Source organism: Pseudoduganella rivuli, from assembly GCF_009674485.1.
Classification (GTDB): Bacteria; Pseudomonadota; Gammaproteobacteria; order Burkholderiales; family Burkholderiaceae_D; genus Rugamonas; species Rugamonas rivuli_B.
In genome coordinates this window covers 56,643-227,157 of the sequence record NZ_WKJJ01000016.1, presented here as the reverse complement: position 1 = coordinate 227,157, position 170,515 = coordinate 56,643, and the positions used below count along the sequence as shown (strand labels likewise).

144 protein-coding genes, 3 tRNA genes and 2 riboswitches (1 of these 149 running past the window's edge) are annotated in these 170,515 nt (G+C 63.1%); of the genes, 83 read left to right on the top strand and 64 right to left on the bottom strand.

Going from position 1 to position 170,515, the window contains the following annotated elements; genetic code table 11:
• Window positions 1-252 precede the first annotated feature (252 nt).
• On the bottom strand, window positions 253-2,289 hold the full coding sequence (locus tag GJ700_RS24350) for a prolyl oligopeptidase family serine peptidase (protein WP_154378792.1): 2,037 nt from the start codon (window positions 2,287-2,289) through the stop codon (window positions 253-255).
• Between the two features lie 180 nt (window positions 2,290-2,469).
• On the opposite strand from GJ700_RS24350, the gene GJ700_RS24345 reads away from it, so the two are divergent.
• From GJ700_RS24345 to GJ700_RS24320, 6 genes are all read left to right on the top strand, one after another.
• A complete protein-coding gene (locus tag GJ700_RS24345) occupies window positions 2,470-4,539 on the top strand; it encodes an NHL domain-containing protein (protein WP_195763995.1) in 2,070 nt (689 codons plus the stop codon).
• Between the two features lie 203 nt (window positions 4,540-4,742).
• Window positions 4,743-7,880 carry a CHASE domain-containing protein gene (locus GJ700_RS24340; protein WP_154378788.1) on the top strand — a complete coding sequence of 1,046 codons (3,138 nt, stop codon included), beginning with the start codon at window positions 4,743-4,745 and terminating at the stop codon, window positions 7,878-7,880.
• A gap of 79 nt (window positions 7,881-7,959) precedes the next feature.
• On the top strand, window positions 7,960-11,391 hold the full coding sequence (gene recC / locus GJ700_RS24335; RefSeq protein ID WP_154378786.1) for an exodeoxyribonuclease V subunit gamma: 3,432 nt from the start codon (window positions 7,960-7,962) through the stop codon (window positions 11,389-11,391).
• On the top strand, window positions 11,388-15,158 hold the full coding sequence (gene recB / locus GJ700_RS24330) for an exodeoxyribonuclease V subunit beta (protein WP_154378784.1): 3,771 nt from the start codon (window positions 11,388-11,390) through the stop codon (window positions 15,156-15,158). Before recC ends, recB begins: the two co-directional genes overlap by 4 nt.
• Entirely contained in the window at window positions 15,158-17,191 is a 2,034-nt protein-coding gene (gene recD / locus GJ700_RS24325) for an exodeoxyribonuclease V subunit alpha (RefSeq protein ID WP_154378782.1), read from the top strand. The genes recB and recD overlap by 1 nt, the downstream gene beginning before the upstream one ends.
• Before the next feature lie 558 nt (window positions 17,192-17,749).
• The gene (locus GJ700_RS24320; RefSeq protein WP_154378780.1) at window positions 17,750-18,226 is read left to right on the top strand and encodes a hypothetical protein; all 477 of its coding nucleotides are present in this window, start codon (window positions 17,750-17,752) and stop codon (window positions 18,224-18,226) included.
• Between the two features lie 4 nt (window positions 18,227-18,230).
• Here GJ700_RS24320 and GJ700_RS24315 read toward each other — a convergent pair whose 3' ends face one another.
• The 3 genes from GJ700_RS24315 to GJ700_RS24305 all read right to left on the bottom strand — a co-directional run bounded on the left by GJ700_RS24315 (window position 18,231) and on the right by GJ700_RS24305 (window position 20,826).
• Window positions 18,231-18,674: a hypothetical protein gene (locus GJ700_RS24315; protein WP_154378778.1), complete on the bottom strand. Its 444-nt coding sequence runs from the start codon at window positions 18,672-18,674 to the stop codon at window positions 18,231-18,233.
• Window positions 18,675-18,707: 33 nt separating this feature from the next.
• Window positions 18,708-19,583: a serine hydrolase gene (locus tag GJ700_RS24310; RefSeq protein WP_154378777.1), complete on the bottom strand. Its 876-nt coding sequence runs from the start codon at window positions 19,581-19,583 to the stop codon at window positions 18,708-18,710.
• Between the two features lie 226 nt (window positions 19,584-19,809).
• Window positions 19,810-20,826 (bottom strand): sulfate ABC transporter substrate-binding protein, encoded by a 1,017-nt coding sequence (locus GJ700_RS24305; protein WP_154378775.1) that lies wholly within the window; start codon window positions 20,824-20,826, stop codon window positions 19,810-19,812.
• 215 nt (window positions 20,827-21,041) lie between these two features.
• Here GJ700_RS24305 and GJ700_RS24300 point away from each other — a divergent pair, with 215 nt between their 5' ends.
• Window positions 21,042-21,581: a GNAT family N-acetyltransferase gene (locus GJ700_RS24300; protein WP_154378773.1), complete on the top strand. Its 540-nt coding sequence runs from the start codon at window positions 21,042-21,044 to the stop codon at window positions 21,579-21,581.
• A 26-nt stretch (window positions 21,582-21,607) separates the two neighbouring features.
• Window positions 21,608-22,198, top strand: a complete 591-nt coding sequence (locus GJ700_RS24295) for a TIGR02466 family protein (RefSeq protein ID WP_154378771.1) — start codon at window positions 21,608-21,610, stop codon at window positions 22,196-22,198.
• A 15-nt stretch (window positions 22,199-22,213) separates the two neighbouring features.
• Here GJ700_RS24295 and GJ700_RS24290 read toward each other — a convergent pair whose 3' ends face one another.
• Window positions 22,214-23,035: a class II glutamine amidotransferase gene (locus GJ700_RS24290; RefSeq protein ID WP_154378769.1), complete on the bottom strand. Its 822-nt coding sequence runs from the start codon at window positions 23,033-23,035 to the stop codon at window positions 22,214-22,216.
• A gap of 205 nt (window positions 23,036-23,240) precedes the next feature.
• Between GJ700_RS24290 and GJ700_RS24285 the strand changes: the two genes are divergently transcribed.
• The 6 genes from GJ700_RS24285 (at window position 23,241) to GJ700_RS24260 (ending at window position 29,141) form a co-directional block, all read left to right on the top strand.
• Entirely contained in the window at window positions 23,241-24,101 is an 861-nt protein-coding gene (locus tag GJ700_RS24285) for an EAL domain-containing protein (protein WP_154378767.1), read from the top strand.
• Between the two features lie 95 nt (window positions 24,102-24,196).
• Window positions 24,197-24,928, top strand: a complete 732-nt coding sequence (locus tag GJ700_RS24280) for a YcbK family protein (protein WP_443094167.1) — start codon at window positions 24,197-24,199, stop codon at window positions 24,926-24,928.
• Window positions 24,929-24,982: 54 nt separating this feature from the next.
• On the top strand, window positions 24,983-25,384 hold the full coding sequence (locus GJ700_RS24275) for a hypothetical protein (RefSeq protein WP_154378765.1): 402 nt from the start codon (window positions 24,983-24,985) through the stop codon (window positions 25,382-25,384).
• 14 nt (window positions 25,385-25,398) lie between these two features.
• Window positions 25,399-26,190, top strand: coding sequence for a transporter substrate-binding domain-containing protein (locus tag GJ700_RS24270; RefSeq protein ID WP_154378763.1), 792 nt, complete (start codon window positions 25,399-25,401; stop codon window positions 26,188-26,190).
• A complete protein-coding gene (locus GJ700_RS24265; RefSeq protein WP_371868107.1) occupies window positions 26,190-26,849 on the top strand; it encodes an amino acid ABC transporter permease in 660 nt (219 codons plus the stop codon). Before GJ700_RS24270 ends, GJ700_RS24265 begins: the two co-directional genes overlap by 1 nt.
• A gap of 117 nt (window positions 26,850-26,966) precedes the next feature.
• Window positions 26,967-29,141, top strand: coding sequence for a putative bifunctional diguanylate cyclase/phosphodiesterase (locus GJ700_RS24260; RefSeq protein ID WP_154378761.1), 2,175 nt, complete (start codon window positions 26,967-26,969; stop codon window positions 29,139-29,141).
• Window positions 29,142-29,366: 225 nt separating this feature from the next.
• On the opposite strand, the gene GJ700_RS24255 is transcribed toward GJ700_RS24260, so the two are convergent.
• The 12 genes from GJ700_RS24255 to flgB all read right to left on the bottom strand — a co-directional run bounded on the left by GJ700_RS24255 (window position 29,367) and on the right by flgB (window position 39,467).
• Window positions 29,367-30,413, bottom strand: a complete 1,047-nt coding sequence (locus GJ700_RS24255) for a hypothetical protein (protein WP_229507215.1) — start codon at window positions 30,411-30,413, stop codon at window positions 29,367-29,369.
• A gap of 5 nt (window positions 30,414-30,418) precedes the next feature.
• Window positions 30,419-31,330, bottom strand: a complete 912-nt coding sequence (flgL, locus tag GJ700_RS24250) for a flagellar hook-associated protein FlgL (protein ID WP_154378759.1) — start codon at window positions 31,328-31,330, stop codon at window positions 30,419-30,421.
• A gap of 11 nt (window positions 31,331-31,341) precedes the next feature.
• A complete protein-coding gene (gene flgK, locus GJ700_RS24245; RefSeq protein WP_154378757.1) occupies window positions 31,342-32,709 on the bottom strand; it encodes a flagellar hook-associated protein FlgK in 1,368 nt (455 codons plus the stop codon).
• A gap of 109 nt (window positions 32,710-32,818) precedes the next feature.
• Window positions 32,819-33,298 (bottom strand): rod-binding protein, encoded by a 480-nt coding sequence (locus GJ700_RS24240; RefSeq protein ID WP_229507214.1) that lies wholly within the window; start codon window positions 33,296-33,298, stop codon window positions 32,819-32,821.
• A 9-nt stretch (window positions 33,299-33,307) separates the two neighbouring features.
• Entirely contained in the window at window positions 33,308-34,423 is a 1,116-nt protein-coding gene (locus GJ700_RS24235; RefSeq protein ID WP_154378755.1) for a flagellar basal body P-ring protein FlgI, read from the bottom strand.
• A gap of 9 nt (window positions 34,424-34,432) precedes the next feature.
• Entirely contained in the window at window positions 34,433-35,101 is a 669-nt protein-coding gene (gene flgH / locus GJ700_RS24230) for a flagellar basal body L-ring protein FlgH (protein ID WP_154378753.1), read from the bottom strand.
• Complete coding sequence (flgG, locus tag GJ700_RS24225; protein ID WP_195763994.1) at window positions 35,101-35,892, bottom strand: flagellar basal-body rod protein FlgG; 792 nt, start codon at window positions 35,890-35,892, stop codon at window positions 35,101-35,103. Before flgG ends, flgH begins: the two co-directional genes overlap by 1 nt.
• Before the next feature lie 14 nt (window positions 35,893-35,906).
• Window positions 35,907-36,635: a flagellar basal body rod protein FlgF gene (locus GJ700_RS24220; protein ID WP_154378751.1), complete on the bottom strand. Its 729-nt coding sequence runs from the start codon at window positions 36,633-36,635 to the stop codon at window positions 35,907-35,909.
• Between the two features lie 14 nt (window positions 36,636-36,649).
• The gene (locus GJ700_RS24215) at window positions 36,650-37,909 is read right to left on the bottom strand and encodes a flagellar hook protein FlgE (protein ID WP_154378749.1); all 1,260 of its coding nucleotides are present in this window, start codon (window positions 37,907-37,909) and stop codon (window positions 36,650-36,652) included.
• A 50-nt stretch (window positions 37,910-37,959) separates the two neighbouring features.
• Window positions 37,960-38,652, bottom strand: coding sequence for a flagellar hook capping FlgD N-terminal domain-containing protein (locus GJ700_RS24210; protein WP_154378747.1), 693 nt, complete (start codon window positions 38,650-38,652; stop codon window positions 37,960-37,962).
• Between the two features lie 3 nt (window positions 38,653-38,655).
• Window positions 38,656-39,072 (bottom strand): flagellar basal body rod protein FlgC, encoded by a 417-nt coding sequence (gene flgC, locus GJ700_RS24205; RefSeq protein ID WP_154378745.1) that lies wholly within the window; start codon window positions 39,070-39,072, stop codon window positions 38,656-38,658.
• A 32-nt stretch (window positions 39,073-39,104) separates the two neighbouring features.
• A complete protein-coding gene (gene flgB / locus GJ700_RS24200) occupies window positions 39,105-39,467 on the bottom strand; it encodes a flagellar basal body rod protein FlgB (protein WP_154378743.1) in 363 nt (120 codons plus the stop codon).
• 173 nt (window positions 39,468-39,640) lie between these two features.
• Here flgB and flgA point away from each other — a divergent pair, with 173 nt between their 5' ends.
• A complete protein-coding gene (gene flgA, locus GJ700_RS24195; RefSeq protein ID WP_229507213.1) occupies window positions 39,641-40,294 on the top strand; it encodes a flagellar basal body P-ring formation chaperone FlgA in 654 nt (217 codons plus the stop codon).
• Here the strand turns inward: flgA and GJ700_RS24190 are convergent.
• From GJ700_RS24190 to fliE, 17 genes are all read right to left on the bottom strand, one after another.
• On the bottom strand, window positions 40,291-41,112 hold the full coding sequence (locus tag GJ700_RS24190) for a glycoside hydrolase family 73 protein (protein ID WP_154378739.1): 822 nt from the start codon (window positions 41,110-41,112) through the stop codon (window positions 40,291-40,293). The genes flgA and GJ700_RS24190 overlap by 4 nt on opposite strands.
• 18 nt (window positions 41,113-41,130) lie before the next feature.
• Window positions 41,131-41,565: a flagellar export chaperone FlgN gene (gene flgN / locus GJ700_RS24185; protein WP_371868106.1), complete on the bottom strand. Its 435-nt coding sequence runs from the start codon at window positions 41,563-41,565 to the stop codon at window positions 41,131-41,133.
• Window positions 41,562-41,840 carry a flagellar biosynthesis anti-sigma factor FlgM gene (locus GJ700_RS24180; protein ID WP_154378737.1) on the bottom strand — a complete coding sequence of 93 codons (279 nt, stop codon included), beginning with the start codon at window positions 41,838-41,840 and terminating at the stop codon, window positions 41,562-41,564. Before GJ700_RS24180 ends, flgN begins: the two co-directional genes overlap by 4 nt.
• A gap of 65 nt (window positions 41,841-41,905) precedes the next feature.
• Window positions 41,906-42,904 carry a flagellar motor protein MotB gene (locus tag GJ700_RS36280; protein WP_371868105.1) on the bottom strand — a complete coding sequence of 333 codons (999 nt, stop codon included), beginning with the start codon at window positions 42,902-42,904 and terminating at the stop codon, window positions 41,906-41,908.
• On the bottom strand, window positions 42,888-43,811 hold the full coding sequence (gene motA, locus GJ700_RS24170) for a flagellar motor stator protein MotA (protein ID WP_154378735.1): 924 nt from the start codon (window positions 43,809-43,811) through the stop codon (window positions 42,888-42,890). Before motA ends, GJ700_RS36280 begins: the two co-directional genes overlap by 17 nt.
• Window positions 43,812-43,865: 54 nt before the next feature.
• On the bottom strand, window positions 43,866-44,609 hold the full coding sequence (locus tag GJ700_RS24165) for a FliA/WhiG family RNA polymerase sigma factor (protein WP_154378733.1): 744 nt from the start codon (window positions 44,607-44,609) through the stop codon (window positions 43,866-43,868).
• 24 nt (window positions 44,610-44,633) lie between these two features.
• Window positions 44,634-45,107 (bottom strand): flagellar basal body-associated FliL family protein, encoded by a 474-nt coding sequence (locus GJ700_RS24160; RefSeq protein WP_154378731.1) that lies wholly within the window; start codon window positions 45,105-45,107, stop codon window positions 44,634-44,636.
• 7 nt (window positions 45,108-45,114) lie between these two features.
• A complete protein-coding gene (locus GJ700_RS24155) occupies window positions 45,115-47,604 on the bottom strand; it encodes a flagellar hook-length control protein FliK (RefSeq protein WP_154378729.1) in 2,490 nt (829 codons plus the stop codon).
• A complete protein-coding gene (locus GJ700_RS24150) occupies window positions 47,601-47,879 on the bottom strand; it encodes a hypothetical protein (RefSeq protein ID WP_229507212.1) in 279 nt (92 codons plus the stop codon). The genes GJ700_RS24155 and GJ700_RS24150 overlap by 4 nt, the downstream gene beginning before the upstream one ends.
• A gap of 31 nt (window positions 47,880-47,910) precedes the next feature.
• On the bottom strand, window positions 47,911-48,297 hold the full coding sequence (gene fliS, locus GJ700_RS24145) for a flagellar export chaperone FliS (protein ID WP_154378725.1): 387 nt from the start codon (window positions 48,295-48,297) through the stop codon (window positions 47,911-47,913).
• Window positions 48,298-48,315: 18 nt separating this feature from the next.
• Window positions 48,316-49,707, bottom strand: a complete 1,392-nt coding sequence (gene fliD, locus GJ700_RS24140) for a flagellar filament capping protein FliD (protein WP_154378723.1) — start codon at window positions 49,705-49,707, stop codon at window positions 48,316-48,318.
• Window positions 49,708-49,816: 109 nt separating this feature from the next.
• The gene (fliJ, locus tag GJ700_RS24135; RefSeq protein WP_154378721.1) at window positions 49,817-50,251 is read right to left on the bottom strand and encodes a flagellar export protein FliJ; all 435 of its coding nucleotides are present in this window, start codon (window positions 50,249-50,251) and stop codon (window positions 49,817-49,819) included.
• Window positions 50,248-51,558: a flagellar protein export ATPase FliI gene (gene fliI / locus GJ700_RS24130; protein ID WP_154378719.1), complete on the bottom strand. Its 1,311-nt coding sequence runs from the start codon at window positions 51,556-51,558 to the stop codon at window positions 50,248-50,250. Before fliI ends, fliJ begins: the two co-directional genes overlap by 4 nt.
• Window positions 51,555-52,253, bottom strand: a complete 699-nt coding sequence (gene fliH / locus GJ700_RS24125) for a flagellar assembly protein FliH (protein WP_154378717.1) — start codon at window positions 52,251-52,253, stop codon at window positions 51,555-51,557. The genes fliI and fliH overlap by 4 nt, the downstream gene beginning before the upstream one ends.
• Window positions 52,253-53,284: a flagellar motor switch protein FliG gene (locus GJ700_RS24120; RefSeq protein WP_154378715.1), complete on the bottom strand. Its 1,032-nt coding sequence runs from the start codon at window positions 53,282-53,284 to the stop codon at window positions 52,253-52,255. Before GJ700_RS24120 ends, fliH begins: the two co-directional genes overlap by 1 nt.
• Window positions 53,268-55,097 (bottom strand): flagellar basal-body MS-ring/collar protein FliF, encoded by a 1,830-nt coding sequence (gene fliF, locus GJ700_RS24115; protein WP_371868103.1) that lies wholly within the window; start codon window positions 55,095-55,097, stop codon window positions 53,268-53,270. Before fliF ends, GJ700_RS24120 begins: the two co-directional genes overlap by 17 nt.
• 52 nt (window positions 55,098-55,149) lie before the next feature.
• Window positions 55,150-55,512, bottom strand: coding sequence for a flagellar hook-basal body complex protein FliE (fliE, locus tag GJ700_RS24110; RefSeq protein WP_154378711.1), 363 nt, complete (start codon window positions 55,510-55,512; stop codon window positions 55,150-55,152).
• 509 nt (window positions 55,513-56,021) lie between these two features.
• Between fliE and GJ700_RS24105 the strand changes: the two genes are divergently transcribed.
• The 8 genes from GJ700_RS24105 (at window position 56,022) to GJ700_RS24070 (ending at window position 63,643) form a co-directional block, all read left to right on the top strand.
• Complete coding sequence (locus GJ700_RS24105; protein WP_154378709.1) at window positions 56,022-56,906, top strand: FliM/FliN family flagellar motor switch protein; 885 nt, start codon at window positions 56,022-56,024, stop codon at window positions 56,904-56,906.
• A gap of 2 nt (window positions 56,907-56,908) precedes the next feature.
• Window positions 56,909-57,295: a FliM/FliN family flagellar motor switch protein gene (locus GJ700_RS24100; RefSeq protein ID WP_154378707.1), complete on the top strand. Its 387-nt coding sequence runs from the start codon at window positions 56,909-56,911 to the stop codon at window positions 57,293-57,295.
• Window positions 57,292-58,056, top strand: coding sequence for a flagellar type III secretion system pore protein FliP (fliP, locus tag GJ700_RS24095; protein WP_154378705.1), 765 nt, complete (start codon window positions 57,292-57,294; stop codon window positions 58,054-58,056). Before GJ700_RS24100 ends, fliP begins: the two co-directional genes overlap by 4 nt.
• 10 nt (window positions 58,057-58,066) lie before the next feature.
• Window positions 58,067-58,339 (top strand): flagellar biosynthesis protein FliQ, encoded by a 273-nt coding sequence (gene fliQ, locus GJ700_RS24090; RefSeq protein ID WP_154378703.1) that lies wholly within the window; start codon window positions 58,067-58,069, stop codon window positions 58,337-58,339.
• A 2-nt stretch (window positions 58,340-58,341) separates the two neighbouring features.
• Window positions 58,342-59,121, top strand: a complete 780-nt coding sequence (locus tag GJ700_RS24085) for a flagellar biosynthetic protein FliR (RefSeq protein ID WP_154378701.1) — start codon at window positions 58,342-58,344, stop codon at window positions 59,119-59,121.
• A complete protein-coding gene (locus tag GJ700_RS24080; RefSeq protein WP_154378699.1) occupies window positions 59,114-60,250 on the top strand; it encodes an EscU/YscU/HrcU family type III secretion system export apparatus switch protein in 1,137 nt (378 codons plus the stop codon). Before GJ700_RS24085 ends, GJ700_RS24080 begins: the two co-directional genes overlap by 8 nt.
• Window positions 60,250-62,337, top strand: a complete 2,088-nt coding sequence (locus tag GJ700_RS24075; RefSeq protein WP_154378697.1) for a flagellar biosynthesis protein FlhA — start codon at window positions 60,250-60,252, stop codon at window positions 62,335-62,337. The genes GJ700_RS24080 and GJ700_RS24075 overlap by 1 nt, the downstream gene beginning before the upstream one ends.
• A 148-nt stretch (window positions 62,338-62,485) precedes the next feature.
• Window positions 62,486-63,643, top strand: coding sequence for an esterase-like activity of phytase family protein (locus GJ700_RS24070; protein ID WP_229507211.1), 1,158 nt, complete (start codon window positions 62,486-62,488; stop codon window positions 63,641-63,643).
• Between the two features lie 8 nt (window positions 63,644-63,651).
• Here GJ700_RS24070 and fliK read toward each other — a convergent pair whose 3' ends face one another.
• From fliK to GJ700_RS24055, 3 genes are all read right to left on the bottom strand, one after another.
• Window positions 63,652-64,599, bottom strand: coding sequence for a flagellar hook-length control protein FliK (gene fliK / locus GJ700_RS24065; RefSeq protein WP_154378695.1), 948 nt, complete (start codon window positions 64,597-64,599; stop codon window positions 63,652-63,654).
• A 113-nt stretch (window positions 64,600-64,712) separates the two neighbouring features.
• The gene (locus GJ700_RS24060; protein WP_154378693.1) at window positions 64,713-65,600 is read right to left on the bottom strand and encodes a flagellin N-terminal helical domain-containing protein; all 888 of its coding nucleotides are present in this window, start codon (window positions 65,598-65,600) and stop codon (window positions 64,713-64,715) included.
• A 261-nt stretch (window positions 65,601-65,861) separates the two neighbouring features.
• Window positions 65,862-67,538, bottom strand: coding sequence for an electron transfer flavoprotein-ubiquinone oxidoreductase (locus GJ700_RS24055; RefSeq protein WP_195763993.1), 1,677 nt, complete (start codon window positions 67,536-67,538; stop codon window positions 65,862-65,864).
• Window positions 67,539-67,747: 209 nt separating this feature from the next.
• Here GJ700_RS24055 and GJ700_RS24050 point away from each other — a divergent pair, with 209 nt between their 5' ends.
• Window positions 67,748-68,524 (top strand): SDR family oxidoreductase, encoded by a 777-nt coding sequence (locus GJ700_RS24050; protein WP_371868102.1) that lies wholly within the window; start codon window positions 67,748-67,750, stop codon window positions 68,522-68,524.
• Between the two features lie 3 nt (window positions 68,525-68,527).
• Here GJ700_RS24050 and GJ700_RS24045 read toward each other — a convergent pair whose 3' ends face one another.
• Window positions 68,528-69,091: a LuxR C-terminal-related transcriptional regulator gene (locus GJ700_RS24045; RefSeq protein ID WP_154378691.1), complete on the bottom strand. Its 564-nt coding sequence runs from the start codon at window positions 69,089-69,091 to the stop codon at window positions 68,528-68,530.
• Window positions 69,092-69,193: 102 nt separating this feature from the next.
• Between GJ700_RS24045 and GJ700_RS24040 the strand changes: the two genes are divergently transcribed.
• From GJ700_RS24040 to GJ700_RS24025, 4 genes are all read left to right on the top strand, one after another.
• Window positions 69,194-69,892: a CoA transferase subunit A gene (locus GJ700_RS24040; RefSeq protein WP_154378689.1), complete on the top strand. Its 699-nt coding sequence runs from the start codon at window positions 69,194-69,196 to the stop codon at window positions 69,890-69,892.
• A gap of 14 nt (window positions 69,893-69,906) precedes the next feature.
• Window positions 69,907-70,557: a CoA transferase subunit B gene (locus tag GJ700_RS24035; RefSeq protein WP_154378687.1), complete on the top strand. Its 651-nt coding sequence runs from the start codon at window positions 69,907-69,909 to the stop codon at window positions 70,555-70,557.
• A gap of 192 nt (window positions 70,558-70,749) precedes the next feature.
• A complete protein-coding gene (locus tag GJ700_RS24030; protein ID WP_154378685.1) occupies window positions 70,750-72,489 on the top strand; it encodes a rhamnogalacturonan lyase B N-terminal domain-containing protein in 1,740 nt (579 codons plus the stop codon).
• 11 nt (window positions 72,490-72,500) lie between these two features.
• On the top strand, window positions 72,501-73,145 hold the full coding sequence (locus GJ700_RS24025; protein WP_154378683.1) for a VPLPA-CTERM sorting domain-containing protein: 645 nt from the start codon (window positions 72,501-72,503) through the stop codon (window positions 73,143-73,145).
• 65 nt (window positions 73,146-73,210) lie between these two features.
• Here the strand turns inward: GJ700_RS24025 and GJ700_RS24020 are convergent, their stop codons facing one another.
• Window positions 73,211-74,515 carry a dicarboxylate/amino acid:cation symporter gene (locus GJ700_RS24020; RefSeq protein ID WP_154378681.1) on the bottom strand — a complete coding sequence of 435 codons (1,305 nt, stop codon included), beginning with the start codon at window positions 74,513-74,515 and terminating at the stop codon, window positions 73,211-73,213.
• Window positions 74,516-74,634: 119 nt separating this feature from the next.
• Window positions 74,635-75,429, bottom strand: coding sequence for a 3-hydroxybutyrate dehydrogenase (locus tag GJ700_RS24015; protein ID WP_154378679.1), 795 nt, complete (start codon window positions 75,427-75,429; stop codon window positions 74,635-74,637).
• A gap of 111 nt (window positions 75,430-75,540) precedes the next feature.
• On the opposite strand from GJ700_RS24015, the gene GJ700_RS24010 reads away from it, so the two are divergent.
• The 3 genes from GJ700_RS24010 to GJ700_RS24000 all read left to right on the top strand — a co-directional run bounded on the left by GJ700_RS24010 (window position 75,541) and on the right by GJ700_RS24000 (window position 79,134).
• Window positions 75,541-76,422, top strand: coding sequence for an alpha/beta fold hydrolase (locus GJ700_RS24010; RefSeq protein WP_154378677.1), 882 nt, complete (start codon window positions 75,541-75,543; stop codon window positions 76,420-76,422).
• A gap of 13 nt (window positions 76,423-76,435) precedes the next feature.
• Complete coding sequence (locus tag GJ700_RS24005) at window positions 76,436-76,789, top strand: RidA family protein (RefSeq protein WP_154378675.1); 354 nt, start codon at window positions 76,436-76,438, stop codon at window positions 76,787-76,789.
• A gap of 95 nt (window positions 76,790-76,884) precedes the next feature.
• Window positions 76,885-79,134, top strand: coding sequence for a RelA/SpoT family protein (locus GJ700_RS24000; RefSeq protein ID WP_154378673.1), 2,250 nt, complete (start codon window positions 76,885-76,887; stop codon window positions 79,132-79,134).
• 35 nt (window positions 79,135-79,169) lie between these two features.
• Here GJ700_RS24000 and GJ700_RS23995 read toward each other — a convergent pair whose 3' ends face one another.
• The 5 genes from GJ700_RS23995 to GJ700_RS23975 all read right to left on the bottom strand — a co-directional run bounded on the left by GJ700_RS23995 (window position 79,170) and on the right by GJ700_RS23975 (window position 83,783).
• Complete coding sequence (locus GJ700_RS23995; RefSeq protein ID WP_154378671.1) at window positions 79,170-79,634, bottom strand: hypothetical protein; 465 nt, start codon at window positions 79,632-79,634, stop codon at window positions 79,170-79,172.
• Window positions 79,601-80,464 (bottom strand): hypothetical protein, encoded by an 864-nt coding sequence (locus tag GJ700_RS23990; RefSeq protein WP_154378669.1) that lies wholly within the window; start codon window positions 80,462-80,464, stop codon window positions 79,601-79,603. Before GJ700_RS23990 ends, GJ700_RS23995 begins: the two co-directional genes overlap by 34 nt.
• A 76-nt stretch (window positions 80,465-80,540) precedes the next feature.
• A complete protein-coding gene (locus tag GJ700_RS23985) occupies window positions 80,541-82,193 on the bottom strand; it encodes a methyl-accepting chemotaxis protein (RefSeq protein WP_154378667.1) in 1,653 nt (550 codons plus the stop codon).
• Window positions 82,194-82,423: 230 nt separating this feature from the next.
• On the bottom strand, window positions 82,424-83,332 hold the full coding sequence (locus GJ700_RS23980; RefSeq protein WP_154378665.1) for a cation diffusion facilitator family transporter: 909 nt from the start codon (window positions 83,330-83,332) through the stop codon (window positions 82,424-82,426).
• 4 nt (window positions 83,333-83,336) lie between these two features.
• Entirely contained in the window at window positions 83,337-83,783 is a 447-nt protein-coding gene (locus GJ700_RS23975) for a cache domain-containing protein (RefSeq protein WP_154378663.1), read from the bottom strand.
• A 121-nt stretch (window positions 83,784-83,904) separates the two neighbouring features.
• Here GJ700_RS23975 and GJ700_RS23970 point away from each other — a divergent pair.
• From GJ700_RS23970 to GJ700_RS23910, 13 genes are all read left to right on the top strand, one after another.
• Window positions 83,905-83,981 (top strand) — tRNA-Val (locus GJ700_RS23970).
• A gap of 47 nt (window positions 83,982-84,028) precedes the next feature.
• A tRNA-Val gene (locus tag GJ700_RS23965) sits at window positions 84,029-84,105 on the top strand.
• Window positions 84,106-84,135: 30 nt separating this feature from the next.
• Window positions 84,136-84,212, top strand: a tRNA-Val gene (locus GJ700_RS23960).
• 212 nt (window positions 84,213-84,424) lie between these two features.
• Complete coding sequence (gene thrS, locus GJ700_RS23955) at window positions 84,425-86,332, top strand: threonine--tRNA ligase (protein ID WP_154378662.1); 1,908 nt, start codon at window positions 84,425-84,427, stop codon at window positions 86,330-86,332.
• A 35-nt stretch (window positions 86,333-86,367) separates the two neighbouring features.
• Window positions 86,368-86,904, top strand: coding sequence for a translation initiation factor IF-3 (gene infC, locus GJ700_RS23950; RefSeq protein ID WP_371868101.1), 537 nt, complete (start codon window positions 86,368-86,370; stop codon window positions 86,902-86,904).
• Window positions 86,905-87,114: 210 nt separating this feature from the next.
• Window positions 87,115-87,312, top strand: a complete 198-nt coding sequence (gene rpmI / locus GJ700_RS23945; RefSeq protein ID WP_056156036.1) for a 50S ribosomal protein L35 — start codon at window positions 87,115-87,117, stop codon at window positions 87,310-87,312.
• 25 nt (window positions 87,313-87,337) lie between these two features.
• A complete protein-coding gene (gene rplT / locus GJ700_RS23940; RefSeq protein WP_154378658.1) occupies window positions 87,338-87,697 on the top strand; it encodes a 50S ribosomal protein L20 in 360 nt (119 codons plus the stop codon).
• Between the two features lie 97 nt (window positions 87,698-87,794).
• Window positions 87,795-88,811: a phenylalanine--tRNA ligase subunit alpha gene (gene pheS / locus GJ700_RS23935; RefSeq protein ID WP_154378656.1), complete on the top strand. Its 1,017-nt coding sequence runs from the start codon at window positions 87,795-87,797 to the stop codon at window positions 88,809-88,811.
• 118 nt (window positions 88,812-88,929) lie between these two features.
• Complete coding sequence (pheT, locus tag GJ700_RS23930; RefSeq protein ID WP_154378654.1) at window positions 88,930-91,356, top strand: phenylalanine--tRNA ligase subunit beta; 2,427 nt, start codon at window positions 88,930-88,932, stop codon at window positions 91,354-91,356.
• 163 nt (window positions 91,357-91,519) lie between these two features.
• A complete protein-coding gene (locus tag GJ700_RS23925; RefSeq protein ID WP_154378652.1) occupies window positions 91,520-91,867 on the top strand; it encodes an integration host factor subunit alpha in 348 nt (115 codons plus the stop codon).
• A 13-nt stretch (window positions 91,868-91,880) separates the two neighbouring features.
• The gene (locus tag GJ700_RS23920; RefSeq protein WP_154378650.1) at window positions 91,881-92,282 is read left to right on the top strand and encodes a MerR family transcriptional regulator; all 402 of its coding nucleotides are present in this window, start codon (window positions 91,881-91,883) and stop codon (window positions 92,280-92,282) included.
• A 204-nt stretch (window positions 92,283-92,486) separates the two neighbouring features.
• On the top strand, window positions 92,487-93,119 hold the full coding sequence (locus GJ700_RS23915) for a response regulator (RefSeq protein WP_154378648.1): 633 nt from the start codon (window positions 92,487-92,489) through the stop codon (window positions 93,117-93,119).
• A gap of 225 nt (window positions 93,120-93,344) precedes the next feature.
• Window positions 93,345-94,865 carry a CHASE3 domain-containing protein gene (locus GJ700_RS23910; protein ID WP_154378646.1) on the top strand — a complete coding sequence of 507 codons (1,521 nt, stop codon included), beginning with the start codon at window positions 93,345-93,347 and terminating at the stop codon, window positions 94,863-94,865.
• Here the strand turns inward: GJ700_RS23910 and GJ700_RS23905 are convergent.
• On the bottom strand, window positions 94,762-95,520 hold the full coding sequence (locus GJ700_RS23905; RefSeq protein ID WP_229507219.1) for a Crp/Fnr family transcriptional regulator: 759 nt from the start codon (window positions 95,518-95,520) through the stop codon (window positions 94,762-94,764). The genes GJ700_RS23910 and GJ700_RS23905 overlap by 104 nt on opposite strands.
• 271 nt (window positions 95,521-95,791) lie before the next feature.
• Window positions 95,792-97,861 carry a methyl-accepting chemotaxis protein gene (locus GJ700_RS23900; protein WP_154378642.1) on the bottom strand — a complete coding sequence of 690 codons (2,070 nt, stop codon included), beginning with the start codon at window positions 97,859-97,861 and terminating at the stop codon, window positions 95,792-95,794.
• 114 nt (window positions 97,862-97,975) lie between these two features.
• Between GJ700_RS23900 and GJ700_RS23895 the strand changes: the two genes are divergently transcribed.
• The 9 genes from GJ700_RS23895 to GJ700_RS23855 all read left to right on the top strand — a co-directional run bounded on the left by GJ700_RS23895 (window position 97,976) and on the right by GJ700_RS23855 (window position 109,878).
• Window positions 97,976-98,656, top strand: a complete 681-nt coding sequence (locus GJ700_RS23895) for a response regulator transcription factor (protein WP_154378640.1) — start codon at window positions 97,976-97,978, stop codon at window positions 98,654-98,656.
• On the top strand, window positions 98,649-100,052 hold the full coding sequence (locus tag GJ700_RS23890; protein WP_229507210.1) for a sensor histidine kinase: 1,404 nt from the start codon (window positions 98,649-98,651) through the stop codon (window positions 100,050-100,052). The genes GJ700_RS23895 and GJ700_RS23890 overlap by 8 nt, the downstream gene beginning before the upstream one ends.
• A gap of 112 nt (window positions 100,053-100,164) precedes the next feature.
• Window positions 100,165-100,602 (top strand): type IV pilin protein, encoded by a 438-nt coding sequence (locus GJ700_RS23885; protein ID WP_195763992.1) that lies wholly within the window; start codon window positions 100,165-100,167, stop codon window positions 100,600-100,602.
• Window positions 100,590-101,243 carry a pilus assembly FimT family protein gene (locus GJ700_RS23880; protein WP_154378638.1) on the top strand — a complete coding sequence of 218 codons (654 nt, stop codon included), beginning with the start codon at window positions 100,590-100,592 and terminating at the stop codon, window positions 101,241-101,243. The genes GJ700_RS23885 and GJ700_RS23880 overlap by 13 nt, the downstream gene beginning before the upstream one ends.
• A complete protein-coding gene (locus GJ700_RS23875; RefSeq protein WP_154378636.1) occupies window positions 101,240-101,665 on the top strand; it encodes a type IV pilus modification PilV family protein in 426 nt (141 codons plus the stop codon). The genes GJ700_RS23880 and GJ700_RS23875 overlap by 4 nt, the downstream gene beginning before the upstream one ends.
• A complete protein-coding gene (locus tag GJ700_RS23870; protein WP_154378634.1) occupies window positions 101,662-102,822 on the top strand; it encodes a PilW family protein in 1,161 nt (386 codons plus the stop codon). The genes GJ700_RS23875 and GJ700_RS23870 overlap by 4 nt, the downstream gene beginning before the upstream one ends.
• Window positions 102,819-103,415, top strand: a complete 597-nt coding sequence (locus GJ700_RS23865; protein WP_229507209.1) for a pilus assembly PilX family protein — start codon at window positions 102,819-102,821, stop codon at window positions 103,413-103,415. Before GJ700_RS23870 ends, GJ700_RS23865 begins: the two co-directional genes overlap by 4 nt.
• Before the next feature lie 12 nt (window positions 103,416-103,427).
• Entirely contained in the window at window positions 103,428-108,074 is a 4,647-nt protein-coding gene (locus GJ700_RS23860) for a PilC/PilY family type IV pilus protein (protein ID WP_229507208.1), read from the top strand.
• Between the two features lie 148 nt (window positions 108,075-108,222).
• Window positions 108,223-109,878 (top strand): peptide chain release factor 3, encoded by a 1,656-nt coding sequence (locus tag GJ700_RS23855; protein ID WP_154378633.1) that lies wholly within the window; start codon window positions 108,223-108,225, stop codon window positions 109,876-109,878.
• A gap of 96 nt (window positions 109,879-109,974) precedes the next feature.
• On the opposite strand, the gene GJ700_RS23850 is transcribed toward GJ700_RS23855, so the two are convergent.
• The 4 genes from GJ700_RS23850 to GJ700_RS23835 form a co-directional block, all read right to left on the bottom strand.
• Entirely contained in the window at window positions 109,975-110,373 is a 399-nt protein-coding gene (locus GJ700_RS23850) for a cupin domain-containing protein (RefSeq protein WP_154378631.1), read from the bottom strand.
• 15 nt (window positions 110,374-110,388) lie between these two features.
• Window positions 110,389-110,742, bottom strand: coding sequence for a hypothetical protein (locus GJ700_RS23845; protein WP_154378629.1), 354 nt, complete (start codon window positions 110,740-110,742; stop codon window positions 110,389-110,391).
• 385 nt (window positions 110,743-111,127) lie between these two features.
• Window positions 111,128-111,517, bottom strand: a complete 390-nt coding sequence (locus tag GJ700_RS23840) for a DP-EP family protein (RefSeq protein WP_154378627.1) — start codon at window positions 111,515-111,517, stop codon at window positions 111,128-111,130.
• Window positions 111,518-111,529: 12 nt separating this feature from the next.
• A complete protein-coding gene (locus tag GJ700_RS23835; protein ID WP_154378625.1) occupies window positions 111,530-114,784 on the bottom strand; it encodes an nSTAND1 domain-containing NTPase in 3,255 nt (1,084 codons plus the stop codon).
• A gap of 150 nt (window positions 114,785-114,934) precedes the next feature.
• On the opposite strand from GJ700_RS23835, the gene GJ700_RS23830 reads away from it, so the two are divergent.
• Together GJ700_RS23830 and GJ700_RS23825 are read left to right on the top strand one after the other, a co-directional pair.
• Window positions 114,935-116,650: a hypothetical protein gene (locus GJ700_RS23830; protein ID WP_154378623.1), complete on the top strand. Its 1,716-nt coding sequence runs from the start codon at window positions 114,935-114,937 to the stop codon at window positions 116,648-116,650.
• Window position 116,651: 1 nt separating this feature from the next.
• A complete protein-coding gene (locus GJ700_RS23825; protein WP_154378621.1) occupies window positions 116,652-118,223 on the top strand; it encodes a hypothetical protein in 1,572 nt (523 codons plus the stop codon).
• A gap of 151 nt (window positions 118,224-118,374) precedes the next feature.
• Here GJ700_RS23825 and gcvP read toward each other — a convergent pair whose 3' ends face one another.
• The 3 genes from gcvP to gcvT form a co-directional block, all read right to left on the bottom strand.
• On the bottom strand, window positions 118,375-121,269 hold the full coding sequence (gcvP, locus tag GJ700_RS23820; RefSeq protein ID WP_154378620.1) for an aminomethyl-transferring glycine dehydrogenase: 2,895 nt from the start codon (window positions 121,267-121,269) through the stop codon (window positions 118,375-118,377).
• A gap of 147 nt (window positions 121,270-121,416) precedes the next feature.
• Window positions 121,417-121,800, bottom strand: a complete 384-nt coding sequence (gene gcvH / locus GJ700_RS23815; RefSeq protein ID WP_154378619.1) for a glycine cleavage system protein GcvH — start codon at window positions 121,798-121,800, stop codon at window positions 121,417-121,419.
• A 50-nt stretch (window positions 121,801-121,850) separates the two neighbouring features.
• Entirely contained in the window at window positions 121,851-122,969 is a 1,119-nt protein-coding gene (gene gcvT, locus GJ700_RS23810; protein WP_154378617.1) for a glycine cleavage system aminomethyltransferase GcvT, read from the bottom strand.
• Window positions 122,970-123,016: 47 nt separating this feature from the next.
• Window positions 123,017-123,116, bottom strand: a riboswitch (glycine riboswitch).
• 19 nt (window positions 123,117-123,135) lie between these two features.
• Window positions 123,136-123,222: riboswitch (glycine riboswitch) on the bottom strand.
• A gap of 133 nt (window positions 123,223-123,355) precedes the next feature.
• On the opposite strand from gcvT, the gene GJ700_RS23805 reads away from it, so the two are divergent.
• Entirely contained in the window at window positions 123,356-123,913 is a 558-nt protein-coding gene (locus GJ700_RS23805) for an ATP-dependent Clp protease proteolytic subunit (protein ID WP_154378615.1), read from the top strand.
• A 57-nt stretch (window positions 123,914-123,970) separates the two neighbouring features.
• Here GJ700_RS23805 and GJ700_RS23800 read toward each other — a convergent pair whose 3' ends face one another.
• Window positions 123,971-124,198 carry a hypothetical protein gene (locus GJ700_RS23800; protein WP_154378613.1) on the bottom strand — a complete coding sequence of 76 codons (228 nt, stop codon included), beginning with the start codon at window positions 124,196-124,198 and terminating at the stop codon, window positions 123,971-123,973.
• Window positions 124,199-124,335: 137 nt separating this feature from the next.
• Here GJ700_RS23800 and GJ700_RS23795 point away from each other — a divergent pair, with 137 nt between their 5' ends.
• Window positions 124,336-127,131, top strand: a complete 2,796-nt coding sequence (locus tag GJ700_RS23795) for a DUF1631 family protein (protein WP_154378610.1) — start codon at window positions 124,336-124,338, stop codon at window positions 127,129-127,131.
• Between the two features lie 13 nt (window positions 127,132-127,144).
• On the opposite strand, the gene GJ700_RS23790 is transcribed toward GJ700_RS23795, so the two are convergent.
• Window positions 127,145-127,627, bottom strand: a complete 483-nt coding sequence (locus GJ700_RS23790; protein ID WP_154378608.1) for a low molecular weight protein-tyrosine-phosphatase — start codon at window positions 127,625-127,627, stop codon at window positions 127,145-127,147.
• 131 nt (window positions 127,628-127,758) lie between these two features.
• Here GJ700_RS23790 and smc point away from each other — a divergent pair, with 131 nt between their 5' ends.
• Genes smc through def form a run of 5 tightly spaced genes read left to right on the top strand, consistent with a single transcriptional unit; the run spans window position 127,759 to window position 136,191 of the window.
• Complete coding sequence (gene smc, locus GJ700_RS23785; protein WP_371868100.1) at window positions 127,759-131,286, top strand: chromosome segregation protein SMC; 3,528 nt, start codon at window positions 127,759-127,761, stop codon at window positions 131,284-131,286.
• Complete coding sequence (locus tag GJ700_RS23780; protein WP_154378604.1) at window positions 131,283-132,395, top strand: cell division protein ZipA C-terminal FtsZ-binding domain-containing protein; 1,113 nt, start codon at window positions 131,283-131,285, stop codon at window positions 132,393-132,395. The genes smc and GJ700_RS23780 overlap by 4 nt, the downstream gene beginning before the upstream one ends.
• A 9-nt stretch (window positions 132,396-132,404) precedes the next feature.
• Window positions 132,405-134,759 (top strand): NAD-dependent DNA ligase LigA, encoded by a 2,355-nt coding sequence (gene ligA / locus GJ700_RS23775; RefSeq protein ID WP_154378602.1) that lies wholly within the window; start codon window positions 132,405-132,407, stop codon window positions 134,757-134,759.
• A complete protein-coding gene (gene galU, locus GJ700_RS23770; protein ID WP_371868098.1) occupies window positions 134,756-135,652 on the top strand; it encodes a UTP--glucose-1-phosphate uridylyltransferase GalU in 897 nt (298 codons plus the stop codon). The genes ligA and galU overlap by 4 nt, the downstream gene beginning before the upstream one ends.
• Before the next feature lie 2 nt (window positions 135,653-135,654).
• Complete coding sequence (gene def, locus GJ700_RS23765) at window positions 135,655-136,191, top strand: peptide deformylase (RefSeq protein WP_154378600.1); 537 nt, start codon at window positions 135,655-135,657, stop codon at window positions 136,189-136,191.
• Window positions 136,192-136,205: 14 nt separating this feature from the next.
• On the opposite strand, the gene recJ is transcribed toward def, so the two are convergent.
• Both recJ and GJ700_RS23755 read right to left on the bottom strand, forming a co-directional pair.
• Window positions 136,206-137,900 carry a single-stranded-DNA-specific exonuclease RecJ gene (gene recJ, locus GJ700_RS23760; RefSeq protein ID WP_154378598.1) on the bottom strand — a complete coding sequence of 565 codons (1,695 nt, stop codon included), beginning with the start codon at window positions 137,898-137,900 and terminating at the stop codon, window positions 136,206-136,208.
• Window positions 137,897-138,850, bottom strand: a complete 954-nt coding sequence (locus GJ700_RS23755; protein ID WP_229507207.1) for a hypothetical protein — start codon at window positions 138,848-138,850, stop codon at window positions 137,897-137,899. The genes recJ and GJ700_RS23755 overlap by 4 nt, the downstream gene beginning before the upstream one ends.
• A gap of 289 nt (window positions 138,851-139,139) precedes the next feature.
• Here GJ700_RS23755 and GJ700_RS23750 point away from each other — a divergent pair, with 289 nt between their 5' ends.
• The 7 genes from GJ700_RS23750 to dcd all read left to right on the top strand — a co-directional run bounded on the left by GJ700_RS23750 (window position 139,140) and on the right by dcd (window position 147,607).
• Window positions 139,140-140,402, top strand: coding sequence for a lipoprotein-releasing ABC transporter permease subunit (locus GJ700_RS23750; RefSeq protein WP_229507218.1), 1,263 nt, complete (start codon window positions 139,140-139,142; stop codon window positions 140,400-140,402).
• A gap of 10 nt (window positions 140,403-140,412) precedes the next feature.
• On the top strand, window positions 140,413-141,678 hold the full coding sequence (locus GJ700_RS23745; RefSeq protein WP_154378592.1) for a lipoprotein-releasing ABC transporter permease subunit: 1,266 nt from the start codon (window positions 140,413-140,415) through the stop codon (window positions 141,676-141,678).
• Window positions 141,671-142,369, top strand: a complete 699-nt coding sequence (gene lolD / locus GJ700_RS23740; RefSeq protein ID WP_154378590.1) for a lipoprotein-releasing ABC transporter ATP-binding protein LolD — start codon at window positions 141,671-141,673, stop codon at window positions 142,367-142,369. The genes GJ700_RS23745 and lolD overlap by 8 nt, the downstream gene beginning before the upstream one ends.
• Before the next feature lie 11 nt (window positions 142,370-142,380).
• Window positions 142,381-143,205 carry a TatD family hydrolase gene (locus GJ700_RS23735; protein WP_154378588.1) on the top strand — a complete coding sequence of 275 codons (825 nt, stop codon included), beginning with the start codon at window positions 142,381-142,383 and terminating at the stop codon, window positions 143,203-143,205.
• 59 nt (window positions 143,206-143,264) lie between these two features.
• Window positions 143,265-145,817 carry a DNA internalization-related competence protein ComEC/Rec2 gene (locus GJ700_RS23730; protein WP_154378586.1) on the top strand — a complete coding sequence of 851 codons (2,553 nt, stop codon included), beginning with the start codon at window positions 143,265-143,267 and terminating at the stop codon, window positions 145,815-145,817.
• Window positions 145,818-146,095: 278 nt separating this feature from the next.
• Window positions 146,096-146,932 (top strand): alpha/beta fold hydrolase, encoded by an 837-nt coding sequence (locus tag GJ700_RS23725; protein WP_371868096.1) that lies wholly within the window; start codon window positions 146,096-146,098, stop codon window positions 146,930-146,932.
• A 108-nt stretch (window positions 146,933-147,040) separates the two neighbouring features.
• Window positions 147,041-147,607 (top strand): dCTP deaminase, encoded by a 567-nt coding sequence (gene dcd, locus GJ700_RS23720; protein ID WP_154378584.1) that lies wholly within the window; start codon window positions 147,041-147,043, stop codon window positions 147,605-147,607.
• 54 nt (window positions 147,608-147,661) lie between these two features.
• Here the strand turns inward: dcd and GJ700_RS23715 are convergent, their stop codons facing one another.
• Both GJ700_RS23715 and GJ700_RS23710 read right to left on the bottom strand, forming a co-directional pair.
• Complete coding sequence (locus GJ700_RS23715) at window positions 147,662-149,317, bottom strand: sensor histidine kinase (RefSeq protein ID WP_371868095.1); 1,656 nt, start codon at window positions 149,315-149,317, stop codon at window positions 147,662-147,664.
• 2 nt (window positions 149,318-149,319) lie between these two features.
• Window positions 149,320-150,009: a response regulator transcription factor gene (locus GJ700_RS23710; RefSeq protein WP_195763996.1), complete on the bottom strand. Its 690-nt coding sequence runs from the start codon at window positions 150,007-150,009 to the stop codon at window positions 149,320-149,322.
• Between the two features lie 194 nt (window positions 150,010-150,203).
• On the opposite strand from GJ700_RS23710, the gene GJ700_RS23705 reads away from it, so the two are divergent.
• The 11 genes from GJ700_RS23705 to GJ700_RS23655 all read left to right on the top strand — a co-directional run bounded on the left by GJ700_RS23705 (window position 150,204) and on the right by GJ700_RS23655 (window position 160,503).
• Window positions 150,204-150,797: a Spy/CpxP family protein refolding chaperone gene (locus GJ700_RS23705; protein WP_154378578.1), complete on the top strand. Its 594-nt coding sequence runs from the start codon at window positions 150,204-150,206 to the stop codon at window positions 150,795-150,797.
• Between the two features lie 18 nt (window positions 150,798-150,815).
• Entirely contained in the window at window positions 150,816-151,514 is a 699-nt protein-coding gene (locus GJ700_RS23700) for a hypothetical protein (protein WP_154378575.1), read from the top strand.
• 14 nt (window positions 151,515-151,528) lie between these two features.
• On the top strand, window positions 151,529-152,443 hold the full coding sequence (locus GJ700_RS23695) for a dioxygenase family protein (protein ID WP_154378573.1): 915 nt from the start codon (window positions 151,529-151,531) through the stop codon (window positions 152,441-152,443).
• 122 nt (window positions 152,444-152,565) lie between these two features.
• Complete coding sequence (locus GJ700_RS23690; RefSeq protein ID WP_154378571.1) at window positions 152,566-153,141, top strand: hypothetical protein; 576 nt, start codon at window positions 152,566-152,568, stop codon at window positions 153,139-153,141.
• Window positions 153,142-153,212: 71 nt separating this feature from the next.
• Window positions 153,213-153,968, top strand: coding sequence for a hypothetical protein (locus GJ700_RS23685; protein WP_154378569.1), 756 nt, complete (start codon window positions 153,213-153,215; stop codon window positions 153,966-153,968).
• A 6-nt stretch (window positions 153,969-153,974) separates the two neighbouring features.
• Window positions 153,975-155,270 (top strand): hypothetical protein, encoded by a 1,296-nt coding sequence (locus tag GJ700_RS23680; RefSeq protein ID WP_154378567.1) that lies wholly within the window; start codon window positions 153,975-153,977, stop codon window positions 155,268-155,270.
• Between the two features lie 21 nt (window positions 155,271-155,291).
• The gene (locus tag GJ700_RS23675) at window positions 155,292-157,556 is read left to right on the top strand and encodes a hypothetical protein (protein WP_154378565.1); all 2,265 of its coding nucleotides are present in this window, start codon (window positions 155,292-155,294) and stop codon (window positions 157,554-157,556) included.
• A 16-nt stretch (window positions 157,557-157,572) separates the two neighbouring features.
• On the top strand, window positions 157,573-158,667 hold the full coding sequence (locus GJ700_RS23670; RefSeq protein WP_154378563.1) for an aminotransferase class I/II-fold pyridoxal phosphate-dependent enzyme: 1,095 nt from the start codon (window positions 157,573-157,575) through the stop codon (window positions 158,665-158,667).
• A complete protein-coding gene (locus tag GJ700_RS23665) occupies window positions 158,630-159,091 on the top strand; it encodes a hypothetical protein (protein WP_154378561.1) in 462 nt (153 codons plus the stop codon). Before GJ700_RS23670 ends, GJ700_RS23665 begins: the two co-directional genes overlap by 38 nt.
• Window positions 159,092-159,166: 75 nt before the next feature.
• Complete coding sequence (locus GJ700_RS23660; RefSeq protein ID WP_154378559.1) at window positions 159,167-159,757, top strand: hypothetical protein; 591 nt, start codon at window positions 159,167-159,169, stop codon at window positions 159,755-159,757.
• Window positions 159,758-159,774: 17 nt separating this feature from the next.
• Window positions 159,775-160,503 (top strand): amidohydrolase family protein, encoded by a 729-nt coding sequence (locus tag GJ700_RS23655; protein ID WP_154378557.1) that lies wholly within the window; start codon window positions 159,775-159,777, stop codon window positions 160,501-160,503.
• Between the two features lie 10 nt (window positions 160,504-160,513).
• On the opposite strand, the gene GJ700_RS23650 is transcribed toward GJ700_RS23655, so the two are convergent.
• Together GJ700_RS23650 and GJ700_RS23645 are read right to left on the bottom strand one after the other, a co-directional pair.
• Window positions 160,514-161,917, bottom strand: a complete 1,404-nt coding sequence (locus GJ700_RS23650; RefSeq protein WP_154378555.1) for a sigma-54-dependent transcriptional regulator — start codon at window positions 161,915-161,917, stop codon at window positions 160,514-160,516.
• 279 nt (window positions 161,918-162,196) lie between these two features.
• Complete coding sequence (locus tag GJ700_RS23645; protein WP_154378553.1) at window positions 162,197-164,452, bottom strand: arginine/lysine/ornithine decarboxylase; 2,256 nt, start codon at window positions 164,450-164,452, stop codon at window positions 162,197-162,199.
• Between GJ700_RS23645 and GJ700_RS35910 the strand changes: the two genes are divergently transcribed.
• Complete coding sequence (locus GJ700_RS35910) at window positions 164,451-164,579, top strand: hypothetical protein (protein ID WP_260117384.1); 129 nt, start codon at window positions 164,451-164,453, stop codon at window positions 164,577-164,579. The two genes, GJ700_RS23645 and GJ700_RS35910, sit on opposite strands and share 2 nt — an antisense overlap.
• A 75-nt stretch (window positions 164,580-164,654) precedes the next feature.
• Here the strand turns inward: GJ700_RS35910 and GJ700_RS23640 are convergent, their stop codons facing one another.
• Window positions 164,655-165,260, bottom strand: coding sequence for a DUF4337 domain-containing protein (locus GJ700_RS23640; RefSeq protein WP_154378551.1), 606 nt, complete (start codon window positions 165,258-165,260; stop codon window positions 164,655-164,657).
• 38 nt (window positions 165,261-165,298) lie between these two features.
• Window positions 165,299-165,778, bottom strand: coding sequence for a dihydrofolate reductase (locus GJ700_RS23635; RefSeq protein WP_154378549.1), 480 nt, complete (start codon window positions 165,776-165,778; stop codon window positions 165,299-165,301).
• Between the two features lie 376 nt (window positions 165,779-166,154).
• Here GJ700_RS23635 and carA point away from each other — a divergent pair, with 376 nt between their 5' ends.
• Together carA and carB are read left to right on the top strand one after the other, a co-directional pair.
• Entirely contained in the window at window positions 166,155-167,324 is a 1,170-nt protein-coding gene (gene carA, locus GJ700_RS23630; RefSeq protein ID WP_154378547.1) for a glutamine-hydrolyzing carbamoyl-phosphate synthase small subunit, read from the top strand.
• Window positions 167,317-170,515: the 5' portion of a carbamoyl-phosphate synthase large subunit gene (gene carB / locus GJ700_RS23625; RefSeq protein ID WP_154378545.1), read on the top strand. Its footprint extends 638 nt past the window's final position; only the first 3,199 of its 3,837 coding nucleotides appear in the window; the start codon lies at window positions 167,317-167,319; its stop codon lies beyond the right edge, outside the window. The genes carA and carB overlap by 8 nt, the downstream gene beginning before the upstream one ends.

Below are 170,515 nucleotides of genomic sequence, written 5' to 3'. Positions count from 1 at the left end.
CTGAGACTATGATTTGCCATGAGAGCAGTGGTTTAGTTTTTGGGTTTGGTCGCACAAACACAATAACTCTTCCTTACTGCTCTCTTGCGTTTACGGCATGCTCATCCCGGCAATCCGTGAAGAACCAAAAAAAAGCCCGCTATCAGCGGGCCGGAAGAGGGAGTAATCAAATGTCACGGCCGTTTGTCCGTGGCATTTCAGACATTATTGCAAGAAAGAGTTGTAAACTCAACATTTAATTTAACATTTCAATCAGCACTTTAGTTGTTGCAGCAGAAATGCATAGGTCAGTGCCCACATCAGCGCCTGCTGGTCATTGTTGGCCGCGCCCGCATGGCCGCCTTCCGTATTTTCCCAGTACAGCACGTCGTGCCCCTGTTCCTGCATCAGCGCTGCCATTTTGCGCGCATGGCCAGGGTGGACGCGGTCGTCGCGGGTGGACGTGGTCAGCAGCACGCGGGGATAGCGGCGTTGTGCGCTGATGTTGTGGTAGGGCGAATAGCGGGCAATGTAATCCCACTGCAACGGATCGTCCGGATCGCCGTATTCGCCCATCCAGGACGCGCCCGCCAGCAGCTTGTGGTAGCGCCGCATGTCCAGCAGCGGCACCTGGCACACCACGGCATTGAACAGCTCCGGCCGCTGCGCCATGACGGCGCCCACCAGCAGGCCGCCATTGCTGCCGCCCATAATGCCCAGTTGCGCGGGCGTGGTGAATCCCCGCGCGATGGCGTCTTCGGCCACGGCAATGAAGTCGTCAAACGCGTTTTGCCGGTTTTCCTTCAGCGCGGCCTGGTGCCAGCGGGGGCCGAATTCTCCGCCGCCGCGGATATTGGCCAGCAAATAAATACCGCCGTGTTCCAGCCACCCGGCGCCGGTCGCGCCGCTGTAATACGGCTTCAGCGGCACCTCGAAGCCGCCATAACCATACAGCAGCGCCGGCAGCGGTTGCTCCGGGCCCCGTTCGGCCGCCGTGCGCGGCAGCACGGCAAAGTAGGGCACTTGCGTGCCGTCGCGCGAGCGGGCGCTGAACTGCCGTATCGCATACGGCTGCGCATCGAAATACGCGGGCAGGGCCCGCAGAGTCACGCGCTCGTCGCTGCCCGCATGGCACAGCGCCAGCGTGGTGGGCGTCAGGAAGTCCGTCAGGGTCAGGAAGTATTCATCGCTGTCGATGGCGTCGACCGGCGTGGCTTCCAGCGAGCCCAGCGCCGGCACGGCGACTTCGCGCGCACGCCATCCGTGGTCGGTATGCGTCAGTTCCAGCAGGCGGCTGTGGACGTTGTCGAGGATATTGAGCAGCAGCGCGGAACGGGTCACGCAGACGCCGTCCAGCGACGACGTGGCCGACGGTTCGAACAGCACGGCCATCTTGCGTTCGCCGCGCAGGAAAGCGCGGAAATCCGTGGCCAGCAGCGCGCCTTGCGGATACACGAAGCCATCGACAGGCCAAGCCGAGCGCAGTTCGATGATCAGCTGGCCGCGCACCGTGTAGGCGTTGGCGTCGTCCGGCTTGGGCACGCGCGTCAGTGTGCTCCCTTCGCGCAGGTACAGTTCGTTGGTATAAAACGTCATCGAGCGCCAGATGAATTCAAACCGGTGCCCCGGCGTGAAATCCATGCAGGCGCCCACGCCCAGGTCGTCCACGTCGGCTTGGTACAGGATGGGGGCGTCGGCCAGCGCCGTGCCGCGGCGCCATTCGCGCACGGTGCGCGGATAGCCCGACTGTGTCAGGCTGCCGGGGCCGCAATCGGTGGCGACAAACAGACTGTCGCGGTCGCGCCAGGCCGCCTGGCTCTTCGCTTCCGGCAGCATGAAGCCGCCCGAGACAAAGGCTTTTGCGTCGAGGTCGTATTCGCGCAACACGTGGGCATCGCCGCCGCCGCGCGACAGCGACACCAGGCAGCGGTCGCCGTGGTGCAGGAACACCGCGCCGCTCCAGACCCAGTTTTCATCTTCCACGGCCGCCAGCGCGTCGAGGTCGATCATGGTTTCCCATTCGGGTTCCACCTGGCGGTATTGCTGGGGCGTGGTGCGCCGCCAGATGCCGCGCACGTGGCCCGCATCGCGCCAGAAGTTGTAATACCAGTCGCCGTGCACGGTGACGTAGGGGATGCGGTCCTGCGAATTGAGCAGCGTGCGCAGCCGGCCATGGATGGCGTCGAATTGCGGGTGGCGGTGCAGTTCCGCGATGGCGGCGTCCGCCTGGCGCCGCACCCAGTCCATCGGCGCATCGCCCGCCACGTCTTCCAGCCACAGATAGGGGTCGTATTCCGCTGTCACATGCATAAGCGTCTCCGTTTTTACTATTGTGGCACGGATGGCGGGTTTGCCTGGCCGGATAGTGGTGACCGGCGGAGACAGCGGGGCAGCCACACGTGGCATGTTGCAAGTAATTGACTGAATTGTAATTATTTGATGCCGCGCATAGGATGGGAGCTTCATATTCTTGCTTTGGAGACAATCCTTATGCCAGTCGCTGCTTCGCGCACGTTTTCGTTGTTGCGCCTGCTGGCGCTGGGTGCGGCATTGACGGGCTGCGGCCAACACGCCGACTCAGTGCCTGGCCGGGCGGGCGGGCCGCCGGGTATCGCGCTGGCGCAGGGCGGCGCTGTACCCGGCGCAGCAACTGCCGCCGCGTCCAAAGCGGGGGCGGGTCAACCGGCACAGGTTTTCCTGATGGCCGGCAGCATATCCGGTGACGGCAATACCGATGGCTATATGCTCGCTGCACATTTCCGCGATCCGGACGGCGTGGCCGGCGATGCCTATGGCAATATTTTTGTGGCCGATACCGGCAACCATACGATACGCCGCATCACGCCGAATGGCATGGTGAGCACCGTCGCCGGCAAGGCGGGCGAGGCCGGCAGCCGCGATGGCGAAGGCGGGCAGGCCCGTTTCAATACGCCTATGGGATTGCGGATCGACAGCGTCGGCAATCTTTTTGTGGCCGATTCCGGCAACCACACGATACGGCGAATAGCACCCGATGGTATGGTCACGACCATGGCCGGCAAGGCTGGCGAAGCCGGCGCCATGGACGGGGCGCCGGGCGTGGGCCGCTTGCAACAGCCTGCCCGGTTTGCCATCGGACCGGATGGCGTGTTGTACGTGGCGGACGCGGTGGGCGGCGCCATCCGCAAGGTCGCGCCCGACGGCATGATCGCTACGCTGGCCGTCGGCGCGCCAATGCACAATCCTGTCGACGGCAGCCTGGTGGCAAAACCACTCAGCGGTATCCGCGCCATTGCGGCAGACTTGTCCGGGAACCTGTATATCACGAACGCGAATTTGCAAATGGTGCTGAAAATTAGCACCGATGGCCAGGTAAGCCACGTGGCGGGCAAGACCAACCAGTGGGATCCCGACATCAGCGACCAAATCGACGGCGCCGGCGCACAGGCGCAATTCGCGCGGCCGGGCGATATCGTGACCCACCGGGACGGCTCGCTGACGGTAGTGGATTACCACACGGTGCGCCGTATCTCCGCCGAGGGCGTGGTCACCACGCCGCCCCGGTTCAACCGTGTGAGCCTGGCCAACAACTACACCGCGCTGGCACTGGACCGCGACGGTGCCGTACTGATGGCCAACCGCAATTATGAAGAACACCATGTTCGTTCCGCTGGGCTGTCGGCGATTTACCGGCTGCACGGCGACGGCGGTTTGACGCTGGTGGCGCCCCGCCCGCTGGCGGCGCCCGCGCTGTCGCAGTATGGCATTGCGCTGCCTTCGTTCGGGCCAGCCGCGCTGGCGGCCGGGCCGGCGGGCAAGTTGTACGTGGCGGGATATGCCGCGCTGCACTGGCTCGATGCACTGGGCCGCTTTGTCACGGTGCCGCTGCGGGCCTATGGCGCCGGCAGCATCAGCAATCCGTCGCCGCGCACCATGGGCATGGACGGGGCCGGCAATGCGTACCTGGTGGAGCATGGCATCTACAAAGTCACGCCGGACGGCTGGGTGCTGGTCGTTCCCGCCGGACTGGATTATGGCGGCATCGCCGTGGCACGGGACGGTACCATTTATGCTACAACAGTGGGACAGGGCGCCATCTATGTCATCCGTGAAGAACGTGAACCGGAATTGTTTGCGGGGGTGCCGGGTGTGCTCGGCAATGGGGACGGGCCGCGCGAGGCGGCCACGTTCGGCCGCCTGGGCGGGATAGCGCTGGATGGGGCAGGCAACCTGTATGTGGCCGACACCGGCAACCACACGGTGCGCAAGATCGGTGTTGATGGCATGGTAACGACGGTTGCCGGACGTACCGGGATTGCAGGCGACACCGATGGCGCCGGCGCCACGCTGCGCTCACCGTGGTATATCACGACGGACCACGCCGGCAATGTCTATGTGGCGGAACAGGGCGGTTATACGGTGCGCCGCATTGCGCGGGACGGCGCGGTGGCGACCGTGGCGGGCAAGCTGGGCTCCGAAGGCATTGCTTTGGACAGCCTGGGGCGGATCTGGGGACTGGCCGGTGCCGAGGGCGTCGTCTATATCATTTCTGATGGTGCTTTGCTGAAATTGATATTGTGAAAATATAACGGTCGAACTGGCCGGCCCATGGCGGTTTTCCACCACCGTTTCGCATTGTTGCAACTAATTTATTGCCCACCCGGTGTATGATGCGGCCCGTCGCGCGCCGCCCTACGGCGTCCGGGCATTAATTCTGGTTGGTCAGGGTGTTTAATAGTATGCTGCTGCAATGCAAAACTTCTCTTGGCGTGGTGTGATTGCCGATGCGTAAACTGGGTGCCTGGCTTGCGAGCTTGCTCAACCTGCGGACCTTGCTCTGGGGCATAGGTTTGTCGCTGTCGGCCGCCATCGGCATGGTCCTGTATGTCAACGCCGCCCGCTTTGTCGAGGAAGACGACCGCCAGCGCTTCGACAACCTGGCGCGCAGCACGCAATACAGCATTTCCGCCCGCGTCAAGTCGTATTCCGATGTGGTGCGCGGCCTGGTCGCGCTGTTCCAGACCACGGACAACCTGACCCGCCTGCAATTTCACCAATACGTCAGCAGCCTGAATCTGCCGCTGCATTTCCCCGCGATCGAAGCCCTGAATTACGCCGTGCCCGTGACGGAAGCCGAGCGCGCCGCCTTTGTCGCGTCCGTGCGGGCGGACAAGAGCCTGGATCCGGCGGGCTATCCGAATTTCGATATCAAGAAGCCTGGTCCCAGCGGCAATTACACGGTGATGCTGTACATGGAACCGATGGACATCGTCAAGGAACGGTTCGGCGTTGACATCGCCGCCACGCCGGCCATTGCGCGGGCGCTGGAGCAGTCGCGCGATACCGGGCAGGTCAGCGCCTCGGGCCAGCCCATCCTGGTCAAGAAGCCGGTGCCGCACATCGGCCTGGGGATGCGCCTGCCGGTCTACCGGCGCGGCATGCCCATCAATGACGTGGCCAGCCGCCGCGCCGCTTATGTCGGCACGGTGGGCATCGGCTTTTCCGTGTCGAAGCTGGTGCAGGGCGCCATCGACGAGATGGCGATGCGCCAGGTGCACATGCTGCTGTATGCGGACAGTTCCACCGATGTGGAGAAGCGCCGCCTGGCCATCGAGAAAAGCGACCGCCTGCTGTACAACGACAACGGCTCGATCGAAGACGCGCCCGCGGCGCCGGGCGACCCCGACGATTACCTGGAAACCGTGTTGCCGATCGATTTCAACGGCACGCTGTGGAAGGCGCTGTTCCGCGTGAAGAAAACCGATATGCACACGGGCCTCGATGCGTATTTCCCGTGGATCGCGCTGGCGATCGGCTTTGTCGGCACCATGCTGATTTACAGCTACCTGCTGACCTTGTATTTCTCGCGCCGCAGCGCCGTGGAACAGCGCCAGTTGCTGGACAGTGTGCTGAACAACATCGATGCGCGTGTGTTCATGAAAGACCAGAACCGCCGTTATATTTATGCCAACGCCAAGATGGCGGAAGTCATGGGCCGTCCCGTGGACCAGATCGTCGGCCGCAGCGACCATGAACTGATGCCGCAGCCGGAGGCGGATGCCGCGTGGGAAGAAGAGCGGCGCGTGTTTGCCGACGGATTGAAACGGGCCGGCGAAGAGCGGTATGTCGACCCGCGCGGCGCCGTGCACCACCTGTGGTCCGTGAACGCGCCGGTGCGCATCGACAAGGAAGTGGCAGCCGTGATTTCACTGGCCACCGACATCACGGAATTGCACAACCTGAAAGAGCAGGCGCAAGCCGCCAACCAGGCCAAGAGCGATTTCCTGTCGAATATGAGCCATGAAATCCGCACGCCGATGAACAGCATCATCGGCATGGCGCACCTGGCGCTGAAATCCGTGACCAACCCCAAGCAGCGCGATTACCTGCAAAAGATTTTCCACTCCGGCCAGCATTTGCTGGGCATCATCAATGACATCCTGGACTTTTCCAAGATCGAAGCGGGCAAGCTGGAACTGGAAGTGCTTGATTTCTCGCTCAATACCTTGATGGCCAACGTCGCGAACCAGCTCAGTGAAAGCGCGGCGCGCAAGAACCTGGAACTGGTGTTTGAAATCTGGCCCGGCATGCCGCAGCAATTGCGGGGCGATCCGCTGCGGCTGGAGCAAGTGATGTTGAACTTCACCAGCAACGCCATCAAGTTTTCCGAAAACGGCAAGATCCATATCCGCGCCCGTCCCGTGGAAGACCGCGACAATTACTGCCTGGTGCGCTTCGAAGTGCAGGATAACGGCATCGGCATGAGCAAGAGCCAGATGGCAACCCTGTTCCAGTCGTTCCAGCAGGGCGACACGTCGACCACCCGCAAATACGGCGGCACGGGCCTGGGCCTGGTGATTTCCAAGCAACTGGCCGAACTGATGGGCGGCACCGTCGGGGTCGACAGCGTGGAAGGCCTGGGCAGCACGTTCTGGTTCACGGCGCGCCTGGTGAAAGGCACGAACTTGCTGGAAGCGGGCGTGGCCAAGGTGTTGGAGCCGGAAGTCATGGAATCGTTCAAGGGCGCGGCGATCCTGCTGGTGGAAGACAATATCTTCAGCCAGCAGGTGGGACAGGAATTGCTGGAAGACGCGGGCGCCATGGTGTGCATTGCCAACAATGGCAAGGAAGCCATCGATTTGCTGTTGAAAGAGCACTTCGACTGCGTGCTGATGGACGTGCAAATGCCGGTCATGGATGGCTATGAGGCGACGCGGCTGATCCGCGCCCATCCGCGCCTGGCCGGCACCCTGGTGATCGCCATGACGGCCAACGCGGGACGCGACGACCAGGCGCGCTGCATCGCGGCCGGCATGGATGAGTTCATCACCAAGCCGATCGCGCCCAACCTGCTGTTCACCGTGCTGTCGCGCTGGATGAACAAGCGGGCGGGCGAAGGGCGGCCGCCCCGCCTGGGCAGCCGGCCGACCGTGTCGGCCGCTGCCGGCATCGACCCGTTCCCGGCCCCCGTGGCAGCGCCACCGGCTGGCCAGGCCGATGCCTCCGGTGTCCCGCCGGCGGCGCAGGATGCGGCGGCTGCGCCTTCGCATCCCGGTGTGCAGATCGCTGCCGCGGAAATGTTCGATATCAGCGCGCTGGCGCAGACCTTCAATAACAAGCCGGAAAAAATGCGCAAGTACGCGGTCATGTTCCTCGACTCGGCGCGCGACGGCATGGTGGAAGTCAACGAAGCGCTGGCGCAGGGCGACATGGCGCGCCTGTCGGAACTGGGCCATCGCATCAAGTCGTCGGCGCGGGCCGTGGGCGCCATGCATTTCGGCGAACTGTGCCTGGCGCTGGAACATTTGAAGCCGGACGCCGAACCGGCCAGTGCCCGCTACATCGTGGCGCAAATGCAGCCGATGCTGGACCACTTGCAGGGGCATATTGCGCAAGAACTCGATGCGCACGCGGCGGGGTAGCGACATCCTCGCCACAGCCGCTGGCCGTCCGCGCCCCCAGCGGCGATAATGGCGCTTTGCCACACGCACCGCTGAATCCATGCCTATTACTCCCGGTCTCCTGATCTTGCATGGCAACCAACTGGAACAGTTGCGGGCCGCCGTCTTCGGCTGGCTGCAAAGCCATCCATTGGGGCCGCTGGAGACCGACACGTTCCTGGTGCAATCGAACGGCGTGGCCGAATGGCTGAAAATCGCGCTGGCCGAGGAAACCGGCATTTGCGCCGCCACACAATTGCGGCTGCCCGCGCGCCAGTTGTGGGAAGCCTATCGCGCCATGCTGGGCCGCGACAGCGTGCCGCCGATTTCCGCGTTCGACAAGGGCCCGCTGACATGGCGCCTGATGCGGCTGCTGCCGGCGTTGCTGGCCGACGACGTGTTTGCGCCGCTGCGCCATTTCCTCGGCGACGGCTGCCCGGAGCGGCGGTTGCAACTGGCGACAAGGCTGGCCGACCTGTACGACCAGTACCAGGTGTACCGTGCCGACTGGCTGGAAGACTGGGCGGCCGGACGCGATGTGCTGCGCAGCGCGCGTGGCGAAACGGTCGCGCTGGCGCCGGACCAGCGCTGGCAAGGCGCGCTGTGGCGGGCCGTGATGGCCAGTGTGCCGGAACCGGAGCGCCTGCTGGGCCGCGCCAGCGTGCACACGCGCTTCGTGCAGGCGGTGGAGCGGGGCGATGCGCCGCGCGGCCCGCTGCCGCGCCGCCTCGTGGTGTTCGGCATCTCGTCATTGCCATACCAGGTGCTGCAGGCGCTGGCCGCGCTGGCGCGGCACACGCAAGTGCTGCTGGCCGTGCCGAATCCGTGCCGCTACCACTGGGGCGACATCATCGACGGCCGCGACCTGCTGCGCGCCGCCCGCAAGCGGCAGCAATTGAAGAACGGCGTCGACCTGGCGCAGATCCCGCTGGAGGAATTGCATGCCCACAGCCACCCGCTGCTGGCCAGCTGGGGGCGGCAGGGCCGCGACTTCATCCGCATGCTCGATGAATTCGACGAAGCCAGCCAGGCGCGCGGCGAGGACGACGGCGCGGCGCCCATGCGCGTCGACCTGTTTGGCGAGGAAGAGGGAGGCACCCTGCTGGAGCAGGTGCAGGCCGCCGTGCGCGACCTGCTGCCGCCAGGCGAACATCCGCACGTCCCGCCCGACGACGACGACCTGTCAATTGAATTCCACATCACGCACAGCGTGCAGCGCGAAGTGGAAGTGCTGCACGACCGGCTGCTGGCCATGTTCGCCGAAGGCCAGCGCAGCGGCCGTCCGCTGCGCCCGCGCGATGTGGTGGTGATGGTGCCGGACATCGATGTGTTCACGGCGGCGATCCACGCGGTCTTCGGCCAGCACCGCAAGAGCGATCCTCGCCATATCCCGTTCGCCATTGGCGACGTCAATGACCGCAGCGTCAATCCGCTGCTGGTGGCGCTGGAATGGCTGCTGCGCCTGCCGCAGCAGCGCTGCCGCCAGAGCGAAGTGCGCGATTTGCTGGACGTGCCCGCGCTGGCGCAGCGCTTCGGCTTGCAGGAAGACGATTTGCCGACCCTGGGGGTGTGGATCGAGGGGGCCGGCGTGCGCTGGGGCCTGGACCAGCCGCACCGCGCCGGCCTGGGACTGGCGCCGGCCGGCGAACAGAATGCGTGGATATTCGGCCTGCGCCGCATGCTGCTGGGCTATGCCGGTGGCGACGAGGTGACCTACAGCGGCATCGAAGCATATGGCGAAGTGGGCGGGCTCGATGCGGCGCTGGCCGGGTCGCTGGCGCAACTGGTGGAAGCGCTGCTGGCGTGGCGCGCCATCCTGGCCGTGCCGCGCACGCCGGCCGAGTGGGGCGAGCAGGCGCGCGCGCTGCTCGACACGTTCTTCACGGCGTCCGGCGAAGACGACCGCCTGACCCTGGCGCAATTGCACGAAACCCTGAACCGCTGGCTGGAAATCTGCGACGGCGCGGGCTTTGACGAACCCGTGCCGCTGGCCGTGCTGCGCGAATCGTGGCTGGGGGCGCTCGACGAGCCGACACTGGACCACCAGTTCGTATCGGGCGGCGTCACCTTCTGCACGTTGATGCCGATGCGCGCCGTGCCGTTCCGCGTGGTGTGCCTGCTGGGCATGAATGACGGCGACTTCCCGCGCCGCGCACACAAGGCCGATTTCGACTTGCTGGCGCTGCCCGGCATGGCGCGTCCCGGCGACCGCTCGCGGCGCGACGACGACCGCTACCTGATGCTGGAAGCGCTGCTGGCGGCGCGCGACAAACTGTACGTGAGCTGGGTCGGCCGCAATGTGCGCGACAACAGCGAACAGCCGCCGTCCGTGCTGGTGTCGCAGTTGCGCGACTACCTGCACGCGGGCTGGGGCCTGGATTTGTCGCACAGGACCACGGAACACGCGCTGCAGCCGTTCTCGCGCCGCTATTTCGAGGAAGGCGGCCTGCCGACCTACGCGGCGGAATGGCGCGAAGCGCACGGCGACGGCGGCTTGGCGCCGGCCGAGGCTGCGCCAGGGGATGGCGTGACGTTGCCGCCGTATGAGCCGGAAGAGGGTTTCCGCCTGCGCCTGGGCATGCTGGCCAGTTTCATCCGGCAGCCGGTGCGCTATTTCTTCCGCCAGCGTCTCGGCGTGGTGTTTGGCGACGCCGTGCTGGTGGGCGAGGATGAAGAACCGTTCGCGCTCGATGCGCTGGAGCGCTTCGGCCTGGAAGGCAAGATGCTGGACGACAGCGGCGAACCGGAACCCGTGGCCGAAGTGCGGGAACGGCTGGTGGCGCGCGCGGAACGGCTGGAACGGGAAGGCTTGCTGCCGATCGGCTTGCCGGGCAAGCATGTGCAGCGTGTGCTGGTCGACGAGCTGGTGCCGGTGCGCACGGAATGGCTGCGCCAGCGCGCCCGCTATCCGCTGGCCGCGGCCAAGCTGGCGGTCAGCCTGCGGCTTGGCTGCGAATTGGACGAAACGCCGCTGGAAGACTGGGTCGACCAGTTGCGCACCAATGGCACGGACACCGTGTGGCTGATGCAACTGGCGTCGCGCGTGGCGGACCGCAACGGCGCGCCGCGCGGCGACAAGCTGATCGCCGTCTGGCTGCGCCAGCTGGCCGCCGCCGCGCAGGGAGTCCCGGTGGCGGGCATCCTAGTGGCGCGCGACGTGGTGGCGCATTTCGCGCCGCTGGAGCCGGGCGCGGCGCGCGAACAACTGGCCGAACTGGTGGCCTTGTGGCGCGAGGGCATGGACCGGCCGTTACCCGTGGCGTGCCGCACGGCGCTGGCGCACCTGGGCGACGGCGACGCGCGCGCCATCTATGACGGCGACTACAACCGCGACGGCGAAGTCACGGACCTGTGCCTGGCGCGCCTGTGGCCGGACTTTGCCGCGCTGGCGCAGGAGCCGGACTGGCTGCCGTGCGCCGAGCGGCTGTATGGGCCGCTGGCGGACTGGATCGCGCAGCACGTGACGATGACGCCGTTCGGGGAGCAGGTATGAGCAACCTGTTGCGACCGCTGACCTTCCCCCTGCACGGCTCGCGCCTGATCGAAGCGTCGGCCGGCACCGGCAAGACCTGGACCATCGCCGCGCTGTACGTGCGGCTGGTGCTGGGCCATGGCGGCGACGATGGCTATGCCAGGCCGCTGCTGCCATCCGACATCCTCGTGATGACGTTTACCCGCGCCGCCACGCGTGAGCTGTCGAACCGCGTGCGCGAACGGCTGATCGAGGCGGCCGCGTACTTCCGTGGCGAAAGCGCGAAGGCCGACTCGTACCTGGACGCGCTGCTGGAATCCTATCCGGACGACGCGGCGCGCAACCAGGCCGCGCACCGCCTGATGCTGGCGGCGGAAACCATGGATGAAGCGGCGATCTTCACCATCGACGCGTGGTGCCAGCGCATGCTGCGCGAACACGCGTTCGACAGCGGCAGCCTGTTCGACGAGGAACTGGTCAGCGACGAGGCGGCGCTGTTCGAGGATGCGGCGCACGATTACTGGCGCCAGCAAGTGTATCCGCTCGACGCGAAGCTGCTGGAGCCGCTGCTGGAGTGCTGGGCCGATGTCGGGCAATTGAAGGCGTCCGTGCGCGAACTGGCGGCGCGGCGCGACTGGCTGGAGCGCGGCAATGAAGGTGGCAATGAAGGCGGTGGCGAAAAGCTGGGGGCGCTGATCGGGCGCCTGCAGCGTTTCCAGCGTTCGCGCGTGCTGGAACTCAAGGAAGGCTGGAGCGGGCGCGCCAACCGCATGGAACAGTGGATCAGCGGGGAGCGGGAAGCGGCGCCCAAGTGCTTCCACGGCGCGAAAATGAAACCGGAATCCGTGGCGAAATGGTTCGATGCGCTGCGCAACTGGGCGCAGGACGACCACCAGCTGCACCCGGACTTGAACCAGACAGCATGGAACCGGTTGGCGCCGGACGGCTTGCTCGATGCGTGCGCCAAAGACTATACGCCCGCGATTCCCGCCGATTTCGACGAAGTGCCACGCTTGCGGGCGGCGCTGGAAGAACTCGAACCGCTGAAGCACGCGCTGTACCGCCACGCGGCGCTGGCCATTGCGCGGCGCATGGAAGAGCTCAAGCGCAACGCGCGCCAGTTCGGTTTCGCCGACATGCTGGACCGCCTGCGGCAAGCGCTGCAAGGCGACAACGGCGGGGCGCTGCGCCAGCGCATCATCGACCAGTACCCGGTGGCGCTGGTCGACGAATTCCAGGATACGGCGCCGAACCAGTACCGTATCTTCGACTTGCTGTACCAGGTCGACGCCAATGACCGGGCGCTGGGATTGTTCCTGATCGGCGACCCCAAGCAATCGATTTACGGCTTCCGCGGCGCCGACATCCACAGTTACCTGGCTGCGCGGCGCGCCACCGAAGGCCGCCATTATGTGCTGGGCACCAACTTCCGCTCGACGGCCGCGCTGGTGGCTGCCGTCAACCAGGTATTCCTGCACGCGGAAGGGGGCAATGGACGCGACGGCCATGCCAGGGGCGCGTTCCGCTTCCGCGCCGAAGGCGTCAATCCGCTGCCGTTCGACGCGGTGGACGCCAATGGCCGCAAGGAACGGCTGGTGGGCGCCGGCGGGCCGCTGGCGGCGCTGGTTGTGTCGTGCACGGAAGCGGACGGCATCAAGAAGGATGATTACCGCGCGTTCTTTGCGCACCACTGCGCCGAACACATCGCCGGCCTGCTCAACGACGAGCGGGCGGGCTTTGCCGGCGGCGACGGTGGATTCAAACGGTTGCAGCCGGCCGATATCGCCGTGCTGGTGCGCGACCGCAAGGAAGCGTCCGCGATCCGCCACGCGCTGGCGCGCCGGCGCATCGCCAGCGTGTATTTGTCGGACAAGGATTCCGTCATCGACAGCGAAGAGGCGGCCGACGTGCTGCGCTGGCTGACGGCGATGGCCAACCCGCTCGATGGCGCCCTGGCGCGCGCCGCTTTCGCCACGCGTACGGCGGGCTTGCCGCTGGCGGAACTGGCGCGTTTGTCGGCCGACGAACTGGCGTGGGAACAGCGGGTCGAACAATTGAAGACATTGCACCTGGTATGGCAGCGCCAGGGCGTGCTGGCCATGCTGCGCCGCTTCATCCACGAACTGGGATTGCCGTCGGCGCTGCTGGCGCAGGCGGGCGGCGAGCGGCGCCTGACCAACTTGCTGCACCTGGCGGAATTGCTGCAAACGGCCAGCCGCCAGCTTGATGGCGAACAGGCGCTGATCCGCTGGCTGGCCGAACAGATCGAAGCGGGCGGCGACAGCGGCGACGAGCGCGTGCTGCGGCTGGAATCCGACGCGGAACTGGTGAAAGTCGTCACCGTGCACAAGTCCAAGGGGCTGGAATATCCGCTGGTGTATTTACCGTTTGCCGTCACGGCGCGCAAGGCGGACAAGCGCAACCGCAGCTTCCTTGAATTCACCGATGGGACGGGGACGCGCCACGTCGACATGGCGCTGTCCGATGCCGCGCTGGAGGCGGTGGAAGAGGCGCGGCTGGCCGAGGATTTGCGCCTGCTGTACGTGGCGCTGACGCGGCCCCGCCATTTCCTGTGGCTGGGCGTGGCGGCGCTGGCGGCCCGCAAGGAAGGAAGCAATACGCTGCATGAATCCGCGCTGGGCTACCTGCTGACGGGCGGTGAAGCGTTGCCCGCGTCCGGCCTGGCGCTGCGCTGGGAACAGGTGAAGGGCGGCTGTGATGCGATCGCGATCGACAGGCTGGAAGCGCCCGATTCTGTCACGCTGCTGCAGCGAGAGGACTTGCAGGCGCCGCTGGTGGCGGCGCGCCGCTACGACGGCGACTTCGAGCGGGACTGGTCGGTCGGCAGTTTCACGTCGCTGACCAGGCGCAATCCGCAAGATATGTCGCATTTGTTCGCGTCCGATCTGGCTGCGGACAATGTGGCGTTTGCCGGGTGGGACGAGCGTGCTGCAGCTCCGGCGCCGGCTGGCATGGCGGCCGGCGATGCACGCGTGCCCCGCACGGCGCTGCAAGCCAAATTGCTGGAACAGCAGGCGTTGGCCGACGCCATGCAGCGCATTGCCGACGAGCCGTGGCACCGTTTCCCCCGCGGTTCCGTGCCCGGCAACTTCCTGCACGAACAGCTGGAGTGGATGGCCCACGAAGGCTTTGCCACGGTGGACGATCCACAATTCGATACGCGCCTGTTGCGCCGCATCGAGCGCGCGGGATGGGCCAACCGCCAGGACGATGCGCTGGCATGGCTGCGCGCGGTGGCGACCACGCCGCTGCCGGCGCTGGGCGCGCCATTGTCCGCGCTGCACGGCGCGCTGCCGGAACTGGAATTCTGGTTCCCCAGCGAGCGGCTGTCGAGCGGCGCGCTGGACCGGCTGTGCCGCCGCCTCGTGTTGCCCGGCCTGCCGCGTCCCGCGCTGCCGGAACGGCGCCTGCACGGCATGCTGAAAGGGTTCATGGACCTGGTGTTCGAGCACGAAGGGCGCTACTGGGTGCTGGACTACAAATCCAACGCGCTGGGCGGCAACGACAGCGCGTATCACGCGAAAGCGCTGGCAATCGGCATGGCGGAGCACCGCTATGACATCCAGGGCGCGCTGTACATGCTGGCGCTGCACCGCCTGCTGCGCTCGCGGCTGGGGGAGGCGTACGATCCGGCCGCACAGCTGGGCGGCGCGATGTTCTTCTTCCTGCGCGGTATCGGCCATGCGCAGACGCGCGGCTGCTGCGTGCTGGCGCCGGAACCCGGGCTGCTGGACGGGCTGGACGCATTATTCAACGAGGAAAATTGATGGTGTTGACTTCCACCACCACGCCAGACCCGGAGCAGCAAGCGTTGCTGGCGCAAATCGATGTCTTGACGGAAGCGGGGCAGTTGCGCCGCCTGTCCGGCGCGTTTGCCCGCTTTGTCGCCACGCTGGGTCCGGCCCGGCCGCCGCTGTTGCTGGCGTGCGTCTTGCTGTCGGAACTGGAAGGACGTGGCCACAGTTGCCTGATGCTGGCCGACCTGGCCGGCGCCAGCCCGCCGGTGCGTTCCATGCTGGGCTGGAGCGAGGAAGACTGGCAGGCGTTGCGCGCGTCCGCCGCGCCGCTGCCGAAATCCGCGACCGCATGGCGCGCGCACTTGTATCAGTGCGAACAGGTGTGGCCCGCCGCCGACCTGGATTTCGGCCAGCCGCTGGTGCTCGATGGCGACCGCCTGTACCTGCGCCGCTACTGGCGCGACGAAACCGCCGTGGCGCACGCGGTGCGGGCCCGCGCGCTGCGGCAGCGGGCCATCGATGCGGGACGCGTGCGGCATTGGCTGGACATCCTGTTCCCGCCGGCGGCCGAAGGCGACACGGACTGGCAAAAGGCCGCGTGCGCGGTGGCGGTGCGGGCCGACCTGGGCATCATCACGGGCGGTCCCGGCACCGGCAAGACATATACGGTGGCACGGCTGCTGGCACTGCTGTTCGCCACGGCGGGTATGGAGCGCTTGCCCGCGGCGTCCGCCTTGCCGCCTGCGGCGGGCGGAGGTATCCGCATCGCGCTGGCCGCGCCGACCGGCAAGGCCGCCGCGCGGTTGAAGCAATCGATCGACCAGGCGCTGGGCGCCTTGTCCGCGCTGGTGCCGGATTTGAATTTACCGGAACTGGCGGCCCGCATGGGCGCGGCGCGCACTTTGCACAGCCTGCTGGGCGCGCGTCCCGATACGCGCAACTTCGTGCACCACAAGGGCAATCCGCTCGATGTCGACGTCTTGATCGTCGACGAGGCGTCGATGGTGCACCTGGAAATGATGGCGTCATTGCTGGACGCGCTGCCGCCCCATGCGCGGCTGGTACTGCTGGGCGACAAGGATCAACTGGCGTCCGTGGAAGCCGGCGCGGTGCTGGGCGACATGTGCCATGACGCGGAAAGCGGCGGCTACAGCGCCGCGACCGCCGCCTACCTGCGCGACGCGGCGGGGATCGCGCTGCCGGAAGCGTTTGTGGGGGACGGCGGACCGCTGGCCCAGCAAACGGTGATGCTGCGCAAGAGCATGCGCTTTGGCGGCGCGATCGGGCAACTGGCGCTGGCCGTCAATGCGGGCGACGTGGCGCGCGTGCGCGACGTCTTGCGTGGCGATGACAGCGGCCAGCTGGCGTGGATCGATCCCGCCCACCATGGTCAAGTGCTGCAACTGGCGCTGGAAGGACGGCCGCGCGCGGAAGGCGGCTACCAGCACTACCTGCGCCGCATGATCGCGGGCATCGACGATGGCGCGGCGCTGTCGCAGGATACGCTGCGCCACGAAGCGTGGGTGCGCGACGTGCTCTCGGCGTTCGAATCGTTCCGCATCCTGTGCGCGGTGCGCGAAGGGGAGTGGGGCGTCGCCGGCCTGAACGACGCGATTGCCGCCAGGCTGGAGGCGGCGGGCTTGCTGCGCCGCCGCGGCGAATGGTATGTGGGGCGCCCCGTGATGGTGACGCGCAACGATTACGCCACGGGCGTGTTCAACGGCGACATTGGCCTGACGTTGCCGGACCCGATGCGGCCGGGTTCCCTGCGCGTGTATTTCAGCGAAGGCCCGGCCATCCGCAGCGTGCTGGCCACGCGCCTGCGCAACGTGGAGACCGCGTTTGCCATGACGGTCCACAAATCGCAGGGCTCGGAATTTGCGCACACGGTGATGGTGCTGCCGACGTCGGCCAGCGCGGTGCTGGCGCGCGAGCTGGTCTACACCGGCATCACGCGCGCCCGCACGCACTTCACGCTGGCCACGCCGGTGGCCGGGGTGCTGGACGAGGCGGCGACGGTGAGAACGCACCGGGCCAGCGGCTTGCGGGGGTTGGTGGGGTGAGGCCGCAATCCCGGTTGCGGGGCTGTCCACCTCCATAATGATTGCCTCCTTCGTACTCGTAGTGCCTCGTTTTGCCTTGCAACATATCGGCAATGTGGCTTGTCGGTCTCCGCTTCGAGAGCGGGCTTGCCCGGAGCAGTGTACTGCGGGGCTCTGGACTACGAGGCAAAAGGAGGCATCAAGAGTACGAAGGAGGCAGCCCCTATGAAGGGGCTAGGGCGGGTCCTCACTGCCAGATTGTTTCCGGACATTGGCCAGATATTCTTGAAAAGCCTGCGTTAACGGCTTTCCCCATTTTTTTAGGGGATTGGCATCTTCTTCGTATTTGCAACGTCCGAGCGGCACGATATCGCGCACAAAGCTTGGCCGCAGAAATTGTAATTGTTCAGGTGGTAAGCCAATTACCAATGCAATCCCATCAGCCGCGAGGCGTTGACTGTGCTCCTGGCAACTGCCTCCTTTGTACTTGTGCCGCCTCGTTTTGCCTTGCGTCTCCGGGGGAACTTATGCCGAGCCGAGTGGTCTGAGTCTATATGCGATGGGGCAAAAGGAGGCATCATGAGTACGAACGAGGCATTCACTGAGAGGGTATTAGGCCCGCTATCCTTCGAACTTCAGTACGAACTTCGGAAGGCGAATGATTGCCGCCAGCCGGAAGAAATCATCGCCATGCTGGTGCGGAATTGGCTTCAGGATCGCAGGGGGACGCCGTTTGCCAAGGGCTACCAGTGGAAAGATTTGTTCTTGCCACATGGTACCGAGCTACGCCTGCGCTTCAAAGGAAAGGATTATTACGCAATGATTCAAGGCGACAAGTTGATGTATGGCGGCGGTCACATGACGCCACGCGAATGGTGCCGCGTGGTGACCGGCACCGTGCGCAACCCGTGGCGCGATATTTGGATACGCCGGAATAGTCACGAGTACTGGCTGCATGCCTGGCAATGGCGTAAAGACAATAGCGTTTTGCCGCAGCTGTGGGGGTGTGACCGGCGGTGCCTTGCGCGGCGTAAAGGAGATTCGCCGCCGCCTTAGCTATTTAGCGAAGGCGCTCCTTGACGAACAGCCATGCGCAAAATCCGGCAACCGCCGATTGTCCTGCCCACATGAGGAAAACCGAGCCTGGCAGGTGCGGAACAGGGCCGAAACCAAAGACAAACCACAGGAAGATGGCGACGTGGCCGAGCAGCGGGATAAAGACGAACTTTGAGCGGCGCCACAGGAGCAACCCGGTGAGCACGAGGCAGGAGTCGGCCGCCAGACGGATATATGGGTTGGATGCGATATCGATGATCGCCCGGTCCGCGAGCCATTCCCACGCGCTGGCCAGTTCGACCAGGCGAACGGTTCCGTAAGCGACAATCAGCAACGAAATGATCCACCGTCCCAGCAAGGCAAATGGAAAGCCTGCGCGTTGCTCCGTTGACGCCGGTGTCTCCGCATGCGCCAGCGATGCCTTGGGCGGGTGATAGGGATTAACCATAACTGGACGCCCCTATGACATGGCGAAGCGGCGTCAGGCGGCGCGGCGGCGCTTGGCGGCGGTTTTCGATGCCGGTGCTTTCTTTCGCAAGCTTTGCTTCACGGGTTTCACCGGCTTGTCCTCATCGCCGGAAATAAACTTGCGGATCTTCAGCGCATCCATCAGGCGCGCAGAACTGGCGCCCGCGTTCAGCAGCACCATGGTGGCGTTGCGGCCGGCCGATTTGATGCGCATGATCAGGCAGCGGCCCGCTTCTTCCGTGTAACCGGTCTTGGACATGCCGATGTCCCAGCCCTTGGCGCCCACCAGGCGGTTGGTGTTGTGGTATTCGACCTTGCGGCCGTTGATCTTGATGACGTCCTTGCTGTCGGTGGAAATCTCGCGGATGACGTCGTATTTGGCGGCCGCGTTGGCCATTTTCACCAGGTCGGCGGCGGTCGACACGTTGTGCGGCGACAGGCCGGTCGGTTCTTCGATGACCGTGTTGGTCAGGCCCAGCGACTTGATTTTCAGGTCGACGGCGCGCTTGAAGGCAGGCTGGCCGCCTGGATAGGTGCGGGCCAGCGCGGCGGCCGCGCGGTTATCGGACGACATCAGCGCCAGTTGCAGCACGTCGGCGCGCGAAATCGCGGCGCCGACCGGTACGCGCGACTGGCTGTGCTTGAGCATGTCGACATCGGAGCGGTCGATGTTGATGACTTCATTCATGTCCTGTTTGGCGTCCAGCACCACCATGGCCGTCATCAGCTTGGTCAGCGAAGCGATGGGCACCTGGGCGGTGGCGTTTTTTTCAAGCAGGATTTTGCCGGTGTCGTCTTCGACCACCAGCACATTTTGCGAGCCGAGCGGCAACGCCATAGCGGCGGCGCTCAAGGACATCAGCAGGGCGGCTACTGTTTTCTTGATCATGTTAATTCGAAATTGGGAGGTTGGAAAATCGGCTGCGTATCGTAAAAAAGCGCGTTGCTAGTGCACTGCACAATATCTATACGGCAATATTTCCCCACCTACGAAGATACAGGAAATCAGCAAGCTCGTCCATGGAATGTCAGCCGTATCCGTCGCTGAAATGCAAAAAAGCCCCGCAGTGCGGGGCTTGCGGGGCTGGTGTGTGGCGAAATGACTTATTTTGCGCTTATTTGGCGCTGTAAATCTTGTCGAATTCGCCGCCGTCGTCGAAGTGTTTTTTCTGCACTGCACGCCAGCCGCCGAATACTTCATCGACGCTTTGCAAGGTGATCGGCTTGAAGCTGGCCGCGTACTTTTTCGCCACGGCTTCCGAACGGGGACGCAGGAAGTGTTTGGCCAGGATTTCCTGGCCGGCGTCCGAATACAGGAAGTTCAGGTAAGCCGTCGCGGGTTTGCGCAGGTTGCGCTTGTCGACGACCTTATCGACGATGGCCACGGGCGATTCCGCCAGCACCGACGTCGGTGGATAGACGATGTCGAACTGGTCGCCGAATTCATCCTTGACGAGGAATACTTCATTTTCAAACGTCACCAGCACGTCGCCGATCTGGCGCTGCGCGAACGTGGTGGTGGCGGCGCGGCCGCCGGTATCCATCACGGGCACATTCTTGAAGATCTTGCCCACCAGGTCGCGCGCCTGCGCTTCCGTGCCGCCTTTTTTCAACACCGAGCCCCACGCGGCCAGGTACGAGTAGCGGCCGTTGCCCGAGGTTTTCGGGTTCGGGATGATGACTTTCACGTCCGGCTTGGCCAGGTCGGCCCAGTCCTTGATGTTTTTAGGATTGCCCTTGCGGACCAGGTAAATCACGGTGGAATAGAACGGCGCTGCGTTGTGCGGGAATTTGGCTTTCCAGTCGGCCGCCACCAGGCCACGGTCGGCCAGCAAGTCCACGTCGTTGGCCTGGTTCAACGTCACCACCGATGCTTCCAGGCCATCGGCCACGGAGCGCGCCTGTTTCGACGAGCCGCCATGCGACTGGTTGACAGTCACGGTCTCGCCCGTTTTCTTCTTGTAGTCCGCGATAAACGCCGGATTGATGTCCTTGAATACTTCGCGCATGACGTCATACGACACATTCAGGATGGCCGTGTCCGCCGCAAACGATGGCGTCGCAAATGGCAGGGCGGCGGCGACCAGGGCGGTCGCGATCAGGGTACGGCGCTTATTACTTTTCTGTGTCATGGGGGCTTTGTTCCTGTTGTGAAAAACATATAGGCATGGTCTATAATTCGCGCCGGAAAAGATACGAATTTTTCGTAATATATAAATCACGATTTCGAGGCAAAGCAAAACGCACGGCACGCGACACGAGCTTTTTCTGGCTGGTGTATAGTCGCGCTGTGTGCCGGTGGCAAGCCGCCGGCGCCGGGGTGATCGGCATTATTTTGTGAGTACACATGAGTCTTGAAATTCGTATTGCTGCATCTGGCGACGCTGCTGCGGCATGCAATGTTTTACGGCGCTCCATCGCCGAATGCTGTGTCCTCGACCACAACAATGACCCCGCCATCCTGGGCGCGTGGCTCGGCAATAAAACCCCGCAAATGGTGGCCAGCTGGTTCCAGTCGCCCACCAATCATTCGCTGGTGGCGCTGCAGGACGGCAATGTTGTCGGCGTGGCGCTGCTGACGGGCGCCGGCAAGCTGGCGCTGTGCTACCTGTTGCCGGAAGCGCGCGGCCAGGGCCTGGGCAAGGCGCTGCTGGCGCGCATGGAAGAAGTCGCATGCGGCTGGGGCGTGAAAGCACTGCAATTGCACAGCACGGCCACGGGCGAAGGCTTTTTTGCGCGTTTCGGCTACACCCGCGCCGGCCAGGTGCGTTCGCCGTACGGCGTCGATACGACTTTCTTTTGGAAGCAACTCGACGGCGGCGCCGCGCCCACGGACGGCGACGACGCGAAACCGCGCAAGCGCTTCTGTAGCTGCAATTCGAACTGACATACAAAAACAATTGAAAGGTTCGCATGCCTGAAATCGCCGTCAGCCGCCAGGATATTTTCCCGACCACGATCTGGTCATTCGACCTCGCTTACCTTCAACCGTATTTCCCCCTGTGGCTGGACGTGATCCGGCAATTGCGCGCGGCGCAGCCTCAGCCGGCCGGCCGCACCATCCGCCGTGGCTGGAACAGCGACACCACGCTGCTGCAACAGCCGGCGTTCGAGCCGCTGCACGTGGCGGCGCAAACCGTGTTTGGCCAGGTCTTGCAGGAAATGCAGTTGCCGGGCGCGATCCGCTTCCGCGTCGAAGGCTGGGTCAACCTGCATGAGGAGGGGGGATTCAATATGCAGCACATGCATCCGAACCGCCTGCTGTCGGCCGCGTTTTATATCCAGGTGCCGGAAGGGTCGAATCCCGTGCTGTTCCACGACCCGCGTCCCGCCGTCAAGCTGGGGCAGGTGGCGGGGCGGGGTTTCAATGGCGGCGGGCTGACCGCCGCGCAGCCGGCGCTGGGCCAGATGCTGGTGTTCCCGAACTGGCTGGAACACCACGTGGAACCGCACCCGGTGTCGGCGCCGCGCATTTCCATCGGCATGAACGCGGTCGCGGCTTAACGTTGCAAGGACCGTTCAGGCGGCGCACGCGCAGGCGGCGCTGTCGCGGCCATGGGCGTGATAGCTCAGGCTGGCCGCATCGATGGCATGGCCGTCGGCAAACATCTTCAGTTCTCCCGGCACGAACGCGTGCCACGTTTCATCGCTGGTCAGCGGCTGGGTGGCGATCACCGCCATGCGGTCGTCCGGGCCGTTGTGCCGGCTCAGGTCGATGCTGCGTTCGCAATCGATCAGGCTGGCCTGGGCAAACGGATAGGCGCGCGACACGTAGTGCAATTGCGTCGAGCAGTGCGCCAGCAGGGTCTCGCCATCGGACAGCAGGAAATTGAACACACCGTGCACGGCGATCTCCGCCGCCAGTTCCGACACCGCCACATACAAGGCGCGCCGTCCCGGCTGCGTGGCAAAGCGGTCGGCCAGGCCGGACAGCAGGTGGCAAAACGCCCGTTCGCTGTCGGTGTCGCCTTCCACGTCATACAGGCCGGCATCCGGATAAAACCCTTTCAAATCGCCATTGTGGGCAAACGACCACGTGCGGCCCCACAAGGTGCGGGTGAACGGGTGGCAGTTTTCCTGGGCGATGCGGCCTTGCGTGGCCTTGCGGATGTGCGCCACCACGTTGCTGGCCTTGATGCGGCGCTGTTTCATTTGCTCGGCCAGCGGCGACTCGATGGTGGCGCGCTGGTCGCGGAACAGGCGCACGCCGCGGCGGGTATGGAAGGCGATGCCCCAGCCATCCTTGTGTTCCCCGGTGCGGCCGCCCCGTTCGGCAAATCCCGCAAAGGAAAAGCGCAAGTCGGCAGGCTGGTTGCTGTTCATTCCGAGGAGCTGGCACATGGTGACACCGCAAGAAAAATAACGATGAGTCCACGATAACGGCGGTGGCAAAGCGGGGGAACGAATGTTTTTCTATATGCATATGTGTAATGCGATAGGTGATGCCATATGCATAAAACGAATACACATGGAAAAAACCATTCGTTTTGCCGCGACAACGGCTGGGATAAGGTGTCGCCATTGCAGCAACCTGGAGCCAACCAAGATGAGCTTTCCCGTCCTGAACCAATACCTGTCCCGCCTGTCCCGCGACGGCGCATCCCACACCAGCATCCAGCTCGACCCGCTTGGCCGCGCGCAGGGCCGCTTCTTCAATTGCACGATGACGAGCGCGTTCCAGCCGGTGCGGGAATTGCAGCAGGGCGCGGCGATTGCCTATGAAGGATTGGCGCGCAGCGCGGCGGGCGGTGGCGAAGGGCTGTCGTTGTGGAAGTTGCTGGACAGCGCCGCCAGCGACGATGAATCCGTGGAACTGGACCGTTTGTGCCGCATGCTGCATGCGATTAACTTCTTCCGCCAGGAAGAGGCGGTTGGCGCTGGTGATACGGACCTGTACCTGAACGTGCACAGCCGCCTGCTGAGCGCCGTGTCCAGCAACCACGGCTACGCGTTCCGCCGCATCCTCGATGCGCTGGAATTGCCGCTGGCCCGCATCGTGCTGCTGTTGCCGCCCGTGACGGCGCAGCAGGGCTGGCTGATCAATTATGTGGCGGACAATTACCGCCGCAACGGTTTCCGCTTTGCCGTGCAGGCGTCCGGCGCGCGCGATGGCGCGGCGCTGCTGGAGCGGGTGCGCCCGGACGTGTTGCGGCTCGATGCGCGCGGCGTTGGCGGCTCGATCGATGCCGACGCCGCCACCGTGGCGCTGCTGGAGCAGTCGCGCCAGGCCGGCGTGCGCACGGAATTCCGCCGCCTCGACACCGTCGGCGCCCTGCAGGCGCTGCACCGCATCGCGGAAGCGGCGGGGGCGCCGCTGCTGGCGCAGGGGACGCTGCTGGACGTGCCGCAACCGGCGCTGGCGCCGCCGGCCGCCGGGGCGGAGCTGGCGGCGGTCGCCTTGCCTTAATTTCGTCTTAAGCCTGCCACGCTCACTTAAAGCGGTTTCTCAACACCCTCCGCTAATCAGCTATAGTTACAGGGTATTGTTTTATCGGAATAAGTATGGCAACGCGCAGAGACTTCTTACAGACTGGTTTGGGCCTGACCGCCGCCAGTTTCATCGGTGCGCCGCTGCTGGGATGCGCCGCGCGCGCGGAACCGGTGCGGCAGGCCAAGGCCGCACCGAAACCCGCTTCCAAGGCGCCCGTCAAAGGGGCGGACAAGCCCGTGCAACTGGCGCAGATGACACCCGCTCCGGACGAGGACCTGGAGCCGCCGCCGGACATTTTTGACGCGCAATCGCTGGACCTGGAATTCTGGCTGAAACCCCGCACGATCCAGCTGATCCGTCCCGCCAGCGGTGAAAAAACCAGGCTGCTGTATTGGAAAGACGGTGAAATCATTGATTCGGCCTATCAGGAACTGTGCCACTTGCTGCGCGACGTGAATGGCAAGGAGACTGCCCCGATCGACCCGAAATTGCTGGAAACCCTATGGGGCGCGCAGGCGTTCGTGGCGCGCTTCGGCATTGAAAGCCCGGTGGAAATCCTGTCCGGCTACCGCACCAGGAGTTCCAACAACAAGCTGATCGAGCAGGGCATTCCCGCCGCGCGGCAGTCGCTGCACATGGAAGGCAAGGCGGCCGATATCCGCATCCCCAACCTCAATGAAGAAGTGCTGGGCGGACTGGTGCGCAGTTTCCGCCAGGGCGGCGTGGGCTTCTATTACCGCTCCGGTCCGCGGGGCGGCTGGATCCATGCCGATACCGGCTTGAAGCGGACGTGGAAAGGGTGATTTGGCCAGGCGATTGGTTTACACTGCGTGATTCACTTGTACTTTCAGGAAACCATGCAGCACACTGAAACACCGCGCTTCCGTCCCGTACCCTGGACGGCGCTGGAAACCCCTGCCGATGTCGAGTTGTGGATCGCCGAGCACAACCTCGCCATGCAGGAATTGATCGCTCCCCATGAAACCGGCTATGGCGTGTGCTTCACGCTGGCCGAAGGGGGCGAGATTTACATGCAGACCACGCAGGACGGCGCCATCCTCCTCGATGTGACGGAAGAGGCGGAATGGGTCGCGCCGCTGATCGTCGCCATCGGGCAGGTGGAGCCGCCGAAGGGTTCGCTGTGGGTTTTGCCGGACGATAAGCTCGTGCAACTGATCATGGGCTTGTCCGGCCTGATCGCCACGTCCATCCTCGTGGTTGGACGCAATTTCGGGCGGGGCCAGCGCACCCGCTTTTAACGTAAAGGAAATCCATGGCACTGTCCCGCCGCACCACCGTCAAGCTGGCCGCCGCGCTGCTGCTGGCCGCCGCCTCCCAGGTCCACGCCGCCGATTTGCTGGCCACCGTCAAGGCCCGGGGCACCTTGAAAATCGCCACGGAAGGCACGTATCCGCCGTTTAACTACAAGGATGCCAAGACCGGCGAGTTGCAGGGCTATGACGTCGACGTGGCGAAACTGGTGGCCGGCAAGCTGGGGCTGAAACCGGAATTCGTGACGACCGAATGGGCCAGCATTCTGGCGGGACTGGCCAGCGGCAAATATGACGTGATCGTGGCGCAGGTGACGGTCCAGCCCAAGCGGGAACTGGCGTTCGACTTTTCCACGCCCTATACGTATTCCGCGCCGCAGCTGATCCAGCGCCGCGACGACAAGGCGGTCTATGCTTCGCTGGCCGACCTGAAAGGCAAGAAAGTCGGCGTGGGGCAGGGCAGCGTGTTCGAGCAGCAAGCCAAGGCGGCGGGCGGCATCGACGTGCGCAGTTACCCGGCCGCGCCGGAAAACCTGCGCGATTTGTCCGTGGGCCGGATCGATGCGGCGCTGAACGACAGCCTGATGACGGCTTACCTGCTGAAAACATCGGATTTGCCGATCCGCGCCGGCGCCAAGGTCGGCACGGTGGAACGCGCGGCCATCCCGATCAAGAAGGGCAACCCGGAATTCAAGGCCGCGATCAATAAAGCGCTGGCCGAGGCGGCGGCGGACGGCAGCCTGAAAGCCATTGCCGTCAAGTGGTTCGGCACGGACGTCAGCAAGGCGCCCTAGTGGATCTCCTGACGCTGTTGCAGGAAGCGGCCCCCGTCATGCTGAAGGGCGCCGGCTATACGCTGGTGTTCGCCATGGCGGCGATGGCGGGCGGTTTGCTGATCGGCTTCCCGGTCGCCGTGCTGCGCATCCTGCCGTGGCGCCTGCTGTCATGGCCGGCCGCGATTTATGTCAGCCTGATGCGGGGCACGCCGCTGCTGGTGCAATTGTTCGTGATTTATTACGGCTTGCCCGGCATCGGCATTGAATTCACGCCGGTGACCGCCGGTATCCTGGCGCTGAGCCTGAACGCGGGCGCGTATCTGTCGGAAAGCTTGCGCGGCGCGATCGCGTCGGTGGCGCGCGGCCAGTGGTGGGCCAGTTATTCGCTGGGGCTGGGTTACCGCGACACGCTGGTGCACGTGGTCATGCCGCAGGCGCTGCGGGTGGCGGTCCCCGCCATGAGCAACAGCCTGATCAGCCTGATCAAGGATACGTCGCTGGTATCCGTGATCACGATGACGGAATTGATGTTGTCCACCAAGGAAGTGATTGCCACCACCTTTCAGCCGCTGCCGTTGTACATGGCGGCGGCCGCCATCTACTGGGTCATGAGCCTGGCGTTCGAAGCGCTGCAGCGCCAGGCGGAACGCCGCTTGAACCGCCCGCACACGCGCTAACTTCCCGGTGACTTCCTGTTGTGTTCGTACACTCGACACACCCGGAGGGGCATGCTAGTCTAGGTTTAAAGATCGCGCACGATCTACCGGCACGGCATTCCACGATAAGGCGGTGGCATGGACAAGCAATTGCATGCATCGGTGTTGCAGTCCTCCGACCTTCTGCGGCCGGTGTTGGGGGATGCGCCATTGGCGGTTCATGGCCCCGGGTCGCTGGATGACCTGGCGCTGACGCCGGAACGGGCCCGCTACGAGCAAGACCAGGCGTATTTCAACGATATCCACCTGCTGGCTCCTGTTGGTTACTTTGTGCTGGCGTTCGACACCACGATCCTGCAAATGAATATCGTGGGCGCGGATTTGCTGGGCCTGCGGCGCAATACTGCCGGCCAGGTGTTGTTCCGCCAGTTTGTCGCGCCCCGCTTCCTGTCTGACTTCGATGCCTTCATTCGCGACGCGGCCAATACCAGCAACCCCCAGCGCTGCGATTTGCAGCTGACCCATGGCCGTCCCGGCGACACGGGTTTTCCCGCATCGTTGCGGGCCAGCGCGGACGGCAGTGGCCAGGCCATCCGCGTGGTGCTGGAACCGGCGGAAGGCAAGCTGGCCGCGCTGGAAAAAAGTGAAGAACGGTTCCGCCGCATCGTCCACAGCGCGGAAGAGGGCATCTGGGAAATCGATGCGCAGGCGCGCACGTCGTTCGTCAATCCCAAGATGGCGTCCATGCTGGGCTACAGCATCGAGGAAATCCTGGACCAGCCGCTGGTGGCCTTCATGGACGATGAAGGGCGCGCCATCCTCGAGCGCAATATCGCGCGCCGCCAGCAAGGGATCGCGGAGCGCCACGAATTCAAGTTCATCCGCAAGGATGGCAAGGAATTATGGGCCACCCTGGCTACCAATCCCATCTTTGACAATGCGGGCGCCTACATGGGCGCCCTGGCGCTGGTGACCGATATCACGGCCAGCCGCCAGTCGGCCGAACTGATCTGGCAACAGGCGAATTTCGACCAGTTGACGGCGCTGCCGAACCGCCACATGTTCCATGACCGGCTGGGGCAGGAAATGAAGAAGGCGCGGCGCGAAGGCTTGCTGCTGGCGCTGCTGTTCATCGACCTGGACGGCTTCAAGCTGATCAACGACACCTATGGCCACGAGCAGGGCGATGCGCTGCTGGTTGAATCGTCGGCGCGCATCACCGCGTGCGTGCGCGCCACCGATACGCTGGCGCGGCTGGGCGGCGATGAATTTGTCGTCATCGTGTCGGGCCTGGACCACGCGGCGTCGGTGGACCGCGTGGCGCAAAACATCATCACGTCGCTGCGCCAGCCCTTCCGCCTCGAAGGGGGCGATGGCTGCGTGTCGGCCTCGGTCGGCATCGCGCTGTTCCCGTCGGACGCGTCCGACGCGTCGGAATTGCTGCGCCACGCGGACCAGGCCATGTATGCCGCCAAGAATGCGGGCCGCAACCGCTACCATTACTTCACGCCGGATTTGCAGCAAGCCGCGCAGCGGCGCCAGCGGCTGTCGACGGATTTGCGCCACGCGCTGGCGGCCGGCCAGTTCGAACTGTATTACCAGCCCATCGTCAACCTGAACACGGGCATGATCGAGCGGGCCGAGGCGTTGCTGCGGTGGCGCCACCCGGAGCGGGGATTGCTGCATCCCCACGATTTCATGCCGTATGCGGAATCGTCCGGGCTGATCGTGGAAATCGGCGACTGGGTCTTCCGCCGCGCGGCGGAACAGGTGCGTGAGTGGCAAAAGGAACTGGGCCGCCCGTTCCAGGTCAGCATCAACCAGTCGCCCGCGCAATTCCGTGGCGCCGGGGCCGGAGACTGGCTGGAACACGTGGAGCGGCTGGACCTGGCGCCCCGTTCCATCGTCATCGATGTGACGGAAAATGTGTTGATGGACGATGCGGCGGAAGTGCTGGAGCGCCTGCGTCATTACCGCGCCATGGGCTTGCAGGTGGCGCTGGACGATTTCGGCACCGGCTATGGCTCGATGGCACACTTGCGCAAATTCGATATCGACTTCGTCAAGATCGACCGCTCGCTGGTGCAGGACATGGTGGGCGATTCCGGCGACCTGGCGCTGTGCGAAGCGCTGATCGTCATGGCCCATAAACTGGGCTTGAAGGTGGTGGCCGAAGGGGTGGAGACACCCGCGCAGCAGGCGCTGCTGGTGGCGGCCGGCTGCGACTATGCGCAGGGCTATGTGTTTGCCCATGCGGTGCAAGCCAACAAATTCGCCGGCATGGCGAGGAACGGCTTGCCGCGTTTGCCGTAATGCCGCTACCTCGGAAAACCTGGAGGTTCTGAATAAATCGCGGACGGCCTCGCGTAGGGCGGTTTCCGCCTGCGGAAGCCGCCATGCGTGCGCCGCCGCTGGCGCCAGCAGCACCGGGCCGCACGCAATGGCGGCAAGCCTTCGGCTTACCGCCCTACAAATGCAAACGGACCCGAAGGTCCGCTTAAACAATTCATTGCCGCACGGCAATTCTTCGCGGTATAATTACATCCGCAGCCCCAGCAGCGCCATCACGCGGTCGCGGTTAATGCCGGTCAGCGCCGACGTCAGGCTCAGCAGCGAGGAGTAGCTGGGCTCGTTCGCGGTCGTGACAAAATTCTGCGCCGCCTGGTCCATGCCGGCCGCACTGACTTCGGGCATGGCGGAATTGGCGCGCTGCGATGCATCGGCCAGCGCCAGGTTGACCTTGGACAGCGCCGCTTCCACGTGGGCCAGCGCCTGAATCACTTGCTGCAAGGTCTGGCGGATCATTTCCGCGTCATTCGTGTGCCATTGTTCCGGCATGATGACGGGCGGTTCCGGATCGGTCCGGACGCGGTTCAACTGGCCGGTCGGGTAGCGGATGCCGCCGCCCTGGATCGCCATCGTATCGCGCACATTGGTCCAGTTCGATTCCGGCGTGGTAAATTCCAGGTCGCCGTTATCGGCCAGCGATACGCTGATATTGACAGGCGCCAGCGCCTGGTTGAAGCGGGCAATGATTTCTTCGTCCGACAAGCCCGGTTCCAGCTGGACCGACCGCAAACCCTGCGCCCCGTTACCGACAGCAATGGCCAGCGTTTCGCGGGCGCCGTGACGCAGGTTACCCATAGTCATGCCTCGCACTTTGAAGCGCTGCTGCGATTCATTGCTGCTATAGCTGAGCTGGCTGTCCAGGGTGCCGCCGGATGCTTCCTGGCGGTTGCGCCAGGTATCGCTGAACTGGCGGACGCGGGCTTCCGCCTGGCCGTCGCGGCCCGAACGGTTGGCCAGTTTGGCGGACAGCTCCGCCTTCAGTGCGCGCAGCTGGGCGGCGCTTTGCTCCAGGAAATCAACGGCTTGCTGTGCACCCGAAATGTCCCGCTGCAACGGCTGGTCCCAATTGCTCAGGCCGCGCCGGGCCACCGGAGCAGGGGCGCCCGGGGCGCCGACCTGCTCTGGCGCAGCGGATTGCCCTACCGAGCCGGTCGCATCGACCTTGCTGGCAGAGCTGGTCTTGCTGCCCGAGGGGGCGGCAATTCCGCTGGAACTGGTGCGCTGAGCGATTTGCATGCGAGTTACAGTACGTTAAAGAGGGACAGGTTGCTTACTTTGGCATACGCCTTGTAAGTGGATTGCAAAGCAATATTGTAGCCATTCAAATCCGTTGCGGCCACACCGTAGTCCAATTTCCCCAGGTCCGTCAGCGCCATCTGGTTCGACAGGCTGACATTCGCGTGGTTATCGGCCAGGGTGGCCATGATGTTCTGTGCGCCGCCCAAATCCGCGATCTTCGTGGAAATCAGGTTCAGCGTATCGTCCGCTCCCACCAGGTTTGCCTGCAACAGGGCGCGCATGGTCGGGTCGTTCGACGATACACCGGCTTGCAGTCCGTCGAGGGTGGCGTCGATTTGGTTCAGGAACGATTCCAGTCCCTTCACATTGACGTTCGCGGTTTGCGAAATCCCGTTGCCCACCACGACTTCCTGCTTGCCATCATTGCCAGTATAGGTGTAACGGGAACCGGGCGCAGCATTTTCATCGAACGTGATCGCGTCCGTGGCGGTCAGCGTGCCGGAGAACACGAAACGGCCTTCCGCATCGCGCACGTTGGCGCTGTACATCATCGAATCGCGCAGCGACGTCAGCGATTGCTTCATCGATTGCAAGTCGTCCGGCGTCACGGAACCGCCGTCCAGTGCCCACACCAGCAAGTCGCGCACCTGGTTGATGTCGCCAACGGTACTGGTCAGGAAGGTTTCATTCTTTTGCAGGCGGATTTTCACCGCGTCGATATTCGCGCGGTACTGGCCGATTTGCGCTTCCTCGCGGTTCAGGCGGGAGATGCGCACATTGGTCAGCGGGTCGTCGGACGGCACCATGACGGCGGCGCCGGACGCCATTTGTTCGGTCAGCTTGCTGATTTTGTCCTGGTTGACGGACAGCGAGCGGTTCATCGAAGCCTGGAATTGGGAAGTGGCGATGCGCATGATATGGCTCCTCAGAACATTCGCAGGGTGGAGTCAAACAGCTCATTGGCGATGGCGATCGCCTTCATGTTCGCCTGGTACATCTTCTGGTATTCCATCAGGTTGACCGCTTCCTCATCCTGGTTGACGCCGGACGTCGATTTCCAGTCGTCTTCCGCCTGTTGCCGGATCGTGTCCGCTGTTTTCAGCAGCGCCTGGTTTTGCTGGCTGTCGATGCCCAGCTTGCCGACCAGCTGCGTGTCGGCGTCGGCCACCAGCACCGAACCGATCGACGACAGCGAGATGCTTTGCGTGCGGATGCCGATCAAGCCTTGCAGGTTGGCGCTGTCGCCCGGCGTGCCGTCGGCGGAAAACGCCAGCTGGCTCGCCTGGAAGGCGGGGTCGATTTGCAGCATGCCGGTGGTGCTGGACGCATTGAAGTTGAACAGCGCAACACCGGGATTACCGTTGACGTCGAAGCCGGACAGCAATTGCGCATTGACCTTGGCCGACAGCTGGTCCGCCATGTCGACGATCGATTGCTGGATCGGCGCCAGGATCGTGTTCTTGTACGACGACAAGCCGCCCATCTGGCCGCCCATGGCGCTGTCGTCCAGGTCGAACGACGTCTGGTTGAACGTCAGGTTCAGCACGGGGCCTTCGGCAGTCTGGTGGAACGCCATCACCGAACCCTGCGGGCCGATCACCAGCGGCTGGCCGGTGCGCAGCGACACGCTGCGCGAACCGTCGGGCTGCTCGATGACTTCGATCGACAGTTTCGACGCCAGGCGGTCGATGGCCTGGTCGCGTTCGTCGACCAGCGCCGACACGTTGGTGCCCAGCGCTTCGGCGCCGATGACTTTCTGGTTCAGGCGGGCGATGGCGTCGATGTCGGCGTTGATATTCGGAATCAGGGCCGCGCGCTGCTGGTCGATCGACAGGCGCTGGTTCGCCATCACGTTATAAATACTGTTGAAGTGCTGCGACATGGCGTTGGCCGCCGTCACCACTTGCTGGCGCAGCGGGGTCGACGTCGGATCGACACCGGCTGCATTCAATGCCTTGAAGAACTGGTCGACACCTGCGCTGATGCTGGACTGGTCGTCGCCCATCACGCGTTCGAGTTGCGACAGGTAAGGCTGGTTCTGGCTGTACTGGCCCTGGTCGCTGGCGGCGCGCCACAATTGCTGGCTCTTGTAGGCATCGGAAAACCGGGTCAGGCCCGTCACTTCCACGCCCATGCCGGGCGTCTTGCTGGTGATGCCGGGCGCCACCGAAGCAAGGTTCACGCCCTGGCGCGTGTAGCCCTTGGTTTGTAAGTTGGCAATGTTCTGGCTGGTCGTCGACAGCGCGGTTTGCGCGGCGAGTGCTCCGGACAGTGCGTTATTGATGATGCTCATGTAGCAAGTCTTTCCAGGTAGGGGCCGGGAGAGCCTTGCGTGTGCATGGTGTCCGGCCGGTTATCTGTTAAAGGCGACCGTCGCCGGCCGGACATTAAATCGGAGATGATTATTTTGTGTCCGGCAACACTTTGCGTTGCCCTTCGGAAAGAGGCATGGCGGGTGCGGCGGGGTGGAGCGGGAGGGCGGCGCCGTCCGGCGCGGGCGCCGGTGCGGCTGGCGGCAACAGTTGCCGCAGGATGGCGTCGGCAATGCCGAACGCGCGCCGGCCGGCCATCTGGTCGGCCACCAGGTTGTCGGCCATGTCCAGCATGTCGTCGTTGGTCTTGTCGCGGTGGCCGCTGTCGTCTTCCTGCAAGGTGCGGCCGGATGCGCGCATCTGGTGCATCATGTGCGAAATGAAGAACGATTCGAACTTCACCGCCGCTTCGGTGGCCTTGGCGCGGTAGGTCGGGTCGACGGGATTGGCGGCGGCGGCCGTTTCCGCCGCCTGGGTGGCCGCATCCTTGATGGGCGCCAGCCCATCCTGCTTGCCCATGTCCAGTTGGCGCGGGATGAGCGGGGCGAGGCGGTTTTCCAGGTTAGCCATCGTTATTCCTTAAATCACCACCAATTCGCCTTCGATGGCGCCGGCCTGGTCCAGCGCTTGCAGGATGGCCATGATGTCGTCCGGCGTCGCGCCCAGGCTGTTGATGGTGTCGATTATGGTTTGCAGGCGCGCGCCGCCCGGCCATTTGAACGTTTGCGCGGCATTCTGGTCGACGCTGACCTGCGATTGCGCCGACGCCTGCGTGGTGCCGCCCTGCGACAGCGCGTTGGGCTGGCTGACCTTGGTGCTTTCCTCGATCGTGACTTTCAGCGAACCGTGCGTGACGGCGGCCGGGCGCACGCGCAAGCCTTCGGCGATCACCACAGTGCCGGTGCGGGAATTGAACACGACTTTCGGGGTTTCGTCGCCGACGTCGATCGGCAGCGATTGCAACTTGGCCATGAACGCCACGCGCTGGGTCGGATTTTCCGGCGCCACCACTTCGACGCTGGTGCCATCGTTGGTGGTGGCGATCTGGCCGAACTGGCGGTTGATGGAGTCGACGATATTGGTCGCGGTCTGGAAATGCGGGTGGCGCAGCGACAGGCGTACCGACGGCTTGGTGGCGAAATCGGTCGCGATCTCGCGCTCGATGATGGCGCCGTTCGGGATGCGGCCGGCGGTCGGCGTATTCACCGTGACGGACGAGCCGCTCTTGCCGCCGGCGGCGAAGCCGCCCACCACGACATTGCCCTGGGCCAGCGCATACACTTCATTGTCGGCGGCTTTCAGCGGCGTCAGCAGCAGGGTGCCGCCCCTTAAACTTTTCGCATCGCCCAGCGACGACACCGTGATGTCGATGGCCTGGCCACGGCGGTAGCCGGGCGGGAACACGGCGGACACCATGACGGCGGCCACATTCTTGCTCTTCGCATCGGTACCGTCCGGCATTTTCACGCCGAACTGCTTCAGCATGTTGATGACGGACTGGCTGGCGAACTTGACCTGCGTGGTGTCGCCGGAGCCGGCCAGGCCGACCACCATGCCATAGCCGACCAGCGGATTTTCCCGCACGCCTTCCACGGTAATCAGGTTGCGCAGGGTTTGCGCGGCGTGCACCGGCATGGCGGCGGACAGCATCGCCGTGGCGGCGAAGGCGAGGGTGGCAAACAAACGGTGTTTCATGGTGTCACCTTAGAACGGCATCAGCGGACCGGTAAAGAAGCGGGTCAGCCACCCGGGCGAATTGGATTCGGCCAGGGTGCCGGTTCCGGAGTAGGCAATGCGCGCATTGGCAATGCGCAGCGACGAGACCTTGTTGTCGGCATCGATGTCGGCCGCGCGCACAAAGCCGCGCAGGCGGACGAATTCTTCGCCCTGGTTCAGGGTCAGCAGTTTTTCACCGGCCAGCTTCAGCAAGCCGTTCGGCAACACTTCCTGCACCACCACGGTGATGGCGCCGGACAGCGCGTTTTGCTGCGTGCTGGTGGCGTCGCCTTCGAACGTGCGGCCCGCATTCAGGTCGATGGCGGCCTTGGCGAACGTTTTGCCGAGCAGGCTGGGGGCGGCCACGTTGACGCCGGAATCCTTGCTGAACTTGGTGCCGGCGGATTTCGACGCGTTGGTGGTTTCTTCCAGCAACACGGTGACGACATCGCCGACGCGGAAGGCGCGGCTGTCGGAATACAGCGAGACACCGGAATCCGGCGCAAACACGCCGCCGGACGTGCCGCGCGCGATCGGCTGCGGCGAGCGGCCCATGGCGGGCGCTTCGTCGAACGGGCCCGGCCGCACGGCTGGCGGCTGGACCGCAGCGCAGCCGGTCAGCACGATGGCGACGGCTGCGGACAACAGGGTTTTCATTATCGTGCAGCCTGGGCCAGGTATTGCAGCATGTTTTCCGCTGCGGACAGGACTTTGGTGTTCATTTCATATGCGCGCTGGGTGGCGATCATGTCGACCATTTCTTCCACCACCTGCACGTTCGAACCTTCCAGCGCGCCTTGCTTCAGCTTGCCGAACTGGTCAGTGCCCGGGTTGCCTTCGGTCGGCGTACCGGACGATGCGGTTTCCGCGAACAGGTTGTCGCCCAGCGCCTGCAGGCCGGCCGGGTTGATGAACGACGTCAGGGTCAGCTGGCCCACCACGGTCGGGGTGGGGGAGCCTGCCGTGGTGGCGGACACCGTGCCGTTTTCCGCGATGGTCACCGCGGTGGCGTTGGCGGGAATCGTGATTTGCGGCACCAGCGGCAAGCCCGACGCGTTGACCAGGATGCCGTTGGCATCGAGTTGCAACTGGCCGGCGCGGGTGAATGCCGGTTCGCCGTTCGGACGGCGCACTTGCAGGAAACCCTGGCCATTGATGGCCACGTCCAGCGCGTTGGTGGTGGTCTGGATGCTGCCGTTGGTGAAAATCTTGTGCGTGCCGACCACTTGCGTGCCGTTACCCAGCTGCACGCCGGACGGCGACAGCGTGTTGTTGTCCGCGCGCTGCGCACCAGGCTGCTGTTCGATCGAATAGTGCAAATCCTGGAACGACACGCGGTCGCGCTTGAAGCCGACCGTGTTGGCGTTGGCCAGGTTGTTGGCGATCGCCTGCAGTTTGGCGTCCTGTGCCTGGATGCCGGTCTTGCTGATCCACATTGCGGGATTCATGATTTACTCCTTGTTTATCCGCCGACCAGGCGGTTGCCGGCCTCGGTCATCTTGTCGCTGGCCTGGAACATTTTCATTTGCACGTCGAAGGTGCGGTTCAAACTCATGACGGCGACCATTTCTTCCACGGCCGACACGTTACTGCCTTCCAGGAAACCGCTGCGCACCTGCACGTTGGGATCGGTTTGCAGCGGCTGGCCGTTGCGCGCCACCAGCAGGCCGGACGCGTTCTTGGTCATTTCCGACCCTTCCGCATTGACCAGCTTGAGCTTGTCGACCACCGTCATGTTGGTGCCGCCCGGCGGCTGGATGGAAATCGTGCCGTCCAGGCCGAATTCCACGCGCGAATGGGCCGGCAACCGGATCGGGCCGCCACCGCCCAGCAGCGGCAAGCCGTTGACCGTCATGGTGCCGTCCGCGTCCAGCGTGATGCTGCCGGCGCGGGTGTAGGCTTCGCCGCCACCGGCCATCTGCACGGCGAAATAACCATTGCCGCCGATCGCCACGTCCAGGTCGCGCCCCGTGCTTTTCAGGACGCCCGCCTTGGTGCTGATCGAATCGGCCTGCATTTTCGCGCCGTGCCGGTCATCGTAGCCATACCCCGGCATGGCCTGGGTGGTGGCCAGCGCCATGGTGGCGCGGAAGCCGGCCGTGTCGATGTTGGCCAGGTTGTTGGCGTGCACCTGTTGCCCGCGGAGCGCCAGTTCGGCGCCCGTCAGGGCGGTGTAAATCAATGCGTCCATGATTTACCGGGCGATTACATGGCCTGCATCAGCGATTGCAGCACGGTGCTTTCCGTCTGCAGCACTTTGGAGTTGGCCTGGTAGTTGCGCTGCGCCGTCATCAGGCCCACCAGTTCGGTGGTGACGTCGACGTTCGACTGTTCCAGCGCCGACGTGGTCAGCGCGCCGGCCATGCCCACGCCCGGGGTCGTGTACAGCGGCGTGCCGGATGCCAGGTTGGCGGACCAGCTGGTGTCGGAAATCGGCGTCAGCGAGGTTTCCGAAGGGAAGGTCGCCAGGGCGATCTTGCCCACGGTCTGGCGCTGGCCGTTCGAATACTTGGCGATCAGCGAACCATCCTTGTCGATTTCCGTGCCGGTGAAGTTACCCGCGCCATAGCCGTCGGCCTTGTTGACGGAAGTCGATGCTTCGCCTGCGAACAGCGTGCCGCCCATGTAATCGATGGACAGCGCCAGTTCCGGCGCGCCCGTGCTCTTGTAGTCGGCCGGGATGGTCAGGGTGTGGACCGGTGTCGGATCGGTGTTGACGGCGTTGCCGTCGATCTGATCCAGCGTGCCGTCGGCCTTGAAGGTCAGGGTCGACGTGCCGAAGTCGGTCGAGGTGCCGTCGCCATCCACCGAGTAGTGCACCGTCACGGTGTTGGCGTCGGTGCGCACGAAGTATTGGGTGATGCTGTGCTGGTTGCCGCGGGCATCGTAAGCGATGGACACGCGCGACATGTTGTACGAGCTTGGGTCAGGCGTCACCGCTGGCGATGCGGCCGGATCCGGCGAGGTGTATGCCACGGCCGGCACTTTCCAGTCGGCCGAGAAGTTGCTGGTGTAGCTCAGTTTGGTGGTCGGCACGGCGGCAATCTGGCCGGCCGGCACGGTCAGGTCGCCCAGCGGGCCCAGCACGGTGGAACCCACTTCTTGCGCGAAACCCTGCACGCGGCGGCCGCTCTGGTCGACCAGGAAGCCGTTGGCGTCCGAATCGAAGATGCCGACGCGGGTGTATTGCGGCGCGCCCAGGCCATCCTTGACCACGAAGAAGCCGCGGCCATTGATGGCGGCATCCATGCCGCGGCCGGTTTGCGTGGTGCTGCCGATGGTGCCGATGCTTTGCGAAATGGAACCGATCTTGGTGCCCGATGCCTGGTCGCCCGCATATTGCGATGCGAAGTTGGCGCGGCTGGACTTGAAGCCGAACGTGCCGGCGTTGGCGATGTTGTTGGAGATGGTACCCAGTTGTTCGTTAATAGCCTGGATGCCAGACATTGCGATATCGAAGCCCATGATGGATTCCTTTCAGAACAGAAGTAGCGTAGTGATGTGGCTAAGTTGGCTCAGTTAGAGCTGGCAACCGTGGATTTGCCATTGAAGGCGGATATGGCGCTCGGCGAAACTTCACCGACTCCTGCAACGTTCAGCAAGACGGCGCCACCCGAACCCAGGCGGACGCTGTTCAGGCGTCCCGTGAGTTCCAGTGGCGGGCTTTCCTTGGTGCTGGTTTCGACGCGCATCTTGTAATCGCCATATGGCAGGCCCAGCGCGGCCGGGTCCAGCACGAACGGCACATTGCCCGCGGCTTGCATGCCGAGGCTGACTTTATGTTCGACACCATCGACGCCGGTCAATACCAGCGTGGTCGCGGTGCTGCCCGAGCCCAGCGTGAAGCTGCCGCGCGCCGGCGTGCCGCTCAGCGACACGGTTTCAGCGGACACGGTCAGGTCGGAGCCGACTTGCGCACCCAGCGACAGCGCCTGCATGCCTTGCAGGACGGTGGCGTTGGTGCTGGTCAAGGTCGACAGCTTTTGCAGCGCTTCGGTTTGCGACAGTTGCGTCAGCTGCGACACGAAGGCGGCCGGGTCGTTGGGTGACAGCGGATCCTGGTTTTGTACTTGCGCCACCAGCAGCTTGGTGAACATCAGCGACGTTTCCGTGCCGGTTGCCAGCGGGTTGGTGCCGACCGCCGTCTGGCCGGCCGCGGCGCTGGCGCCACTGTTGGCGCTGCTATTGGTGAACAGATTGGTTTGCATGGATTAGCCCTCGCCCAGTTTCAGCAGCGACTGCTGCATGCCGCGGATGCGGCCCAGCACTTCGACATTGGTTTCAAACGCGCGCGCGGCCGACATCATGTCCGTCATTTCCGCCACCTGGTTCACGTTGGGATAAAACACCATGCCTTCCGCATTGGCCAGCGGATTGCCCGGTTCATACACGCGGCGCAGCGGCTCGTTGCTTTCCACCACGTCGACCACTTGCACGCGGCCGCCGGCGCCTTCGCCAGCGCCTTCCTGCATCATCGTGGCAAACACGGGCTTGCGCGCACGGTAGGTCTGGCCTTCGCTGCCCGCTACGGACTCGGCGTTGGCAAGGTTACTGGCGACGGTATTCAGGCGCACGGTTTGTGCCGCCATGGCGGAACCGGCGATTTGCGAAATATCTTTGAAGCTCATGGTGCGGCCCTCTTGGAGTGGGGTCTGGAGTTCTATTGTCCGTTGATGGCTTTGGCCAGGCCCTTCAGCTTCATGTTGATGAAGGTGAGGCTGGTGCCGAATTCCGTGGAGTTTTGCGAGAACGCTGCCTGTTCAACACCGATCTCGACGGTGTTGCCGTCGCGGGTGGGGTGGAAGGGAACGCGGTACATGCGGCCCTCATCGCCTTCGAACGTGGGTTCGCCTTTTTGCGTCGCCTGTGTATTGGCCAGCATGGCGCCGAAATTCATGTCCTGGGCCTTGAAGCCCGGCGTGTTTTCATTCGCGATATTGGTGGCCAGGATGCGCGTGCGGTCGGCACGCAAGTGAAGTGCATCGGCATGCATGCCGATGGCGTCCTTGAAGTTAATTCCCATAGCGCCTTCCCCCTGTTAACTCGCTGTCGCCCATGTACAATTGCACCGCAGCGTACTAGGTATCGCCACTGCGCAACGCCACCGTAATAGTAAAGGTATTATTGCTCATGTTCAACAAACCCATTGTACCCCGGTTCGTGCTGCTGTTGTCGGTCGGCATGCCAAATCTTTGCATGGCAATATCGAGTTCAGACCAGATTGTGGCGCAGGTGGAACAGGTTGCCAAAGAGCAGTTATCAAGGAGTGCAGAATCGGCTGGATGGCGTGACGCGAAGTTCGAAGTCGCGGCCGTCGTCACGCGCACGGTCCCGCCGTGCAAGGGGAAAGTCGCGGTGGAGGCGGCCGATGTCAGGCAGCCAACGCGCATGCGGCTGATCGCGGAATGTCCGGGCGCCGACGGTTGGAAATATGACTTCATCGTGCGCGCCAAAGTCACGGCGACGGTGGCCGTGATGGCGGCCGATGTTCCGGCCGGTAAGCCGGTGGCGGCGGCCGACGTGGCGTTCGAGCGGCGCGACATCACGCTGGTCACGGATACCGTGGCCGATGAATCCACGTTGCTGGGCATGTCGGCGCGGCGCTCGCTGCGCAATGGCGAATTGCTGCGCCAGAGCATGCTGGTGGAAGCGCAGGTGATCAAGCGGGGCGATCCCGTGCGCATCGTGGCGCGGCGTGAACAGATCGAAGTGAGCATGGCGGGGGAGGCGCTGGATCCCGGTGCGCGCGGCACGGTGATCCGCGTGCGCAACGTCAGTGGCACCGTGATACGGGCCCGGATCACGGGCAGCGGAACAGTGGAACCTGCCGAGCTGCCCATGGTGAATTAATCCCCTGTAGGCTGCACCGGCTGCCGCCGTTGCAGCTGGGTTGCCAGTTTCATTAATTTATCCGCATACGACGGGTCGGTGGCGTAGCCGCCGCGCGCCACGCCTTGCGCAAAGGCCCGCGCGTCGGACCCCGTGTTCAACGCGTCGCGGTAGCGCGGGTTGTCGACCAGGACATTGGCGTAGTCGCGGAAGGCGCTGGCCGTATCCGGGTAGCTGCGGAATTTTTCGACTTTCTTCATCGGCAAGCCATACGCATATTCCGTGGTGGCGGCGGACGTGACGCCCCCTTGCCACTGGCTGCCGGCCTTGATGCCGAACAGGTTGTTGCTGGCGCCCAGTGGATGCTGGCCCCAGCCCGATTCCAGCGCCGCGTGCGCCGCCACCAGTTCCGGCGCGACGCCCAGCTTTTGCGCCGCTTCCGTGGCCCACGGCATGATGGATTCGAGGAATTCTTTTTGCGATGCGCTGTTGGCATTGTTCAGGGTGGCCGCCATGATGGCGCCGCTGCTGTCGGCCATGCCGGCCGCGCGGGCGCGCATGGCCAGCGACGCCGAACTTTGCGACGGCAGCACGCCCGGTTCCGGGCTCACGGCTTCCTGGATAAAGGCCGCCACGTCGCGCTGCGCCTTGCTGAACGTGGTGTTGCCGCCGGACGCGAAGGGCGCGTTCATGGCTGCCATGGATGTGGAAAATGAGGCGGCAAACGACGCCGACGCGCCGCCGGTGGCCGCGGTCGGACGCACATTACTGAGCGTGGCCGCCGTGGCCTGGGTCGGCCGGGTGGTGGCGGTGAACGCGGTGAAATCAGGACGGCTCATGTTCAAACAGGGTATCGGTTAAACCGGTTCGTAAATCTGGTTATCGCCATGCAGCACGCGCTGCATGATGGAATATTGCTCGACCATCAAATCGGTATTGCGTTTGCCCAGCCGCTTGCATTCTTTCGCCATGGTTTCCAGTGCCAGCCAGTCGGCTTCCAGCCGCTTGCGCGCATCCGGCTTCAGCAAGGCATAAACGTCGGCCATGCGGGCTTCCGGTCCGGCAACGGCTTGCGCCAGCGCGACACGTTCGCGGCGGCGTTGTTCCATGGTATCGACCAAAACAGAAATTTCTTCAGCCAATTCATTGAGGTGCTGTGCCTGGCGGCGCAGCGCGGCGGCAAATTGCCGCTCCAGCAACGCCTGCAACGCCGTGTAGGCTTGCTGGTCGGCCGCCACCCCCTGCAACAAACTCTGCAACGCGTCCTGGCGCGTCGGTGCGACATTACTCACTTGTCAGTTCCCATATGGAAGCGCTGCACCAGGCCCGCCAGGCGGTCCGGATCGAACGGCAGTTCGCCTTTCGCCAGCGCATCGCGCAGCATGGCAATCCGGTCCAGGTCCATTTCCGGCATCTCTTTCAAGGCGGCCATGGCTGGCTGCAATACGGCCGATTGCATTTCGGCAGGTTTGTTGCTGGTGGCGGGGGCTTGCGGGCCTTCCGCCGGGGCATTGTCTGCGACACGGTTGACGGAAAAGGCGTCACCGATCCCGGAAGAAATTCTCATACGCTGACCTCTTGTCTTCGAGATGCTCATCTTAACCCGCCTTACGCTGGCGAGCGTAGTTTCGTTCAATTTCCATTGTTGCGGCCTGTCCCGTATTTGCCTTCCGGACCCAGCTTGTTGCGTAGTTGCTGCAAAGCATTCGCATCCGGCACGGCGGTACTGATTTCGCCACCCAATCCATGGCTGTTGCCAGGCATGCCAAACATGGCGGACACCGCCCTCGATTGTTCCGGCGTCAGGATCAACAGTTCGATGCGGCGGTTGACGCCCGCATCGGCTTTTTGCGTATCGATCGGCGCGCGGTCGGCCATGCCCACCACCTGCAGCACGCTGTCCTTGCGCATGCCGCCGGACAGCAGCACCGAGCGGGCCGCCATCGCGCGGTTGGACGACAGCGTCCAGTTCGAATAAGCAAAGTAACCGGTGTCCGCATACTGCGTCGAATCCGTGTGGCCGACCACCAGCATCCGGTTTTCCATGCGCTCGAACAACGGACCCATCTGTTTCAGCAAGTTGTTGAAACGGTCGGTCGGGATGGCGCTGCCGCGCACGAACATGCCTTGTTTATCCGTGTCGTGCAGCATCACGCGCAAGCCGTATGGCGTAATGACGGATTCCAGATTTTGCGCCAGGCCCGCGTCCGTGCTCATCTTGGCCAGCGCTTTCGACAGTTTTTGCAAGTCGCCCGGGGTTTCATAGCTGACGCGGGCATCCTGGATTTCCGACGAATCCGCACCGCTGGCCAGCGCCGTGCCGGGGGCGTCGGTTTTACCCGTGCGCGGCATGGGGAAGCGCTCGATCAGGCTGCCGCGCGGGCCGCCCACCTGTTCCGGCATCACGCCTTTACCCTGGTCAGTCTTGTTACCGTCCGCCTCGGTCAGGATGTGTTGCAGGGATTCCGTATTCCTCGCCGCCATCAGCCACAGCACGAGGAACAGGCACATCAGTGCAAGGCAAAAATCGGCGAACGCCACTTTCCAGGCGCCGCCGTGATCGTCATGCGCGTGCTTGCCGCCGCCGCGCTTGACGATAGTCTGCTCATGTTTCTCATGCGGCTTTTGCACGGCCACCTCCCCGGCGCGAGCCTGAACCGGCGTCCGGTTCGCTGTCGCGGCCTTCCAGCTCGTTGATCCAGCGTTCCAGCTGGGCGAAGCTTGGTTTCACGTTCAGCGCCACCAGGCGGCGGCCCGCGTCGATCGCCAGCAGTGGCGGTTTGCCCGCCACGTGCGTCACCAGCACGACTTTCACGCATTCCTTGTTGGACGCTTCCTGGTTGACCAGTTGCTTCATCACGTTGGAAATTGGATCCAGCACGCCGTAGCACAGGAAAATACCGATGAAGGTACCGACCATCGCGGCGCCCACGTGTTCCGCGATTTCGCCTGACGTGGCGCCTTCGGACACGGTGCTCATGGTAATCACGATACCCAGCACGGCCGCCAGAATGCCGAAGCCCGGCATTGCTTCGCCGATCTTGCCGATGGACTTGGCCGGCTGGTTCATTTCTTCATGGATGGCTTCCAGTTCCTGCTCCAGCACGCCTTCCAGTTCGTGCGCGTTGATCTTGCCCATTGCCATCAGGCGGAAGTTGTCGACGATGAACGCCAGCAATTTCGATTCTTCCAGCACCAGCGGGTAGCGCTGGAACAGTGGCGAATCCTTCGGCGCCTCCACGTGCGCATCCAGCGCTTTCAGGCCGCCGGCCGCCAGTTGCAGCAGTTCATACATCAGCAGCAGTAACTGGCGCTGGAATTCCGAGTCATATTTCTTGCGCACCACCACTTTTTTCAGCTGGGCGCCCATTTCCGCCAGCACGTGCTTGGGATTGCCAATCACAATGGCGCCGGCGCCCGCGCCGGCAATCACGATCAATTCGATCGGCTGCCAGATCTGGTGGAATGCACCACCCATCATGGCAAAGCCGCCGAACACGGAGCCCAGCACAATCATGATGCCTAAAAAGACTTGCATAATAGAACGCCTTTCTGCTTATTAACTTGGTTTCCTTGCATCCACCGCAGCGGATCAGGCGCTCTTGAGCACCGCTTTCATCTTGTTCAGCGCGGCCTTGTTCAACTGGCACACGCGCGCGTCCGTCAAATCCAGCACGGCAGCGATTTCTTTGTAGCTGAGCTCGAATTCGTAATACATTTGCACCACGCGCTGTTCCCGTTCGTCCAGGCTCATCAGGGCCTGGGCGAGGCTGCGCCGCACGATCAATTGTTCTTCCGGGCTGGGCGTGCTTTCGCCGCCGCCTCCCAGCGTGTCCTGCAAGACTTCGTCGAAACTGGCCAGCAATTCCGCGCTTTCATCGAGCTGGTACGCCTGGTATTCCTCGGGTGTGAGTTTCAGGTGCGTGATGATTTCCCGCTCATCGGGTTCATGGCCCAGCTTGCGCGTCAGTTCGCGCACGGCGTCGCGCAATTTATGGCTGTGCTGGCGCACGGCGCGCGGCCGCCAGTCCTGGCGGCGCAATTCATCGAGGATGGCGCCGCGGATGCGCAGGCTGGCATAGCTGCCAAAGGCCGCGTCCGGTTCGCCATAGCGGCGCAACGCTTCCAGCAAGCCCATCAGCCCGATCTGCTCCATGTCGTCGCGGTCGATGGCGCCGGCAATCTGCGAATTGAGCTGGCGTACGATGCGTTTCACCAGCGGCGCATAGGAAAGCAGGTGCTTCTGCTCGTCAGCCACGCTGTGCGTGACCGGCGCGCTGCCCGCGTCGCCATAGCTCTCGGCATATGCGTCCGGGTATTGTTCTATGTAGCCCATGCCTGTCCCACCCATGTTTTGGCTTTATTCCACAATCAGTTTGCCGATCATCACTTCGCTGAACGGCTTTTCACGCTTATCCCTGGCGTAGGTTTCTTCGAATGCCTTGTTCAATTCTTCCGAGAACTGGTCGATCGACATCGTTGACGCTTTGGCCATCGGCAGCGACGACAGGGCTTTGACGGCCACGCTGCGCAACAACGGCAAATGTTCCTTGCATTCTTTTTCCTGCTTGGCGGTGGTGGCGATCACCAGGTCCGCCGACAGGTAGTGCGTCACACTTTCGCCTTCGCTGCGCCTCAGCATGACAATCACCTTTTCCACGGTGATGTACTTGGGTGGCTCGGTGTTGGCCGGCTTCGCTTCTTCATGCTTGGCCTCGGCCTTACCGTTTTCCGCCGCCGGCGCTTTCTTGCTCAGGTACCACCAGGCACCGCCCGCGACTCCGACGCCCACCAGCAGCGCCGCCACCACTGCAATCACCAGTTTTTTATTCATCTATAAATTACTCCCGATTCATTGCAAAGGTAGAGGACGCGTTGTCGCCATCCGACAGGGCGCGGCCCGGGTTGCGTTGTTCCTGTTCGCGGCCTTGCTGCTGGCGTGCGTTGCCGCCGCCATCGGCCAGGTTCTGGCCGGCGTTGCCGCGCGATGCGGACGCGACCGTCACGGTCACATCCGTGAAATTACGCTGTGACAAGTCCTGGCGCACGCTGTCGCTGATGGTGTTCAGCTGGCGCAATACTTCGGAATTGTTGGCGGTAATCGCCACCTGCAGCGAACCCTGCGTATGGCGGATAGCAATTTCCACGCGGCCCATATTTGGCGGGTCCAGCGTGATGACGGCTTGCTCGCTGCCGCGCTGCATTTGCAATTGCAGGCGGTCGCCCAGCGCGGCGCGCAGCGGTTGCTGCCACTGCTCCGGCTCGCCGGACAGTTTCAATACATTCGATGGCTGGCCTTGCGGCTGGGCCGCGCCAATGGCGGCGCCCAGGTTCAACTGGTGCAGCGACGTGAACGATGCCGGCGCCACATTGCTGTCGGCGCTGGCGGCAAGGGTCGCGGTACCGGCGCCCGGCGCGGCGGCGGCGGCCAGTGCGGCGCCGCTGAACGTGGTTTCCGCGCGCGGCATGCCGGTGGCGCGGCGCGCCAGCATCTGGTCGGCCGCTTGCTGGACGGGTTCCGGCACGGCCGGGACATCGGCCGGCTGGGCTGCCGATGCGGCCGATGGCGCCGCCGTCGGCGTATCGCCGGTGTCGGATGGCGCACTTGCCACGGCCGGAGCGGTTGGCGCCGACGTGGCCGTATTGGCGGTAGCGAGGGACGCCGCACCGGACGTGCCGCCGGCCGACGCGCTCGAAGCGGTAGCCGAAGCGCGTACCGGTTGCGCGGATGGCGCGGACGTGCCGCCCATGCGCACCGGGGCGGTTGTCCCCGGCACAAAGGCGGGGGCGGCGACGGGCGCTGCCGTGGTATTGGTATAAGCCGGAGCCGTCGTTGGCGCGGCATTGACCGCGGCGGCAGTCGGTGTCGCGGCGGCACTCCAGTTGGCGCCGGCGGCCGCCGGCGCTGCGGTGCCCGGAGCGGCGGTACCGGAGGCCTGGTTGAATGCGGCGGCGGCCATGGCTGCCGCCGTCGGGGCGGCGGTGGCGGCATTCGGCGCTGGCGCGGCTGGCGCGGCCGTGCTCGCTTGCGTTCCCGCCGCCGTGGCGAACGTGGTCACTGGGGCCGCGGATGGTGCAGCGGTTGCGCCGGTATTGGCGCTGGCAGCGCGCGCGACCGGCGCCGCCGTGCCGGGTGCGGTAGTGCCGGCCCAGGCCATGGCGGTGGGTGCGGCCGTGACCGGTGCGTTGGCGCCGGTGGCGTATTGGGGGGCCGCAGGTACGGCAGTGCCCGCCATCAGTGGCGCGACTGTGCCAGGTGCAACAGTGCCAGGAGCCGCGGAGGGCGCCAGCGCCGCGGGTGCGGACGTGGCGCGCTGTACCGCATCCACGCTACCGGAGGCGCGGGGCGCGGCCGTTGCCATCGTGCCCGTTGCCATGGCGGGAGCAGCGGTGCCGGAGACGTAGGCGTTTGGCGCGGCGGTGCCGGGAGCGGCGGTTGCCGCAGTACGGAAGGCTGCACCAGATGTTGCGGGCGCCGAGGGCGCCGCCGTGCCAGCGGCATTGGCGGCGGAGCGCACCGCTGCGGATGGCGCTGCCGTCGCGGCTTGCGGCGCACCCGAAGGTGCCGCGGAGCCGGCGGCAGTCGGCGCTGCGGTCGCTGCCGCACTGCCCGCAGCTGCTTGCGGCGTCAACGATGGCGCGGCCGTGCCGGGCGCCGCCGTGGCGTAACCATTGGCGTTGGCGGCAGGCGCTGCGGATGGTGGCGCGGACTGGGCGCCCTGGACTGGCGCGCCGGCCGGGGCGGCCGGCGGCACCGGCTGTGCATTCAATACCGGTTGCGCAGGTTCGGCGGACGGCGCCGTCCAGCCATAACCGGCGGGTGCGGCGCCTGCCGGTCCCATGTCGAAGGCGGCGCTGCGCGCGGCCCCCGTGGCTGGGGCCGCGCCGGCGCCACCCACGGCGCCAACCGCACCCACGCTATCGGGCGCCTGCGGCGCCGCGGTACCGGGTCCGCCGGCAGTGGCAGGGGCCGCCGTTACAGGCGCGGCCGTGCCAGGAGCGAAGAAGGCAGCCATGCCGGGCGGCAGCATATTCTGTGCAGCCAGGACCAGCGTGGAATCCGGCGCGGCGTCCGGCGCCGGCGTTTCACTTTCCGGGGCGGCTGCGGTATCCGGTGCGCCGACGGGCAGCGCCGCCGTGGCAATATCCAGCAATTGTGCAAAAGGCAGCGGCGCGCCGGTTGGCGCGCCAGGGATCGCTGCGGCATCGGGAACAGGCGCGGCACTGGCCGGCGCGACGGCGGCGCCACCCGGTATCAGGTCCAGCAAAGGCTGGCCGGGGAGGGCGGAGGCTGCCGGGTTGGCGGGCACAGATGTCGTAATCAGAGTCATGCGGTGGTTCCGGTTGCAGCGGGTTCGCTGTTGAGGGCATAGGCCAGCCAACCCTCCTTGTTAGCCTGCATTTCCGCCAGGTGCTTGCCCAGCTCGTCACTGGCGTTGCGTGCGCGCAAAATCGCCTGGTTGTGCAATTCGCGCAGCGACGCCAGCGCGGCGCGCTCGGCGGGCGTCCATGGGCCCTGCGCCGCCATGGCGGGCAGCGAGGACGCCATTAACGTATTGATCGCCGCAAGCGCTTTCCAGTCGGAAGCGTTGGTTGCGGCGCTCATTTTTTGGCCCAGTTGCAACAAAGTCGATTGCCTATCCATTCTTCGCCTGCACTCCCAGCCAGCCCTGCTTGATGGTGGTGAGCAGACCGCTTACTTCATCGATGATGGCCGGTTCCATGTCGACACCGGCCCGGTACAGGCGTGCTGCGCAATAGTCGTACAGGCGGCCCAGGTTGGCCACGATTTCACCACCCTGCTCATAGTCGAGCGAGCTGGACAAACCATTAATGATTTCCGTGCATTTATTCAGGCTGTTGGCCTTCAACTCGTAGCGCTTGCCGATGATATGGCCACGCGCACGCGCCAGTTCTTCCAGCAGGCCGTCGGTCAGGACCAGCACCAGCTCCACCGGGGAGGCGCGGGCCGTCTGCGCATCCAGGTTGGTGGAATGGTAACTGCTATAGGCTTCCAGGCTCATATGAAACTCTCTTAAAACTTAGCTATCGGATTTGCTGAACATGGCATCAAACAAGCCCGTGTTCTGTGCCATTTGCGATTGCAGGGTTTGCAATTGCGTGAATTGCGACAGGTAGCGCTTGTAGGCGCTGTTGTACTGGTCGTCCAGCTGGGCCTGGCGGTCGGACAGCGATGTCTGCTGCTTTTGCACGCTGCTTTTGCGCTGGTTCAGCTGGCCGTCGACGGAATTCGTCCACTGGTTGGTCAGCGTGTCCAGGTCGCCCAGCACGCCGGATTCGTTATTGACGGTGGCGCTGCCGAACAGCGAATCCAGCGCGGCCGGATTGGCGGTGATGGCTTTGTCCAGGCGCGCGCTGTCGAGCGCAATGGTGCCATCGCGCTGGCCCGTGATGCCGAACGTCGGCAGGCTCTGGCCGCCGGACAGCTGGCGCAGGGTCGCCGTCATGCGGCTGCGCAACGCCATCAGGCCGGAATCCTGGGCGAACGGGCCAGGATCCTTGCCGGACGCCGGATCGCCGGGCGCCGTCAGGTTGGCCAGCGTGGTCGACAGCTTGTTGTAGGCATCGACGAAGGCCTGCACATTGGCGTGCGTGGTGGTCTTGTCCAGGCCCACCGTCAGGGTGGCAGGGGTTTCGCCCACGCTCTGGGCGCGGGTGAACGTCATCTTGACGTTGTCGACCAGGTTGAACGTGTTCGATGCCTGTTGCACCCTGGTGCCAGTGTTCTGCGCGCCGACCCACACCACGGCATCCTGCGCCGCCACCAGCGTCTGCTGCTTGGCGGGATCGTCGAGGATGGCTTTCAAGTCCACGTTGGTGATGCCGGACGTATCGAGCGACACGGCGTTGTCGGCGCCGGTGTTGCCAGCGGTCAAGACCAGCGTTGGTTCGCCATTGACCGTCAGCGTTGACGCCGTCACGCGTGCATTGTTGTCGGCAGCCTGGTTGATGGCCGACGCGATTTCCTGCGCCGTCAGCAAGCCGTCATGGTTGTTGTCGGAATTGGTCAGGTTGACGTTGAAATTGCTGCCGTCGGCCAGCACCACGTTCAGGCTGCCGCTGCCGGCTGCCGCCGTGTCCGTGACGCCGCCATATGAAACTTGCCCGGCTGTGGCCAGGCGTTCGACATAAAAGTTATACGTCCCGGCAATGGCCGTGGAACTGGCCGTGGCGGTACCGACATTGGCGTCGAATTTGGCGGAATTCGCCACCATGCTTTTTTGCGTGCTGAACGACGACAGGGCGGACGAAAACTCGCTCATTGCCGAGCTCAGGGAGGTCAACGCCTTCGATTGCGCCATGGCGCGGCTGGACTGGGCGGTGATCATGGCCTGGCGACCTGCCGTGTAGGCGGTGGCCAGTTTGGTAGCGGTCGACGTCGGGTCGTAGGTAGTGCTGCTGGTGGTAGCCATATTCGTACTCCGGGAGTATGTGTTGGAAGTGTACCTAAGTAATAGGCGACCAACTTCATCCTCTTATGAAATTGTGACGTGCGGAAACTACGTTTTGCCTAAATAACCGTCATTTTTGGCCGCGCAGCCACAATTGTGTTGCCAGTTCATCCTGCCGCTTGCGTTCCTTGGCTTGTTCCTGGTGCGCCAGCGCCTTTTGCTCTTTCTGCAAGACCTGGCCCAGGATTTCCCGTTTGACAAACGCGGCATTCAACGCCCGTTGCGACACCGCCATGTCCGCTTCATGCATGGTCAGGTCCAGTTTGTGGCTGTCGACCATTTGCATGACGGCTTGCTTGTAGTCGCCGCAATTGCTGGCCAGCGCCAGCGGCAGCTTGCCGCTGGCGCCGCTGTTCTTGTATAACCCCGTCAGGCGGTCCAGGTTTTTCTGGTAGCGTTCGCGCACGCTTTCCTTGGCGGCCATTTCGGTTTGCAGGCGCTCGACTTCCGTCGTGCGCAAATTCACCAGGGTCGACAGGCTGCGGATTTTGGTCGGTGGGGTCATGCCATCAGCCTTTCAAGGTTTTCTACGCAGTGGCCGTATGGCGCCGGCTCCTTGGCGCCCTGGCACAGGAAATCTTCGATATGCGGATGCAGGTTCACGGCCTTGTCGGTGACCGGATCGGCGCCCGGCACGTAGGCGCCCAGCGGAATCAGGTCGCGCACCCGTTCGTGGCGCGCCACGGCGGCTTTCAGCGCGCGCGCCGCCTGCATGTGCGCCGGCGAAATCACGTGCGCCATGCAGCGCGACACGGACGCGCCGACGTTGATGGCGGGATAATGGCCCCGTTCGGCCAGTTCGCGTGTCAGCACGATGTGGCCATCGAGAATCGCGCGCGCTGTGTCGACCACGGGATCCTGCTGGTCATCGCCCTCGGCCAGCACGGTATAAATCGCGCTCATGCTGCCCACCGGGTTTTCGCCATTGCCGGCGGACTCCACCAGCTGCGGCAGGTTGGAAAACACGGACGGCGGATACCCCTTGGTGGCGGGTGGTTCCCCCAGCGCCAGGGCTTGCTCGCGCAAGGCCATGGCATAGCGCGTCAGCGAATCGACCAGCAACAGTACATTCTTGCCCTGGTCGCGGTAGTGGGCGGCGATCGAGTGGCACAGTTCGGTCGCCATGATACGCATCAGCGGCGATTCATCGGCCGGTGCAATCACCAGCACGGCTTTGCGCATGCCTTCGGCGCCCAGCGACATGTCGACGAATTCGCGCACTTCGCGCGAACGTTCGCCGATCAGGCCCACCACCACCACGTCCGCCACCGTCTGGCGCGTCATCATGCCCAGCAGGACGGATTTGCCGACACCGGAACCGGCCATCAGGCCGACGCGCTGGCCACGGCCGATGGTCAGCATGGAATTGATCGCGCGGATACCGACGTCGAGCGGTTCCGTCACGGGTTTCTTGCGCAGCGGATGGACGCGTGGCGGCGTGTAATCGAGCGGGAATTCGCCGCCCAGCTTGCCCAGGCCGTCGATCGGTTCGCCCAGGCCATTGACCATGCGGCCCAGCCACGACGGGCCGATGGACAGCGTGGCTTTATCGGGGGAGGGCAGCACGCGGGCGCCCGTCTGCAAGCCGATGGCTTTCTTGAACGGCATCAGGAAGGACAGCTTGTCGCGGAAACCCACCACTTGCGCATCGAGCCATTCGCCGCCGACCGTCTCGATCTGGCAACGTTGACCGGTGTGCAAAGGGCAACCTACGGCTTCCAGCAGCAAGCCGGATGCGCCCACCAGCCGCCCGGTGGGCGTGGCCATCGGGACGGCATCGAGTTCCAGCTTGCGGAGTGCATCGGCAATCATTCTTCGCTTTCAGGCTCTTCGCCGGTGTCGGCGGCGGTTAACTGATTATCGACCTGTTCCATGACAGCAGCAAGACGCTGGTGGCAGCCGGCGTCGACTTCGTTGTCGCCCGCGCGGATGCGGCATTCGCCCACGTCCAGGCGCGAATCCGGGATCAGGTTCCAGCGCTTGGTGCGCTTCGGATCCAGGTCCTGGATGCGTTTCAATTCTTCCGGGTTCAGGTACACATCGATGTCGTCGCGGGTCGGCGGCATCGATGCCAGCGTTTCATCGACCAGCGCCATGATCTGCACCGGTTGCAGCGCCAGTTCTGCGCGGATCACGGACCTTGCCACCTTGGCCACCAGGTCCACCACTTCCTTGCGCTGCGCGGCGCGGTAGTCGGCGCGCAGTTTTTTCAAGCCCTTCAGCATCGAGTCCACGGGGCGGGCGAAATTGTCGAACGCCACCAGCGTTTCGTTGCGGCCTTCTTCGCGCCCCTGCTCGAAGCCGGCGTTGCGGCCCGCTTCAAAACCGTCTTCCTGCCCGCGCTGCAAGCCGATTTCATAGCCGTCGCGCTGGCCCTGCTCGAAACCTTCCTGGACCGACGCCTGCCATTGCACGGAATCCGTGGTCAGGCCGCTGGCGGCCGCGCGTGCCGGCGCCGGCGCGAATTGCGACAGGGGAGGGAAGCGATAGGGACGGAATTGCTTCATTATTCAACCACCTTCTCGGCAAACAGTTGGACTTCCACCTCGCCGGCGTCGGCCAGCGCTTTCACGGTGGTCATGATTTCCTGGCGTGCGGCTTCGATACGCGACATCGGCACCGGACCGGCGCGGCGCATCATGTCTTCGAATGCCTGCGCCTGGCGCTTCGGCATGGTCTTCAGCACGGCGTCGCGGATCGACAGTTCCGCGCCCTTGAGGGCAATCGCCCACTGTTCCAGCGGCACTTCCTCGATCAGGCGGGAAATCGTGGCCTCGGTCTGCGTCGACAGGATCAGGAAGTCGTACATCGACAGTTCGATCTGGTTCACCACTTCCGGGTCGTGCGCGCGCAGCAGTTCCACCATCTGCGCCCGGTTCGACGGCAGGCGGTTGAGGATCTCCGCCACCTGGCGCACGCCTTCCACGCTGGTGCTTTGCGAATCAAAGCTGCCCAGGCAGCGGTTCACCAGTTCTTCCAGTTCTTCCAGCAAATCGCGGTCGATTTCATCGAGGCGGGCCAGGTTCAGCAACACCAGGTCGCGGCCGTCGGCCGGCAGCGCATCGATGATCTGGCCGGCCAGCGCGGGCGGCAGGAACGCGAGGAACACGGCTTGCATCTGCACGTGTTCATTGGCGATGTATTCGGCCAGCCACTTTGGCGAGGCCCACTGCAGGCGCGCCATTTTCGGACGCAGTTCGTCGCCGTAAATATTGTTCAGCACCGTGTTGGCAATGTCGCCGCCCAGCGCCAGGTCCAGCGAGCGCTTCAGGTAGCTGCGCGATGCGCCGTGCACGCCGGACTGTTCGCGGTAATCGTCGAAGAACGCTTGCATCGCGGTTTTCACCGCTTCCACCTTGATGCCGCTCATGCGCGACATCACTTGCGTCACTTCCAGCAATTCTTCGCGGCTCAGGCAGCGCAGCACGGCGGCGGCCGGCTCTTCGCCGATCGACAGCAGCACGATGGCCGCCTGCTCCACCGGCGTCAGGAAGGCGCCCGAAGGATCGCCCATGTCGGGATTATTGAGGTCGGCCATTTTTCTGCATCCACTGTTTAACAACTTCCGCTACGCGCTCCGGCTCTTTCTCAGCCAGGATCTTCAGGTGGTCGACCATCACGTCGACGGACGAGCCGGTCGGCGGCAAGTCATAGTTTTCCAGCAGCGGCACCACCGGCATGCCAGGCTTCACGCCGCCCGGCATGGCGTTCGCCGCTTCCGCGCCGCCCAGTGCCGGCGCCGCATGGGCAGGACCGGCGCCGGACTGGCCTGGCAGTTGCTGCTGGGCGCCATGGGCAGCCCCGGCCGCGCCTGCCGCCTCGCCTGCCGCGGCGCCCGCGCCACGGCGGTCGCTCGGGGCGCGCAACGTCACTTGTTCCGGACCGGCCGCAACGGCCACCGCCGGTTTCGGCAGCATCGCCTGCACCACGTTCATCAGCAGTTTCAGCATCGGACGCACGAACAGGAAGAAGGCCAGCAGCGCGCCGATCGCATAGGTCAGCCACAGCGAGTAGTCGACCACGGTTTCGCGTTCCTGCCACCATGGGGCCGGCGCCGGCTTGGCCGGGAAATTCATCGCCGTCACCACCAGGGTGTCGCCCCGCTTGTCGTCGATGCCGAGGCCGTTGCGCAGCACCTTGTCGATATTGGCCAGTTCCGCGGCGCTCCAGCCGGTTTTCGGGAACGGCGCGGCGGCATGTGCCAGCACCACGGCGATATTCTGTTTCTCCAGCTGGCCACGGGCATGCTTGGTCTGCGTGATGCTGCGGTCATACGCGTACTGGCGGGTGGTGGCGTTCTTGCGGCTCTGGTCGCCACCGCCTTCGGTGTCCTTGCCATCGGCGGTCTTGGTGCCGTCGGTGCCGGCTTTCGCATCGGCCGGCGGCGGACGGTTCGACAACGTGCCCGGCACACCCATCACGAGGCGGTTGCGGTCCTGCTCGTCGCGCATGGCTTCGCTGGTGACTTTCGGCGCCGAGCCGAATTTCTCCACCGTCTCTTCGATGCGGTCGTTGTTGACGACGGCCGTCACGCTGACCTTGAAGTTCTCGTCGCCCACGATCGGACCCAGCAAGCCCTTGATGTTGGTGCGGATATCTTCCTGCGCACGCTTGCCGTGTTCATTGCCGGCCGAACCCGGGTCAAAGCCTTCATCCATGTCGACGTGCGACGACAGCAGATTGCCGGTCTGGTCGACCAGGCTGACGCGGGCAGGGCTCAGGCTGGCCACGCTGCCCGATACCATGTTGACGATGGCGGCGATGGTCTCGTTGGACAGCTTGCGGCCCGGCTTGGTGGAAATCACCACCGACGCGGACGACTTGTCGCCGTCGCTGGACACGAATGACGTGGATTTGGCGATCGACAGGTGCACGCGCGCCGTGGCGATCGCATCGAGCGTCATGATCGATTGCGCCAGCTCGCCTTCCAGGCCGCGGCGGAAACGCACGTCCTGCACGAACTGCGACACGCCCAGCGGGTCGTTCTTGTCCATCAATTCCAGGCCGGCCGGCAATTGCGCCGTCACGCCCTTGGCGGCCAGCAGCATGCGCACCTTGCCCAGCATGGACGACGGCACCATGACCTGGCCGCTGTCCGGATGGACGCGGTAGGAAATGTGCTCGGCTTCCAGCACGCTCATCATGTCGGCCGCGACGACTTTTTCGCGCGCGCCAAACACCGGCTTGTAGCTGGACTGGTCTTGCCACATCACCATCATGATCAGCGCGGTGATGCCGATCGCCAGGGTCACGATGGGCGCAATGTTTTTCGTCAATGCCGGCGACAGGAGTGGGGTACTGCCGTCGCCCGGCCGCAAGCGCGCAAGGGCGGACTTGATGGGATTGGTCACTGTAATCTTCCGCAGGAGAAGGAGGGGTTGGAACTGGGGGTAGAGCGCTGCATTACAACGGCAGCTTGATCAATTCATCCACGGCGCCCATGACCTTGTTGCGTACTTGCATCAGCATGGAAAAGGATAAATTGGCTTCCTGGCTGGCCAGCATGGCGCCTACCAGGTCGTCACTGCGGCCGGAATCGACGTCCGCCATCTTTTGCGCCGCGTTGGCGTCGTCCGCATTGACTTTATTTAGCGCTTCGCGCATGGACTGGGCGAAGTTGCCGCCGTGCTGGCCGGTGGCGCCTGCCTGGCCGGGCATATTGCCGAACTGGGCAGCAGGGGCAATGGCGGAACTCGATAAATCGGCGGCCGCATTGGTCAGGGAAGCCAGATCCGCCTGGATCAGGCTGGCGAATTCGTTAGCCATATTGCACCTCCATTAGTTGCCCGTAGTTGCCCATACAATTGCAACGTTGTTCACACATGGCTACCATAGCCCCATGTCGGCTATTTCCGACAAGCGCCGGCAACTTCCGATGCGCGGCGGACTCGAAGAATCATACATGCTGGAAATTAGTCTGGCGTAGTTCATTGTGCGGAAACAACAGAAAAGGTAAATCCGTGTCCCCTCAATGAGACAGAATTTCCTTTTTAATCATGCACTAAGCGCATTTTTGAGGTATTTTATTGCCTCGCAGCAATTGCGTTATCATGCTACGAATAAGCTTACCCGCTAGCAATATTTCTGTAAAGACTAAGTGCTCTCAGGATCAAAAATTGATCCATGGCAATGGGCGAGAATTTCATGTAAGCTTCGCTCGCCCTGCCTTTTTTAAGCTAGGATATGGCATATGGCTTTCCGCAGTGAGAGCGTACCGACCGCGTACCGATTCCAACGACTAGGCGAACTTCGCACGAACCTCGCATAAACTTCACATGAACCTCGTGAAAAAAAACGCGCAGCATCAGGTACTGGATCCATGCCTGCTGGGTCGCCCCGTGCACCGCTTGCCGGTGTTCGCAGCCCAGCTCAAGGAAGACCTGGCGCAAGCCATGCGCCTGAATTTGAATCGCCGCTACTGGGGCTCGTTCCAGGTCGACAGCGTGGAATTTTCCCGCCTGGACGGCACGGAGCCGCGCGCCCGCTGGCTGAACTTTGCCGCGCCCGCCGGCGACATTGCGTTCTCGCTGGAGCGCAAGGTGTTGTTGGCCGTCCTCAATTTCCGCTATGGCCGCGCCAAGAGCGATGGCGCACTGGATGACACGGCTGTGAAGGTCACGGCCACGGAAGACCGCCTCGCCGTGGTGCTGGGGCAACAGCTGGCCGGCACGCTGGCCGGCCGCATCGAAGCGAATTTGCCGCGCCCCGACAAGACGGAAGATACGCCGGACGATGGCAAGCAACACGATTTTCACGCGGAACCGGGCGCCCAGCCTGCCGCCGGTACCTGGATCATCAGCGTGACCGTGTCGGACCATGACACGGGCGGCAAGCCGCCGCTGGTGGGCCGCTTCTCGTTTGCGCTGGACAAGCACTTGATGACGTCCGTGCTGCACGGGCTGTCGCCGGAGCGCGACAATGCGCGCCGCGCTCCGCAGGCATCGGCGCCGCTTGCCACGCGCCTGCAAGTCAATTTGAAGGGCATCCTGGTTACCAAGGAAGTCATGCTGGGCAACTTGTTTGACATGCAGATCGGCGACGTGATACCGATCAGCATGCACCGGGCCGACGTCCTGCTCGACGATTCCCGTTTATTTACGGCGGCCGTATCCGAGCACAAAGGCAAGATCTGTTTAACCTCTTTTGAAGACGTCGAATAAACATGATGAACGTAAATCCGAACAGCGGCAGTGACGCGTTGCTGGAAGATATTTCCGAAGAAATGATCATCGACCAGGGCGGCAACGACATGGGCGACGGCATGGTGCCGGCCCGTACGGGCGGCCCGCGGCGGGACTTGCCGCAAATGATGCGCAAGATCCCCGTGACCCTGACCCTGGAAGTGGGTTCGGCCCGCATTTCGCTGCAGGAATTGATGTCGATCGGACCGGAAAGCGTGGTGGAGCTGGACATGCTGGCCGGCGAGCCGCTGACCATCAAGGTCAACGGCACCGCGATTGGCCGCGCCGAAGTCGTGGTGGCCGGTGAAAACTATGGCCTGAAGGTAATCGACCTGGACGGTCTGAACCTCGACATGATGCAGCCATGATCCTGGCAAAGCTGAGGCAGCCGCGCTGGTTGGCGGGGCTGCTGGGCGCGGCTGCGCTGGCTGCTTGCGTAGCCGCGCCTGCCCACGCCGTCGACCTGCTGGCCAATGTGGTACCGGGAGCGAAGACCGAACTGACGGTCAAGACCCAGATTCTCATCATCATGACCTTGCTGGGCTTGCTGCCCATGCTGGTCATGATGATGACCAGTTTCACCCGCTTCGTGATCGTGCTGTCGCTGCTGCGGCAGGCGCTGGGCTTGCAGCAAGGCTTGCCCAACCGCGTCGTCACGGGCGTGGCCCTGATCCTCACATTGCTGGTGATGCGCCCGATCGGCGACGATATCTGGCGCAACGCGTTCGTTCCTTACGACCAGGAAAAGATCGGCCTCGAGCAGGCGCTGAAAATCGCGGAAGCGCCGATTTCCCGCTTCATGCTGGCCCAGACCAGCAAGGCCGCCCTGAAGCAGATCGCCCACCTGGCCGGCGATGAAAAAGTCGCCAAGCCGGCCGATCACGCGTTCACCGTCAAGCTGGCGGCCTTTGTGCTGTCGGAATTGAAGACGGCGTTCCAGATCGGTTGCCTGCTGTTCATTCCGTTCCTCATCATCGACCTTGTCGTGTCGTCGGTTTTGATGGCAATGGGTATGATGATGCTGTCGCCGCTGGTGATTTCATTGCCGTTCAAGCTGTTGCTGTTTGTCCTGGTGGATGGCTGGACCTTGACGGTCAATACGCTGGTTACCAGCATCCAGTCTTATTGACGGGGACGCTATGCTGACACCCGATCTCGCAGTCGACCTCATTGCCGAGTCGCTGCACATCGTGATGATCCTGGTACTGGTACTGGTGGTGCCGGGCCTCGTCACGGGCCTGGTGGTATCGCTGATCCAGGCCGCCACGCAAATCAATGAACAGACGCTGAGCTTTTTGCCGCGCCTGATCGTGACCCTGCTGGCGCTCATCATGGCGGGACGCTGGATGGCCGGCTACCTGATGGATTACTGCGTGTCCATCTTCACCCGCGCGGCCACACTGGTGGGTTAGCAATGGAAGCGCTCATGGCCCAGATGTTACCCATGCTCAATGCATGGTGGTGGCCATTCGTGCGCGTGATGGCCATGATGGCGTCCGCGCCGGTGCTGGGCGAAGCCATGGTGCCCGTCACCATCCGCGTCCTGGCCAGCCTGGTGCTGTCGGTGTTGATGTTGCCGCTGACCAGCAACGCGGAGGCGGTCGATCCGATTTCCATGCATGGCGTGGTGGCCACCATCGAGCAGGCCGTGATCGGCGGCGTGCTGGGCCTGGCGTTCCACTTCGCCACGTCCGTCATGATGGTGCTGGGCTTTATGGTGTCGAGCCAGATCGGCTTTTCCATGGCGGTCATGAACGACCCGATCAACGGCCAGTCGTCGGACGTGGTGTCGGCGCTGCTGACCATGCTGACCATCGTGATTTTCTTTGCCGTGGACGGCCACCTGGTGATTGCCGGCGTGATCGGCGCCAGCTTCAAGGCGTGGCCGCTGGGCGCGGGCTACCACCCGCTGCTGCTGCAAACGGTGGCGTGGAACGTGGCGTGGATCTTTGCCGCCGCCATGCTGCTGGCGGTGCCGATCGTGTTCGCCACCATCGTGGTGCAGATCGGCTTCGGTTTCCTGAACCGCGTGGCGCCTACCTTGAACCTGTTTTCGCTGGGCTTTTCCGTGGTGACGATCTTCGGCCTGTACATGCTGGCCCAAATCGTGCGCTTCATCCCCGCCCATTACATCCGGATATCAGGGCAGGTGCTGGATATGATCGAGACGCAAATGCGGGTGGCCCATGGCTGACGACAGCACAGGCGACAAGTCAGAGAAGGCTTCAGCGCAGAAGCTGAAAAAGGCGCGGGAAGAGGGCCAGGTCGTCCGTTCGCGGGACCTGGCGACGGCGCTCGGCATCCTGGTGACCCTGAAGCTGTTTATTTTCCTGATGCCGTCCTACATGGAAGACATGCGGGGATTGTTCCACCAGGCGTTCGGCAATTACGAAGCGGAAGGCTCGATGCTGAACTCGCTGTCGATCATTTTCTCGTCGGCCACGTGGCTGCTGATCAAGATGATCCTGCCGCTGTTCGTGGTGCCGATGGCGATCATCCTGGGCAGTATGGTGCCGGGCGGCTGGGTGTTTTCCAGCAAACACTGGGAACCGAAACTCGAGCGCTTTTCCCCGGTCAGCAACCTGGGGCGGCTGTTCTCCGGCAAGCACGCGTTTGAATTCGCACTGTCGCTGGCAAAGGCCACAGTGCTGGTCTGGGTGCTGGTGCACATCGCCACGTCGACCATGAAGGATTACACGCGCCTGCAGGCACTGCCGTTCAACGATGCATTGATGACGGGCGGCGCGCTGATGCTGGACGGCTTGATGGCGCTGATTTCCGTGTTCGTCATCTTTGCCATCGTCGACGTGCCGGCGCAGGCGTTTTTCTATGCGAAAAACCAGCGCATGTCGAAGCAGGATCTGAAGGAAGAATTCAAGAGCAGCGAAGGCCGCCCGGAAGTGCGGCAGCGCATCCGCCAGTTGCAGCGGGCGCTGGCGCAGCGCGCGGCGCGCAAGACCGTGCCGCAGGCCGACGTGGTGATCACCAACCCGGAACACTATGCGGTGGCGCTGCGCTATGACGAAACGCGGGCCGAAGCGCCTTATGTGCTGGCAAAGGGTGTCGATGAAATGGCGCTGTTCATCCGCCAGATCGCCATGGAACACAACATTGAAGTGATGCCCCTGCCACCGCTGGCGCGCGCCATCTACAATACCAGCCAGGTGAACCAGCAGATCCCCGTGCAGCTGTACGCGGCGGTCTCGCAAGTGCTGAATTACGTACTGGCGCTGAAGTCGTTCCGCTCCGGCCAGCGCGGCAACGAGCCGCTGTTCCCATCCGATATACCTGTACCTGAAGCTATGAGTGAGGCAAGACCCTGATGAATCTCCTGAACCGCATTGTCACTGAATTGCGGCGCCACAAGTTCGCGACACCATTGTTCGTGCTGGCGATCCTCGGCATGATCATCCTGCCGTTGCCGCCGGCATTGCTGGACATCCTGTTCACCTTCAACATCGTGCTGGCGCTGATCGTCATCCTGGTCAGCGTGTCGGCCAAGCGGCCGCTGGACTTCTCGGTGTTCCCGACCGTGATCCTGGCCACCACGCTGATGCGGCTGACCCTGAACGTGGCGTCGACCCGCGTGGTGCTGCTGCGCGGCCATGAAGGCACGGCCGCCGCCGGTCACGTGATCGAAGCCTTCGGTAACGTCGTCATTGGCGGCAACTACGTGGTCGGCCTGGTGGTGTTCGTGATCCTGATGATCATTAACTTCATTGTCGTGACCAAGGGCGCGGAACGGATTTCCGAAGTGTCGGCCCGCTTCACCCTGGACGCCTTGCCCGGCAAGCAGATGGCGATCGACGCCGACCTCAATGCGGGCCTGATCAACCAGGAAAAAGCCCAGGAACGCCGCCGCGACGTGGCGATGGAAGCGGACTTCTATGGCGCCATGGACGGCGCGTCGAAGTTCGTGCGCGGCGATGCGGTGGCGTCGATCCTGATCCTGATCATCAACATGGTGGGCGGCGTCGCGATTGGTTCGCTGATGCACAACATGTCGTTTGGCGACGCGTTCCGCCAGTACGCACTGCTGACCATCGGTGACGGCCTGGTGGCGCAAATCCCGGCGCTGCTGCTGTCGGCCGCATCGGCCATCCTGGTCACCCGCATTTCCGACGCCGGCGACTTCGAAGACACGGTCGCCAAGCAGGTGCTGTCGTCGCCGAGCGTGATCGGCAGCGCGGCCGGGCTGATGGTGATCCTGGCCGTCGTGCCGGGCATGCCGTGGCTGGTGTTCATGACCTTTGCCGGCGTACTGGGCTTTGTCGCGTGGAAGCTGAGCCAGCGGGTCGAGGCGCCCGACAATTCCGCCATGAAAGCCATCGAAGCGGCGCTGAAGGAAGAAAAGGCGCCGGAGCTGGAGTGGCAATCGCTGCCGGCCGTGCAGCCGCTGCAGGTGACGGTGGGCTACAAGCTGGTGGGCCTGATCGACAAGAACCACGGAGAACCGCTGACCAAGCGCATCCGCGGCGTGCGGCAAAGTATTTCCGAACAGATGGGCATGGTGTTGCCGCAAGTGGTGGTGCGCGACGACCTGGGGCTGAAGCCGTCGCAATACGCGGTGATGCTGTCGGGCGCCGTGGTGGCGCAGGCCGAGGTCTTCCCGGACCGGCTGATGGCGATTCCGTCGCCCACCGTGTACGGCAAGATCGACGGCATCCCCGGCGTGGAACCGGCCTACGGCATGCCGGTGACGTGGATCGAAGTGGGAGAGAAAGCCAACGCGCTGGGGCTGGGCTACCAGGTGGTGGAAGCGCCATCGGCGATCGCCACCCACCTGTCGAAGCTGACGCGCGAATACTTGCCGGAACTGTTCCGCCATGAAGACGTGCCGGCCATCCTGGAACGCCTGACGGCGCTGTCGCCCAAGCTGGCCGGCCAGCTGGAAAAGGCGATGACCCATACGCAACTGCTGCGCGTGTTCCGCGTGCTGTTGACGGAAAACGTGTCGCTCAAGGATATCGTACCGATTGCGACCACGTTGCTGGATTCGTCGGAAACCACCAAGGACCCGATCCTGCTGGCGGCCGAAGTGCGCTGCGCGCTGCGGCGCCAGATCGTGTCCGGCCTGTTTGGCCAGAAATCGGAAATGCTGGCCTTCAACCTGGGCGGTGAACTGGAAAATATGCTGCTGGGTTCGCTGAACCAGGCGCGCCAGGGCGGCAAGGTCGTGCTGGACAACTATCCGATCGACCCGCACTTGCTGGCGCAGCTGCAAGTGAACATGCCGGTGGCGCGCGAGCAGATGAAGCAGCAGGCCACGCCGCCGCTGTTGCTGGTGCTGCCGCAAATCCGGCCGCTGCTGGCCCGCTATGCGCGCTTGTTTGCGCCGGGCTTGCATGTGCTGTCGTATAACGAAGTGCCGGAAAACCGCGAAGTGTCGATCATCGGCACGGTCGGCTGACGCATTGATCGGTATCATCGGCGGCGTATAGGTGTAGCGCTGCCCATCATCCAAAAGCAATATTGCTTATAGTGTGCACCCTGCGGCATGCGGGGAACACGGCTCATAGAATGTAACGGTTGCCATAACAACCATTACATAGCACATCATGAGCCTGCCCACTTTTATCTCACGCCTGACTGTCTCTGCGATCGCCGTGGCCGCCATCCTGGCCGGCTGCGGCGGCGGTGAGCCCGACCGCTCCGTGGGCGGCCTGAAATTGCTGGGCGAACAGCGCATTCCACTGACGACGGTATTTAAGGGCACCGTGGTGGGCGGCCTGTCCGGCATCGATTACGACCCGGCCTCTGGTAACTGGATCCTCGTCAGCGACGACCGTTCCGATCAGAGCCCCGCGCGCTTTTATACCGCGCGATTGAATTACGGCCTGGATGGCTTTGGCGGCGCGGAATTGCGCGACGCGATGTATTTGCGCCAGGCCGACGGCAGCCAGTACCCGTCGCGCGCCCAGTATGCGCAGCGGGGTGGGGAAGTGGCGGACCCGGAATCGATCCGCTTCGATCCGCGCGACGGTTCGATCTGGTGGAGCAGCGAAGGCGACCGTTCGCTGGGCTTGCAACCGTTCGTGCGCCACGCGGCGGCCGATGGCGGCACCTTGGAAAGCTTGCCGACGCCATTCATGTTCAGCGTGTCGGCGGCGCAGACGCAGGGTTCGCGCATGAACCTCAGCTATGAGGCGATGAGCTTTGCCGCCGACGGCAAGTCGCTGTGGGTGGCGATGGAAGGGCCGGTGTACGCCGATGGCGCGCCCGCCACGGCCACCAGTGGGGCAGTGTCGCGCATTACCCGCCATGACTTGACGGGGACCATGAAGGCGCAATATGCGTACCGCATCGACGCGGTGCCGGGCGCCACGCCTTCGTCCGGCGCGGCGGAAAACGGCGTCAGCGAGATTCTTGCCATCGACAGCCACCGCTTGCTGGTGCTGGAGCGCGCCGTGGTGCAGCCGGCGCCGGGCCAGACTATCCAGTTCCATGCCCGCATTTATGAAATCGACACGGATGGCGCGACCGACGTCAGCCGGCTGGCATCACTGGCCGACGCCGGCTATACGCCGGTGAAAAAACGCCTGGTGCTGGATTTGACTACGCTGGGCATCCGGATCGACTGCATCGAGGGCATGGCATGGGGACCGCGCCTGGCCAACGGCCACCATTCCATCGTGCTGGTATCGGATGACAATTTCGACGCGTTTGGCGCGGGACAGGTGACGCAGTTGCTGGCGTTTGAAGTGTTGCCGAAATAACCGGGGGGTTACGCCGACTCTGAAAACAGGTCTTTGGGCTGTTGCGGCTGCGACAGCAGGACCGCCACTTCCGCCATGGATTTGAACACCGACTGCGTCAGCATGGCGGTCTGCACGCGGGTCGGGTTGTTGTATTCTTCGCGCACGGGCGCCAGTTCCCGCATCAGGTGGCAGCGCACCAGGGTCAGGCCGTTGCGGGAAATGATGGCGGCCAGTTGCGGCAGCATTTCACGCATGTATTCCATGGCGGCGTTCTGGTTGGCGCCGATTTCCAGCACCACGCCGTCGCCGGCCGGTTCCATCTGCACCAGGATCTTGCCGATGTCGGGCAGCGTGAGTTCCAGGCGGATGGCGATACGGGCGCGTTTGCGGCGCGGTTCGTCCGGCAGGCCGGGATCGCGCGAGACCACGCGCAGCACCAGCTTTTCCGCGCCCCACGCATAGACGGCGAAGCGCCACGATTCCATTTCACTGACCAGCATGGGCGCGGCGCGGCCATCGCGCACGGCGCTTTGCGCCTGGTCCGTCATGAAGATACCGGACGGCAGTTTGCGGCCATTGGCCTGGTCCATCAGGGCGGCGCGCTGTTCGCCATAGGTGCGCACCATCACGGCCCATGACTGGGCCATGGTATTCGGGTCCGGCTGTTGCCACACCAGTTGGCGCGACATTTGCAATTGATCGGGACGCAGCGCGGCGGGATCGGCCATATTGGCCGGCTGCGCGTGCAGGATGTTGGCGAGCGTGTTGAGCCCCGTGTGGGGCAGCATGGTTTCTGGCGCATCGACGATCGCACCCACTGCCGCGGGCAAGCCCGGTGGCAGGGAAAAGCTGGCCTCTTCGCCCGGCACGGTTCCGACCGGCGGAACCACCTGGGCCTGGCCAGGCTGTTCGCGGACGATCCGTTCCGGCACCGTCAGCGTGGCTGCGGGAGGAGTTAATCGATCTATTGCCATAACCCGATTTTACGAGTTGTAAAAAAAGAAGCCAACCGTAATCCCGGTTGGCTCCTGTTGTCCAGGGCGAAAAAACGCCCTGGAGATCGCTACAGCAGTAATTACGATTGCAATTATTGCAGCAGGGACAGAACCAGCGAGGACTGGCTGTTGCTTTGTTTCAGCATTGCGGTGCCAGCTTGCAGCAGCATCTGGCTCGACATCATCGATGCCGATTCCGTTGCGAAGTCGACGTCCATGATGCGGCCGGAAGCGTTCTTCGTGTTGGTCGACATGTTCGACAAGTTGTTGTACACGTGGTCCAGACGGTTGGCGGCTGCACCCAGCGACGAACGTACGTTCGATACGCCTTCGATGGCGGTCGACAGGGTGGTGATCATGTCGTTGGCCGCGTCGGCGGTCGCGATGCCGGTACCGGTGCCTGCGCCCACGGTGCCATCGGCAGCGAAGACGTGGCCGCCGTTGGTGGCGGTCAGGTTGGTGTGCATCGTGGTCAGCAGGGCGGAGATATCCACGCCCATCTGTTCGGATTCAGCGGAACCGATCTGGAAGTTGATCGCCACGTTGAATTTCGAGTCGGCTTTCGAGCTCAGCAGCGTGGTGCCGCCGAACGACGTGTTCGACACGATGTTGGTCAGCTCGTCGGTCAGCGCGTCGTATTCCGACTGCATGGCCGAACGGTCAACGTCGGTTGCGGAACCGTCTGCGGACTGGGTCGCCAGGTCTTTCATGCGAACCAGGATCGACGTGGTCTCGTCCAGCGCGCCGTCGGCGGTCTGGATCATCGAGATCGAATTCTGCGTGTTGCGCATGGCCATGCCCATACCGCTGGTTTGCGCTTGCAGGCGGGTTGCGATCTGCAGGCCAGCCGCATCATCCATTGCCGAGTTGATGCGGTAGCCGGTGCTCAAACGGGTCATCGACGTCGACAGGTGGCTCTGCGTCCGGGAGATCGAGTTTTGCGCGGACAGGGCTGCGTTGTTGGTATGAAGGCTCAGCATGAAAAACTCCTGGTGTAGGTGGGTTCGATTCAGAGCAGCGTTGCGTTATCTGCGCTCTCCCAAGTACAAGACGACCAATTCGCAGCGGGCATTAAGTGCTTAAGAGAAATTTTGAAGTTTTTTTTGATTTTTTTGCGTTTAGGGACTTCACCCCCGTCCACACCTGCGGTTTTACATCCTCTAATGATGCCACAAAACAAAACAGCGCAGTCCGGAGGCTGCGCTGTGTTGCTATTTGTTTACACGAAGTTACTTCGGCAGTTACATATTTGGATAGTTCGGACCGCCGCCGCCTTCCGGCGTCACCCAGACGATGTTCTGGGTTGGGTCCTTGATATCGCAGGTTTTGCAGTGTACGCAGTTTTGCGCATTGATCTGCAGGCGGTCCTTGCCTTCATCGGTCTTGATGAATTCATACACGCCGGCCGGGCAGTAGCGCGATTCCGGGCCGGCAAACTTGGCCAGGTTGACATCGACCGGGATGTTGGCGTTCTTCAAGGTCAGGTGGATCGGCTGGTCTTCCGCGTGGTTGGTATTGGAAATAAATACCGACGACAGGCGGTCGAACGTGATCTTGCCATCCGGTTTAGGGTAAACAATCGGCTGGTAGTTCGACGCCGGCTTCAGGCATTCATGGTCGGCGTGCGAGTGGTGCAAGGTCCATGGCGCCTTGCCGCGGAAGATCAACTGGTCGATACCCGTCATGATGGCGCCCAGGTACAGGCCACGGCTCAGCCATTGCTTGACGTTACGGGCCACGTACAGTTCTTCGTGCAGCCACGATTGCTCGAATTTCACCGGGAACGAGACCAGTTCGTCATTGGCACGGTTATCAAGCAGCGCTTCGAACGCCGCTTCGGCGGCCAGCATGCCCGATTTGATGGCGGCATGGCTGCCCTTGATACGGCTCATGTTCAGGAAGCCCGCGTCGCAACCGATCAGCGCGCCGCCCGGGAAGCTCAGTTTCGGCAGCGATTGCAGGCCGCCGGCCGTGATCGCGCGGGCGCCATACGAAATGCGCTTGCCGCCTTCCAGGAAGGTGCGGATCGTCGGGTGGGTTTTATAACGCTGGAATTCCTCGTACGGCGACAGGTACGGGTTTTCATAGTTCAGGCCGACGATGTAGCCGATCACGACCTGGTTGTTTTCCAGGTGGTACAGGAACGACCCGCCGTACGTCTTGCTGTCCAGCGGCCAGCCGGCCGTGTGGATCACGAGGCCTGGCTGGTGCTTGGCCGGATCGATTTCCCACAATTCCTTGATACCGATGCCGTAGGCCTGCGGGTCCTTGCCTTCATCCAGTTTATATTTGGCGATGACTTGTTTGCCCAGGTGGCCGCGCGCGCCTTCGGCGAACAGCGTGTATTTGCCGTGCAATTCCATGCCCAACTGGAAGTCGGGACCGGCTTCGCCGTCACGCTTGACGCCCATGTTGCCGGTGGCAACGCCTTTGACGGAACCGTCATCGTTGTACAGTACTTCGGCCGCCGCGAAACCGGGGAAGATTTCCACGCCCAGCGCTTCGGCTTGCTGGCCCAGCCAGCGCACCACGTTGCCCAGCGAAACAATGTAATTGCCATGGTTCTGGAAGCATTCCGGCAACAGCATGTCCGGCGACTTGTAGGACTTGGTTTCCGTCAGCAGCATGAAGCGGTCTTCCGTGACCGGCGTGTTGAGCGGCGCGCCTTTTTCTTTCCAGTCAGGGATCAGCTCGGTGAGGGCTTTCGGATCCATGATGGCGCCGGACAGCGTGTGGGCGCCCAGTTCGCCGCCTTTTTCCAGCACGACGACGGAAATTTCCTGGCCTTTGGCTGCGGCCAGCTGTTTGATCTTGATGGCCGCGGACAAGCCCGCGGGGCCGCCGCCGACGATCACGACGTCATATTCCATCGCATCGCGCGGGCCGTACTGTTCTACGAGGTTGTTTGGCTGTGTCATAGTTTTTATAGTATCTGTGTTTCGAAAGCTTTTGAAAATAATAGCACGAACGTGCTGAAATGTTTGGTCACTTGGGCGCCATTTTGCGGGACAATCCTAGACGCTGCAATCTAATACTGTTTTTTGTGTAATGATTACGGGCAGACCAGAGCGCGCTGAGCGACCCTTTGCGCAACTGGCGAAGCCAATAACAAGACAGGAGTGGCGCCGTGGGCATCGAAGTGAATTTTGAAGGAAAGATCGCGCTGATTACCGGCGCTTCCAGCGGCCTCGGCGCGCGTTTTGCCAAAGTGCTGGCGCAGGCGGGAGCCCAAGTGGTACTGGCTTCGCGCCGGATCGACCGGCTCAAGGAGTTGCGCGCGGAAATCGAAGCGGACGGCGGCGCGGCCCACGTGGTGGCGCTCGACGTCACCGACTATGCCAGCATCAAATCCGCCATTGCCCACGCGGAAACCGAGGCGGGCCAGATCGATATCCTCGTGAATAATTCCGGTGTGTCTACAACGCAACGATTAGTCGACGTGACGCCGGAAGATTATTCCTTTGTCATGGATACCAATTTACGGGGGGCGTTCTTCGTCGCGCAGGAAACCGCCAAGCGCATGATCGCCCGCGCCAAGGGCGATCCGAAAAAGCAGCACCGCATCATCAATATCGCATCGGTGGCGGGCTTGCGGGTATTGCCGCAAATCGGCGTGTATTGCATGAGCAAGGCCGGCGTGGTGCAAATGACCAAGGCCATGGCGGTGGAATGGGGTAAATACGGCATCAACGTCAACGCGATTTGCCCGGGTTACATTTCCACGGAAATCAATGAAGATTATTTTGCCAGCGAGCAGGGCCGCAAACTCATTGAAATGCTGCCCCGTAAGCGTCCCGGCAAGCCGGAAGACCTCGATGGCTTACTGTTATTGCTGGCGGGCGATGAAGCGCATTTCATCAATGGCGCCGTGATTTCCGCCGACGATGGCATGACGGCGATGTAAACGTTACAGGTGCACGCCGACCAGTTTGTGCACCAGTTCCGACGATGTCGCCGCGCTGAACTTCTTCATCAGCCGCGCCCGGTGCATTTCCACCGTGCGCGGCGATAAATTCACATCGCGCGCAATCACCTTGCTGGTTTTTCCTTCCACCAGCAGCGCGGCGATTTCCCGTTCCCGCGCCGTCAATTCCGCCGTCACCGGGCGCTTTTCACTGACATCTTCAAACGTCCAGATGCCGCGGCCCAGCGGTTCATGGGGATTGAGCGCGTGGCCCGTGACGTGGCACCAGAACAGTTCGCCGCTGCCGCGCAGCATGATGCGCTCGTCCGAATAGCGGCCCTTGGCGTTCATGATGGGGATGATGCGGTCGCCCGTGCGCTTGAATTCATCCTGCGTGGGGTACAGCATGGAAAACGATTTGCCGGCCAGTTCGACGCGGTGATAGCCGAACATCGCGGCCAGCGCGATATTGGCCGCGAGAATGACGCGGTTTTCCGACACGCACATGCCCACCGGCGCTTCCATGAAGATGGTTTCGAAATCGATGCCGGGCAGGGGGCTGTTCATAGGGAGCGGTAATTCTACGGTATTGTACTTTCAGAGGCCGTATTCTATTCTGGTATCCGTTTCAGAAACAGTGCAAATCTATCAAAAGATAAGGGACACCAAATGAATAAAGTTTATCCCGATGCCGCCGCCGCACTGGCCGGCATCGTCCAGGACGGCCAGACGATCGCGGTCGGTGGTTTTGGCCTGTGCGGTATCCCCGAAGCCCTGATCGCCGCGCTGCGCGACAGCGGCGCCAAAGGCTTGACGGCGATTTCCAACAATGCCGGCGTCGATGGTTTCGGCCTGGGCCAGTTGCTGGAAACCCGCCAGATCAAGAAAATGATTTCGTCGTACGTCGGTGAAAACAAGGAATTCGCGCGCCAATACCTGGCCGGGGAACTGGAACTGGAATTCACGCCGCAAGGCACGCTGGCGGAAAAACTGCGCGCCGGCGGCGCCGGTATCCCGGCCTTCTTCACCAAGACCGGCGTCGGCACCATCGTTGCCGATGGCAAGGAAATCCGTGAATTCGATGGCGAGCAATACGTGATGGAACGCGCACTGGTGGCCGACGTGTCGCTGGTGAAGGCGTGGAAGGCCGACAAGGCCGGCAACCTGCTGTACCGCAAGACCGCGCGCAACTTCAATCCCAACGTGGCCGCCGCGGGCAAGATCACTGTCGTGGAAGTCGAAGAGCTGGTGGAAGTGGGCGAGATCGATCCGGATGAAGTGCATACGCCGGGGATTTTCGTGCATCGCATCGTGGTCAACGCGACGCCGGAAAAACGTATCGAACAGCGCACCGTACGCGCCAACTGAGTGAGGAGACGAACATGGCATGGACTCGTGATCAAATGGCTGCGCGCGCAGCCAAGGAATTGCAGGACGGTTTTTATGTGAACCTGGGCATCGGCTTGCCGACCCTGGTGGCCAACTATGTGCCGGCGGACATCGAAGTGTTCCTGCAATCGGAAAACGGTTTATTGGGCATCGGCCCGTTCCCCACCGATGACCAGGTCGATGCGGACCTGATCAACGCGGGCAAGCAGACCGTCACCGCCCTGCCGGGCGCAGCCTACTTCAGCTCGGCCGATTCGTTCGGCATGATCCGTGGCGGCAAGATCAACCTGGCCATCCTGGGCGCGATGCAGGTGTCGGAAAAGGGCGACCTGGCCAACTGGATGATCCCGGGCAAGATGGTCAAAGGCATGGGCGGCGCCATGGACCTGGTGGCTGGCGTGAAAAAAGTCGTGGTGCTGATGGAACACGTGGCCACGGCCAAGGATGGCTCCACGTCGCACAAGCTGCTCAAGCAGTGCGACTTGCCGCTGACCGGTGTCGGCGTGGTGGACCTGGTCATCACGGACCTGGGTGTGATGGAAGTGACGCCATCGGGCTTGAAAGTCACGGAACTGGCGCCCGGCGTCACCCGTGAACAGATTGCCGCCGCGACCGGCGTCGAGCTGGACTTCTCCGCGCTGTAATCCCTCCGCCGTACCCGACGGCGTGGCGTTCCTGCCACGCCGTTCCTTCCTGCTTCCCCCGAAATCGTTTCCACTCAATCAACCGTGTGATTCTTTCCATCACACGCGGCGTGCACCGTTGACCATGCATTGCTGACAATTGAATACTCTCCTGGCGGCGCCGCCAATCACATCAAATAACCAGGAGACAATATGCAATTGACCCGATTCCCCGTGGCAGGGATGGCTGCGCTCGCCCTGACGACCGGCGCCCTCATGACAGCCTGTGGCGGCGCGCCCGATGCCGGCCTGGCCGCCGGCACGAAAAGCGTCCGCATGGGCGCCGTGGCCGACACGTTCGGCCTGACGGAAGACGCCAACTTTTACACGATCGATACCGGCGCCGGACTGGTGCTGAAAATCCGCCGCCTCGACAATGGCGTCAGCACGCAATCGGCCGGCGACATCGCATCGATGGTGTACAACGGCGTGCAATACCAGGACCAGTCGCGCGGCAGCCAGGTCAATTCCGGCTTCGATTATTTGTACACGGGTGTGTCCGCCGTCAACGTGGCGGCCACCACGGTGGGGGCCGACGTCGTCAAGGTGACGGTCACGGCCGGTAACCTGACGCACTATTACATCGTCAAGCGGGGCGTCAACAATGTCTACATGGGCACGTATTTCACGACGGAGCCCAACACGCTGGGACTGGCCCGCTTCATCCTGCGCATTCCCATCAGTGCGTTGCCGAACGGTCCCGTGCCGTCCGACCTGCGCGGCACCACGTCGACGGTGGAGTCGGGGGACGTGTTCGGCTTGCCGAACGGCGAAACCCGTTCCAAGCATTACTCGAACATGCGCCTCAAGGATTGGCAATACATCGGCGCCACCAACAATGCCGGCGGCGTCGGCATGTGGGTGGTGCGCGACAACAATGAAGGCAATTCCGGCGGTCCGTTTTACCGCAGCCTGCTGAACCAGGGTACGTCGACCAACCAGGAAATCACGTACATCGTCAATTATGGCGAAGCGCAGACGGAAGCCCTGCGCACCAGCATCCTCAATCAGTACACGCTGGTATTCAACAATGGCGGCGTGCCGGACGCGGGCGACACGTCCTTCCTCGGCAGCCTGGGCTTGACCGGTTACGTCGGCGCGGCGGGACGGGGCAGGGTGGCCGGCGTCGGCCTGTCCGGCATGGACCCGGCGTATGAATACACGGTGGGCTTTGCCAACGGCACGGCGCAATACTGGGCCAGGGCGGATGCGGGCACGGGGCATTTCGACAGCACGGGCATGCTGCCCGGTACGTACACGCTGAAGGTGTACAAGAATGAATATGTGGTGGCGACGCAAAACGTGACGGTGTCGGCGGGCGGCACCGTGGCGCTGAACACCATCGATGTGGCAGCGGGCGACCCCAGCAAGGCAGTCGCACAGTGGCGCATCGGCGACTGGGATGGCACGCCGACCGAATTCATCAATGGCGCCAAACTCACCACCATGCACCCGTCCGATGTGCGCATGGCATCGTGGGTGCCGCCGGATTACACGGTGGGCACGTCCGCCGCGGCTACCGGCTTCCCCGCGTACCAGTGGAAAGACGTCAACGGCACGCTGACGGTCCGTTTCAAGCTGAAGCAAAGCGAGATCGCCAATTATCAATTACGCCTGGGTATTACGGCGGCCTATGCGGGCGGGCGTCCGAAACCGCAAATCAATGGCTGGATCCCGGCCAACCCGGCCGCGTCGACACAACCGTCGACCCGCACCTTGACGGTGGGGACGTACCGGGGCAACAACACCCTCTACACCTTCAACGTCCCCGCCAGCGAACTGGTGGTCGGGGACAACGTGCTGACCCTGACCGCCATCAGCGGCTCGTCGGGCGTGAAATACCTGAGTCCCGGCTATGCGTGGGATGCCGTGGACTTCATCAAACAACCATAAAAGAGACAAGCATGAACAAGACGTTACGACATCTGGCGCTGGCCGCGTCGCTGCTGGCGGGCGGCCAGGCATCGGCCACGGTGGTCGCCACCTTTGGGCAGGGTTCCGCGGTATGGGATCCCGTCTACAGCGCCAATTTCGGCAGCAATATCACGCTGTCCAACAATTACGCGGAGGGCGGCCTGCTGTTCAGCTATACCGGTTCCGCCAACAACAATGGCTGCGGCTATGCGGGAATCGATTGCTATGACGACCCGAGCGAACTGAGCCCCGCTTTTGCCGGCAATTACATGGCGACGGCCGGCAACAATGCGTACATCAGCATCCGCCGCACCGACGGGTCGGATTTCTACAACGTGGAATTCGCGGCCGGCACCGGTTACCTGAATTTGAACGGGTACTGGAAGACGTACAACAATGGCGTACAGACCGGCAGCGGCAATTTCTCGAAGCCGGATGGCGCCATCCTGGGGCTGGCCGACGTGGGGGGATTCGACGAAGTGCGTTATTACGCGTTTGCCACGGCCAACCGGACTTCCGGATTTTCCGCCGCCGCGATTGACGATGTCCGCGTCGGCTTGCCGGAACCGGCTTCCGTCCTGTTGATGATGACGGGACTGATCGGCCTGGGTGGACTGCGCCGCCGCAGCCGCTAAATAAAAAAACGGCACGCCGAGGCGTGCCGTCAAGAACTGCAAGGATGGAAAATCAGGCTAGCTAATCAGGCTACCTTGGCGACCGGCGTCGCTTCCGAGACCTCGCCAATCGGGGACGGATTGGCCAGTTCACGTTGCATGGTTGCGACATCCAGTTCTTTTTCCCACTTCGACACCACCACCGCCGCCACACCGTTGCCGACGAAGTTGGTCAGGGCGCGGCATTCGCTCATGAAGCGGTCGATACCCAGGATCAGCGCCATGCCGGCCACTGGAATCGTCGGCACCACAGCCAGGGTTGCGGCCAGGGTGATGAAGCCGGCGCCGGTGATGCCGGAAGCGCCTTTGGAAGTCAGCATGGCCACGCCCAGGATGGTCAGTTCCTGCGCCAGCGTCAGTTCGGTGTTGGTTGCCTGTGCCACGAACAGGGCAGCCATCGTCATGTAGATGTTGGTGCCGTCCAGGTTGAACGAGTAGCCGGTTGGTACCACCAGGCCGACCACTGGCTTGGAGCAGCCCAGTTTTTCCAGTTTGCGCATCAGCGAAGGCAGCGCGCTTTCCGACGAGCTGGTGCCCAGCACGATCAGCAATTCTTCCTTGATGTACGAAATGAAGCGGGTGATCGAGAAGCCGGTCATCTTGGCAATGGCGCCCAGCACGACGAACACGAACAGGAAGCAAGTCAGGTAGAACGAACCCATCAGGGCAGCCAGCGGTTTCAGCGAAGCGATGCCGTATTTGCCGATGGTGAAGGCCATGGCGCCGAATGCACCGATCGGAGCGACTTTCATGACGATGTTGACCATGCCGAAGATCACGTGGGCAATGTCATCGATGAATTTCGTCACAGGTTTGCCGCGCTCACCCATCAGCGACAGGGCGAAGCCGAACAGGATCGCGATCAGCAGCACTTGCAGGATGTCGCCCTTGGCAAACGCATCGACGAAGGTGTTCGGGATGATGTTCATCACGAAGTCCTGCGTGGTCTGCGATTTGGCTTTTTCCGTGTATTGCGCGATGGCTTTGGTGTCCAGCGTGTGCGGGTCGGCGTTGAAGCCGTCACCCGGGCGCAGCACGTTGGCCACGATCAGGCCGATCACCAGGGCGAAAGTGGAGACCACTTCGAAGTACAGCAGCGCCTTGCCGCCGACGCGGCCGATTTTCTTGACGTCCTGCATACCGGCAATACCGGCCACCACGGTGCAGAAGATCACCGGTGCGATGATCATTTTGATCAGCTTGATGAAGCCATCGCCGAGCGGCTTCATGGCCACCGCATCGGTGGGCAGGTAAATGCCCATCAGCACGCCCGCCAGAATGGCGAACAGCACTTGTACGTAGAGAATTTTGTAAAACGGTTTCTTGTTCATGATCGCGTCCCCCTGGTTTGATTTGATGGGAGCGATCTTCCGCCAAAGCGGTCAAGTCATCTATTGTGGCTATCACGCATACGGATAATACGTATGCGTGATATCAGACATAGCCGTGGTTATTGCGCGACCCAGCCGCCATCCATGTTCCACGCCACACCGCGCACCTGCTTGGCCGCGTCGGAGCACAGGAACACGGCCAGCCCGCCCAGTTCTTCCGGCGTCACGAATTCGCCGGAGGGTTGCTTATCAGCCAACAAGGCTTTTTTCGCCTCGTCGTTGGTCAAGCCTTCCTTCAGTGCGCGCGTATCGACCTGCTTTTGCACCAGCGGCGTCAGCACGAAGCCCGGGCAGATCGCGTTGCAGGTGACGCCGGTTTGCGCGGTTTCCAGCGCGGTGACCTTGGTCAGCCCCACCAGGCCGTGCTTGGCCGCCACATAGGCGGACTTGCCGGCCGACCCGACCAGGCCGTGCGCGGAGGCCAGGTTGATGATGCGGCCCCAGTTTTTCTTGCGCATGTAGGGCAGCGCCAGGCGCGTCGTATGGAAGGCGGACGTCAGGTTAATGGCGATAATCGCATCCCACTTGTCGACAGGAAAATCTTCCACGTTGGCCACATGCTGGATGCCGGCATTGTTGACGAGGACATCGATGCCGCCGAAGCGGTCGGCGGCAAACGCGAACAGTGTTTCGATTTCCGACGCCTTGGACATGTCGGCATTGTGGTACGCCGTTTGTACGCCGAATTCTTTGGCCGTGGCGCTTTGCAGCTGGGCGATTTCATGGGTGTCGCCAAAACCGTTGAAGATGATGTTGGCGCCTTCGGCGGCCAGGGAGCGGGCCATGCCCAGTCCAATGCCGGATGTGGAGCCGGTAACGAGTGCGGTCTTGCCTTTGAGGAGGGATGCGGTCATGGATGTTCCTTGCGGTTGTCTATATTGTCTATAGGGAAAGGCCTGAGCTACACTGGTTTAGGATTTTACGTGTAACCCTGTAAAATGTCGCATTGAAAAAAAGGAATGGGCATGCTTGAAGCGAAAATAAAGTCTGTGCAATGCATCTCCCTGAGCGGCTTGCACCAGATGGCGTACAAGGAATGGGGGGAGGCGGATAATCCCGACGTGCTCATTTGCGTGCACGGCGTGACCCGCGTTTCAGACGATTTCGACAACCTGGCGCGCGCGCTGGCGGACAAGTACCGCGTGGTATGCCCCGACGTCGTGGGCCGCGGCCGCTCCGGCCGCCTGCGCAATCCCCAACTGTACCGCCTGCCGCAATACGTGGCCGACATGGTGACGTTGATTGCCGCAGTCACTGGACACACGGAACGCAAGGACGTGCACTGGTTCGGCACGTCGATGGGCGGCCTGATCGGCATGGGCCTGGCGTCGCTGCCGGACAGCCCCATCAGCCGCCTGGTGTTGAACGACATCGGCCCCACATTGGATGGCGCGGCGTTGCAGCGCATCGGCGATTACATCGGCCAGGACGTGCGCTTTCCGACCTTCGAGATGGCTGCCAAATTCGTGCGCGACATTTCACTGACCTTCGGTCCCCACACGGACGCCGAGTGGCACAAGCTGGCCGCCGACGTGCTGGTGCAGGACAGCGATGGCCAGTGGACGCGCCACTATGACCTGGGCCTGGCCCAACCCTTCCGCTCGACCACCATTGAAACCGCGGAAGCGGACCAGGCCGCGCTGTGGGCCGCGTACGACGCGATCCGCTGCCCGACCCTGCTGGTGCGCGGCGCCCAATCCGACCTGCTGTCGCGCGCGACGGCGGACAACATGACGCAGCGCGGGCCAAAAGCCACGCTGGTGGAGATACCGGACGTCGGTCACGCTCCAACCTTCGTGCATGACGACCAGATCGCGATTGCACGGGAATTTTTACTCAACTCATAAACGAAAGATAGCAATGGAAATCAAACGACTGCACGTAGGCAAGCGCCTGTCCGAAGCCTCGATCCACAATGGCACCGTATACCTGGCCGGCCAAGTTGCAGCAGGCAACCCTGACGCCGACATCACGGGCCAGACCCGCGAAGTGCTGGCCAGTATCGATAAGCTGCTGGCCGAAGCCGGCAGCGACAAGTCGCGCATCCTGATGACGCAGATCTACATCACCGACCTGGCGCTGTTCCCTGCGCTGAACGCCGTGTGGGAAGAGTGGGTCGTGCAAGGCGCCACGCCGCCGCGCGCCACCGTGCAAGCCAAACTGGCCGATCCAAAGTGGCTGGTGGAGATGGTGGTCGTGGCCGCCCAGGCTTAATCACCGCAAACGATGTGTCCCGGGTGGCGGGCAGGCAACGCCTGTCGGCCGCCTGCGCCTGTCAGGCCACAGCAACACAGTAATTCAGAGGTTTCATGGTTTCTATCGCAGCGCTGAACAGCGCAACTTCGGACCAGCTGGTGCAAGGCTTGTCCGCCGATGAAGGAGCGCGTGTGCTGGCGGCGCTTGACCAGGCCAGCGAATTGTATGGCGACAAAGTGTGCACCAGCGGCCAGCCGGCGGTGGAATTCGCCGTGGCCGTGGCCAATACGCTGGCGTTCCTCAATACCGACGCGGATTCCCGCATTGCCGGCATGATGTTCGAGCTGACCCTGCTCGATCCCACCATGGCGCCGCGCATCGAACCGCTGTTCGGCGAACATGTGGCCGAGCTGGTCAACAGCGTGCGGCAATTGATCCGCATGCGCGAACTGACGCAAAACCAGCCGGCCGGCGGGATCGGCCGGGGCAAGAACGCGTCGCAGCAGGCCGTCGCGCAAGTGGAAACCTTGCGCAAGATGTTGCTGGCGATGGCCACCGACATGCGCGTGGTGCTGGTGCGGCTGGCGTCGTGCCTGACGTCGCTGCGCTATTTTGCCGACATCAAGCGTTTCGACGACGTCACGCACGCGTACGGCCGCGAAACCCTCGATTATTACGCGCCGCTGGCGAACCGCCTCGGCATCTGGCAATTGAAGTGGGAGCTCGAAGACCTTTCGTTCCGCTTCATCGAGCCGGAAACGTATAAACGCATCGCCAAGATGCTGGAAGAAAAGCGCATGCTGCGCGAAAGCTTCGTGTCGGCATCGATCGAACGCTTGCAAAAGGAACTGGCCGCAGCCGGCATCGAAGCCGAAGTGTTTGGCCGGCCCAAGCACATCTACTCGATCTGGAGCAAGATGCGCGGCAAGGAACTGGATTTCACGGAATTGTACGACGTGCGCGCGTTCCGCGTGATCGTCCCCGACATCAAGACGTGCTATACCGTGCTGGGCGTGGTCCACAATATCTGGACGCCGATCCCGAAAGAATTCGACGATTACATTTCCCGTCCCAAGCAAAACGGCTACCGTTCGCTGCACACGGTGGTGACGGCCGACGATGGCCGGCCGCTGGAAGTGCAGATCCGCACGCAGGAAATGCACCAGTTTGCCGAGTATGGCGTGGCGGCGCACTGGCGCTACAAGGAAGCGGGCGGTTCCAACTTCCAGGGCCAGAAGTACGATGAAAAAATCGCGTGGCTGCGCCAGCTGCTGGCGTGGAAATCCGACGTGGCCGAACACGTGGTCGGGCAGGAGGAAGTGCAGCGCGAATGGGTGGAAAAGCTCAAGTCCGCGTCGCTGGACGACCGCATCTATGTGCTGACGCCGCAGGCGCGCGTGCTGGAATTGCCGGTCGGCGCGACGCCGATCGATTTCGCCTACCACTTGCACAGCGACGTCGGCCACCGCTGCCGTGGCGCCAAGGTCGACGGCGTCATGGTGCCGCTCAATACGCAGCTGAAAACCGGCCAGACCGTGGAAATCATCACGGCCAAGGGCGCGCCCGGCACTGCCGGTCCGTCGCGCGACTGGCTCAGCCCCGGCTATACGGCCAGCAACCGCACGCGCTCCAAGGTGCGTGCGTGGTTCCATGCGATCGACATGCAGGAAACCCTGGCGCATGGCCGCTCGCAGGTGGAAAAGAGTTTGCAGCGCGAGGGCAAGACCGCCGTCAACCTGGAAGCGCTGGCGGCCAAGCTGGGTTTTTCCAAAGTCGACGAATTGTTCCTGTCGGTGGGCAAGGAGGAGTTCAGCCTGCGCCACGTGGAACAGGCGCTGCACGATACGGGCGAACCGGCCGAACCCGCCGACGAAGTCTTTGTCGGCAAGAGCCGCGCCTCCAGCGTGGAGCAGGGCGCCAAGTCGGGTGTGCTGGTGGTCGGCACCGATGGCTTGATGACGCAACTGGCCAAGTGCTGCAAACCGGCGCCGCCGGATCCCATCATTGGTTTCGTCACGCGCGGCAAGGGCGTGTCGATCCACCGCGCCAGCTGCAAGAATTTCGCGGAAATGCGCGCCAAGGCGCCGGAGCGGGTCATCGTGACGGAGTGGGGACGGGGCGTGTCCGAAACCGTCTACCCGGTCGGCATCTTCGTGCTGGCGGGCGACCGCCAGGGCTTGTTGCGCGATATCTCCGAAGTATTTTCGCGTGAAAAGCTCAACGTCATCGGCGTCAATACGCAAAGCGCGAAAGGGCAGGCGCGCATGACGTTTACAGCGGAAATCGCGTCCACCGCGCACTTGCAACGAGCGCTGGCCGCGATAGCCGAAGTGCCGGGCGTGCAGGAAGCGCGCCGCGGCTGACGCGCGTTGCAGGCCCGGATGCGGGCCTGCCTTGCTTATTGCTTCGCTGACTTCTTCGGTTTGGCGGCGCAATAAGGCGGCACGTACTGCGCGCCCTTTGCCAGGCTGACATGATGGCACAGGGCTGCGCGGTGGGCCGCAATCGACGCGCGGGGTTTGGCTGTGGTATTGCCGTGCTGGCTGCTGTCCGTCACCGTCAGGCCGGCGGTTTTCATGGCTGTGGACTGGGGCGCCGCATCCTGTACCCAGGTCAGCAGGAACCCATGCCACTTCCCGTTGACCAGGCCCATGCCGGCAATCTGGCCGGATTCGCTGAGGCTGGTCTGGTTGATCTGAGTGTAGCCGGTGGCCAGGTCCGCGATGTCGTACATCGTGCCATTTTCATACAGGAATTCCGTGGCGTTGCCGTCCGCCGTCGACGTCAGGCCCAGGATCTGGCCGGCGCCGTTGATGTGGGTGGCATAGCTCAAATCGCCGCCCAGCGTGCCCAGGTCCACCATTTTTTCGCCATCGTGCAGAACGCGTGGAAGAGGTACGCCTGTCCGGTATCGGCGAGTCCCACCACGTGACCTTTGCCATTGATGGCCAGGGCGCCGCTGGTTGGTCCGCCCAGCGTGCCCAGGTCGGTCAATACGCCACCGCTGTAGCGGAAGGCGCGCAGGGGATACCAGGTATCCATGCCTGCCCACCCCGCCACCTGGCCCGCGTCGTTGATGGCGGTGGCGACGCTATGCGTATAACCTGGAACGGTGCCCAGGTCCGTGACAGTGCCGTCACTGTACAGGAAGGTATGGGAGCCATTGCCCACCGGGATGCCATGGCCCAAGATCTGGCCGCTTGCGTTCAGGCCGGTCACCTCGAGTTCGGGGCCGGAAATGGGCAGCGTGGTCAGCGTGCCGCGGTTGTAGGTGAAGGCATGCATGTCCGTGTTGTCCGGCAGCAGGCCTGCGCCGGCCACCAGTCCGGCGTTGTTGACCAGTGGGGCGTAGACATAGTCGCCGCCCAGGCTCAGTTCGGTCACGACGCCATCTCGGTACAAAAAGCCATAGCCCTTGCCGCTTGTTTTATAGGCGTAGCCGGTGATATGACCCAGGCCGTTAATGGCGGTCGGGCGGCTGTAGCCGGTGTCCGTCAGCGGCAGGTTTTGCACGCCGGCGGGCGTGGTGCGGAAGGCGGCCCACCGGTCGGCCATATCGCGGCCGCCGATCACGGTACCGTTGACGCCGGTAAGATTGGGAAAGACGCCCTCACCCAGGTCGGTCGTGACCCAGGCGGCTTGGGCGCTGGCGCTGGCGGCCAGCAATGCTGCGACGAACAGTGGTTTCTTCATTGATATCCTCTGGGAAATAATTAACCAGTGGAAATATATCAATGCGCACAAGAACTTGCAAATAAAGCATTCACTTTTAATAAGATAGTTTTGCCGCGCGGCTGGCCTGGCCTGATTGCGCGGCTGCTTCTGGCAGTATGGCTGGCGGCCCGTTGAAGATCGCCAATGTCGGCTGCCGCATCGCGTCCGGCAGCTTGAACACGCTGACCAGGTGCGCCAGCTGGTCGGCCTGCTCGTGCAGCGAGGCGACCGTCGTGGCGGCTTCTTCCGCCAGTGCGGCATTTTGCTGCGTGACCTGGTCCATCGCCGCGACCGACTGGTTGACTTGTTCGATGCCGCTGCTTTGTTCCTGGCTGGCGCGCGTGATGTCGCCCATGATGGCGGTGACTTCGCCGATGCGGGAGACGATGTTGGTCATGGTGGCCCCGGCCTGTTCGACCCGGCGGGTGCCGACGTCGACCTGTGCCACGGACGTGTCGATCAGCGCCTTGATTTCCCGGGCGGCGGCGGCGCTGCGTTGCGCCAGGCTGCGCACTTCGGACGCCACCACGGCGAAACCGCGCCCCTGTTCGCCCGCGCGCGCCGCTTCGACGGCGGCATTCAATGCCAGGATATTGGTCTGGAAGGCGATGCCGTCAATGACGCCAATGATTTCCACGATCTGGCGCGACGCGCCGTTCATCGAGGCCATGATGTCCACCACGTCCGTCATGACCGCGCCGCCCTGGCTCGCGGCATCGGCCGCTTCCTGCGCCAGTTGGTCGGCCTTGTGCGAGTGCAGGGCGTTGCGTTTGACGGCGGCCACCAGTTCATGCATCGAGTTCGCGGTTTCCTCCAGCGACGCGGCTTGCTGTTCCGTGCGCGTGGCCAGGTCGCTGCTGCCAACGGCCATCTGGCCCGAGGCGGAGGCGATCGTGTCGGCGCCGCTGCGCACTTGCTGCACGATGGATGACAGGCTGGCGCTCATGTCTTTTAGCGCCTGCATCAATTGTCCCGTTTCATCGGCGGAGTGGACGGCAATCGGCGTGCTCAAGTCGCCCGCCGCAACCGATTGGGCAATGCGCATCGCGCGCCGGATCGGGCGTGCAATCGAGCGCGCGATCCACCACGCGAACGCGGCGCCAGCCAGCAGCGCCGCCGCGCTGAGGACGTGCAGCAGGGTCTGGCCGGTCCGGTATTGCTGTTCCGCTTCCGTCGCCAGCGTTTCGATGTGGCTGCTTTGCCGCTGTTTCAAGCCATCGATGGCGGCCAGGTAGGCGTTCAGCGCCGGTTCCAGTTGCGCCGTTGTCAGCCGGAGCGCCGCCGCCGCGTCGCCACCATCCCTGGCGGCAAACACGGCGCTGCGCGCTTGCCGGTATGTGTTCCGGCGGCTGCCGATATCGGCATAGAGTGCGCGCTCGTCATCGCTGGCGATCATGTTTTCCAGTTGCTGCTGGATGACGCCGATGCGCTTGCTGGCCTGTTCGATGTGCTGTTCGACGCGCCGGCGTTCGTCCGCGTCCGCGCTGGAAATCACGCCGATGGTGCGGGCGCCATTCACGTGGGTCAGGCTGTGCCACTCGGACGCCAGCCGCTCCTTCGCCATGCCCTCGGCATGCATGCGGCTGATCAAGTCGCCCATGGTCTGCAAGCGCCAGTGGCCGATGGCGGCTATCGCCAGCAACAGCGCCAGCACCACGCCAAAACCCAGCGCCAGGCGGGTGCCGACCCGTAAATCGTGAAGTTTCATTGTTGCGCTCCTGCCTGTTTTCGTGCGGTCAGGCTAGCATGCCGTTACTGCACTACATCCAGAATTTACCTAAATTAACAATGCAAAAAGAAGTCCGGAAGCGCCAACAGGCGCACGGGTGAAAACCCGTGCGCCGGAACCGGAATACTCGCGTTGGAAAAGGACTGTAGCGGGACGGCAGCGGAGCGCCTATCGGGCGTTGCTGATTTCGCTATAAGGATTTCCTTCAATCAATTGGCTGGTTCCGGCTGCAGGGTGACATGGTCGATGCCGTGCTTTTCCAGCAGCATGGCGCGGATCTCTTCGAGGATGCGCGGCCACGCCGCCATCTCGCAAATGCTCACGTGGCCGATCAGCGCCGGCTGTCCCGGCGACATGGCCCACACGTGCAAATCATGCACGGACGCGACGCCGTTAATCATTTCCATGTCGGCGCCCACGGCGGCATAGTCGAGCTGGTCCGGCACGCCTTCCATCAGGTGGAGATAGGACTCGCGCAGGATGCTGAACGTGGATTTCAGGATCAGCAGCGCGACCAGCACGGACAGCAGCGGGTCGGCCTGCATCCAGCCCGTGAAATAAATGATGGCGCCGGCCGCCAGCGCGGCCACCGATCCCAGCAAATCGCCCAGCACGTGGACCAGCGCGGCCCGCGCATTCATGCTGTCCTGGTCGCGCGACAGGACCCACGCCACGGCCACGTTGATGAGCAGGCCGATCGCCGCCACCGCCATGACGGCGCCGCCCTGGACGGCGTGCGGTTCCGTCAGGCGATGTATGGCTTCGTACAGGATCCACGCCACCACCACCAGCATGGCCAGGCCATTGACGAAGGCTGCCAGCGCTTCGGCGCGGCCATAGCCAAACGAGTAGCGTTCCGACGGCGGCCGGCGCGTCATGTATTGCGCCAGCAGCGCCAGCGCCAGCGACGCCGCGTCCGTCAGCATGTGGCCGGCGTCCGATACCAGCGCCAGCGAGCCGGACATGAAGCCGGCCACCGCTTCGACGCCGGCGAAACCCAGCGTCAGCGCCAGCGCCCACGACAAGGTCTTCAGGCTGCGCTTGCCGGACTGGTGCTGGTAATGCGCGTCGCCGTCGAGGTGGGCGTGCAGGTGGGTGGAGTCGGGGGCGCCGGACATGGAGTTACTTGTAGATGCCGGCCGTGATCACATACAGGCCGACCTGGCGGAAGTAGGCGGACTTGGCGTGCAAGCGCTGCGTTTGCGGGTGCACCCATTTGAAATCCACGGGGCCATGCTGGCCTTTGCCGGCGCGCTCGATGATGTCGCGCACGAATTGCTTGTCGTCGTCGTCGCGATAGTCCATCGCGTTCAGGCCGACCAGCCGCGGCGTCATGCCGTGCGCCATGATCTTGCCCTGCAGATCGTAGATCACGACATAGATGTCGCGGTAAATGAAGCGGCCCTTGGGGTTGCTGACTTCAAAGAAGGTCTTTTCCGGGCCCTCATCGATCAGATACGCGGCCGTCTTGTTGATCAGCGCGACAGCTTCATCCGGCGTGCCATGCTCGGCAGCTTGAGCCGTCAGCGACAGCAGCAGGGCGGTTAAAAATGGGATCAGGAATTTCATCGCGTTGCTCTATCGGAATAGCTCCTGACTATAACATACGACGTTTGCGCAATGTTTTTACAATCTACATTGCATTCCGCTCTTGCGGGGCAAGGTTTCCGTCACTATAATGCTGGCTCTCGGGCGGTTAGTTCAGCTGGTTAGAATACCTGGTCGACATCCAGGGGGTCGCAGATTCGAATTCTGCACCGCCCACCAGTTTTCAGCAGTAGCGGTAAAAAGCAGTATGAAGTTGTAGCACCTCAGGGCGGTTAGTTCAGCTGGTTAGAATACTTGGTCGACATCCAAGGGGTCGCAGATTCGAATTCTGCACCGCCCACCAGAACATGTAGTAAGATTTGATCAGTACCAAGGGCGGTTAGTTCAGCTGGTTAGAATACCTGGTCGACATCCAGGGGGTCGCAGATTCGAATTCTGCACCGCCCACCACCAACACCACTGTTGTATAAGAGCGAGAAAGGCAATCCGGTTATGACACCGCGAACTACTACCAAGGTTAGTACGTCACGCTAGTCGATCGGCTTTCTTCGTCTTGTCACATCTGAAAGAAAACGCGGCTGGCCCGCGTTTTTTTTCGTCTGTCGTTTCCTTCTTTTCATTGTAATACCCTTAATCCGGCATCACGCCGCTTGGAGAGCATAATGGTTGCAGTCCGACTTCCCGATGGTTCCGTTCGTCAATTTGACGCGCCCGTAACGGTGGCCCAGGTGGCCTCCAACATCAGCACCAGCCTGGGCAAAGCCGCCCTGGCCGGCAAGGTTGACGGCAAGGTCGTCGACACGTCGTTCCTGATCGACAAGGATGTCGACCTGGCCATCGTGACCGACAAGGATCCGGAAGGCCTGGACGTGATCCGCCACTCGACCGCCCACCTGCTGGCGTATGCCGTCAAGGAACTGTTCCCGGACGCGCAGGTGACGATCGGCCCGGTCATTGAAAACGGCTTCTACTACGACTTCTCGTACAAGCGCCCGTTCACCCCGGACGACCTGGTTGCCATTGAAAAGAAAATGACCGAACTGGCGAAAAAGGATGAAAAGGTCGAGCGCAAGGTGTTGCCGCGCGATGAGGCCGTGGCGTACTTCAAGTCCATCAACGAGCACTACAAGGCGGAAATCATCGCATCGATTCCTGCCGACCAGGACGTGTCGCTGTACTCGGAAGGTGGTTTCACCGACCTGTGCCGTGGTCCGCACGTGCCGTCGACCGGCAAGCTGAAAGTGTTCAAGCTGATGAAGCTGGCTGGCGCCTACTGGCGCGGCGATTCGAAAAATGAAATGCTGCAGCGTGTCTACGGCACCGCGTGGGCGAAGAAGGAAGACCAGGAACAATACCTGTTCATGCTGGAAGAGGCGGAAAAGCGCGACCACCGCAAGCTGGGCAAGCAGCTGGATTTCTTCCACTTCCAGGATGAAGCGCCGGGCCTGGTGTTCTGGCATCCGAAAGGCTGGACCATCTGGCAACAGGTCGAGCAATACATGCGCAAGAAGTACCAGGACAATGGCTACCAGGAAGTCAAGGCGCCGCAAATCCTCGACGCTTCGCTGTGGGGCAAGACCGGCCACTGGGAAAACTACCGTGAAAACATGTTCGTGACGGAATCGGAAAACCGTTCGTACGCGCTGAAGCCGATGAATTGCCCGGGGCACGTGCAGATCTTCAATAGCGACCTGCGCTCGTACCGCGACTTGCCACTGCGCTACGGCGAGTTCGGCCAGTGTCACCGCAACGAGCCGTCCGGTGCGCTGCACGGCATCATGCGCGTACGCGGCTTTACCCAGGATGACGGCCACATTTTCTGCACCCACGAGCAGATCGAGCCGGAAGTGGTGGCCTTCCACCAGCAAGCCATGGATGTCTATAAGGACTTCCACTTCGATAACATCGATGTCAAGCTGGCGCTGCGTCCGGACAACCGCATCGGCGACGACGCCGTGTGGGACGAGGCGGAAGAGGCGCTGCGCGCCGGCCTGCGCGCGTGCGGCGTGACCTGGACCGAATTGCCGGGCGAGGGCGCGTTCTATGGTCCGAAGATCGAGTACCACTTGAAGGATTCGCTGGGCCGCCCATGGCAGGTGGGCACCATGCAGGTGGACTTCTTCATGCCGGGGCGCCTGGGCGCCGAATATGTCGCAATGGACAACAGCCGCAAGACCCCGGTCATGCTGCACCGCGCGATCGTCGGCTCGCTGGAGCGCTTCATCGGCATCCTGATCGAGAACTATGCGGGCGCGTTGCCAATGTGGCTGGCCCCGGTGCAAGTGTCGATCCTGAACATCTCCGATGCACAGGCCGACTACGTGCAGGATGTCGCTAGCCAGCTGCGTAAACAGGGCTTCCGCGTCCAGACCGATTTGCGGAACGAAAAAATTACGTATAAAATACGCGAACATTCCGTCCAAAAAATGCCTTACATTTTGGTCGTAGGGGACAAGGAGCGGGATGCTAATACTGTGGCCGTGCGGGCGCGTGGCAATGTCGATCTGGGCGTAATGTCCATCGACGCCCTGGTGGAACGTCTTCAGCAAGACGTCGCAACCAAAGCCTGATCCGAGGAAACTCGCATACCGGCCTTTCATCAATTGTGAAGGAAAAGACAATAGCTACTGACAAGCAGCATCGCATCAATGGCGAAATCACGTACCCGGAAATGCGTTTATCGGGCGTGAACAATGAAGCGCTCGGTATCGTGAGCCTGGCCGAAGCCTTCCGCCTGGCGGAAGAGGCGAACGTCGACCTGGTGGAAATCGCGCCTAACGCGACTCCGCCGGTCTGCCGTCTGATGGACTACGGCAAGTTCAAATATTCGGAGCAAAAGAAAGCTCACGAAGCAAAACTGAAGCAAAAAGTCATTACCGTGAAGGAAGTCAAATTCCGTCCTGGTACCGATGATGGCGATTACAATATCAAGCTGCGCAACCTCGTGAAATTCCTCGAGGATGGCGATAAAACCAAGATCACGCTGCGTTTCCGCGGCCGTGAAATGGCGCACCAGGATATTGGCTTCCGTATGCTGGAACGTCTGAAGGCTGACCTCGAGCCGCATGGCCAGGTCGAGCAATTCCCGAAGATGGAAGGCCGCCAGATGATCATGATTCTGGCCCCGAAGAAGAAAAAATAAGATACAATCGCGGATTCCAGTGACGCTTGCCTTTGAGAAAAGGCAAACGGCCGCTGGAATTTGTATTGAATTTGCGCACTTTACCGTGTGCGAAGTGTAGTGGCTTCCAGGCCGCTGCATCGACAAGTGAAAGCAGGCACCCAAGCGCGACATAGTTGTTGCCACCTGCAATCCTGTTACTTTGGAGCTGTCCGAGAGGACAGATGTGTTATGCCAAAAATGAAGACCAAAAGCTCCGCGAAAAAGCGTTTTCGCGTGCGTCCAGGTGGTACTGTGAAATCGGGTATGGCTTTCAAACGCCACATCCTGACCAAGAAAACCACCAAAAACAAGCGTCAGCTGCGTGGTACCCGTAACATCGATGCGACGGACGTTCAACGCGTCTACGCAATGATGCCATCCGCTTAATCTCACACTCATTTAAGGAGCTACTATGCCTCGAGTAAAACGTGGGGTTACTGCGCGTGCCCGTCATAAAAAAGTACTGAACCTGGCCAAGGGTTACCGCGGCCGTCGCAGCAAGGTATACCGTATTGCCAAGCAAGCAGTGATGCGCGCTGGCCAGTACGCCTACCGCGACCGTCGTAACAAGAAGCGCGTATTCCGCGCCCTGTGGATCACCCGTATCAACGCGGCAACGCGTGAACATGGCGTGACCTACAGCGTGTTCATGAACGGCCTGAAAAAAGCCAACATCGAACTGGACCGTAAAGTCCTGGCCGATATGGCTGTGTTCGACAAGCCAGCTTTCGCTGCGATTGTTAACACCGTTAAAGCCAAGATCGCTGCTTAATACGCATGATCTGACGCGCTGCGCAAGCAGCGCTTGAGAGCGGGGCAAGGTGTGAACCTGTGCCCCGTTTTTGGTTTCTAAGACAGGAATTTTGCTGATGAACACCCTGGAAGAACTCGTCGTCTCGGCCCGTGCTGATTTTATCGCCGCCGCGGACGCAGCCGCGCTGGAAAACGCGAAAGCCAAATACCTGGGCAAGACCGGCCAGATCACGGAAATGATGAAAGGCCTGGGCAAGCTGGACCCCGAGGCGAAAAAAGCGCAGGGCGCCCTGATCAATGCCGCCAAAGTGCAGATCGAAGCCGCGCTGACCGCGCGCCGTGACGCCATGGCCGAAGCCCAGTTGCAGGCACGCCTGAATGCCGAGGAAATCGATGTCACCTTGCCTGGCCGCGGCCGCGCCGGCGGCGGCATCCACCCGGTGATGCGTACCTGGGAACGCGTGGAACAGATCTTCCGCTCGATTGGATTCGACGTGGCCGGCGGCCCGGAAATCGAAACCGACTGGACCAATTTCACCGCATTGAACAGCCCGGAAAACCACCCGGCCCGTTCGATGCAGGACACCTTCTATATCGACGGCAATGACAGCACGGGCAAGCCGCTGCTGCTGCGCACGCACACGTCGCCGATGCAGGTGCGCTATGCCCGCAACAGCAAGCCGCCGATCAAGGTTATCGCGCCGGGCCGCACGTATCGCGTGGATTCCGATGCGACGCACTCGCCGATGTTCCACCAGGTCGAAGGCCTGTGGATCGCCGAAGACATTTCCTTTGCCGACCTGAAGGGCGTGTACCTGAATTTCGTCAAAGCCTTCTTTGAAACGGACGATTTGCAAGTGCGCTTCCGTCCGTCGTATTTCCCGTTTACGGAACCGTCGGCCGAGATCGACATTGCATTCGGCTCCGGTCCGCTGAAGGGCCGCTGGCTGGAAGTGTCGGGCTCGGGCCAGGTGCACCCGACCGTGGTGCGCAACTTTGGCCTGGATCCGGAAAAGTACATCGGCTTCGCGTTCGGCTCCGGCCTCGAGCGCCTGACGATGCTGCGCTACGGCATCAACGACCTGCGCCTGTTCTACGAAGGCGATTTGCGCTTCCTGAAGCAATTCAATTAACCGGATCGCGGCGGCAACGTAGGGCGGGTTTTACAAACCCGCCATGGCGGCGCCGTCGAAATGCATGCAAATGGCGGCTTCCGTTGCACGGAAACCGCCCTACGTGAGACTAATAATTATGCAATTCTCTGAAAATTGGCTGCGGACTTTAGTTGATCCGAAAATGACGTCGGATGAACTGGCGCACTTGCTGACCATGTCCGGCCTGGAAGTGGAAGAAGTGGAACCGGTCGCGCCGCCGTTCAACAATGTCGTGGTGGGCCACGTGCGTGAAATGGCCAAGCACCCGAACGCGGACCGCCTGAATGTGTGCCAGGTCGACGTCGGCACCGGCACCTTGCTCAACATCGTGTGCGGCGCGCCGAACGTGCGCCCGGGCTTGAAAGTCGTGTGCGCGATGGCGGGCGCCGTGCTGCCGCCGGGCGCCGACGGCAAGCCGTTTGAAATCAAGGTGGGCCAGCTGCGCGGCGTCGAGTCGCAAGGCATGCTGTGCTCGGCCAAGGAACTGAAACTGTCGGAAGAGGGCTCCGGCCTGCTGGAACTGCCGGACGATGCGCCGACGGGCCAGAACTTCCGCGATTACTTCGCACTGAACGACCTGAAATTCACGATCAAGCTGACGCCGAACAAGGCGGACTGCCTGTCGGTGCTGGGCGTGGCGCGCGAAGTGGCGGCCCTGACGGGGGCGCCATTGACGGTGCCGGCGTTCCGCACCGTGCCGGTCACCCTGGATGAAACGCTGCCCGTCAAGGTGTCGGCGCCGGACCTGTGCGGCCGCTTTGCCGGGCGCGTGATCCGTGGCCTGAATGCGAAAGCGGCGACGCCGGAATGGATGAAGCAGCGCATCGAGCGCAGCGGCATGCGTTCCGTGTCCGCGCTGGTCGACATTTCCAACTATGTGATGCTGGAACTGGGCCGTCCGTCGCACGTGTTCGACATGGACAAGATCCACGGCAGCCTGGACGTGCGCTGGGGTAAAGCCGGTGAAACCCTGAAACTGTTGAACGGTAATACCATCACGGTCGATGACTGGGTGGGTGTGATCGCCGACGACAAGGAGCTGGAATCGCTGGCCGGCATCATGGGCGGCGACGCCACGGCCGTGTCGCTGGACACCACGGCGATTTACCTGGAAGCGGCGTTCTGGTGGCCGCAAGCGATCCAGGGCCGCGCCCGCAAGTACAATTTCTCGACCGATGCGGCGCACCGCTTCGAACGCGGTGTGGATTATGCGACGATTCCCGAGCACCTCGAGCGCCTGACGTCGCTGATCGTGGAAATCTGCGGCACGCCGAACACGAAAGTGGGCGCCATCGACGACCAGGTCGTCAACCTGCCACAGCCGAAAGCCGTGACGATGCGCACCGCGCGCGCGCAAAAAGTCATCGGTGTGCCGCTGACCGACGCGGTGATCGCCGACATCTTTACGCGCCTGGCGCTGCCATTCACGTTGGAAGACGGTGTGTTCTCCGTGACGGCGCCGTCGTACCGCTTCGACATCGAGATCGAAGAAGACTTGATCGAAGAAGTGGCCCGCGTCTACGGCTTTGAAAACATCCCGGCCGTCGCGCCGGTCGCGCCCAACACGATGAAGCTGGAACCGGAAAACACCCGCTCCATCTTCGCCGTGCGCCACCAGCTGGCCGACCTGGGTTACCAGGAAGTGGTCAACATGAGCTTCGTGGAAGCCCAGTGGGAACTGGACTTCGCCGGCAACGACAACCCGATCAAGCTGCAAAACCCGATCGCCAGCCAGATGAGCGTGATGCGCTCGACCCTGATCGGCGGCCTGGTGGCGAACGTGCGTTACAACCTGAACCGCAAAGCCAGCCGCGTGCGCGTGTTCGAAGTGGGCGCGCTGTTCAAGCGCGACGCATCCGTTGTTGATGGTCCGCTGACGGTGGCCGGCTACGACCAGCCGCAACGCGTGGCGGCGCTGGCCTATGGCCCGGTGGCGGACGAACAGTGGGCGATGGATACCCGCAACGTCGATTTCTTCGACGTGAAAGCGGACCTGGAGCACTTGTTCGCACCGAAAACCCTGCGTTTCACCAAGGCGACGCACCCGGCGCTGCATCCGGGCCGTTCCGCCAACGTGGAACTCGACGGCAAGGTGATCGGCTTTATCGGCGAGTTGCATCCGCGCTGGCTGCAAAAGTATGACTTGCCGAATGCGCCGGTATTGTTCGAAGTGGATGCTATTGCTTTGCAGCAACGCGATGTGCCAAAATACAGCGAGATTTCCAAGTTCCCGGGCGCCACGCGCGACCTGGCGCTGGTGGTCAGGCATGATGTGGCGGCCCAGTCGCTGCTGGATGCATTCCATTCCGCAGTGCAAGTAAGTCCGCACGGCAAGCTTGTGCAAGCCATTGTTTTGTTTGATGAATATCGCGGCAAAGGACTGGAAGCGGATGAAAAATCTCTTGCTTTCCGCTTTAGCTTGCAAGATACTCAAAACACCCTGCAAGACGATGTGGTAGATGCTGTGATGGCTGCTGTAACGGCGGCCGCGGTTGAAAAACACAACGCCAAACCGCGGGCTTAAATTGCGTAGGGCGGCTTTTACAAAGCCGCCGTTGCGCCGCCGGACATGCAGATAGCGTGTCCGTCGTAAATTTTACGCAACAATTAGAGGCAGCAAAATTAACAACAACGACGTCGACAACAACGTACTCCAGTCCGCCCTGGATGCGGAGCTGCACAGCGCCATGCTGGTCGCTAAAGTGCGCAAAGAGGCGGAAAAGGACATGCCGACCTTGACCAAGGCCGAGCTGGCGGAACTGCTGTTCGAGCAGGTCGGCCTGAACAAGCGCGAAGCCAAGGACATGGTGGAGACCTTTTTTGACGAAATCCGTAACGCGCTGGAGCGCGGCGAAGCCGTCAAATTGTCCGGGTTCGGCAATTTCCAGCTGCGCGACAAGCCGCAGCGGCCGGGCCGCAATCCGAAAACCGGAGAAGAAATTCCCATCACGGCACGCCGTGTCGTGACCTTCCATGCCAGCCAAAAGCTCAAAGGCATGGTGGAAGAAAGCAACTCGCTGGCGCGTGCCGCTTAACTGAGTGCCATCCATGAACGATCGTCTCGGCAAGTCTGATCCGGCGGCATTGCCGCCCATCCCGGCCAAGCGGTATTTCACGATCGGCGAGGTGAGCGAGCTGTGCGGCGTTAAACCGCATGTGCTCCGTTATTGGGAGCAGGAATTCACGCAGCTGAAACCCGTCAAGCGGCGTGGCAACCGCCGGTATTACCAGCATCATGAAGTGCTGCTGATACGGCGTATACGGGAACTGTTATACGAACAGGGGTTCACCATCAGTGGCGCCCGTAATAAACTCGATAGCCGTGGCGTGGCCGTCCATGCGGAGTATGATGAAGAGATGGGCGCTGAACCGCAGCCTGTGCTGCCGCCGCCAATCGACCGGGCCCTGGTACGCAAGGAATTGCTGGCCATCCTGGAATTGCTGAAGTAGCAGCAGGCCGGGAAGGCTTCGTTGCGTCTGTCGCGCATTGCCGCGTTTTTCCGCGTATTTTACGTCTAGTCCGTCAAGTGAAAATCCACGGCACGGCACAGAAGTGTAAAATAGCAGTGCTACAATATTAATGTTACTATTTTGATAGTAAATGAGTCGTCGGCGGTGTGGGTTTTCTCCCACGAGGAAGACACGAGGGAATCAATGATACGCGTTGCCATATGTGACGATCATCAGATAGTTAGGGCCGGCTTCAAACAGATTTTTTCATCTTCGGATGAATTTTCCGTCGTTGCCGAGGGCAGCACCGGCCGCGAAGCTCTGGACATTGCACGGCGCGAAATTTGCGACGTGCTGCTGCTCGATATCGCCATGCCGGACCAGTCCGGCGTTGATACGCTGCGCACCATCCGTCAGGGGCAGCCGGACTTGCCGGTGCTGATCCTGTCCGGTTACCCGGCGCAGCAATATGCGCTGAATCTGTTCAAAATGGGCGCCAATGGCTACCTGAACAAGGAGTGTGAGGCGGAAGAGCTCATGACGGCGGTGCGCACCGTACACCAGGGACGCCGTTACGTCAGTTCGCAAGTGGGCGAATTGCTGGCGCAAAGTTTTGACCGCGATCCGAACACGGCGCCGCATACGGAATTGTCGGACCGCGAATTCCAGGTGTTCTTGCGGCTGGCGCGTGGCGCCACGGTGTCCGATATCGGTGTGGCGCTGTCGCTCAGCATTAAAACCGTCAGCACTTACCGCACCCGCATCATGGAAAAAATGGGTCTGCAATCGAACAGCGACCTGACGTATTACGCAATGAAGAATAATTTGCTGGAATAAGGCGCGGGGCGTGCAGGGCGGCGCCACGCCGCTCACGCCAACTCCCATTCCCATGCAATTTTAGTTACGCTTCCAAACTTTCTTCAATTTTCCTGCCTGCAAATCCAGCGCACCGTAGAAACTTGTGCGCTGCGGCAAATTTCCGCACGGTCTATAATTCCCTCAGCTATGCTGGGTCCAGCATCGTGTATTGCGATAGATCGCCAGCGAAGGAAATTAACCAGGATGTATTTCACAGTCGACAGAGCGCCGCAACACAAGCTGCCCATCTATAAGACGATTCTGTGCATCACGTGCGCACTGATTCTGATAGCCAATGGGTTCAGCCTGTACCTGAATTTGCAATCGCTGCGGGGCGCCAATGCCCAGCTGGCGCAAACGTCGCGTGTGGCCGAACGGCTGCAATACCTGAATGTGCTGGTGCTGGATGCGGAAAGCAGCATGCGCGGCTATTTCACATCCGCCAAGGAATCGTACCTGGGGCCGACCCGCACGGTGACGGCTGAGACGGAAGCGGAATTCGCGGAACTGGAAAAACTGTTGGCGGAAAACCCGGCCCAGCTGAAAAACCTGGCGCAATTGCGTACGCTGGTGCGGCGTAAACTGGCGCTGATGACGCAAGCCATCGATGTGTACCGCCACGGCGGCCTCGATGAAATCGTCAATATCGCCAAGGTCAGCGATGAACGCTCCGCCATGGATGAAATCCGCCTGCAAGTGGTCATCATGGTGCAGGAGCAAAATGAAACGCTGAAAAAGCGCAGCGAGCGCTTTTATGACGAATACCACAAGGCCATCGTGCTGGGCACCGGCATCAATGCCGTGGCCATCGTGGTGCTGATCGCATTTTACCGGCAAGTGCGGCGCAGCTTCATGAACCGGGCGGCCGCCGAGCAGGCGCTGCAATCGGCCAATGAAAACCTGGAATCCACGGTCGAACAACGTACCGAGCAATTGTCTGTCTTGTCGCGCCACCTGATTTCCATCAGCGAAGAGGAAAAGGTGCGGCTGTCACGGGAATTGCACGATGAAATGGGGGCGAACCTGACATCGATCTCCATGGATATCGCGGCCGTCATGCAGCAACTGCAAAAGACCCATCCTGAACTGGCGCAGCAATTGAAGCGGGCCCGCGCCACCCTGGTCGATACGGTGGAAATGAAGCGCCGCATCATTGAGAACCTGCGTCCGAGCCTGCTCGATAACCTGGGCCTGTGCGCCGCCATCGAAAGCTATTGCGAAGAGTTTTCGCGCATGGCGAAGGTGCCGTGCGAAACCGATATCGCCAGCCATATCGACGGTGTGGCAAAGTCGCGCGACAGCAGCCTGGCCATCGCGCTGTTCCGCATCGTGCAGGAATCGCTGACCAATATCAGGAAGTATGCGAAAGCCAGTCACGTCACGGTGACTTTGCAATGCGCGGAAGAAGTGTTGACGTTGCGCGTGATCGACGATGGCGTCGGGATTGCGTCGAACACCATCGTCAAGCCCATGTCGCACGGTTTGCTGGGCATGCGCGAACGGGCCTTGCTGCTGGGCGGGACACTGACGATCCGCCGGGGGCGCAACGACCAGGGCACGTGTATCGAAGTCCATATCCCGCTGCGCCATACGCCCCCGAAAGTGCCGGGCCGGCCCGACTTCAGCAGCCTGCCACGTCCACCAGCAGACGGTCATATTCCGTCTTTGCCACCTTATAGCACTCCCCAGCGTAGCGCTCCAAGCCTTCACGATCAAGCACAGTGATATTGCCGCGGCGGTAGGTGATCATGCCGTCGTCCTGCAGCTTGCCGGCGGCCGCCGTGATGCTTTCGCGACGTACGCCCAGCATGATGGAAATCATTTCCTGCGTGACTTTCAACTCGTTGGAAGCGGAGCGGTCCAGGCGGTCCAGCAGCCAGCGGCACAGTTTTTGTTCGATCGAACTGTGGCGACCACCCACCGCGTTTTGCGCCATTTGCGCGAACAGTGCGTGGTTGTAGCGCATCAGCAGCTGGGGCAGGGCGCCGCCCTGGTTGAAGCAATCGCGCAGCGCCTGCGCCTTCAGGCGGTAGCCATAGCCGGCGCTTTGCACGACGGCGCTGCACATGGCCCGCTCGCCGGGGAACATCGATACGCCCACCACACCCTCATGGCCGACCACGGCGATTTCCGTGGTGGCGCCGTCTTCCATCACGTACAGCAGCGACACGATTGACGTGGTCGGAAAATACACGTTTTCCAGTTTGCTGCCATACTCAAACAACTCTTTGCCAAATGGCAGTGCGACCAGTTCCAGGTGCTCAAACAGGGATTCCAGGACTTCGCGAGGCAGGGCGGCCAGCAGTTCGTTTTGCTGGGCGCCGCTGTAGCTGACAACGGGCCGGGACGCAACTTTGAATTCCGGCGAATCCACGTCCATCCGTGCCACCGATGGATGGCCAGCGTGACCGAAGTCGCTGTCAAGTTGACTGTTGTTCATTTTTTCCTCACAAGCTTAAGTACATGATTGCAATGCGATGCCAATGAAAACATCGGGTGGGACTTCTGTTCTCGTCCCACTTTATCGATCGCGTTGTGAGTACTTTAAGTTCTTGTGTAGGTTACGAACATAAGACGGTTCTCCGCCCCCGTGTAGGCTGGGAGCATGGCGCTTTGTAAGCTTATTCCTACGGAAACTTTGTAAACCGGAATTACCCCAGCAAGCGCTTGCGCGAAACGATGCTGGGCTTGTTGGCGCTCCATTCATGGGGCTGCGCCACGGTCGGCAGAGGGCCGTCCACCGACCATCCGGCCGATAACGCCGCCGCTTCGTCCTGTTCGTGCGCCTGGTCCAGCCGGAAACGGCTGACCGCCTCGCCCAGTTGCACGGCTTCCTCGTGCAGGCTGTCCGCGCCGGCCGACGCCTGCAATACCAGCGCGCCGTTCTGGCGCGTCATGTCGTCGATGCGGGCCAGCGCGCGGTCGACCTGTTCGATCTGTTCCCGCTGCGCCGCTTCGGCCTCGCTGATCTGCGCAATGATCGATGCCGTTTGCCGCACCGAATGCACCACCTGCTCCATGGTGACGCCCGCGGCGTCGGCCTGCGCATGGCCTGCTTCCACGCGCGACACCGAGTCTTCGATCAGCGCCTTGATTTCCTTCGCGGCGGAGGCCGAGCGCTGCGCCAGCGAACGCACTTCGCTGGCCACCACGGCAAAGCCGCGGCCCGCTTCGCCGGCCCGCGCCGCTTCGACGGCCGCATTCAACGCAAGGATATTGGTCTGGAACGCGATGCCGTCAATCACGCCCGTGATGTCGCGGATCTTGTCGGAACTGGCGCGGATGGCGGCCATCGTGTCGACCACGGCCGCGACCTTGCTGCCGCCCTGCTGGGCGATATCGGTGGCCGACTGCACCAGCTTGCGGCCGCTTTCCGCGTGCGCCGCGTTGCGCTGCACGGTGGCCGTCAGCGAGCGCATCGAGGCCGCGGTTTCCGACAAGTCTTCCGCCTGCGACGCCGTGTGGCCGGACAATTCCGTATTGCCGCCCGCCAGTTCATCGGCGCCGCTGGCAATCCGTCCCGCGCCGCTGCGGATGTCGCCCACCAAGGTGGCCAGCGAATCCGTCATGGCGCCGAAGGCGTTGACCAGCGCGCCGATCTCGTCGCGCGCCGGGGACGCGATCGCCTGCGTCAGGTCGCCTGCGGCAGCCGCGCGCACGGCGCGGTTCAGCGTGCCGACGTCGCGCGAAAACGACAGGTAAAAGCCCGCGAACAGGAAGGCGGCCGCGCCGATGGCGGCCAGCACGCCGGCCAGCATCAGGTTGCGGCGCCACCGGTCCGCCGCCATGCGCCGGGCCAGCAACTGGTCCAGCGCCGTGGCGCAGGCGCCGCCAAACGCGTACAAGCCATCGATGGCGGCGTTGCCGGCGCCGGAAAATTCCTTGCCCGAGGTCTGGTTGTACGAATTGGCGACTTCGTTTTTCGTGCGTTCAAGGAACGCCAGCGCATTGCCGGTGGCCGCCTGGTGCGATTGCAGTGCGCCTTTCAATTCCGGATTGTGCTGCAGCATGGCCGCCACCTGGCCCGGCACGCGGTCCAGGTTGTGGCGGGCGATCATGGCCGTGGCGTTGACCATCTGGTCTTCATTGGCTTCGAACAGGCCGCTGTCGATGTAAGCGCCGCCACGCGCGGCAATCACGGATAAATCTTCGGCGATGTCCGGCAGCGAACGGGTGAAGGCGGCAATCAGGTAATAGGTTTGCACTTGCGGGTCCAGGCTCAGGCTGGAGCGGTCCGCCACCGCCGTGGCCAGCTTGCCCAGTTGCCCGATCAGCGCACCGTGCAGCTGCACGCTGCCCTTCGCGTCGGACGCGCCCTTGGCCTGGCGCTGCGCCAGCGCGGTCCATGCGTCGCGGGCGGCTTGCCACTCCGGCAGCGCGGACAGTCCGGCGCTGCCCGCTTGCCACGCATCGAGGCGCTTGATGCGCTGTTCCACCTCATTGCGCAACGGCGCCCCGTCGGCCGGCTGGTGCGCCGCCAGGCGCAGGCGTTCGACGGCGCGGTGCTGCTGCACCAGGCGCGTGATGTCCTGGACCTGCAACAGGTACGCCACGCCACGCTGTTCGCGGCCCGTGACATCGATGGATTTGTTCAGCTCCACCATCAGCAGGGCGGTCACCAGCAGCAGGGGCAGCAGGAAGACCAGCGTCACCAGCATGAATTTGGGGAACAGGCGCAGGCGCTGCATCAGGGCGATGGCGGGGCGAAGAAGGGTTTGCATGGGGATCTCGATTCATTAAAATTGCCGCGACGCAATAATGCCCGTGGATTGTGACGGCTTGATGAATCGCAAAGCCCCCTCTATAGTAGGCCTGGAACCCTTGAAAGGCAGCCGATGCACGTATTGGTAGTAGAAGACGACGCCGTCCTGGCCGATGGCTTGCACCGTATCCTGACGGGCCACGGCATGGCGGTCGACGTCCTGAAAAACGGTTCGGAAGCGGACGCCATGCTGGCCACCGCCGAAGGGGAGGGCATTGCCGTGGTGGTGCTGGACATCGGCTTGCCCGGCATCGACGGCTTTGAAGTGGTGCGCCGCCTGCGCGCGCGGGGCGCCGCCACGCCGGTGTTGCTGCTGACGGCGCGCGACGCGGTGGAAGACCGCGTGCGGGGACTGGAACTGGGCGCCGACGATTACCTCGTCAAACCGTTTGCCATGCCGGAACTGGTGGCGCGCGTGCGGGCGCTGGCGCGCCGCCATGCGCCCAAGCCGCAAGTGCTGGCGATGGGGGCGCTGGCGCTGGACGCCGTGGCGCGCCGCGCCCGCATCGGCGAACGCGCCATCGATTTATCCGCCCGCGAATGGGCGGTGCTGGAATACCTGCTGCAGCACGGTTCGCGCGTGGTGTCGAAACAGCAGATCATCGACGCCATCCTGCCGTTCGGCGACGACATGACGTTGAACGCGGTGGAAGTGTATATCTCGCGCCTGCGCCTGAAAATCGCCGACGCCGGCATCACGATCCGCACCATCCGCGGCTTCGGCTACATGCTGGAACCCGCCGCGCATGCGTGACATGGCGCGTGCGCCCGACAGCATCCGCCTGCGCCTGCTGAAATGGCTGATCGGCCCGTTCGTGGTGGTCAGCCTGGCCGGCGGCGCGCTGACCTATGCGCTGGCGTGGCTGCCCGCGCAGATGGCGTACGACCAGAGCCTGTTCGATGCGGCCGGCGCGCTGGGCGCGCGGCTCGACGTGAAAGGCGGCGTGTGGCGCATCGACTTGCCGCCGCAGGCGGAACAGGTGCTGCGCAGCGGCGATATCGACCACGTGTCGTTTGTCGTGCGCGATGCCGATGAAGGGACCGCCGGAGGCGGTGCCCTGGTGGCGGGCGACGGCGATTTTCCGCCGCTGCGCATGCCGCCGAAAGCCGGCGCGCGGTTTGCCTACGACGGCGTGGTCAACGGCGAACCGGTGCGCATCGCCACCTTGCGCATCACGCGGGGGCAGCGCAGCGCCACCATCGGCGTGGCGAAAACCCTGCGCATGCGCGCGCAAATCCGCCAGGCGGCGTTCCGGGCGCTGCTGGTCCTGGGCGCGCTGGCTACCTTGGGTTGCGTGGGCCTTGCGTGGTTTTCCGTCACCAATGGCTTGCGGCCGCTGGAGCGCATGCGCAGCCATTTGAATGCGCGCAGCCGCGACGACCTGGAACCGATCCCGTCCGCCGGGGTGCCGTATGAACTGGAACCGGTGGTGCTGGCGCTCAATGGCTTGCTGGCGCGGGTGCAGGGCGCGGCGCAGGCGCAGCAGGATTTCCTGGCCGACGCGGCGCACCAGTTGCGCACCCCGCTGGCGGGGTTGCAGGCGCAACTGGAATGGCTGGCGCAGCGCCACACGGATGCGGAAACCGCGCAGGCGGTGGCGCTGATGCTGTCGGCCACGGCGCGCATGGCGCGGCAAAGCCAGCAATTGCTGGCGCTGGCCCGCGCGGAACCCGGCCATTTCGATCCCGCCACGCTGGAGCCGGTGCGGCTCGATGCGCTGGTGGGCGAATGCGTGCAGCCATTCGTCGAACAGGCCGCCCGCAAGGGGATCGACCTGGGATTCGAACTGGACCCCGTCACCGTGCGGGGTGAACGCTTCCTGCTGCGCGACCTGATCGACAACCTGGTCGACAACGCGCTGCGCTACACGCCGGAGCACGGCGTGGTGACGGTGCGCTGCAGCCAGGGCCAGGGACCTGGCGCGGGGCAGGGCGGCGTGCTGGAAGTGGAGGATTCCGGGCCGGGCATCGCGCCGCACTTGCGCACGGCCGTGTTCGACCGCCACGTGCGGCTGGACAGCAAAGTGACGGGCAGCGGGCTGGGGCTGGCGATCGTGCGCGATATCGCCACCGTGCACGGCGCCACGGTCGCTGTTGCCAGCGGAGCAAAGGGTGTTGGCGCCTTGTTCACGGTACGGTTCCCCGAGTGAAATAAATCTGCGGGAATTTGTCAGGAAACTGTCAGCATTTCCTCAGGGAAATGCAAGCTTGCCTTGCTACGATGGGAATATGGCATGGGGCCATGCAACCTCGGAGAGCGCAATGAAGCGACGCATGCAAGCAGTTTCCGCCGGCTACACGCTGATGGAAGTGATGATCACGGTGGCCATCGTGGGCATCCTGTCGGCGGTGGCCATCCCCGCCTATACGGATTACGTCACGCGCGGCCGCCTGGCGGAAGCGTTCACGGCGCTGGGCGGCGCGCAGGCGTCGGCGGAACAGTTCTGGGCCAACAACCGCACCTATGTCGGCTTCGATGCATCCAGTTCCTTCCCGGCCGCCACCACGAATTTCACGTATGCGCTGTCCGGCGCATCGACGTCGGCCTACACCATCACGGCGACCGGCCAGAGCAAGGCGGCCGGCTTTGTCTACACCATCAACCAGGCCGGCACCAAGGCGACCACGGGGTCGCCGACCGGCTGGGGCACCAGCACGTCATGCTGGGTGGACCGCAAGGGTGGGGCATGTTCCAACTAACGCACATGCCGGCGCTGAAGCGGGTACGGTCGCAGGCGGGCGTCACCTTCGTCGAGCTGGCGATCGGCCTGGCCATCGTGGCGATCGCGATGTCGATCGGCTTGCCGATGATGTCGAACTGGGTCATGACCAACAAGGCGGCGTCCGCGTCGGAATTTTATGCGGACGGTTTCGCGCTGGCGCGGCGCGAGGCGGTGGCGCGCAATGCGTCGTCCCGCATCGTATTGACGCCGAATGTTGCCAATGGCCAGATGGACTGGCAAGTCGACGTCTGCTATCCGGCCGCCGGGGTCCGCTGCAGCGACAGCACCGGCGCCTGGTCGACCACCGCGGCGCCCGCCACCAACGACCCGAAGGGTACCGATGGCTTCAAGTCCGTGTTCCGCGACGCCGGCGCACTGCCGCAATCGGACGTGCTGTTGCCCAGCATCGAACCGTCCGGTGCGTCGACCATTTATTTCACGTCGCTGGGCTGGGTCGACACCACCATCGACAACCGCCTGACGCAGATCCGCCTCGACCCCGCCACGCGCCTGGCCAGGGACATTCCCGTGGTGGCCGTTGCCGTGACGCTGGCCGGCACCGCCACCAAGTGCAATCCAACCTTATCCGCGCCCGATTCCCGGGCCTGCCCGCCATGAAAGCGCTCAACCAGACCCGGCGCCAGCGGGGTGTCGCCATGCTGGAAGCCATCATTGCCATCGTCATCCTCGGCGTCGGCTTGCTGGGCGCGGTCGGCATGCAGGCGCGCGCCTATTCCGCGCTGTCCGACGCCGGCATGCGCGCCGAAGCCACCATTGCCGGCGATACGCTGCTGGGCATCATGAGCAACGACGCCGCCAACCTGGCGTCCTACGCCGTCACGGAAAGCGGCTCGGCCAATGCCGTGCTGGCGCCATGGCTGACGGAAACCAAGGCGCGCATCCCGAACGCCATCGTGGCCGTGACGGTCACGCCGCAGACGGGCCGCACCCGCGTCGACATCAGCATCCGCTGGACGCGCAAGACGGGCGCCAGCGAAAACCGGCATGTGCTGACTTCTTACGTGGCGAACGCATCATGAAATCTATTAAAGCTACCCAGGGCTTTTCCGTGGTCGAGCTGATGGTGGCGATGACCGTCGGCTTGCTGGCCATGACCTTCGCCACCCGCATGCTGGTGTCGGCCGAACAAAACAAGGCCAGTTCGCTGGGCGGTTCGGACCAGATGCAGAACGGCATGCTGGCGCTGTTTTCCATCAATGAAGACGCGGCCCAGGCGGGATGGGGCTTGAACGACGAGTTGCTGACCGGCTGCAATACCGCGTTCAGCGACACCAGCGGCTTTGAACTGGCCGTCGACGCCAGCAGCGGCGCCAACCGCACGCCGCTGGCGCCCGTCATCATCCAGCACAGCAGCACCGGTTCCGACACCATCAGCCTGTATGCGGGCACGTCGCCGACCGGCGTCGGTTCCGTGAAAGTGCGCTCGCTGTATGCCGGCGCCGATACGCTCGACATCGACACCCAGGCGCCATTCGGCTTCGCGACCGGCGACGCCATCGTGGTGGCCAATGAACCGTCCGGCGGCAATTGCGCCATCGCGCAGCTGAGCGCCGACCCACTGGCGTCCTCGCTGCAGTTTTCCAGTGGCGACGGCAACCGCTTCAACAGCGGGTCGCTGGGCGGCAACAGCTACGCGGCGGGGCGGGCCCGCGTATTCAACCTGGGGCCGGCACGCAACCTGTCGCTGCACACGTGGACCACCACCAACGGCGTGCTGACTTTGCGCGCCAGTAATTTGGAAGGCGCGGCCGCCGCGCCTGTTTCCGTGGTCGGCAATATCGTTGCGCTGAAAGCGCAATATGGCTTCGATACGCGCGCCGCGGCGATTTTCGATGCGGCGACATCGATGCAGGTGTCGCAATGGTCGAACACGATGATCGATGCCGATGGCGTCAGCGGCACCGGCAATGCGGGCGACTACCGCCGCGTGGCGGCAATCCGTATCGCCATCGTGGCGCGCAGCGGCGCGCCGGAAAAACCGGGCAGCTCGGGGACTTGCACGGCCACCACGGCGGCCCCGGTACTGTTTTCCAACGCCAGCCCGTCCGGCGTGACGGCGGTGTCGGTGACGGCGCCGGTGGCGCTGACCAACGATCCGTTCGACTGGAAGTGCTACCGTTACCGGGTGTTCGAAGCCATCGTCCCGATCCGCAATTCCGGCTGGAGGCCGACATGATGCGCCACGCTCTCGTTCTTTCCGGCGCGCGCCAGCGGGGCATGGCGCTGCCCATCGTGCTGATCCTGTTGACGGTGATGCTGATCAGCAGCCTGTACCTGGTGAAATCCACCACGTCGACCACCATGGCAACGGCCAACCTGGCGTATGACTCGGCACTGTCGAAGGCGGCCGACCTGGGGCTGCACACGGCGTTCCAGTACCTGTCGACCGTGTCCAAGGAGACGCTGCTGCAGCACGACTCCGTCAACGGCTACCGCGCCACGATCAATCCCGCGCAATCGATCAGCAGCAGCGACTATTGGGAAGGCTCGGCCCACGTCACCGACACGGCCGGCAATGAAATTGAATACGTGATCCACCGCATGTGCATGTTCGCGGGCGACTACAACGCGACCGCGCCCGCCAACCGCTGCACCCTGACGTCGTCCAAGAGCAAGGTGGGTTCGGCGACCAAGCTGGGCGAAAGCCTGTCGTCGGACCGTTCCGAATACAACGCCATCCCCGAATTGCATTACGTCGTCACGGCGCGCATCTACGGCGCGCGGGGCGGCAATGTCGTCACCCAGGCCGTGGTGATGATGGGACCCTGAAGGAAATCAATCATGCACGCCATCTCCCTCCCGCGCGCCGCGCTGACAGCCATGGTCACCATGGCGTTGGCGCTGGCTGCCGTGACGCCGCTGCCCGGCATTGCCGCCACCACCAATATCGCGCAAGTGCCGCTGCTGAACATTTCCGGCACCGGCAGTGTGAAACCCAACCTGATGCTGCTGTTCGATAACTCCGGATCGATGGAACAGCATTACACGCCGGACTATATCAACGACAACCTGTGCCGTTCCGGCGCCAAGCTGTCGAACGGGCAAATGGCGTGCGACGTGGGGCACCCGCCATTCATGTCGCCGGACTTCAACCGCCAGATCTATAACCCGAAGATCCGCTACCAGCCGCCGATCAAGGCGGACGGGACGTATTACAACGAACAGACGGCCGCCAATACCACCAACTGGACTAACGTGGTCAGCGACGGCTTCGGTGTCTACAACAAGGATTTGTACGCGGCCAGCGATACCGCCATCAACCTGACCAATGGTTTTCCCGACCTGAAATGGTGCACGGTGTCCGGCGGCACGGATTGCAAGACCAATACGGCGACCTACACGTATCCGGACGCGACTTACAAGTACCCGACGAAAATCACCACCGGCCCGTATTACTACACGATCTCCGTGGCGGAGTACTGCACGGACGAGACCATGACGGTGTGTAAGTCCACGGCGGCGGGCGCTTCCGCGCCGTCCGGCTATCCGGTGGCGGCCAAGCTGCGCTGGTGCACCGACGTCAACCTGATCAATTGCCAGGCCAAGCGCGTCGGCAGCTACATTTATCCGCGCTATTCGACCGCCAGCGGCGCCACCGCATCGTACGGCACCATCACCATCGGCGCGTCGTCGTCCAGCGCATCGATGACCATCACCAGCGCCACCATTCCCGACCCTAGCACCGCGCGCACCATCACCAACGGTACGGTAACGGCATCGACCGGCACCAACAGCGCGCTGAAACAGCAGACGCTGGCCAGCGCGCTGGCCGCCAGCATCATTGCCAAGACGGGCCTGACCAACCAGTACTACGCGTGCGTGAAAACGCCGATCGGCCAGCCCACGGTGCCGGCCTGTTCGACGTTCGGCATCACGCTGGCGTCCGACAGCGTGGTGGCCGTGGTGCCGGTGATTTGCACCGGCAGCAAGTCGGTCAGCACCTGCCTGACCGTGAATGACAGCAGCCGTTCCGGCTGGGGCATCACGGTCACGGCGCCCACCGTCACCGTGACGGCGGCCGTGGCGCGCGTGTCGCCCACCGCGCTGATCTCCGTGTCGGGCACCACGTCCAACAGCGGCACGCCGAAACTGGCCAGCGTCACGTGGGGCGGCACCACCCTGGCCACCAACATCAGCCTGGGCACCAACAAGAGCGCCAGCACGGTGGCCAGCACCATCGTATCGGCGATCGGCACCGGCGGCACCATCAAGGCCTATGTCGGCGGCAACAGCATCACGTCCACGTGCGCGGCGCAAAGCAATACCAAGATTTGCCTGGTCGATACGGCGGTCAACAGCAATTCCGATACGCCGTCCACCGGGTCCCTGTCGGCCGGCGGCTCGATTGCCTTCAGCTACACGGCCGGTTCCGGCTACGTGGCGGCGGCGTCCGCCACGACGGACAGCATTCCCACCACGACGGCGGCGCTGTCGTCCGGTTCGGACGCCCCCAGCACTTTTGTGCGCGTGAACCTGACGTCCGGCAGCACCTATCCAAAAGCCACGGACCGCAGCGACTGCGTGACGACGGCGGGCGTCTGCACCTATGCGGAGGAAATGACCAACTTCGCCAACTGGTACTCGTACTACAAGAGCCGTTTGCAAATGATGAAAACCGCCGTGGGCATTGCCTTTGCCGCCATCAACAGCAATTACCGCGTCGGCTACGTGAAACTGTCCAATGCGGGGGCGGGCGCCGCCATCGACATGAAACCGGCGGACTTTGTCGGCACGTCGCGCACCAACTGGTACAGCGCGCTGTACAACACCACCACCAGCGGCTCGACACCGATCCGCACGGCGATGGACAGTGTCGGCAAGATGTTTGCCAACCAGAGCCCGTATAACTATGCGTCGGGGCAGGAAGTGGTGCAGTACCCGTGCCAGCCGAATTTCATGATCCTGACCACGGACGGCTACTGGAACGGCGGCGCGTCCACCACGGTGCTCAATAATGACAACGTGGAAAACGCCAACCGCTTCTGCACGTCGGCACGCGGCTGCGTCGATCCGCGCGCACAGACGCAGCAATCGATTTCCGACGTGGCGCTGTATTGGTACAACGGCGGCTCCAACACGGGAACGGTGTCGCTGCGCCCGTCGCTGGAACCGGACATGACCAAGCCCGGCCAGGTGCCGGCCGCCGCCGGCGAAAACACGCACTTGCACATGAACACGTACACGCTGGGCCTGGGCATGGATGGCGTGATGACGTACGAGGCGAATTACGATACGGCGCCCAAGGTGGGCGGCGACTTTTACAACCTGATCACGGGCGTGGCATCCGGCTGCCCGTGGAACAGCAACGGCGCCTACGTATGGCCGGACCCGCAAACCACCAGCACGGCCAGCACCGTGCAGGAACGGGTGGACGACCTGTGGCACGCCGCCATCAACGGCCACGGCAAATACTTCAGCGCCAACGAGCCGAAGGAAGTGGTGGAGGGGTTATCGACCGCGCTGGCGAACATGCAGGTGTCGGTCGGGGCAGCTGCCGCGGCGGCGACGTCGACGCCGAATATTTCGCAGCAGGACAATGACATTTTCTCGGATACGTTCACCACCGTGAAATGGTATGGCGAGCTGACCGACCGCAAGATCGATCCGGCCACCGGTGTCGTGAGCACGTCGGTCACGTGGACCAGCTCCGACAAGGTGGGACAGCAAGCCATCGGCGGCACCCGGAAAATCTGGAGCCTGGATACGACGGCGGCCACGCCGACCCTGAAGCAATTCACCTACACCGGCTTGACCGCCACGGAACAGGCCTGGTTCAGCAACAAGTGCACGTTGCTGTCGCAGTGCACGCTGCTGTCCACGGCCGACCGCGCCATCGTCAACGACGGCGCCAACGTCGTTAACTGGCTGCGGGGCGTGCAGACCTATGCCGATGATGCGATTTTCCGTGCCTATACGCAGACCAGCTATACGCCGGCGGGGGCATCGGGCCCGATCCCGATCGTGCTGGGCGATATCGCGTCGTCGAAACCGGCGTATATGCGCGACCCGCGCAAGAGTTATACGCTGTCCGGCTACGATGCGTTCAAGGCGCTGTGGGCAAGCCGTTCCGCAACCGTGATGACCGCCGCCAACGACGGCATGCTGCATTCGTTCGAGGCCGCGACCGGCAATGAGCGCTGGGCGTACGTGCCGCGCATCACCATGAAAAAGCTGTATGCGCTGACCAGCACCACCTACGGCACCAACCACCAGTTCACCACCGACGGTTCGCCCGAACTGGGCGACGTCTATTATGGCGGCGCCTGGCATACCGTCATGGTGGCCGGCTTGAATGGCGGCGGCCGGGGCTTCTATGCGCTGGACGTGACGGACCCGGATTCGCCGAAGGCGCTGTGGGAAATTTGCGCCGATTCGACGGTCTGCGCGATCAACGACCCCAACATCGGACTGACATTCGGCAATGCGCAATATGGCATGTGGCAAAACAAGTGGGTGGTGATACTGACGTCGGGCTATAACAACGTGCCGGGTGTCGACGGCGTCAACACCGGCGATGGGCAAGGCTGGCTGTACATTGTGGATGTTGAAACGGGCACGATCCTGAAGAAAGTATCGACCGGTTCCGGCAGCACGACGACCCCTTCGGGCTTCTCTAAAATCACCGCGATCACGAACGATCCTGCGACGGACCCCGTCATCACCTATGTTTATGGTGGCGACAACGACGGCAAGCTGTGGAAATTCGACCTGACCGATGCGGCGGGCGCCGTCACGGTGAAAAACCTGGCCGATGCGGGAACGTTGCAGCCGATTACCGCACGGCCGGAAGTGACGCTGTGCGCTGCCACCGATAGCAGCGGCACCGTGACTGCCAAGAAGGTAGTGCTGTTCGGCACCGGGCGGTTGCTGGACGTGCCGGACACCACCAACACCGATACCCAGAGCCTGTACCTGGTCAAGGATACGGACAGTTGTACCACCACGCCCTGCGTCGCCATCCGGGGCACCAGCATGGTGAAGCAGACCCTCAGCCTGCAGGGTTCCGGCAGCAACGTGAACACCTACTCGATTTCCACCAATGCGGTGGACCTGGGAACCCAGGATGGCTGGTACTTCGACTGGAACCTGAACCTGGGCGAGCGCATGAACCTGGACCCGAAAGTCGTCAGCGGCGTGGCGAATGTCGTGACGAATATCCCGAGTTCCTCGTCGTCCTGCTCGGTGGGCGGCTCGTCCAATTTCTACAGCGTCAATGTATGCAATGGCAACCCGCCAATCGGCACGGTGGCGGGCGGCACCCTGTCGAATACGTCGGCCGCGGTGGGCTTCATCATCATCCGCCTGCCGAAAGGCGAACTGAAAATGATCACCACGACGGCCAAAGGCGAAATGCTGACCAAGCCGCTGACAGAAATGAATTCCGCCGCCGCCCACCGCGTCGGCTGGCGCCGCGTGAAAACAGATTAAGAAAGCCAGGGCACAACCGCCGCCACCTGGGGCCGTATGCCGGGGACAGGTTTGCAAAGCAAGCCTGTCCCCTCACCACCACAGCCAAATACCCCACGCAAATGGTGTAAAATCTCCAGTTTTGCTCCGCAAGGCCCCGGCCATCCCCATGTCCAACGAAATCGAAACCACCTCCAGCGACAGCGCAGAACAAGGCAGCGTCAAATCGGCCGCCCTGATCGCGCGTGAAACCAAGCGCCGCCGCACGTTCGGCATCATTTCCCACCCGGACGCGGGTAAAACCACGCTGACGGAAAAACTGCTGCTGTTCTCGGGCGCGATCCAGATGGCCGGTACCGTGAAGGCCCGTAAATCCGGCCGCCACGCCACGTCCGACTGGATGGAAATCGAAAAGCAGCGCGGCATTTCGGTGGCCTCGTCGGTGATGCAGTTCGATTTCCGCGACCACATCATCAACCTGCTGGACACCCCGGGCCACCAGGACTTTTCCGAAGACACCTACCGCGTGTTGACGGCGGTCGACTCGGCGCTGATGGTGATCGACGCGGCCAAGGGTGTGGAAGCGCAAACCATTAAACTGCTCGACGTTTGCCGTATGCGCAATACGCCGATCGTGACGTTCATGAACAAGCTGGACCGCGAATGCCGCGACCCGCTGGAATTGCTGGACGAAGTGGAATCCGTGCTGAAGATCCAGTGCGCGCCAGTCACTTGGCCGATCGGCATGGGCAAGAACTTCCGCGGTGTGTACCACTTGCTGAATGACGAGATCCTGCTGTTCCGCGCCGGCGATGAAAGCGCGAACCAGGACGTGGAAGTCATCAAGGGCATCGACAATCCGCGCCTGCAGGAAATGTTCCCGATGGAGATGGACCAGTTGCGCATGGAAGTGGAACTGGTGCACGGCGCATCGCACCCGTTCAACCTGGAAGACTTCCTGGCCGGTATCCAGACCCCCGTGTTCTTCGGTTCCGCGATCAATAACTTCGGCGTGCGTGAAATCCTGTCCGCGCTGGTGGACTGGGCGCCAGCGCCGCGTGGCCGCGACGCCTCCGTGCGCGTGGTGGAGCCGACCGAAGAGCCGTTCACCGGCTTCGTGTTCAAGATCCAGGCCAACATGGACCCGGCGCACCGCGACCGTATCGCGTTCCTGCGTGTCTGCTCGGGCCGTTTCGAGCGTGGCATGAAAGTCAAGCACTTGCGCCTCGGCCGCGAAGTGAAAGTGTCGTCCGTGGTGACGTTCATGGCATCGTCGCGCGAACAGGTGGAAGAAGCCTACGCGGGCGACATCATCGGCTTGCCGAACCACGGCAACATGCAGATCGGCGACAGCTTCTCCGAAGGTGAAATGCTGACCTTCACCGGCATCCCGTATTTCGCGCCGGACTTCTTCCGTCAGGTGCGCATCCGTAACCCGCTGAAGATCAAGCAGCTGCACAAAGGCTTGCAACAGCTGGGCGAGGAGGGCGCCGTACAAGTCTTCAAGCCGGTCTCCGGCGGCGAACTGGTGCTGGGCGCGGTCGGCGTGCTGCAGTTTGAAGTGGTGGCCAGCCGCCTGATGAACGAATACGGCGTCGACGCCGTGTTTGAAAGCACGTCGATCTCGACGGCGCGCTGGGTTTCGTCGGACGACAAGAAAGCCCTGTCGGACTTCGAAAACGCCTTGAGCGCCAACGTGGCCTACGATGCCGCAGGCAACCTGGCGTACCTGGCAACGTCCGGCGTCAACCTGCGCCTGACACAAGAGCGCTGGCCCAAGCTGCAATTCCACGCGACGCGCGAACACGCCGCAAAGCTGGTGTAATAAAAATGGCGGGCCCATAAAGCCCGCCATCACAGATGCCGCAAACCCCGTAGGGCGGGTTTTACAAACCCGCCATGCGTGCAACACGCCAATGCATCACTTGGCCGGCGTCGCCAACGGCTTCCCTTTCTCCACCACATACACCCCCACCAGCTTCATCACAGTGCCGCCCACATTGCGCGCATCGTGCACCTTCCCAGCCGGAATCACAAACGCATCCCCTGCCTTCACCCGCCGCGGGTCTTCCCCTTCAATGAGCAGTTCGCCTTCACCCTCCAGCACATAGCTGATCTCATCGCCCGGATGCGTATGCCGCCCGGCCACCACGCCCGGCTCCAGTTCCACCCGCGCCACCACGGCTTCATGCCCCGGCGCCGCCACATCGGCCTTGGTCACCACCGCGCGCTTGATGCCGGACGCCTGCGCCAAAGCGCCACCGGAAGCCGCCAGCAACAGCGCGGCAAGGAAGACGGATACAGTCAGTGTTTTGTTCATTATTGAGATAGGTCCCTAGGCTGGATGGTGATGAGGATGGTGGTCATTGCCAAACAAGATCGCATCGAGAATGCTGGCGGACCAGCACAGCACGCAGGCGAGGGTGGCGGCGGTCATGGTCGGCCCATTGACGCGCGACGCGGCAATCTGCGCCGCCAGCACGGTCACGTCCAGGGCCAGCGTGCCGTTGGCCAGCTGGGCGGCCACGATCGACGCCTGTTCATACGCGACGTGCAGGATGTAAAACAGGGAAACCAGCGAAGGGATCAGGAAGATGCACCCGCGCGTGGGTTTCTTCAGGATGAGGATTTGTCCCAGCCCCGGGAAGATGAGGCCGGACAACAGTGCTGCCTTGAGGGATTGCTTCATGGTCACACTCCTTTTTGAGGTGACTCTATCTTACACTTTAGATAAATGTTGTGGTGGGTTTGCTACTGGGCAATGGTAGCTGAGCGTTACCGCGAGTCTCTATCGGCTATCGCCTCAATAGCTCGCATTGCTGAAGTTGCGCGTCAGCTTGCAGGAAAGGAAATCGATGTGCTGCTGCATCTCTTGGACTTGGCGGGCACGGCGCGCACAAGGGGAGGCGTGCCGTCGCCAACGACGGCGCGAAGTGCCTTGGATATGCCGCAGCTTGGTGGTGAGTGGCGAGGCCATATACGCCACTATTCTTCGGCTGCGTGGGGAGTTGCTCTGTGGTAAATCTTGCTCGCACGAAGCGCCATGCTCAGATCAATTCCCCATTGCAAAGCGGTCAAATTTCTTTGGTAATTGGTGGATTATTATCGACTTCCGGGTCCACCAGGAACTCGACTCCATCGCTATCAGTGAAGTGGAAAGTCAATGCGAGCGATTCTTTGACGGTGTTAGCGTCACTAAAAGTTACCATTTTTCCGCTTACGCTAATACTTGGCTCACTAAATTGATCTGAGTGTTCGGGCTTTATTGAAACTTTCGAGAATTTTACGCCATCTGGTGTCGGTGCAACCAATTGATAATTTAAAATTGCATCATGAGTAGTGACGGTGACGGTTTCAGGATTAAATGTGGTGCGGTATTTTGTCTTTCCATTCTCATCCACATATGGGATTGCAGTTACTTGTACGTTGTCGAATTCAGGTTCAGTGGTTGTATTTTCTTGCATTGCAATTACCTTTCAGGCTGGTGGTGGGGTGATAATTTGAGGGTCTCGATATTCGATGCGCTGCAGTGTTCTTAAATGTTCCGAAATCTTTGAAATTTCACCAGTGCAACGATATGCACGAATTAAGGGAGCCAATACTCGATAATCTGCGGCGCCTTGAGACAAAGGTAGCAGCAATTCCTGGGCTCGCTTGCAGGTGGTTTGCGAATTCGATGTTTGACCTGAAATACGTTCAAACTCAGATAGCGCAAGTGTAGCATTGGCAAGACTGATTATAATCGACTGATTTCGAGAGTCGTTCTTATGTAGTCCCTCCAAGATTTCTATAGATTGATCAATTGCAGTTAGAGATTCGTTGCGGTTGTTGTTTTTTAAATAAACCAATCCTTTTGCCCAGAGCAGTTTCGCCGTGAGGTCATGAACCTCGGTTCGCTTGGGGTCAAGCTTTCCAAGGGCTGAAACTTTCTCATGCAATTTATTAATCCTATCAAGATTATTTTTGTATTCGATGTTTTCGGTTTCGCTCTCAAAAATCTTTAACTGCAACGAATACATATAGAGCTGCCAATAGCGATTGCTAGGGTCCAGTAACACCAAATTTTTTAAGAGATGCTCCGCCTCTATTAAACGGGCGTGGGATTCCAATGGTTTTCCCAGGGCAGAAAGTAACTCAGCTTGACGCGATATCGAGCCAGCTAAACGATATGTTATTTTTGCATCCTCGGTTTTTGCAAGTAGCTGACGTAGAATTTTTTCCTCTTGCTGAAATAAGGTCATGCCTTCCCGTAATTCCCCTAACTTGACCTTGGTGCTCGCAAGAAATGAATGACTGTTGGCTAGATCCGCTGAATATTTGAGATTATTTGGATGTTTGCTGAAAGCTCTCAGCTTTAACTCACTCGCTGCAAAAAAAGAAGAGGATGCACTATGCAAATCGCCTCTCTTTAATGCAATGCTGCCCAGATTAGTATAGGCGTATGACTGTTCGATCCACCCTTCAACATCATCCGGCTCCAGTTTTGAAAATCGGTCACTGTATTTTTTGTAATCTAGGAAATACTGCTCGGCCTTGTCAAAATCGCTACGATCAAGATAGGTCTGCCCTAGCCAAAATGCATTCGCCCCTAAATTCTTAACTAAATCTCTATCTTTTATATCTGGCTTATCCATACGTTGGAGAATGTTTCGACCAGCCGCTAGAGCGGTGATTGCCTCTTCCATATGCCCTTGGGACCGCTTTACCTCCGCAATGATCTGTAGGCTCTTGGCACGTTGTAATAACCCTATATGAGAAGTATCCAAAGCATTGTTGTCGGAGAGGTATGGAAGAGCCCGTGCACTAATATTGTCTAAGAGGTCAAGCTTACCCAGCGGCCGCAATTTTTCGACGAAGTCTCCTAGCATATAGGTCATCAGGTTTTCAGCTTCACTACGACGGAGGTCGGCAGTCTTCTGGGAACGCAGCGCAGTAAAGCCTAGAACGCTTGCCAAGACAGCCAGCGTCCCAATTAGTGCGAAGGCAATAATGCGCAGGCGCTCAGAAAATTTAGCCCTATCCTGAGAATTATTTATATATTCTCGCTCCAAGGAAGACAACGAAAACCCGGTAATTTCAAGCAGACGTGATGCTTGTTTTACCCTAATACCTCCAGGAAGCAATAGGTCACGAGGCTTTCCTGCTGAAGCCCATTTATCTGCATCATGGCTTATTCGCGTCCTCAACTGCAATGCATGCCGATGCTGTTCAATCCATTCCGAGACCCTTGGCCAACGGCGCAGCAATGCTTCATGGGCCATGCCGAAACTTGGAACATTGCCTGATAATTCACTGACAAACAGTCGGGCTTCCACAAGTGACTGCACGAGCTCCTGTGCCTCTGTGTTTGGTAGTCCAGCCCAAGCTGCACGTCGGGCAGTTACTGCACCTTGCTCTTCTGCAACATCCACGATCAGTGACAGTACAATGGGAAGCGCCGCTGCTTGATTAGCAGACACGCCAGCGACGACCTGTTCGGCACGGACCGCAATTGCCCCCTCAATCCCCCCAAGAAGTCGAAACTTGTCAAAGCCAAGCGTCCCATCCTCACCCCGCTGCCGATAAAGCTCATTCAAGCAATACTGCAGCAACGGCAACGTATCCGGACTTGCCCTTGCCGCATCACACAGCACATCATCCAGCGCCGCCCCCGTAGCCGGATCAACCTCAAACTTCAACCCCGCTGCCTTGGCCGGCATCCGCACCATCTGCGCGATCTCCGCCCCATCCGGCGGATTCAAGTCAAAGTGCCCGCCGCGCGACTTCAGCGCCATCAGCGCTGGCAGCGCTATCACTTCCGGATAAAAATCATTCCGGCAAGCCAGCATCACCAGCACCGCCTTCGACAACGCCAGATGTTCCAGCACGGCAATAAACCGCGCGCGGATCTCATCGGTAACCCCCGGCGCGCGGAAAATCGCCTCCAACCGGTCCACGAACAGCCCGATCTTGATCCTTCCGGAAGCTTCCGCCAACCTTCCGGCAATGGCTTGCGCATCGGAAGATTCCAGCCAGCGCCCCAATCCTTCCGCATTTTCGCCGGCAAACAGCAGCTTGCCGCCGACTTCCGCATCCATCAGCACGGCAGCCAGTGCCTGGAATAAATTTCCGTCCGCCAGGTCCGCGCAATCCATATACAAGGTGCACGCCAGCGCCACCGGTTCGCCGGAGCCGGTACGGGACGCCATCAGGCCCGGCAGCAGGCCCGCGCGTACCAAGGAAGTCTTCCCGGAACCGGAAGGTCCCAGCACCAGCGCCATGGCGCAGCCGTCGGAAGCTTGTTTCAGCACCAGTTCGCGCAGCTGCGCCGTGGCTTGCATGCGGCCGAAGAAGATGGCGGCATGGCTTTCCTGGAAGGATTCCAGGCCCCGGAAGGGAGAGCCTTGCTGCCAGGAACCTTCCAGAGCGTCTTCCGTCGCGATGACGGGCGCAATGGCGCGGTAGCCGCGCTTGCGGACGGTTTCGATATAGCGGGGTTCGGAGGCGGAGTCGCCCAGTGCGCGGCGCAGCTGGGTAATGGCTTTGTGGATGGGGTTGTCGCCCAGTTCTGCATTGCCCCAGCAGGCTTGCAGCAATTCTTCCGGCGGGATGACGGCGCCCGGATGGCGGCACAAATAGCGCAACACATCCATGGCTTTCGGCTCGACGGTGGCGGTCGCTCCCTCGTTGCGCAGCGTGTTGCTGTCTGGATCTATCTGCCAATCGCCGAAGCGAAACCCGTTATCGCTCATCAACAGCCGCCCATCATAAAAATGATTTCTTTGTAAATCAGGGACTTATACCTTCCGGAAGGTTGCCGGAAGGCGGAAGAAGATTGCACTCGTTAAATTGCAACCGTTCCCGTCAAACAATCTTAGCACTCCCCCAACAAGGATAGTAACATGTCTAATATTTCCATGTTTACCATAGGCAACGCTTTTGAAGCCAGCGGGGCACATGGCGTTAATTCCCAGCAGGAAACCAACAAAGGTTGCACGCCTGCACTCGACGGCTTCGATTTCGTCTGGGCCTTGCAGCCAACTGTGGTAAATCGGCAACTTGCAACATTGCAGCATGCCGGATTCATTCCTTGGACGGTGGCGGCAGGGGGCCTGGAAGAAACCGGGTTGCTGATCGGCGGTGACGGCGACGACCGTGCCGTGCTGGCGGCGCCGGAAATCCACTTTGAAACCGGCATGCCGCGCACGGCGGCCCTGGTGCTGACGTTTATTAATGGCAACATGCGCATTCCCAACGGTTACGAGGGCGGCGATGTGTTGCGCCAGCCACTGGCCGGATGGAGGCTGGCGTTCCAGGTCAAAATTCAGTTGTTGCCGGTATCGATGCGCGACTTGCTGAACGGCGCCGCACCCGCCGGTCCCGCCAGCGTCAACCGGCTGGGACGGTTCGACGAAGCGTATTACCGCGTGCAGGCCGCCATGCTGGATTTCGAACAAAGCGACTTGCAGCAGGCCGATGCACTGTACACCTATTTAAATACGGATAACGAATTCCTGGCCAAGCGGTTCACCGCAACGGTTGGCGAATGGCTGAAGCAATTTGCCGGCAGCGGCAATCCCTTCGTGCTGGGCTACGTTGTCACGCGCAAGACACATGCGGACGATATCCTTGATCGCATGCAACCATCGGGCGCCAATGTCGCGGCCAACGGGTCGTTGAATTTCCTGCAAGTCATGGGTGACCGGAAGATCGCCCACGATCCGCGGCTGTATGGCGTATCCGCCGGGCATTTTCCGCCGGCCGCGCCGCGGAATGAAGACAGCGCCGGCAAGCTGGTAATTGCGCGCAATACGTTTCTCAACGATTTCGTGCGGCCGCTGCTGGTCGAACCGATCCGTGAGCGGCTGGCGTCGCTGCCGGACTATATCCATGCGCGGCGCGCCCATGGCGATGAACTCGACCGCGTCGAATCGGCCAATGAAAAGTCGGGCGCCATGGCGTCGCTGGATAACGGCGCGCGGGCCGGGTTTGTGCCGGAAGCGGGCGGCTGGCGCTACCGCGACCACGTGCTGCTGCATTGGCACGAAGCGGGCGAACGGTCGCATGACCGCGAATCGGAACAGGACTGGCAATTCCATGTCGGCGTGTCGAACCAGCCGGATGCCGACGGCGTCGAGCGGCTGACGTTCGATCTGACCAGTACCTTGATGCGCTACGAGTGGGACCGCCTCAACCAGAAAAGCGGGCCGTTCATGCGCAAGACGTACCTGGGCAAGGGCTGGGCGCGCACCACGATGCAGTGGTCGCTGCGGCTGCAATGCGTGCCGACCGCGCGCGGCGGCATCACGTTGACGGTCAATGGCCGGCCGGCGCCCGCCGTCACGGATTCCGGCGTGGTGGGGATGTACGTGGTGTCCGATGCGCGGTCGCATTTACTGAACATGAACAAGATCACCATGGACTGGGAAGGCAACGCGGCCAGCATGACGTCATTGCAGCAAACCGTGGTGGCGCATTTCGGTGCGGCCGTGGCGGCGATGTTCGGGCAGGCCGCCGGCCACCTGGTGCTGCCGGCCGGGCCGCAACTGGCATACCGGGGCGTGCGCCTGGATGGCGACGGCAATATCGAACTGGAACTGGTTCACGAGGAGCGTTGAGATGAGTGCAAATTTGGCAGCGTTGGCAATCGAGGGCGTGGCGCGCAAGTACGCGCTGGCACGGCGCAAGGTGGATGGGCTGGGTGGCGCGACGGCATCGGGCGCTGTGGGGTATGCGGCGGCGCGGGTGGCGCGCATCGTGCTGAAACGGGAGCCGGCCGGCGACGAAGTGCTGCGCTGGACATCGATTTTCGCGTCGCAGCCGGAGGCCGCGCGCGGCCGCGCCGAACTGGCCATCGCCCTGCTGGCATTGCCGGAAGCGTCGGAGCTGGATGCGCCGGAGCGCCTGGCGCGTGGTTACGATGCGGTGATGGGACGTTACGATACGAAGAGCACGGGCGTGTCCCATGGCATGGATGCCTTGCTGGTGCGCCAGGTGGCGGAGGGCTTGTCCGAAACCGACATGATCCGCCTGCATTTCGTGCGCTTGCACGACACGGAGCGCCGGGGCCGGGGCAGCATGCCGTGCGCCGCGCCCATCGATGCGCGCCGTCCGTTCTTCACGCTGCGCGACAGCCATGGCATGCCGCTGGTGTTTTCCGTGGGCGCCAACGGGCACCTGCACCTGTTCCGCCGCACCGCGTTCGGCAATTGGTCGCAAACGGATCTCAGCGCGGCATTGCCGGCGTTCGATCCGCGCGCGTCCGTCATTGAATGCATCGATATGCGGCAGGGCGCCGATGGCGCGGTGGCGATTGCGCTGGCCGTATCCAAGCGCAGTGGCGATGGCGGTTGCGCGCTGTATGCCGCCGCCGGTTTGCCGGATACGCTCGATGAAACAGGCTGGTTCAATGCCTTCGCCAGCATGCCGGAACGCCGCCGTGGCTTGCCGGACGGCGCCGCCGTCACGGCGCTGGCGCTGGGTCCCGTATTGCCGGGCGCCGCACCGCTGGTGCTGGTGACGGCGGAGACCTACGATGGGGAAGGGCGCTGGTATTTCAACGCGGCCAATCCCGTCACGGGGATTTCGCCGCTGCCGGAAGGGTGCGAACCGCAGGCCATCGGCTGCTATCGCCTGCCGGGCGCGTGGTCGCTGACGAAGGATGGTTCGGCGCTGTCCTTTGTCTCGTTCCCGGACCCGTTCAACTGGGGCATCAATGTGACGTACCAGTCGGTTCCGCGCCGTCCGTCCAGCTTCCTGCTGGCGCCGGGATCGGTGCCGAATGTGCCGGACGTCTACGTGGCGGGGGATGGCATCGTCGTGTACCGGGGCGGCCATACGTTGCCGCTGAAAGTCGCCGATGCGCGCGGTGCGCGTCTCGTGTGGTGCGGGCAGGACGCGACGGCGGAGCACCTCGCCTATTCGGACGGTTCCGGCGGGCTGTGGCTGGTGTCGCGCGCCATGGGTTCATCGTGGGGGCGGGCGCATGCGGTGGCGGAATCGCTGGTGGCGGCCAGTTTGTGCATCGATAGCGAAACGGGCGGCGTGCATGCGGTGGGGGTGACGCCGGGTGGTGCGCTGATGTGGATGCGGATACGGCGTAGTGGGGAGGTGGAGAGCTGCGAAGAGATTGCGCAGTCGGCCGTGTGGGAAGGAGAAGAGGACGCTGCGGAGCTGGGGACTGCCGCGTAAGTTGCCGGCATGGGGGACCACATGCGGACTGCGGCCCAAAATGCGTAGGGCGGTTCGCTTGCGAGCCGCCATGCTTGCGTCAACGTGGCGCAGGCAGGCGGCTTTGTAAAAGCCGCCCTACGGGTTTAGCGTCGCAGGGCGGCTGGGCGATTTACTCGTAATCGCTGATCGGCGCGCAGCTGCAGAACAGGTTACGGTCGCCGTACACGTTGTCGGCGCGGCCCACGGTTGGCCAGTACTTGTTACGGCGCAGCGATGGCACCGGATACGCAGCCACTTCGCGGCTGTACTTGCGGTCCCAGTTGTCCGACACTACCACTTCGGCCGTGTGCGGCGCGAACTTCAGTGGGTTGCTGGCCTTGTCGAATTCGCCGCTTTCCACTTTGGCGATTTCGCCGCGGATAGTGATCATCGCGTCGATGAAGCGGTCCAGTTCAGCCTTGGCTTCCGATTCGGTCGGCTCGATCATCAGGGTGCCCGGAACCGGGAAGCTCATGGTCGGTGCGTGGAAGCCGAAGTCCATCAGGCGTTTGGCGACGTCTTCGTTCGAAATGCCGGTGGCGTCGGTCAGCGGACGCAGGTCCAGGATGCACTCGTGCGCCACCAGGCCGTCGTGGCCCGAGTACAGCACAGGGAAGTGCGGCGCCAGGCGGCGTGCGATGTAGTTCGCGTTCAGGATCGCGGTTTCCGTCGCGGCGGTCAGGCCTTCGGCGCCCATCATCGCGATGTACATCCACGAAATCGGCAGGATCGAAGCGGAACCGAACGGCGCGGCGGAAATCGAACCGATGCCGTCTTCGCTGCGCACGTAGCCGTTGGAACGCTGGTTCGGCAGGAACTTCGCCAGGTGCGCGCCGACGCCGATCGGACCCACGCCCGGGCCGCCACCGCCGTGCGGGATGCAGAAGGTCTTGTGCAGGTTCAGGTGCGACACGTCGCCGCCGAACGCGCCCGGACCGGCCACGCCGACCAGTGCATTCATGTTGGCGCCGTCGACGTACACCTGGCCGCCGTGCGCATGGATGATGTCGCACAGTTCGGTGATGCCGTCTTCGAACACACCGTGGGTCGACGGGTAGGTCACCATCACGCACGCCAGGTTCTTGCTGTGCTGTTCAGCCTTGGCTTTCAGGTCTGCCAGGTCGACGTTGCCGCGCTCGTCGCAGGCGGTCACGACCACCTGCATGCCCACCATCTGGGCCGATGCCGGGTTGGTGCCGTGCGCCGACGAAGGAATCAGGCAGATATTGCGGTGGCCTTCGCCACGCGACTGGTGGTACTTCTGGATCACCAGCAGGCCCGCGTATTCACCCTGCGAACCGGCGTTCGGCTGCAGCGACACGGCGGCGTAGCCGGTCACGGCGCACAGCATGTCTTCCAGCTGGGCGATCATTTCGCGGTAGCCGACGGTCTGGTCGTTTGGCGCGAACGGGTGGATGGTCGAGAATTCAGGCCACGTCACCGGGATCATTTCGCTGGTGGCGTTCAGCTTCATCGTGCACGAACCCAGCGGGATCATGGTGCGGTCCAGCGCCAGGTCCTTGTCGGCCAAGCTGCGCAGGTAGCGCAGCATTTCCGTCTCGGAGTGGTAGCGGTTGAAGATCGGGTGCGTCAGGTAGGCGGACGAACGGCCCAGCGCTTCGTTGAAACCACGCTCCACGGCGGCTTCCACGGTGTCGAAGTCCGGTGCAGTCGCGGTCGAATTGATGCCGGCGGCGAAGATGGTCCACAAGGTGGCGATGTCGTCACGGGTGGTGGTTTCGTCCAGCGACACGCCCACGTGGTGCGCATCGATCTTGCGCAGGTTGACGCCGTTGGCGACGGCGGCTGCGTGCAACGCGTCGGCGTTGGCGGTCTTCACGGTCAGCGTGTCGAAGTAGCTGTCGTTGGCCAGTGCATAGCCCAGGGTTTTCAGGTTCGATGCCAGGATGCCGGTGAAGCGGTGCACGCGCTTGGCGATTTGCAGCAGGCCGGCAGGGCCGTGGTAGACGGCGTACATCGACGCGATCACGGCCAGCAATACCTGCGCGGTGCAGATGTTCGAGGTGGCTTTTTCGCGGCGGATGTGCTGTTCGCGGGTTTGCAGGGCCAGGCGGTAAGCCGTGTTGCCTTGCTGGTCGATGGTCACGCCCACCAGGCGGCCCGGCATCGAACGCTTGTATTCGTCGCGGGTGGCCAGGTAGCCGGCGTGCGGGCCGCCAAAGCCCAGCGGTACGCCGAAGCGCTGCGAGTTACCGACGACCACGTCGGCGCCCCATTCGCCCGGCGGCGTCAGCATGGTCAGGGCCAGCAGGTCGGCGGCCACCACCACCATGGCGCCGGCGGCTTTGACGGTTTCCACGGCGGCGCGGTAATCGCGCACCACGCCGTTTACGCCAGGGTATTGCAGCAGCACGCCGAACGCACCGGTCACGCCAGCCAGTTCCGACGGGTCAAAGGTGCGCACTTCGATGCCCAGCGGGGTGGCGCGGGTCTGCACCACTTCCAGCGTTTGCGGCAGCACGTCGTTGGCCACGTAGAACACGTTGGATTTCGACTTGCCCACGCGCTGGATCAGCGTCATGGCTTCGGCGGCGGCGGTGCCTTCGTCCAGCATCGACGAGTTGGCGATGCCCATGCCGGTCAGGTCGGTCACCACTTGCTGGAAGTTCAGGATGGCTTCCAGGCGGCCTTGCGAGATTTCCGGCTGGTATGGAGTGTACGCGGTGTACCAGGCCGGGTTCTCGAAGATGTTGCGCAGGATAACGCCCGGGGTGTGGGTGTTGTAGTAACCCTGGCCGATCAGCGATTTCAAGACCTTGTTCTGGCCGGCGATGGCTTTGAGCTTCGCCAGCGCTGCGGTTTCAGGCATCGATTCGGTGAACTGGCCCAGCGGCAGGGTGTTCTTGTTGCGGATCGACGGCGGTACGATCGCATCGATCAGCGCGGCGCGCGAGGCGTAGCCCAGCACGTCGAGCATTTGCTGCTGCTCGGCGGCGTCCGGGCCAATGTGGCGGGCGATGAATGCATCGCGGGCTTCGAGTTGGGTCAGGCTGGTACGGGTCATGATAGCGGAGGGGATGGTGGGAATTCGTAGGGCGGGTTTTACAAACCCGCCAAGCATGCGGTTCGACGGCGCATCGGCGGGTTTGTAAAACCCGCCCTACGGGGACCGCGGTATTCGTATGCCCGCGAAATCGCGGGCGCCGAAGGATTAACCTTCGGTGGTCTTGCCGTAAGCGGCGGCGTCCAGCAGGCCGTCGAATGCGGCGGCGTCGGCTGGCTTGATCTTGAACAGCCATGCGCCGTAGGCGTCGCTGTTGATCGATTCAGGCGCGTCCACCACGGCGTCGTTGACGGCGATGACTTCGCCCGATACCGGTGCGTAGATGTCGGAGGCGGCTTTCACCGATTCCACCACGGCGGCGTCGTCGCCGGCGGTGTAGGTGTTGCCGACTTTCGGCAGTTCGACGAACACGATGTCGCCCAGCGCGTCCTGCGCGAATTCAGTGATGCCGACGGTCAGGGTGCCGTCCGCTTCAGCGCGTACCCATTCGTGGGATGCGGTGTACTTCAGGTCTGCAGGAATGTTGCTCATATTGGCTCCAGTTGGGTTGTTGTTCGTTGCCTGTGGGTTGGACTTGCGGCTCAGGCAGCCAGGATTTTACCGTTACGGACGAAAGGCAGCTTCACGACAGTGGCGGCCAGCTTCTTGTCGCGGATTTCCACGTGCACCGTGTCGCCCACGTTCACGCCCATCGGTACGCGCGCCAGCGCGATCGCCTGCTGCATCGTCGGGCTGAAGGTGCCGGACGTGATTTCGCCGGTGTCGCCGTTGGCGGCGATGATTTTCTGGTGCGCGCGCAGCACGCCGCCTTTTTCACGCAGGATCAGGCCGACGAACTGGGCGTTCTGGCCTTTGGCCAGCAGGGCCGCCTTGCCGACGAAGTCGCGCTCGGACACCAGGTCGATGGTCCAGGCCAGGCCGGCGTCCAGCGGGTTCACGGATTCATCCATGTCCTGGCCGTACAGGTTCATGCCTGCTTCCAGGCGCAGCGTGTCGCGCGCGCCCAGGCCTGCAGGTTTCACGCCGGCCGCATGCAGCGCGTTCCACAGCGCTTCCGCCTTGTCGGCGGCCACGCCGATTTCAAAGCCGTCTTCGCCGGTGTAGCCGGTGCGCGCCACCATGGCTTCGCCGAACGGGGTGTCGTGCACGAACGCCACGTTGAACGGTTTCATGTCGCCGGTGGCAGCTTGCGAGCCGGGGATCACTTCCCATACCTTGGCGCGGGCGTTCGGGCCTTGCACGGCGATCAATGCCATTGCGTTATCGCCGTCACGGCGTTGCGTGATGGTGAGACCGGCGCCGGTCTTGTCGTTGTGGGCTTGCATCCATGCCACGTCCTTGGTGGCGGTGCCGGCGTTGACCACCAGGCGGAACCACTCTTCGTTGATGAAGTAGACGATCAAGTCGTCGATGACGGTGCCTTCGGGATTGAGCATGCACGAGTACAGGGCTTTGCCCGATACCTGCAATTTGTCGACATTGTTGGCCAGCAGGCCGCGCAGGAAGCCGCGCACGTTGGCGCCCTTGATGTCGACCACGCACATGTGGGCCACGTCGAACATGCCGACGTCGGTGCGCACCGCGTGGTGTTCCTCGATTTGCGAGCCGTAGTTGACAGGCATGTCCCAGCCGCCGAAATCGACCATGCGGGCGCCGAGGGCGCGGTGGGCGTTATTGAGGGGAGTCGACTTCAGGGTCATGTTTGGTCCAATGAGCAAAAGGGGAATAAGGCACGGCAAGCCGTACATCGAACCCCTCTGTCCTTGGTACCTGAGAGATAGCAGGCTGGTCGCCTGCACGCCCCTTCGGTGGGCCGTAACAAGCGGCCGCTCTCCAGAGTTTGTGCCGGTTGCGCAGTGCGCCGCCGACCCCTGACCGGTCCTTTTGCCTGAGAGTTTTTGGGTAGTGCCCCTTCGGCGGCAGCGGCTTGCTGCGCTCTCCCGATCAAGACTGTCGACTATATGCCAGATGGTTACCCGTGTCAATCTGACAGGAGCGTTTTTCCCTGGCGCACGAATGAAACGCGTGCGCGGGCGGGGCGGCTTCCTTTGCTAAAATTCTATTAACTACAACAACGAGGCCAACCATGGACCAGCATGAAAAATTTGACGGGCACGCGTGGTTTACGCTGTCCGGCGACGTCAACAGCGATATGGTGCACCGCATGTTCGATGCGGTCGCCGACATGACGGAAGACATGGTGACCGACGCGCACGTGCTGTTGCAATCGAACGGCGGCTATGTCAGCGACGGCATTTGCCTGTATAACTACCTGAGCAAACTGCCGATCCGTTTCCATTTCTATAACGCGGGCGCAGTCGCATCCATTGCCGTCATTGTCTTCCTGGCGGGGCAGAAACGATATGCCAGTACGACGGCCCGCTTCATGGTGCACAAATCGCACGCCAGCGCGCCATCCGGCGCCCGGCCGGAAGCGCTGCGCATCATTGTCGAAGGCTTGCAGGCCGACGATGCCCGCACCGAGGAAATCCTGCGCAACCATGTGGAATTCTCGGACGACCATTGGCAAATCCATAATTATTCGGATTTGCATTTGACGGCCAAGCAGGCGGCCGAAGTGAAAATGATCGACAAGGTGATGGACTTCACGCCGCCCAAGGGGCGCCGCGTGACGAATATCTGACTCTTGTAACGCGCCCCGGCCTTCGCGCCGCCGGGGCTGTTTTACAGGCCAGCCTGATCAGTGTCCCCGGGCTCCATTGCGGTGGGTGCTGCGGGCGCTGACCCGGTTGGCCCTGCGCTCGTCTTCCGCGCGCAGCCGGTTGTCGTCGCGGCGGCCGCCCTGAATTTCCTGTTGCGCAACCGATCCCGATCCTTTTCCTCCCGACTGCCGGCTGATGCCGCCTCCCTGCTGTGGCATTTCCTGACTGCCCTGATAATCTTGTCTGGTTTTTACCTTGGGTTGCATGATTTAATCCCCTTAGGTTGAGACGGTCCGGTAAAAAAATCTACCGATTATTAACTTGCAGCTATTGCCTTGTGGCAATAATGTGCAAGAATATGGGTGTGGCAATCCGCCGTTCCCATACCAGTTCAGGTTAGACCATGCAATCAGATCAGACAAATCCTGCCGTGCCCAAGAAAGCGGTGACGCCGCGGCATGCATTGCTGGAAAATCTGATCGACATCGTGCACCGCCACGTCGGCGAACAATTCCTGGATTTCACGACGCGCGTGGCGGCGGAGTTGATCGATGGCGACCTGGATGGCGACGTGCGCGAGGTGCAGGCGCGGATTCGCGCCGGTAATTTGCTGCGCAGCGGCCATTACGGCTACCTCAGCCTCGTGAAAAAGGAGCTGGAAAAGGCGTTGCGCCACGAAATCGCGGAATTGGCGCCAGGGCAAAAGGCCAAGCCGCGTCCCGCCGCGCAATCGCTGTCGCTGGTATCCATGGAGGAAATGGATAACAAGGTGGCGCTGGGAACGATGTCGAAACCGTTCGAAGTGCAATATGCCGATGCGCTGGCCACGCTGAACGTGCGGCTGGCGTTCCTGCTGGACCGCGACATCCTGCGCACCACTCAAAACCCGTTCCGCCCGGATGTGCTGCTGGATGCGCTGCAGCAGGCCTGGCTGGCGTTCAACCCGGACGAGGCGGCGGCCGAATTGCTGCTGTCGCTGTTGAAGCCGGACTTGTTCATGAACCTGTCGTCGATGTTCGATGAGCTGAATGACACCTTGCAGCGCAAGGCCGCGCAGCCCGGTTCCGTGGACAGCTATAAAACACGCAAGGCCGATTCCCATGACGCCAGCAGCGCCAGTCCGGCACGCCAGCGCAAGCAGCAGGCGGAGTTGGCGCAGCAATTGCGCCAGTTCTTTGGCGGCGCGCAGGAGCCGGTTGCCGATCCCGCGCTGCTGATTCCCGATTTGCCGGACATCGCAAACCTGAAGGCGGGGACGTGGGCGCAGGGGCCGGCGCAGAATTTCCAGGGCGACGGCAATAACGAAGCGGCGCAACACGCGGTGCAAACCGCCGCCAAGCAGCCGCTGTTTAATTTCCTGTCACAGGTGCAGCAGGGCAGCATGGCGGCGGCAGGCTTCGCCGCGCCGGGCATGATACCGGCCGTGCCGGCCATGATGGCGACAACCGCCATGCCGGCGGGCGGTGTGCGCGCGTATATGCCGGGCGGATTTGCATTGCCGCCGGGCGTGGCCGCGCAGTTTGGCGGCGGCGTGGCGATGCAGGGCGTTGCCGGCGCCGGGATGATGATTCCCGGCGGCGTCGCGCCGCAGGGTGTGGCGGGAGTCGCCGATGCGGGCATTGGCGCAGCAGCGGGGCAAGGTGCGGGCTGGCTGCCGGCTGGCGCAGCTTTCTCCGTGCCCTGCCTGGTCGCTGCCGGCGCAGGTATGACGACGCACGGCGGGGCGGATGCCGGCAGTGTCGGCGTGGCGGCAGGCTTTATTCCCGCGTCGATGATGTCGGGTGGCGTGGCCGGTGGCATGCAGGGGGGCGTGCCGATGGCGGCGGGCGGCTCCGGGTTGCTGGCGCTGTTGAACGCGCAGGGCGCCGCGCTGGCCGGCCTGTCCGGCGCCATGCCTTCCGGCGAAGGTGCTGCGGCCGGCATGGCGGGATTGGGCGCCGTACCCAACGTGTTTTATCTCCCCAGCATCAAGCAGCAGGCGCCGCAAGGCACGTTGAGCCGCGCCGACGAAAGCACCATCGATTTGTTGTCCGCCGTGTTCGACACGGTGTTCCGCGACCAGAACATTTCGAAGGAAATCCGCGACCTGATGCGCTTCCTGCAAATCCCCGTGCTGAAAGCCGCGCTGGTCGACAAGGATTTCTTCTTCCAGGATGGCCATCCCGCGCGGCGCCTGATCGACCTGTTGTCGCGCATGGGGTGGGAACAGCGCAAGAGCCCGGATGATCCGCTGTTCCAGGCCATGCAGCGCAGCGTCGAGCGGGTCGGGCGCGACCATGACCACGAAATGAACGTGTTCACGGAAGCCGTCAACGAACTGGAAGCGTCGCTGAAAGCGGATGAAACCGCGGAAGCCACCGCCATGGCGGCGCCGATCGCGGCGGCGCTGAAGCAGGAAAAAATGGCCGAAGCGGCGAAGGCGGCAAAGAACGCCGTGGCGCTGCGTATCGGCACCGGCGAAGTGGTGGCCGTGGTCGAAGCGTTCCTGGAAAACCGCTGGGTGTCCGTGCTGACCCTGGCCTACAGCGTGGAAGAGGAAAAGCCGGGCGCCGTGAAGCATGCCACGCAAACCATGGATGACTTGATCTGGAGCGTGAAGCCGAAAATCACGCCGGACGAGCGCAAGCAATTGATCGGCAAGTTGCCGAAGCTGCTGGCGACGCTGAACAAATGGCTGGACATCATCAAGTGGCAGGATGCGGAGCGCTTGCAATTCTTTGCCGAACTGGCCGAATGCCACGCATCGATCGTCCGCGCGCCGCTGGAAGTGTCGCCCGAGCGCCAGGTGGAACTGGCCATGGAAGCGGCGCAAAAAGCGGCGGAACGCCGGCAGGAGCTGGCGGCGCAAGCGGCGGCACGCGAGCAGGCAACGCAGCCGCCACTGCCGGAAGACGACGACGCCGTGGTGGAAGTGGACAGCCTGGCGCGCGGCGACTGGCTGGAATTCGACCAGGACGGCGGCAGCCAGCGCAAGGTCAAGCTGGCCTGGATCAGCCCGCGCAAGACGCTGTATATCTTCTCGACCCACTCGCGGCAGGAAGCGTTTTCGTTGTCCGGCGAAGTGATGGCGCAGAAATTCCGCGACGGTAAAGTACGCGTCTACCGCACGGACGGCCTGGTGGGCCGGGCGCTGTCGCAGGCCATGGGGCAGGCTGCCGTCAACGATGCGGATATGTCCGCTCCAGGCGCGGTGGCCTGAGCCGCCAGGGTAGCTAAGCCTTGTTTTGATTGCAGTTTTGCAACATTGCGATCAACCCATCCGCCGCATCTTCCACATAGTCCAGCACCGTGTCAAAACCCTGCGCGCCGCCATAATACGGATCCGGCACGATGTCCGAACGCGATTGCGTCGCGTATTGCATGAACAGCCCCAGCTTGTGCTGGAATTGCGCCGGGCAGCGGGATTTCAGGATCGCCAGGTTGTCATGGTCCATGGCCAGGATATGGTCGAACACTTCGAAATCCGTGACGGAGACCTGGCGCGCGCGCTGCGCGGACAAGTCGTAACCCCGCTGCAGCGCGTGCAGCATGGAGCGCTGATCGGGTTTGCTGCCCACATGATAGGAGTGGGTGCCGGCGGAATCGATGTCCAGCTTCAGGCCGGCCTGTTCGGCCCGGTGGCGGAATACGCCTTCGGCGGTCGGGGAGCGGCAGATATTGCCCATGCAAACAAACAGGATGGAAGTCTTGCTCATGGCGCGGTTATTATTCGGTTTTAGAGGGAAATGACGGGGAGCGGCGGCGTCTTTTTGGCCAGTATTCGTGACCAAAATGGTATGATAGGCCACTTTTCATCACGGCATCCCGAATCCGGTTTTTAAAAAACGTGCGTTTATCATCGATAAAATTGTCGGGATTTAAGTCTTTCGTTGATCCCACCAATTTCCAGGTGCCGGGTCAATTGGTTGGCGTAGTAGGTCCTAACGGTTGCGGCAAATCGAATATTATCGATGCCGTACGATGGGTGCTGGGCGAATCAAAAGCGTCGGAATTGCGCGGCGAATCGATGCAGGACGTGATTTTCAACGGTTCCACGCACCGCAAGCCATCCGGCCGCGCGTCCGTTGAACTGGTGTTCGACAACCACGAAGGCAAGGCGTCCGGCCAATGGGGCCAATACGCGGAAATCGCCGTCAAGCGCACCCTGACCCGCGACGGCACGTCGACCTATTACATCAATGGCCAGCCGGTGCGCCGGCGCGATATCCAGGATATTTTCCTCGGCACCGGCCTGGGTCCCCGCGCCTACGCGATTATCGGCCAGGGCATGATTGCCCGCATTATCGAATCCCGTCCCGAGGAATTGCGCGTATTCCTGGAGGAGGCGGCGGGCGTCTCGAAATATAAAGAACGCCGCCGCGAGACGGAAAACCGCCTGCACGATACGCGGGAAAACCTGTTGCGCGTGGAAGATATCCTGCGCGAATTGAACAGCAACCTGGAACGGCTGGAAGCGCAGGCGGAGGTGGCCATGCGTTTCCACCAGTTGCAGTCCGACCAGGATGAAAAGCAAAAGCTGCTGTGGCTGCTGCGCCGTAATGAAGCGCAGGCGGAACAGCAGCGCTGGTTCCGTGAAATGGAGCAGGCGCAGACCGACCTGGAAGAGCAGACCGCGAAACTGCGCAACGTGGAACTGACATTGGAGCAAATGCGCCAGGCGCACTTTGCCGCCGGCGACCGCCTGCATACGGCGCAAGGCGCGCTGTACCAGACCAATTCTGAAATCGGCAGCCTGGAAGCGCAGATCAAGTTCGTGGTGGAATCGCGCACGCGCCTGCAAAACCAGCTGGCGACCCTGACCGCGCAGCGCGACCAGTGGCAGCAGCAGGCGCAGGAAAACACGGAACAGCTCGAAGAGGCGGAATTTTCGCTGGAAGAGCTGTCGCTGAAAGTCGAACAGGCCCGCATGATGGCTGAGCAAAAGGCGGAAAGCTTGCCGCTGCTGGAGCAAAGCTGGCGTGACGCGCAGCAGCGCAGCACGGAATCGCGCGGCCGCATCATGCAGATGCAGCAGCAACTGGAACTGGAATCGGCCCACCAGCGCAACGCCACCAATATCCTGAACGGCCTGGCCGTGCGCAAGGAACGGCTGCTGCAAGAGAAAAACGGCCTGGCGCTGCCCGACTCGGCCCACCTGGAGAACCTGAAGTTCCAGCTGGAAGAAAAGCAGCAGATGCTGGAAGAAGTCGGCATGCAGCTGGAAGCGGCCAATGAACAGCAGCCGGTGCTGGAATCGGAACGGCAGGACGCGCAACTGCAAGTGAATGCGGAAAGCGCGGCCAATGCGCAGCTGGAAGCGCGCCTGGCGGCACTGAAGCAATTGCAGGAGCGCGTGCAAACGCAAGGCAAGGTCACGCCGTGGCTGCAAAAGCACGAACTCGATGCGCTGCCCCGCCTGTGGCAGAAACTGCAGATCGAGCAGGGCTGGGAAACCGCGATGGAAGCCATCCTGCGCGAACGCACGTCCGCGCTGCAAGTGTCGAACATCGAGTGGGCCAAACATTTCTTTGGCGACGCGCCGCCGGCCAAGCTGGCGCTGTTCGCGCCCGTCACCAGCGCGCCGGCCCCGATGCTGGAGCGTCCCGGCCTGAAACCGTTCCTCAGCCTGTTGAAACTCAACGATCCCGGCCTGCGCGGCGTGCTGCAAGACTGGCTGCACAACGTGTTCGTGGCCGACGATGCGGCCGACGCCTTCGTCAACCGCCATACGTTGCCGCCGGGCGGTTACTACGTGACGCGCCAGGGCCACGTGATTTCGCCATCGTCCGTGCGCTTTTATGCGGCCGATGCGGAACAGGACGGCATGCTGGCGCGCCAGCAGGAAATCGACAACATCGTCAAGCAATCGCGCGCGCAATCGATGCTGGCAGAAGAAGCGCGGGTACGCTCCGTGCGCGCCGACGCGGCCGTGACGAACCACGCGCGCGTGGTGGCGGAGCTGCGCCAGAAATCGCAAAGCCTGACGCAAGCGGTGCATGCGCTGCAACTGGACGTCGTGAAATTGTCGGAAATCGAGGCGCGTTTCCAGCAGCGCAGCACGCAGATCGGCGCCGACCTGGCGGAAATCGCCGCCCAGGAAGAAGAACAAATGCAGGCGCGCATGGAGTCCGAGGAAAAGTTCGAACAGCTCGACATGGAGCTGGCGGACGTGCAGGGCGCGCATGAAGATGGCCAGACCGCGCTGATGGACAAGGAACAAAAGCTGGCCGATGCGCGCAATGCGCAGCGCGACCTGGAGCGTTCCGCGCAAGAGGCGGAATTCGCGGAAAAGTCGCAGCGCAACCGTATCGCGGAATTGCGCCGCACCATCGATACGGCCAAAGCGCAGGCGCAGCAGGTGGCCGACAGCCTGCAATCGGGCCAGCGCGAACTGGAAGCGCTGGAAGCCGGCACCGCGCACGAAGGCTTGCAGGATTTGCTGGACCGCCGCACGCAGCAGGAGCGCGCGCTGGCCGACGCGCGCCATGAACTGGACCAGATCGCCCAGCAATTGCGCAGCTTCGAGGAAGCGCGCATGAGCAATGAACGCTCCCTGCAGCCGCAGCGCGACAAGATCACGGAAATGCAGTTGAAGGAGCAGGCCGCGCGCCTGAACCAGGAACAGTTCGCGCAGCAATTGCTGGAAGCGGGCGCCGACGAGCAGGCGCTGGCCGACAAATTGCAGCCGGAAATGAAGGCGCAATACCTGCAGGCGGAAGTCACGCGCCTGAACAACGCGATTGCCATGCTGGGCGCCGTCAACCTGGCCGCGCTGGACGAACTGGCCCAAGCCACGGAACGCAAGCGCTTCCTGGATGCGCAATTCAACGATTTGACGGAAGCCATCAATACGCTGGAAGACGCGATCCAGCGCATCGACCGCGAAACGCGGGACTTGCTGCAGGATACGTTTGACCGCGTCAACGGGCATTTCTCCGAACTGTTCCCGATCCTGTTCGGCGGCGGCCAGGCGAAACTCATCATGACGGGCGATGAAATCCTCGACTCCGGCGTGCAAGTGATGGCGCAGCCGCCGGGCAAGAAGAATGCGACGATTCACTTGCTGTCGGGCGGCGAAAAAGCGCTGACGGCCACCGCGCTGGTGTTTTCCATGTTCCGCCTGAACCCCGCGCCGTTCTGCCTGCTCGACGAAGTCGACGCGCCGCTGGACGACGCCAATACGGAACGTTTCTGCCGCATGGTGAAACGGATGTCCGCCCATACCCAATTCCTCTTCATTTCGCACAACAAGATTGCGATGGAGATGGCCAATCAACTGATCGGTGTGACGATGCAAGAGCAGGGCGTATCGCGCATCGTGGCGGTGGATATGGAATCCGCCGCACACTTCGCTTCCGAGGCACAAGCAGCATGACAGACCTTCAAATGAGTTTGATCGCAGCCAGCGGCGTCTTTGTCGCCGGCGTTTTCGTTTATAACAAGTGGCAGGAGTACAAGGCCAAGAAAAGCGTGGAGCGCGTGTTCGCGTCCGAGCACGAAGATGTGCTGATGCGCGCCGACGGCGGTGACGCGGGGATCGGGGGCGGGGTCCGCCATGAGCCCAGCTTCTCGCTCGATGGCGACAGCGGCGCGGACCACGCGGCGCCGGCCGGCGCCTATGGCGACGGCCCCGAGCCGGAAGCGCCGGTGGTGCGCACGGCCGATGCCTCCACGCCGCCGGAAGAACTGGCCACCGCGCTGGTCGATCCGCTGATCGATTGCCTGTTGCCGCTGGCGCTGGAAGCGCCGGCCCGCGGCGACAAGCTGCTGCCCGTGCTGCAAAAGCTGCGCCTGGTCGGCAGCAAGCCGGTGCACTATATCGGCCTGGCCGTCAGCGGCGACTGGGAACCGGTCAAGCATGGCGGCGTCTACACCAAGCTGCAAGGCGGCGTGCAACTGGCCAGCCGCACCACGGCATTGAACGAACTGGAATATTCGGAACTGGTGACGCGCCTGCGCGCCGTGTGCGATGAAATCGGCGCGGAACCGGAAATCCCCGACATGATGGAAGTGATGCAGGAAGCGAAAAACCTGCACCGTTTCGTCGCCGGCCACGACGCGCAACTGGGCGTGAACCTGCAAACGAACGGCGCCCCGTGGGCCATCAATACCCTGATCGCGGCGCTGGAAAAGCAGGGCTTCGACGTGCGTCCCGATGGCCGCTACGTGATGCCCGATGGCGAAGGCGGCCACCTGTTCTCGCTGTCGACCAACGTGACGCTGGCCGAAGAAACCACGTCGCGCCTGACATTGCTGCTCGACGTGCCATGCGTGGCGCCGGTGCGCGATGGCTTTGGCGCCATGATCGCGTGCGCGAAATCGCTGGCGGGCCGACTGGATGCGTCGATCGTCGACGACTTTTCGCAGCCGCTGGCCGATGAGGCGCTGGCGGAAATCGCCGGCCAGGTACAGGAATTCTATGCGGACATGGACCGCAACGATATCCCGGCCGGTTCCACGCGCGCGCTGCGCCTGTTTTGCTGAGGGTAGTGCATGAGCGAGGTAAATAAACCCGTCGATCCAGCCGGGCGCGCCGCCTGGCTGACGAAAGAACTGAACCGCCACCTGCACGCTTACCACGTGCTCGATGCGCCCACGATTCCCGATGCGGAATACGACCAGCTGTTCGTGGAATTGCAGCAGATCGAAGCGGCGCACCCGGAATTGCGCGCTTCCGACTCGCCGACCTTGCGTGTCGGTGCGCCGCCGCTGCCGCAATTTGCACAAGTGACGCATACGGTGCCGATGCTGTCGCTGAACAATGGCTTTACCGACGAAGACGTGGAAAACTTCGACCGCCGCGTGCGCGACGGGCTCGACGTGGCGCAAGTCGACTATGCCACGGAAGTGAAGTACGACGGCCTGGCCATCAACCTGCGCTATGAAAACGGCTTGTTCGTGCAGGCGGCCACGCGCGGCGATGGCTACACGGGCGAAGACGTCACCGCCAATATCCGCACCATCAAGGTGATCCCGCTGCGCCTGAATACGGACCACCCGCCCGCCGTGCTGGATGTGCGCGGCGAAGTGCTGATGTTCAAGGAAGATTTTGCCCGCCTTAATGCGCGCCAGCGCGAAGCGGGGCAGAAGGAATTCGTCAATCCCCGCAATGCGGCGGCCGGTTCGCTGCGCCAGCTCGATTCCCGCATCACGGCCCAGCGCACCTTGCGTTTCTTTGCCTATGGCATCGGCGCACTGGAAGGCGCGGAGATGCCGGAATCGCATTCGGCCTTGCTGGACTGGTACAAGCAGCTGGGATTGCCGGTGGCGAAAGAAAGCACCGTCGTGCGCGGCGCGCAGGGCTTGCTCGACTATTACCGCGCGATCGGCGCCGCCCGTCCCGGCATGCCATATGAAATCGATGGCGTGGTTTATAAAGCCAACCGGCTGGCGGACCAGAAGCAGCTGGGCTTTGTGTCGCGCGCGCCGCGCTTTGCCATTGCCCACAAATTCCCCGCCGAGGAAGCCACCACGGTCGTGCAGGATATCGAAGTGCAGGTCGGCCGTACCGGCGCCATCACGCCGGTGGCGCGGCTGGAGCCGGTCTTTGTCGGCGGTGTCAACGTCACCAACGCCACCCTGCACAATGAAGGCGAAGTACAGCGCAAGGACGTGCGCGTGGGCGACACGGTGATCGTGCGCCGCGCCGGCGACGTGATTCCGGAAGTCCTGGCCGTGGTGCTGGAAAAACGCCCGCAACCGGAACCGCCCCGCTATGTGCTGCCGAAGACCTGCCCCGTGTGCGGCTCGCACGTGGTGCGGGAAGAGGGCGAAGCCATCGCGCGCTGCTCCGGCGGCTTGTTCTGCTCGGCCCAGCGCAAGGAAGCGATCCGCCACTTCGCGGGCCGCCGCATGATGGACATCGAGGGCCTGGGCGACCGCTATATCGACAACCTGGTCGAGTGCAACCTGGTGCACGGCGTGGCGGACTTGTACAAGCTGACCCTGGACGACCTGCTGAAAATGAAGCGGCTGGCGGATGAGCGCGACGGCACCACACCAGAAACGGTTGCGCAGGGCAAAATCGCGACCAAGTGGGCCGACAACCTGCTGGAAGCGATTGCCGCCAGCAAGAAGCCGCCGCTGGAGCGCCTGCTGTTCGCACTGGGTATCCGGCACGTGGGCGAATCGACCGGCAAGACGCTGGCCGAATGGCTGGGCACCTTTGCGCTGATCCGCCGCGCGCCGGTGGCGCTGCTGCGCGTGCTGCCCGATATCGGCGGCACGGTGGCCGAAGCCATCGCGGACTTCTTTGCCGAAGAAAAAAACCAGCAAGCCATCGATGCCTTGCTGGCAGCCGGCGTGGCGCCGCAAGGCGAGCACGTGCCGCCCGCCAAGCTGCGCGACAAGCTCGATCCCGTCAAACTGGTGGCGGCGCTGGGCATTCCGAAAATGACCGAACCCCGCTGCAAGCAATTGCTGGAAGCCGGCGTGACCCTGGAAGCGCTGGGCTACTTGAACGTCTTCAACGTGTTTGGCCTGCCGGCCACGGTGGCGGCCGCGCTGGACGAGTGGATGCAGGATCCGTCGCACCGCGAACAGGTGAAAGCGCTGGCGCTGCTGCGCGAAGAATTGCTGGCGCAATTGCCGGAAGCGGCCAGCGCGCCGGAAGGCAAGTTGACGGGCAAGACGTTCGTGCTGACCGGGACGCTGCCAACACTGTCGCGCGACCAGGCCGGCGCGCTGATCGAGGCGGCCGGCGGCAAGGTCAGCGGCTCGGTATCGAAGAAGACCAGCTACCTGGTGGCGGGCGCGGAGGCGGGCAGCAAGCTGGCCAAGGCCGAAGAGCTGGAAGTGACGATCCTCGACGAGGCGGGCTTGCTGGCGCTGCTGGAGGCGAACCAGTGACGGCGCCCGGTCCCATCCGGAAAGCCGTGTTTCCCGTGGCGGGCCTGGGCAGCCGCTTCCTGCCAGCGACCAAGGCACAGCCCAAGGAAATGCTGCCCATCGTGGACAAGCCGCTGATCCAGTATGCGGTGGAAGAAGCGGTGGCTGCCGGCATCACGGATTTGATCTTCATTACGGGCCGCAACAAGCGCGCCATCGAAGACCATTTCGATAAGGCGTATGAGCTGGAAGCCGAACTGGAAGCGGCGTCGAAAGACGCGCTGCTGGAGCAGGTGCGCAATACCGTCCCGCCGGGTGTCAATTGCATCTACATCCGCCAGTCTGAAGCGCTGGGCCTGGGGCATGCGGTGCTGTGCGCCCGCCCGGTCGTTGGCGATGAACCCTTCGCCGTGCTGCTGGCGGACGACTTCATGGATACCAACGGCCACGCCAAGCCGGTGCTGGCGCAGATGGTCGACGCGTACAGTTACGAACGCGCGTCGGTCCTCGCGGTGCAGGATGTCCCGCGTGAAAATACCCGCCAGTACGGCATCGTCAGCGCGACGCCTTACCGCGACCGCATGGAACTGGTGTCCGGCATCGTGGAAAAACCCGCGCCGGACGAAGCGCCATCGACCCTGGCCGTGGTGGGGCGATATGTCCTGTCCGGCCGTATTTTCGAGCACCTGGAACACCTGGGCAAAGGCGCCGGCGGCGAAATCCAGCTGACCGATGGCATTGCCTCGCTGCTGAAAACCGAGCGCGTGGTGGCCTACCGTTACGACGGTGTGCGCTACGATTGCGGCTCCAAGCTGGGCTACCTGAAAGCCACGGTGGCCATGGGCTTGAAGCACCCTGACATGGGCGCGGAATTCCGCGCCAGCCTGCAACAGTTGCTGCAAACGGAGGAATAACCATGACTGTCCGTGAAATCCTGAAAATGGGCGATCCACGCCTGCTGCGCGTGGCCGAACCCGTCAAACGGTTCGATACGCCTGAATTGCACGAGTTGATCGCGGACATGTTCGACACCATGCACGCCGCCAACGGCGCAGGCCTGGCCGCGCCGCAAATCGGCGTCAATTTGCAACTGGTGATTTACGGTTTTAAAAACAATCCCCGCTACCCGGACGCGCCGCAAGTGCCGGAAACCGTGTTGATCAATCCCGTGCTGACGCCGTTGTCCGACGCGCAGGAAGAAGCGTTCGAAGGTTGCCTGTCCGTCCCGGGCTTGCGCGGCAGCGTGCCACGGTATACGCGGCTGCACTACGAGGGTGTCGATCAGTACGGCAAGCCCATCGTGCGCGACGCCGAAGGATTCCATGCGCGCGTGGTGCAACATGAAGTCGACCACCTGAACGGCATCCTGTATCCGATGCGGATCAGGGACTTCACCAAGTTCGGCTTCACGTCGGTGATGTTCCCGGATCTCGATCCGAACGACGACGATTGACGTTCCCGCGGAGCTTACGCCGGCTCCGCATGCTCCACCAGCAACTGCACCCGCGTCACCCCGTTATATTCATTCGCATCCAGCCGGAACGCCACGCGCGCACGGTCGCCCAGCGCGTCCGTGTGGCCGAACCAGATCGCGTCGTAGCGTTTGCCGTTTTTCTCCAGCAGCAGTTTCAAATGGCGCTCTTTCAGGATGCGCTGGCTGATCACGCGGAATTCGTCGCAGAACACGGGCGGGGCGAAGCCCTGGCCCCAGACCTGGCCATCCATCAGCGCGATGAATTGCGTCGTATAGCAATCGTCGTCCAGCGGGCCGTCGGTTTCAATCACCCGTTCCAGCTGCGCTTCCGACAGCCAGTCGCGCCCCACGGCTTCAAACGCCGCGCAGAAGGAGTCGAACGCATCGGCGCGGATCGTCAGGCCCGCCGCCATCGCGTGGCCGCCGAACTTGTCGATCAGGCTGGGCGCTTTCTTTGACACCAGGTCCAGCGCGTCGCGCAAGTGGAAACCGGGGATCGAGCGGCCGGAACCTTTGAGCCAGCCGTCGCCGGCCGGCGCGAACGTGATGGTGGGGCGGTAAAACTTTTCTTTCAGGCGCGACGCCACGATGCCGATCACGCCCTGGTGCCACGACGCGTCGAACACGGCAATCGTCGAACTGTTGGCGGGCTCGAATTCGTCCAGGTGCAGCAGCGCCGTATCCTGCATCTCCGCTTCGATTTCACGGCGTTTCAGATTGATTTCATTGAGCTGCTGCGCCAAGGTCCATGCGCGGTCTTCGTCATCGGTCAGCAGGCATTCGATACCGAGCGACATGTCTTCCAGGCGGCCTGCCGCGTTCAGGCGCGGACCCACGGCGAAGCCCAGGTCAAACGGTGTGGCTGTGCGCGCCTGGCGTCCCGCCACGCGGAACAGGGCCGACACGCCCGGGTGCATGGCGCCGGCGCGCATGCGTTTCAAGCCTTGCGCCACCAGGATGCGGTTGTTGGCGTCCAGCTTCACCACGTCGGCCACGGTGCCCAGCGCCACCAGGTCCAGCAATTCGATCAGCTTGGGTTGCGTGGCGGCGTCGAATACGCCGCGCTTGCGCAACTCGGCGCGCAAGGCCAGCAGCACGTAGAACATGACGCCGACCCCGGCCAGGTGCTTGCTGGGGAAGCCGCAGGCCGGCTGGTTCGGATTGACGATCACGCGCGCGGGAGGCAGTGTATCGCCCGGCAAGTGGTGGTCCGTCACCACCACTTCGATGCCCCGCCGGTTCGCCTCCAGCACGCCATCCACGCTGGCAATGCCGTTGTCGACCGTGATGATGATGTCCGGCTGCTTTTCGCGCGCCGTCAATTCCACGATTTCAGGTGTCAGGCCATAACCGTATTCGAAACGGTTGGGGACGATGAAATCGACGTTGGCGCCCATCTGGCGCAAGCCGCGCAGCGCCACCACGCAGGCGGTGGCGCCATCGCAGTCATAGTCGGCCACGATGACCATGCGCTTTTTCGCGGCAATGGCGTCGGCCAGGAACACGGCGGCCGCATCGATGTGCAGCAAGCCGGATGGCGGCGTCAGCGCCGCCAGTTCGCTGGACAATTCCTTCGGATCGGTCAGTCCGCGCGCGGCGAACAGGCGCGCCAGCACGGGGTGGACGCCGCCCTGGCGCAGGACTTCGGATTCACGGAACGGACACGGACGGATAGCGATGCGGGTCATGCGGTCAAGCCTTGCAGGGAAGGGCTGCGCCAGAATTTACGCAGTGCGCCTTTGGTGATCGTGTAGGTAACGGTATGGGTGCGGCTGGTCAGCACCAGTTCCAGCGTTTTGAGGCGTCCACTCCGCAGCGCTTCCAGCAGCGGCGCAAACCATTGCTGTTCCAGCTGCTGCATGTACATCAGCCAGGACGACCAGTCGGCTTCCTTGCCGGCGGGCATCGCTTCGCCCAGCACGGCGATCGTGTCGTGCGGATGGGCCAATACCGTCGCCACCCCGGCGCCGCGCAGTGCCGGTGTGGCCAGGACGGACAGCCAGGGCAGGCATGCGGACTCCGCCAGGGCAGGGAGCGCTGGCGGCATGCTGTCCGAGCCCCCCCACATCCAGAACGAATTCACGGGAACCAGTCCGCGCAGTTCGCGCGCCGCGGTGACGGGATGCGCATGCCACAGCATCTGCACTTCGTTTTGCAGTTGACGGAACTCGCGCTTTGCGGGGCCGTCCGGCATCCAGTCAGCGAGATTTTCGCCGGTTGCCGCGTCCGGCGACGCGGTGCGCATGGTGCGCCAGTCATCCGCACGCATGAACCACGTGTTCGCATCGCCGTACAGCAGGGTCTTGCCGACTTCGTCGAAATACGGCTTGGCGGCGTCGAACAGGGCGCGTGCATCGGCGTCATCCAGATGCAACTTGCGCGGGTCGCCCAGCACCATGTGGGTGCGGGCCAACGCCAGGTGTACCGGGTGGACGATGAACCACCACCCCGCCGGCGGCGCGATGTCCAGCGCGCGCATGGCGGCATGGGCCAGCGGCGCATTGTCGCTGGTACTGCCGATGTTGATACGGTGCATCAGCCAGGCTTCGTGCGGCAACAGGCGCGTGTCCGGCTCGGTCCGGACCACCGTACTGGCGGCATGGCGGCCCAGCAGCCAGGACAAGGCTGGGGCTTGCAAGGCGCGCTGGAGGTCTGAGGCAAGTTCCGTGGGAACGAGGGCGAAGGGAACGACGGCAGTGAGCTGATTCATAACCCACCATTTTAACGCCGCGTCGTGACAATGTGTGAGAAGTGTGCAGCTGGCCGGGGCATAAAGCGTTCCATCGGTTATCTGTTTCACGCATGAAATGCTGCTAATGTGGCAAAATCCGGGCTTGCAATGTTTTTGACCGGGTCCCATGACTTCACCCAGCAGCACCGGCAGCTCCCACGCGGGTAGCGCGCCGCCATCGATCAAGCCCTCGAACATGCCGTACGAGTGGCTGGTCGGCTTGCGCTATACGCGTGCGGGCAAGCGCAGCGGCCGTAACAGCTTTATCTCATTTATCTCAGCCATTTCCATGGCCGGCATTGCGCTGGGCGTGGCCGCGCTGATCGTCGTGTTGTCCGTGTATAACGGCTTCCAGAAGGAAGTCACGGAACGCATGCTGTCGGTGCTGGCGCACATTGAAATGTATGACGTGCGGGGCGGCGGCATGAAGGACTGGCAGGCGGTGGCGCGCCAGGCTGCGCAGCACAAGGAAGTCAAGGCCGCCGCGCCGTTCGTGGAAACCCAGGCCATGCTGGTGCACGGCAGCGACAAGCTGCGGCCCGCCATCGTGCGCGGTATCCTGCCTGAATTCGAAGGCAAGGTGTCCGGGGTGACGCACCTGGTCAAACAGGGCAGCTTCGATGCGCTGCGCCCGGGCTCCTGGAACATCGTGCTGGGCGTGGAACTGGCCAAGGCGCTGGAAGTCACCGTGGGCGGCAAGGTCGCGATGGCGCTGGCGCAGAGCGGTACCAACCCTGCCAATGCGCTGAATGCGGCGCCTTCGATGCGCATCTTTACCGTGGCCGGCACGTTCGAGGCGGGCCACAATGAATTCGACGCGGGCCTGGCGTATATCGCGCTGGAAGACGGCGAACAGTTGCTGGGCTTTGACGGGCCGTTCGGCCTGCGCCTGCGCGTGGCCGACACGCAGCGTGCACCCATCGTGGCGGCGGAGCTGAAGCAGATGCTGGCCGGCGGCATGCTGGTGCGCGACTGGTCCAAATTAAACGCCAACTGGTTCGCCGCCGTGCATACGCAAAAGAACATGATGTTCATTATCCTGACCCTGATTATCGCCGTGGCGGCCTTCAACCTGGTGGCGACTTTGGTGATGACGGTGACGGACAAGCAAGCCGATATCGCCATCCTGCGCACGCTGGGCGCGTCGCCCGCATCCGTCATGAAGATCTTCATGGTGCAGGGCGCGCTGGTGGGCGTGCTGGGCACGGCAATGGGCGTGGCCGGCGGCGTGCTGCTGGCGCTGAACGTCGACGTCATCGTGCCGGCGATCGAACGCTTGCTGGGCATGAAATTCCTGTCCAAGGATATTTATTTCATCAGCGCCGTGCCGTCCGACTTGCGCTGGGGCGACGTCGGCATGATTGCCGCCACGGCTGTCGGGCTGGCGTTTTTTGCCACGCTGTACCCCAGCTGGCGCGCGGCCAAAGTGAAGCCGGCCGAAGCGCTGCGCTATGAATAAGGGAGCCCCGATGATCTTCAAGAGCCTCCCTTACGAATGGCTGGTCGGCCTGCGCTATACGCGCGCCGGGCGGCGCAGCGGCCGCAATGGCTTTATCTCGTTTATTTCGTTTATCTCACTGGCCGGCATCGCGCTGGGCGTGGCGGCGCTGATCATTGTGCTGTCGGTGATGAACGGCTTCCAGAAGGAAGTCACGGACCGCATGCTGTCGGTACTGGCGCACGTGGAAGTGTTCGAGCCGGAAGGCGCCATGCCGGACTGGCGCGCCGCCGCGCAGCAAGCGTTCAAGCACCCGGAAGTGCGGGGCGCGGCGCCGTTCGTGGAAACCCAGGCCATGCTGCAGCACGGCGCGGAAGCGCTGCGGCCCGCCGTGGTGCGCGGCGTGCTGCCGGAAGAAGAACCGAAGGTGTCCGACGTGGCGGGCCGCACGCGCTACGGCAGCTTTGAAGCCTTGCAGCCGGGCGAGTTCCGCATCGTGCTGGGCATCGACCTGGCGCGCGCGCTGCAAGTCAATATCGGCGACAAGGTCACGATGATGCTGGCGCAAGGCACGGTGACGCCTGCCGGCGTGGTGCCGCGCATGCGCGCGTTCACGGTGGCGGGCGTGTTCCAGGCGGGCCACCAGGAATTCGACGCCGGCATGGCGTTCATCCATATCGAGGATGCGCAGCGCATGCTGCGCCTGTCCGGCCCGGCGGGGCTGCGCCTGAAACTGGCGGACATGCACCGTGCGCCCGAAGTGGCCGAGGAATTGAAGAAAACCATGGGCGGACAGTTGCAAGTGCGCGACTGGTCCAAATTGAATGCCAACTGGTTTGCCGCCGTGCAGACGGAAAAGCGCATGATGTTCATCATCCTGGCGCTGATCGTGGCGGTGGCCGCGTTCAACTTGGTGTCGACCTTGGTGATGACGGTGACGGACAAGCAGGCCGACATCGCCATCCTGCGCACGCTGGGCGCGTCACCCGCGTCGATCATGAAAATCTTCATGATCCAGGGCGGTATTGCCGGCGTGATGGGCGCGGCGGCCGGCGTGATCGGCGGCGTGCTGGTGGCGCAAAACATCGACGTCATCGTGCCGTTCATCGAACACGTCCTGGGCATCCAATTCCTGTCGAGAGATATTTATTACATCAGCACCGTTCCGTCGGACATGCGCTGGCCGGACGTGATCCGGATCGGCGTCGTGTCCGTGATCCTGGCCTTCGCGGCCACGATTTACCCCAGCTGGTGGGCGGCCCGTGTGAAACCTGCGGAGGCATTGCGCTATGAATGACATCAACAATGGCGCCGCTGTACTGTCGTGCCGCGGATTGGGCAAGACGTTTACGCAGGGCGCGTATTCCGTTCCCGTGTTGCGCGGTATCGATCTCGACGTGCGGCGCGGCGAGCGGGTCGCCATCGTCGGCGCGTCCGGTTCCGGCAAGTCCACCTTGCTGCACCTGCTGGGCGGGCTCGATACGCCCAGCACCGGCATGGTGTCCTTGCTGGGACGGGATTTCGCCAGCCTGGGCGAAGCGGCGCGGGGCGACTTGCGCAACGCATCGCTGGGCTTCGTCTACCAGTTCCACCATTTGCTGCCGGAATTCTCGGCGCTGGACAACGTCGCCATGCCGCTGATGATCCGCCGCATGAAGCGCTCGCTTGCCCATGAGCAGGCGCAACAAATTCTCGCCCGCGTGAACCTGGCCAAGCGCGTGACGCACGTGCCGGGCGAATTGTCCGGCGGCGAACGGCAGCGCGTGGCGCTGGCGCGGGCGCTGGTGACGCAGCCGGCCTGCGTGCTGGCCGACGAACCCACCGGCAACCTGGATCACCACACGGCGGAGCAGGTGTTCGACCTGATGCTGGAATTGTCGCGCACGCTGGGCACGGCATTTGTCATCGTCACACACGATGCGGAACTGGCGCGCCGCTGCGACCGCGTGCTGCGCCTGACGGACCAGGGATTGCAGCAGGAATCCTGAGGAGTGTGATCATGTGGATCGATACCCATTGCCACCTGGACGCCCACGAATTCGGCGCGCGCACGCTGGACATCGCGGACGATGCGGACAGGCAGGGCGTCGGCATGATCGTGATTCCCGCCATCGACCGGGGCAACCTGGACACGGTGGCGCAGCTGGCCGCGCAGCGTGGCAACACGTGTTATGCGCTGGGCATCCACCCGATTTGCGTGCCGAACGCCACGGAAGATGACCTGGCCGTGCTGCGCGCGCGCGTGGAAGCGGCCATGGGCGATCCGCGCTTCATCGGCGTTGGCGAAGTGGGGCTGGATTTCTTCATCCCGCTGCTCAACGAGCCCGTCATGCGCGACAAGCAGATTGCGTTTTTCCGCGAACAGTTGCGCATCGCGCGCGACTTCGGCTTGCCGGTGCTGACGCACGTGCGCAAGTCGCAGGACCAGGTGTTGAAACACGTGCGGCAAATCACGCCGAACGGCGGTATCGCCCATGCGTTCAACGGCAGCTTCCAGCAGGCGCAGGGTTATATCGACGTCGGCTTCAAGCTGGGCTTCGGCGGCAACCTGACCTTTACGCGGGCGTTGCAGATCCGGCGGCTGGCCACCGACTTGCCATTGTCCGCCATCGTCATGGAAACCGATGCGCCGGACATCGCGCCGGCGTGGATACATCCGGGTGTCAACACGCCGGACCAGGTGCCGCGCATCGGCGAGGTATTGGCGCAGTTGCGGGGGATACCGGTGGAAGAGGTGAGGGATGTGACGGCGGCCAATGCCAGGGCGATCTTGCCGAGGATGGCGACGTTGCTGGACGGACCAGACGCAACGGGCGTGCCTTAAGTCAAACAGCCGGGCAGTCCCGTTGCGCACAATAGGGGTTTCGCTTCCCGGAGGCCGCCATGTCCCGCTGCGCGTTGCTCGGCTTTGTCGGTGGCGCCGCGTGCTTGCAGCAACAGGCGGCATTGCCTTTGCATCCGGCGTGGTCACTGGCCGGCACGCTGGTGTCGGCGGTGCTGCTGGTCCATGTGCTGTGCCACTGGCGGTATGGACGGGCTGCGAGGCCGGCATTGGCGGCCGCCACGGGATTTGCCGCCGGCTTTTACTGGGCCGCACTGTTGGCGCAAGCCGCCCTGGGTCCCGCACTTCCCGTCAATGCGGAAGGCCGCGATATCACGCTGACAGGCGTTGTCGACAGCTTGCCCGGCCGCTCGAGCCAGGGCCTGCGATTCAACCTGGCGGTGGAGCAGGTCCACGATGCCGTCATCCGCGTGCCACCGCGCATCTCCGTGTCATGGTTTGCCGATAGCCGTATGGATACCACTGCCGTGCCGGATATCCGTCCCGGCCAGCGCTGGCAATTGACGGTACGGCTGCAACGTCCGCACGGCAATGCCAACCCGTATGGTTTCGACTACGAATTGTGGCTGCTGGAACAGGGCGTTCGTGCCACCGGCTACGTGCGGCAGCAGGCGTCGAATCGCAAGCTGGCCGGCTTCGTGCCGGGCTTTGGCAATGCGGTGGAACGGGGGCGGGCGGCGCTGCGGGACCGGATAGCGCGCGCGCTGCCAGGCAAGGAATACGCCGGCGTCATCGTGGCGCTGGTCATCGGCGATCAGCGCGCCATCAGCCAGTCCGACTGGGACGTCTTCAACCGCACCGGCATCTCCCACCTGGTCAGCATCTCCGGGCTCCACATCACGATGCTGGCGGGACTGGTGGCATGGGCCGCCGCCGCGCTGTGGCGCCGGTCGTTTTTCACCGGTGCGCAATTGCCGTTGCTGCTGCCGGCGCAAAAGGTGGCCGCCTTGGCGGGCTTGCTGACGGCGTTTGCCTATGTGCTGCTGGCGGGGTTTGGCGTGCCCGCGCAGCGTACCTTGTACATGCTGGCCGTGGTTGCCGTGGCGCTGTGGCTGGACCGGCTGGCCGGCATCACGCACGTGCTGTGCCTGGCCGCGTTCGTCACGGTATTGCTGGATCCGTGGGCCGTGATGTGGCCGGGGTTCTGGCTGTCCTTTGGCGCGGTGGCGGCGATCCTGTATGCGACGGCGGGGCGTCCCGGCAGCGCCGGCGGAATGGCCGTGGTGGGTGAGTTAAATATGCAATTAACGAACAGTCGCGGGATGACAGCCACCCCGGCCACCAGCGCCGGCGGCAGGGCGCATGCCGCTGCCGGCGGAATTGGCGAAGGCGGCGGCGTAGCGGGGTGGCTTGGGCTTTCCCGGGTGTGGCTGGCCAATACCGTTGCCGGCCTGCGCATGGCCGCCCACGTGCAATTTGCCGTGACGGTGGGGCTGGTTCCGCTGACCATGCTGCTGTTTGCCCAGTTTTCGCTGGCCAGCCCCATCGCCAACGCCATCGCGATCCCCGTCATCAGCTTGTTCGTCACGCCGCTGGCGCTGGCAGGCAGTCTGCTGCCGCCGGCGTTGGGGGCGCCGCTGCTGCAGCTGGCGCATGGCGCCGTGTGGCTGCTGGCGCAGGCATTGCAGTGGATCAGCGCATGGCCCCATGCGGTGTGGCCGGCGCCCACGCCGCCCGCGTGGGCGTTTATCTGGGCGTTGCTGGGCGCCGCGTGGATGCTGGCGCCGCGCGGCTGGCCCGTGCGCTGGCTGGGGCTCGTGACGTGGCTGCCGCTGTTGCTGGCGCAGCCGGATCATCCGGTGAGCGGACAATTGCGCGTCATCGCGTTCGACGTGGGGCAGGGCATGGCGTTGCTGGTGGAAACCGCCGGGCACCGGCTGCTGTATGACACCGGGCCGTCGTACGCCGCGGAGTCGAACGGCGGTAACCGTGTCATCCTGCCGTATCTGAAAGCACGCGGCATCCGCAAGCTCGATGGCGTGATTGTCAGCCATAGCGATACCGATCATGCCGGCGGCGCGCTGGCGGTCTTGCAGGGAAGCGACGTCGCCTGGCTGGCATCGTCGCTGCATCCGCACCATCCGCTGGCGCAGGTAGCGCGACGGCACATGCATTGCATGGCCGGGCAGGCATGGCGCTGGGATGGCGTGGATTTCGCGTTCCTGCATCCGGCGCCGGACAGCTATGGCGATCCCGGTCTGAAACCCAATGCGCGCAGCTGTGTGCTGAAAATCAGCGCCGGCGGCCAATCCATCCTGCTGGCGGGCGATATCGAAGCGGCGCAGGAAGCGCAATTACTGGCCGGTGCGCCGGACCGGCTGCATGCGGACGTGCTGCTGGCGCCGCACCATGGCAGCGGCACGTCGTCGACGCAAGCTTTCCTGCGCGCCGTGGCGCCATCGGTGGCGCTGTTCCAGGTCGGCAACCGCAACCGCTACCACCATCCGCAGCCGCAAGTGTGGGCCCGCTATGGCGCGCTGGGTATCCGGTCGTTGCGGACCGATGAAACCGGGGCCATTACGCTGTCGTTGGGCGACGGCGTGGCGGTGCAAGCGTACCGCAGCGACCATGCGCGGTATTGGTACCGGCAATGACTTGCCAAATTGGCATATGCCCTTATCTATGGGCCCTGTCTGTACGATAAGGATCGCCATGCTGTTTCCCCGCCACCCGAAACCCGTCGTGCCGCCAAAAGCCGTGGCCACCCAGGTTGTCCAGCAGCGCCGGCAAGACAAGGCCGTCAATCAGCACGTCCTCATTGTTGAGAAACCAGCGGCGCCCGCGCCACCGCAGCCAGCCAAAGATTAGAGCAAGCGTTCTACTTATTAATGACGCAGCCTCTTTACAATGCCCTTGAAGGAGGCCGCACGCCGTGAAAAAACCACAAATCCATTTTGCCCATGCCAACAGCTATCCTGCCGGCACCTACCGCAAGCTGTTCGACTTGCTGGGCGAGCATTACAGCATCGGCGCACTCGACATGCATGCGCACAATCCCGCCTATCCCGTGCGCACGGGCTGGCCGCACCTGGTGCGCGAACTGGCGGACGAGCTGGAAAAACGCTACACGGAACCGGTCATTCTGCTGGGCCATTCGCTGGGCGGCATGCTCAGCGTGATGACGGCGGCCAAGCGTCCCGACCTGGTGCGCTGTGTGGTGATGCTCGATTCGCCCGTGGTGGCGGGCTGGCGTGCGATGGTGTTGCGCATGATGCGCAAGACGCCGATTGCGGACAAATTTTCGCCGGCGCGTTTTTCCGCGCGGCGCCGCAACGTGTGGCCCGATGCCGAGGCGGCGTACCAGCATTTCGCATCGAAAGATTTATTTGCCGCGTGGGCGCCCGGCGTGCTGCGCGATTATATCGATTCGGGACTGAAACCCCATCCGGACGGTGTGCAACTGCGTTTTACGCGGGAAAACGAGACGGCGGTCTATCGCAGCCTGCCACACCATGTCGGCAAGCTGGTGGGCGGCGGCTTGCAGGTCCCGGCCGGGTTTATCGGCGGCACCGAGTCGGAGGAAAACCGCATGGCGGGGCTGGAAGCGACGCACCGGCTGGTCGGCAAGCATATCCGCATGTTGCCGGGCGGCCACCTGTTCCCGATGGAGTCGCCGGAACTGACGGCGCAAACCATACACGAAATGATCACGGAATTGCTGGAAACCACGGGCAACCGCGACGCTTACCATCGCCGCCGCCGGGCTTGAAAATCGCCGGCAAATTGCAAAATTGTTCTTGAAGGCAGGGCTTTCTTGTAAAATCCCGGGTGTTCGGGCCCTGGCGCCTGCCTGCAATCTTGAAAGAATGGTTTTGCGATGACGATTAAGAGCGATAAATGGATACGCCGCATGGCGGAGCAGCACGGCATGATCGAGCCGTTCGAACCGGGCCAGGTGCGCGCCCAGGATGGCCGCAAAGTGATTTCGTACGGTACGTCGTCCTATGGTTACGACATCCGTTGCGCCGACGAATTCAAGGTGTTTACCAACATCAACAGCACCATCGTCGACCCGAAAAACTTCGATTCCAATTCGTTTGTCGACATCAAAAGCGATGTCTGCATCATCCCGCCGAACTCGTTCGCTCTGGCCCGCACCATCGAATACTTCCGCATCCCGCGCAATGTGCTGACGGTGTGCCTGGGTAAATCGACCTACGCGCGTTGCGGCATCATCGTCAACGTGACGCCGTTCGAGCCGGAATGGGAAGGTTACGTGACCCTGGAATTTTCCAACACCACGCCGCTGCCGGCGAAAATCTACGCGGGCGAAGGCTGCGCGCAAGTGCTGTTCTTTGAAAGCGACGAGATCTGCGAAACGTCGTACAAGGACCGCAACGGCAAGTACCAGGGCCAGCATGGCGTGACGCTGCCGAAGGCATAACGCCACATCCGCAATCGAACGGCGCGCCTGGCAACAGAGCGCGCCGTTGTCGTTTCAGGCGATCGGCAACGTGATTTGCACGCACAGGCCGCCGCCGTCGCGGTTGGCGGCCGTCAGGGCGCCACCATGCGTGTGCACCACTTGCTGGGCGATGGCCAGGCCCAGGCCATGGCCTTCGACGTCCTTCGGCGTGTCCGTGCTGCGGAAGAAGGGCTGGAAGATGGTGGCCAGATCCTGCTCGGCGACGCCCGGCCCCCGGTCCAGCACGCGGATCGCCAGGCGCTGTTTCGCCTCGTCCACCTCCAGTTCCACCCGCACCGTGCCGCCCGCCGGGCTGTGCTTGATGGCGTTGCGCACGATGTTTTCAATGGCGCGTGCCAGCAAGTCTGCCTGGCCCAGTACGGCAACGTCCGCGTCGCCCCGCAACTCGATGGCGCGGTCGGTCGACGCTGCCTCGAATTCCGCATCCGCGACGATTTCATCGAGCAGTTCCGCCATATTGACGGGTTCCTTCGGCGCCGTGACGGAACCGGACTCCAGCCGCGCCAGCGTCAGCAATTCCCCCACCAGCTTATCCATGCGTACGCTTTCCCGTTCGATGCGCTCCATCGTGGCGTGGGCCTTGTCCGGCTGCTGGTGCGCCAGGCCGATGGCCGCTTGCAGCCGCGCCAGCGGCGAACGCAATTCATGTGACACGTCGTGCATCAGGCGCGTCTGGCCATCGATCAGGCTGCGAAGGCGCGCCGTCATGCGGTCGAAATCGCGCCCCAGGTCGGTCAGCTCATCGCCCCGCTTGCCGGCCGTGTGGGCGAAGCGGGGTTGCAGGTCGCCTTGGGACGCCGCTTCGAACGCTTGGCGCAGTGAACGGATCGGGCGCGCGAAATACCACGCCAGCAACGCCGCAAACAGCAGGCTGGCAATGACCGCGGCGGCAATCGGGATGAAGGGCGTCAGCGGCTGGAAGCGTTGCGGGCCGCCGGGGCCACCGGGACCGCCAGGTCCACCGAGTCCGTCCGGTCCTCCGGGTCCGCCAGGTCCTCCATGGCCACCAGGGCCTCCGGGACCACCAGGACCACCAGGGCCACCGCGTGGTCCATAGCCGCCGCCGGGGCCATTGCCGTTATTGAAATCATCCCGCGCGCCACGGTATCCTCCGTGGCCTCCACCCATGTCGCCGGGCCCGCGCCCGCGCGGCCCGTCCGGCGGCGTGCCGTGCTCGCCGAACGACGCCGATGCGGCAGCGGTGAGGCCAGCCAGGCCCGCCCCCGAGAATATCTGGGGTGTGCCCGGACCCATGGGACCGGGAGGTTCGGGCTGCGGCAGGAACAGCAAGTACTGGTGGCCGTCGGCCGCCTTGACTTCCCGCACCACGCGCTGGCGGTCGCCCTGTTTCAGCACTTCGCGCGCCGCCAGCACGGCGCCGGGCTTGACGATCCGGCCCAGCAATTCATGGCCCTTTTCATCGACCGCGTGCACGCGGTGCCGGTCCATATTTTCCAGCAAGCTTTGCATGGCCTTGACGCCGCCGAATTCCAGGGTTGCGGCAGCCGACGCTATCGCGTCTTCCGCGCGCGGACCCGTATCGATCTCATAGCGCCGCGGCGGACTCGCGTCACGGTTCTTCAGCCACACGGCGCCGCCGATGGCCACCGTGGCCGCCAACTGCGCCAGCAGGATGGAAAGGAAGAACTTCCAGAACAGGCGGCCCACGGTCAATCCTTGATCAGCTGATATCCGAGCCGGTAGACGGTTTGCAGGCAGGAGCGGCCATCGGCAATGGTGCCCAGTTTATGGCGCAGGCTGCTGAGATGGACGTCAATGTTGCGGTCGAAGCGGGCCATCGGCCGGCCCAGCCCCTGTTCGGACAGGATATTCTTGCTGACGGGTTTGCCGGCGTTACGGGCCAGCACTTCCAGCAAATTGAATTCCGTGCTGGTCAGTTCGATAGTGTTGCCGGCCCAGGTGGCGCGGCGCTGTTCCGGCCACATCGTCAACTGGCCCACCACCAACGGCGCCATGCTGGCCGTATCGGCAGGCGCCGCCAGCGTACGGCGCAGGATGGCACGGATGCGCGCCGTCAGTTCGCGTGGCGTGCACGGTTTTGCCACGTAATCGTCGGCGCCCAGTTCCAGGCCGACGATGCGGTCGGTGTCGTCGCCCCGCGCCGTCAGCATCAGGACCGGGATATTGCTGTGCGCGCGGATGCGGCGCAGCGTCTCCAGTCCATTCATGCGCGGCATCATCACGTCCAGAACGGCAATCGCATACAGGCCGGACAGCGCGGCCGCGGCGCCCGCTTCGCCGTCGTGCGCCGTCTTGACGTCAAACCCTTCCTGCTCGAGGTATTCCTGGAACATCCCCGTCAGTTCGACATCATCGTCGATCAATAAAACCTTGCTCATCATGCAGCTTATGTTGGATTTCGATGATTCATCATAACCGACAAGCATGGAGCGATTGTGTGCATTTACCCGCTTTTACACCGCCGCGTGACGCGGTCTTTACATGGTTTTACGTTGCGCTTACCGCGCTTTACATTGTCCCGCCAGACAATGGCTGCACCGATCAAACAACGATCAACCACCGAGGAGCCGCGATGAAAACCAAACAAAATCAAATCGTACAAAGAATCGTCCTGGCCGCTGCGCTGGCGCTGCCGTTCGGCGTCGCCACGGCCGATGACGTCGCCGCAATGCCGGCGCCGGAAGGCCGTATGGGTCCCGGCCCGGGCCACTTCGGCCCCGGCATGCAAGGCGGCCCGGGCATGCCTGGCCGTGGACCGCACGCCGGCGGCGAAGGCGCGCCGGAGGGACACGGACCGCAAGGCCGCCAGGGCGGTCCCGGCGGTCCCCGTCCCATGGGCCCGCCACCGTTCCTGCACGGCCTGAACTTGACGGAAGCCCAGCAAGACAAAGTCTTCACCATCCTGCACGGCCAGGCGCCATACATGCGTGAGCAGGACAAGGCGCTGCGCAAGGCGCATGAGGCGCTGCATGCGCTGGCCTCCAGCGCACAGTATGACGATGCCAGGGCCGCGTCGCTGTCGCAGGCGGCGGCGCAAGCCATGACGAACCTGGAACTGGCCCGGGTGCGCACGGACCAGAAACTGCTGGCGGTGTTGACGGCGGAGCAGCGCAAGCAAGTCGAACAGCGCATGGCCGCGATGCCGCAGCACGGCCCACGCCTGTAAGCGGAATCAGGAGAACCCATGAACATTGCGTCCGTTACTTCTTCGAGCGCGGCCAGCCAGGCCAGTTCGGTATCGCAGGTGCAACAGAACTCCGGCGCGGGCGGCGCCGGTCCCGCCCATCGTCCGCCGCCACCGCCCGACGGGGGCGCCTTGCTGGGCGCCGTGGCGGATGCGCTGCAATCCATCGGTGTGACTGCCACCGGTGCGGCGGACGATGGCTCGGCCACGGCCAGCACGGATGGCGCCGGCACCAATACGCAAGGCAACGCGGCACAGGCGCTGAGCAGCTTCCTGCATGAACTGATGGGTGCATTGCACCAGCAGGGGGCCGGCGGGCAGGGAGGGCAGCCGCCGGATGGCCAGGCCTACGGGCCGCCCGGTGGCGGATCCGGCGGGCCGGGTGGCCCCGGCGGTCCCGGGGGCGGTCCTGGCCGGCTGGCGGCGGATTTGCAAAGCCTGATTTCCAAGCTGGGGAGTTCATCCACGGACGGTTCGGAAAGTACCGGCGGCACCGGCAGCACGGAAGGTACGGACAGCACCGCCAGCGCCACGGACAGCGCGTCCACCACGCTGGAAAGCGCCTTTGAAAACCTGCTGCAGGCGCTGGGCTCGGATACCTCCGGCGCGGGCGGCAAACTGGCCAGCTTCCTGCAAACGCTGGCGGACAAATTGCCGGGTGCAGGCAGCAGCGGCAACCTCATCAACACTTCGGTATAAGTAAAGGAAACACCATGCATTCCCATGACCACGGCCTGCAGGCTGATCTCGACCAAATGCTCAAGCTGTCCATTGGCCGCCGCAAATCCATGCTGTGGCTCATGGCAGGTTCGGCGGCGGCATTGCCGGTGCTGGGCTGCGGCGGAGGCGGCAGCGACGCCGCTTCCACCAGCAGCACCGGCAGCACCGGCACCACCAGCACGACCAGCACGACCAGCACGACCACAGGGTCGAGCACGACCGGCACCACCACCGGCACCACCACCACCACCACCACCGGCACCTGCAGCGTGATTCCCGAAGAAACGGGCGGCCCGTACCCGGGTGACGGCACCAACAGCAACAGCAGCGGCGTCGTCAACGTGCTGACCATGAGCGGCGTGGTGCGCAAGGATATCCGCAGCAGTTTCAATGGTCCGACCGGCACGGCGGCCGGTGTCCCGCTGACCATCAAGCTGAAAATCCTCAACGCGAATAACGCATGCGGCAACGCGGCCAATTTCGCCGTCTACCTGTGGCATTGCGACCGCGAAGGCCGCTATTCGCTGTATTCGTCCGGCGTGACGGACCAGAATTACCTGCGCGGCGTGCAGGAAGCGGACGCCAATGGCGAGCTCACGTTCACGACCATCTTCCCCGGTTGCTACGACGGCCGCATGCCGCACGTGCACTTCGAAGTGTATGCCACGCTGGCCAAGGCGGCGAGTGCGTCGAACCGCATCAAGACGTCGCAATTCACGTTCCCGATGGCAACCCTGAACGAAGTCTATGCGACCAGCGGCTACAGCACCAGCGTCAGCAACCTGGCCCGCATCAGCTATACGACCGACAATATCTTCAGCGACGGCTATTCGCTGCAACTGGCGTCGATGTCGGGCAATGCCACCGATGGCTATGTCGCCACGCTGACCCTGGCTGTCGTGGCCTGATCCTTTCCTGCCGCGGCGAAGGTCCCTTCGCCGCAAAGCATCCCATCCGGCGGCGACCGCGAAGCAAGGTTCGCCGTCCGCTCCCCATTTCCCCACGCACTCCCGCCGCGCCGGCTCCTGGCATGGCGCTTGCACCAGTCCAGGCATGGGCGCCGCCGCGCGCCGTTTCCGGAGATGCCGCCATGAACGTCAACCAGCGCTTGCTCAGTTACCGGCCCGATCCCGCATGGAGCGTGTATACGCCCAGCGGCAGGGAAGCCGATGAGGAATTGGCCGACGGTGCGGCGCTGCTGGAGGCTGCCGCCACCGGCCGCTTGCCCGCCTTCAGCGCCGCACTGGTGGCGCAAGGCCATCCGTCCGGCGGCGCCGTGCTGCGCACCCCGGCCGGCCGTCTGCTCAGCCGTACGCTGGCGGGCCTGGCGCGGCAACTGTGGCCGTCCGGCACGGCGGACGTGAAACGCAAGGCCATTGCGTTGTTCGGGCTGGAGCTGGAAGGGCTTAGCCCGGAAGACAAGCAATTCGAATATGCGCGCCAACTGTCCCGCTTCATGCGCGGCGCGGCGCAGGAACTGGCGGCCGGCGGCGATGCGCAGGACGCGCCGCGGCGGGTACAGGCGGCGCTGGCCCAGGCGGCGCGGCGCCACGCCCCCGGTTTGCTGCACCATGCCGGGCGGGCCGCCGCGCCACCCGGTTCGTAGCACCAGTGATTGTTGGTCCGGGCGGCGTGTCCGTTCCGGCGTTTGTCGTATCACCCTCACCGGAGACTATCATGCATGACATCGATCGCACGACCCTGGAGTTCGGCCAGGAAATGGGTTACGAAGGCGAACAGTTCGAGTTCGGCCAGGGAGAATGGGGCGGCGAAACGGGCCTGCTGTCCGAAGCCGAGGAAATGGAACTGGCCAACGAACTGCTGTCCGTGACCAATGAAGCGGAACTGGAACAATTCCTCGGCGGCTTCCTGAAAAAGGCCGCGAACTTTGCGGGCAATGTCATCCGTTCGCCGGTGGGACAGGCGGTGGGAGGTGTGCTGAAAGGCGTGGCGAAAAAAGCGCTGCCGCTGGCCGGCGGCGCCATTGGCGGCTACTTCGGCGGCCCGCTGGGCGCCAAGATCGGCAGCGGCCTGGCATCGGCTGCCGGCGGCGCGCTGGGCCTGGAAGCGGAAGGTGAAATGTCGGGCGAAGACCGCGAATTCGAAGGCGCCCGTACCTTCGTCCGGCTGGCTGCCGATACCGTGAAAGGCGCGTCGCAGGCCCGCGGCGGCGATCCGCGCGCCGTTGCCCAGCAGGCCGCCACGGCCGCCGCGCGCAAGCATGCGCCTGGCTTGCTGACCAAGGGCGGCGGTCAATGCGGCGCGCCGTCCCGGGGCGGTATGGGGCGCGGCGGCATGGGGGCGAGCGGTGGCATGGGGGCGGGCGGCGCCGGTGGCATGGCGGGTGGCATTGGCGGCGGCAATGGCGGCAACGGCGGCAGCTCGGGGCGCTGGACGCGCCAGGGCCGCACCATCGTCCTGTACGGCGCGTGATCCATCATGGCCATCAGTCCTTACGCCGCCTGGATGCTGGCGCAGGAAGCCCGCTCGATGCTGGCGCGCCTGTCCCGCGTGCGGCCCTTTGCGCTGATCGAGCCCATGGTGCCCGCCGCCGCGCTGTCGCCGGCGTCGCAGGCGGCCATCGAGGCCCACCTGGCGCAGGGCCGGCGCGAACTGCGGCGGCTGGTCGATGGCTATCTGGCGTGGCTGCGCGGTCCGGCGGGCCGCAACAGCAGCGCGGCCGAAGCCCAGCGGCGCTTCACCGTGTTGCGGCTGAAATTCAACGCGGCGCTGGCGCAGTTCGACCTGTTCAACGACGTCATCACGCAGCGCAGCGAACATGAAAACGGCGTGTGGCTGTCCGGGCTGGACGTGGTGTCGGACGATGCCTTGCGCCTGCCGGGCAAGCCTTACACCGCGCCGCCCGTGATCTGCTACCTGGACCGGGGCCCGGGTGCGGCGATACGGCGCGCCCGCACGCGCCTGCCGGGTGGCGGCGACAACCCCGTCGCCATCATCCGCGTGCCGCGCGAGCGCATGGTGGGCAGCGGCATCGCGTCGTCGCTGGTGCATGAAGTGGGGCACCAGGGCGCGGCGCTGCTCGATCTGGTCAATTCGCTGCGGCCCGTGTTGCAGGGCATGCAGCGGGGCGCCAGCGGTCCGCCCCGGGTGTGGCGGCTGTGGGAGCGCTGGATTTCCGAAATCGTCGCGGATTTCTGGTCGCTGGCGCGGGTCGGCGTGGTGGCGACGCTGGGGCTGATGGGCGTGGTCAGCCTGCCGCGCGTGTTCGTGTTCCGGCTCGACACGGAAGATCCGCACCCGATGCCTTGGCTGCGCGTCAAGCTCAGCTGCGCGATGGGGCAGTTGCTGTACCCGCATCCGCAATGGCGGCGGCTGGCGGAACTGTGGGAATCGTATTACCCGCTGACCGGCCTGCCGCCCGCGCTGCGGCGCCTGATGCGGCAACTGCAGGACAGCATGCCGGCGCTGGCCAGGCTGCTGGCGCGGCACCGGCCCGCCGCGCTGCGGGGGCGGGCACTGGGGCTGGCGCTGGGTGTACAGCAGCGCCAGCCGCGCCGCCTCGCGCTGCTGTTTTCACTGTGGCGGCGCGCGCCGCAGCGGCTGTACGACGCGCCGCCGTCGCTGGCGTTCGCCGTCATCGGGCAGGCGCGGGCCGACGGCCGCCTCGACCCGGAAGAAGAAAGCGCGCTGCTGGCGCGGCTGCTCACACATTGGGCATTACGCAGCACGCTGGACACAGGGCGGCGTTCCGCCGTCTGTGCCGTGGGTTCCTAGCAATCGACCAAGGAGAGTGACATGGCTAACATCAAGAACGCGGCCGCCACGGCAAAGAATATGCGCGGGGCGATCCAGGTGACGGTGCACGACACGCAAACGGGCGCGCCCGTCGTCAACGCCGCCATCAAGCTGTACGAAGCGCGTAACAGGCAGGGCGAGCGCATGCATGCGTGCGACGTCGATGAAGTCAAGAAGTGGGTGCCGGACGATGCGCAACTGGTCGCCACCGGCTTCACGGGGCAGGATGGCGCGGTGCTGTTCGACCAGCGCGAACCGGGCGCGTATATCGCCGCCTATGACAACATCGTGCCAATGCGCATGGATGCGCTGTATTACCAGTGCGCGGCAGTCATGCACGGCTGCACGGAAAACATTTGCTTCGATTTCGCCTTCAATCCCACGGTAACGCTGTCGTATGAAAACAATTGCCAGCCGGTGGGCGAGCATTGCGCCTTCGTCGGCGACAAGGCCTTTGCGGAAGTGCATGTCGATGGCGACGGCCCGCTCGACGAATCGCAGGTCAAGATCGTCGCGCGCTCGCCGTGGCTGCAGCGCAGCGACGACCGCCACACGTTTGTGTCCAGCCTGCGCCACAGCGGCATCCACCGCTTCGAGGCCCAGGTGCTGTTCGCACGGCGCGGCAAGCCTGCCGCGATCATTGTCGGTCCCGGGCACCTGCCCGGGCACGACCATGGCCAGTCGGCGGCCGGCATGCCGATGGCGCGCAACGGCGCGGGCGCATCGCTGACGGCGGAGGAACTGGCGGGCGTGCTGTCGCCCGGCAGCATGGCGGGATTGAAAGTGGCCGCCGATATCGAAGTGGACCAGCGCACGCCGACCCCGATTTCCGGCAACCTGGGGGTATCGCTGTCGCGGTCCGAAACGGAGCCGACGGAAGACTTGCCGCTGTGGACCCTGATCCGCAACAGCACGGAAGCGCTGGGCTTCAACAATTACCTGAAGTTTATCGACCAGCTGTTTTGCGATGCGCCGGTGGGCGGCTTGTCCGAGTTCGAGCGCCAGCGCTTCGTCGCCAAGGGCGCCATGTTCAACAACCTGAAGGGGCGGCGCCTGCTGCCGTTCAACGATGCCGATTCGTACCGCGTGCTGAAGGCGGCCACGGAAGCGTTCGTGATGGTCAATTGCGGCATATTGAGCCTGCCGCTGGCCTTCAATCCCGCCGAAGATGCCGCCTACCTCGACCGCCGCGACATTCCCAATGGCGGCGACCTGGCGCAAGTGCTGGCCGGCGATTACCTGGAAGTGGTCGATGGCTCCACGTTGACCTTGCCGTACCTGGCGGTGATCCGCCGCAAGTTGCCGGACATTCCCATTCACCTGGGGCCAAAGGAAGCGGATGCGGACCTGTGCTTCGGCATCATCCAGGAGCGCCTGTCGAATCCCTGCCTGCTGGAACTGATCTGGTCGTACTGGCAGGAGGAGGGCATGCTGGTGCAAACCATGAATGCCATCACACAGCGCTTCCAGAACCTGCGGGCGCCCGGGATCGGACCGGACCCGCTGGCCAACACGGAAATCGACATGCTGCGGCCGCTGAACAACCTGCTGTGGGGCTATACGCAGGATGAACAGCACCGGCTGTCCGTGGTGCGCCGCAATTACGAGTACGACCACCATTACGGCATCCGCCTCGATGGCAAGGCCGTGCGCCAGTTCCGTCCGGCCGACAGCCGCTCGAAATTCCTGGAAGCGTTCCACCATCTGCTGCGCCTGCTGACGGCGTTTTACCGGCAGGATGACGACACCACCGTCAAGGCCGACGCCTTCCCCGTGCTCAATGCGCTGAAGGAAATCCATTTAATCCTGTCGCAGGGCGCGCACAACCAGTTCGGCGACCTGCCCAGCACGGCGCGCATCGAAATGCTGATGCAGCAATGGCTGCTGGCACGCCCCGAATTCCGCGAATTCCTGCCGACCCGCGTCATGGTCGCGTATCCGGAACCGTGGATGGACAGGGTCGATGCAATGAAAAAGCTGCAGAACTGGACCGATACCAGTGTCGTGCATTTCCGTTCGCTGGCGCTGTTCGGCGAACAGTTGCTGCTGTCGATCCGCTATGGCAACTGGAGCGACGTCTATGAATCCACGCAAGCGTTCAACTGGGCCCGCTTCTGGCGGCCGCAGGCGCAAGGCTACATCCATGCGTACCGGGCGGCCACCGGGGTCGATTTGTCGGTGGACGGCGCCGATCCCGCCGCGGATTCCACCTTGCCGTCCGTGTTGTTGCGGCAACGGCTGACGCAACAGCACCAGCGCGCATGAGCGTGTCTGAGGATGTATGAGCGGGGCGGACTTTCGCAGCGCGCTGTACCTGGGCATGCGCCACAGCGCGCCGGAACTGGTCGCGTGGACGGCGCTCACGCTGGGCAAGCCGGCCGCGTTGCAGGACCCGCCCGGCGCCGTGGCGCTGGCGCGGCAACTGGCGCAACTGCAAGGCTGCGAAGCGGCGACCCTGCTGCCGTCCACGTTACACCTGTTCCGCGATGTGTTCGGCATGCTGGCGCGCGGAGCCATGGTGGCGCGGCCGTCGCTGCTGGTGGATGCGGCGGCGTATCCGATTGCACGCTGGGGTGTGGAATGGGCGGCGCTGCAGGGGGTGCCGGTCCGGAAATTCCGCCATGGCGATGTGGTGCAACTGGCCGGCCTGGCGCAACGGGCTCATGGCGGCGGATGGACGCCCGTGGTGCTGGCCGACGGTTATACGCCGGGCGACGCGGGGACGCCGCCGCTGCGGGCTTACGCAGGCATCGTGGCGCCGCTGGGCGGCTGGCTGGTGCTGGACGATACGCAGGCCCTGGGCGTGTTGGGGCGCGAAGGCGGCGGTTCCGTGCGGCTGCACCGGTTGCAGCAGATGCCGGTATTGACGGGGGCGTCGCTGGCCAAAGGCTTCGGCGCACCGCTGGCGGTGCTGGCGGGACCGGCGTGGCTGATTGCGGCGTTCGAGCGGCATAGTGAAAGCCGCGTGCACGCCAGCCCGCCATCGGTCGCGGTGATTGCCGCCGCCCGCCATGCGTTGCACGTCAATGCGCGCGACGGGCCCCGCTTGCGGCGCAGGTTGCTGGCGCGTATACGGCAGTTGCGTAGTGCTGTTGCAGCGGCGGGACTGGCTTGCCATGGCGGCGCCTTTCCCGTGCAACTGGTGCCGCTGCCGGGCATGGAGGAACAGGATGCGCTGGCGCTGGCCGAACGGGTGCAAGGCATCCTGCTGCGCACGAAAAACGGATTGGCGCTGGGATTGCTGTTGCGGGCCGACCATGGCGAACTGGAGGTGGCGCGGGTGGCGGCGGCGCTGGCGTCCCGGATGGTATCGGGGAAAACACGAGGAGGAGGCGACCATGCATACCGGTTTCGAGATATTGCCGTTTTCGGCTGAATGGCTGGAAGCGGAAGGGTGGTCCGGTGAAAGCGAACAGGGCGAGCGCGCGATGCGGATGGCGCGCGGCGGCAGGGGCGGGCGCCCGGCGCGTGCCGCGCCAGGGAGCGCGGGCAAGGCCGGACTGGGCGCGATGGCGAAAGGGGGGCGTGCTGCGGGTGCGGGAAAAGGGCAGGCGCCAGGGGCCAAACCGCCTGCAGGAAAGAGCTGGGGCAAGGGCAAGGGCATGCCGGTGGGCCGCTATCCCCGCCGGCGTCCGGTGGGCTGGCCGGGGCCGTGGGGCGGCGTCTGGCCGGCCGGCGTCGCGGTCTATGAACCAGACTGGCTGGCGGTGGCCGATGCTCCGCCAGGCGACGAACCGGATGCCGCGGCGGACGATGATAGCGACGATATGGATTACCGCAGCGACGCGGGGGAATGGTAACGGAGGTGTGCCATGTACAGTAAAAATTGCCAATGTGCTTCCTGCCGGAATACGGCTGCGGGCGGCTTTGAAGTAATGGAGTTTTCCAGCGAAGGCTTTCCCGGCGAGTTCGAGTCGCCGTTCAGCGAGCAGGAGGAAACGGAACTGGCGATGGAATTGCTGTCCGTCAGCAGCGAGGCGGAACTGGAGCAATTCCTGGGTAACGTGTTCAAGAAGGCGTGGCAAGGCATCAAGAAAGTCGCCAAGCCGCTGGGTGGCGCATTGAAGGGGATTGCCAAGGCGGCGTTGCCGATGGTGGGTGGCGCGCTGGGCTCGTTCATTCCCATCCCCGGCGTCGGCACGGCGCTCGGCTCCGCGTTGGGCGGCGCGATCAGCAAGGCGCTGGAAGTGGAAATGAATGAAATGGGCGAACTGGCGCAGGAAGACCGCGAATTCGAAACCGCGCGCCGCGTGGTGCGGATCGCCGGTACCGCAGCCAGGCTGGCGGGAGACAGCGACGGCAGTCCGCAAGCCGTGCGTGGCGCCTTGCTGCAGGCGGTGCGTGCGCATGCGCCGCATTTCCAGACGCGGGCCGAGCGCTGCGCCGCCGGCGGCGACGGCGAAGCGTATTGCGGCCCGTGGCGCAAACGGCGCGCCGAACGGTTCCCGCTGCTCGAGCTGCCATAGCGTTGGCGTGCGCTGCGATGATCATCGATTGCCACTGCCATGCCGGTCCCGGCGACGGCTTGTCCGGCCCGTGGGACAGCGACGCCACGCTGGCGCGCTACCTGCGCCGCGCCAGCCGGGCCGGTATCGCCCGCACGGCGCTGCTGCCCGCATTCCATAGCGATTATGCGCTGGCCAACGGCGCCGTGGCGCGCATGGTGGCGGCCAGTCCCGGGCGCTTTTATGGCTATGCGTTCGTCCATGCGCGGCGCGATCGCGGCCGCATCGGCGCCATGGTGCGCACGGCGGTCGAACAGTATGGATTCATCGGCATCAAGGTGCACAAACACGACGCCCGCATCAGCGGAGAAGTGTGCGACGCGGCGCGGCGCTACCGTTTGCCGGTGCTGTATGACCCGGCCGGCGAAACCGCCGTGGCGGAATTGCTGGCCACGCAGTATCCGGATGTGAATTTCATCTTGCCGCACCTGGGCAGCTTTGCCGACGACTGGGCCGCGCAACTGGCGCTGATCGACCACCTCGTGCGGCACCCGAATATTTATGCCGACACTTCCGGCGTGCGCCGCTTCGACTTGCTGGAACAGGCGGTGCGGCGCGCCGGACCCCACAAGCTGCTGTTCGGCAGCGACGGGCCGTGGCTGCATCCGGGGCTGGAATTGGAAAAAGTCAGGCTGCTGGGATTGCCGGCCGCCGATGAAGCGCTGATCACCGGCGAAAATTTCCTGCGCCTGATATCGCCCGCTTGATGACCGACCCTCAGTGATAGGCGGGGCCATCCGGCTTGCCCTTGCGCCGCATTTGCAGCGCGCGGTCGCTGATGCCCAGCAGCGCGGCGGCGCGCTGGTTGTTGCCCTGTTCGGCCGCCAGCGCCAGCTTCATGGCGGTGTCGGCGGCGGCCTGGCTGATGGCCGGCAGCGAGACGCCGAGGTCGAGCGCGTGGCGCACCGCGTCCGTGAAATGCTGGTCGGGCCACGCCGCGCCTGCCTGTAGCCGCTCGTCCGGCGGCACGTCGCCAATGGTCAGCGGGCCCAGGCCGCAATGGCGGTGCCAGATGCGGGCCACGGTTTGCCGCAAGTCCCGCACATTGCCGGGATAGCTGCGTGTCAGCAAATATTCGCGCACGGCGGGGTCCAGTTCGTGCGCGTGGTCGGGATCGAGCTGGCGCAGGAAGTGCGATACCAGCGGCAGGATGTCGCCCGTGCGTTCGCGTAGCGGCGGCGGGCGGCAGCGCCAGCCCGCGATGCGGTAGTACAGGTCGGCGCGGAACGTGCCGGCCGCGACGCAGGCGTCCAGGTCGCGGTTGGTGGCGCACACCAGGCGGAAACGCGTCGGTTGCCAGTGATTGCCGCCCAGCCGTTTGTATTGCTGTTCCTGGATCACGCGCAGCAATTGCGCTTGCAGCGGCAATGGCAATTCGCCCACTTCATCGAGGAACAGGATGCCGCCGTCGGCCTGGGCAAAGGCGCCGTCACGCGCGTTCATCGCACCGGTGAACGCGCCTTTTTCATGGCCAAAGAATTCGCTGCCCGCCAGTTCCGGTGACAGCGTGCTGCAATCGAGCAGCACCAGCGGCGCGTCGCCATGCAGGCCGCCACCGGGGTGTTGATGGAGGTGATGGATCAGTTTGGCGATCTGTTCCTTGCCGGTGCCGGTTTCACCGGTGATCAGCACGGGCGACTGGGTCCAGGCCGCCACCTCCACCACGCTGCGCACCAATGCGCGCCAGGCGGGGCTGTCGCCCACGAGGCACGAACGCACGGCGTCCGATTGCATCAATTGCTCGACGGCGCGCCACCGGTGCAGGCGCGCGGCGGCCTGGGTGGCGATGCTGTCGGCGCCGGCGGGGGCCGTGGGCCACAGCAGCACATCCGCGGCGCCTGCCGCCAGTAGCGACCAGCCGGTATTGGCGGGCAGCGCGCCGCAACAGACGGCCAGCACCGACTGGTTGCCGCACTGATCCGTCACCAGCGCGGCCAGCGCAGCGGCGGCCTGCTCATCCCACTGGCTGAACAGCAAGACCGCCAGCCCGGCGGGCTTGCCATGCGCCGGCTGCACACTGACCCCAGCCAGGCCCAGCCCGGCTACCAGCGCGTCGGCAGCACCATCCGGCAGCGGAGCGACCGGATGCAGGGACGCGATCAGCGTGTCTGCGCCATCCATACTGTCAAGTTAGGCAGCGGGGAGGCGGGGCAATTGAGGAGACGCAAGCATGTTGGCTCCTGTATTGGGGGGAAAGATTGACGAAACACTACGATTCTACGCTGCCCATTGCCGCGTGGCCATCGCCATGCCAGAAAAACAACTCTGCCGCAAAGCCGCCCGCTATAAGCCTCGTACGAACGATAGTGCTTTTGGGGCCAGGCCCCGAAATGTCGAGTAGATCGTTGCTCAATAAAAAGGCCGGCGTTCAGCCGGCCCTGTGTCACGCTGGTGTAGCGCTTACTGTTTGACGCAATCGACGAAGTAATCGCGTTTGCCGTTGACTTCGCGCTTGACCAGGCCGTGCACGTCGGTCTCGAAGCCCGGGAAGCGTTCGTTGAAGTCGCGTGCGAAGCGCAGGTAATCGACGATGGTCTTGTTGAAGCGTTCGCCCGGGATCAGCAGCGGGATGCCCGGAGGATATGGCGTCAGCAGGATCGACGTGATGCGGCCTTCCAGTTCATCGATGGCCACGCGTTCGATTTCGCGGTGCGCCATTTTGGCGAACGCTTCCGACGGTTTCATCGCAGGAATCATGTCCGACAGGTACATTTCCGTGGTCAGGCGCGCCACGTCATATGCCTTGTAGAAATCGTGGATTTGCTGGCACAGGTCGCGCAAGCCCATCGATTCGTAGCGTGGGTTGGCGGCCGCGAATTCCGGCAGGATGCGCCACATCGGCATGTTCTTGTCGTAATCGTCCTTGAACTGTTGCAGCGCGGTCAGCAGCGTGTTCCAGCGGCCCTTGGTGATGCCGATGGTGAACATGATGAAGAACGAATACAGGCCGCATTTCTCGACGATGACGCCGTGTTCCGCCAGGTACTTGGTGACGATCGACGCGGGAATGCCGGTCTCGCCGAACTGGCCGTCCAGCGACAGGCCCGGGTTGACGATGGTGGCCTTGATCGGGTCCAGCATGTTGAAGCCCGGCGCCAGGTCGCCGAAGCCGTGCCATTCCTTGCTGTCCGCCGTGAAAATCCAGTCTTCCTGCGAACCGATGCCTTCTTCCGCGAAGGTGTCCGGGCCCCAGACCTTGAACCACCAGTCCTTGCCCCATTCCTCGTCGATCTTTTTCATCGCGCGGCGGAAGTCCAGCGCTTCCAGAATGGATTCTTCCACCAGCGCGGTGCCGCCCGGCGCTTCCATCATGGCGGCCGCCACGTCGCACGACGCGATGATGGAATACTGCGGCGAAGTCGACGTGTGCATCAGGTACGCTTCATTGAAGGCGTCCTTGTCCAGTTGCACGGATTCCGAATCGCGCACCAGCACCTGCGATGCCTGCGACAGGCCCGCCAGCAGCTTGTGGGTCGACTGGGTCGAGAAGATCAGCGATTCCTTGGCGCGCGGGCGGTCCTTTCCGATCGCGTGCATGTTCTTGTAGAAATCGTGGAACGTCGCGTGCGGCAGCCACGCTTCGTCGAAGTGCAGCGTGTCGATTTCGCCGTCCAGCATTTCGCGCAGGGTTTCCACGTTGTACACCACGCCGTCGTAGGTCGATTGCGTGATGGTGAGGATGCGCGGCTTCTTGTTGGCGGCGTCGCGCGCGAACGGGTTGTTTTCGATCTTGCGCTTGATCGATTCCATCGTGAACTCTTCCAGCGGAATCGGACCGATGATGCCCAGGTGGTTACGCGTCGGCATCAGGAACACGGGGATCGCGCCGCACATGATGATCGAGTGCAGGATGGATTTGTGGCAGTTGCGGTCCACCACCACGATGTCGCCCGGGGCAACCGTCGAGTGCCATACCATCTTGTTCGACGTCGACGTGCCGTTCGTCACGAAGTAGCAGTGGTCGGCGTTGTAGATGCGGGCCGCGTTGCGTTCCGACGCGGCGACGGGACCGGTGTGGTCCAGCAGCTGGCCCAGCTCTTCCACGGCGTTGCAGACGTCGGCGCGCAGCATGTTTTCACCGAAGAACTGGTGGAACATCTGGCCGATCGGCGACTTCAGGAACGCCACGCCGCCCGAGTGACCCGGGCAGTGCCACGAATACGAACCGTCGTTGGCATAGTGCACCAGCGCGCGGAAGAACGGCGGCGCCAGCGAATCCAGGTAAGACTTGGCTTCGCGGATGATGTGGCGCGCCACGAATTCCGGCGTGTCTTCGAACATGTGAATGAAACCGTGCAATTCGCGCAGAATGTCATTCGGGATGTGGCGCGACGTGCGCGTCTCGCCATACAGGTAAATCGGGATGTCCGCATTCTTGTAGCGGATTTCTTCGACGAATGCGCGCAGCGACTTCAGTGCGTCATCGGTTTCTTCCTTGGAACCGCCGCCGAATTCCTCGTCGTCGATGGACAGCACGAAGGCCGAGGCGCGCGACTGCTGCTGGGCGAACTGGGACAGGTCGCCGTAGCTGGTGACGCCCAGCACTTCCATGCCTTCTTTCTCCATCGCAGCGGCCAGGGCGCGGATACCCAGTCCGGACGTGTTCTCGGAACGGAAATCTTCATCGATGATGACGATAGGGAAACGAAATTTCATGGATGTCTTCTCCAAAAAGAACAACCGCCCCGGGATCGTTGAACTCCGGAGCGGGCTGGGCGTCGCCTTGGCAGGCAACGCAAAAAATAAGATCGCGATTCTCGCAGAAAATCCGATGCTTTTGTGAAAAAAGTTGCCGAATTTTCTGTCTAATGTGCTTCCATCTTAGACGATCCAGATGAAATCGCCGTGACAGCAGGATTTAATGGTGCGCGCCGCCGCCCAGGAAGGCCAGCGGATCGACGTGCGCCGCGGCACAAATGCCCAGCACGACACCGGCCGCCGCCACGCCGTACGACGTGTACAGCAGCCATTTACGGTGCGTCAGCAGGGTAATCGCCGCCAGCGAAATCGCGATCTGCACGGCGGTGGTGGCCAGCGCCCACTGGTGGTGCGTGTGCATCATGGCGTCGGATTTCTTGTTCCACTCGGCCGACGACGCTTCCCATTTTTCCGCGTCTTTCTTGATGTCTTCCTTTTCCGTCTTGTAGCGGGCCACTTCGGCCTTGTACTTTTCAGGATCGACGCCCGGCAGGATCATGGCCAGTTCCGCCAGGTTCTGCTTGGACGATTTCGACTGGTAATAGCTCCAGCTGTTGGCGGCCTGGGTCTTGTCGATGGCCGCGTTGTTCTTGTACATGGCGGCTTCGTTTTGCGTGGCGCCGCCCTGGTAGCCGAACAGCGCGCCGACCGTGGCCAGGATGGCCGTGGTGACGGCGATGTTGCCGGCGAATTTGTCATTGCTGTGGCCTGCGTGTTCGACCGCGTGATCGTGCGGGCCGTGGACGTGAAAACCGTGTCCGGACATGGTGATACCTCGTAACGTAGGTGGAGTTGAAGTAGAAATCAGAATTTGCGGTACGTGACGAACGCGTAAGGCAGGCCGCTTGCCGCCACGTGCGGTTCGCGCGCGGTTTCGCGCCATTCCGGTCCCAGGGCGGGGAAATGCGCATCGCATTCGTAGGTGGCCTGGATTTCCGTGATGATCACTTCATCGGCCAGCGCCAGCGCCTGTTCATAGACCTGTGCGCCGCCAATGATATAGGCCTGCGCATCGCCGGCCACCAGCTCGCGGGCCTCGGCCAGGGAGTGCACGGTTTCCACGCCGTCCGCGCGCCAGCTGGCATTGCGCGTGATGACGATGTTGCGGCGGTTCGGCAGCGGGCGGCCGATCGATTCGTAGGTCTTGCGGCCCATGATGATGGCATGGCCGGTCGTCAGCCGCTTGAAATGCGCAAGGTCTTCCGGCAGCTTCCATGGCAGGGTGTTGTGGATGCCGATGCCGCGCTCCAGGTCGGCGGCAACGATGATGGCCAGCAAGGTCATGGTTTTGTTACTCGTATAAGGCTGATCGGGTTCCGCATTATAAGGGAAGAAGGGAGGCCGTCACCTTCAGCTTGCCCTTGTCAATCCGTGTGCCGATAATGAATCGACAAACTTGTCGAAATACTCATCCGTATGCTCATGACACTGAGGCAAGCCTGTGGTCACTCTTGCATTGCTAGTGTCATCACGGACCTTGCCGCTTTCTACATGTCGCGTTGTGCCGCTGCCTCATTCGTAAAACCCTTACAAGACGATTCGCGCCATTGTGACTATTCGTGAGATTTGAACGAACTTTTTTAAGTATTGTGCGTGTAGCGCCAGAGCAATTAATTCCAAGAAACGGCCAGTAGACAGTTTTTCACTCTGGAGGGAGACAATGAAACACCCACTCAGGCACGCTCTTGGAGACGTGCAGCATGCGATATTGGCCTTGGCCGACGGCACCTTGTTCCACGGCGTATCGATCGGCGCGGCCGGTGCGACCAGCGGCGAAGTGGTCTTCAACACGGCCATGACGGGCTACCAGGAAATCCTCAGCGATCCCAGCTACAGCAGACAGATTGTCACGCTGACGTATCCCCATATCGGCAATACCGGTATCAATAGTGAAGACGGCGAATCGCCCCGCATCCATGCGGCCGGCCTCGTCATCAAGGATTTGCCGCTGCTGCAGTCGAATTTCCGTGCCACGCAATCGCTGCCCGACTGGCTGCGCGAGCAGGAGATCGTCGCCATTGCCGGTATCGATACCCGCAAGCTGACCCGTATCCTGCGTGAAAAAGGCGCGCAAAACGGCGCCATCGTCACCGGCGACGACGCGGTCAAGGCCGCCGAAATCGCGCTGGAGCGTGCACGCGCTTTCCCCGGCCTGAACGGCATGGACCTGGCCCGCACCGTCACGACCAAGGAAGCGTTTGAGTGGTGCGCCACGGAATGGACGCTGGGCCGGGGTTTTGGTCACCAGCATACGCCGCGTTTCCACGTGGTGGCGTATGACTTCGGCGTGAAAGCCAATATCCTGCGCATGCTGGCCGAACGCGGCTGCAAAGTCACCGTGTTGCCGGCCGAGGCGGGCGCGCAGGCGGCGCTGGCGCTGCAACCGGACGGGATTTTCCTGTCCAACGGTCCCGGCGACCCGGGTCCGTGCACTTATGCGATCGACGCCGCGCGCGAATTGATGGACGAGGGTATTCCGACGTTCGGCATTTGCCTGGGCCACCAGATCATGGCGCTGGCGTGCGGCGCGCGTACCGTCAAGATGAAGTTCGGCCACCATGGCGCCAACCACCCGGTGCAGGATGTGCTGAGCGGCGAAGTGATGATCACGTCGCAAAACCATGGTTTCGCGGTGGACGCGTCGACCCTGCCGGCCAACTGCAAGGTCACGCACGTGTCGCTGTTCGACGGTTCGCTGCAAGGCTTCATGCGCCTCGACAAACCCGCTTTCTGCTTCCAGGGCCACCCGGAAGCTTCGCCCGGTCCGCACGACCTGGCGCCGTTGTTCGACAAATTTATTTCTCTGATGGGAGAACGCCAGCATGCCTAAGCGCACCGATATCAACAGCATCCTGATCATCGGCGCCGGCCCGATCGTGATTGGCCAGGCGTGTGAATTCGACTACTCCGGCGCGCAGGCGTGCAAGGCGCTGCGCGAGGAAGGATACAAGGTGGTGCTGGTCAATTCGAACCCGGCCACCATCATGACCGATCCGGACATGGCGGACGTCACCTACATCGAGCCCATTACGTGGCAAGTGGTGGCGGCCATCATCGAGAAGGAACGTCCGCAAGCCGTGCTGCCCACGATGGGCGGCCAGACCGCGCTCAATTGCGCGCTGGACCTGCACCATCACGGCATCCTCGAAAAATTCAACGTGGAACTGATCGGCGCCACGCCGGAAGCCATCGACAAGGCCGAGGACCGCGCCAAGTTCAAGGCGGCGATGACCCGCATCGGCCTCGGTTCGGCGCGCTCCGGCGTGGCCCACACAATGGCCGAAGCGTGGGTGGAACAGGAAAAACTGGGCTTCCCCGTCATCATCCGCCCGTCGTTCACGATGGGCGGCAGCGGCGGCGGCATCGCCCATGACGCGGAAGAATTCCTCACCATTTGCACGCGGGGGCTGGAACTGTCGCCCACGTCCGAGCTGCTGATCGAGGAATCGCTGCTGGGCTGGAAAGAATTCGAAATGGAAGTGGTGCGCGACCGCAAGGACAACTGCATCATCGTCTGCTCGATTGAAAACCTCGACCCGATGGGCGTGCATACGGGCGACTCCATCACGGTGGCGCCGGCGCAAACGCTGACGGATAAGGAATACCAGATCATGCGCAACGCGTCACTGGACGTGCTGCGCGAAATCGGCGTGGACACGGGCGGCTCCAACGTGCAGTTCGCACTGAATCCCGTCGACGGCCGCATGATCGTCATTGAAATGAATCCCCGCGTCTCGCGTTCGTCGGCGCTGGCGTCGAAGGCGACCGGCTTCCCGATTGCCCGCGTGGCGGCCAAGCTGGCAATCGGCTATACGCTCGATGAACTGCGCAACGACATCACGGGCGGCGCCACGCCGGCATCGTTCGAACCCGCCATCGATTACGTGGTGACCAAGGTGCCCCGTTTCGCGTTCGAGAAATTCCCCGGCGCGGACCAGCACCTGACCACGCAAATGAAATCCGTGGGCGAAGTGATGGCCATGGGCCGCACGTTCCAGGAATCGTTCCAGAAGGCGCTGCGCGGCCTCGATATCGGCATGGATGGCCTGCGCCGCGCCAACACGGGCGCCGCGGTGATTGCACAGGAACTGGCGCAACCCGGTCCGCAGCGCATCTGGTACGTGGGCGAAGCCTTCGCGCAGGGCATGACGCAGGCCGAAGTGCACGACCTGTCGAAGATCGATCCGTGGTTCCTGGCGCAAATCCACGACCTGGTGGAAGTGGAGCAGTGGATCCAGACCCAGACGCTCGAAGGGCTGGACAAACCCGTGCTGTACCGCCTGAAGCAGCAGGGCTTTGGCGACCGCCGCCTGGCCACGCTGCTGAACACGTCGGAAACCGCCGTGCGCACGCACCGCCACCTGCTGGGCATACACCCTGTCTACAAGCGGGTCGATACCTGCGCCGGCGAATTCGCCACCCGCACCGCCTACATGTATTCGACCTATGACGACGAATGCGAAGCGCAGCCAACCAGCAAGACCAAGATCATGGTGCTGGGCGGCGGTCCGAACCGCATCGGCCAGGGCATCGAGTTCGATTACTGCTGCGTGCACGCGGCGCTGGCCATGCGCGAAGATGGCTATGAAACCATCATGGTGAACTGCAACCCGGAGACCGTTTCGACGGATTACGACACGTCCGACCGCCTGTACTTCGAATCGCTGACACTGGAAGACGTGCTGGAAATCGTCGCGCTGGAACGTCCGGCCGGCGTCATCGTCCAGTATGGCGGCCAGACGCCGCTGAAGCTGGCGCTGGACCTGGAAGCGAACGGCGTGCCGATCATCGGCACCTCGCCCGACATGATCGACGCGGCGGAAGACCGTGAACGTTTCCAGAAACTGCTGCATGAGCTGGAATTGCGCCAGCCGCCCAACCGCACGGCCCGTACCGAAGAAGACGCCGTGCGCCTGGCAGCCGAAATCGGCTATCCGCTGGTGGTGCGCCCATCCTATGTGCTGGGCGGACGTGCGATGGAAATCGTCCATGAGCGGGCGGACCTGGAGCGCTACATGCGCGAAGCGGTGCAAGTGTCGCACGATTCGCCGGTATTGCTGGACCGCTTCCTGAACGACGCGGTGGAAATCGATGTCGACTGCGTGGCCGATGGCGTGGACGTGGTGATCGGCGGCGTCATGGAACACGTGGAGCAGGCCGGCATCCACTCCGGCGACTCGGCCTGTTCGTTGCCGCCTTATTCGCTGGCGCGCGACACGGTGGAGGAAATCAAGCGCCAGACCGCGCGCCTGGCGCGGGGCCTGAACGTGGTGGGCCTGATGAACGTGCAGTTCGCGGTCCAGCGGCAGAAGATCGACGGCCGCACGCGCGACCAGGTATTTGTGTTGGAAGTCAATCCGCGCGCTTCGCGCACGGTGCCGTTCGTGTCCAAGGCGACCGGCCGGCCGCTGGCGAAAATTGCCGCGCGCTGCATGGCCGGCGAAACACTGGCCGAGCAGGGCGTCACCGGCGAAGTCACGCTGCCGTTCTACAGCGTCAAGGAAGCCGTGCTGCCGTTCGGGAAATTCCCCGGCGTCGACACGATCCTGGGTCCGGAAATGAAATCCACGGGCGAAGTGATGGGCGTGGCGCCGACCTTCGGCGAAGCATATTACAAGGCCCAACTGGCAGCCGGCGTGCGCTTGCCGCGCGGTGGCGTCGCTTACCTGCGCGTGCGCCAGGGCGACCAGGCCCGTGCGGTGGCGCTGGCGCGCGACCTGGCCGATGCGGGTTTTGATCTGATCGCCAGCCATGTGACGGCGCAGGTGGTGGCGGCGGGCGGCGTCGCCATCCGCGAAGAGCAGGATGACGCCGTGCTGGCGCAACTGCGCGAAAAAGCCATTGCCCTGGTGGTGGTGACGGTCGATGAAAAGCGTTCGGCGATCGGATCGTCGCGGGCGCTGCGGGTCGCGACGCTGGCGTCGGGCGCCGTGTATTGCACCACGATCGCGGCGGCCGAAGCGTGCGCCGAAGCGCTGAAATATGCGCAGCAGCCGCCCAGCCTGTATTCGGTGCAGGCGC

Excerpts from the sequence above, each read along its gene's own strand:
- GJ700_RS24350 (WP_154378792.1), bottom strand. The coding sequence starts at position 2,289 with ATGCATGTGACAGCGGAATACGACCCCTATCTGTGGCTGGAAGACGTG.
- GJ700_RS24345 (WP_195763995.1), top strand. The coding sequence starts at position 2,470 with ATGCCAGTCGCTGCTTCGCGCACGTTTTCGTTGTTGCGCCTGCTGGCG.
- GJ700_RS24340 (WP_154378788.1), top strand. The coding sequence starts at position 4,743 with ATGCGTAAACTGGGTGCCTGGCTTGCGAGCTTGCTCAACCTGCGGACC.
- recC (WP_154378786.1), top strand. The coding sequence starts at position 7,960 with ATGCCTATTACTCCCGGTCTCCTGATCTTGCATGGCAACCAACTGGAA.
- recB (WP_154378784.1), top strand. The coding sequence starts at position 11,388 with ATGAGCAACCTGTTGCGACCGCTGACCTTCCCCCTGCACGGCTCGCGC.
- recD (WP_154378782.1), top strand. The coding sequence starts at position 15,158 with ATGGTGTTGACTTCCACCACCACGCCAGACCCGGAGCAGCAAGCGTTG.
- GJ700_RS24320 (WP_154378780.1), top strand. The coding sequence starts at position 17,750 with ATGAGTACGAACGAGGCATTCACTGAGAGGGTATTAGGCCCGCTATCC.
- GJ700_RS24315 (WP_154378778.1), bottom strand. The coding sequence starts at position 18,674 with ATGGTTAATCCCTATCACCCGCCCAAGGCATCGCTGGCGCATGCGGAG.
- GJ700_RS24310 (WP_154378777.1), bottom strand. The coding sequence starts at position 19,583 with ATGATCAAGAAAACAGTAGCCGCCCTGCTGATGTCCTTGAGCGCCGCC.
- GJ700_RS24305 (WP_154378775.1), bottom strand. The coding sequence starts at position 20,826 with ATGACACAGAAAAGTAATAAGCGCCGTACCCTGATCGCGACCGCCCTG.
- GJ700_RS24300 (WP_154378773.1), top strand. The coding sequence starts at position 21,042 with ATGAGTCTTGAAATTCGTATTGCTGCATCTGGCGACGCTGCTGCGGCA.
- GJ700_RS24295 (WP_154378771.1), top strand. The coding sequence starts at position 21,608 with ATGCCTGAAATCGCCGTCAGCCGCCAGGATATTTTCCCGACCACGATC.
- GJ700_RS24290 (WP_154378769.1), bottom strand. The coding sequence starts at position 23,035 with ATGTGCCAGCTCCTCGGAATGAACAGCAACCAGCCTGCCGACTTGCGC.
- GJ700_RS24285 (WP_154378767.1), top strand. The coding sequence starts at position 23,241 with ATGAGCTTTCCCGTCCTGAACCAATACCTGTCCCGCCTGTCCCGCGAC.
- GJ700_RS24280 (WP_443094167.1), top strand. The coding sequence starts at position 24,197 with ATGGCAACGCGCAGAGACTTCTTACAGACTGGTTTGGGCCTGACCGCC.
- GJ700_RS24275 (WP_154378765.1), top strand. The coding sequence starts at position 24,983 with ATGCAGCACACTGAAACACCGCGCTTCCGTCCCGTACCCTGGACGGCG.
- GJ700_RS24270 (WP_154378763.1), top strand. The coding sequence starts at position 25,399 with ATGGCACTGTCCCGCCGCACCACCGTCAAGCTGGCCGCCGCGCTGCTG.
- GJ700_RS24260 (WP_154378761.1), top strand. The coding sequence starts at position 26,967 with ATGGACAAGCAATTGCATGCATCGGTGTTGCAGTCCTCCGACCTTCTG.
- GJ700_RS24255 (WP_229507215.1), bottom strand. The coding sequence starts at position 30,413 with ATGCAAATCGCTCAGCGCACCAGTTCCAGCGGAATTGCCGCCCCCTCG.
- flgL (WP_154378759.1), bottom strand. The coding sequence starts at position 31,330 with ATGCGCATCGCCACTTCCCAATTCCAGGCTTCGATGAACCGCTCGCTG.
- flgK (WP_154378757.1), bottom strand. The coding sequence starts at position 32,709 with ATGAGCATCATCAATAACGCACTGTCCGGAGCACTCGCCGCGCAAACC.
- GJ700_RS24240 (WP_229507214.1), bottom strand. The coding sequence starts at position 33,298 with ATGGCTAACCTGGAAAACCGCCTCGCCCCGCTCATCCCGCGCCAACTG.
- GJ700_RS24235 (WP_154378755.1), bottom strand. The coding sequence starts at position 34,423 with ATGAAACACCGTTTGTTTGCCACCCTCGCCTTCGCCGCCACGGCGATG.
- flgH (WP_154378753.1), bottom strand. The coding sequence starts at position 35,101 with ATGAAAACCCTGTTGTCCGCAGCCGTCGCCATCGTGCTGACCGGCTGC.
- flgG (WP_195763994.1), bottom strand. The coding sequence starts at position 35,892 with ATGAATCCCGCAATGTGGATCAGCAAGACCGGCATCCAGGCACAGGAC.
- GJ700_RS24220 (WP_154378751.1), bottom strand. The coding sequence starts at position 36,635 with ATGGACGCATTGATTTACACCGCCCTGACGGGCGCCGAACTGGCGCTC.
- GJ700_RS24215 (WP_154378749.1), bottom strand. The coding sequence starts at position 37,909 with ATGGGCTTCGATATCGCAATGTCTGGCATCCAGGCTATTAACGAACAA.
- GJ700_RS24210 (WP_154378747.1), bottom strand. The coding sequence starts at position 38,652 with ATGCAAACCAATCTGTTCACCAATAGCAGCGCCAACAGTGGCGCCAGC.
- flgC (WP_154378745.1), bottom strand. The coding sequence starts at position 39,072 with ATGAGCTTCAAAGATATTTCGCAAATCGCCGGTTCCGCCATGGCGGCA.
- flgB (WP_154378743.1), bottom strand. The coding sequence starts at position 39,467 with ATGGGAATTAACTTCAAGGACGCCATCGGCATGCATGCCGATGCACTT.
- flgA (WP_229507213.1), top strand. The coding sequence starts at position 39,641 with ATGGCAATATCGAGTTCAGACCAGATTGTGGCGCAGGTGGAACAGGTT.
- GJ700_RS24190 (WP_154378739.1), bottom strand. The coding sequence starts at position 41,112 with ATGAGCCGTCCTGATTTCACCGCGTTCACCGCCACCACCCGGCCGACC.
- GJ700_RS24180 (WP_154378737.1), bottom strand. The coding sequence starts at position 41,840 with ATGAGAATTTCTTCCGGGATCGGTGACGCCTTTTCCGTCAACCGTGTC.
- motA (WP_154378735.1), bottom strand. The coding sequence starts at position 43,811 with ATGCAAGTCTTTTTAGGCATCATGATTGTGCTGGGCTCCGTGTTCGGC.
- GJ700_RS24165 (WP_154378733.1), bottom strand. The coding sequence starts at position 44,609 with ATGGGCTACATAGAACAATACCCGGACGCATATGCCGAGAGCTATGGC.
- GJ700_RS24160 (WP_154378731.1), bottom strand. The coding sequence starts at position 45,107 with ATGAATAAAAAACTGGTGATTGCAGTGGTGGCGGCGCTGCTGGTGGGC.
- GJ700_RS24155 (WP_154378729.1), bottom strand. The coding sequence starts at position 47,604 with ATGACTCTGATTACGACATCTGTGCCCGCCAACCCGGCAGCCTCCGCC.
- GJ700_RS24150 (WP_229507212.1), bottom strand. The coding sequence starts at position 47,879 with ATGAGCGCCGCAACCAACGCTTCCGACTGGAAAGCGCTTGCGGCGATC.
- fliS (WP_154378725.1), bottom strand. The coding sequence starts at position 48,297 with ATGAGCCTGGAAGCCTATAGCAGTTACCATTCCACCAACCTGGATGCG.
- fliD (WP_154378723.1), bottom strand. The coding sequence starts at position 49,707 with ATGGCTACCACCAGCAGCACTACCTACGACCCGACGTCGACCGCTACC.
- fliJ (WP_154378721.1), bottom strand. The coding sequence starts at position 50,251 with ATGACCCCACCGACCAAAATCCGCAGCCTGTCGACCCTGGTGAATTTG.
- fliI (WP_154378719.1), bottom strand. The coding sequence starts at position 51,558 with ATGATTGCCGATGCACTCCGCAAGCTGGAACTCGATGCCGTCCCGATG.
- fliH (WP_154378717.1), bottom strand. The coding sequence starts at position 52,253 with ATGAAGCAATTCCGTCCCTATCGCTTCCCTCCCCTGTCGCAATTCGCG.
- GJ700_RS24120 (WP_154378715.1), bottom strand. The coding sequence starts at position 53,284 with ATGGCCGACCTCAATAATCCCGACATGGGCGATCCTTCGGGCGCCTTC.
- fliE (WP_154378711.1), bottom strand. The coding sequence starts at position 55,512 with ATGGCTAACGAATTCGCCAGCCTGATCCAGGCGGATCTGGCTTCCCTG.
- GJ700_RS24105 (WP_154378709.1), top strand. The coding sequence starts at position 56,022 with ATGAACCTCGTGAAAAAAAACGCGCAGCATCAGGTACTGGATCCATGC.
- GJ700_RS24100 (WP_154378707.1), top strand. The coding sequence starts at position 56,909 with ATGATGAACGTAAATCCGAACAGCGGCAGTGACGCGTTGCTGGAAGAT.
- fliP (WP_154378705.1), top strand. The coding sequence starts at position 57,292 with ATGATCCTGGCAAAGCTGAGGCAGCCGCGCTGGTTGGCGGGGCTGCTG.
- fliQ (WP_154378703.1), top strand. The coding sequence starts at position 58,067 with ATGCTGACACCCGATCTCGCAGTCGACCTCATTGCCGAGTCGCTGCAC.
- GJ700_RS24085 (WP_154378701.1), top strand. The coding sequence starts at position 58,342 with ATGGAAGCGCTCATGGCCCAGATGTTACCCATGCTCAATGCATGGTGG.
- GJ700_RS24080 (WP_154378699.1), top strand. The coding sequence starts at position 59,114 with ATGGCTGACGACAGCACAGGCGACAAGTCAGAGAAGGCTTCAGCGCAG.
- GJ700_RS24075 (WP_154378697.1), top strand. The coding sequence starts at position 60,250 with ATGAATCTCCTGAACCGCATTGTCACTGAATTGCGGCGCCACAAGTTC.
- GJ700_RS24070 (WP_229507211.1), top strand. The coding sequence starts at position 62,486 with ATGAGCCTGCCCACTTTTATCTCACGCCTGACTGTCTCTGCGATCGCC.
- fliK (WP_154378695.1), bottom strand. The coding sequence starts at position 64,599 with ATGGCAATAGATCGATTAACTCCTCCCGCAGCCACGCTGACGGTGCCG.
- GJ700_RS24060 (WP_154378693.1), bottom strand. The coding sequence starts at position 65,600 with ATGCTGAGCCTTCATACCAACAACGCAGCCCTGTCCGCGCAAAACTCG.
- GJ700_RS24055 (WP_195763993.1), bottom strand. The coding sequence starts at position 67,538 with ATGACACAGCCAAACAACCTCGTAGAACAGTACGGCCCGCGCGATGCG.
- GJ700_RS24045 (WP_154378691.1), bottom strand. The coding sequence starts at position 69,091 with ATGAACAGCCCCCTGCCCGGCATCGATTTCGAAACCATCTTCATGGAA.
- GJ700_RS24040 (WP_154378689.1), top strand. The coding sequence starts at position 69,194 with ATGAATAAAGTTTATCCCGATGCCGCCGCCGCACTGGCCGGCATCGTC.
- GJ700_RS24035 (WP_154378687.1), top strand. The coding sequence starts at position 69,907 with ATGGCATGGACTCGTGATCAAATGGCTGCGCGCGCAGCCAAGGAATTG.
- GJ700_RS24030 (WP_154378685.1), top strand. The coding sequence starts at position 70,750 with ATGCAATTGACCCGATTCCCCGTGGCAGGGATGGCTGCGCTCGCCCTG.
- GJ700_RS24025 (WP_154378683.1), top strand. The coding sequence starts at position 72,501 with ATGAACAAGACGTTACGACATCTGGCGCTGGCCGCGTCGCTGCTGGCG.
- GJ700_RS24020 (WP_154378681.1), bottom strand. The coding sequence starts at position 74,515 with ATGAACAAGAAACCGTTTTACAAAATTCTCTACGTACAAGTGCTGTTC.
- GJ700_RS24015 (WP_154378679.1), bottom strand. The coding sequence starts at position 75,429 with ATGACCGCATCCCTCCTCAAAGGCAAGACCGCACTCGTTACCGGCTCC.
- GJ700_RS24010 (WP_154378677.1), top strand. The coding sequence starts at position 75,541 with ATGCTTGAAGCGAAAATAAAGTCTGTGCAATGCATCTCCCTGAGCGGC.
- GJ700_RS24005 (WP_154378675.1), top strand. The coding sequence starts at position 76,436 with ATGGAAATCAAACGACTGCACGTAGGCAAGCGCCTGTCCGAAGCCTCG.
- GJ700_RS24000 (WP_154378673.1), top strand. The coding sequence starts at position 76,885 with ATGGTTTCTATCGCAGCGCTGAACAGCGCAACTTCGGACCAGCTGGTG.
- GJ700_RS23995 (WP_154378671.1), bottom strand. The coding sequence starts at position 79,634 with ATGGTGGACCTGGGCACGCTGGGCGGCGATTTGAGCTATGCCACCCAC.
- GJ700_RS23990 (WP_154378669.1), bottom strand. The coding sequence starts at position 80,464 with ATGAAGAAACCACTGTTCGTCGCAGCATTGCTGGCCGCCAGCGCCAGC.
- GJ700_RS23985 (WP_154378667.1), bottom strand. The coding sequence starts at position 82,193 with ATGAAACTTCACGATTTACGGGTCGGCACCCGCCTGGCGCTGGGTTTT.
- GJ700_RS23980 (WP_154378665.1), bottom strand. The coding sequence starts at position 83,332 with ATGTCCGGCGCCCCCGACTCCACCCACCTGCACGCCCACCTCGACGGC.
- GJ700_RS23975 (WP_154378663.1), bottom strand. The coding sequence starts at position 83,783 with ATGAAATTCCTGATCCCATTTTTAACCGCCCTGCTGCTGTCGCTGACG.
- thrS (WP_154378662.1), top strand. The coding sequence starts at position 84,425 with ATGGTTGCAGTCCGACTTCCCGATGGTTCCGTTCGTCAATTTGACGCG.
- rpmI (WP_056156036.1), top strand. The coding sequence starts at position 87,115 with ATGCCAAAAATGAAGACCAAAAGCTCCGCGAAAAAGCGTTTTCGCGTG.
- rplT (WP_154378658.1), top strand. The coding sequence starts at position 87,338 with ATGCCTCGAGTAAAACGTGGGGTTACTGCGCGTGCCCGTCATAAAAAA.
- pheS (WP_154378656.1), top strand. The coding sequence starts at position 87,795 with ATGAACACCCTGGAAGAACTCGTCGTCTCGGCCCGTGCTGATTTTATC.
- pheT (WP_154378654.1), top strand. The coding sequence starts at position 88,930 with ATGCAATTCTCTGAAAATTGGCTGCGGACTTTAGTTGATCCGAAAATG.
- GJ700_RS23925 (WP_154378652.1), top strand. The coding sequence starts at position 91,520 with ATGCTGGTCGCTAAAGTGCGCAAAGAGGCGGAAAAGGACATGCCGACC.
- GJ700_RS23920 (WP_154378650.1), top strand. The coding sequence starts at position 91,881 with ATGAACGATCGTCTCGGCAAGTCTGATCCGGCGGCATTGCCGCCCATC.
- GJ700_RS23915 (WP_154378648.1), top strand. The coding sequence starts at position 92,487 with ATGATACGCGTTGCCATATGTGACGATCATCAGATAGTTAGGGCCGGC.
- GJ700_RS23910 (WP_154378646.1), top strand. The coding sequence starts at position 93,345 with ATGTATTTCACAGTCGACAGAGCGCCGCAACACAAGCTGCCCATCTAT.
- GJ700_RS23905 (WP_229507219.1), bottom strand. The coding sequence starts at position 95,520 with ATGGACGTGGATTCGCCGGAATTCAAAGTTGCGTCCCGGCCCGTTGTC.
- GJ700_RS23900 (WP_154378642.1), bottom strand. The coding sequence starts at position 97,861 with ATGCAAACCCTTCTTCGCCCCGCCATCGCCCTGATGCAGCGCCTGCGC.
- GJ700_RS23895 (WP_154378640.1), top strand. The coding sequence starts at position 97,976 with ATGCACGTATTGGTAGTAGAAGACGACGCCGTCCTGGCCGATGGCTTG.
- GJ700_RS23890 (WP_229507210.1), top strand. The coding sequence starts at position 98,649 with ATGCGTGACATGGCGCGTGCGCCCGACAGCATCCGCCTGCGCCTGCTG.
- GJ700_RS23885 (WP_195763992.1), top strand. The coding sequence starts at position 100,165 with ATGAAGCGACGCATGCAAGCAGTTTCCGCCGGCTACACGCTGATGGAA.
- GJ700_RS23880 (WP_154378638.1), top strand. The coding sequence starts at position 100,590 with ATGTTCCAACTAACGCACATGCCGGCGCTGAAGCGGGTACGGTCGCAG.
- GJ700_RS23875 (WP_154378636.1), top strand. The coding sequence starts at position 101,240 with ATGAAAGCGCTCAACCAGACCCGGCGCCAGCGGGGTGTCGCCATGCTG.
- GJ700_RS23870 (WP_154378634.1), top strand. The coding sequence starts at position 101,662 with ATGAAATCTATTAAAGCTACCCAGGGCTTTTCCGTGGTCGAGCTGATG.
- GJ700_RS23865 (WP_229507209.1), top strand. The coding sequence starts at position 102,819 with ATGATGCGCCACGCTCTCGTTCTTTCCGGCGCGCGCCAGCGGGGCATG.
- GJ700_RS23860 (WP_229507208.1), top strand. The coding sequence starts at position 103,428 with ATGCACGCCATCTCCCTCCCGCGCGCCGCGCTGACAGCCATGGTCACC.
- GJ700_RS23855 (WP_154378633.1), top strand. The coding sequence starts at position 108,223 with ATGTCCAACGAAATCGAAACCACCTCCAGCGACAGCGCAGAACAAGGC.
- GJ700_RS23850 (WP_154378631.1), bottom strand. The coding sequence starts at position 110,373 with ATGAACAAAACACTGACTGTATCCGTCTTCCTTGCCGCGCTGTTGCTG.
- GJ700_RS23845 (WP_154378629.1), bottom strand. The coding sequence starts at position 110,742 with ATGAAGCAATCCCTCAAGGCAGCACTGTTGTCCGGCCTCATCTTCCCG.
- GJ700_RS23840 (WP_154378627.1), bottom strand. The coding sequence starts at position 111,517 with ATGCAAGAAAATACAACCACTGAACCTGAATTCGACAACGTACAAGTA.
- GJ700_RS23835 (WP_154378625.1), bottom strand. The coding sequence starts at position 114,784 with ATGAGCGATAACGGGTTTCGCTTCGGCGATTGGCAGATAGATCCAGAC.
- GJ700_RS23830 (WP_154378623.1), top strand. The coding sequence starts at position 114,935 with ATGTCTAATATTTCCATGTTTACCATAGGCAACGCTTTTGAAGCCAGC.
- GJ700_RS23825 (WP_154378621.1), top strand. The coding sequence starts at position 116,652 with ATGAGTGCAAATTTGGCAGCGTTGGCAATCGAGGGCGTGGCGCGCAAG.
- gcvP (WP_154378620.1), bottom strand. The coding sequence starts at position 121,269 with ATGACCCGTACCAGCCTGACCCAACTCGAAGCCCGCGATGCATTCATC.
- gcvH (WP_154378619.1), bottom strand. The coding sequence starts at position 121,800 with ATGAGCAACATTCCTGCAGACCTGAAGTACACCGCATCCCACGAATGG.
- gcvT (WP_154378617.1), bottom strand. The coding sequence starts at position 122,969 with ATGACCCTGAAGTCGACTCCCCTCAATAACGCCCACCGCGCCCTCGGC.
- GJ700_RS23805 (WP_154378615.1), top strand. The coding sequence starts at position 123,356 with ATGGACCAGCATGAAAAATTTGACGGGCACGCGTGGTTTACGCTGTCC.
- GJ700_RS23800 (WP_154378613.1), bottom strand. The coding sequence starts at position 124,198 with ATGCAACCCAAGGTAAAAACCAGACAAGATTATCAGGGCAGTCAGGAA.
- GJ700_RS23795 (WP_154378610.1), top strand. The coding sequence starts at position 124,336 with ATGCAATCAGATCAGACAAATCCTGCCGTGCCCAAGAAAGCGGTGACG.
- GJ700_RS23790 (WP_154378608.1), bottom strand. The coding sequence starts at position 127,627 with ATGAGCAAGACTTCCATCCTGTTTGTTTGCATGGGCAATATCTGCCGC.
- GJ700_RS23780 (WP_154378604.1), top strand. The coding sequence starts at position 131,283 with ATGACAGACCTTCAAATGAGTTTGATCGCAGCCAGCGGCGTCTTTGTC.
- ligA (WP_154378602.1), top strand. The coding sequence starts at position 132,405 with ATGAGCGAGGTAAATAAACCCGTCGATCCAGCCGGGCGCGCCGCCTGG.
- def (WP_154378600.1), top strand. The coding sequence starts at position 135,655 with ATGACTGTCCGTGAAATCCTGAAAATGGGCGATCCACGCCTGCTGCGC.
- recJ (WP_154378598.1), bottom strand. The coding sequence starts at position 137,900 with ATGACCCGCATCGCTATCCGTCCGTGTCCGTTCCGTGAATCCGAAGTC.
- GJ700_RS23750 (WP_229507218.1), top strand. The coding sequence starts at position 139,140 with ATGCCGTACGAGTGGCTGGTCGGCTTGCGCTATACGCGTGCGGGCAAG.
- GJ700_RS23745 (WP_154378592.1), top strand. The coding sequence starts at position 140,413 with ATGATCTTCAAGAGCCTCCCTTACGAATGGCTGGTCGGCCTGCGCTAT.
- lolD (WP_154378590.1), top strand. The coding sequence starts at position 141,671 with ATGAATGACATCAACAATGGCGCCGCTGTACTGTCGTGCCGCGGATTG.
- GJ700_RS23735 (WP_154378588.1), top strand. The coding sequence starts at position 142,381 with ATGTGGATCGATACCCATTGCCACCTGGACGCCCACGAATTCGGCGCG.
- GJ700_RS23730 (WP_154378586.1), top strand. The coding sequence starts at position 143,265 with ATGTCCCGCTGCGCGTTGCTCGGCTTTGTCGGTGGCGCCGCGTGCTTG.
- dcd (WP_154378584.1), top strand. The coding sequence starts at position 147,041 with ATGACGATTAAGAGCGATAAATGGATACGCCGCATGGCGGAGCAGCAC.
- GJ700_RS23710 (WP_195763996.1), bottom strand. The coding sequence starts at position 150,009 with ATGAGCAAGGTTTTATTGATCGACGATGATGTCGAACTGACGGGGATG.
- GJ700_RS23705 (WP_154378578.1), top strand. The coding sequence starts at position 150,204 with ATGAAAACCAAACAAAATCAAATCGTACAAAGAATCGTCCTGGCCGCT.
- GJ700_RS23700 (WP_154378575.1), top strand. The coding sequence starts at position 150,816 with ATGAACATTGCGTCCGTTACTTCTTCGAGCGCGGCCAGCCAGGCCAGT.
- GJ700_RS23695 (WP_154378573.1), top strand. The coding sequence starts at position 151,529 with ATGCATTCCCATGACCACGGCCTGCAGGCTGATCTCGACCAAATGCTC.
- GJ700_RS23690 (WP_154378571.1), top strand. The coding sequence starts at position 152,566 with ATGGCGCTTGCACCAGTCCAGGCATGGGCGCCGCCGCGCGCCGTTTCC.
- GJ700_RS23685 (WP_154378569.1), top strand. The coding sequence starts at position 153,213 with ATGCATGACATCGATCGCACGACCCTGGAGTTCGGCCAGGAAATGGGT.
- GJ700_RS23680 (WP_154378567.1), top strand. The coding sequence starts at position 153,975 with ATGGCCATCAGTCCTTACGCCGCCTGGATGCTGGCGCAGGAAGCCCGC.
- GJ700_RS23675 (WP_154378565.1), top strand. The coding sequence starts at position 155,292 with ATGGCTAACATCAAGAACGCGGCCGCCACGGCAAAGAATATGCGCGGG.
- GJ700_RS23670 (WP_154378563.1), top strand. The coding sequence starts at position 157,573 with ATGAGCGGGGCGGACTTTCGCAGCGCGCTGTACCTGGGCATGCGCCAC.
- GJ700_RS23665 (WP_154378561.1), top strand. The coding sequence starts at position 158,630 with ATGCATACCGGTTTCGAGATATTGCCGTTTTCGGCTGAATGGCTGGAA.
- GJ700_RS23660 (WP_154378559.1), top strand. The coding sequence starts at position 159,167 with ATGGAGTTTTCCAGCGAAGGCTTTCCCGGCGAGTTCGAGTCGCCGTTC.
- GJ700_RS23655 (WP_154378557.1), top strand. The coding sequence starts at position 159,775 with ATGATCATCGATTGCCACTGCCATGCCGGTCCCGGCGACGGCTTGTCC.
- GJ700_RS23650 (WP_154378555.1), bottom strand. The coding sequence starts at position 161,917 with ATGGATGGCGCAGACACGCTGATCGCGTCCCTGCATCCGGTCGCTCCG.
- GJ700_RS35910 (WP_260117384.1), top strand. The coding sequence starts at position 164,451 with ATGGATGTCTTCTCCAAAAAGAACAACCGCCCCGGGATCGTTGAACTC.
- GJ700_RS23645 (WP_154378553.1), bottom strand. The coding sequence starts at position 164,452 with ATGAAATTTCGTTTCCCTATCGTCATCATCGATGAAGATTTCCGTTCC.
- GJ700_RS23640 (WP_154378551.1), bottom strand. The coding sequence starts at position 165,260 with ATGTCCGGACACGGTTTTCACGTCCACGGCCCGCACGATCACGCGGTC.
- GJ700_RS23635 (WP_154378549.1), bottom strand. The coding sequence starts at position 165,778 with ATGACCTTGCTGGCCATCATCGTTGCCGCCGACCTGGAGCGCGGCATC.
- carA (WP_154378547.1), top strand. The coding sequence starts at position 166,155 with ATGAAACACCCACTCAGGCACGCTCTTGGAGACGTGCAGCATGCGATA.